This window comes from Modicisalibacter sp. MOD 31.J (genome assembly GCF_020147985.1).
Classification (GTDB): Bacteria; Pseudomonadota; Gammaproteobacteria; order Pseudomonadales; family Halomonadaceae; genus Modicisalibacter; species Modicisalibacter coralii.
Window position 1 is genome coordinate 779273 of record NZ_JAGXFF010000001.1, and the last position, 228481, is coordinate 1007753.

199 protein-coding genes and 2 tRNA genes are annotated in these 228481 nt (G+C 66.2%); 124 read left to right on the forward strand and 77 right to left on the reverse strand.

The genetic code is table 11. The features are described 5' to 3' along the window. Positions 1 to 150: 150 nt before the first annotated feature. The 3 genes from dgoD (at position 151) to KGR00_RS03455 (ending at position 3081) form a co-directional block, all read left to right on the forward strand. Complete coding sequence (gene dgoD, locus KGR00_RS03445) at positions 151 to 1299, forward strand: galactonate dehydratase (protein WP_224424153.1); 1149 nt, start codon at positions 151 to 153, stop codon at positions 1297 to 1299. A gap of 178 nt (positions 1300 to 1477) precedes the next feature. After that, on the forward strand, positions 1478 to 2164 hold the full coding sequence (locus KGR00_RS03450) for a 2-dehydro-3-deoxy-6-phosphogalactonate aldolase (protein ID WP_129141467.1): 687 nt from the start codon (positions 1478 to 1480) through the stop codon (positions 2162 to 2164). Continuing rightward, entirely contained in the window at positions 2161 to 3081 is a 921-nt protein-coding gene (locus KGR00_RS03455) for a 2-dehydro-3-deoxygalactonokinase (RefSeq protein WP_224424154.1), read from the forward strand. The genes KGR00_RS03450 and KGR00_RS03455 overlap by 4 nt, the downstream gene beginning before the upstream one ends. Positions 3082 to 3233: 152 nt before the next feature. Here KGR00_RS03455 and KGR00_RS03460 read toward each other — a convergent pair whose 3' ends face one another. Further along, the gene (locus KGR00_RS03460) at positions 3234 to 3746 is read right to left on the reverse strand and encodes a gluconokinase (protein ID WP_224424155.1); all 513 of its coding nucleotides are present in this window, start codon (positions 3744 to 3746) and stop codon (positions 3234 to 3236) included. A 377-nt stretch (positions 3747 to 4123) separates the two neighbouring features. Between KGR00_RS03460 and KGR00_RS03465 the strand changes: the two genes are divergently transcribed. From KGR00_RS03465 to hrpB, 3 genes are all read left to right on the forward strand, one after another. Next, positions 4124 to 5002 carry a mannosyl-3-phosphoglycerate phosphatase gene (locus KGR00_RS03465; protein WP_224424156.1) on the forward strand — a complete coding sequence of 293 codons (879 nt, stop codon included), beginning with the start codon at positions 4124 to 4126 and terminating at the stop codon, positions 5000 to 5002. Further along, on the forward strand, positions 4999 to 6219 hold the full coding sequence (locus tag KGR00_RS03470) for a glycosyl transferase (protein ID WP_224424157.1): 1221 nt from the start codon (positions 4999 to 5001) through the stop codon (positions 6217 to 6219). Before KGR00_RS03465 ends, KGR00_RS03470 begins: the two co-directional genes overlap by 4 nt. 148 nt (positions 6220 to 6367) lie before the next feature. Then, complete coding sequence (hrpB, locus tag KGR00_RS03475; protein ID WP_224424158.1) at positions 6368 to 8866, forward strand: ATP-dependent helicase HrpB; 2499 nt, start codon at positions 6368 to 6370, stop codon at positions 8864 to 8866. On the opposite strand, the gene KGR00_RS03480 is transcribed toward hrpB, so the two are convergent. From KGR00_RS03480 to KGR00_RS03490, 3 genes are read right to left on the reverse strand one after another with little or no spacing between them, the layout of a single operon-like run. After that, positions 8863 to 9609 (reverse strand): amino acid ABC transporter ATP-binding protein, encoded by a 747-nt coding sequence (locus KGR00_RS03480; protein WP_129141461.1) that lies wholly within the window; start codon positions 9607 to 9609, stop codon positions 8863 to 8865. The genes hrpB and KGR00_RS03480 overlap by 4 nt on opposite strands. Then, the gene (locus tag KGR00_RS03485) at positions 9606 to 10280 is read right to left on the reverse strand and encodes an amino acid ABC transporter permease (protein WP_129141460.1); all 675 of its coding nucleotides are present in this window, start codon (positions 10278 to 10280) and stop codon (positions 9606 to 9608) included. Before KGR00_RS03485 ends, KGR00_RS03480 begins: the two co-directional genes overlap by 4 nt. 60 nt (positions 10281 to 10340) lie before the next feature. Further along, positions 10341 to 11099, reverse strand: coding sequence for an amino acid ABC transporter substrate-binding protein (locus KGR00_RS03490; RefSeq protein ID WP_129141459.1), 759 nt, complete (start codon positions 11097 to 11099; stop codon positions 10341 to 10343). Positions 11100 to 11335: 236 nt separating this feature from the next. Between KGR00_RS03490 and KGR00_RS03495 the strand changes: the two genes are divergently transcribed. The 4 genes from KGR00_RS03495 to KGR00_RS03510 all read left to right on the forward strand — a co-directional run bounded on the left by KGR00_RS03495 (position 11336) and on the right by KGR00_RS03510 (position 14534). Further along, on the forward strand, positions 11336 to 12202 hold the full coding sequence (locus KGR00_RS03495; protein ID WP_129141458.1) for an MBL fold metallo-hydrolase: 867 nt from the start codon (positions 11336 to 11338) through the stop codon (positions 12200 to 12202). Between the two features lie 87 nt (positions 12203 to 12289). After that, positions 12290 to 13576, forward strand: a complete 1287-nt coding sequence (locus KGR00_RS03500) for an FAD/NAD(P)-binding oxidoreductase (RefSeq protein WP_224417636.1) — start codon at positions 12290 to 12292, stop codon at positions 13574 to 13576. Positions 13577 to 13674: 98 nt separating this feature from the next. Next, positions 13675 to 14136, forward strand: coding sequence for a YeeE/YedE family protein (locus KGR00_RS03505; protein WP_224417635.1), 462 nt, complete (start codon positions 13675 to 13677; stop codon positions 14134 to 14136). After that, a complete protein-coding gene (locus KGR00_RS03510; RefSeq protein ID WP_224417634.1) occupies positions 14133 to 14534 on the forward strand; it encodes a DUF6691 family protein in 402 nt (133 codons plus the stop codon). The genes KGR00_RS03505 and KGR00_RS03510 overlap by 4 nt, the downstream gene beginning before the upstream one ends. A 4-nt stretch (positions 14535 to 14538) precedes the next feature. Here KGR00_RS03510 and KGR00_RS03515 read toward each other — a convergent pair whose 3' ends face one another. Both KGR00_RS03515 and KGR00_RS03520 read right to left on the reverse strand, forming a co-directional pair. After that, the gene (locus KGR00_RS03515; RefSeq protein WP_224417633.1) at positions 14539 to 16020 is read right to left on the reverse strand and encodes a diguanylate cyclase; all 1482 of its coding nucleotides are present in this window, start codon (positions 16018 to 16020) and stop codon (positions 14539 to 14541) included. Between the two features lie 475 nt (positions 16021 to 16495). Beyond that, positions 16496 to 18298 carry a sugar phosphorylase gene (locus KGR00_RS03520; RefSeq protein WP_224417632.1) on the reverse strand — a complete coding sequence of 601 codons (1803 nt, stop codon included), beginning with the start codon at positions 18296 to 18298 and terminating at the stop codon, positions 16496 to 16498. A 315-nt stretch (positions 18299 to 18613) separates the two neighbouring features. On the opposite strand from KGR00_RS03520, the gene KGR00_RS03525 reads away from it, so the two are divergent. The 4 genes from KGR00_RS03525 to KGR00_RS03540 are packed head-to-tail and all read left to right on the forward strand — an operon-like array spanning position 18614 to position 21856. Continuing rightward, complete coding sequence (locus tag KGR00_RS03525) at positions 18614 to 19522, forward strand: 3-keto-5-aminohexanoate cleavage protein (protein WP_129141452.1); 909 nt, start codon at positions 18614 to 18616, stop codon at positions 19520 to 19522. After that, on the forward strand, positions 19519 to 20472 hold the full coding sequence (locus KGR00_RS03530; RefSeq protein WP_224417631.1) for an L-carnitine dehydrogenase: 954 nt from the start codon (positions 19519 to 19521) through the stop codon (positions 20470 to 20472). The genes KGR00_RS03525 and KGR00_RS03530 overlap by 4 nt, the downstream gene beginning before the upstream one ends. A gap of 29 nt (positions 20473 to 20501) precedes the next feature. Beyond that, positions 20502 to 20975 carry a thioesterase family protein gene (locus tag KGR00_RS03535; RefSeq protein WP_129141470.1) on the forward strand — a complete coding sequence of 158 codons (474 nt, stop codon included), beginning with the start codon at positions 20502 to 20504 and terminating at the stop codon, positions 20973 to 20975. Further along, positions 20972 to 21856: an alpha/beta hydrolase fold domain-containing protein gene (locus tag KGR00_RS03540; protein WP_224417630.1), complete on the forward strand. Its 885-nt coding sequence runs from the start codon at positions 20972 to 20974 to the stop codon at positions 21854 to 21856. The genes KGR00_RS03535 and KGR00_RS03540 overlap by 4 nt, the downstream gene beginning before the upstream one ends. Positions 21857 to 21868: 12 nt before the next feature. Here the strand turns inward: KGR00_RS03540 and KGR00_RS03545 are convergent, their stop codons facing one another. Both KGR00_RS03545 and KGR00_RS03550 read right to left on the reverse strand, forming a co-directional pair. Further along, entirely contained in the window at positions 21869 to 22855 is a 987-nt protein-coding gene (locus tag KGR00_RS03545; protein WP_224417629.1) for a GlxA family transcriptional regulator, read from the reverse strand. A gap of 21 nt (positions 22856 to 22876) precedes the next feature. Beyond that, positions 22877 to 23818, reverse strand: coding sequence for an ABC transporter substrate-binding protein (locus tag KGR00_RS03550; protein WP_224417628.1), 942 nt, complete (start codon positions 23816 to 23818; stop codon positions 22877 to 22879). Between the two features lie 174 nt (positions 23819 to 23992). Between KGR00_RS03550 and nrdR the strand changes: the two genes are divergently transcribed. The 15 genes from nrdR to KGR00_RS03625 all read left to right on the forward strand — a co-directional run bounded on the left by nrdR (position 23993) and on the right by KGR00_RS03625 (position 41029). Then, the gene (nrdR, locus tag KGR00_RS03555) at positions 23993 to 24475 is read left to right on the forward strand and encodes a transcriptional regulator NrdR (protein WP_129141447.1); all 483 of its coding nucleotides are present in this window, start codon (positions 23993 to 23995) and stop codon (positions 24473 to 24475) included. A gap of 37 nt (positions 24476 to 24512) precedes the next feature. After that, complete coding sequence (ribD, locus tag KGR00_RS03560) at positions 24513 to 25646, forward strand: bifunctional diaminohydroxyphosphoribosylaminopyrimidine deaminase/5-amino-6-(5-phosphoribosylamino)uracil reductase RibD (RefSeq protein WP_129141446.1); 1134 nt, start codon at positions 24513 to 24515, stop codon at positions 25644 to 25646. 195 nt (positions 25647 to 25841) lie between these two features. Beyond that, positions 25842 to 27026: a bifunctional 3,4-dihydroxy-2-butanone-4-phosphate synthase/GTP cyclohydrolase II gene (gene ribBA, locus KGR00_RS03565; protein ID WP_129141445.1), complete on the forward strand. Its 1185-nt coding sequence runs from the start codon at positions 25842 to 25844 to the stop codon at positions 27024 to 27026. A gap of 26 nt (positions 27027 to 27052) precedes the next feature. Then, a complete protein-coding gene (gene ribE / locus KGR00_RS03570) occupies positions 27053 to 27535 on the forward strand; it encodes a 6,7-dimethyl-8-ribityllumazine synthase (protein ID WP_129141444.1) in 483 nt (160 codons plus the stop codon). Beyond that, positions 27532 to 28032: a transcription antitermination factor NusB gene (nusB, locus tag KGR00_RS03575; RefSeq protein ID WP_129141443.1), complete on the forward strand. Its 501-nt coding sequence runs from the start codon at positions 27532 to 27534 to the stop codon at positions 28030 to 28032. Before ribE ends, nusB begins: the two co-directional genes overlap by 4 nt. 13 nt (positions 28033 to 28045) lie before the next feature. Next, positions 28046 to 29002: a thiamine-phosphate kinase gene (gene thiL, locus KGR00_RS03580; RefSeq protein WP_224417627.1), complete on the forward strand. Its 957-nt coding sequence runs from the start codon at positions 28046 to 28048 to the stop codon at positions 29000 to 29002. Continuing rightward, complete coding sequence (locus KGR00_RS03585) at positions 28999 to 29472, forward strand: phosphatidylglycerophosphatase A (RefSeq protein WP_129141441.1); 474 nt, start codon at positions 28999 to 29001, stop codon at positions 29470 to 29472. Before thiL ends, KGR00_RS03585 begins: the two co-directional genes overlap by 4 nt. A 239-nt stretch (positions 29473 to 29711) precedes the next feature. Further along, the gene (locus tag KGR00_RS03590; RefSeq protein ID WP_224417626.1) at positions 29712 to 30986 is read left to right on the forward strand and encodes a DUF945 family protein; all 1275 of its coding nucleotides are present in this window, start codon (positions 29712 to 29714) and stop codon (positions 30984 to 30986) included. Between the two features lie 100 nt (positions 30987 to 31086). Then, positions 31087 to 33516: an endopeptidase La gene (gene lon, locus KGR00_RS03595; RefSeq protein WP_224417625.1), complete on the forward strand. Its 2430-nt coding sequence runs from the start codon at positions 31087 to 31089 to the stop codon at positions 33514 to 33516. A gap of 133 nt (positions 33517 to 33649) precedes the next feature. Continuing rightward, complete coding sequence (gene thiB, locus KGR00_RS03600) at positions 33650 to 34654, forward strand: thiamine ABC transporter substrate binding subunit (RefSeq protein WP_224417624.1); 1005 nt, start codon at positions 33650 to 33652, stop codon at positions 34652 to 34654. After that, positions 34630 to 36348 (forward strand): thiamine/thiamine pyrophosphate ABC transporter permease, encoded by a 1719-nt coding sequence (thiP, locus tag KGR00_RS03605; protein ID WP_224417623.1) that lies wholly within the window; start codon positions 34630 to 34632, stop codon positions 36346 to 36348. The genes thiB and thiP overlap by 25 nt, the downstream gene beginning before the upstream one ends. After that, positions 36341 to 37000 carry an ATP-binding cassette domain-containing protein gene (locus tag KGR00_RS03610; RefSeq protein ID WP_224417622.1) on the forward strand — a complete coding sequence of 220 codons (660 nt, stop codon included), beginning with the start codon at positions 36341 to 36343 and terminating at the stop codon, positions 36998 to 37000. The genes thiP and KGR00_RS03610 overlap by 8 nt, the downstream gene beginning before the upstream one ends. A gap of 175 nt (positions 37001 to 37175) precedes the next feature. Next, positions 37176 to 39020, forward strand: coding sequence for a dihydroxy-acid dehydratase (gene ilvD, locus KGR00_RS03615; protein ID WP_224417621.1), 1845 nt, complete (start codon positions 37176 to 37178; stop codon positions 39018 to 39020). Positions 39021 to 39406: 386 nt separating this feature from the next. Then, entirely contained in the window at positions 39407 to 40471 is a 1065-nt protein-coding gene (locus tag KGR00_RS03620) for an oxidoreductase (RefSeq protein WP_224417620.1), read from the forward strand. Between the two features lie 138 nt (positions 40472 to 40609). Continuing rightward, positions 40610 to 41029 carry a hypothetical protein gene (locus KGR00_RS03625; RefSeq protein WP_224424159.1) on the forward strand — a complete coding sequence of 140 codons (420 nt, stop codon included), beginning with the start codon at positions 40610 to 40612 and terminating at the stop codon, positions 41027 to 41029. 78 nt (positions 41030 to 41107) lie between these two features. On the opposite strand, the gene nudE is transcribed toward KGR00_RS03625, so the two are convergent. Then, entirely contained in the window at positions 41108 to 41686 is a 579-nt protein-coding gene (nudE, locus tag KGR00_RS03630; RefSeq protein WP_224417619.1) for an ADP compounds hydrolase NudE, read from the reverse strand. Positions 41687 to 41812: 126 nt separating this feature from the next. On the opposite strand from nudE, the gene yrfG reads away from it, so the two are divergent. The 6 genes from yrfG to msrB all read left to right on the forward strand — a co-directional run bounded on the left by yrfG (position 41813) and on the right by msrB (position 47959). Further along, positions 41813 to 42466: a GMP/IMP nucleotidase gene (yrfG, locus tag KGR00_RS03635; RefSeq protein ID WP_224417618.1), complete on the forward strand. Its 654-nt coding sequence runs from the start codon at positions 41813 to 41815 to the stop codon at positions 42464 to 42466. 18 nt (positions 42467 to 42484) lie between these two features. Next, positions 42485 to 42880, forward strand: coding sequence for a S4 domain-containing protein (locus KGR00_RS03640; RefSeq protein ID WP_224417617.1), 396 nt, complete (start codon positions 42485 to 42487; stop codon positions 42878 to 42880). 56 nt (positions 42881 to 42936) lie between these two features. After that, complete coding sequence (gene hslO / locus KGR00_RS03645) at positions 42937 to 43812, forward strand: Hsp33 family molecular chaperone HslO (RefSeq protein ID WP_224417616.1); 876 nt, start codon at positions 42937 to 42939, stop codon at positions 43810 to 43812. Between the two features lie 210 nt (positions 43813 to 44022). Continuing rightward, on the forward strand, positions 44023 to 45603 hold the full coding sequence (locus KGR00_RS03650) for a phosphoenolpyruvate carboxykinase (protein WP_224417615.1): 1581 nt from the start codon (positions 44023 to 44025) through the stop codon (positions 45601 to 45603). Positions 45604 to 45854: 251 nt separating this feature from the next. Next, complete coding sequence (locus KGR00_RS03655) at positions 45855 to 46892, forward strand: IS110 family transposase (RefSeq protein ID WP_224417614.1); 1038 nt, start codon at positions 45855 to 45857, stop codon at positions 46890 to 46892. A 563-nt stretch (positions 46893 to 47455) separates the two neighbouring features. Continuing rightward, positions 47456 to 47959, forward strand: coding sequence for a peptide-methionine (R)-S-oxide reductase MsrB (msrB, locus tag KGR00_RS03660; protein WP_224417613.1), 504 nt, complete (start codon positions 47456 to 47458; stop codon positions 47957 to 47959). 8 nt (positions 47960 to 47967) lie between these two features. On the opposite strand, the gene KGR00_RS03665 is transcribed toward msrB, so the two are convergent. Further along, on the reverse strand, positions 47968 to 49650 hold the full coding sequence (locus KGR00_RS03665) for a methyl-accepting chemotaxis protein (protein ID WP_224417612.1): 1683 nt from the start codon (positions 49648 to 49650) through the stop codon (positions 47968 to 47970). Positions 49651 to 49793: 143 nt separating this feature from the next. Further along, positions 49794 to 50648 (reverse strand): LysR substrate-binding domain-containing protein, encoded by an 855-nt coding sequence (locus KGR00_RS03670; protein ID WP_224417611.1) that lies wholly within the window; start codon positions 50646 to 50648, stop codon positions 49794 to 49796. Positions 50649 to 50763: 115 nt separating this feature from the next. Here KGR00_RS03670 and KGR00_RS03675 point away from each other — a divergent pair, with 115 nt between their 5' ends. From KGR00_RS03675 to rsd, 5 genes are all read left to right on the forward strand, one after another. Then, positions 50764 to 51012 carry a DUF1127 domain-containing protein gene (locus tag KGR00_RS03675; RefSeq protein WP_224417610.1) on the forward strand — a complete coding sequence of 83 codons (249 nt, stop codon included), beginning with the start codon at positions 50764 to 50766 and terminating at the stop codon, positions 51010 to 51012. 180 nt (positions 51013 to 51192) lie between these two features. Then, complete coding sequence (locus tag KGR00_RS03680) at positions 51193 to 53577, forward strand: Tex family protein (RefSeq protein ID WP_224417609.1); 2385 nt, start codon at positions 51193 to 51195, stop codon at positions 53575 to 53577. Positions 53578 to 53698: 121 nt separating this feature from the next. After that, on the forward strand, positions 53699 to 55300 hold the full coding sequence (gshA, locus tag KGR00_RS03685) for a glutamate--cysteine ligase (protein ID WP_224417608.1): 1602 nt from the start codon (positions 53699 to 53701) through the stop codon (positions 55298 to 55300). Positions 55301 to 55381: 81 nt separating this feature from the next. Beyond that, on the forward strand, positions 55382 to 55900 hold the full coding sequence (locus KGR00_RS03690) for a disulfide bond formation protein B (RefSeq protein ID WP_224417607.1): 519 nt from the start codon (positions 55382 to 55384) through the stop codon (positions 55898 to 55900). Between the two features lie 149 nt (positions 55901 to 56049). After that, positions 56050 to 56553, forward strand: coding sequence for a sigma D regulator (gene rsd, locus KGR00_RS03695; protein WP_129141584.1), 504 nt, complete (start codon positions 56050 to 56052; stop codon positions 56551 to 56553). An 88-nt stretch (positions 56554 to 56641) separates the two neighbouring features. Here the strand turns inward: rsd and KGR00_RS03700 are convergent, their stop codons facing one another. From KGR00_RS03700 to KGR00_RS03715, 4 genes are all read right to left on the reverse strand, one after another. Beyond that, a complete protein-coding gene (locus KGR00_RS03700) occupies positions 56642 to 59707 on the reverse strand; it encodes an efflux RND transporter permease subunit (RefSeq protein WP_224417606.1) in 3066 nt (1021 codons plus the stop codon). Beyond that, positions 59707 to 60798 (reverse strand): efflux RND transporter periplasmic adaptor subunit, encoded by a 1092-nt coding sequence (locus KGR00_RS03705; protein ID WP_224417605.1) that lies wholly within the window; start codon positions 60796 to 60798, stop codon positions 59707 to 59709. Before KGR00_RS03705 ends, KGR00_RS03700 begins: the two co-directional genes overlap by 1 nt. Positions 60799 to 60940: 142 nt before the next feature. Then, positions 60941 to 62503, reverse strand: coding sequence for a malate dehydrogenase (quinone) (gene mqo, locus KGR00_RS03710; RefSeq protein WP_224417604.1), 1563 nt, complete (start codon positions 62501 to 62503; stop codon positions 60941 to 60943). 225 nt (positions 62504 to 62728) lie between these two features. Further along, positions 62729 to 63382, reverse strand: coding sequence for an HAD family hydrolase (locus KGR00_RS03715; RefSeq protein WP_224417603.1), 654 nt, complete (start codon positions 63380 to 63382; stop codon positions 62729 to 62731). Positions 63383 to 63557: 175 nt separating this feature from the next. On the opposite strand from KGR00_RS03715, the gene KGR00_RS03720 reads away from it, so the two are divergent. Further along, positions 63558 to 64049, forward strand: a complete 492-nt coding sequence (locus KGR00_RS03720; protein ID WP_203234894.1) for an RNA pyrophosphohydrolase — start codon at positions 63558 to 63560, stop codon at positions 64047 to 64049. A gap of 41 nt (positions 64050 to 64090) precedes the next feature. Beyond that, positions 64091 to 66358: a phosphoenolpyruvate--protein phosphotransferase gene (ptsP, locus tag KGR00_RS03725; RefSeq protein WP_224417602.1), complete on the forward strand. Its 2268-nt coding sequence runs from the start codon at positions 64091 to 64093 to the stop codon at positions 66356 to 66358. A 20-nt stretch (positions 66359 to 66378) separates the two neighbouring features. On the opposite strand, the gene KGR00_RS03730 is transcribed toward ptsP, so the two are convergent. After that, complete coding sequence (locus KGR00_RS03730; RefSeq protein WP_224417601.1) at positions 66379 to 67170, reverse strand: NRDE family protein; 792 nt, start codon at positions 67168 to 67170, stop codon at positions 66379 to 66381. Between the two features lie 123 nt (positions 67171 to 67293). Between KGR00_RS03730 and KGR00_RS03735 the strand changes: the two genes are divergently transcribed. The 12 genes from KGR00_RS03735 to KGR00_RS03790 all read left to right on the forward strand — a co-directional run bounded on the left by KGR00_RS03735 (position 67294) and on the right by KGR00_RS03790 (position 80225). After that, positions 67294 to 68553, forward strand: coding sequence for a response regulator (locus tag KGR00_RS03735; RefSeq protein ID WP_224417600.1), 1260 nt, complete (start codon positions 67294 to 67296; stop codon positions 68551 to 68553). A 30-nt stretch (positions 68554 to 68583) separates the two neighbouring features. Beyond that, entirely contained in the window at positions 68584 to 69396 is an 813-nt protein-coding gene (lgt, locus tag KGR00_RS03740) for a prolipoprotein diacylglyceryl transferase (protein WP_224417599.1), read from the forward strand. A 19-nt stretch (positions 69397 to 69415) separates the two neighbouring features. Further along, positions 69416 to 70210, forward strand: coding sequence for a thymidylate synthase (locus tag KGR00_RS03745; RefSeq protein ID WP_224417598.1), 795 nt, complete (start codon positions 69416 to 69418; stop codon positions 70208 to 70210). Next, a complete protein-coding gene (locus KGR00_RS03750; RefSeq protein ID WP_224417597.1) occupies positions 70207 to 70767 on the forward strand; it encodes a dihydrofolate reductase in 561 nt (186 codons plus the stop codon). Before KGR00_RS03745 ends, KGR00_RS03750 begins: the two co-directional genes overlap by 4 nt. 115 nt (positions 70768 to 70882) lie before the next feature. Next, entirely contained in the window at positions 70883 to 71617 is a 735-nt protein-coding gene (locus tag KGR00_RS03755; protein ID WP_224417596.1) for a ProQ/FINO family protein, read from the forward strand. A gap of 455 nt (positions 71618 to 72072) precedes the next feature. After that, positions 72073 to 73209, forward strand: coding sequence for a porin (locus tag KGR00_RS03760; RefSeq protein WP_224417595.1), 1137 nt, complete (start codon positions 72073 to 72075; stop codon positions 73207 to 73209). Positions 73210 to 73547: 338 nt separating this feature from the next. After that, positions 73548 to 74663, forward strand: coding sequence for an extracellular solute-binding protein (locus KGR00_RS03765; protein WP_224417594.1), 1116 nt, complete (start codon positions 73548 to 73550; stop codon positions 74661 to 74663). 78 nt (positions 74664 to 74741) lie between these two features. Continuing rightward, positions 74742 to 75902 carry an ABC transporter ATP-binding protein gene (locus KGR00_RS03770; RefSeq protein ID WP_224417593.1) on the forward strand — a complete coding sequence of 387 codons (1161 nt, stop codon included), beginning with the start codon at positions 74742 to 74744 and terminating at the stop codon, positions 75900 to 75902. Continuing rightward, positions 75886 to 76773 carry an ABC transporter permease gene (locus KGR00_RS03775; protein WP_224417592.1) on the forward strand — a complete coding sequence of 296 codons (888 nt, stop codon included), beginning with the start codon at positions 75886 to 75888 and terminating at the stop codon, positions 76771 to 76773. Before KGR00_RS03770 ends, KGR00_RS03775 begins: the two co-directional genes overlap by 17 nt. Before the next feature lie 10 nt (positions 76774 to 76783). Continuing rightward, on the forward strand, positions 76784 to 77584 hold the full coding sequence (locus KGR00_RS03780; protein ID WP_129141568.1) for an ABC transporter permease: 801 nt from the start codon (positions 76784 to 76786) through the stop codon (positions 77582 to 77584). A gap of 252 nt (positions 77585 to 77836) precedes the next feature. Next, complete coding sequence (locus KGR00_RS03785) at positions 77837 to 79795, forward strand: diguanylate cyclase (protein ID WP_224417591.1); 1959 nt, start codon at positions 77837 to 77839, stop codon at positions 79793 to 79795. Between the two features lie 100 nt (positions 79796 to 79895). Beyond that, the gene (locus KGR00_RS03790) at positions 79896 to 80225 is read left to right on the forward strand and encodes a TraR/DksA C4-type zinc finger protein (protein ID WP_224417590.1); all 330 of its coding nucleotides are present in this window, start codon (positions 79896 to 79898) and stop codon (positions 80223 to 80225) included. A gap of 1384 nt (positions 80226 to 81609) precedes the next feature. On the opposite strand, the gene KGR00_RS03795 is transcribed toward KGR00_RS03790, so the two are convergent. Next, positions 81610 to 82356 carry a Crp/Fnr family transcriptional regulator gene (locus KGR00_RS03795; RefSeq protein WP_224417589.1) on the reverse strand — a complete coding sequence of 249 codons (747 nt, stop codon included), beginning with the start codon at positions 82354 to 82356 and terminating at the stop codon, positions 81610 to 81612. 315 nt (positions 82357 to 82671) lie between these two features. Here KGR00_RS03795 and KGR00_RS03800 point away from each other — a divergent pair, with 315 nt between their 5' ends. Next, complete coding sequence (locus KGR00_RS03800) at positions 82672 to 84330, forward strand: methyl-accepting chemotaxis protein (RefSeq protein WP_129141564.1); 1659 nt, start codon at positions 82672 to 82674, stop codon at positions 84328 to 84330. 97 nt (positions 84331 to 84427) lie between these two features. Here the strand turns inward: KGR00_RS03800 and KGR00_RS03805 are convergent, their stop codons facing one another. From KGR00_RS03805 to KGR00_RS03820, 4 genes are all read right to left on the reverse strand, one after another. Continuing rightward, positions 84428 to 85171 (reverse strand): sulfite exporter TauE/SafE family protein, encoded by a 744-nt coding sequence (locus tag KGR00_RS03805; RefSeq protein ID WP_129141563.1) that lies wholly within the window; start codon positions 85169 to 85171, stop codon positions 84428 to 84430. Between the two features lie 131 nt (positions 85172 to 85302). Further along, positions 85303 to 85449, reverse strand: a complete 147-nt coding sequence (locus KGR00_RS03810) for a hypothetical protein (protein WP_203234892.1) — start codon at positions 85447 to 85449, stop codon at positions 85303 to 85305. 139 nt (positions 85450 to 85588) lie between these two features. Then, on the reverse strand, positions 85589 to 86392 hold the full coding sequence (locus KGR00_RS03815; RefSeq protein ID WP_129141562.1) for an HAD-IIB family hydrolase: 804 nt from the start codon (positions 86390 to 86392) through the stop codon (positions 85589 to 85591). Continuing rightward, the gene (locus KGR00_RS03820; RefSeq protein ID WP_129141561.1) at positions 86389 to 87204 is read right to left on the reverse strand and encodes a DeoR/GlpR family DNA-binding transcription regulator; all 816 of its coding nucleotides are present in this window, start codon (positions 87202 to 87204) and stop codon (positions 86389 to 86391) included. The genes KGR00_RS03815 and KGR00_RS03820 overlap by 4 nt, the downstream gene beginning before the upstream one ends. A gap of 173 nt (positions 87205 to 87377) precedes the next feature. Between KGR00_RS03820 and phnD the strand changes: the two genes are divergently transcribed. The 4 genes from phnD to phnE (KGR00_RS03840) all read left to right on the forward strand — a co-directional run bounded on the left by phnD (position 87378) and on the right by phnE (KGR00_RS03840) (position 90926). After that, positions 87378 to 88421: a phosphate/phosphite/phosphonate ABC transporter substrate-binding protein gene (gene phnD, locus KGR00_RS03825; protein ID WP_224417588.1), complete on the forward strand. Its 1044-nt coding sequence runs from the start codon at positions 87378 to 87380 to the stop codon at positions 88419 to 88421. 113 nt (positions 88422 to 88534) lie between these two features. Then, a complete protein-coding gene (gene phnC, locus KGR00_RS03830) occupies positions 88535 to 89326 on the forward strand; it encodes a phosphonate ABC transporter ATP-binding protein (protein ID WP_129141560.1) in 792 nt (263 codons plus the stop codon). Further along, positions 89323 to 90126, forward strand: coding sequence for a phosphonate ABC transporter, permease protein PhnE (gene phnE, locus KGR00_RS03835; protein WP_129141559.1), 804 nt, complete (start codon positions 89323 to 89325; stop codon positions 90124 to 90126). Before phnC ends, phnE (KGR00_RS03835) begins: the two co-directional genes overlap by 4 nt. Next, positions 90123 to 90926, forward strand: coding sequence for a phosphonate ABC transporter, permease protein PhnE (gene phnE / locus KGR00_RS03840; RefSeq protein ID WP_129141558.1), 804 nt, complete (start codon positions 90123 to 90125; stop codon positions 90924 to 90926). The genes phnE (KGR00_RS03835) and phnE (KGR00_RS03840) overlap by 4 nt, the downstream gene beginning before the upstream one ends. A 159-nt stretch (positions 90927 to 91085) precedes the next feature. Here the strand turns inward: phnE (KGR00_RS03840) and KGR00_RS03845 are convergent, their stop codons facing one another. Further along, entirely contained in the window at positions 91086 to 91502 is a 417-nt protein-coding gene (locus tag KGR00_RS03845) for an Imm70 family immunity protein (RefSeq protein ID WP_129141557.1), read from the reverse strand. A 533-nt stretch (positions 91503 to 92035) separates the two neighbouring features. Here KGR00_RS03845 and KGR00_RS03850 point away from each other — a divergent pair. The 5 genes from KGR00_RS03850 (at position 92036) to KGR00_RS03870 (ending at position 97514) form a co-directional block, all read left to right on the forward strand. Continuing rightward, a complete protein-coding gene (locus KGR00_RS03850) occupies positions 92036 to 93025 on the forward strand; it encodes a helix-turn-helix transcriptional regulator (protein ID WP_129141556.1) in 990 nt (329 codons plus the stop codon). 96 nt (positions 93026 to 93121) lie between these two features. Next, positions 93122 to 94003 (forward strand): transporter, encoded by an 882-nt coding sequence (locus KGR00_RS03855; RefSeq protein WP_129141555.1) that lies wholly within the window; start codon positions 93122 to 93124, stop codon positions 94001 to 94003. A 27-nt stretch (positions 94004 to 94030) separates the two neighbouring features. Continuing rightward, on the forward strand, positions 94031 to 95233 hold the full coding sequence (locus tag KGR00_RS03860) for an MFS transporter (RefSeq protein WP_129141554.1): 1203 nt from the start codon (positions 94031 to 94033) through the stop codon (positions 95231 to 95233). Then, entirely contained in the window at positions 95233 to 96342 is a 1110-nt protein-coding gene (locus KGR00_RS03865; protein WP_129141553.1) for a class II histone deacetylase, read from the forward strand. Before KGR00_RS03860 ends, KGR00_RS03865 begins: the two co-directional genes overlap by 1 nt. A gap of 263 nt (positions 96343 to 96605) precedes the next feature. Further along, positions 96606 to 97514 (forward strand): helix-turn-helix domain-containing protein, encoded by a 909-nt coding sequence (locus KGR00_RS03870; protein ID WP_129141552.1) that lies wholly within the window; start codon positions 96606 to 96608, stop codon positions 97512 to 97514. Between the two features lie 26 nt (positions 97515 to 97540). Here KGR00_RS03870 and KGR00_RS03875 read toward each other — a convergent pair whose 3' ends face one another. The 11 genes from KGR00_RS03875 to KGR00_RS03925 form a co-directional block, all read right to left on the reverse strand. After that, positions 97541 to 98830 (reverse strand): FAD-binding oxidoreductase, encoded by a 1290-nt coding sequence (locus tag KGR00_RS03875; protein WP_129141551.1) that lies wholly within the window; start codon positions 98828 to 98830, stop codon positions 97541 to 97543. Between the two features lie 83 nt (positions 98831 to 98913). Beyond that, complete coding sequence (locus KGR00_RS03880; RefSeq protein ID WP_224417587.1) at positions 98914 to 99339, reverse strand: Rid family hydrolase; 426 nt, start codon at positions 99337 to 99339, stop codon at positions 98914 to 98916. 79 nt (positions 99340 to 99418) lie between these two features. Further along, positions 99419 to 100558, reverse strand: coding sequence for a tyramine oxidase subunit B (locus KGR00_RS03885; protein ID WP_129142059.1), 1140 nt, complete (start codon positions 100556 to 100558; stop codon positions 99419 to 99421). A 506-nt stretch (positions 100559 to 101064) separates the two neighbouring features. Next, positions 101065 to 102066, reverse strand: a complete 1002-nt coding sequence (locus KGR00_RS03890) for a hypothetical protein (protein WP_224417586.1) — start codon at positions 102064 to 102066, stop codon at positions 101065 to 101067. A gap of 290 nt (positions 102067 to 102356) precedes the next feature. Continuing rightward, a complete protein-coding gene (locus KGR00_RS03895) occupies positions 102357 to 103397 on the reverse strand; it encodes a LacI family DNA-binding transcriptional regulator (RefSeq protein ID WP_224417585.1) in 1041 nt (346 codons plus the stop codon). Positions 103398 to 103442: 45 nt separating this feature from the next. Continuing rightward, complete coding sequence (locus KGR00_RS03900; protein ID WP_224417584.1) at positions 103443 to 104720, reverse strand: D-tagatose-bisphosphate aldolase, class II, non-catalytic subunit; 1278 nt, start codon at positions 104718 to 104720, stop codon at positions 103443 to 103445. Beyond that, a complete protein-coding gene (locus tag KGR00_RS03905) occupies positions 104717 to 105667 on the reverse strand; it encodes a sugar kinase (RefSeq protein ID WP_129142056.1) in 951 nt (316 codons plus the stop codon). Before KGR00_RS03905 ends, KGR00_RS03900 begins: the two co-directional genes overlap by 4 nt. Positions 105668 to 105670: 3 nt before the next feature. Then, positions 105671 to 106642 carry an ABC transporter permease gene (locus KGR00_RS03910; RefSeq protein WP_224417583.1) on the reverse strand — a complete coding sequence of 324 codons (972 nt, stop codon included), beginning with the start codon at positions 106640 to 106642 and terminating at the stop codon, positions 105671 to 105673. Next, positions 106639 to 108150, reverse strand: coding sequence for a sugar ABC transporter ATP-binding protein (locus KGR00_RS03915; RefSeq protein WP_224424160.1), 1512 nt, complete (start codon positions 108148 to 108150; stop codon positions 106639 to 106641). Before KGR00_RS03915 ends, KGR00_RS03910 begins: the two co-directional genes overlap by 4 nt. Before the next feature lie 63 nt (positions 108151 to 108213). Further along, positions 108214 to 109104, reverse strand: coding sequence for a substrate-binding domain-containing protein (locus KGR00_RS03920; RefSeq protein ID WP_224417581.1), 891 nt, complete (start codon positions 109102 to 109104; stop codon positions 108214 to 108216). Between the two features lie 295 nt (positions 109105 to 109399). Then, positions 109400 to 109951, reverse strand: a complete 552-nt coding sequence (locus tag KGR00_RS03925) for a TetR/AcrR family transcriptional regulator (protein ID WP_224417580.1) — start codon at positions 109949 to 109951, stop codon at positions 109400 to 109402. A gap of 141 nt (positions 109952 to 110092) precedes the next feature. Here KGR00_RS03925 and KGR00_RS03930 point away from each other — a divergent pair, with 141 nt between their 5' ends. Beyond that, entirely contained in the window at positions 110093 to 110686 is a 594-nt protein-coding gene (locus KGR00_RS03930) for a LysE family translocator (RefSeq protein ID WP_224417579.1), read from the forward strand. A 232-nt stretch (positions 110687 to 110918) separates the two neighbouring features. Here the strand turns inward: KGR00_RS03930 and KGR00_RS03935 are convergent, their stop codons facing one another. Further along, positions 110919 to 113453, reverse strand: coding sequence for a DEAD/DEAH box helicase (locus KGR00_RS03935; protein WP_224417578.1), 2535 nt, complete (start codon positions 113451 to 113453; stop codon positions 110919 to 110921). Beyond that, the gene (locus tag KGR00_RS03940) at positions 113450 to 114412 is read right to left on the reverse strand and encodes a DUF1837 domain-containing protein (protein WP_129142050.1); all 963 of its coding nucleotides are present in this window, start codon (positions 114410 to 114412) and stop codon (positions 113450 to 113452) included. Before KGR00_RS03940 ends, KGR00_RS03935 begins: the two co-directional genes overlap by 4 nt. A gap of 522 nt (positions 114413 to 114934) precedes the next feature. Here KGR00_RS03940 and KGR00_RS03945 point away from each other — a divergent pair. After that, positions 114935 to 115555 carry a LysE family transporter gene (locus KGR00_RS03945; RefSeq protein WP_224417577.1) on the forward strand — a complete coding sequence of 207 codons (621 nt, stop codon included), beginning with the start codon at positions 114935 to 114937 and terminating at the stop codon, positions 115553 to 115555. A 168-nt stretch (positions 115556 to 115723) separates the two neighbouring features. Beyond that, entirely contained in the window at positions 115724 to 116533 is an 810-nt protein-coding gene (locus tag KGR00_RS03950) for an aspartate/glutamate racemase family protein (protein WP_129142048.1), read from the forward strand. 64 nt (positions 116534 to 116597) lie between these two features. On the opposite strand, the gene map is transcribed toward KGR00_RS03950, so the two are convergent. The 3 genes from map to KGR00_RS03965 all read right to left on the reverse strand — a co-directional run bounded on the left by map (position 116598) and on the right by KGR00_RS03965 (position 119665). Beyond that, complete coding sequence (gene map / locus KGR00_RS03955; protein WP_129142047.1) at positions 116598 to 117356, reverse strand: type I methionyl aminopeptidase; 759 nt, start codon at positions 117354 to 117356, stop codon at positions 116598 to 116600. Between the two features lie 88 nt (positions 117357 to 117444). After that, a tRNA-Arg gene (locus KGR00_RS03960) sits at positions 117445 to 117521 on the reverse strand. A gap of 68 nt (positions 117522 to 117589) precedes the next feature. Then, positions 117590 to 119665 (reverse strand): GGDEF and EAL domain-containing protein, encoded by a 2076-nt coding sequence (locus KGR00_RS03965; RefSeq protein ID WP_129142046.1) that lies wholly within the window; start codon positions 119663 to 119665, stop codon positions 117590 to 117592. Between the two features lie 160 nt (positions 119666 to 119825). Between KGR00_RS03965 and KGR00_RS03970 the strand changes: the two genes are divergently transcribed. The 3 genes from KGR00_RS03970 to KGR00_RS03980 are packed head-to-tail and all read left to right on the forward strand — an operon-like array spanning position 119826 to position 122344. Next, the gene (locus tag KGR00_RS03970; RefSeq protein WP_224419815.1) at positions 119826 to 120614 is read left to right on the forward strand and encodes a methyltransferase domain-containing protein; all 789 of its coding nucleotides are present in this window, start codon (positions 119826 to 119828) and stop codon (positions 120612 to 120614) included. After that, positions 120611 to 121609 (forward strand): class I SAM-dependent methyltransferase, encoded by a 999-nt coding sequence (locus KGR00_RS03975; RefSeq protein ID WP_129142044.1) that lies wholly within the window; start codon positions 120611 to 120613, stop codon positions 121607 to 121609. The genes KGR00_RS03970 and KGR00_RS03975 overlap by 4 nt, the downstream gene beginning before the upstream one ends. Before the next feature lie 24 nt (positions 121610 to 121633). Further along, complete coding sequence (locus tag KGR00_RS03980; protein ID WP_129142043.1) at positions 121634 to 122344, forward strand: SIMPL domain-containing protein; 711 nt, start codon at positions 121634 to 121636, stop codon at positions 122342 to 122344. 152 nt (positions 122345 to 122496) lie between these two features. Here the strand turns inward: KGR00_RS03980 and greB are convergent, their stop codons facing one another. Then, the gene (gene greB / locus KGR00_RS03985; protein WP_224417576.1) at positions 122497 to 123036 is read right to left on the reverse strand and encodes a transcription elongation factor GreB; all 540 of its coding nucleotides are present in this window, start codon (positions 123034 to 123036) and stop codon (positions 122497 to 122499) included. Positions 123037 to 123201: 165 nt separating this feature from the next. On the opposite strand from greB, the gene KGR00_RS03990 reads away from it, so the two are divergent. From KGR00_RS03990 to KGR00_RS04030, 9 genes are all read left to right on the forward strand, one after another. Next, complete coding sequence (locus KGR00_RS03990) at positions 123202 to 123840, forward strand: hypothetical protein (RefSeq protein ID WP_129142041.1); 639 nt, start codon at positions 123202 to 123204, stop codon at positions 123838 to 123840. Positions 123841 to 123951: 111 nt separating this feature from the next. Beyond that, positions 123952 to 124581 carry an NUDIX domain-containing protein gene (locus KGR00_RS03995; RefSeq protein ID WP_129142040.1) on the forward strand — a complete coding sequence of 210 codons (630 nt, stop codon included), beginning with the start codon at positions 123952 to 123954 and terminating at the stop codon, positions 124579 to 124581. Between the two features lie 4 nt (positions 124582 to 124585). Continuing rightward, complete coding sequence (locus KGR00_RS04000) at positions 124586 to 125032, forward strand: DUF1249 domain-containing protein (RefSeq protein ID WP_129142039.1); 447 nt, start codon at positions 124586 to 124588, stop codon at positions 125030 to 125032. Between the two features lie 82 nt (positions 125033 to 125114). Next, complete coding sequence (locus tag KGR00_RS04005) at positions 125115 to 125849, forward strand: metallophosphoesterase (RefSeq protein ID WP_129142038.1); 735 nt, start codon at positions 125115 to 125117, stop codon at positions 125847 to 125849. Between the two features lie 189 nt (positions 125850 to 126038). After that, positions 126039 to 126950, forward strand: a complete 912-nt coding sequence (gene cysD, locus KGR00_RS04010) for a sulfate adenylyltransferase subunit CysD (protein WP_129142037.1) — start codon at positions 126039 to 126041, stop codon at positions 126948 to 126950. A 54-nt stretch (positions 126951 to 127004) separates the two neighbouring features. Further along, complete coding sequence (locus KGR00_RS04015) at positions 127005 to 127358, forward strand: four helix bundle protein (protein WP_224417575.1); 354 nt, start codon at positions 127005 to 127007, stop codon at positions 127356 to 127358. Positions 127359 to 127407: 49 nt separating this feature from the next. Then, positions 127408 to 128853: a sulfate adenylyltransferase subunit CysN gene (gene cysN, locus KGR00_RS04020; RefSeq protein WP_224417574.1), complete on the forward strand. Its 1446-nt coding sequence runs from the start codon at positions 127408 to 127410 to the stop codon at positions 128851 to 128853. Between the two features lie 177 nt (positions 128854 to 129030). Beyond that, a complete protein-coding gene (locus KGR00_RS04025; RefSeq protein ID WP_224417573.1) occupies positions 129031 to 129981 on the forward strand; it encodes a ChuX/HutX family heme-like substrate-binding protein in 951 nt (316 codons plus the stop codon). A 90-nt stretch (positions 129982 to 130071) separates the two neighbouring features. After that, entirely contained in the window at positions 130072 to 130506 is a 435-nt protein-coding gene (locus KGR00_RS04030; RefSeq protein ID WP_129138306.1) for a globin, read from the forward strand. Positions 130507 to 130522: 16 nt separating this feature from the next. Here KGR00_RS04030 and cmoB read toward each other — a convergent pair whose 3' ends face one another. Together cmoB and cmoA are read right to left on the reverse strand one after the other, a co-directional pair. After that, positions 130523 to 131518, reverse strand: coding sequence for a tRNA 5-methoxyuridine(34)/uridine 5-oxyacetic acid(34) synthase CmoB (gene cmoB / locus KGR00_RS04035; RefSeq protein WP_129138305.1), 996 nt, complete (start codon positions 131516 to 131518; stop codon positions 130523 to 130525). Further along, positions 131515 to 132279, reverse strand: a complete 765-nt coding sequence (cmoA, locus tag KGR00_RS04040) for a carboxy-S-adenosyl-L-methionine synthase CmoA (RefSeq protein ID WP_129138304.1) — start codon at positions 132277 to 132279, stop codon at positions 131515 to 131517. Before cmoA ends, cmoB begins: the two co-directional genes overlap by 4 nt. Positions 132280 to 132498: 219 nt before the next feature. Between cmoA and pgi the strand changes: the two genes are divergently transcribed. From pgi to KGR00_RS04070, 6 genes are all read left to right on the forward strand, one after another. Beyond that, positions 132499 to 134172: a glucose-6-phosphate isomerase gene (pgi, locus tag KGR00_RS04045; RefSeq protein ID WP_224417572.1), complete on the forward strand. Its 1674-nt coding sequence runs from the start codon at positions 132499 to 132501 to the stop codon at positions 134170 to 134172. A 28-nt stretch (positions 134173 to 134200) separates the two neighbouring features. Continuing rightward, positions 134201 to 134848 (forward strand): YqiA/YcfP family alpha/beta fold hydrolase, encoded by a 648-nt coding sequence (locus KGR00_RS04050; protein WP_224417571.1) that lies wholly within the window; start codon positions 134201 to 134203, stop codon positions 134846 to 134848. 33 nt (positions 134849 to 134881) lie between these two features. After that, positions 134882 to 136762, forward strand: a complete 1881-nt coding sequence (gene parE / locus KGR00_RS04055; RefSeq protein WP_224417570.1) for a DNA topoisomerase IV subunit B — start codon at positions 134882 to 134884, stop codon at positions 136760 to 136762. Positions 136763 to 136954: 192 nt separating this feature from the next. After that, positions 136955 to 139216 (forward strand): DNA topoisomerase IV subunit A, encoded by a 2262-nt coding sequence (gene parC, locus KGR00_RS04060; protein ID WP_224417569.1) that lies wholly within the window; start codon positions 136955 to 136957, stop codon positions 139214 to 139216. Between the two features lie 49 nt (positions 139217 to 139265). Further along, positions 139266 to 140471 (forward strand): phosphoserine phosphatase SerB, encoded by a 1206-nt coding sequence (gene serB / locus KGR00_RS04065; protein ID WP_129141128.1) that lies wholly within the window; start codon positions 139266 to 139268, stop codon positions 140469 to 140471. 88 nt (positions 140472 to 140559) lie between these two features. Continuing rightward, positions 140560 to 142272: an HD domain-containing phosphohydrolase gene (locus KGR00_RS04070; protein ID WP_224417568.1), complete on the forward strand. Its 1713-nt coding sequence runs from the start codon at positions 140560 to 140562 to the stop codon at positions 142270 to 142272. Here KGR00_RS04070 and KGR00_RS04075 read toward each other — a convergent pair. Then, entirely contained in the window at positions 142259 to 143281 is a 1023-nt protein-coding gene (locus tag KGR00_RS04075) for an AraC family transcriptional regulator (protein WP_224417567.1), read from the reverse strand. The two genes, KGR00_RS04070 and KGR00_RS04075, sit on opposite strands and share 14 nt — an antisense overlap. A gap of 193 nt (positions 143282 to 143474) precedes the next feature. On the opposite strand from KGR00_RS04075, the gene KGR00_RS04080 reads away from it, so the two are divergent. The 6 genes from KGR00_RS04080 to leuA all read left to right on the forward strand — a co-directional run bounded on the left by KGR00_RS04080 (position 143475) and on the right by leuA (position 150631). Continuing rightward, complete coding sequence (locus tag KGR00_RS04080) at positions 143475 to 145634, forward strand: TonB-dependent siderophore receptor (protein WP_224417566.1); 2160 nt, start codon at positions 143475 to 143477, stop codon at positions 145632 to 145634. Positions 145635 to 145874: 240 nt separating this feature from the next. After that, complete coding sequence (locus KGR00_RS04085; RefSeq protein WP_224417565.1) at positions 145875 to 146753, forward strand: alpha/beta hydrolase-fold protein; 879 nt, start codon at positions 145875 to 145877, stop codon at positions 146751 to 146753. A 54-nt stretch (positions 146754 to 146807) separates the two neighbouring features. Then, entirely contained in the window at positions 146808 to 147872 is a 1065-nt protein-coding gene (locus KGR00_RS04090; protein WP_224417564.1) for a M4 family metallopeptidase, read from the forward strand. Then, positions 147869 to 148237: a protealysin inhibitor emfourin gene (locus KGR00_RS04095; RefSeq protein ID WP_224417563.1), complete on the forward strand. Its 369-nt coding sequence runs from the start codon at positions 147869 to 147871 to the stop codon at positions 148235 to 148237. Before KGR00_RS04090 ends, KGR00_RS04095 begins: the two co-directional genes overlap by 4 nt. Before the next feature lie 51 nt (positions 148238 to 148288). After that, on the forward strand, positions 148289 to 148540 hold the full coding sequence (locus tag KGR00_RS04100) for a TIGR02647 family protein (RefSeq protein ID WP_129141121.1): 252 nt from the start codon (positions 148289 to 148291) through the stop codon (positions 148538 to 148540). A 381-nt stretch (positions 148541 to 148921) separates the two neighbouring features. Then, the gene (gene leuA, locus KGR00_RS04105; RefSeq protein ID WP_224417562.1) at positions 148922 to 150631 is read left to right on the forward strand and encodes a 2-isopropylmalate synthase; all 1710 of its coding nucleotides are present in this window, start codon (positions 148922 to 148924) and stop codon (positions 150629 to 150631) included. A 99-nt stretch (positions 150632 to 150730) separates the two neighbouring features. On the opposite strand, the gene epmB is transcribed toward leuA, so the two are convergent. After that, a complete protein-coding gene (gene epmB, locus KGR00_RS04110; RefSeq protein ID WP_224417561.1) occupies positions 150731 to 151765 on the reverse strand; it encodes an EF-P beta-lysylation protein EpmB in 1035 nt (344 codons plus the stop codon). Between the two features lie 100 nt (positions 151766 to 151865). Between epmB and efp the strand changes: the two genes are divergently transcribed. The 3 genes from efp to epmA all read left to right on the forward strand — a co-directional run bounded on the left by efp (position 151866) and on the right by epmA (position 155022). Continuing rightward, positions 151866 to 152432 (forward strand): elongation factor P, encoded by a 567-nt coding sequence (efp, locus tag KGR00_RS04115; RefSeq protein WP_224417560.1) that lies wholly within the window; start codon positions 151866 to 151868, stop codon positions 152430 to 152432. Positions 152433 to 152585: 153 nt separating this feature from the next. Continuing rightward, the gene (locus KGR00_RS04120; protein ID WP_224424161.1) at positions 152586 to 153623 is read left to right on the forward strand and encodes an IS110 family transposase; all 1038 of its coding nucleotides are present in this window, start codon (positions 152586 to 152588) and stop codon (positions 153621 to 153623) included. 433 nt (positions 153624 to 154056) lie between these two features. Further along, complete coding sequence (epmA, locus tag KGR00_RS04125) at positions 154057 to 155022, forward strand: EF-P lysine aminoacylase EpmA (RefSeq protein ID WP_224417559.1); 966 nt, start codon at positions 154057 to 154059, stop codon at positions 155020 to 155022. Positions 155023 to 155035: 13 nt separating this feature from the next. Here epmA and KGR00_RS04130 read toward each other — a convergent pair whose 3' ends face one another. From KGR00_RS04130 to rsgA, 4 genes are all read right to left on the reverse strand, one after another. Further along, positions 155036 to 156415 carry an esterase-like activity of phytase family protein gene (locus tag KGR00_RS04130; protein ID WP_224417558.1) on the reverse strand — a complete coding sequence of 460 codons (1380 nt, stop codon included), beginning with the start codon at positions 156413 to 156415 and terminating at the stop codon, positions 155036 to 155038. A gap of 78 nt (positions 156416 to 156493) precedes the next feature. After that, positions 156494 to 157384, reverse strand: coding sequence for an archaetidylserine decarboxylase (asd, locus tag KGR00_RS04135; protein ID WP_129141115.1), 891 nt, complete (start codon positions 157382 to 157384; stop codon positions 156494 to 156496). A gap of 88 nt (positions 157385 to 157472) precedes the next feature. Beyond that, positions 157473 to 158303 (reverse strand): rhodanese-like domain-containing protein, encoded by an 831-nt coding sequence (locus KGR00_RS04140; RefSeq protein WP_129141107.1) that lies wholly within the window; start codon positions 158301 to 158303, stop codon positions 157473 to 157475. 104 nt (positions 158304 to 158407) lie between these two features. After that, positions 158408 to 159421: a small ribosomal subunit biogenesis GTPase RsgA gene (gene rsgA / locus KGR00_RS04145; RefSeq protein WP_224417557.1), complete on the reverse strand. Its 1014-nt coding sequence runs from the start codon at positions 159419 to 159421 to the stop codon at positions 158408 to 158410. Between the two features lie 139 nt (positions 159422 to 159560). On the opposite strand from rsgA, the gene orn reads away from it, so the two are divergent. Both orn and KGR00_RS04155 read left to right on the forward strand, forming a co-directional pair. Further along, on the forward strand, positions 159561 to 160145 hold the full coding sequence (gene orn / locus KGR00_RS04150) for an oligoribonuclease (protein WP_129141105.1): 585 nt from the start codon (positions 159561 to 159563) through the stop codon (positions 160143 to 160145). 137 nt (positions 160146 to 160282) lie between these two features. Continuing rightward, complete coding sequence (locus KGR00_RS04155) at positions 160283 to 161320, forward strand: IS110 family transposase (RefSeq protein ID WP_224424161.1); 1038 nt, start codon at positions 160283 to 160285, stop codon at positions 161318 to 161320. A 350-nt stretch (positions 161321 to 161670) separates the two neighbouring features. Here KGR00_RS04155 and queG read toward each other — a convergent pair whose 3' ends face one another. Next, positions 161671 to 162786: a tRNA epoxyqueuosine(34) reductase QueG gene (queG, locus tag KGR00_RS04160; RefSeq protein ID WP_224417555.1), complete on the reverse strand. Its 1116-nt coding sequence runs from the start codon at positions 162784 to 162786 to the stop codon at positions 161671 to 161673. A gap of 97 nt (positions 162787 to 162883) precedes the next feature. Here queG and KGR00_RS04165 point away from each other — a divergent pair, with 97 nt between their 5' ends. The 11 genes from KGR00_RS04165 to KGR00_RS04215 all read left to right on the forward strand — a co-directional run bounded on the left by KGR00_RS04165 (position 162884) and on the right by KGR00_RS04215 (position 175846). Next, positions 162884 to 164386: an NAD(P)H-hydrate dehydratase gene (locus KGR00_RS04165; protein ID WP_224417554.1), complete on the forward strand. Its 1503-nt coding sequence runs from the start codon at positions 162884 to 162886 to the stop codon at positions 164384 to 164386. A 14-nt stretch (positions 164387 to 164400) separates the two neighbouring features. Then, positions 164401 to 164877, forward strand: a complete 477-nt coding sequence (tsaE, locus tag KGR00_RS04170) for a tRNA (adenosine(37)-N6)-threonylcarbamoyltransferase complex ATPase subunit type 1 TsaE (protein WP_129141102.1) — start codon at positions 164401 to 164403, stop codon at positions 164875 to 164877. Between the two features lie 3 nt (positions 164878 to 164880). Next, the gene (locus KGR00_RS04175; RefSeq protein WP_224417553.1) at positions 164881 to 166365 is read left to right on the forward strand and encodes an N-acetylmuramoyl-L-alanine amidase; all 1485 of its coding nucleotides are present in this window, start codon (positions 164881 to 164883) and stop codon (positions 166363 to 166365) included. Between the two features lie 22 nt (positions 166366 to 166387). Continuing rightward, positions 166388 to 168346: a DNA mismatch repair endonuclease MutL gene (gene mutL, locus KGR00_RS04180; RefSeq protein ID WP_224419814.1), complete on the forward strand. Its 1959-nt coding sequence runs from the start codon at positions 166388 to 166390 to the stop codon at positions 168344 to 168346. Between the two features lie 7 nt (positions 168347 to 168353). Next, positions 168354 to 169298 (forward strand): tRNA (adenosine(37)-N6)-dimethylallyltransferase MiaA, encoded by a 945-nt coding sequence (gene miaA, locus KGR00_RS04185; protein WP_224417552.1) that lies wholly within the window; start codon positions 168354 to 168356, stop codon positions 169296 to 169298. 114 nt (positions 169299 to 169412) lie between these two features. Continuing rightward, positions 169413 to 169658, forward strand: a complete 246-nt coding sequence (gene hfq / locus KGR00_RS04190; protein ID WP_129141100.1) for an RNA chaperone Hfq — start codon at positions 169413 to 169415, stop codon at positions 169656 to 169658. Between the two features lie 14 nt (positions 169659 to 169672). Beyond that, the gene (hflX, locus tag KGR00_RS04195) at positions 169673 to 171001 is read left to right on the forward strand and encodes a ribosome rescue GTPase HflX (protein ID WP_129141099.1); all 1329 of its coding nucleotides are present in this window, start codon (positions 169673 to 169675) and stop codon (positions 170999 to 171001) included. 74 nt (positions 171002 to 171075) lie between these two features. Beyond that, entirely contained in the window at positions 171076 to 172284 is a 1209-nt protein-coding gene (hflK, locus tag KGR00_RS04200) for an FtsH protease activity modulator HflK (RefSeq protein ID WP_129141098.1), read from the forward strand. After that, positions 172284 to 173180, forward strand: coding sequence for a protease modulator HflC (gene hflC, locus KGR00_RS04205; protein ID WP_129141097.1), 897 nt, complete (start codon positions 172284 to 172286; stop codon positions 173178 to 173180). The genes hflK and hflC overlap by 1 nt, the downstream gene beginning before the upstream one ends. A 108-nt stretch (positions 173181 to 173288) precedes the next feature. Continuing rightward, entirely contained in the window at positions 173289 to 174488 is a 1200-nt protein-coding gene (locus KGR00_RS04210; protein ID WP_224417551.1) for an ATP phosphoribosyltransferase regulatory subunit, read from the forward strand. 65 nt (positions 174489 to 174553) lie between these two features. Then, positions 174554 to 175846: an adenylosuccinate synthase gene (locus tag KGR00_RS04215; RefSeq protein WP_224417550.1), complete on the forward strand. Its 1293-nt coding sequence runs from the start codon at positions 174554 to 174556 to the stop codon at positions 175844 to 175846. A 209-nt stretch (positions 175847 to 176055) separates the two neighbouring features. Here the strand turns inward: KGR00_RS04215 and KGR00_RS04220 are convergent, their stop codons facing one another. The 6 genes from KGR00_RS04220 to KGR00_RS04245 form a co-directional block, all read right to left on the reverse strand. Further along, the gene (locus KGR00_RS04220) at positions 176056 to 178824 is read right to left on the reverse strand and encodes a tetratricopeptide repeat protein (protein WP_224417549.1); all 2769 of its coding nucleotides are present in this window, start codon (positions 178822 to 178824) and stop codon (positions 176056 to 176058) included. Between the two features lie 44 nt (positions 178825 to 178868). Then, positions 178869 to 180131 carry an alginate lyase family protein gene (locus KGR00_RS04225; RefSeq protein WP_224417548.1) on the reverse strand — a complete coding sequence of 421 codons (1263 nt, stop codon included), beginning with the start codon at positions 180129 to 180131 and terminating at the stop codon, positions 178869 to 178871. Positions 180132 to 180176: 45 nt separating this feature from the next. Further along, positions 180177 to 181046, reverse strand: coding sequence for a polysaccharide lyase (locus KGR00_RS04230; RefSeq protein ID WP_224417547.1), 870 nt, complete (start codon positions 181044 to 181046; stop codon positions 180177 to 180179). Between the two features lie 195 nt (positions 181047 to 181241). Continuing rightward, positions 181242 to 182786 carry an alginate biosynthesis protein Alg44 gene (locus KGR00_RS04235; protein ID WP_224417546.1) on the reverse strand — a complete coding sequence of 515 codons (1545 nt, stop codon included), beginning with the start codon at positions 182784 to 182786 and terminating at the stop codon, positions 181242 to 181244. A 42-nt stretch (positions 182787 to 182828) separates the two neighbouring features. Continuing rightward, positions 182829 to 184763 carry a glycosyltransferase gene (locus KGR00_RS04240; RefSeq protein WP_224417545.1) on the reverse strand — a complete coding sequence of 645 codons (1935 nt, stop codon included), beginning with the start codon at positions 184761 to 184763 and terminating at the stop codon, positions 182829 to 182831. Positions 184764 to 184969: 206 nt separating this feature from the next. Further along, a complete protein-coding gene (locus KGR00_RS04245; RefSeq protein WP_224417544.1) occupies positions 184970 to 186316 on the reverse strand; it encodes a UDP-glucose/GDP-mannose dehydrogenase family protein in 1347 nt (448 codons plus the stop codon). 457 nt (positions 186317 to 186773) lie between these two features. Here KGR00_RS04245 and KGR00_RS04250 point away from each other — a divergent pair, with 457 nt between their 5' ends. The 8 genes from KGR00_RS04250 to KGR00_RS04285 all read left to right on the forward strand — a co-directional run bounded on the left by KGR00_RS04250 (position 186774) and on the right by KGR00_RS04285 (position 194938). Further along, positions 186774 to 187241 (forward strand): SUF system Fe-S cluster assembly regulator, encoded by a 468-nt coding sequence (locus KGR00_RS04250; protein ID WP_129141089.1) that lies wholly within the window; start codon positions 186774 to 186776, stop codon positions 187239 to 187241. Between the two features lie 55 nt (positions 187242 to 187296). Further along, positions 187297 to 188739: a Fe-S cluster assembly protein SufB gene (sufB, locus tag KGR00_RS04255; RefSeq protein WP_129141088.1), complete on the forward strand. Its 1443-nt coding sequence runs from the start codon at positions 187297 to 187299 to the stop codon at positions 188737 to 188739. A gap of 191 nt (positions 188740 to 188930) precedes the next feature. Then, the gene (gene sufC, locus KGR00_RS04260; RefSeq protein WP_224417543.1) at positions 188931 to 189683 is read left to right on the forward strand and encodes a Fe-S cluster assembly ATPase SufC; all 753 of its coding nucleotides are present in this window, start codon (positions 188931 to 188933) and stop codon (positions 189681 to 189683) included. Next, positions 189680 to 191077, forward strand: a complete 1398-nt coding sequence (gene sufD / locus KGR00_RS04265; RefSeq protein WP_224417542.1) for a Fe-S cluster assembly protein SufD — start codon at positions 189680 to 189682, stop codon at positions 191075 to 191077. Before sufC ends, sufD begins: the two co-directional genes overlap by 4 nt. Continuing rightward, positions 191061 to 192302, forward strand: coding sequence for a cysteine desulfurase (locus KGR00_RS04270; protein ID WP_129141085.1), 1242 nt, complete (start codon positions 191061 to 191063; stop codon positions 192300 to 192302). The genes sufD and KGR00_RS04270 overlap by 17 nt, the downstream gene beginning before the upstream one ends. A 4-nt stretch (positions 192303 to 192306) precedes the next feature. Continuing rightward, positions 192307 to 192885 (forward strand): putative Fe-S cluster assembly protein SufT, encoded by a 579-nt coding sequence (gene sufT / locus KGR00_RS04275; RefSeq protein ID WP_224417541.1) that lies wholly within the window; start codon positions 192307 to 192309, stop codon positions 192883 to 192885. A 94-nt stretch (positions 192886 to 192979) separates the two neighbouring features. Further along, on the forward strand, positions 192980 to 193657 hold the full coding sequence (locus KGR00_RS04280; RefSeq protein ID WP_129141084.1) for an ElyC/SanA/YdcF family protein: 678 nt from the start codon (positions 192980 to 192982) through the stop codon (positions 193655 to 193657). A gap of 75 nt (positions 193658 to 193732) precedes the next feature. After that, positions 193733 to 194938 carry an alginate lyase family protein gene (locus tag KGR00_RS04285; protein ID WP_224417540.1) on the forward strand — a complete coding sequence of 402 codons (1206 nt, stop codon included), beginning with the start codon at positions 193733 to 193735 and terminating at the stop codon, positions 194936 to 194938. A gap of 37 nt (positions 194939 to 194975) precedes the next feature. Here KGR00_RS04285 and KGR00_RS04290 read toward each other — a convergent pair whose 3' ends face one another. The 4 genes from KGR00_RS04290 to KGR00_RS04305 form a co-directional block, all read right to left on the reverse strand. After that, positions 194976 to 195422 (reverse strand): hypothetical protein, encoded by a 447-nt coding sequence (locus tag KGR00_RS04290; protein WP_129141083.1) that lies wholly within the window; start codon positions 195420 to 195422, stop codon positions 194976 to 194978. 130 nt (positions 195423 to 195552) lie between these two features. Then, entirely contained in the window at positions 195553 to 196461 is a 909-nt protein-coding gene (rimK, locus tag KGR00_RS04295) for a 30S ribosomal protein S6--L-glutamate ligase (RefSeq protein ID WP_129141082.1), read from the reverse strand. A 48-nt stretch (positions 196462 to 196509) separates the two neighbouring features. Next, on the reverse strand, positions 196510 to 196947 hold the full coding sequence (locus tag KGR00_RS04300; RefSeq protein WP_129141081.1) for a RimK/LysX family protein: 438 nt from the start codon (positions 196945 to 196947) through the stop codon (positions 196510 to 196512). A gap of 16 nt (positions 196948 to 196963) precedes the next feature. Further along, on the reverse strand, positions 196964 to 197992 hold the full coding sequence (locus KGR00_RS04305; RefSeq protein WP_224417539.1) for a DUF3549 family protein: 1029 nt from the start codon (positions 197990 to 197992) through the stop codon (positions 196964 to 196966). Positions 197993 to 198270: 278 nt separating this feature from the next. On the opposite strand from KGR00_RS04305, the gene KGR00_RS04310 reads away from it, so the two are divergent. Together KGR00_RS04310 and KGR00_RS04315 are read left to right on the forward strand one after the other, a co-directional pair. Further along, entirely contained in the window at positions 198271 to 198597 is a 327-nt protein-coding gene (locus KGR00_RS04310; protein WP_129141079.1) for a YqcC family protein, read from the forward strand. Position 198598: 1 nt separating this feature from the next. Further along, positions 198599 to 199099, forward strand: a complete 501-nt coding sequence (locus KGR00_RS04315) for a gamma-glutamylcyclotransferase family protein (protein WP_129141078.1) — start codon at positions 198599 to 198601, stop codon at positions 199097 to 199099. Between the two features lie 103 nt (positions 199100 to 199202). On the opposite strand, the gene KGR00_RS04320 is transcribed toward KGR00_RS04315, so the two are convergent. Then, positions 199203 to 199787 carry an OmpW family outer membrane protein gene (locus KGR00_RS04320; RefSeq protein ID WP_129141077.1) on the reverse strand — a complete coding sequence of 195 codons (585 nt, stop codon included), beginning with the start codon at positions 199785 to 199787 and terminating at the stop codon, positions 199203 to 199205. Between the two features lie 255 nt (positions 199788 to 200042). Here KGR00_RS04320 and KGR00_RS04325 point away from each other — a divergent pair, with 255 nt between their 5' ends. Further along, entirely contained in the window at positions 200043 to 200321 is a 279-nt protein-coding gene (locus tag KGR00_RS04325) for a hypothetical protein (RefSeq protein WP_129141076.1), read from the forward strand. 67 nt (positions 200322 to 200388) lie between these two features. Here KGR00_RS04325 and putP read toward each other — a convergent pair whose 3' ends face one another. The 6 genes from putP to KGR00_RS04355 form a co-directional block, all read right to left on the reverse strand. Then, entirely contained in the window at positions 200389 to 201879 is a 1491-nt protein-coding gene (gene putP, locus KGR00_RS04330) for a sodium/proline symporter PutP (protein WP_129141075.1), read from the reverse strand. Positions 201880 to 202049: 170 nt separating this feature from the next. Further along, positions 202050 to 205241 carry a bifunctional proline dehydrogenase/L-glutamate gamma-semialdehyde dehydrogenase PutA gene (gene putA, locus KGR00_RS04335; protein WP_224417538.1) on the reverse strand — a complete coding sequence of 1064 codons (3192 nt, stop codon included), beginning with the start codon at positions 205239 to 205241 and terminating at the stop codon, positions 202050 to 202052. Positions 205242 to 205480: 239 nt separating this feature from the next. Further along, positions 205481 to 206305, reverse strand: a complete 825-nt coding sequence (locus KGR00_RS04340; RefSeq protein ID WP_224417537.1) for an AraC family transcriptional regulator — start codon at positions 206303 to 206305, stop codon at positions 205481 to 205483. Between the two features lie 83 nt (positions 206306 to 206388). Next, positions 206389 to 206760, reverse strand: a complete 372-nt coding sequence (locus KGR00_RS04345) for a hypothetical protein (RefSeq protein WP_129141072.1) — start codon at positions 206758 to 206760, stop codon at positions 206389 to 206391. 193 nt (positions 206761 to 206953) lie between these two features. Next, a tRNA-Gly gene (locus KGR00_RS04350) sits at positions 206954 to 207029 on the reverse strand. Positions 207030 to 207260: 231 nt separating this feature from the next. Next, complete coding sequence (locus KGR00_RS04355) at positions 207261 to 207668, reverse strand: CBS domain-containing protein (RefSeq protein ID WP_129138325.1); 408 nt, start codon at positions 207666 to 207668, stop codon at positions 207261 to 207263. 350 nt (positions 207669 to 208018) lie between these two features. Between KGR00_RS04355 and KGR00_RS04360 the strand changes: the two genes are divergently transcribed. Continuing rightward, entirely contained in the window at positions 208019 to 208279 is a 261-nt protein-coding gene (locus KGR00_RS04360; protein ID WP_343232794.1) for a hypothetical protein, read from the forward strand. A gap of 109 nt (positions 208280 to 208388) precedes the next feature. After that, positions 208389 to 208547: a YqaE/Pmp3 family membrane protein gene (locus tag KGR00_RS04365; RefSeq protein WP_129138323.1), complete on the forward strand. Its 159-nt coding sequence runs from the start codon at positions 208389 to 208391 to the stop codon at positions 208545 to 208547. A 126-nt stretch (positions 208548 to 208673) separates the two neighbouring features. Here KGR00_RS04365 and KGR00_RS04370 read toward each other — a convergent pair whose 3' ends face one another. From KGR00_RS04370 to KGR00_RS04410, 9 genes are all read right to left on the reverse strand, one after another. Continuing rightward, a complete protein-coding gene (locus KGR00_RS04370; protein ID WP_129138328.1) occupies positions 208674 to 209141 on the reverse strand; it encodes a glycine zipper 2TM domain-containing protein in 468 nt (155 codons plus the stop codon). 186 nt (positions 209142 to 209327) lie between these two features. Further along, positions 209328 to 210926 (reverse strand): isocitrate lyase, encoded by a 1599-nt coding sequence (locus KGR00_RS04375; RefSeq protein WP_224417536.1) that lies wholly within the window; start codon positions 210924 to 210926, stop codon positions 209328 to 209330. A 336-nt stretch (positions 210927 to 211262) separates the two neighbouring features. After that, positions 211263 to 211697, reverse strand: a complete 435-nt coding sequence (locus KGR00_RS04380; protein ID WP_129138321.1) for a GNAT family N-acetyltransferase — start codon at positions 211695 to 211697, stop codon at positions 211263 to 211265. After that, positions 211694 to 212881, reverse strand: a complete 1188-nt coding sequence (locus tag KGR00_RS04385; protein ID WP_224417535.1) for a cupin domain-containing protein — start codon at positions 212879 to 212881, stop codon at positions 211694 to 211696. The genes KGR00_RS04380 and KGR00_RS04385 overlap by 4 nt, the downstream gene beginning before the upstream one ends. A 218-nt stretch (positions 212882 to 213099) precedes the next feature. Next, positions 213100 to 214470 carry an adenylosuccinate lyase gene (purB, locus tag KGR00_RS04390; RefSeq protein WP_224417534.1) on the reverse strand — a complete coding sequence of 457 codons (1371 nt, stop codon included), beginning with the start codon at positions 214468 to 214470 and terminating at the stop codon, positions 213100 to 213102. Between the two features lie 64 nt (positions 214471 to 214534). Further along, positions 214535 to 215170, reverse strand: coding sequence for a high frequency lysogenization protein HflD (gene hflD / locus KGR00_RS04395; RefSeq protein WP_129138318.1), 636 nt, complete (start codon positions 215168 to 215170; stop codon positions 214535 to 214537). Next, positions 215167 to 216315, reverse strand: coding sequence for a tRNA 2-thiouridine(34) synthase MnmA (gene mnmA / locus KGR00_RS04400; protein WP_224417533.1), 1149 nt, complete (start codon positions 216313 to 216315; stop codon positions 215167 to 215169). Before mnmA ends, hflD begins: the two co-directional genes overlap by 4 nt. A 73-nt stretch (positions 216316 to 216388) precedes the next feature. Next, a complete protein-coding gene (locus KGR00_RS04405; RefSeq protein WP_224417532.1) occupies positions 216389 to 216838 on the reverse strand; it encodes an NUDIX hydrolase in 450 nt (149 codons plus the stop codon). Next, a complete protein-coding gene (locus tag KGR00_RS04410; protein ID WP_129138315.1) occupies positions 216835 to 217431 on the reverse strand; it encodes a pseudouridine synthase in 597 nt (198 codons plus the stop codon). The genes KGR00_RS04405 and KGR00_RS04410 overlap by 4 nt, the downstream gene beginning before the upstream one ends. A gap of 277 nt (positions 217432 to 217708) precedes the next feature. Here KGR00_RS04410 and KGR00_RS04415 point away from each other — a divergent pair, with 277 nt between their 5' ends. The 3 genes from KGR00_RS04415 to clpA all read left to right on the forward strand — a co-directional run bounded on the left by KGR00_RS04415 (position 217709) and on the right by clpA (position 222910). Then, positions 217709 to 219943: an NADP-dependent isocitrate dehydrogenase gene (locus KGR00_RS04415; protein WP_224417531.1), complete on the forward strand. Its 2235-nt coding sequence runs from the start codon at positions 217709 to 217711 to the stop codon at positions 219941 to 219943. A 213-nt stretch (positions 219944 to 220156) separates the two neighbouring features. After that, positions 220157 to 220549 (forward strand): ATP-dependent Clp protease adapter ClpS, encoded by a 393-nt coding sequence (gene clpS, locus KGR00_RS04420; RefSeq protein ID WP_129138313.1) that lies wholly within the window; start codon positions 220157 to 220159, stop codon positions 220547 to 220549. Between the two features lie 96 nt (positions 220550 to 220645). Further along, positions 220646 to 222910 carry an ATP-dependent Clp protease ATP-binding subunit ClpA gene (gene clpA / locus KGR00_RS04425; protein WP_129138312.1) on the forward strand — a complete coding sequence of 755 codons (2265 nt, stop codon included), beginning with the start codon at positions 220646 to 220648 and terminating at the stop codon, positions 222908 to 222910. A 212-nt stretch (positions 222911 to 223122) separates the two neighbouring features. Here clpA and infA read toward each other — a convergent pair whose 3' ends face one another. The 3 genes from infA to aat all read right to left on the reverse strand — a co-directional run bounded on the left by infA (position 223123) and on the right by aat (position 224911). Beyond that, positions 223123 to 223341: a translation initiation factor IF-1 gene (infA, locus tag KGR00_RS04430; RefSeq protein ID WP_013332816.1), complete on the reverse strand. Its 219-nt coding sequence runs from the start codon at positions 223339 to 223341 to the stop codon at positions 223123 to 223125. A gap of 126 nt (positions 223342 to 223467) precedes the next feature. Beyond that, positions 223468 to 224205: an arginyltransferase gene (locus tag KGR00_RS04435; RefSeq protein ID WP_129138311.1), complete on the reverse strand. Its 738-nt coding sequence runs from the start codon at positions 224203 to 224205 to the stop codon at positions 223468 to 223470. Further along, on the reverse strand, positions 224198 to 224911 hold the full coding sequence (gene aat, locus KGR00_RS04440) for a leucyl/phenylalanyl-tRNA--protein transferase (RefSeq protein ID WP_224417530.1): 714 nt from the start codon (positions 224909 to 224911) through the stop codon (positions 224198 to 224200). The genes KGR00_RS04435 and aat overlap by 8 nt, the downstream gene beginning before the upstream one ends. Positions 224912 to 225131: 220 nt before the next feature. Here aat and KGR00_RS04445 point away from each other — a divergent pair, with 220 nt between their 5' ends. Further along, positions 225132 to 228461, forward strand: a complete 3330-nt coding sequence (locus KGR00_RS04445; protein ID WP_275423108.1) for a DNA translocase FtsK 4TM domain-containing protein — start codon at positions 225132 to 225134, stop codon at positions 228459 to 228461. The last annotated feature ends 20 nt before the right edge of the window (positions 228462 to 228481 follow it).

Here is a 228481-nt window from a genome sequence, read left to right on the forward strand (position 1 = left end):
CCTTCTACCTGAAGGGGGTGGCGCCACCGAGCGTGAGTCTCAAGGACATCTTCGTCTCGCTGTTGCCGTTCATCGCCATCCAGCTGGTGGTGCTGTTCGCGCTGCTGTTCTTCCCCGAGATTGCCATGTGGTTAGTCTAAAAGGACCCTCATGAAAATTACCCAACTCAAGACCTGGCAGGTGCCGCCGCGCTGGCTGTTCCTCAAGATCGAGACCGACGAAGGGTGCTACGGCTGGGGCGAGCCGGTGGTCGAGGGGCGCGCGGCGACCGTCGAGGCCGCGGTACACGAACTCGCCGACTATCTCGTCGGCCAGGACCCGCACCGCATCGAGCACCTGTGGAATACGATGTACCGCGCCGGGTTCTATCGCGGCGGTCCGATCCTGATGAGCGCCATCGCCGGCATCGACCAGGCGCTGTGGGACCTCAAGGGTCGCGACCTGGGGGTGCCCGTGTACCAGTTGCTGGGCGGCAGGGTGCGCGACCGCATGCGCATGTACGCCTGGACCGGCGGCGACCGGCCGAGCGATGTGGGCGAGGGCGCCAGGGCGCTGGTCGAGCAGGGCTTCACCGCCTTCAAGATGAACGGCACGCCGGAGCTTGCCATCGTCGACTCGCATCGCAAGATCGACGAGGCGGTGGCCCGGGTCGCCGAGGCCCGCGAGGCGGTGGGGCCCGACGTGGGCATCGGCATCGACTTCCACGGTCGCGTCCATCGGCCCATGGCCAAGGCGCTGCTGCGTGAACTCGAGCCCTATCACCCGATGTTCGTCGAGGAGCCGGTGCTGCCCGAGCACCTGCCGAGCCTCAAGCAGATCGCCACCGGGCTGGGCTACCCGATCGCCACCGGCGAGCGGCTGCATACCCGCTTCCAGTTCCGCGACCTGCTCGCCGAGGGCATGGTCGACGTGGTGCAGCCGGATCTGTCGCACTGCGGCGGCATCAGCGAGGGCATGAAGATCGCCTCGCTGGCCTCCTGCTACGACGTGGCGCTGGCGCCGCACTGCCCGCTGGGGCCGCTGACGCTGGCCGCCTCGCTGCACGTGGATGCCGTCAACCACAATGCCTTCATTCAGGAACAGAGCATGGGCATCCACTACAATCGGGACAACGACGTGCTCGATTACCTGGTGGACAAGTCCGCGCTGTCGATCCACGACGGCTTCTGCGCGATCCCCGAGGGTCCGGGGCTGGGCGTGGAAATCGACGAGGCCTTCGTCGAGGAGCGCGCCAAGGTGGGGCATCGCTGGCGCAATCCGGTGTGGACGCATGAAGACGGCTCGATCGCCGAATGGTGATGAAACACTCAATTCATGGCCTGCGCGAGTGAATCGCGGCGTTGCCCGGTGCTTAAAATCCTCACATACCCATTCGTATGCTGCGGTTTCTGCGCGCCGGGCGCCTTGCGCTTCATCTCGCTCGGCAATGCCTTGAGCGCTTCATGGGCGTGGCATGGAAGAGTTACAGGAGGCAACTATGAACGAGACGCGCCGGGCCGCCCTGCAGGCGGCTCTCAAGGACCTGCCGCTGGTGGCGATTCTGCGTGGCGTGCGGCCGGACGAGGTCGACGCCATCTTCGACGCGCTGGTGACGGCGGGTTTCCGGATGATCGAGATTCCGCTCAACTCGCCGCGCCCCTGGGAGAGCATCGAACGGCTCGCCAAGCGCTGTCCGGATGACGTGGTGATCGGCGCCGGCACGGTGCTCGACCCCGAGGCCTGTCAGCGGCTGGCGGATCTGGAAGCGCCGCTGGTGATCACCCCCAACACCGATCCGGCGGTGATCGGCGAGGCGGCCTCCCAGGATCTGGCGCCGATGATCGGCTGCATGACGCCCACCGAGGCGCTGACGGCGGTCCGCGCCGGAGCCACCACGCTCAAGCTGTTTCCGGCCGGCAAGCTGGGTACCGGCTACTTCAAGGACATCAAGGCGGTATTGCCGCCCGACCTGCCGGTACTCGCCGTGGGGGGCATCGATCTCGACAACATGGCCGAGTGGGTGGCCGCCGGGATCGACGGTTTCGGCTTCGGCGGCAGCGTGTACAAGCCCGGCTGGTCGGCCGACGAGGTGGGCGAGCGGGGCCGCGCGCTGATCGCCGAATGGCGCCGTATCAATGAAGGCCTCAATCAGGCCTCGGAGCTCGAGCGTGAGGCGGACGCATGACGGCCGGTGACGAGCGCCTGATCGCCATCGACTGGGGGACCAGCAACTTCCGCGCCTTCCTGGTCGACCGCGCGAGTGGCGAATGCCTGGAGACCCGGCGCTCCGATGCCGGACTGCGTTCGCTGTCGAGTGCCGAGTTCCCCCATTACTGCGCCGCGCAGGTAGGGGCGTGGCGCGAGGGCGCGGGCGCCAGGAGCGTACCGATCTATCTCGCCGGCATGGTCGGCTCGAAGCGTGGCTGGATCGAGGCGCCGCAGCTCGACCTGCCGGTGTCCGCCGAGGATCTGGCCGCTGACGTGGTCGCCGCGCCGGGCCTCGACAACGCCTGGATCGTGCCCGGCGTCAAGGTGGTCCGCGACGACCACGTCGACGTGATGCGCGGCGAGGAGATCCAGGCCTTCGGCGCCCTGGCGCTGTGCGAGACCGACACCGCCCTGTGCTGCCTGCCGGGCACCCACAGCAAGTGGGCGCGTCTCGAGGGCGGGCGGATGATCGACTTCATCACCGCGATGACCGGTGAGCTCTACCATGCGGTGCGTTTTCACACCTTGCCCGGCGAGCCGGCCCGCGAGTCCGCCGAGTTCGATGCCGGGGCCTTCGACCAGGGGCTGACGGCGGCCGCGCACCCGGCGGGCCTGCTGCATGCCCTTTTCGAGGCGCGCAGTCGGCACCTCTATGCCGGGCTTCCCGCCGAGCGGGTCGGCAGCTTTCTCTCCGGGGTGATGATCGGCAGCGAAGTGCGTACCCAGCGCCGGATCCATCCCACGGCCGGCGAAGTCCTGCTGGTCGGATCGACGACACTCAATGCGCTCTATCGGCGGGCGCTGGAAGCCTGCGATTTCACCGTGCGCGAGATCGACAGCGACTCGGCGACCCTGGCGGGGCTGTGTGCGCTGGCCGACCGACATAAAGTCTGAGGAGCTGGACGGAATTTGTGGGAGGGAACTTGTTCCCGACGATATCGGATCATGGTGCAAAAACGGGCGATACCAAAGATCACTTGCCGATACCCCGGATACGAAAAAGGCGACGCATGAGGCGTCGCCTTTTTCGTGAATAGCGCCGTGGATCAGTGGCGTTTCAGATGCTCGATGAACCGCGAAACGATCATGGCGGGATCGGTGCGAATATCGATGCGAAAGGCCTCGGTCTCGTCGGGCGTTTCGAGTGTGCTCAGCTGGTTGTCGAGCATGTGCTCGCCGGCGAAGAAATGCGCGCCGCGGGAGTTCAGCCGCTCCAGAAGGACCTCGCGAGTGCCGTGGAGATAGAGAATCTCCAGGTCCGGCGCGCCCTCGCGCAGGCTGTCGCGGTAGCGATGCTTGAGCGCCGAGCAGCCGATGACCAGCGGTTTTCCCGCCTCGCGGTAATGCCGATAGAAATTCGCGAGTGTCTCGAGCCAGCCCTCGCGGTCGGCGTCGTTCAACGGCTCCCCGCGAGACATCTTGGCGATGCTGGTCGGGCTATGATGATCGTCGGCATCGATGAATTCGGCGCCGATGGCCGAGGCGAGATCCCGGCCGATGTGCGACTTTCCCGAGCCGGAAACGCCCATGACCAGAATGCAGGGTGAAGTGTTGTTCATGCAGAAACGTCCGCGGTCGAATGGCGACTTTTCAGCCTGATGATAGCATTTTTCACGCCGGGATATGAGACGGTTCCGGTGCTTTTAGACGTTGGCTGATGCCCGGTATGGATCCTTGGTGCACCATCATTGTGCAAAAGGGCCCGTTCAGGCGCTCGCCGCACCGGACGGGAGCGAAGTCTGCCCGATACGAGTGCGCCTTGGGGGGAGCTGGGCGGCATCGACTATCGTGAGGGGTGGTGCAAGGGCCTGGACTGGCCCGGCTCAGGCCCGCCTCAAGGCCCGATCGGGCCTGAGTGGCACATTCTGTGCTAGGACGCATTACCACGATGCGCGACCGTCGGCGACGGATCGTCGGTCGTTCATGGAGGACCGTGATGACAAACGCCATGGCAGCCCAGCGATTACGCCTGATCTTCACCGATCTGGATGGATCCCTGCTCGATCATTACACCTACGACTGGTCGCCGGCGGAGCCCTGGCTACGACGCCTGCGCAAGACCGCCGTGCCGGTGATTCCGGTCAGCAGCAAGACCCGCGCCGAGCTGGTGCCGCTGCGCCGTGAACTGGCGCTCGAGGATGCGCCCTTCATTGCCGAGAACGGCGCGGTGATCGGCCTGCCGCCCAACTGGCAGCATGCCCGTCTGGATCGCGACCCCGCCGACCCCAGCGGGTTGTGCATCAAGACCCCGGGCGTGGACAACGATTTCCTGCGTCAGCGCCTCGGGGTGCTACGCGACCGGCTCAAGCTGAACTACCGCACCATGAGCGAAATGACCCTCGACGAGGTCGTTCGCGCCACCGGCCTGAGCGAGGAGGGCGCGCGTCTGTCGCGTCAGCGCGAGGGCAGCGAGCCGCTGATCTGGGACGATAGCGACGCGGCCCTGGAGACCTTTCGCGGCGCCCTGCAGAACGACGGCCTGACGCTCACTCGCGGCGGGCGCTTCTGGCACGTCATGGGTAACGTCGACAAGGGCCAGGCGATGCGCTGGCTGGTGGCACGCTTCGAGGCGCTGCGCGGCGACACGCCGACCACGCTGGGGCTCGGCGACGGGCCCAACGATATCGCGCTGCTCGAGGCGGTCGACCAGGCGGTGCTGATCCGCGGCGAGCATCGCCACCCGGTGGACGTCGCCAACCCCGCGTTGTATCGCACCCGGGCCTCGGGGCCGCAAGGCTGGTGCGAGGGGCTGGACCACTGGCTGGGCAAGACCTTCTTCGAGCCATCCGCCCCGCATGAGGACGAGCCTCTATGAGCGATTTTTATCAGAACGGCATCATCACCAACTTTCACAACCTGACGCATCGGCCGGTGGAGGCGCTCGAGGCGGATCTGAAACGCTTCGCCAGGCGGCGGCCGATGGGGTTGATCCTGCCGTCGCTGTTCTCGGAACTGGAAGGGCCGGCGCTGGGGCGGATCGTCGACGAACTGGCCAAGGTGGAGTATCTCGACGAGATTGTCATCGGCCTCGATCGCGCCGATCGCGAGCAGTTCCTCCACGCCCGCGAGTTCTTTTCCCGGTTGCCGCAGCACCATCGCATCCTGTGGAACGACGGGCCGCGCCTGCAGGCGCTGGATGCCGAGCTGGAGGCCGAGGGCATATCGCCCCAGGAGCCGGGCAAGGGGCGCAACGTCTGGTACTGCGCCGGCTACATGCTGGCCTCTCGGCGTACCCAAGCGGTGGCGCTGCACGACTGCGACATCGTCACCTACGACCGGGGGCTGCTGGCGCGGCTGATCTACCCGGTGGCGCATCCGCAGTTCAACTACGAATTCTGCAAGGGCTACTACTCGCGGATCGCCGACGGCAAGCTCAACGGCCGGGTGGCTCGGCTGATGGTCACGCCGATGATTCGCGCGCTGAAGAAGGTCTTCGGCCCGCTGCCCTACCTGGATTACCTGGACAGCTACCGCTACCCGCTGTCGGGGGAGTTCTCGATGCGTACCGATGTGCTCGATGGCATCCGCATTCCCAGCGATTGGGGGCTGGAGATCGGCGTGCTCTCCGAGGTGCATCGCAACTATTCCACCAAGCAGCTCTGTCAGGTCGACATCGCCGATATCTACGATCACAAGCATCAGCCGGTCTCCGAGGACGATCCCCACGCCGGGCTCAACCGCATGAGCCTGGATATCGCCAAGGCGCTCTATCGCAAGCTGGCGACGCTGGGCGTCGAGATTCATGCCGAGACCTTTCGCACCATCAAGGCGACGTACTATCGCATCGCCCTGGATTTGATCGAGGCCTACGACAACGATGCCGCCATGAACGGTCTCAAGCTCGACCGCCACAGCGAGGAGCAGGCGGTGGAGCTGTTTGCCTCCAACATCATGGAAGCGGGGGCGGCCTTTCTCGACAACCCGCGCGACAAGCCGTTCATTCCCAGCTGGAATCGGGTGCAGGCGGCGATTCCCGATCTGCTGGAACGCATGCACGAGGCGGTGGAGCTGGACAACCAGGGCCGCGTATAGCCAGCCGTCGGGAACGAGTTGCTTCCCACGAAACCAGCAAGGACTCGCTCTCGTGGGGCGAATTCATTGGCGATGCGGCTGGCGCGTTTTTCCCTGTCGGCAGACGATGGTAAAAGTAGCGCTCCCATCGAACCGACCCGATAGGCCGATGACCGCTTCCGACACGTCTTCTATCGATGCGCCTGCTCACGGCGCCCTGCCCATCGACGCGCGCCTGGCCGAGATCCGGGGCGCGCTGGATTCCCACTCCCGTGCGCTGCTGGTCGCCGAGCCCGGGGCCGGCAAGACCACCCGCGTGCCGCTGGCGCTGCTGGATTCTGCCTGGTGCGCCACGGGCAAGCTGTTGCTGCTCGAGCCGCGACGTGTCGCGGCCCGGCTGGCGGCGCGCTACATGGCTGAACGACTCGGCGAGCCGGTGGGGGAGACGGTGGGCTATCGCATGCGCGGCGAGACCCGGGTCGGCGAACGCACGCGGCTGGAGGTGGTGACCCAGGGTGTGCTGACGCGACTGATCCAGGACGACCCGATGCTCGAGGGCGTCGCGGGCATCGTCTTCGACGAGTTCCACGAGCGCAGCCTCGATGCGGACCTGGGGCTGGCCCTGACGCTGGACGTCCAGACCGGCCTGCGCGAGGACCTGCGGCTGCTGGTGATGTCGGCGACGCTCGATGTCGGGGCGCTCACCGGCGTGCTCGGCGAGGTGCCGCTGGTCGAGTGCCCGGGGCGGAGCTTCCCGGTGACCACCCACTACCGGGCCTTGAACACCCGCGACGCCACGGCGACCCAGCAGGCCGGGGTGGTGCGCGAGGCGTTGGCGCGCGAGGCGGGCGACGTGCTGGTGATCCTGCCCGGGGTCGGCGAGATCCGTCGGCTGGCGCGGGAACTGACCGGGCTGCCGGCCGGCGTCGTCCTCCATGAGCTGCACGGCCGCCTGCCGCTCGAGACCCAGCAGCGGGCGCTGAGCCGCGATCCCGACGGGCGGCGGCGGGTCGTGCTGGCCACGGCCATCGCCGAATCCAGCGTCACGGTGGACGGCGTGCGCATCGTCATCGACAGCGGTTTCGCCCGCGAGCCGGTCTTTCAGCCGCGCCTCGGGCTGACGCGGCTGGCCACCCACCGGGTCAGCCGGGCGAGTGCCGATCAGCGCCGTGGGCGTGCCGCCCGCCAGGGCCCCGGTGTCTGCTACCGGCTGTGGGCCGAGGAGCAGCCATTGCCCGCTCACGCTGATCCCGAGATCCGCCAGGCCGATCTGACCCCGCTGGCCTTCGAGCTGGCCCGCTGGGGCATCGTCGAGCCCGACGCGCTGAGCTGGGTGACGCCGCCGCCGGCCGCGGCACTGGACGCCGGACGTTCGCTGCTCAAGCGCCTGGGCGTGCTCGACGACGCCCAGCGTCTCACCGCGCTGGGGCGGGCCTGCGCGCATTACCCGGTCCACCCGCGCCTGGCGGTGATGCTCGAACGAGCCGGTGAACTCGACGCGCGACCGCTGGCCTGCTGGCTGGCAGCGCTGCTGGAAGGGCGTGCGGGTGGTGAGGACCGGGATCTGGCCACGACGCTGGCCAGGCTCCCCGATGGCCGGGCCAAGGGCTCCGAGCGGCAATGGTATCGCGACGCCCGGCGCCTGGCCGATACGCTCGCCTGCGGCCTGAGCGTCGATTCGCTGGCGCCCCTCGGCGAGCTGCTGGCGCTGGCCTATCCCGAGCGGGTCGCGCTGCGTCAGGCGCCGGGGCGATTCAAGCTGGCCGCGGGCAGCCTGGCGCTGCTCGATGCGTCACACCCGCTGGCGCATGCCAAGGCACTGGTGGCGGTGGAGCTCGACGGCCAGGCCCAGGGGGCGCGGATATTTCGTGCTGCCGCGCTCGAGCCGTCGCGCCTCGAGGCGCTGTTCCCCGAAACCCGCGACTTTCGCCCCCGCCTGACCTGGAGCGAGACCGAAGGGCGGCTGATCGGCGAGGAGGTCAGGGCGTTGGGCGAACTGACAATCGAGCGCCGGCCGCTGCGAAAGATGCCCGACGCGGCGATTCGCGAGGCGCTGCTGGCGGCGGTGCGCCGCCGTGGCCGGTTGGCGTTCGACGCCGGAGCCGAGCAGTTGTGCGCCCGGGTGGCGCTGCTGCGTCGCGAGTTCGGCGAGACGTGGCCGGACTGGTCGCAGGAACGGCTGCTCGCGACCCTGGAGGACTGGCTGAGCCCCTATCTCGACGGCATCCGCCGGCTCGAGCGTCTCGATGCGCTGCCCTTCGCGCGGATCCTGCTCGACCGGCTCGACTGGTCGAGCCGCCAGGCGCTCGACGAGCTGGCACCGACCCATCTGCCGGTGCCCAGCGGCTCGCGCATTCGCCTGGATTACGTGAGTGGCCGAGCCGGCGGCGCTCTCGATGCAGAGCCGGTGCTGGCCGTGAAGCTCCAGGAGCTGTTCGGGCTCGGCGAGACACCGCGCATCGCCGGCGGGCGCGTGCCGGTGGTGCTGCACCTGCTGTCGCCGGCCGGGCGGCCACTGCAGGTGACCCGCGACCTCGCCAGCTTCTGGGAGCGGGGCTACTTCGAGGTGCGCAAGGACATGCGCGGGCGTTACCCCAAGCACCCCTGGCCCGAGGATCCACGCACGGCGGTCGCCACCGCGCGGACCCGACGGCGGGCGCCGGATTAGACGGCCGCCTGGGGCAGGATCTTGCGCAAAAACTGCCGGGTGCGTTCGTCGCGGGGCTGGGTGAACAGCTCGTCGGGCGGGGCCTGTTCGACGATGCGCCCCTCGTCCATGAACACCACCCGGTCGGCCACGTCGCGGGCGAATTGCATCTCGTGGCTGACCACGATCATCGTCTGGCGCTCGGCGGCGAGCTGCTTCATCAGGCCCAGCACCTCGTCGACCCACTCCGGGTCGAGCGCCGAGGTCGGTTCGTCGAAGAGTATGACATCGGCGTTGGCGGCCATCGCGCGGCCGATGCCCACGCGCTGCTGCTGGCCGCCGGACAGCGAGGCCGGGTAGGCGTCGGCCTTGTCGGCCAGACCGATGCGTTCGAGGATCTCGCGGGCCCGGGCGTGGGCCTTTTCCTTGGGTAGACGGTCGACCACGATCATCCCCTCGCTGATGTTCTCCAGCGCCGTCTTGTTGGCGAACAGCGCATAGTTCTGGAAGACGAAGGCGGTGCGCCGGCGCAGGGCGAGGATGTCGCGCTGCGTCGCCCGGGTCACGTCGACGCGCAGGTCGCCGACGGTGAGATGCCCGGCGTCGGGGCGCTCGAGGAAGTTGATGCAGCGCAGCAGGGTCGACTTGCCGGTGCCCGAGGGGCCGACCACGACGATGATCTCGCCGCGTTCGAGCGACAGGTCGATGTTCTCGAAGACCGTCTGCGCGCCGAAGCGCTTGGTGATGCCCTGGAGTTCGATCATCGCTGATAGGCTCGGTTGAGACGGGTTTCCAGCCGACGCTGCAGCCAGGAGAGGGCTTCGACGACCACCCAGTAGATGATCGCCACGACCAGGAACGCCTCGAAGTAGAGGAAGCTGCTCGCGGCTTCCTTCTGGGTGGCGCCCATCAGTTCGGTGACCCCCAGCGTGAAGGCCAGCGAGGTGGCCTTGATCATGTCGATGAAGTAGTTCATCAGCGTCGGGGTGGCGATGCGTGTCGCCTGGGGCAGCACGATGCGCCGCATCAGCTGGCCCTGGGTCATGCCGATCGACAGCGCGGCTTCCGTCTGGCTGCGATCGACGCCGACGATGGCTGCGCGGATCGATTCGGCCATGTAGGCCGAGAAGTGCAGGGTCAGGCCCATGATGGTCGCGGTGACGCCGTTGATCGCCACCAGGAAGGTCAGCAGCTGTGGCAGGCCGTAATAGAACAGGAACAGCTGCACCAGCAGCGGCGTGCCGCGGAAGAAGGAGATGAACAGCATTGCCAGGGCGTTGAGCCCGCGCAGCCGGCGCACGCGCACCACGGCCAGCAGGCAGGCCAGCACCAGGGCGAAGATCATGCCGGCGACGGCCATCTCCAGCGTCAGCGGCAGATAGCCGAGCAGGATGGGCACCAGTCCCAGCATGTAGTCGAGATCGAGCGCGTGCATGGCGGTCAGCCTGAACCTTGAATAGGGGAAGGGCGACCGGCGGGGCCGGTCGCCGTGTCATCAGGGTCGGGTGATGTCGGTCCCGAACCACTTCTCGGAGATTCGCGTCAGGGTGCCGTTGTCGCGCAGCGTGTCCAGCGCCGCGTCGATACGGTCGCGGTCGGCCCGGCCGGCCTCGTCGTCGCGGAAGGGCAGCGCGTTCTCGATACGCGAGAAGGGCTTGCCGGCGAGCTGCAGCGGCAGCGGCTTGTCCTTGATCACCTGGGTGGCGCTGACCCGGTCCATGACGAAGGCATCGGCACGGCCCAGGGCGACGTCCTGCTCGATGTTGGACTCGTAGGTCTTGATGTCGATCTGATCGGCATAGGGCAGCTCGCGCAGCAACTGCTCGTAGTTGGAGCCGAGGTTGACCGCCACGGTCTTGCCCTTGAGATCCTCGACGCCTTGGATGGCGTCGTTGCCCTTGCGCACCACCACCTGAGCGCCGTCATAGACGTAGGGATCGGTGAAGGCGTACTTGGCCTTGCGCTCCGGGGTGATGGTGATCTGGTTGGCGATGGTGTCGATACGCCCGGAGTCGAGCATGCCGGCCAGGCCCGAGAAGCTCGCGGTGACGAACTCGATGTCGTCGCCGGTCTGCTCGCCGATGGCGTTCAGCACGTCCACTTCGAAGCCCTTGAGCTGATCCTGCTCGACGAAGGTGAAGGGATAGTACTTGCCGGACATGCCGACCCGCAGGGTGTCGGCCTGGGCAATGCCGACGCTCGCGCCGAGCGCCAGGGCGATGGCGGCGGATTGGACGATGCGTGTCAGGGTCATGGACCGCTCCTCGTGGATGGAATGCAGGGAGTGTAGCGCAAATGGCCAATTTGGAATAATAGGAAGACTCTATATTCCTTTTGGTTTTCTTAAATCGGCCGCATGCCCCTGTCGGGCGATCGGCTGCCGACCGGGTGGTGAATAGCCGGGATTTCATATATTCAAAAAAAGAATAATGTTAGAACTTAAAATGCGTTATGCTGGTGGCATCTCGATCGCGTAAGAGGAGTCATCTCATGCGCTCTCCCGTCGTTACCCACTTCTTCGACGAGCCCACCAACACCTTCAGCTACGTGGTCCGGGATCCGGAAAGCTCGGCCTGCGCGATTCTCGACTCGGTACTCGACTTCGATTATGCCGCCGGACGCACCGACGTGCGCTCCGCCGACGCGATCATCGAGTTCGTCGAGCGCAAGGGGCTCACGGTCGAATGGATCCTCGAAACCCACGTTCACGCCGACCATCTCTCCGCGGCGCCCTACCTGCACGAAAAGCTCGGCGGAAGGACGGCCATCGGCGCCCATATCACCGAGGTCCAGGAGATCTTCGGCAAGGCCTTCAATGCGGGCACCGAGTTCGCCCGCGACGGCAGCCAGTTCGACCGGCTTTTCGCGGAGGGCGATACCTTCGCCATCGGTCATCTGGAAGGACGTGTGCTGCATACGCCGGGGCACACGCCGGCCTGCCTGACCTACGTGATCGGCGACGCGGCCTTCGTCGGCGATACCCTGTTCATGCCCGATTATGGCACCGCGCGCTGTGATTTCCCCGGTGGCGATGCACGCACGCTGTATCATTCGATCCAGAAGGTGCTGGCGCTGCCCGACGAGACACGGCTGTTTCTCTGTCACGACTACAAGGCGCCGGGCCGGGATACCTATGCCCACGAGACCACGGTGGCCGACCAGCGGGCCGGCAACGTGCACGTGCATGACGGGGTCAGCGAGGAACAGTTCGTCGCCATGCGCCGCGAGCGTGATGCCACCCTGGGCATGCCGCGGCTGATCCTGCCCTCGGTGCAGGTCAACATGCGCGCCGGCCATCTGCCCCCCGCCGAGGACAATGGCCAGGTATATCTCAAGGTGCCCATCGACCGCTTCTGAACGATGCCGGTCCCGCCGATGCCTCGTTCGGCCCCACGGTGGCCGGGCGAGGCATGGCCACAAGAACGATCATTCCCGGAGTTCGCCATGTCTTCCAACGCATCCGCCGCGGTCCCCGCCGGCCGTCACGACGTGCTGATCATCGGTGGCGGGGCCGCCGGCATCGCGCTGGCCGCCAGTCTGCACAAGCGCCGTGAGAGCCTGGATATCGCCATCATCGAGCCCGCCGAGATCCACGATTACCAGCCCGGCTGGACCCTGGTCGGCGGTGGGGTCTTTACCCCGGAGCAGACGCGTCGCGCGATGCGCGATGTCATGCCCGATTTCGTGACCTGGTACCGGCATCGCTGCGATCAGGTGGCCCCCGACGCGCATCGGATCGTTCTCGATGACGGTCGCGTCCTGGGCTATCGCAGTCTGGTGGTGGCCCCCGGGCTGGTGATCGACTGGTCGGCCATCGACGGGCTCGAGGCGACCCTGGGCGAGCATGGCGTGACCTCCAACTATCGCCGCGATCTGGCGCCCTACACCTGGTCGCTGGTCCAGTCGCTGTCGTCGGGTCGTGCCTTGTTCACCCAGCCGCCGATGCCGATCAAGTGCGCCGGGGCGCCGCAGAAGGCCATGTATCTGGCCTGCGATGCCTGGCGTCGCCGGGCCGTGCTCGGCGGCATCGACGTCAGCTTTCACAATGCCGGTGGCGTGCTGTTCGGGGTGGCGGACTACGTGCCGGCGCTCGAGCGCTATGTCGAACACTACGGCATCGACCTGCACTACCAGGAGAACCTGGTGGCGGTGGATGGCCCCAATCGAGTCGCCCGCTTTCGGGTCACGCGCGAGTCGGGCGAGGAAATCGTCGAACGGCGCTTCGACATGTTGCACGTGGTACCGCCGCAGCGCGCTCCCGACCTGGTGCGCCGCTCCGTGCTGGCCGATGCGGCGGGCTGGCTGGATCTCGACGAGGCCACGCTCCAGCACCGGCGCTACCCCGATGTCTTCGGCCTGGGCGATGCCAGCGGTACCGGTAATGCCAAGACCGCGGCGGCCGTGCGCAAGCAGGCCCCGGTGGTCGCCGAGAACCTGTTGGCCCGGCTCGACGGTCGTGCCTTGGAGGCGGGTTACCTGGGCTACGGCGCCTGCCCGCTCACGGTCGAGCGTGGCCGGGTGGTGCTGGCGGAGTTCGGCTACGGGGGCAAGCTGCAACCGACCCTGCCCCATTGGCTGGTCGAGGGCACGCAGGCGACCCGCATGGGCTGGATGGTCAAGGCACACTTGCTGCCCCGCCTGTACTGGAACGTCATGCTCAAGGGGCACGAGTGGCTGGCGGCGCCGGCCACGCTGGAGAAGGTGGCCGAACGGGTCGCCGAAGAGCGTTAAGCCATGGCGATCGGGCGCCCATGATGCCCGTGGCGGACGCTTCACGGCGTGACGCCACCGACAACGACACGTCAAGACCCACAAGTGAAGGAACCAGAATGGACACGATGGCGAGCCTGCAAGGGCTGATCGGCGGCGTGCTGATCGGTCTTTCGGCGGTGTGGCTGATGGCGACGCTGGGCCGCATCGCCGGTATCAGCGGCATTCTCTCGGGACTGCTGTGGGAACGTCCCGCCGGTGACACTGCCTGGCGGCTGGCGTTTCTGGTCGGGCTGATCAGCGGACCCTTGCTGGTGATGCTCGCCGGCGGCGGGGCGGGCAACGTGGTTGCTGAGCCGGGCGCGGTGATCGGCGCCCCCGTCGGCGGTGTGACGACGATGCTCGTCGCCGGCCTGCTGGTGGGGCTGGGCACCGGGATCGGCAGCGGCTGCACCAGCGGCCACGGGGTGTGCGGCATGGCGCGACTGTCGCCGCGCTCGCTGGCGGCGACCGTGACGTTCGTGGCCGTGGCGATGGCCACGGTCTATGCGGTGCGTCATCTCATCGGAGGAACGCCATGAAGACGCTGCTGGGCTACGTGGCCGGGCTGCTGTTCGGCCTGGGGCTGGCGATCGGCGGCATGACCGATCCGACCCGGGTGATCGGTTTCCTGGATGTCGCCGGCGACTGGGACCCGACGCTGATCTTCGTGCTCGGCGGCGCCGTGGTGACGACCTTCATCGGCTATCGTCTGGTCTGGAAGCGGGGCGCGCCCTGGCTGGCGCCGCGCTTCGCGTTGCCCACCCGCCGCGACCTGGACGTCCGCCTGCTCGGCGGCGCGGCGCTGTTCGGTGTCGGCTGGGGGCTCTCCGGCTACTGCCCGGGGCCGGCCGTGGCATCGCTCGCCGGGCCGAGCCTGCCGCTGGCGGCGATGCTGGTCGCCATGGCCGCCGGCTGGTGGCTGGCCCGCCGGGTGTGAGGGCTCAGCCGCGGTCCGCGGTCCTTTTGGGGTTCGACGGTGCCGCGGCCGATCGCTGCCGCTTGGCCTCGAGCAACCGGTGGTCGGCCCGGCTGAAGGCCTGGGCCACGGTTTCGTCATCCGTCAGGGTGACGACGCCGAAGGTGGCCGATAGTCCATGACGCAGCGGCGGGACGTGGACCTCGCCGAGGCGCTGCTGTAACCGGTCGGCCAGGTGGCGGGCGGCCTTGCCGTCGTGCCCCGGCAGCAACAGCAGGAATTCATCCCCGCCGAAGCGGCCGAAAAGGTCCTTTGCGCCCAGCGCGGCGCGCACGGCCTGACACAATCGGATCAATGCCTTGTCGCCCACGTCGTGGCCATGGGTGTCGTTGATGGCCTTGAAGTGGTCGAGGTCGAACACGATCAGCGACACGGGGCTGCCGCGACGCCGCGCCTCGGCGTGGATCCTGACGGCGCGTTCGAAGAAATGGCCACGGGTGATGACGCCGGTCAGGCCGTCGCGGAAGGCCAGTTCGCTGAGCTGGCGGTTCTGGGCGAGCAAGGCGGGAACGGCGAAGCCGAAATAGCCGCTGGCGGCGATCACGCAGATGGCGAACTGATAGGTCAGCGACTGTTCGATCAGCCCCAGCGCCGCGACCCACAGGGCCGTCAGGGTACTGAACAGCGCAATGCTCGTCGCGCCGCGAAGCGGCGTTTCCGTGTAGACGATCCACATCTGCGGGATGATCAGGAAGAACACCCCGAAGGCGATCTCGGGCGAGCGAAAGTGCGCGTCGAGCAGCATGACCAGGCTGAGTAGGGTCAGGCTGACCAGCAGCTTCCCCAGGAACCCGCGCCGGCTCGTCGTCGCGGTGGCGAACGTCAGTCCACCGAACCACGTTTCGACGCCGGGATAGCGCCAGCTCAACAAGGCCAGGAACAGGGGCGTCAGGACCAGCACGCCGGCCATGTCGCCGACCCACCAGGGCAGCCACAGTTCCTGGAGGACGACGCCCTCCAGCAGGCCGGCCGTGCGCAGCGCGGCCACGCCGAGCAGCGTCGCGCACAGCGCCGACAGGCAGCCGACGATCAGGAACAGCGGCACCACCACCGGTACCGAGACCGTCTCGCGGGTACGGATCAGGCTCTTGAGCAGCCAGGCACCGAGGCCGTAGCTGGCGCAGTGCGCCAGCCCGAACAGCACGCCGGCGTACAGCAGTTCCTGCCAGGGCAGGTGCGCGGCGTAGAGGCGATCGACCCAGAAGGTGGCGACGATCGCGCAGACCATCAGGGCGGGAACGGCGCGCCGGCCCAGCATCAGCAAGGCGGCGAAGCTCAGCCCGGCCGGGGGGAACCACAGGCTGGCGTGGGGGGCGAATTCCATCAGCGTGGAGAGCCGCCAGACCAGCAGCCAGACCAGAATCAGGCAGAGCTGGCGCAGACGGCGCGCGGCCGCGAGGTCGGCCTGGCGCCAGCGACATGCTTGCCAGGAGGCCCATGGTGACATGAGTGACGGTCCTCGGAGGGTGTTTACAAAATGCCTGCGCTCGACAATACGGCGTTAAAATCGGCCTCAAAATGCTCATTTACCCCGTGTAAACTCCGCTTTTTCGGTCGATTTTGCCTTGTCTTGCCTTCGCTCGCCTAATTTGTAAACACCCTCTCGGTGTGACGATATGGCCGGCAGCGCCAGGGTGGCGGATTGAGGGCACTTTACCGGCAAGCCGGTGGCTCTGGCGACCCGAGAGCGCCAATCTTTCGTGAACGTTACCGTGGTCGGGACGCTGGCACCGGGCGGGCGTGCTCCCGAGCCGGCAAGACCCCGCTTGCGGCATCGACCGGGGGACGTGATGAATGGGGGCGTGTCCCCGCCGTCGGGAACGAGTTCCTTCCCACGGGCTATCCCGTGCCCGGGCTCCAGGCGGGCGCTCGAGGTCGGGGCGGGTGGGGGCGAATTGATTCGTGACGGCTGTGAACGGGGCTCATGTCGGGGTCTGCACCAGCCACAGGCTGCGGTAGGGACGCAGGATGTCGCGCTCCTCGGGCCGCGGCCGGTACGGTGCGCCGTTCTTCAGCACGTCGCGCCATTCGCCGTCGGCGAGTTCCGGCAGGCTCAGCGGCTGACGCTTGTCGCTGATGTTGTAGATCGCCAGCAGCCGGCGGCCGTCGGGCAGTGGCCCGCGTTCGACGGCGAACAGCCCGTCGGGAGTGTCGAGCACGCGCTGCGGCGCCTCGGGGTGAAAACAGGGCTCGCCGGCGCGCAGCTTGAGGCGGCGCTTGAGCGAGAAGAAGGCCTCGCGGGTCGGGGTGCTGCGGCTGTCGATCAGTTCGTCGAGTTCCTCGCGAACCCAGTGCCGCCGGTTGATGGCGCGCAGGTGGCCGCTGCGCTCGACGCCTTCGTGGTCGTTGAGGGTGGCGGTCAGCGAGTGGAAGTAGATGCCCGGGATGCCCTGCAGGGCGAGCAGCAGGTTCTGGCTGCACAGGAAACGTTCCACCTGCCAGGCGTCGGCGCCGCGCCGGGTGCCCTTGAGGGCGTCGAAGTAGGTGATGTTGATCTCGTAGGGCGAGTCCTTGCCGTCGGGATTGGCCTTCATGCTCACGTAGCCGCCGAAACGGTGCATCAGCTCGAGCAGGACATCGACCTCGTGCTGCGGCAGCAGCCCTTCGAGGGCGCGCACGCCGATGCCGTCGTGGCTGGCCGTGAAGTTGAAGTAACTGCAGCCGGCGGGCAGCGTCGGCAGGCCGCTGGCCCAGGTCTTCAGGGCGGTGGCGTCGCCGCTGGTCAGGGTGTGCACCAGTAGCGGCGGCAGCGTGAACTGGTAGATCAGGTGCGCCTCGTCGGGCGTGTCGTCCGGGCCGAGCCGCTCGAGGCCGAAGTAGCTCATGTTCTCGCGGTGCGGCACGTTGGTCTCGGTGATCAGCAGCGTCCCCGGTGCGACGTGATCGAGGATCGCCCGCAGCAGGCGCACGATGGCGTGGGTCTGCGGCAGGTGGATGCAGGAGGTACCGATCTCCTTCCACAGGTAGGCGATGGCGTCGAGGCGGATCATCCGCGCGCCCTGCTCGACGTAGTAGAGCATGATGCCGACGAACTCGAGCAGCACGTCCGGGTTGGCGAAGTTGAGATCGATCTGGTCCTCGGAGAAGGTCGCCCAGACATGACGGGTGCCGCGACGGGTCGACACCGGCACCAGCAGCGGCGAATTGCGCGGCCGGGTGACCTGGGAGACGTCGGTGGTGGGATCCATCTCGATGAAGTAGTCGCGCCCCGGCTGAGTGCCGGCCAGGTAGTCGACGAACCACAGCGACTCGCGGGAGACATGGTTGATCACCAGGTCGACCATCAGGTCCCGCTTGTCGGCCAGGCGGCGAATGTCCTGCCAGTCGCCGAGGCTCGGGTTGACCTCGCGATAGTGGACCACGGCGAAGCCGTCGTCGCTGCTCCAGGGGAAGAAGGGCAGCACGTGCACGCCGCTGAAGGTGTTCGACAGGCGTTCGTCGAGGAAGTCGTCGAGCACTTCGAGCGGGGGGCGCTCGCCGTCGAGCAGGGTGTCGCCGTAGGTGATCAGCCACTGGTCGCGTTCGCTCCACAACGGGCGCGGGGCGGCATGGGCGGCACCGTGGTGGTGCGACAGCAGGGTCAGCAGGCGGCGCAGCACCTCTTCGGTGCGCTCGCCGTAGACCTCGCCGAGGCGCGCCCGCGCCCGTTCGACGAAGGCGGCCTCGTCCAGCGCGCCGGCGGGAGTGGGAGGTAGCGCCCTGGGCGCCGGATCGTCGTTGGCCATCGGCTGTTTCTCCTGTGTTGTGCCCTCCGCGCCGCATCGTCGGGGGCTCGTGTCAGGCTCGCGGGATCGGGGCCATTTGGCAAGCGCGCCCGATGGGCGGGGCGTGTTCGGTCGTCGCCATTGCACTAGCCATTGCAGAAGCCGTGCCAGATCCCGGGGCCCTTCGGCAATCGGCGTCGCAACGGCGTTCAGGAGGGCGGATCCCGTCACGCTCCGTGCTGTCGTCTGGTGTGGGTGAGTCGTCGCCAGGGGTCAAGTCGCTTCCGTCGCGTGGCGCCACACTGGGGGCGTTTTCTACAGCCAGGAGCGAGCGCCATGCAATCCAGGGTCATTCTCACCTGTGCGGTCACCGGGGCCGGTGACACCACCGCCAAGAACCCCCACGTGCCGATCACCCCCCGGCAGATCGCCGACGACTGCATCGCCGCCGCCAAGGCCGGCGCCAGTGTCGCCCACATCCACGTGCGCGATCCCGAGACCGGCGGCATCAGCCATTCCCGGGAGCACTTCCGTGAAGTCATGGAGCGGGTCCGCGAGGCGGATACCGACATCGTCATGAACATCACCGCCGGCGGCGGCGGCGACTGGGTGCCGGATGCCGAGGACCCCTACCGGGGCGGGCCGGGCAGCGACATCCAGACGCCCGCCGAGCGCCACGCGCCGGTCGGCGAGTTGCTGCCGGAGCTGTGCACGCTGGACTGCGGCAGCCTCAACTTCGGGGACAGCGTCTACATCAATACCGCCGACTGGCTGCGCGAGCATGCGCGGCTGGTGCAGGCGGCCGGCGTCAAGCCGGAGCTGGAATGCTTCGATCTGGGCCACGTCTGGTTCGCCCGTCAGCTCCAGGCCGAGGGCCTGATCGACGGCGATCCGCTCTATCAGTTGTGCTTGGGCATCCCCTGGGGCGCCGAGGCCGATACCGAGACCATGCTGACCATGCGCAACAAGCTGCCGTCGAACGCCCAGTGGGCCGCCTTCGGCATCGGGCGCGCGCAGATGCCGATGGTCGCCCAGGCGGTGCTGCTCGGCGGTCATGCGCGGGTCGGCCTGGAGGACAACCTGTATCTGCGCAAGGGCGTGCTGGCGCGCAACGCCGATCTGGTCGAAAAGGCCGCCGATATCATCGAAAACCTCGGCTCGCGGGTCATGACCCCGGCCGAGACGCGCGCGCATCTCGCGCTGCGCGACCCGGTCACCGGCAAGCAGGCAGGAGGTGAGGCATGACGTGTCTGGCCGTCATCGGAACCGGGGTGATCGGCAATGGCTGGATCGCGCGAGCCCTGGCACAGGGCTGGGACGTGGTCGCCTTCGACCCGGCCGCGGGCGCCGAGGGGCGCACCCGCGACGCCGTGGCCCGGGCCTGGCCGTCGCTGACCCGCCTGGGGCTCGCCGAGGGCGCGGACCCGGGTAGGCTCGCCTTCGTCGACAACCTGGAAGCGGCGGTGGCGAACGCCGACCTGATCCAGGAGAACGTCCCCGAACGGCTCGAACTCAAGCGCGAGATCCTCGCCGCGCTGGACGCCGCGGCGCCGGCGGGAGTGCCGATCGGCTCGTCGACCTCCGGCTTCAAGCCCAGCGATCTGCAACAGGATTGCGCGAATGCGCCCGGCCGGGTGATCGTCGCCCACCCCTTCAACCCGGTCTATCTGCTGCCGCTGGTGGAGCTGGTCGGAGGCGAGGCGACAGGCGCGGATCATCTGGCCCAGGCCGAGGCGCGCTACCGCGAGCTGGCGATGCGCCCGCTGGTGGTGCGCCGCGAGATCGAGGGCCATATCGCCGACCGGCTGATGGAGGCGCTGTGGCGCGAGGCGCTGCACCTGGTCAACGACGGCGTGGCGACCACCGAGGAGATCGACGCCGCGGTGGTCTACGGCTGCGGGCTGCGCTGGTCGCTGATGGGTACCTTCCTGACCTTCCACCTGGCCGGCGGCGAGCAGGGCATGCGCCACATGCTCGAGCAGTTCGGCCCGGCGCTGAAGCTGCCCTGGTCCAAGCTCGAGGCGCCGGAGCTCACCGACACCCTGATCGATCGCGTGGTCGAGGGTTGCGAGCATCAGGCGGCGGGCCGCAGCGTCGATGCGCTGGAGTCGCGGCGCGACGAGTTCCTGGTGCGCCTGCTAGCCTTGGTCGAGGAGTACTGGCCGGAAGCCGAGGGCCTGGAGGGGCGACTATGAGCGAGGCGGCTATGAGCGAGACGTCGGCGTTGCGCGTGCTGGAGACGCGAGTGGCACCGGAATGGGTCGACTACAATGGCCACATGAACGACGCCGCCTACGCCAGGGTCTTTTCGCTGGCGGTCGAGGCGTTGATGGAGCGGCTCGACCTGGGGGAGGCGGGGCGCCGGCGCCATGCCTACACCCTCTATACGCTGGAAACGCACCTGTGCTATCGCCGGGAGGCGCATCGCGACCAGCCGCTGGTCGTCAGCGTGAGGGTGCTGGACCGCGACGCCAAGCGGCTGCATCTGTTCTTCACCCTCGACGATGTCGATGGGCAGTGTCTGGCGACCAGCGAGCAGATGCTGATGGGCATGGCCACCGACAGTGGCCGGCCGGGGCCGTTTCCGCGGGACGTCGAGGCGTGCATCGCCGGGCTGCCGGGGTGCGATCCCGCCGACTGGCCGACGCTGGCCGGTCGGCGCATCGGTATCCCGCGGCGCGGCGACGCCGCATCGTGAACGACACGGCGCTGTCCGGCAGCGCCGCCGCCGAGGAGGCTGCCATGACCGTCGACGACTTCATCCGGCGTTTCGAGCAGGGTCTGCGCGAGGTCGGCGCGGCCGACGACATGCTCACCGCGCGCCGCCGCTACGAGGCCCTGTGCCGTTCCTTCGCGCCGCAGGATCCCGCGGGGCTGGTCTGGGAAGACGATCAGGTCGACGGTGTCGGGGTGCGCCGCTACCGACCCGACGCCGCGACAGCGGGTATCGTGCTCTATCTGCATGGTGGCGGCTGGAATCTGGGCTCGATACACAGCCATCACGGTATCGCCGCCGATCTGGCGCGGCGGCTCGGCCATGTGGTGGTGAGCGTCGACTACCGCCTGGCGCCCGAGGCCGACTATGGGCAGGCGCTGGACGACTGCCACGCGGTCGTCGAGGGTATCCGCCCGGTCGCGCTGATCGGCGACAGCGCCGGGGCGCGGCTGGGGCTGGATCTGGCGCGCCGTCTCGGCTGGCAGCGCCCGCTGGGGCTCATCTACCCGCCGGTGGGCACGCCCGATGCCGAGACGCTGGGGCCCGATGCCCCGCTGCTCGCCCGCGACGAGCTCCTGGCGAGCTGGCGCGCGATCGCCGACGATGTCCCCGCGCTCTGCGAGGCACATCCACCGGCGATGCGCATCGAGGCCTTGGCCGTGGAGCACGATCCGCTCACGCGCCCCTTCGAGGCGGCGATCGAGCATTGGCGGGCGCAGGGGGCCGAGATCCGCTATCACCGCGCCCCCGACATGGTCCATGGCGCGCTGCATGCCCATGCGCAGCTTGCGGCGATGAACCGGGCCTGGGCGGCCTTCTGCGAGGGGCTGCGCGAGGCGTTGGTCGCGACCGGGTCGCGGTAGCGCTCGCCTCGTTCAAGCGGTGGGTCTCTGCCGGCTCTGGCGCGGCGACAGGCCGTAGTGCCGGCGGAAGGCCCGGGCGAAGCTCGAACTCGAGGTGAAGCCGCTGGCCAGCGCCACGGCGAGGATGTCGAGGTCGGTCTCGGCGAGTAGGTGCCAGGCCCGGTCGAGGCGCAGCGCCAGGTACCAGGCGCTGGGGGTGCTGGCGAGTTCCTCGTCGAACAGGCGCTGCAGCTGGCGCAGCGACACCCCGCAGTGGCGAGCGATGTCGGCGATCGGTCGCGGCTGTTCCAGATGGCGTTCCATCAACGCCACGGCTTCCACCAGGTCCCGCTTGTGGGTGCCCAGGCGACGCGCCAGCGTCATGCGCTGCTGGTCGTCGCGGGCGCGCAGGCGTTCGTGAACCAGCTGCTCGGAGACATCGATCGCCAGTTGGCTGCCGTGGCGCCGGGCGATCACGTCGAGGGCCATGTCCATGGCCGCGGTCCCGCCGGCGCAGGAGAAGCGTCGCGCCCCCAGCTCGAAGAGTTCGTCCGAGGTGCTGATCATCGGGTAGCGCTCGCGAAACGCCGGCAGGCTCTCCCAGTGCAGGGTGACCCGTTCGCCGGCCAGCAGGCCCGCCTCGGCGAGCAGGAAGCAGCCGGTATCCACCCCGCCCAGCACGCAGCCGGCGGCATCCAGGCGGTGCAGCCAGCGCATCACCGCGCGGCTCAGGCGCCGTTCGGGGGCGAAACCGCTGCACACCGCCAGCGAGGGCAGGCTGTGCAGCGTCTCGATCGACGCATCGACGAGCAGGGTCATGCCGTTGGAGGCGGTGACCGGCTCGCCGTCCTCGCTGATCAACGTCCAGTCGAACAAGGGTGGTCCGGCGCCCTGGCGGCCGGCGATGCGATTGGCGATGCGCAGCGGTTCGACGGCCGAGAAGAAGGCCATCATCGAAAACTGCGGCAGCAGCAAAAAGCCGATCGTCTCGGGGAGGGGGCCGTCATGCTCGAGGCGCATCGCGTTCCTCCCCGCAGGCGCTCAGTCGAACCGGGCCCTCACCGCGTCGATCGCCGGCTCGCCGTTCTTGGCCTCGACGCCCTCGAGCCAGCGGCCGACGGTGTCCAGGTGCGTGGCGATCCACTGGCTGGCCACCGCGTCGGCGTCCTTTTCCTGATAACTGTGGGCGTAGACCCATTGGTTCTGATCCTCGATGTCCACCACGAACTGCGAGAAGAAACGATAGACGTCCGGGTCGCGTTGCTCGAGATCGGCGGGCAGCACGGTCCACACGGTGCTCTCGATGCCGGCCACCCCGGCGCCGTCGCTGTCCTCCAGGTAGCGCAGGTCGTAGCTGATGTTCATCCAGTGCGGTTCCCAGCCGATGAAGGTGACCCACTCGTGGTTCTCGATCTTCTGACCGGCCTGGGCCAGCATCGCCGCCGTGGAACTCTCGCGCAACGACCAGTCGCCGAGCCCGGCGAGGTCGCCGTCGATCGCCGCGTTGACGGCGTTGTTGATGCCGGTGCCGGCCTCGATGCCGAGGATCTCGCCGTCGAATTGGTCACGGTGCGCGGCGAGGTCGGCCACCGTGTGCACCCCGGCGTCGTAGACATAGTCGGGGACCACCAGGCCGGACATGGCGCCATCGATGTTGGCGGCCGCCTTGACCACCTTGCCCTGCTCGACCAGGGGCTCGACCATGTCCTCCTCGACCGGGTACCAGCCGCCGAGATAGGCCTCCAGATCGCCCTGGGCGACGCCGTTGAGGATCACGCTGACCGCCAGGCCGCTCTGTCGGGTCTGGTAGCCCATCGCCTCGAGCAGCTCGGCGGCGACCTCGCTCTTGACCGTGACCCCGGGCCAGGGCGGCACGCCGAAGCGCACGGTGTCGAGATCGGCCATCGCCGGCAGGCTCATGCCCAGCGGCACGAGCGCGGCGGTGGCGGCGAGGGAACGGGGCAGCAGGGGGCTGAGTGTCATGTCGTGTCTCCTGGCTATGAGGGTCATCGTCAGATTACGTGACGGAGGTCCAGGTTTTTGTCCTCAGGCGCCAGATAAGCGACGCAAGGCGCCGAGATCGGCGGGAGACGCGATTTCCGCCTCGTGCGACATCCCGTTACAATGCAGGCTCGTACCGTCGATGGATGCCGAGCGATGCACTGTCCCTTCTGTGGCAAGAACGATACCAAGGTCACCGACTCGCGCCTGGTCGCCGAGGGGGATCAGGTGCGTCGCCGCCGCCAGTGCCTCGGCTGCGGGGAGCGCTTCACCACCTACGAGACCGCCGAGCTGGTCATGCCGCGGGTGATCAAGGCCGATGGCTCCCGCGAGAGCTTCGATGCCCGCAAGCTGCGCGACGGCATGCTGCGGGCGCTGGAGAAGCGTCCGGTGAGTGCCGAGTCGATCGAGGCGGCGGTGGAGCGGATCCGCCAGCGCCTGCGGGCGCGCGGGGAGCGCGAGGTCGAGGCCCGGGAGATCGGCGAGGAGGTGATGCACGCGCTCAAGCGTCTCGACCAGGTCGCCTACATCCGCTTTGCCTCGGTCTATCGCCGCTTTCAGGATCTCGACGAGTTCCGCGCCGAGATCGATCGGCTGGCCCAGGAGCCGAGCTTTTCCCCCAACGACGACGAGCGCTGATCCGCCGGCGTCACGTCGACAACGTCCAAGGATTCCCATGCCCAAGGCGACGCCCGAATCCCGCATGGCGCGTGCGCTGACGCTGGCGCGGCGCGGTCTCTATACCACCGACCCCAACCCCCGCGTCGGCTGCGTACTGGTCAAGAACCGCAAGGTGGTCGGCGAGGGCTGGCACCGGCGTGCCGGCGAGCCGCATGCCGAGATCCACGCCCTGCGCGATGCCGGCGAGGCCGCCCGCGGCGCCACCGCCTACGTGACCCTGGAACCCTGTTCCCACCAGGGGCGCACCGGCCCCTGCGCGCAGGCGCTGATCGATGCCGGTGTCAAGCGCGTGGTCGCGGCGATGGGCGATCCCAACCCGCAGGTGGCGGGGCGGGGCTTCGCCATGCTGCGCGAGGCGGGCGTCACGGTGGAGGTGGGGCTGCTGGAAGGCGAGGCGCGCGCGCTCAACCCCGGCTTCATCGCCCGCATGGAACGGGGCCGGCCCTTCGTGCGGTTGAAGATGGCGATGAGTCTCGACGCCCGCACGGCGATGGCCAGCGGCGAGTCGCAGTGGATCACCGGGCCCGCCGCGCGGCGTCAGGTCCAGCGCCTGCGGGCGCGCTCGAGCGCGGTGATGACCGGCGTCGAGTCGGTGATCTTCGACAATTCGCGGCTCACCGTGCGTGCCGAGCAACTGGGCCTCGACGCCGACGAGGCCGCCCTGGCCGCCAGCCGCCAGCCGCTGCGGGTGATCGTCGACTCACGACTGCGCCTGCCGCTGGCGGCGGCCTGCCTGCGCGAACCCGGGCGCACCCTGGTGGCGACCTGTGCCCGGGACGAGGCACGCCGCGCCGTGCTGGAAGAGGCCGGCGCCGAGGTGCTCTGCCTGCCGGCGCTGGAGGGACGCGTCGATCTGGACGCGCTGCTGCGCCACCTGGCGGCCGAGGAGGGCTGCAACGAAGTGCTGCTGGAGACCGGTGCGACGCTCGCCGGGGCGATGCTCGACGCCGAGCTGATCGACGAGCTGCAGCTGTTCGTCGCGCCGACCCTGCTGGGTGGCGAGGCACGGCCGCTGTTCGCGCTGCCGGGGCTCGAGCGCATGGCCCAGCAGCGGCCGTTGCGAATCGACGACATCCGTGCCGTGGGCCGCGACTGGCGAATCATCGCGCGGCCCGAGCGCATACGGTGAGCCGTGTCACGAGGACTGGCGCGCTTGCCTGCAGACAGGTACCCTGACCGCCGACCCGAGGGACGCATCGCCCGCCCGGTGGCGCGCTCACGCGACAACCAGGGCCATGAGCGGTGTTCGCCCTGACCCGACGGCGTGACGGCGAAACGCCGGCGTCGCCATTCGACAACGCCGTCCGACATGACCGGAGACCCCATGGCGCTTTCACCCTCTCACTCCTCCGAGCCACAGACCGACGGTGGACTGGCGCGTATCGAAGCGCTGGTCGAGGACATCCGCCAGGGCAAGATGGTGATCCTCATGGATGACGAGGATCGCGAGAACGAAGGCGACATCATCATGGCCGCCGAGAAGGTCGAGGCCGAGCACATCAACTTCATGGCGCGTCATGCGCGCGGACTGATCTGCCTGCCGATGACCCGCGAGCGCTGCGAGCGTCTCAACCTGCCGCTGATGGTGCGCGACAATGGCTCCGGCTTCGGCACCAAGTTCACGCTGTCGATCGAGGCCGCCGAGGGCGTGACCACCGGCATCTCCGCCGCCGACCGGGCGCGAACCGTGCGGGCCGCGGTCGCCCGTGACGCGACGGCCGCGGACATCGTCCAGCCGGGGCACATCTTTCCGCTGATGGCCGAACCCGGCGGCGTGCTGCGGCGCGCCGGGCACACCGAGGCGGCCTGCGACCTGGCGGCGATGGCCGGCTTCGAGCCCAGCGGGGTGATCTGCGAGGTGATGAGCGAGGACGGCAGCATGGCCCGCCGGCCCGAGCTCGAGCGCTTCGCCGCCGAGCACGGCCTGAAGATGGGCACCATCGCCGACCTGATCCACTACCGTATCCACAACGAACAGACCGTCGAGCGCGTCGACAGCCAGCCGGTGCAGACCGCGTTCGGCGAGATGACGCTCAACGTCTTCCGCGATCGTATCCAGGGCGCCCATCACCTGGCCCTGGTCAAGGGCGAACCGCGTGCCGACGTGCCGACCACCGTGCGCGTGCACCTGGCCGACAGCCTGCGCGACCTGCTCTCGCTGCAGAAGTCGGGCCAGGCCAACTGGACCGCGCACAACGCCCTGGCGCGTGTCGCCGAGGCCCAGGCCGGGGTCTTCGTGCTGCTCGACGACGGCCGCGATTCGCTCGACTTCAAGTCCCAGCTCGACATCTTTCTCGGCCGTCAGCGTCCGCCGCGCTCCAGCGATTCCGACGGGGCCGGCAACTACCTGATGATCGGCACCGGCTCGCAGATCCTGCGTCAGCTGGGGGTCGGCCAGATGCGCCTGCTCAGTTCCCCCTGGAAATTCTCGGCCCTGTCCGGCTTCGATCTGGAAGTGGTGGAGCGCCTGGATGCCGATTCCGCCACCGCTGGCGAGTCGCTAGAATAAGCCCCTTTTTTGCCCAGGACATGGCTATGCAACCGATATCCCAAGTCGAAGGTTCCTTCACCGATGTCGACGGTCGTTACGTGATCGTCGTGGGTCGCTTCAACCATCACGTGGTCGACAGCCTCGTCGAAGGGGCCGTGGACAGTCTGGTGCGCCACGGCGTCGACGAGGACAACATCGACATCGTTCACGTGCCCGGTGCCTGGGAACTGCCGCTGGCGGTCAAGCGTGCGCTGCGCATCGTCAAACCCGACGCGGTGATCGCGCTGGGCGCGGTGATCCGCGGCGGTACCCCGCATTTCGAGTATGTCGCCGGCGGCTGCAACGCCGCGCTGGGCAATCTCCAGCTCGACTACGAGACACCGGTCGCCAATGGCGTGCTGACCGTCAATTCCATCGAGCAGGCGATCGAGCGTGCCGGCACCAAGGCCGGTAACAAGGGGGCCGAGGCGGCGATGGCGGCGATGGAAATGGTCTCACTGATGAAGCGTTTCGGAGGCGAGGCATGACGAGTCGCAACCCGACCGGCACGGATGCGCGTCAGGCGCGCCACGCCGCTCGCGAGCTGGCCATTCAGGCGCTCTACCAGTGGCAGATGACCGGCAAGCCGGTGGCCACGGTGGAGGCCGAATTTCGCAGCCAGGTGGCCGACGAGGACCTCGAGGATCACGAGAACTGGCACAAGGTCATGCAGCTCGCCGATCTGGCCTTGTTTCACGAGCTGTTCCACAACGTGGTGCGCCATCGCGAGACGCTGGACGCGACCATCGCGCCGCTGCTCGACCGGCGACTCGTGGATCTCGATAGCATCGAGCTGGCGATCCTGCGCCTGGGCGCCTACGAGCTGTCGCACCGTCTCGAGGTGCCGTACCGCGCGGTGATCAACGAAGGCGTCGAACTGGCCAAGTCGTTCGGTGCCACCGACGGTCACAAGTACGTCAACGGCATCCTCGACAAGCTGGCCAGCCGTCTGCGGTCGGCCGAGGTCAGCGCACGCCGTCGTTGACGTGACGCGTCTCATGCCCAGCGAATTCGAGCTCATCGCCCGCTACTTCGCGCTGCCCCGTCAGGCGGCGGGGCAGGGCGTCGTGCTCGGTCCCGGTGACGATTGCGCGCTGCTGTCGCCGAGCCCCGGGTCGACGCTGGCGGTGAGCGTCGACACCTCGGTGGCCGATGTGCACTTTCCCGGCGATGCCCCCGCCACGGCGATCGGTCACCGGGCGCTGGCCGTGGCCCTGAGCGATCTGGCGGCGATGGGCGCGCGGGCTCGCTGGTGCGTGATGGCGATCACCCTGCCGGCGGTCGACGAGACCTGGCTGGAGGCGTTTTCGGCGGGGTTTCATACGCTTTGCCGGCGCAGCGGGGTGGCGCTGGTGGGCGGCGACGTCACTCGCGGTGCGCTGAGCGTGGCGGTGACCGTGCACGGCGAGGTGCCTGTTGATGCGGCGCTGCGACGTGACGGCGGCCGCCCCGGCGACGTCCTGGCGGTGACCGGCACCCTGGGTGGTGGGCGTGGCGGGCTCGACGCCTGGCAGGCCGGGCTGCGCGATCTCGACGATCCGTTGCTGCGCGCTTATCTGCTGCCCGAGCCGCGGCTGGCGGCAGGGGAGGCGCTGCGCGATCTCGCCCATGCGGGCATCGACGTCTCCGACGGGCTGCTCGCCGATCTCGCCCATCTGTGCCAGGCCAGCGGCACCGGGGCTGTGCTGGATACCACGGCCTTGCCGCTGACCGCCGGTCTGACGGGGCGGCTCGGCGAGGCCGACGCCATCGATGCCGCGTTGCGTGGCGGCGACGATTACGAACTGCTCGTCGCGCTGCCGCAATCTTCCCTGGATCGGGCCCGGCAGCGGCTCGCGGCCTGTGACCTGGCCCTGACGCCCATCGGCCATCTGACCGCGACGCCGGGTATCACCGGCGTGCCCGCGTCCTCGCGGCCGAGTGGATGGCAACATTTTCCCGGAGGCATGACATGAATCGGGCCCCCCGGAGTGTCTGGCGTCGTCCGACGCACTTCTTCGCCTTCGGCCTGGGTAGCGGTGCCGTGCCGTTCGCCCCGGGCACCTTCGGCACCCTGGCGGCGATTCCCTTCTATTGGCTGTTCTCCGGCATGCCGCTTTCCTGGTATCTGGGGATGGTGCTGGTCACCGGGCTGATCGGCATCTGGCTGTGCGACAAGACCTCGCACGATCTCGGTGTGCACGACCATTCCGGGATCGTCTGGGACGAGTTCGTCGGCTACTGGCTGACCATGGCCGCGGTACCGTTTTCCTGGCAGGCCGCGCTGTGGGGCTTCGTGGTGTTCCGGGTCTTCGACATCATCAAGCCCTGGCCGATCCGCCTGGTCGACCGGCGCGTCGCCGGTGGCTTCGGCATCATGTTCGACGACATCCTCGCCGGGGTATATGCGTGGAGTACCATGCACCTGTGGCTCTGGCTGCACTAGGAGCCTGTCGGGCTTGACGCTGATCTACTGCGAATCCCGGGCTGCCATGCCTACCGCTATCGGGAATAAATTCCCTCCCACAAGGACAAGCGACGGGCAAGGAGTTGTGGGAGCGAACTTGTTCGCGATGATCCGTGCCGCGTTGCCCGGCAAAATGCGATGAACCAAAAAGCCTACGCAAACGCGGCGCCCCAACGAATTGCCGTGTTGCACAATGCCGAAGTGAGAAGGGGTGTCGCATGCGCAAGAGAGGATTGGTGGTCGCGCTGGTGCTGGTTGTCGGTGTGGCAGGTTACCTGGGCGTGCAGGCTTACTCGAGTCACGTCTTCGAACGCGAAATGACGCGGACCCTGAGCCACCTCGAAGCCCAGGGCGACTGGCGGATCGTCCGCGATGACGTCGAGCGGGGCTGGTTCCACTCCCGCGGGCGGATCGCCGTGAGCGCGGACGCCGGCGAGTCGCCCTGGACGCTGTCGATACCCTACCGGGCCAGCCATGGCGTGCTGCATACCCGTCTTCACGGCAGCCTGCAGGTGCTGCAGTCGGTGCCGGGGTCCGCCGAGACGCGCACCCTGTTCGGTGATCGGCTGACGGCCGCGCGGCCCCGCTGGACGGCGACGGTCGGTCATCTCGATCGGCGCGGCGAGGTGCGCCTCGACGTGCCGGCCTTCGAGCTCACCGGCGATGCCGGGCGCTTCGCCTTCACCGGCGCGGAGCTCGATCTGGAAGGCCGCATCGACGACCTGCGCCTGACCGGGCAGGTCTCGCCGGTGCGCTGGCAGCGGGACGCGACGGAACTCAGCGTCGGGCCGCTGTACATCAACAACCGCTACCGGCTCGTCGATCGTCGTCGCATCTATCACCAGCGCAACGAGCTGATCCTCGACCGCCTCGAGTACCGGTCACCGGCCCGGGCGCCGCTGACGCTCTCCAACCTGCGCTATGCCGACGAGACGCGTCTCGATGACCAGTTGCGCCTGGCGGTCAGCCTGTCGCTGGCCAAGGCCGCGCTGGCCGGCCAGCCGCTGCTCTCCGGCCATCTGGACCTGCATCTCGAGCGGATCGACGGCGGTGCAGTGCGCCGTCTGGTCGCCGCCGCGGGGGCGTCCCTGCAGCGTCTCGGCGGTGATCCCGCCGCTCTCGACGACAGGCAGCGACGTCGCCTGCTGGCCGAGCTCGAACCGCGGATTCTCGCCCTGCTCGCCGATTCGCCGCACCTGGTCCTGGAGGGCGTGTCGCTCGACAGTGACCTGCTCGGCATGTCGACCCGCGGCCACGGCGAACTGACCTTCGATGGCCGGGACAGTCGACGCCTGTCGCTGGACGCGCTGGCCGACCCTGCGCGCCGCGAGACCTGGCGTCGGCGGCTCGACGGGCGCTTCGTGTGGTTTGACGTCCCGCCGCTGGTGGCGATGCAACTGGGCCTGCCGGTGTCGAAAGACAGGGTCGTGCTGACCGTCGAGTCGGGACGCTTGCGGCTCGACGGTCGCCCGCTGTCCGCGGATTTGCTCTGACGCGGGGGCGATTGCCGTGCGACGCGCTTGAAGTTCTTCCTCCGTGCCCGCATTCCATGCCTCATGATGGGTAATTCGACCCAGCGGACAAGGGTGAACGATGAGCGAACGTGATCAGGACGCACCGGACATTCTCCTGGATTCCTCCCGGCAATCGGGCGACGACCAGGCCCACGACCAGAGCGGCCAGCGTGGCGCCGTGGTGCCCACGCAGGAATACCTGCCCGAACGCATCTACCTGCTGCCGATCCACAATCGGCCCTTCTTCCCCGCGCAGGTCCAGCCGCTGCTGATCCAGCGGCGGCGCTGGGAGGAGACCATGCAGCGCGTCGCCGATACCCCGCATCACGTGGTGGGGGTCGCCTACGTCGGCGATCCCAGCGGCGAGGAGATCGAGCCGGGCGATTTCCCCGAGATCGGTACCGCCGTCAGGGTCCACAAGGCGCAGGGCGAGGAGCAGCAGATCCAGTTCATCGCCCAGGGCATGCGGCGCTTTCGCATCGTGCGCTGGCTGTCGAAGAAGCCGCCGTATCTGGTCGAGGTGAGCTACCCCAAGGAGCCGGTCGACGCCGAGGACGACGAGGCGCGTGCCTACGCCATGGCGCTGATCAACGGCATCAAGGAACTGCTGCCGATCAACCCGCTCTACGGCGAGGAGCTCAAGAACTACCTCAACCGTTTCAGTCCCCACGAGCCGGGGCCGCTGACCGACTTCGCCGCGGCGATCACCTCGGCCAAGGGCGACGAGCTGCAGGGCATCCTCGAGACGCTGCCGATCATGGCGCGCATGCAGAAGGTGCTGCCGCTGCTGCGCAAGGAGATCGAGGTCGCCCAGCTGCAGACCGAGATCAGCGAGCAGGTCAACGCCCAGATGCAGGAGCGTCAGCGCGAGTTCTTCCTGCGCGAGCAGCTCAAGGTGATCCAGAAGGAACTGGGCATCTCCAAGGACGATCGCGAGAACGACGTCGACACCTTCCGGGCCCGGCTGGAGCATCTGACCGTCCCCGAGCGGGTCCAGACGCGCATTGACGATGAACTCGACAAGCTCTCGGTGCTCGAGACCGGTTCGCCGGAATACGGCACCACGCGCAATTACCTCGACTGGCTGACGTCGCTGCCGTGGGGGGTGACCTCCGACGATCAACTGGATCTCCAGCGCGCCCGCAAGGTGCTGGATCGCGATCATGACGGCCTGAACGACGTCAAGGACCGGATCATCGAGTTTCTCGCCGAGGGCACCTTCAAGGGCGACGTGGGCGGTTCGATCCTGTTGCTGGTCGGCCCGCCGGGGGTCGGCAAGACCTCGGTGGGGCGCTCCATCGCCGATGCGCTGGGCCGCGAGTTCTACCGCTTCTCGGTGGGTGGCATGCGCGACGAGGCCGAGATCAAGGGCCACCGGCGCACCTACATCGGTGCCATGCCCGGCAAGCTGGTGCAGGCGCTCAAGGAGGTCGAGGTCGAGAACCCGGTGATCATGCTCGACGAGATCGACAAGATGGGGCAGTCCTTCCAGGGCGATCCCGCCTCGGCCCTGCTCGAGGTGCTCGATCCCGAACAGAACATCGACTTCCTCGACCATTACCTCGACGTGCGCCTGGATCTGTCGAAGGTGCTGTTCGTGTGTACCGCCAACACCCTGGACTCGATTCCTCCGGCGCTGCTCGACCGCATGGAGCAGCTGCGCCTGTCGGGCTACATCGCCGAGGAGAAGGTGGCGATCGCCAAGCATCACCTGTGGCCGCGGCTGCTCGAGCGCGACCGCATCCCCAAGAAGCGCATCAATCTCACCGATGCGGCGCTCAAGCAGGTGATCGAGGGCTATGCCCGCGAAGCCGGGGTGCGTCAGCTCGAGAAGCAGCTTCACCGCATCGTGCGCAAGGCGGCGGTCAAGCTGCTGGAGAACGACCAGCAGACGGTCAAGATTTCGGTCAACAACCTCGAGGAGTTCCTCGGCGCGCCGATCTTCCGCAAGGAACAGGTGCTGCGCGGCGTCGGCGTGGTGACCGGCCTGGCCTGGACGGCCATGGGCGGGGCGACCCTGCCCATCGAGGCGTCCAAGGTTCACGCCCTGACCCGCGGCTTCAAGCTCACCGGCAAGCTCGGCGAGGTGATGCAGGAGTCGGCCAACATCGCCTACAGCTATGCGCTCGGCCACCTGGGCGAATACGATGCCGACCCGGACTTCTTCAACGAAGCCTTCGTCCACCTGCACGTGCCCGAGGGGGCCACGCCCAAGGACGGTCCCTCGGCGGGGGTGACCATGACCACGGCGCTGCTCTCGCTGGCCAAGAACCGTACGATCTCGCGGCCACTGGCGATGACCGGCGAACTGACCCTGACCGGCCAGGTGCTGCCGGTCGGCGGCATTCGCGAGAAGATCATCGCCGCCCGGCGCAGCGATATCTTCGAGGCGATCCTGCCCGAGGCCAATCGCCGCGACTACGAGGAGCTGCCGGACTATCTGAAAGAGGGTATGACCGTGCACTTCGCCAAGCACTACCGGGACGTGGCCAAAGTCGTCTTCGAGTAACGGTCCGATCAGGGGCGATGGCGGGCTATAATGCTGGCCTCGACGCTCGACGCTCGACGCTCGACGCTCGACGCTCGACGCTCGACGCTCGACGCTCGACGCTCATCGCCCATGCCACGACAAGGAACCCGCCATGTCCAATCAGGCGCTCGTCGGCGGCCTGGCACTGACGGCACTGCTCGGCAGTGCCGTGGCCCAGGCCGAGGATACGCTCACCGTCTACACCTATGACGCCTTCGTCTCCGAATGGGGCCCGGGGCCCAGGATCGAGAAGGCCTTCGAGGCGCAGTGCGACTGCCGGCTGCGCTTCGTCGCCCTCGACGGCGGCGTGGGCATTCTCCAGCGTCTCGAACTCGAGGGCGAGGACAGCGCCGCCGACGTGGTGCTGGGCCTGGACATGAATCTGATGGCCGAGGCCCGCGACACCGGGCTGCTCGCGCCCCACGACATCGATCTCGGTCCTCTGGCGTTGCCCGTGGACTGGGACGACGACACCTTCGTGCCGTTCGACTGGGCGCCGTTCGCCTTCGTCTACGATACCCAGGCGCTCGCCGAGCCACCGCACAGTTTCGAGGAACTGATCGCCGCACCCGACGATCTGAAGGTGATCGTCGAGGACCCGCGCACCAGCACCCCGGGCCTGGGGCTGCTGCTGTGGATCAAGCACGCCTACGGCGACCGCGCCGACGAGATCTGGCGGGGCCTGCAGCCGCACATCCTCACCGTGACCCGCGACTGGAGCGAAGCCTACTTCTCGCTGTTCATGAATGGCGAGGCGCCCATGGTGCTCTCCTATGCCACCTCGCCGGCCTACCACATGGCGGTGGAGGAGACCGATCGCTACCAGGCGGTCGCGTTCGACGAGGGGCACTACCTGCAGGTCGAGGTGGCGGCGATGACCCGGCATACCGAGCATCCCGACCTGGCTCGCGAGTTCCTCGACTTCATGCTGAGTCGCGAGTTCCAGCGCGAGTTGCCGCTGACCAACGTCATGTATCCGGCGATCGATCTGGGCGATGCGTTGCCCGAGGCGTTCTCGCGGCTGATCGACCCCGAGGTCTATACCTTTTCGCCGCAGCAGGTCCGGCAGCATCGTCGTGAGTGGGTCGACGAGTGGCTGCGCGCCAGCACCCGGTGACGGTGGGGCGGCTGACCGACACCCGCGACTGGCACCGCGCGCGCTGGCCGCTGTGGCTGGGCGGCCTGGCCTGGCTGATCGTGGTCGGGCTGGGGGCCGGCAGCCTGGGGGCGCTGCTCTGGCGGGCGCCGGCGGTCGACCCCGGCGCGCTGTGGCACGACCCTTACCTGGGCAGCGTGCTGCGCTTCACCCTGACCCAGGCGACGCTGTCGAGCGTGATCAGCCTGGGGCTGGCGATACCCGTTGCCGTGGCGCTGGCGCGCCGTCCGAGTTTCCCCGGGCGACGCCTGCTGCTGCGGGCCATGGAACTGTCGCTGGTGATCCCCACCCTGATCGCATTGTTCGGGCTGGTCGCCGTCCACGGCCGGCAGGGCTGGCTGGCGCCGCTATGGCGGGCCGTGACCGGCGAGCCGGCCGGTTATCTCTACGGTCTCTCGGGGATCGTCCTGGCGCATGTCTTCTACAACCTGCCACTCGCCGCGCGTCTGATGCTGCAGGCGCTGGAGCGTCAGCCCGAGGCCCACTGGCGGCTCGCCGCCCAGCTGGGCATGACCCGCCGGGCGATCTGGCGCTGCCTGGAGTGGCCGGCGTTGCGCCGGGCGCTGCCGCGACTGGCGGCGCTGGTGTTCACGCTGTGCTTCACCAGCTTCGCCATCGTCATGACGCTGGGCGGCGGGCCGCGCGCGACCACGCTGGAGGTGGCGCTCTATCAGGCCCTCAAGTTCGAGGGAGACCTGGGTCGGGCGGCGCTGCTGGCGCTGACCCAGCTGGCCTTCTGCCTGGTACTGTGGGCGGTGGCGCTGCATCGCGGTCCGGCGACCTCGCTGGTGGCCACCGGCGGCCAGCGTCTGCCGGCCGGGCGCTGGTGGCGGCGCGATGCCCTCGGGCCATCGCGACTGGTGGACGCCGCTTGGCTCGCAGGGCTGGCGCTGCTTCTGCTGCCACCGCTCGGCGCGGTGGTGATCGCCGGGCTCGGCGGCCTGCCGGCACTACCCGATAATGCGGCCTTGTGGTCGGCCACCGGGCTGAGCCTGGTCATGGCCCTGACGGCGGCGTTCGGCGGCCTGACACTGGCGGTGGCCCTGTTGCTGGGCAGCGAACGGTTGCGGCAACGCGGCGCGGCGTTGTCGGCGGGGCTGATGGAAGGCGGCGGCCAGGTGATCCTGATCCTGCCGGCGATGGTGCTGGGCACCGGGTTGTTCCTGTTGTTGCGTCCGAGCCTGGGGGGCGGCTGGCAGGGCTACGCGCTGGTCGTGCTGGTCAACGCCTTCATGGCGTTGCCGTTCGCCATGCAGGTCCTGCAGGGCGCGCTGCTCGAGGCCTCGCCGACCCGGCGGCGACTCGCCGATCAGCTCGGCATTCCCGCCCGGGCACGCTGGCGCTGGCTGGTCTGGCCGCGGCTGCGGCGTCCACTGGGCCTGGCACTGGCCTACGCGATGACCCTGTCGCTGGGCGACTTTGGCGTCGTCGCGCTGTTCGGCAGCCCCAGCCGGCCGACCCTGCCGATGCTGCTCTATCAGCAGTTGGGCGGCTATCGCTGGCAGGGGGCGGCGGCCACCGCGCTGATGCTGCTGGTCGTGGTGGTAGCGGTGTTCGCGCTGCTCGATCGGCTGTCGCGGCGCCGGCCGCGCTATCCGCAATCCCGTTACTGGCCGACATCTCCCGGCAAAGACCCCGAGTCCGACCATGCTTGAATGCCGCGACCTGCAGTTCCATTACGATCGCGCCGACCCCGGCGAGACGCCGGATTTCGATTTCTCGTTGCGCCTGGCGCCCGGCGAGTGCCTGGCCGTGCAGGGGCCCTCCGGCTGCGGCAAGAGCACGCTGCTCAGCCTGATCGCCGGCTTCCTGGAACCGGCCGCGGGCTGGCTGGGCTGGTCGGGCGAGTCGTGGCGCGACCTGCCGCCCTGGCAGCGGCCGCTGACCACGGTGTTTCAGGAGAACAATCTCTTCGAGCATCTGCCGGTTTGGGCCAACGTCGGCCTGGGGCTGGCGCCCGACCTGCGCCTCGACGCCGCCGCCCATCGGCGCATCCGCGCGGGGCTGACGATGATCGGCCTCGACGGTCTGCACGACCGGCTGCCGGAGGCGCTCTCCGGCGGTCAGCGCCAGCGGGTGGCGCTGCTGCGGGCGCTGTTGCGCGAGCGGCCGTTGCTGCTGCTCGACGAGCCGTTCAGCGGGCTGGACGCCGACAATCGCCGGGCGCTCTGGGGGCAGGTCAGGGAGCAGCGCGAGCGTGGCGTGGCGGTGCTGCTGGTCAGTCACGACAGCGAGGACATTCGGGCCCTGGCCGACCGCCGCTGCCAACTGGACGACGGGCGACTGGTCGACGCCACGGCGATCTGACAGAATCTCTGCTTCGCTGGACAGACCCCAACAGACCATCGGCGCCGTCGTGTAACGTTCGTCTGGTGCAGACGGCTTTTCACGATGTCCAAGAGGGGAATCAGGGATTACAAACGTCGCGAGTACCGCCGTTCGTCCCCCCCTCCGAGATGGCTAGCTTCTTCGAGGAACAATCATGCCCGAGTACCGCTCCCGTACCACCACCGCCGGACGCAACATGGCCGGCGCCCGCGCCCTGTGGCGTGCCACCGGGATGAACGACGACGACTTCCACAAGCCGATCGTCGCCGTCGCCAACTCCTTCACCCAGTTCGTCCCCGGTCACGTGCACCTCAAGGACATGGGTCAACTGGTGGCGCGCGAGATCGAGAAGGCCGGTGGGGTGGCCAAGGAGTTCAACACCATCGCCGTGGACGACGGCATCGCCATGGGTCACGACGGCATGCTCTATTCGCTGCCGAGTCGCGACATCATCGCCGACAGCGTCGAGTACATGGTCAACGCCCACTGCGCCGATGCGCTGGTGTGCATCTCCAACTGCGACAAGATCACCCCGGGCATGCTGATGGCGGCGATGCGTCTCAACATCCCCACCATCTTCGTCTCCGGCGGTCCCATGGAGGCGGGCAAGACGAAGCTCCTCGATCACGGTCTCGACCTGATCGATGCCATGGTCTCCGCCGCCGACGACAAGTACAGCGACGAGGAGATCGCCGAGATCGAGCGCAGCGCCTGCCCCACCTGCGGCAGTTGCTCGGGGATGTTCACCGCCAACTCGATGAACTGTCTGACCGAGGCGCTGGGCCTGGCGCTGCCCGGCAATGGCACCATGCTGGCGACCCACGGCGATCGCCGCCGGCTGTTCGAGACCGCCGGCGAGCGTATCGTCGAGCTGGCCAAGCGCTACTACGAGGGTGATGAGGCGCACCTGCTGCCGCGGGCGATCGGCTCGAAGGATGCCTTCAAGAATGCCATGACCCTGGACATCGCCATGGGCGGCTCCACCAACACCATCCTGCATCTGCTGGCGGCCGCCCAGGAAGCGGAGATCGATTTCGGCATGGCCGACATCGACAAGCTGTCCCGCGAGGTGCCGCAACTCTGCAAGCTGGCGCCCAACACCCAGCAGTACCATATCGAGGACTGTCACCGCGCCGGCGGGATCATGGGCATCCTCGGCGAACTCGACCGGGCGGGGGTGCTCAACACCACGGTGCCGACGGTCTACGGCGACAGCCTGGCCGAGGCGCTCGAGGCCTGGGACATCATGCGCTCGCCGAGTCCGGACGTGGTCGAGTTCTTCAAGGCCGGTCCCGGCGGCGTACGCAGTCAGCAGGCCTTCTCGCAGTCGGCGCGCTGGCCGAGTCTCGACGGCGATCGGGCCGCCGGCTGCATCCGCGATCTCGAGCACGCCTTCTCCCGCGAGGGCGGTCTGGCCGTGCTCTACGGCAATATCGCCCGTGACGGCTGCGTGGTGAAGACCGCGGGCGTCGACGATTCGATCCTGGTGTTCGAGGGGCCGGCGCACGTGGTCGAGTCCCAGGATCAGGCGGTCGAGCACATCCTGGGCGGTCAGGTGAAGGAGGGCGAGGTCGTCGTCATCACCTACGAGGGACCCAAGGGCGGACCGGGCATGCAGGAGATGCTCTATCCGACCTCGTATCTCAAGTCCAAGGGCCTCGGCAAGGCCTGTGCACTGATGACCGACGGGCGTTTCTCGGGCGGCACCTCGGGGCTGTCGATCGGCCACGTGTCGCCGGAGGCGGCGGCGGGCGGCGCGATCGGCCTGGTCGAGAGCGGCGACGTCATTCGCATCGACATTCCCAACCGGCGTATCGATGTCCAGCTCTCGGACGACGAACTCGCACGCCGTCGCGAGGCGATGGCGGCGCGTGGCGATCAGGCCTGGAAACCGAGCATCCAGCGCGTGCGCCGTGTCTCGGCGGCGCTCAAGGCCTATGCGCTGCTGGCCACGTCGGCCGACAAGGGCGCGGTGCGCGATCTGAGCAAGCTCGACTGAGCGCGGCGCGCCTGATTCCACACGCCTGAAAAAGGTCGAGGCCCGTGCCTGGCACGGGCCTCGATGATCGAGACGGTCGCTCTCTCGCCGACGTTCTACCTCAGGCCGCTTCCTGCAGGGCCTCGGCGATCTCTTCCTCGAGTGCTTCCAGTTGGCACTCGGTGACATACCAGAATTCCAGAAACTCCACGCTCTCTTCCGAATAGCACATCGTCGCCGCTCCTCCTTTGGTATCAGGTGGGTGACAATCGTGACAGAACCAGTATGGTCGATTAGACGAAAGTCGCCATGACGTTTCTTTGACCGTTTTTTGATACGCATCACAGACTCATGACCCGGCGCGGTGATGGCCGGGCATGGGCGAGCGCCGGCTTCAAGGAGGAAACATGAAGGAATCGTTCACTGTCGGCCTGGTGGGCTATGGATTCGCCAGCCGGACCTTCCACGCACCGTTGATTCAGGCGACGCCGGGGCTGGAACTGGCGGCGGTATCCTCCAGCGATGCCGACAAGGTGAGGGCCGACCTGCCCGAGGTCACGGTCGACGCCTCTCCCCAGGCGTTGTTCGCGCGCAGCGACATCGACCTGGTGGTGATCCCCACCCCCAACGAGAGTCACTTTCCGCTGGCCAAGGCGGCGCTCTCGGCCGGCAAGCACGTGGTCGTCGACAAGCCGTTCACGGTGACCCTGAGCGAGGCCCGCCAGTTGCGCAGTCAGGCCGAACGGGCGGGCAAGCTGCTCTCGGTCTTCCACAATCGGCGCTGGGACAGCGACTTCATGACCGTGCGCGATCTGTTGCGCGACGCCACCCTGGGCCGGGTGGTGCATTTCGAATCGCACTTCGATCGTTTTCGTCCCGACGTCCGGCCGCGCTGGCGCGAGCAGGCCAAGCCGGGTGGCGGCATCTGGTACGACCTGGGCCCGCATCTGCTCGATCAGGCGCATCAACTGTTCGGCATGCCCCAGGCGATCCTCGTCGATCTGGCCATGCGCCGCGACGGCGCCCAGGTCGACGACGACTTCCATGCCCTGCTCGACTACGGCGACATGCGGGTGGTGCTGCACGCCGCGGCGCTGGTCGCGGCAGAGTCGCCGCGTTTCGTCGTCCACGGTACCCGGGGGAGTTACGTGAAATACGGTCTCGATCCCCAGGAGGCGCGGCTCAAGGCCGGCGAGCAACCGTCGCCCCGGTGGGGGAGCGATCCGCGTGACGGCACCCTGACCCTGGCCGACGAACAGGGAGGGCTCGACAGTCGTGTCCAGCCCACACAACCCGGCGACTACCTGGCCTACTACGCCGGGGTCCGCGATGCCCTGCGCGGCGAGCAAGGCAATCCGGTGGCGCTCGACGATGCCCTGGCCGTCATGCAACTGCTCGAGGTGGGGCTCGACAGCGCCCGCCAGAAGCGCTGGGTGCGGCTAAAGGAAGGGGCGTTGCGCAAGTCGACGTGAATGCCGTTTGTGTACATCTTGTAACAAAAATTGTTAGCAAAGCATTTGTTAGAGCTTTTACTGTTTTCTAGGCTGGACGATGTAATTGACGGCACGCGCAAGAGGCGCTTGCCAATCATCAATGATCAGGAGGATCGCATGAAGGCAATTTACGGAGTTCTGTTGGCAAGCCTGCTGGGCCTTTCGGCAGGCGGCGCCCTGGCCGCTGGCGATGAGGATGGCGCCATGACGAATGGCAAGATCGGTTCGGCCAATACCGAGGCGGACAGCATGAAGCCCGAGGGCGGTACTGCTGCCGATGGCGCCGCCCGCCAGGGGGGCAGCACTCTCGACGAGACGACCTCCGGTCCCGACGCGAACCTGAGTACCGAAACCGGGTCCGCCAATACTCAGGTGGGTAGCGTCAAGCCCGAGGGTGGCAGCGCCGCCCAAGGCTCGACGGGCGCCGTCGTGGGGGAACCCGCCACCGGCCCCGACGCGGACCTGAGCACCCAGACTGGCTCCGCCAACACCCAGGTCGGAGACACCAAGGTGCAGGGTGGCAGCGCCGCCCAGTAACGCGCCAGCCGATATCACGATGGTTCAGCCGCTCGTCACGCCGTGACGAGCGGTTTTTTCGTCGGTGTCGAGCCCGGTTCACCACCAGGACGTGGTCTGGCGTTCTGCGCGCAGCTTGTCGCGGGCGATGTAGAGGGCGGCGATGGCGCGGGCTTCGTGGAAGTCGTCGCGGGCGAGCAGGGCGGGCAGTTCCTCGAGAGCATGCGTCTCGACGATCAGGGGCTCGGGTTCGTCACCCGGCAGGCGCTTGGCGTAGAGATCGCTGGCGAGCAGCACCTGCATGCGGTGATTCATGTAGTTGGGCGCCAGCGACAGTTCGACCAGCGGCTCGATGTTGTGGGCGCCGACACCGCATTCTTCCATGAGTTCGCGGTTGGCGGCGGTGATGATGTCCTCCCCGGGGTCGACCAGCCCCTTGGGCAGGGTCAGGGCGTAGTCCTCGAAGCCGGCGGCGTATTCGCGAATCAGCAGGACATGCTCGGGGTCGGGCATCGCCACGATCATCACCGCCCCGGCGCCGCTGCCCTTGAGGCGCTCGAAGGTCCGTTCTTCGCCGTTGGAGAAGCGCAGGTCCATGCGCTCGATGGTGAACAAGCGGCTGCGCGCGACCTCCTCGCGATCGAGGACCTGCGGCTTGCTGGGGGTGGTGGACGACATGGGGCCTCCGTGCGTGGGTCGGGCGTATCCCGTACAATCCAGGTTCTCTACGAAAACTGCTGCGCTCGCCGACTTTTCGTACAAACCCAGGTTCTTTTTTTACCACCGCCGTGGAGCTTCTGGCCAATGATCGATTGGCACGACATCGACACCGTCCTGCTCGACATGGACGGCACGCTGCTCGACCTGCATTTCGACAGTCACTTCTGGCTCGAGCATCTGCCACGTCGCTACGTCGAGCTGCATCACCTCGACGAAGCGTTTCAGGAAGAGATCCGCGAGCGGATCGTCCGCGAGCAGGGCACGCTCGACTGGTACAGCCTCGATTACTGGCAGCGCGAGCTGAACGTCGACATTCTCGCCCTGAAGCGTGAGGTGCAGCATCTGATCGGCCTGCGCAGCGATGCCCTGGACTTCCTGACCTGGCTCAAGCAGGCCCACCCGCGGGTGGTACTGGCGACCAATGCCGACCGCGGGAGTCTCTCGCTGAAGCTGCCGCTGACCGGGCTGGAAGACTACCTGGATGCGATCGTCTCGTCGGCGGATCTCGGCGTGCCCAAGGAGCATCAGGAATTCTGGTTCGCCCTGCAGGAGGTCGAGCCCTTCGACCCGCTGCGCACGCTGTTCATCGACGACAACCCCGCCGTGCTGGAGAGTGCCCGGGAATTCGGCATTCGCCACCTGCTGGGGATCAAGCAACCCGACAGCCGGCGGCCGGAGCGTGAGCTCGAGGAATTCGTCGCTCTCGACCGCTTCGCGGCCTTGTTTCCACGCGACTAAGCCCCCATTTTCGTGAACATGGAACAGCAATCGGTACGTATCGACAAATGGCTCTGGGCGGCGCGCTTCTTCAAGACCCGCGGCCTGGCCAAGAAGGCCATCGACGGCGGCAAGGTCCAGGTCGACGGGACCCGCGTCAAGACCAGCAAGATGATCGCGCCCGGCGCCCTGATCAAGGTACCGCAGGGCTGGGATCACTGGGAGGTCGAGGTGGTGGCCGTTTCCGACCAGCGGCGCGGGGCGCCCGAGGCGCGCGAACTCTATCGCGAGACGCCGGAGAGCCTCGCGCGGCGCGAACGTGAAGCCGAACAGCGTCGTCTCGCCAACCAGACCATGCGTGCGCCCAAGGGGCGCCCCGACAAGCGCGACCGCCGCGATATCCAGCGTTTCCAGCGCCAGCGCCCCGACGAGTGACGGGCCGCCCCGAAGCTCGTCTTTCCCAACCGTTTTCCCTTATTTCGAGTGGACCCATGCCCGATCAGATTCAGCGATTCCTGTTCGACGATACCAACGTGCGCGGCGAGATCGTCTCGCTCGAGAGTGCCTACGCCGACGTTCTCGAACGCCACGCCTATCCGGCGGTGGTCAGTCAACTGCTGGGGGAAATGCTGGCCGCGGTGGCACTGCTCACCGAGACCGTCAAGCTCGATGGCACCCTGAGCCTGGAAGTGCGCGGCCGTGGTGCGCTGAGCCTGCTGATGGCCGAATCCAACCCGGGCGGCGAACTGCGGGCCATCGCCCGGGTCGACGACGAAGCGCCGCTGCCGGCGGAAGGCGCCTCCTTCCGGAGCCTGGTCGGTGACGGTCAGATCGTGATCACCCTCGACCCGCGCGAAGGCAATCGTTACCAGGGCATCGTCGCCACCGACGGCGATGATCTCGCCGCCTGCCTGGAAGAGTACTTCGCCCGTTCCGAACAGTTGGCCACGCGCCTGTGGCTGGCGGCCGATGGCGAGCGTGCCGGTGGCCTGTTGCTCCAGCAACTGCCCGACGACGCCAGCAACCAGGACGCCGACGCCTGGGACCGGGTCGTGCATCTGGCGAGCACCGTGAGCGACGACGAGCTGCTCAATCTTTCCCAGCGCGACCTGCTGTATCGCCTCTATCACGAGGAAACGGCCCGGGTCTTCGACCCCAAGCCGCTGCGCTTCGGCTGCACCTGTTCGCGGGAGCGCATCGCCCAGGCGCTGCTCAGCCTGGGAGCCGACGAACTGCGCGACATCCTCCGCGAGCAGCAGGCCGTGGACACCCAGTGTCACTTCTGTCACACCCGCTATCACTTCTCGGCGGCCGACATCGAGTCGTTGATCGATTCGCCAGAGGCCGGCTCGCCGACCGTGCACTGAGGCCGGCAAGAGGGGCGCCGGCTGCCGCGGTATGACGGGCGTCATCCCGGCACGTCGAGGAAGCCGGCGTTTTGCCCCCCGGGGGTTTTTGCCATAATGTTTCCGCCCGCATCGTTTCGACACAAAGAGACGGCACACCGTCCGGACGATGCGCCGGAAGCTTTTTTTGGCTAACGAGAGAGAAATGGCCCCCGGGCCCAGGACACCCCAATGACCATGAATCAAGCAGCCCCCCGGGCGACGACGGAACGTCGCGCCCGTACCCACACCAACCTGAGTGCCGCCGAACTGATCGAGCGGGCCATTGCCGCCGGTGAGGGACGCCTCGCCGACAATGGCGCGCTGGTGGTGAACACCGGCGAGCGCACCGGTCGCTCGCCGGCCGATCGCTTCATCGTCGACGAGCCGTCCACGTCCGAATTGATCGACTGGGGTAGCGTCAATCGGCCCTTCGACGGCGAGCGCTTCGATGCCTTGTGGGAGCGGGTCGAGGACTATCTCGCGGAAGGGGACTGCTACGTCGCCGAGCTGCATGTGGGGGCCGACCCCGAGTACTATCTGCCGATCCGCGTGACCACCGAGACCGCCTGGCACAACCTGTTCGCACGGACGCTGTTCGTGCGCCCCGAGACCTTCAATGCCAAGGGCAAGAACGAGTGGACCATCCTCAACGCGCCGCACTTCACCTGCGATCCGGCGCGTGACGGCACCCGCTCCGAGGGCACGGTGATCATTAACTTCGCCCGTCGCCGGGTGTTGATTGCCGGCATGCGCTATGCCGGCGAAATGAAGAAGGCGATGTTCTCGGTGCAGAACTTCCTGCTCCCCGAGAAGGACGTGCTGCCCATGCACTGCAGCGCCAACGTCGGCGAGGACGGCGAGACCACGCTGTTCTTCGGTCTCTCCGGCACCGGCAAGACCACGCTCTCCGCCGACCCGGCGCGCTATCTGATCGGCGACGACGAACACGGCTGGGGCGAGGGCACGGTGTTCAACATCGAGGGTGGCTGCTACGCCAAGTGCATCGACCTTTCCGAGAAGAACGAGCCGGTGATCTGGCAGGCGATCCGGTTCGGCACGGTGCTCGAGAACGTGGTGCTCGACGATCGCCGTACCCCCGACTATGCCGACGACAGCCTGACCCAGAATTCCCGCGCCGCCTATCCGCTCGAGCACGTCGAGAAGCGGGTCGAGGAGAATCGCGCCGGCGAGCCCAACGCGATCATCTTCCTGACCTGCGACATGAGCGGCGTCCTGCCGCCGGTATCGATCCTTTCCAAGGAAGCCGCGGCCTACCACTTCCTGTCCGGGTATACCGCCAAGGTGGGCTCCACCGAGATGGGTTCCTCGTCGGGGCTCGAGGCGACATTCTCGACCTGTTTCGGGGCGCCGTTCTTCCCGCGTCCGGCCCGCGAGTACGCCGATCTGCTGATCAAGCGCATCGAGGCCTTCGGCTCGCGCGTCTATCTGGTCAACACCGGCTGGACCGGGGGCAGTTACGGCCACGGTGGCAGTCGCTTCAGCATCCCCACCACCCGCAGCATCATCGGCGCCATCCAGGCCGGCGTTCTCAAGGATGCCGAGACCCAGCGCATCGATGGTCTCAACCTGGCGGTGCCCACGGCCGTGCCCGGTGTCGATTCGTGCCTGCTCGACCCGCGCGAGACCTGGGACGACAAGGCGGCCTACGACCGTCAGCGTCAGGAACTGATCGCCAAGTTCGTCGAGAACTTCAAGAAGTTCGCCGGCGTCGACGAGGCGATCGTCGCGGCGGGGCCGTCGTTCAACTGAGCCGCCCACCGGGCATCGCCGATCGCCGAGGGCGCGTCACTGGACGCGCCCTCGGCGTTTTTGGGTTCATCGCATTTCGCCGGGAAAAGCGACGCGGATCATCGCGGACAAGCTCCCTCCCATAACCCTGCCGGTTGGCTTGTCTTTGTGGGAAATGGAATGGACCCGTCCCCCCTTGTGCCAAGATGAGCCTGTAACGCCATCTATCGGTGCATGGGGCACCCACGGCATCCCGAGAGGAGGGTCCATTCATGAACAAGATTAGCATTGTGGGTATCGATCTCGCCAAGCACGTCTTCCAACTGCACGCCATCGATGCACACGGCCGCAAGGTCTTCGGCAAGTCGGTGAGCCGCCAGCAACTGCGCCTGACACTGAGCCAGATGCCGCCGTGCCGGGTCGCGATGGAAGCCTGTGGTTCGGCCCATTATTGGGCGCGTGAGATCCGCGCGATGGGGCATGACGCGCTCCTGTTGCCGCCCCAGGCCGTGAAGCCCTTCGTCCAGGGCCACAAGAACGACGCCCGCGATGCGGCGGGGATCGCCGAGGCGGCGGCGCGTCCCGCCACGCCCCACGTGGCCATCAAGACCGAGGCGCAACAGGCGCTTCAGGCCATACATCGGGTACGCACACGTCTGGTTCGCGAGCGCACGGCGATCGGCAATGAGTTGCGCGGTCTGATGGGCGAGTTCGGACTCGTGGTGGCCCAGGGCCACGCGGTGCTTCGCCAGGGCGTCGCCCGAGAGTTGATCGAGCGACACCGCGAGCGACTGGGTAGCGCCCTGTGCCTGCTGCTGGAAGACCTGATCGCCCAATGGCGTGACGTGGACGAGCGGCTCAAGGGTTATGACAAGCAGCTGATGGCACTGGCCAAGGCCTCGTCGGATGCCGAACGGCTGATGAGCGTGCCCGGCATCGGTCCGGTCAATGCCACGCTGTTGCTGAGCCATCTGGGCGATCCCCGGCGTTTCCCCAACGGCCGCCAGTTCAGTGCCTCGATCGGTCTGGTACCGCGGCAGTTCTCCAGTGGTGGCAAGGCGCGGTTGAGGGGCATCACCAAACGGGGCAACGGCGAGGTGCGACGCCAGTTGGTGCATGGGGCCCGGGCGGCCTTACGCCAGTTCCAGCGCCAGGCGGCTCCCGACCGGCTGGCCCGTTGGGTCTGTGAGCTGGCGGCACGCGTGGGCCAACGCAAGGCGATCGTGGCGCTGGCCAACAAGCTGGCCCGTATCTGTTGGTCCGTGCTGGCTCATAGCCGGCCTTATCAGCCTCAGGGCCAGGTGATCTGAGGGCCGGACGGGAAGAAAGGCAAGAAGCGCAAGCGGATACAGAAAAGCGTTTTCCGAGGTTGCGCGGGCAAGTTGCCTCGATGACATGGTCGGCAAGACCGGCTCTCTGGCACACTGATAATTCGCTAGGCCCGTTGGAGGCCGTGTGGGAGATAAGAGGCCAGAGAGCGCGCATTCCATCAGGGCCCGGCGCCGCAGGCGCCACAAGAGGCCGGATATAAGCGTGCAGTCTCACCTCATGTCTCGTTGCTGCTGGCTTGCACAACGGGACGGGTCCATATAAGCGAATTTATTCGCGATGGCGGAGGGCACAGTAGCTTCCCCGACCATGCCGGGCACCTGCGGCGTCAATCGGGAACAAGTTCCCTCCCACAGGAACCCCATGCTCCAGTGAGCCATCCAGGTTGGTTTTCGTGGGAGGGAATTTACACCGCAAAGCGTGACCTTACGTATCACGCTGATCCGCGAAGACCCCGTTTTGGGCGGCTCGCTGCATCCGCAACGCCGTACCTGACGTATGCTCGAGGCGAGGATACCCACAATGCGCGAGGGGAGGGCAGGTCATGCAACGACGCCGATTTCTGGGACTGCTAGGTGCCGGCGGTCTGATGGGGTTGCTCCCGGTCTGGGCGCTGGCACGTCCCCAGCTGGATCTGTCGCGGGGTGCCGACGTCGAGCCGCTCGAGCTCAGCGAGTCGGCGTGGCGTGAGCGGCTCAGCGAGGCCCAGTTCAAGGTGCTGCGCGAGGCGGATACCGAGCCGGCGGGGAGCAGCCCCCTGAACGATGAGAAGCGCCGCGGCGAGTACCGTTGCGCCGGTTGCGGCCTGACGCTGTTCACCAGCGACATGAAATACGAGTCGGGGACCGGCTGGCCGAGCTTCTTCGACCATGTGAAGGGACACCTGCTGACCCAGCGTGATTTCGTGCTGTTGATTCCACGCACCGAGTACCACTGCGCGCGCTGCGGTGGGCATCAGGGCCATGTCTTCGAGGATGGCCCCGAGCCCACCGGGCTGCGCTGGTGCAACAACGGGGTGGCGTTGCGCTTCGTGCCGGATGGCGCTTAGCGACGCATCTAGAAGGTCGCCCACTCCTCGTCGGTGCTCTCGTCAGCACCGCGCCGTGCCACCGGGCGGGCTTGCCCGGTGGCCGCGGTCTGCGGGGCGTTCAGGCGCGGGGCCGATGACGCCTCGGGCACTTCGCCGCTCAGGCGGAACGAGGCGATCAGGGCATTGAGGCGCTCGGCCTGTTCGCGCATCTCGCCGGAGGCCGCGCTGAACTGCTCGACCATTGCCGCGTTGTGCTGGGTCATGTTGTCGAGTTCGCTGACCGCGGTATTGACCTGGCCGATGCCCTGACTCTGCTCCTTGGCGCCGGCGCTGATCTCGCCGATCACGTCGGTGACCTGCTCGATGCTCGCGACGATCTCGCTCATGGTGCGGCCGGTGCGCTTGACCAGCTCGTTGCCGGACTGGGTGCGGCTCACCGAGGTGTCGATCAGCTCGCGGATGCTCTTGGCCGCCTCGCCGGAGCGGCTGGCCAGGGTGCGGACCTCCTGGGCGACGACGGCGAAGCCGCGGCCGTGTTCGCCGGCGCGGGCCGCCTCCACCGAGGCGTTGAGCGCCAGGATGTTGGTCTGGAAGGCAATGCCGTCGATCATGCCGATGATCTCGCTGATCTGCGTGGCGGAGGAATTGATCTCGTCCATGGTGCGCTCGACCTGCTGCATGGCCTCGCGGCCCTCACGGGCGATGTCGGACGTCGAGTGGACCAGCTTGTTGGCCTGCTGGGCGGCATCCGAAGTGTTGCTCACGGTCGCCGAGATCTGCTCCATCGACGCCGAGGTCTCCTGCAGATTGGACGCCGCCTGTTCGGTACGCGAGGCGAGATCCACGCTGCCCTTGGCGATCTCGTCGGAAGCGGTGGTCACCCCCAGGGTACTGGCGCGGACCGACTGCAGGGTGGTGTCGATGTAGGCGATGAAGCCGTCGAACTGATCGGCCAGCTCGCCGATCTCGTCGCGGCGGGTCGACTCGATGCGCGCGGTCAGGTCGCCGTCGCCCTCGGCGATCTCCTTGATGCGTGCGGTGACGTTGCGGATGGCCCGCGACATCATCAGTGGACCGACCAGGGCGATCGTCATGGCGGCGACGAACACGACCAGCGAGAACACCCCGATGATCCAGAGCTTGGTATTGGCCATGGCGACCGAGGCGTCGTGGAGTTCGGCGACCTTGGCGTTAGCCGCTTCGCCAGCCATGTCGTAATGCTCGCGCAAGGCCTGGAACGTGGTCAGTGAGTTGCCGTCGAGCTGGGCGAGAGCCGCCTGGCGATCCCCGGCTTCGTGCAGCGTGAATACCCGCTGCGAGGCGTCGTGCCAGGCCTTGTAGTCGGCCTCGAAGCCCTGCAGGCGGCGGGTGATGTCGGGATAGCCGGCCATGTCCTCGATGAAATCATGCATCCGGTCGTAGGCCTGCTGGGCGTTTTCCCGATAATCGGCGAGTTGCGCTCGAGCGGCGTCGCTTCCGCGATCGGTACGCAGGACTTCGAGTTCGGCCACGCGAGCCTGGTAGAGGTCGCGGTCGGCGTTGAGCACTTCCGAGACCGCCTTGTTGAAGGTCGTGCTGAATTCGTTCATCCGCCCCTTGAGCGACTCGATGAAGAAGAAGTCGGCGACGACGACGACGAGCAGTGACAGTGCCACGCCGATGAAGGCGCTGGCGTACTTGACGCTGATGCGGTGCATGTTCTTGAGCATGGTCTTGGCCCTCGGAAGCCCTGTGTCTGGAGTCTGGGTTGGTAAGTCTTTTTTTATGAGTGTTGTGGCTCGAACATTAATGAGCTTCGGGGAGGGCGTCGACGTTTGGGCCGGGAGTGTCACAGTTGTTCACGTTCCATGCGTCAGTGCCTGAATCCCTCGACGATGTGCTGGGCGAGTTCGGCGACCACCGGCGAGTTCGCCTCCGGGGCTCGCAGCAGCACGATCGAGGCGGCCGGCAACGGCGGGAAGCCATCCGCCTCGCCGAGGATGCGCAGGCCCGGGGTGACCAGGCTCTTCATCCACGCCGATACCGCCAGCCCGGCGCCGACCACCGCCTGAAGGGTGGCCAGGCTGGGGCTCGAGTAGGCGACGCGATAGGCGTGGCCGGCCAGGGCCAGGGCGTTGCAGGCATGGCTCCGGCAGAAGCAGGGCTCCTCGAACAGTGCCAGTGGCATCGGGCTCTGCCGGTGCGGGGCATGATGCTCGGCGGTAACCCACACCGTTTCGTCCTGGCGCAGGATCTCGCCGATCTCGTGACCCACCTCGCGGGTCACGATGCTGAGATCGAGGCTGCCCTGCTGGCGGCTGAGCAGGGTGGTCGAGGGCGCGCAATCGACCTCCACGTCGACCAGCGGCCAGCTCTGCGAGAACGACTTGAGGATCCCCGGCAGGAAGCGCATCACGTAGTCGTCGGGCACCCCGAGTCGCACGCGGCCGACCATGTCCGGCTGGCGCAGCACGTTGAGCGCTTCGCCGTGCAGGTCGAGAATCCGCCGGGCGTAGCCGAGCAGGGTGTTGCCTTCGCTGGTCAGGCGCATGCTGCGCCCCTCGCGGACGAACAGCGGGCGGCGGATCACGTCCTCCTCGAGACGCTTGACCTGCATGCTGACCGCCGACTGGGTGCGGTTGACCGCCTCCGCGGCACGGGTAAAGCCGCCGTGATCGACGATGGCCACGAAGGTGCGCAGCAGTTCGTGATCGATAGTCTGCAACATGGTGGTGTTCTCCATCAAATTGCGTGATGTCTTGAATCAATAACATTCGTTGGATTGATTATGCGCCGCCGGCGAGACTGCTTCCACACCCTCGGGACATCCTGTGGAGGCGATCATGAAAACGCTTATCGGTACCTGGTTGTGCAATGCGTCGTCCGTCGCCGGCTGGCTGGATCGGGCTCCCGCACGTCGTGACAGGCTCGCGCGCTGGCGCCGCCGGCTCGCGCGCTGGTCGCGGTTGCGCCACGAGCGTCAGCAATTGCGTCATCTCAGCGATGCCATGCTGCGCGACATCGGCCTGACCCGTGACGACGTCGAGCGCGAGGCCAGTCGCCCCTTCTGGGACGACGACGGCACCCGCTGATAAGTCGGCGGCGTTCGTCGACCTGCGTCGCCGGATGGCTTTGTGGTACCTTGTCGCCATTTGTCGCGCCCCCTCTCTCGACAGACGCTGCGGAGCGGGCACTGGCCCGGCCGACGCGGCGGGCGCGACCGATGGCGGCCCCGTTCGGGCCGCCGGTTGGAGACATGACGCAAGGATCCCATGGACGCCCAGACCACGATCACCGCTCGCCTCGCCGAGGAACTCGCCGTACGTCCCGCCCAGATCGCCGCCACCGTCGAGCTGCTCGATGGCGGCGCCACGGTGCCCTTCATCGCGCGTTATCGGAAGGAGGTCACCGGCGGGCTCGACGACGGCCAGCTGCGCCAGCTCGAGGAGCGCCTGCGCTATCTGCGCGAGCTCGAGGAGCGCCGCGCGGCGGTGCTGGCGAGCATCGACGAACAGGGCAAGCTGAGCGACGCGCTCGCCGCCCAGATCCGCGAGGCCGACACCAAGCAGCGCCTCGAGGATCTCTACCTGCCCTACAAGAAGAAGCGGCGCACCAAGGCACAGATCGCCCGCGAGGCGGGGCTCGAGCCGCTCGCCGATACCCTGCTGGCCGACCCGACCCGCGATCCCGAAAGCGAGGCGCAGGCCTATCTGCGCCCGGCGGAAGGCGACATGCCCGGCGTCGAGGACACCAAGGCGGCGCTCGACGGCGCCAAGCAGATCCTCATGGAGCGCTTCGCCGAGGATGCCGAGCTGGTCGGCCGGCTGCGCGACCGGCTCTGGGAGGAGGGCGAGCTGTGTGCCCGGGTGGTCGACGGCAAGCAGCGCGAGGGCGCCAAGTTCGCCGACTACTTCGAACATGACGAGCGTCTCGCCAGGGTGCCGTCGCACCGCGCGCTGGCGATGTTCCGCGGCCGCAACGAGGGCGTGCTGAGCCTGACCCTGAAGCTGCCGGGCGAGGACGAGGCGGCGGTGCACCCGGCGGAGGTGGCGATCGCCCGCCACGCCGGCATCGACCTGGCCGGCGAGAGCGCGGGTCGGCCCGCCGATCGCTGGCTGCGCGAGGTGGTGCGCTGGACCTGGCGGGTCAAGCTCTACACCCATCTCGAGACCGAATTGTTGGGGCGGCTGCGCGAGCGCGCCGAGGGCGAGGCGATCGATGTCTTCGCCGCCAACCTCAAGGATCTGCTGCTCGCCGCGCCGGCCGGCCCGCACGCCACCCTGGCCATCGACCCGGGGCTGCGCACCGGCTGCAAGGTGGCGGTGGTCGACGCCACCGGGCAGTTCCTGGAGCAGGCGGTGATCTACCCTCATGCGCCGCAGAACCGCTGGGACGAGGCGCTGGCCGTGCTCGGCAAGCTGGTCGACAAGCACGGCGTGACGCTGATCGCCATCGGCAACGGTACCGCCAGCCGCGAGACCGACCGCCTCGCCGGCGAACTGCTCAAGCGCCTCTCGGCGCCGGCGACGAGCGGGGCGCGACGCCCGACCAAGGTGATGGTCAGCGAGGCGGGGGCCTCGGTGTATTCCGCCTCCGAGCTGGCGTCCCGCGAATTGCCGGAGCTCGACGTCACCATTCGTGGCGCGGTGTCGATCGCCCGGCGCCTGCAGGACCCGCTGGCGGAACTGGTCAAGATCGAGCCCAAGTCGATCGGCGTCGGCCAGTATCAGCACGACGTCTCGCAGGTGCAGCTCTCGCGCAGCCTCGAGGCGGTGATCGAGGACTGCGTCAACGCCGTGGGGGTGGATCTGAACACCGCCTCCGGGGCGCTGCTGTCGAGGGTCTCGGGGCTCAACCCGGGGCTCGCCGAGAACATCGTCGCCCGGCGCAACAGCCAGGGGGCGTTCCGCAATCGCCGCGAATTGCTCGAGGTCAGCCGCCTGGGGCCGCGAACCTTCGAGCAGTGCGCGGGCTTTCTGCGCATCATGAACGGCGACAACCCGCTCGATGCCAGTGCCGTGCACCCGGAGGCCTATCCGGTGGTGGCGCGCATCGCCGAGCGCGGCGGGCGCGAGCTGGCCAGCGTGATCGGCGACAGCGGCTTTCTCAAGTCGCTGTCGCCAGGCGATTATGTCGACGACGCCTTCGGGGTGCCGACCATCACCGATATCCTCAAGGAACTCGACAAGCCGGGCCGTGACCCGCGCCCCGAATTCAAGGCCGCCGAGTTCCGCGAGGGCGTGGAGACGCTCAAGGATCTCGAGCCGGGGATGATCCTCGAGGGCAGCGTGACCAACGTCACGCATTTCGGTGCCTTCGTCGACATCGGCGTTCATCAGGACGGGCTGGTGCACATCTCGGCGCTCTCCGACAGCTTCGTCGATGACCCGCGCCAAGTGGTCAAGGCCGGTGATATCGTCAAGGTCAAGGTGATGTCGGTGGATGTCGAGCGCGGCCGGATCGGCCTGTCGATGCGCCTGCATGACCAGCCCGAGGGCGATACGGCGGCCAAGCCGTCCGGGGGCGACAGCCAGGGCCAGGCGCGGCGCGGCAAGGCCAAGCGGCGCGGCGGCAACGCCTCGGGCGGCCAGACCCAGGGCGGGCAGATGGGCGCGCTGGGCGAAGCGCTGCTCAAGGCGCGCGACAAGTCGCGCTGAGCGGCAGGAGCGTCGAGGCATTTCCTTAGCCTTGAAACGGCCGGCGGCGGCGCCATAATCTGTCCTTCAACGTTCGCCGTGCCGCGTGCCGGCGAGCCACCTTCAACATGGGGTGTTCAACTTGTCCGAGCAACTAGTCAACGCCATCGCGCGGCTCAAGGGCCCGGCACGTCAGGGGCAACTGGGTCGTCTGCGTCGCGGCATCGAGAAGGAGGGGTTGCGCGTCGACCGCCAGGGAATGATCGCGCACACGCCCCACCCACGGGCGCTGGGCTCGAAGCTGACCCACCCCCATATCACGACCGACTACTCCGAGTCGCTGCTGGAGTACATCACCCCGGTCTACTGTCGCCCGGAAGACGCGCTGACCTTCCTCGCCGACCTGCACCGCTTCAGCTACCGGCACCTGGGCGACGAGTTGCTCTGGCCGGCCAGCATGCCGGGGCGCCTGGCCGGCAACGACAGCGTGCCGATCGCCGATTACGGCCGCTCCAACGTGGGCTTCATGAAGCATGTCTACCGCAAGGGGCTGGACGTCCGCTACGGCCGCATCATGCAGTCCATTGCAGGGGTGCACTACAATGTGTCGCTGCCCGAGGAAGTCTGGCCGCTGCTGCGCGAACTCGAAGGGGCCGAGGACAAGCCGCTCAACGCCTATCGTTCGGGGCGCTATTTCGACCTGATTCGCAACTTCCGCCGCAACAGCTGGCTGCTGCTCTATCTGTTCGGCGCCTCGCCGGCACTCGATCGCAGCTTCCTGACCGGCGCCGTGCCCGACAAGCTCGCGGCGCACGCCCGGGACACGCTGGTCTCGCCCCATGCCACCAGTCTGCGGATGTCGGACCTGGGCTATCAGAACAAGGTCCAGGCGCAGCTCAAGATCTGTTTCAATTCGCTGTCCAACTACGTCGGTACCCTGCGCCACGCGATCACCACGCCGTGGCCGGCCTACCAGCGTATGGGGGTGAACGAGGGCGGCGACTGGCGCCAGTTGAACGCCAACATCCTGCAGATCGAGAACGAATACTACAGCGACATCCGCCCCAAGCGGGTGGCGCGTCACGACGAGACGCCCACCCAGGCCCTGGAGGCGCGCGGCGTCGAGTACATCGAGGTCCGCTGTCTCGATCTGAATCCGTTTTCGCCATTGGGAATCGATGCCACTCAGATGCGGTTCCTCGACACCTTCCTGATGTGGTGTCTGCTTTCGGAGAGCCCGTGGATTCCCGACGAGGAGTGCGACCGCCTCGACGACAACCGCCGGGCGGTGGTCGAGCGCGGCCGCGACCCGGGGCTGGCGTTGACGATCGACGGCGAACAGCGGCGTCTTGCCGATCGTGGCCGGACGATCTTCGCCGAGTTGCGTGGCGTGGCCGAGCTGCTGGACGTGGTCGAGGGGGGCGAGGCGCACGTCGCCGCGCTCGATGCGCTGGAGCCGTTGCTCGACACGCCCGAACGGACGCCTTCCGGACGCCTGCTGCGAGCGCTGGAGGAGAGCGGCAGCGAGTTCGTCGATCACGTGCTCCAGCTGGCGTCGGCCCAGGCCGAGCGTTTTCGTGACGAACCCGTCGACCCGGCCCGAGAGGCCTGGTTCCGGGAGCTCAGCGAAACCTCGTATCAGCAGCAGGCGGACATCGAGGCGGCCGACCGGGAGCGCTTCGACGACTTCCTGGCGGCCTATTTCGCGCGGGCCAGTGAACCTCGAGCCGCATCGCCGGTCTAGACCGGCGCAACCGGAATCGGTGTCTTGGGCCGGCCGTCGCAGGGCGACCGGCTCGTTGTCATGTCTTGAGGGAGTCAACTGATGTCAATCGCCCCGCGCGGGATCTCGACGCGCCAGTGGAGTCTGGCCGGGCTGGCCATGTGTGTCCTGATGATGGCCGTGGCCCTGGCCCTGCAGTACGTCGCCGGCCTGGAGCCCTGTCCGTTGTGCATCTTCCAGCGTATCGCCGTGCTCGCCGCGGGGGCGGTGTTCCTGGTGGCGGCGCTGCATGGCCCGCGTGGCCGGGGCGCCGTGGTGTACGGTCTCCTGGCGCTGGCGGCCGTGGCCGGGGGCATCGCCGTGGCCGGGCGACACGTCTGGCTGCAGTCGCTGCCGGCGGACCAGGTGCCCAGCTGCGGCCCCGGGCTCGACTACATGCTCGAGGTGCTGCCGCTGTGGGATGTCCTCTCGCGGGTGCTCTCCGGCTCCGGCGAGTGTGCCACCATCGACGGCTACTGGTGGGGGCTGACGCTGCCGCAGTGGACCCTGATCGGCTTCTGCGTGCTGGCGCTGATCCCGCTGGGCATGCTGGTCGGGGCGTCGCGGGGGCGCCGGACCTGAGTATTCGCGCACCGTGCCCGTCGACCTCGCGGGGGTGGCAGGAAAGTGACGCCGGACGCTACGGTTTTGTCCGTCGGTAGCATTGACACTCGTCCTGCTTGGGGAGACGCTGGAAGCCGCCGCAGAGGACGAACCAGGGAGACGCACCCATGCTGGAAGATTGCAAGTCGGCACAGGAACGATGGGGCGGCGTGCACCGCCTGATCGATCGCTGGCTCGAGGAACGACACGAGATGCTGGTCGCCTGCATGGAGCTGCAGGACGCCTGCGACGCGGATCCCGAAACGGTGTCGAAGGCGCGCATCGATCGTTTCAGCGAGCTGCTGATGGACTACATCAGTGCCGGGCATTTCGAGATCTATCCGCAACTGCGCGAAGAGGCCCGCCACTTCAACGATCACGAAGCGCTGGTGCTGGCCGATCGTCTCCTGCAGCGTCTCGAGATGTCCACCGAGATGGTGCTCGAGTTCGACAAGGCGTTTTCCACGCCGACCCGCTGCCAGCACTATGTGTCACGCCTGCCGAGCTGGCTGACGCGACTCAACCGCGCGCTGACCGAGCGCTTCGCCCTCGAGGATCAGCTGATCAGCCGCCTGCATGCCGCCCATTCGCCGCCGCCGGCACCGGAGGTGGCGCCCCGCGCGGCGCTCTGAAGCGTCCTTGGCGATGATCCCGACCCCGCCGGCCATGCCGGCGGGGTCTTTTCTTGAGGCGTCGTTTGAAGGCACGCGGTGGCGCGGATCAGCGGTGGCGGCGCAGCCGCTCGCCGAGGCGGGCGCCCAGATAGAGCATGCACGGGGTGAGCAGCAGGGTCAGCCCGGTGGCGAAGCCCAGCCCACCGGCGATGGCGCTCGACAACTGCGTCCACCATTGGGTCGAGGGGGCGTTCCAGCCCAGGCTGGGGGTGAGCAGATCGACGTTGACGCTGAGCACCATGGGGATCAGCCCGAGGACGGTGGTGACCGCCGTGAGCAGGACCGGGCGCAGGCGTCGACAACCCGCTTCCAGCGCGGCGTGGAAAGCGTCGAGCCCGTCCCCGCGCAACTGGTTGTAGGTGTCGATCAGGACGATGTTGTTGTTCACCACGATGCCCGCCAGGGCGATGATTCCCATGCCCACCATGACGATGCCGAACGGTTGGGCGTTGAGCAGCAGGCCGAGCAGGATTCCGGCGGTGGAGAAGACGATCGCCGACAGCACCAGTCCGGCCTGGTAGAGGCTGTTGAACTGGGTGACGAGGATGATCGTCATCAGGAAGATCGCCACGCCGAACGCCGAGACCAGGAAACGACTGGTCTCGGCCTGGTCCTCCTGCTCGCCGGCGAAGGCGACGCGCACCCCGTCGGGCAGTTTCTCCAAGGCCGGCGCCAGGGCGCGCACTCGCTCGTCGACCTGGTAGCCGGGCTGGACGTCGGCCTCCAGGGTGATTGCCCGGTGGCCGTCGATGCGATGCAGGACACCGACCTTGGGGGCCGGCTCCAGGTCGACGAACTGGCTGATCGGAACCCGGCCGCGCGAGGTGTTGACGGTCAGCCGGCGCAGTTGGTCGAGACTGCGCCGGGCGCCGGGCAGGCGGACCCGGATGTCGACCTCGTCGTCGACCTCGGCCGGGCGATAGGTCGCCACCTGCAGGCCGGTGGTGACCAGTTGCACGGCGCTGCCGATGGTCGCCACGTCGGCATCGAAGCGCGCGGCCTCGGCGCGGTCCACCTCGAGGCGCCACTCCACGCCGGGCAGGCTGCGGTCGTCCTGGATGTCGCGAAAGCCGCCAAGTGACTGCATGTCGCCACGCAGTTGCGCCACGGCCTGCTCGAGCAGGGCCGGGCGCCGGCCGCTGAGTTCGATCTGCACCGGCTTGCCGCTGGTCGGGCCCTGCTCCTGCTCGCGGAACTCCAGGCGCACGCCGGCCAGATCGCGGGTCCGCTCGTTCATGTCGGCGAGAATCGCCCGGGCGGGGCGGCGCTGGTTCCAGTCGACCAGCTGGAAGTTCAACTGGCCGATCACGTCGGCGCCGAGCTGCCCGTTGGCCATCGCGAAGGAGCGGGCGTAGAGCGACTGGATCTCGGCCATGCCCGCCACGCGGCGTTCGACGCGCCGGACCACGGCGTCCTTCTCGGCCACCGACAGGTCGCCGCGGGCGTGCACGAGGATCTGCGCGTTGTCGGGCTCCACCGCCGGAAAGAACTCCACGCCGTGGTTGAAGCGCGCGTAACCGACGTAGACCAGGACCATCAGCAGCAGGGCGCCGACGAGCGTGAAACCGGGACGCTGCAGCAGGCGCGTGAGCGTGCGGCGATACATCCGCCCCCCGGCCGCGAACCCCGGGGTGCCGGTCGAGGGCCGGCGGCGAACCAGGTTGCCGAGAACGGGCAGGAAGACCAGCGCCATGGCCAGCGAGGCGAGCAGGCAGAGCACCACGGTGGCGGGCAGGTACTTCATGAATTCGCCGACCACGCCGGGCCAGAACAGCAACGGCAGGAACACCGCCAGGGTGGTGGCGGTCGAGGTGATCACCGGCCAGGCCATGCGCTGGGCCGCGCCGGACCAGGCCTGGCGGGCGGGCAGCCCCTGCGAGAGGTTGTGATCGGCCTGTTCGCCGACCACGATGGCGCCGTCCACCAGCATCCCGGCGACCAGGATCAGCGCGAACAGCACGACGATGTTGAGCGTGTAGCCGATCGCCCAGATCAGCAGGATGCCGGCGAGAAAGGCGCCGGGAATGGTCAGGCCGACCAGCAGTGCCGAACGCAGGCCCATGGTCGCGAGAATCACGATCAGCACCAGCACCACCGCGGTCAGCACGTTGTTGAGCAGGTCGTCGAGCAGCCGTTCGACGGTGGTCGACTGGTCCATCAGCGTGCGCACCTCGAGGGTGTCGGGCAGGGCGGGTCGGGCCTCGTCGAGCAGCGCCTTGACCGCATCGATGGTGGCGATGATGTTGGCGCCGGTGCGCTTGGAGATTTCCAGCACCGCCGCCGGCTGGCCGTTGATCCGGGCATAGCCGGCGGGGTCCTTGAAGGTGCGGTGGATGACGGCGACGTCGCCGTAGGTCACCACCTGGTCGCCGTCGACCTTGACCGGCATGTCGAGCAGGTCGTCGAGGTTCTCGATCACCCCGGGGACCTTGATCGCCAGACGGCCGGCGCCGTTGTCGATGCTGCCCGCGGCGACCAGTTGGTTGTTGCGCGAGACCCGGTTGAACAGGGTGTCGAAATCGATGCCGTAGCCGGCCAGGACCTGCGGATCGACGACGATCTCCATGAGATCCTCGCGCTCGCCGGCGATATCGACCTCGAGCACCTGGGGGATGCTTTCGATGGCGTCCTTGAGCTCGCGGGCGGCGACCATCAGCTCGCCGGCGGAGAGCGGGCCCGACAGGCCCACCGAGAGCACCGGGAAACGCGCCACGTTGACCTCCATGACGCGGGGTTCGTCGGCCTCCTCGGGCAGCGAGCTGCGCGCGATGTCGACCTTCTCGCGGACGTCGGCGAGCGCTCGGCGCGGGTCGAAGCCGGCGTCGAACTCGAGGGTGATCGAGGCGTATCCCTCGCTGGCCTGGGCGGTCATCTTCTCGACGCCCTCGATGGCGCGCAGCTCCTGCTCCATGGGCCGTACCAGCAGCCGTTCGGCGTCCTCCGGGCTGACCCCTTCGAGCGACAGCGAGACGTAGATCATGGGGATCGCCACGTCGGGGTTGGCTTCCTTGGGGATCGCCTGGTAGGCCACGCTGCCGGCGAGCAGCAGGAAGACGAGTACCAGCAGGGTGGTGCGGGTGCGATCCAGCGCCGCTTCGATCAGGGCCCGCATCAGGAGGCGTCCCGTGTCTCGTCGGCGGTCACCGGCGTGACCCGCTGGCCGGGCTCGACGAACCCGCCGCCCAGGGTGATCAGACGCACCTCATCGGGGAGGCCGCCGACCCAGGCCTGGGTGGCGTCGGCGCTGATCAGCTCGATGGGCAGAAAGCGCACGGTATCGTCGTCGTCGACACTCTTGACCCCCAGGTGGCCCTGTTCGTCGAGCACCAGCAGGGCCGGGGAGATGCGGTGGGCGGGGCGCGCGGGCAGGGTGATGTCGAGCGTCGCGCTGGCGCCGGCGATGCGCAGCCGCTGCGGGTTGCTCACCCGGACCTCGAGCGGGTAGCTGCGCGTGGCGTCGTCGGCGCGACTGGCGAGAAACGAGACTCTGCCGTCGAGTCGTCGCCCGTCGAGCAGGATCACCGCGCTGGGCATGCCCTCGCTGACGTCGTCGATGCGCCGCTGCGGCAGCCAGGCCTTGGCGTCGAGGCGCTCGATGTCGACCAGCTGGCCGAGTGTTTCGCCGATCTGCACGTAGTCGCCGGGATCGACATCGAGGCGGTCGAGCGTGCCGGCGAAGGGGGCATCGATCCGGGTGTCGTCGAGATCCTCGCGTAGCGTGGCGAGTTGGGCGAGACTCGTCGCGCGCTCGCTCTTCAGCCGCAGCAGCTCGTTGTTCGACACCAGATTGCGCCCGCTGAGCTTGCGGGCGCCCTCGAGTTCGGAATCATTGAGGGCCAGCTGGGCCCGGGCCTGTTCAATGCGCGCCGGCAGGTCGCCGGGATCGAGTGTCACCAGGCGTTCGCCGTCGGTCACCCGGTCACCCTGGGCGTGTGGCAGTTCGCTGACCGTGCCGGCGCGGCGGGCGCGCAGGTCGACGGCCTGCCGCGCTTCCAGCTGGCCCTGGAGGCGCACGTGAGGGCTGTGGGGCTGGGCCCGGGAGAGGCTGACCTCGACGCGTGGCAGACTGTCGCGATCGGTCGGCCGATCGGCCGGGGCCTGTGACTGGAAGCGTTGGGTGTCGCCGAACGCCAGCCAGATCAGCAGCCCCACGCCGAGCAGCAGGGCGAGCAGGGCCGGCGGGAGGGAAGGCCTCGAGCGCATCGGTCGTCCTCTGACAGATGGATGGTCCGTCGACACGCGACGGGAGACACGAAAAAGCCGCCTCGGGGCTGCCGGGGCGGCTTTCAGTGTATCAGGGCGTCGGTATCGGGTAAGCCATTGATACGTTGGCCGGGACGGTCGGTCAGGAACAGGCCGCTTCGGCGGCTTCGCGGGGCGCGCAGCGGGCTCGCTCGGCGGAACGTGGCGCGCTGGGCGCGGCGGCATCGAGCTTGAGGATGCGCTGCGTCCGCTCGCGGACGGCGCGCAGCCTGGCGGCATCCTCGGCCAACACCGGGGCGCGTACCGGGACCAGGCGTGCCAGGCGCGCTTGCCACTCGGCGGAGGCGAAGCGCTCGGGGAAGCAGCGCTCGATCAGGTCGAGCATGATCGACGTGGCGGTCGAGGCACCGGGCGACGCGCCCAGCAGGGCGGCCAGGGAGCCGTCGCCGGCGGTGACGATCTCGGTACCGAACTGCAGGACGCCGCCTTTCTTGGGGTCTTTCTTGATGATCTGGACGCGCTGGCCGGCGACCTCGAGCCGCCAGTCGTCGGCGTCGACATCGGGGTAGAAGTCGCGCAGTTCCTCGACCCGCTGGGCGTGGGAGAGACGCACCTGGTCGACCAGGTATTTCATCAGGCTGAAATTGCTGCGGGCCACGGCGAGCATCGGGCTGAGGTTGGACGAGCTCACCGACTTGACCAGATCGAAGACCGAGCCGTGCTTGAGAAACTTGGTGGTGAAACCGGCGAAGGGCCCGAACAGCAGGGACGGCTTGCCGTCGACGTTGCGGGTGTCGAGATGGGGGACCGACATGGGGGGCGCGCCGATGGCGGCCTTGCTGTAGACCTTGGCCCGGTGCCGGGCGACGACCTCCGGCTTGTCGCAGCGCAGCCACTGTCCGCTGACCGGAAAGCCGGCGTAGCCGCGGGCCTCGGGGATGCCGCTCTTCTGCAGCAGGCGCAGGGAGGCACCACCGGCGCCGAGGAAGATGAAGCGCGCGCGGAGTACCCGGCGGTCGCCGCCGCTGGTGTCGATCTTCAGGCTCCAGGTGCCGTCGGCGTTACGCGCAATGTCCTTGACCTTCTGGCCGGTGCTGATGCGCACCTGGTCGTCGGGGCGCTCGCCCAGGCGCTGGAACAGCTGATCGGTCAGGGCGCCGAAGTTGACGTCGGTGCCGCCCTCGACGCGGGTCGCGGCGACCGGCTCGTCGGCGTCGCGCCCCGCCATGAGCAGCGGTGCCCATTCGGCGATGGTCGTGGGGTCCCGCGAGAACTGCATCGTCTCGAAGCAGTGGTGGTGGCTCATCGCCTCGTGACGGGAACGCAGGTAGCGTACCCCGTCCTCGCCACGCACGAAGCTCATGTGCGGCACCGGCGAGAGGAAGCGGGCCGGATCGCCGAGATTGCCGTCAGCCACCAGCGAGCTCCACAGCTGCTTGGACTCCTCGAACATGGTGTTGATGCTGACGGCCTTGCCGATGTCGATCGCGCCATCGGGACCGGGAGGCGTGTAGTTGAGTTCACACAGGCCGGCGTGCCCGGTGCCGGCGTTGTTCCAGGCGAACGAGCTTTCGCTGGCGATGGAGTCCAGACGCTCGACGACCTCGATGCGTGCGGTCGGTTCCAGTTCATGGAGGAGCGTGGCGAGCGTGGCGCTCATGACTCCTCCCCCGACGAGTACGACGTCAACGGCCTCTTCTTCCATAGTGACTTTTCACCCCTTGGGCTGATTCAAATAAGGCCATTATACCCGCTGCGATCGTAAAAACGAGCTGTCCCAAAGGTATGGCTTATGCCTCATGCGTTGATCATAAGGGATTTGTTGGGCATGGCGGGGTATAAAAAAAGCCGCCCAATCAAAGCGTTGGGCGGCTTTCGGCGGCGTTGAAAATTGACGCGGCGCAGCAAAAGCGGGTTTCGAAATTCCTTGCTAGCGCAGGCTGATGATGCGCCAGCCGCGTTCGGTGGCGACTTTGCGAAGGGTGTCGTCCGGGTCGACGGCGACCGGATGGTCGACCTTCTCGAGCAGCGGCAGGTCGTTGTGCGAGTCGCTGTAGAACCAGGCGTCGTCGATCGTGATGTCGCGCGTGGCCAGCCATTCCTCGAGGCGAGTGATCTTGCCGTCGCGAAAGCTCGGCACGCCGCTCACCCGGCCGGTATAGCGGCCGCCGATCGTCTCGGGCTCGACGGCGATCAGTTCGTCGACGCCCAGGCGCTGGGCGATGGGGCCGGTGATGAAGCGATTGGTGGCGGTGATGATCAGCAGGGTGTCGCCGCGCTCGCGGTGGCGGGCCAGAAGCTCTTCGCCGCGGGGCAGGATGTGCGGCTCGATCTTGCTGGCCATGAACTGCTGATGCCAGGCGGCGAGCTGCTCGGGCGAGTTGTCGGCCAAGGGCTTGAGGGCCAGCGCCAGATAGGCGTGGATATCCAGGGTGCCGGCCTGGTAGGCCTCGAGGAAGCGCTCGTTGGCCTCGCGGTAGGCGACCGGGTCCACGGCGCCCTGTTCCACCAGGAATTCGCCCCAGGCGTGGTCGCTGTCGAGCGCCAGCAGCGTGTTGTCGAGATCGAAGATGGCCAGGCTCAATGCGCTCTCCTCAGGTGGCTTGGTGCGGCGTCGGTCGGGCGGCGTGAAAAGCGGCGGCGATTATTGCAGAACTCGCCGTCGTTGCCCACCGTGAGCGGCGTTGCGCCGCGTATTGATGCGCTTTCAACGTTTGTGGAAGAATGGCTTCAATACTGGATTTCATAAGGTGAAGCCCGTGATCGACGCTGACGGCTTCCGCCCCAACGTTGGCATCATCATTGCCAACCCGGAGGGCCAACTGCTGTGGGCGCGTCGGGTGGGACAGAATGCGTGGCAATTCCCTCAGGGGGGCATCAAGGCCTGCGAGACACCGCAACAGGCGCTTTATCGCGAACTGGAAGAGGAGATCGGCCTGACGCCCGAGGACGTCGAGGTCCTGGCCTGTACCCGAGGATGGCTGCGCTATCGTCTGCCGCGACGCATGGTTCGAACTCAATCGCGACCGATCTGCATCGGTCAGAAGCAGAAGTGGTTTCTGCTCAGGATCCGCTGTCAGGATAATCGGATCTGCATGGATACCACGGCCAAGCCGGAATTCGACGGCTGGCGCTGGGTCAGTTACTGGTATCCGCTGGGTCAGGTCGTGCCCTTCAAGCGCGAGGTCTATCGTCGCGCCCTGCGCGAGCTGGCGCCCCGGGTGCAGCGACTGGCCCGGGGAGGCGGTTGAACCATGCCGCTTTTCTCTTACCCACAACAAGAAGAATGCTCATGCTCGATGTCTTGAGACGCATCGTTCAGGAGGTCAACGGGGCGCGCAGCCTGGAAGCGGCGCTGGCGACCATGGTCCGGCGTATTCGCAAGGCCATGAAGACCGACGTGTGCTCCGTCTACCTGTTCGACGCCGCCCAGGACCGGCTGGTCCTGATGGATACCATCGGTCTGCACACCCAGGCCGTGGGCCACGTCACCCTGCGCCTGGGGGAGGGGCTGGTGGGCCTGGTCGGTCAGCGCGAGGAGCCCCTCAATCTCGAGGACGCACCCTCGCATCCCGGTTTCCGCTACTTCAAGGAGACCGGCGAAGAGCGCTTCTCCAGCTTCCTCGGGGTGCCGATCATCCACCAGCGCCGGACCCTCGGCGTGCTGGTCGTCCAGCAGGAGGAAAAGCGTCGCTTCGACGAGGGCGATGAAGCCTTCCTGGTGACCATGGCGGCGCAACTGGCCGGGGTGCTGGCCCATGCCCTGGCCACCGGTACCCTGACGCGTCCCACGCGAGCCGATGGCATGGCGACCTTCACCGGCGTGGCGGCCTCGCCGGGCATGGTGATCGGCGAGGCGCTGGTGCTGGCGCCGCCGGCCGATCTGGACAACGTGCCCGACCTGATCCCGACCGATACCGAGGCCGAGATCCGCCGCCTGAGCGAGGCGATAGGCCGGGTCCGCGGCGAGATCCGGGCCGCCGGGGCGCGGCTGGCCAGCCGTATCTCCAGTCAGGAGCTGGCGCTGTTCGACGTCTACGAGCAGATGCTGGCCGATGCCGCCCTGGGGCAGGAGGTGGAAAAGCGCATCCGCGAAGGGCAATGGGCGCCCGGTGCCCTGGCCGACGTGGTGCGCCGCCACGTCCAGTACCTGGAGCGTGTCGACGACGACTATCTGCGCGAACGAGCGGCGGACATCCGCGACCTGGGGCGGCGTGTCCTGGGGCATCTGCAGCAGGAGAGCGACAAGGGGCCCGAGACCCTGCCCGAACGGTGCGTGCTGGTCGGCGACGAACTCAGCGTGGCCATGCTCGGCGAGGTGTCCCGTGAGCGCCTCGCCGGCCTGGTCTCCCTGAAGGGCTCGAGCACCTCGCACGTGGCGATCCTCGCCCGGGCGATGGGCATTCCCACCGTGCTGGGCATGGTCGACCTGCCGCTGCCGCGTCTCAACGGGGCGCCGGTGATCCTCGACGGCCACCGCGGGCGGCTCTTCGTGCGTCCGGATGGCGAACTCGTGGCGCGCTATCGCATGCTGATCGACGAGGAGCAGGCGCTGGCCGAGGTGCTCGAGCACGAGCAGCATCTGCCCAGCGAGACCCCGGATGGTCACGGCATGCCGCTGATGGTCAACACCGGGCTGACGGTCGACGCGGTGGGCTCGCTGAAGCCGCGCATTGCCGGGGTGGGGCTCTACCGTACCGAAGTGCCGTTCATGATCACCGAGCGCTTCCCCGGCGAGCAGGAGCAGACGCGACTCTATCGCGACCAGCTCGAGGGCTTCGCGCCGCTGCCGGTGGTGATGCGCACCCTGGATATCGGGGGCGACAAGGACCTGCCTTACTTCCCCATCCAGGAAGCCAACCCCTTCCTCGGCTGGCGCGGGATCCGTGTCACCCTCGATCATCCCGAGGTGCTGATGGTCCAGTTGCGGGCGATGCTGCGCGCGTCGGCCGGGCTGGACAACCTGCGCATCATGCTGCCGATGGTCACCAATATCGAGGAGGTGGATGCCGCCCTGCGGCTGCTCGAGCGGGCGCTCGGCGAACTGGTGGACGAGGGGCTGTCGATCGAGCGGCCCCAACTGGGGGTGATGATCGAGGTGCCGGCGACGCTCTATCAGCTCGATGCGCTGGCCGAGCGTGTCGATTTCTTCTCGGTGGGCAGCAACGACCTGACCCAGTATCTGCTGGCGGTGGACCGCAACAATCCCCGCGTCGCCGACCTCTACGATGCCTGCCATCCGGCGGTGCTCTCGGCGCTGGCACGTCTGGCGGAGGATTCGACTCGGCTGGCCATGCCGACATCGGTGTGCGGCGAGCTGGCCGGCGACCCCGGCGGCGCCCTGCTGCTGATGGGCATGGGGTTCGAGGGATTGTCGATGAATGCGCCCAGCCTGCCTCGCGTGCGCGCGGCGATTCGCCGGGTGTCGCTGCGTGACGCCCAGGCGCTGGTCGAGGAGACGCTGCGTCTCACCACGCCCCGGGCGGTGCGCGCGCATCTGGTCGAGCGCTTCGCCGAGTGGCAACTGACTCACCTGTTGCCGCCCCGCGACGACCACTGAGCCCGCTGGGGCGGGCATGCTCAGCGGGTCGGGCGGGCCGGGACCTCGAGGGTGAGACGGTTTTCCGCCTCGAAGACGCCCTCCGGCCCGAAACGGCGTTCGGCCAGCGTTACCTCGCCATCGGCGCGCCATTCCAGCAGGGTGCTGGCGCGCGTCCCGTAGTCGCTACCCACGATGAACGGCGCCGACAGCAGGCGTTCCCGCTCCAGGCCGATCCCGGTATCGGGCAGTTGCGCGTCGGCCGCCGGTCGGTCGTCGGCGAGCAGCGCCCAGGCCGCATGCTGGAAGGTTTGCCGAGCGGCGCCGCGCACCTCGCCCAGGCGATGACGCGAATGCACCAGCTTGGGCCAGGGGGTATCGAGAGTGGCGTTGGACACGCCGTGCAAGCCGGGCGCCACGCCTTGCCAGTGAGTGCCGTGACGACCGTGGTGGACGTGCCAGAGCGTTTCGCCGTCGCCGGCCAGCAGGTTGAACCCGGCATAGGCGGCGGCGTCCCGGGCGACGAGCCGTTCCAGCCAGTCGGGCAGCGACGGGCTTTCCAGCGCCTGACGCACCAGTTGGCCGCGACTGGGTCCCGCCGCCGGGGCGTCGAAGGCCGGGTCGCGGACGTTGGTGACCGCCGCGAAGCGGCCCGTGGTGTGCATCGCCATCCAGGTGCCGCCGGCCTGAAGGTCGCGGCCGCCGACGATGCCCGGGGCGTCCTGCCAGTGGTCGAGCGGAGCGCTGGGGCGTGCATGGCGCTCGTCCCGGTTGGCGGCGAGCCGAAGCAGGACCGGGGCCTGCGGCGACCAGTCGAAAACGATCAGGCACATGGGGCGCGTTCCTGGGATGGGCGATGATGGCGGAGCGCATGACAGTGCGTCAGCGGCCAGCGTAAACTCGGTTCATTGTCGATGGCAGGGACGCGGATGCAAGACCTGAATACGGACAATACGATGCGTCGCTCCTCGCGCCGCCCGCTCTGGCTGGCCGGGGCGGCCTGGCTCACGGTCTGCCTGTTCGGGGCGGTCGGCGTGGCCAGGCTATGGCCCGTTTCGGTGACGTGGGTGACGATGATCGCTTCCTGGGCGGGGTTGGCCGGTTGCCTGGTCTTGTTGCTGGGGTTCGGCTGGTCGACCCGGCGGCGTCATCAGCAACGCTGGCAGGCACTCGGCGATCGCGTGGTGCGGCTGACTGACGAACTGGGCGGGGCCGAGCGACCGTCGACGCGGCGGGGCGTCTCCCTGGACGATGTCGAGGCGGCGGTGGCTTCGCTGGAATCGGCACTCGAGGATCGGCCGACGCTGCCGCAATTGACGCGGCTGATCGAGTGGTTGCCGCTGCCGGCCCTGCTGCTTCGCGACGATCGGGTGGTGATGGCCAACGCGCCCCTGGAGCGTCTCGTCGGTCGTTCGCGGCAGGCGCTGACGGCGGGGAGCGTGAGTGACCTGCCGCTCGTGCCCGATGTCGTCTCCCTGCCCGAGCGCGTGTCGCTGAGCGATACCGAGGGCCGCCGCCATCCTTGCCGGGTCGCCTGGACCCAGCGTGATGACTGGCAGTTGGGCGTCTTCGTGGACGACACGGCGCACGATCAGGCGCTGCGCCAGCTCACCCAGGAGCGCGACCGCGCCCGGGAAGAATCGGCGTTGAAGACGCGCTACCTGGGGCAGGTGCGGCGTGAGCTGCAGGCGCTCGAGCGCGAGGCCGGGGGCTCCCCGTCGGCCTCCGGCGCCGAGCGGCTCGGTGGGCTGCTGTCGTTGCTGGAACGACTCGGCGACCCGGAAAGTCGGCGGGACGAGGCGACGAGCGGGGGGCGCCGGGTGCTGATCGTCGACGACGGCCCGGTCAATGCCGCCCTGGCTCAGCGGGTCCTCGCCGCCCGGGGACTGCACGTCGATGTCGCCCGCAGTGGCGAAGAGGCGCTGGCCTGTCTCTTCGAGCACGATTACTCGCTGGTCTTCATGGACATCTTCATGCCGTCGCTGGACGGGATCGAGACCAGCCGTCGCTGGCGCGAACACGAACAACGGGCCCAGCAGGCCGGGCGCAGCATTCTCATCGCCCTGACGGCCAATGCCAGCGAAGCCGATCGCGAGCGTTTCTTCGCCGCCGGGATGGACGACTATCTCGCCAAGCCCTACCGCCCCCAGGCGTTGATCGACATGGTCGGGCGCTGGTTGCCCGATGCAATGGACGAGGATGCCGTCACGTCCTGACCGATTCCGTACACTCTGCTAGGAAATCGCATGCTTCATTATCCACAAATCGACCCGATCGCCATCTCGCTGGGGCCGCTGAAGATTCACTGGTACGGCCTGATGTACGTGATCGGCTTCGTCGGTGCCTGGTGGCTGGGCCGCAAGCGTGCCGCCCGTCTGGGACTGGTGCCCGACGACATCGGCGACATGCTGTTCTATGGCGCGCTCGGTGTGGTCCTGGGGGGACGGATCGGCTATGCGCTGTTCTACGGCTTCGATCGGCTCGTGGCCGACCCGCTGTGGCTGTTCCAGGTCTGGGACGGCGGCATGAGTTTCCACGGCGGGCTGATCGGGGTGCTGATCGCCGCCCTGCTGTTCGCCCGCAAGCACGGTCTGGCCTTCTTCCAGCTCACCGACTTCATCGCCCCGCTGGTGCCCATCGGGCTCGGTGCGGGCCGGATCGGCAACTTCATCAATGCCGAACTGCCGGGGCGTGTCAGTGACGTGCCCTGGGCCATGATCTATCCGGGGGGCAGTCAGCCGCGGCATCCGTCGTCGCTCTACGAATTCGTCCTGGAAGGCGTGGTATTGTTCGCCGTGCTCTGGACGGTGTCGCGTAAGCCGCGTCGGCGGGGTATGATCTCCGGTTTGTTTCTGGTGCTCTACGGCCTCTTTCGCTTCGCCGTCGAGTTCGTGCGTCGGCCGGATCCGCAGCTCGGCTTCATCGCCTTCGACTGGCTGACCATGGGCATGCTGCTCTCGCTGCCGATGATCCTGATCGGGCTGGCGCTGATCGGCTGGTCGCGCAATCAGCCCGTCGACCGGGCCGACGACACGACCCGCGCCAGTCCGACCTCCTGAATCCGCAACAGGCGTCTTCATGCAGCCCTATCTCGATCTGATGCGCCGGGTGCTCGAATCCGGCGTGGAGAAACCCGACCGCACCGGGGTCGGGACCCGCAGCGTCTTCGGCCACCAGATGCGTTTCGACCTGGCCGAGGGCTTCCCGCTGGTGACCACCAAGAAGCTCCATCTGCGCTCGATCATCCACGAGTTGCTGTGGTTTCTGCGCGGCGACACCAACATCGCCTACCTCAAGGAACACGGCGTGCGCATCTGGGACGAATGGGCCGACGAGAACGGCGAGCTGGGGCCGGTCTACGGCTACCAGTGGCGCAGTTGGCCCCGGCCCGACGGCGGGCATGTCGACCAGATCGCCGATGTGGTCGAGCAGATTCGCCGCAACCCCGATTCGCGACGGCTGATCGTGTCGGCCTGGAATCCGGCGCTGGTCGACGAGATGGCATTGCCGCCGTGTCACGCCCTGTTCCAGTTCTACGTCGCCGAGGGGCGCCTGTCGTGCCAGCTCTATCAGCGCAGCGCCGACATCTTCCTGGGCGTGCCGTTCAATATCGCCAGCTATGCGCTGCTCACGCAGATGGTCGCCCAGGTCTGTGACCTGGCGCCCGGCGAGTTCGTCCATACGCTGGGCGACGCTCACCTCTATCTCAACCATCTCGAGCAGGCCGAACTGCAGCTTTCGCGCACCCCGCGCCCGCGTCCGCGCCTGGTCCTCGACCCGGCGGTGAAGGATCTGTTCGCCTTCCGTTTCGAGGACATCGCCATCGAGGATTACGATCCGCATCCCCACATCAAGGCGCAGGTGGCCGTATGAGCGAGCGTCCCGCAAGCCAAGACGCCCGGTTAGAGACGATCGTGCCGGTGGCGATGATCGCCGCGGTGTCGCGCAATGGCGTGATCGGTGTCGATAACCAGTTGCCGTGGCATCTGCCCGAGGACCTCAAGTTCTTCAAGCGCATGACCCAGGGCAAGCCGTTGGTGATGGGGCGCAAGACCCATCAGTCGATCGGTCGTGCGCTGCCCGGGCGGCTGAATATCGTGGTGACCCGGGACAGCGGTTTCCGGGCCGAAGGGGTACGGGTCTGTCACGATCTGGCCGAGGCACTGTCACTGGCGGACGACCAGGCGATCATCGACGGCGTCGAGGAGATCATGGTCATGGGCGGTGGGGAAATCTATGCTCAGGCCATGCCCTGGGCGTCGCGCCTCTACCTGACCGAGGTCGCCGTCGAGCTGACCGGCGATGCCCGCTTTCCGGCGCTCGAGCGCGGGGTCTGGGAAGAGGTGCAGCGCGTACCGGGAGAGCGCAGCGGGCAGGAAGGCAATCCCGACTATGCCTTCGTGGCCTATCGGCGCCGGCTGGCCGAGTGACGCGCCGGGGCATCCAGTTGTCAAAGCCTGTCGACGTGACACAGACTGTAGCCATGAAAAGGGAACGTTCATCGCAGGCTGAGGGAGCCTTCTTGAAACGATCGGAGGTCATGCCTTGTTGACGGAACGCGCGTCAGCGCTATTCGAGGCCCTGGAACGTCAGGCCAGCGAGGGAGTGGAAGAGATCGCCGGCCTGCGTGAACGCCTGAATCGGCTCGAGGCCGAAAATGCCAGCCTGCGCGAGGCGCTGTCGCACCTCGTGACAGCGGAGTCTGCGCCGCCGCGCTCGGCCCACGAGCGTGGCTATCCGTTGCCCCGGCGCAGTGGATCCGACGAGCGCCATGGCGAGCCGCCCGTCGAGGCCGATCCCGCCGCTGCGGTGGTGTCCGAGCCGGCTGCGCCCGAATCGTCGGCGGAGCCCGCCGTGTCGGCGACGGCCCCTGCCGACGCCGAGCCGCCATCCCCCCAGGCCCTGCTGGACAGCTGGTATCGTCGCTACACCCGCACTTTCTTCAAGGGGCATACCCGGCCCCTGAAGGTGGGCATCCACGAGGACCTGCTGGCGCTGGAACCCTGGCCCGAGAAGCTCGTACGCCGGGCGCTCGCCTGTTACGTGCATCTGCCGCGCTATCTCAAGGCCGTGCGTGCCGGTGCCGAGCGGGTCGATCTCGAGGGCCAGCCGGCCGGCGTGGTGGACGACGAGGAAGCCCGTCACGCACGCAAGAAGCTCGAGGCCCTGCAGGCCAAGCAGCGCGCGCGAGACGCCGGCACCTCGGAGCGTGAAAGCCGCAAGAACGTGCGACTCGATCGCAAGTTGAGCGACCTGCTCGCCAAGCACGGCCGTCACTGACCCATCGCCTCCTTCCTTGCCTGTCTCCGGAGCGCCATTGCGTTTGGCGCTTCGGGGTTCTTCACCGCGTTACGTTGGCCAGCCGTTGGTTGCGATGCGCGAATGGCTTGATTAGTGCCCTTGCAATGACACCCAGGGCTGATCATCATGAACGCCGTTCGCGATCGTCACGCTTTCGTCACATGGTGGCAGTAGGGTGCGTCGTGACACGGTATCGCGGCGTTGCGGTGCCAGTGTGCCGAGGTGAGCCGAAAGAGGGCCCCGCTGAGGCGGCAGGATTAAAAACAGTGTTTTTTTCTTGTTGCGTTCGGGAAAGTCCCGGTATATGGTTCTCCTGCGAGCATTGGATAATAACAAGGCTTCGCTGAGGCAAGCGCCTTTTCAGGCCGCGCCCGGCAAGCCAGTTGCATTTGCAAACAACGATCGAACAGTAAGCTAGTTAAGGAACTATCGCGATGAAAAAGACGCTCTTAGCGACTGCTATTGCCGGTGCCCTGGGCGCCTCCGCCGCTGCACAGGCTGCCACCGTCTACAACGAAGACGGCACGCAGTTCGACATCTACGGCAACCTTCAGTTCGCCTACGCCGACACCAAGGATTCAAGTGGTGACTCTCAGGACGAGATCCTGGATAACGGGTCCACCATCGGTTTCAAGGGTCAGCACGTCATCAACCCGGGCCTAACCGGCTACTTCAAGTACGAATTCGAAGGTGACGCCGACGAGATCAAGGGTGCTGGCGGCATCGACACCGGTGACCAGGCCTACATGGGGCTGAAGGGCAACTTCGGTGATGCCCGTATCGGTTCCTGGGATCCGCTGATCGATGACTGGGTCCAGGATCCGATCTCCAACAACGAGTACTTCGATGTCACCGACTCCAACACGCTGATCGACGGCTCTGATGGTGTTAACACTCAGGGTGATGACGATCCTGAGGACAGCGTGTACGCTCAGGACCGTGAAGGAGACAAGATCCAGTACATGTCTCCGTCCTTCGGCGGCTTCCAGTTCGCTGTCGGCTCCCAGTACAAGGGCAGCGCTGAAGAAGAGAATGTCTCCAACGACGGCAATGCTTCCTTCTTCGGTGGCGCCAAGTACACCTTCGGTGCCTTCTCCGTCGCGGCTGTCTACGACAACCTCGACAACTACGACGGTAAAATCACCGGCAGCCAGTACATCGGCGGTGCTGACGATGGTGAAGACTTCGACGCGGGCGACCAGTACGGTGTGACCTTCCAGTACACCATCGAAAGCCTGCGCATGGCGCTGAAGTACGAGCGTTATGATTCCGGCAACACCGATTACATTCCCGACGAGAACCGTTACGCTCTGGGCGCGCGCTACGGCTACGGCATGGGTGACATCTACGGTGCCTACCAGTACGTCGACGTGGGCGGCGAAGACATCGGTGACACCATCCGTGACGGCACCAACAGCATCGGTGACAACGTCGATTCTCGTAACGAGATCGTTGTGGGTGCCACCTACAACATCTCGCCGGCCATGTACACCTTCATCGAAGGTGCCTGGTACGACCGCGACAACGACGAAAACGACGGTGTTGCCGTGGGTGCCGTCTACAGCTTCTAAGCTGTCGACCGACACACGACGCATTGTCTAATGAAGCCGGCCCGTCAGGGCCGGCTTTCTATATTATTGGCGCCCTTTTCTCGGTCACCAACACTCGTTCCGCCTTCCGCCTTCCGCCTTCCGCCTTCCGCCTTCCGCCTTCCGCCTTCCGGAATCTTGCGCCAGATCAGTCGATTGCCTTCAAGACGTGTTGCTCGTTCGTTACCAAGGTGCAACGCGCGACGAAGCGGTCTACGGTTAATGAACTGTCATCGAATCGTCATGTGGGTGTCACCCATCCACGGGCATGATATTGCCGTCCAGGTCATTGATAATCAGAAGAAACGGAGAATAGGGCCATGTCGATCACTCGTCGTCGCTTCCTGCAGGGGACACTTGCCGCGGGGGCCGGTGCCGCCTTGCCGGCGTTCTACATCAACAAGGCACTCGCTCAGGACAAGACGCTGCGGATCTATGCCTGGGCCGGCTATTTCACCGATGAGATGCTCGCCGACTTCCGCGAGAAGACCGGTATCAACGCGACCTTCACCCCCTACGGCACCAACGACGAACTGATGAACTCGCTGCGCGCCACCGACGGCAGTGGTTTCGACGTGATCATGCCGACCGTCGACCGGGTGCCGGGCTATCTCGACTACAACCTGGTCCAGCCGCTCGACGAGTCACGCATCCAGTGGCAGGGCTGTCTCGACAGTGCCCTGGAAGGCTCCGAAACCGGCGGTGTCGTCGACGGCAAGCGCTACTTCGCGCCCAGCGACTGGGGCACCGAGGCGATCACCTTCGACCGCCGGTACGCCGCTGTGGACCCGGACGACCTGAGCTACGGCGATCTCTGGAATCCCGATAACGGCCAGGGCGTGACGGTACGCAGTCACTCGGCGCTGGTGGGGATCGGGCTGTGGCTCCAGGCCCAGGGCAAGCTGCCGCGGCCGTTGCTCGACTCCTACAAGAGCGAGGAGGCGATGCGTGCCAACTTCGACGTGATCCTCGCCGAGGCGGTCAAGCACAAGGACATGATCGCCCAGTTCTGGTCGACCGAGAACGAGGCCCAGGCGGCCTTCCGTACCAACGGCGCGGTGATCGGCCAGACCTGGGACAGCACCGCCTTCCGGTTGCAGAGCGAGGGCATGGATGTCGCCTATCGCGCCCCGAAGGAGGGGGCGCTGGCGTGGATGGAGGGCTTCGTGATCCCCAGCAATGCCCAGAACGTCGACGCCGTCTATGAGCTGATCAACTGGTACTACACGCCGGAGGCCGGGGCGATGTTCGTCGAGTCCACCGGCTACAACTCCACGGCGAAGGGCGCGGAGAAACTCCTGCCCGAGGCGGCGCGACAGTTCTTCGAGGCGTCCTACACCCAGCAGGACCTGGCCAACCTGTGGTGGTGGCCGATCCAGGAGCCCTGGTACGTGGCACTGCGCAACGAGTATCAGGATCGTTACCTATCGGCCTGATCGATCCGCCGAGCGCGCCGCGGATGCCCAAGGCCTGTGGCGCGCTCGAGCTTTCCTGCCCACTGACGACGAGGCCTTATGGACGGAAGCGTCACGCTGGATGACGTGATGATGCGGTTCGACGATTTCACGGCGATCGAACCCACGCGGTTGACCATCGAGTCCGGCGAGTTCTTCAGCTTTCTGGGGCCGTCGGGCTGCGGCAAGACGACCCTGCTCAATATCATCAGCGGCTTTTTGACGCCGAGCGACGGACAGGTGCACATCGGCGGCGAGCCGATGGCCAGCGTGCCGGTCAACCGTCGCCCCACGGCGATGATCTTCCAGAATCTGGCCCTGTTTCCGCTGATGAGTGTCTATCGGAACATCGAGTTCGGTCTCGAGGTGCGCAACGTCGGTCGGGCGGAAAGACGTCGCCGGGCCGACGAGCTGCTCGACCTGGTGGCACTCGGCGGCAGTGGCGACAAGCCGGTCTCGGCACTCTCGGGCGGGCAGAAACAACGCGTGGCAATCGCCCGGGCGCTGGCCGTGGAGCCCCGGGTGCTGCTGCTCGACGAGCCGTTGTCGGCACTGGATCTCAAGCTGCGCCAGCACATGCGCACCGAGCTCAAGGCGATCCAGCGCAAGACCGGCATCACCTTCATCTACATCACCCACGACCAGGGCGAGGCGCTGACCATGTCGGATCGCGTGGCGGTGATGTCGGCCGGACGCATCCAGCAGGTCGCCGATCCCGAGACGCTCTATCAGCGTCCCGCCACCGCCTTCGTCGCTGCCTTCGTCGGCGAGAACAACCGGCTGCCCGGACGCGTGGTTGCGAGCGACGGCGAGACGACCACGCTGGACGTTCCCGGGCTTGGCCGGCTGGCAGGACGCACGGGGCAGGCGCAACTCGCCGTGGGTCAATCGGCGGCGCTGTTCGTGCGTCCCGAGCATCTGCGTCTCGATACAACGGGGGGCGATACCCGGCTCGAAGGTGACGTGACCTCGGTCAGCTTCGAAGGCGCCTGGCGCATGCTCGAGGTGAGCCTCGTGGATGGCTCGACACGGCTGCGCGTGCTGCTCGGCCAGGGCGCCGGGCCGGCGGCGAATCCCGTGGCGGGGCGCCGGGTCGAACTGGGCTACGCACCTCGCGATGCCGTGGTATTGACCGACGATGCACCGGCGGACGTCGATGCCGAGACCGGCGAGCCGCTCGCTTCCCGGGCAGGGGAGGGGCAGCATGCTGCATCAGCTTAAGGGGCGTTTTGGTGCGCCGGTGGCGATGGCGATCGTCGGGCTCGTGGGGATCTGGCTGGTCGTCATGGTGGTCTTGCCGCAATGGCAGATGATCGCCTATTCCTTTCATCCCAATCTGCTGCCGGCCGAGATCGGCGGGCCGAAGGACCACTGGAGCCTGACCAACTACGCCACGCTGTTCGACAATCGCATTCATCTGGCGATCTTCTTCAAGACGCTGTGGTCGAGCGTGCTGGTCACGGGACTCACGCTGCTGGTCAGCTATCCGATCGCCTATTATCTGGCCAAGGTCGCCACGCCCGGGCAGGCGGCACTATGCCTGCTGCTGCTGGTGATCCCGTTCTGGATCAACGAGATCCTGCGCACCTTTTCCTGGTTCATCCTGCTGGCGTTTCGTGGCCCGCTCAACGAGATCCTGCTCGCGCTGGGGCTGATCGACCGGCCGGTTCGCTTCTTGAGCGGCGACGGCGGGGTGCTGGTGGGGATGGTCTATGCCTATATCCTGTTCATGGTGTTCCCGCTCTACAACGCCATCGAGAGTCTCGATGGCAACCAGATCCGCGCGGCGCGCGACCTGGGCGCGGGCAGCGTGCGTACCCACTGGCGGGTGGTGATCCCCCACGCCAAGCCGGGGATCGCCACCGGCTGCATCATGACCTTCATGCTCGCCGCCGGCAGCTATGCGGTGCCGGCGCTGCTCGGCTCGCCGGGCAGCCGCTGGTTCACCCAGATCATCTACAACTGGTTCTTCGAGGGCGGTGACTGGAACCAGGGCGCGGCCTACGCCTTCCTGCTGCTGGTGTTGTGCATCGGCTTCATGTCGCTGGTGATGCGGCTGTTCAAGGTCGGCCTGGCCGACATCGCCCGCTGAGGAGCCCGTGATGAGCGCCGAACGATTCCGCGACTGGGGGCTGCGTTTCTACCTCGGGATATTCTTCGTCTATCTCTTTCTGCCGCTGGTGATCATGGGCGCGGCGACCTTCAACGACAGCCGCTTTCCCACCGTCACCCCGTGGCGCGGGACGACGCTCAAGTGGTTCGAGGCCCTGTGGGCGGACGGCGGCATGTGGGACGCCCTCGGCAACAGCCTGCTGGTGGCGCTGGGCGTTCTCTGCCTGGCGGTGCCCATCGGGGTGGCCAGCGCGCTGTTCCTGACCACCGTGGAAAGCCGCGCCAAGCCGTTCGTCTATGGCCTGATTCTCTCGCCGCTGTTGACCCCGGGGGTGATCATCGGTATCTCGACGCTGATCTTCTGGCGTCAGTTCGACGTCGCCGGCGGCACGCTGCTCACCGTGCTCGGCCAGACCACCTTCATCGCCGCCTACGTGATGCTGATGGTGATGGCACGGCTGCAGCGCTTCGACCGCACGCTGGAGCGGGCGGCACTGGATCTCGGCGCCTCGCCGTGGCAGGCGTTTCGTCGGGTGCTGCTGCCGTTCCTCAAGCCGGCGATTCTCTCGGCGGCGGTGATCGCCTTCCTGCAATCCTTCGAGAACTACAACACCTCGCTGTTCGTGGTCGGCTACGACACCACCCTGACCGTCTATATCGCCTCCAAGGTGCGCACCGGCCTGACGCCGGCGGTCAATGCCCTGGGCCTGATCCTGATCCTGATCACCATCGGCCTGGCGGTGATCTACGAACTCAAGCGCCGTCGCGAGAGCCGGCTTGCCGCGCGTTGAGCGATCGGTGCCGCCGCCGATGGTCACCCACGCGCGTGCCGTCGGGCGGGTACGGCCGCGTGCCTCTCCCGGTCATCGAGTCTTCGCTCTGCGTGGATCGATTCAGCGTCGTCATGTCGATGCGCGCCGACAAAGGCGTTCCAATCGCGATGCACAGTAGGAAAGCATCCCCGTAACCCGATATGCTGGCCGGTGTATCGGCACGGTGGCTCGAATGGGATGACGAAGCAGGGAAAGAAGCGACTCGCAGGCATGTCGCTCAAGCGACGGTTGCTGTCGAGCCTGGGGCTCGGCTGGATGGCGATCGTGCTCGTGTTGCTTGCGGCCGGCTGGTATTCGGGCCGTCAGTTGATCCGCGAGGTCAGCGACACGCATCTCGAGTACGAGGCGCGTCTGATCGCGCGACAGATCGAGCAAGAGGTCCAGTTGCGACTCGAGGCCATGCAGCGTCTGGGTGCCGACATCGAGTCGACGGGGGACATCGACGTGACCGGGACCCAGCGTGCCCTGGAGAACGAGTCGGGCCTGCTGGCCCTGTTCGACGGCCTGGCGGTGGTCGATCGCCGGGGCCGGGTCATCGCCGACTGGCCCCATCGACCGGGCCTGCGCGGATTCGATGTCGCCGATCACGATACCTTCCTGTTCCAGCGCGAGGTGGGCCGGCCCTACGTCAGCGAGCCCTTCGTCGAACCGGGCAGCGATACGCCGGTGATCCTGTTCAGCGTGCCATTGACGGATGCCGACGGGGAGTTCGCCGGCTCGGTCGGGGGTGTGGTCAATATCCTGAATGGCCAATTGTTCGAGAGGCTGCGTCACATTCGTCTGGGGGAAGAGGGCTTCGCCGCGGTGATGACGGCCTCGGGGCGCGTGCTCGTCCACCCTCAGCGCAAGTGGCTGCTCGAGCCGACCCCGACGGCGTCCCAGAACCCCTGGCTCGACCTGGCACTCGACGGTTGGGAGGGCACCGCGGTCGGCCCCCTGGTCAGCGGCACCGTCGCCCTGCAGGCCTATCAGCAGGTCTGGACGCCGGGGTGGGTCGTGGGCGTCTTCCTGCCGCGAGACCAGGCCTTCGCGCCGTTGCACTGGTTCCTGCGCAATCTGTGGCTGGTGGGTGGGGTCACGGTACTGGCGATGCTGCCCTTCCTGGCCTGGTTGTTGCACGTCGGGCTGCGACCGCTGCGCCAGCTCGAGCGGCAGATCAAGGCCGTGGGCCAGGGGTATCGGGAATTTCTCGACGTGCGCACCGGTACCGAGGAAATCAGTCGTGTCGCGGATAGCTTCAACCAGATGGCGGAGTGGAGCCGGGAGGCCAAGGCACGGCTCCTTGATCGTCAGGCATTCCTCGATGCGGTGCTCGCCTCGTCACCACTGGGCATGTTCGTCTACGACATGCAGGGCACGCTGCTCTACGTCAATCCGGCGATGACGCAACTGACGGGCTATACCCTCGACGATCATCGCAACGACTCCCTGGATGCGCACATTCACCCCGATGACCGGGGCGACGTCCGCGATCTCTGGCGCTCCAGCCTGCTCAGTGAGCGTGATTTCCAGCGCCAGTATCGCTATCTCACCGCCAGCGGCGAACTCATCTGGGTGGACGTGCATGCCAGTCTGGTCCGGTTGGAGAGCGGGACGCCACTGGGGTTCGTTGGCACCATGAAGGACATCACCGAGCACCACCAGCGGGCCGCCCTGCAGCGCTGGGAGGCCGAGCACGACCCGTTGACCGGCCTGCTCAACCGGCGTGGGTTCGAGCGGCGGCTCGAGGAAGCCCTGGCCGACTGGCTCAAGGGGGGCATCAATGCGGCATTGATTCTCTTCGATCTCGATCACTTCAAGCCGATCAACGACGAGGGCGGTCATGCCCTGGGCGACCACATGCTGGAGCTGATCGCCCATACCATCGCGGCCCAGGTCCGCAAGAGCGACTTCCTGGCCCGCTATGGCGGGGATGAATTCGCCATCCTGCTGCCGGCCTGCAGTCTCGAGCAGGCGACGTTGACGGCGGAGAAGCTGCGCCGCGCCGTCGAGGCGTTGAGCGTCAGTCATGCGGGTAACACCTACCGGGTCTCGTTGAGTCTCGGCGTGACCACGCTGGTTGCCGGCGACGCGGATATCGAGACGCCGATGCGCCGGGCCGACCAGGCGAGCTATCGGGCCAAGGAGTCGGGCCGCAACCGGGTGGAGATTGCCCCGGCGCCGGTCTGATATTCGGCCCGAGCGCTGCGCGAGTTGATCGTCGTCAATGTCGCTTCTCGGCGATGTACTACAAAACAATGAGAAGCAGCGAGGAGTGAGGTCGACGGCAATGAACGCGAACCAGCGACGGCGGGAACTCGAAGCCTTGCGCGATACCCTGGAAGAACGGTTGCAGCGTTACCGGGCCCATCAGCATCGTGAGGCGGGGCCGCTCGACAAGGATCTCGGCGAGCAGGCCCTCGAGATCGAGAATGACGAGGTGATCGATCGGCTGGAGGAAGAAGCTCGCGGCGAACTCGATCAGGTGAAGAGGGCCCTGACGCGCCTTGCCGAGGGCAATGGCTCACGTTGCGAGCGCTGCGGCGTCTCGATCGACCCCGGTCGTCTGCAGGCCCTGCCGGCCACGACCCGCTGTCTGGCCTGTGCCTCGCACCCTTGACGGTCACTTTCCTGCCAGCCGGCGTTCGGGCGCGAGGTCGAGTTGATCGCTGGTCGACCAGGGCGAGTTAATGCTTACTAATGATGCAGTCTCGGTGCCTGTTAGTTCACGAATGATAATTAAACGAGACACCGGAAGTTGGCGTAAGAGCGTCTGTTCTCGTGGCGCATTAAGTGCATGATTTAATGTACTCGGGTTGTACATTTTTCATAACCTGTATTATATTGGCTGTGTTCAAGATGATCGGGATGATCGTTCGAGCAGGGATGCCGATGGCCAGGGAGGCCACGAGGGCAGGGAGGTCGCAGCGACAGGATGTCACCTGACCAGGGAGCCTGAGATCCGAGCAGTAACGCGCCTCGCCGACTATTGGCGAGGCGCTTTTTATCGTGACTTTTCTGTTTTGTCATTTTTTATATCATGGTTTAGTCTGTGCTGATCGAAGCCGGACTTCATGCGAAAGTCATCGCACTGGACCACGCCGAGTTCGGCGAAGAAAGGCAATGGACTGCCTGGGTATCCGGTCGGGCCTGTCGACCCGCCAAGTTCATGGCTCCGGCCTGTCCATTTCCGCTTTCCTTTCTTTCTCTTTCAGGTGGCTGCCCGCGTGACGTCGATATCTTGTCGGCGCCCACGACGGGCAGGGACCCTCGACGAGAGGTGACGGTCGCGAGTGCCTGAGCGACCCGTCATCGACGAATCGGGCGTTCATTCCCCTCTTCGATCCCTGCGTTTGGCCCTGCCGTCCCGGCGGGGCATTTTTTTGACCATGAGCTGCCAAAGGCGGTTTTACAACAGGGGGGCGAGTCTGCATTGTCCCTGTCACTTGCCGATCCTTTCCGCTTCAAGCTATTGAAAATCAATGTGAAGATGAGTCGATTCGAGGCCTCGAAGACGGCCCGGGCGATGGATGAGGTGTGAGGTCGAATTATACAAGCGAGTAAAATTGATAAAATATCGTACAACATAACATGGGTTAATTACAGCGCCCCGGCGACATGAGAAATTACCGTCGTCGGGTCAAGGATGGCTCGACAAGAGGGGCGAAAGGGCCGATTCCGGCTTTGAATCTCTGCCAGAGGGTGACCGCACGCTTGCGTCCGGGACGCTGCATGAGGTTTGGCACGTTGCTCGCCTTTCGTTTCAGGCTTCGCCTTGAATGCTGTAAGGCACATGGCGATAGGGATGTCGATCGGGCAAGGAAGCCCAGGACCAGGGAAGGTCTGCCTGTGGGTCGATGGCACGCGTCAACAGGAAGTTGTGACTGCCAGGGAGACCCACCTCGAAATGATCGATTGTCTCATCAGGCCCCGTCCGCCAGGACGGGGCCTTTTTATGTCGGCCCGCCCTTTGACGATGGAGCCTTTGTACAAGGGCAGGGGGCTCAGGAGGCCGTTCCCTCCAGCGAGGGGGCATCGAGTGTGGAGAGCGCCGGGTTGAGCGTGTCGCTGAATCGCTCGGGTTGGAAGTGGGCGATTCGCGCGAGTTCCTCGAAGTCCAGGATGTCGATGCTCTGCCGTTGCCGGCGTACCAGGCAACGCGCGGCGAGGTCGCTGAGCGTGCGACTGACGTGCACTTCACTCATGCCCAGCATCAGGCTCAGTTGCCGCTGGGTGAGCGGCAGGGTGAAGGTATTGCCGACGGTTGCGTTGCTGCGTGATAACCGATGATGGACTTCTAGGGCGAAATGGGCGATTCGTGAACCGGCGTCGTTGCTGAGGACATTGATCAGGCGCTGGGTGATCGTGCGCTGCTGGCGAGCCGTGGCCGCATAAAGGGCCATGGCCACGCGCGGCGCCACCTGGAAAAGGCGATGGATATTCTCGACGGGGATGGGTCTGACGATGCCATCGGTCAGCATTTCCGTCGCCGTGTAATGCGCCGTGAAGGTGAGGTCACGAAGGCCCATGACATCGCCGGGCAGACCGATATCGAGGATCTGTTCGGAATTGTCTGCCGTGCGGTGAAAGGTATAGGCCCAGCCCTGGTGCACCGAATACAGGTAACGTGGCGCTTCGTCGGGCTCCCACAGCCGGGTGCCCTTGCTGACTACCTTTGGCGGGCCTTCCAGCGCCGATACCAGCCGACGCTCATGGTCGGTGAAGGCAATATGATAGGTGAGATTTTGCATGATGTTCGGTGAGATTTTGCATGAAACGACATCCGTCAAAGGTCCGTGCGCAAGCCCTGCATACCCTTTGGCGTGGTTCCTTCCATGATGGAACGTTGTACAATTTAGCTGTCTGTATCACGGTTATGCAATAACTACGATCAAGTCTTTTTTTGTATAGCTTCTGTCTAGCTTTTTGCCGCCCGGGATCGCTCCCTCCGGCTTGTTTTTCGCGCCTTTCCCGACAACCGTTTCAGCGTTTACCACTCGCTGCCGATAGCTGGCACGCGGTAATCATTCCTGTTTAATCAGAAAAAACTAATCAAAGGAAAGAGAATGCAAAACTGGTCCGTAAGGGGCAGCCTGACGGCGGCATTGCTCGTGCTGGTCTCGATGATCGTGGTGATCAGCGTGCTGGGTTTCTATGCCATGACCTCCAGTGCCAGGGCGATCGACAGGCTGGCGGAAGTCAACGTTGCCCAGAGCAATGCGCTCAACCGTGCCCAGGTCAATCTGCTGCGTGCCCGCACGATGCTCGAGCAGTATGCCGGCGCCCAGGGGGCTCAGGCGAGTAGCCCCGCCGTACAGGCGCTTCCCGAGCGAAGTCGTGAGGCGCTTCAGAAAGCGCAGACGCGCTTCGATGCCTTTGTCTCGGCGCGAGCCGGCGAGGACCGTCGTCGTGATGCCGATGTCGAGGCCATCGAGGCCGCTTGGTCGTCGCTCGTGACCGATTCGCTGCAGCCCCTGGTGCAGCATCCCGAGCGCTTCGAGATTCGCGTGAAGCAGGCCGAGGTCTCCGAGAAATTTGCCGCCTTTGACGAGGCGGTCAGGAATTTCATCCATTATGTGGAGTCCCGTGGCGACGAAATGATCGCCAGCAGCCATCGCATCAATCGAATCGTCGAGGGTGTGGCGGTTGCCCTGCTGGTGCTGGCACTGATCGCCGCCTTTCTGGTCCGCCTGGGCATGATCCGCGTCGTCGTCAAGCCGCTTCAGGATACCGTCGAGCATTTCAACCGCATCGCCAAGGGCGACTTGACCGCCCGCGTGGAAGATCGGGGCAGTAACGAGATCGGGCAGCTGTTCGCCGGGCTCCAGGCGATGCAGAACCAGCTGATCGGCCTGGTGACTTCGCTGCGCCATAACAGCGACAGCGTCTATACCGGTGCCCAGGAAATCGCCACCGGTAGCCAGGACCTTTCCTCGCGTACCGAAGAGCAGGCCTCCGCCTTGCAGGAAACGGCGAGCAGCATGGAACAGATGGCGTCCACGGTGCGCCAGAACGCCGATGCGGCCGCCGAGGCGGATCAACTGTCGGCGAGTGCTTCCCGCAAGGCCGAGGATGGCGGTCGTGAAGTGCAGCAGACCGTGGCGTTGATGCGTTCCATCGAGGACAGCGCCCGCCAGATCAACGAGATCATCGGCGTGATCGACTCGATCGCCTTCCAGACCAATATCCTCGCCCTGAATGCCTCCGTCGAGGCGGCGCGGGCCGGCGAGCAGGGTCGCGGCTTCGCCGTGGTGGCGAGCGAGGTTCGCATGCTGGCCAGTCGCAGTGCCGATTCGGCCAAGGAGATCCGCGCCCTGATCGAGACGACATCGGCGCGCATCGAGTCGGGGGCCGAGCAGGCCCAGCGCAGCGGGCAGACCATCGACGACACCGTCCAGGCGATCCGGCAGGTCTCCAGGCTGATGAGCGACGTTTCCGCCGCCACCCGGGAGCAGCATGCCGGCATCGATCAGATCAACGTGGCCATCAACCAGATGGATTCGGTGACCCAGCAGAACGCATCGCTGGTCGAGCAGACCAGTGCCGCGGCCGCTTCGCTGGAAGAGCAGGCCGAGCAACTGGCGACGCTCATCGGCGTCTTCCGTCTCGCCGACTCGACGGCGACCCCGGCCAGGGCGCTGCCCGATGCCGGCCCGGGAGGGGCGCAGGGACGGCGCTCGACGTCTCGCGAGCCGGCCGCTCTCGAGGCCGCCGAGGCCTGCTAGGGTGCCCGGCTGTCAACGGGAATGCAGGAAAGATGAGCCCGGCTTCGGCCGGGCTTTTCGTTGCGCGCTACCGGCGGGCAGCATCGGGCGGGGCGCGTTACAGGGTCAGGGATTTGCCGATCAGGGTCACCCCCAGCACGATCAGCATGATCAGCACGAGGCGTCGGAAGGTCTCGCCATCTAGGTGCCGACGCAGGATGCCGCCCAGCCGGACACCGAGATAGACCGGAATCAGTCCCGCCAACGAGATCCACAGGGTCTCGAGCGACATCAGGCCCAATCGGGAAAGGCCCATGGCCATGACCAGGCTCGACAGACTGAAGGAGATGTTGATCGCCTGCACCAAGCGCCCGGGGTCGAGGCGCAGTGCCAGCATGAACGGCAGGATCGGCATGACCTGGGAGCCGGTCATGCCATTGAACAGGCCGGTGAGGAAACCGGACAGCGGGGCGAGCCACCGAGCGGTGCGGTTCGAGATCGGCCGGCCGGGACGCAGCAGGGTCCAGAGACCGTAACCCACCAGCACGACACCCAGGATGGCACCGGCCATCAGGCCATTGACCCGGCCGAGCACGGCCAGACCGACCAGAAGCCCCGGCACGGTAGCGAGAAACATCGGCCAGAACCGGCGCAGGGTCTCGCGGAAGTGGCCGACCTGGACCATGACCAGGGTATTGCTGACGACGGAGGGAAGAAGCACCAGCGGCATGGCCGACTTCAGGCCCAGGCTGAGCGCCAGGATCGGCAGGGCGGTGGTGGAGAACCCCAGACCGGTCGCCCCCTTGACGAAGGCCGCCATGAGATAGGCGAAGGCAATGACGGCCGCCGTTTCGAATGTCATCGTGATCCCGATGCCTGAGCGTGACCGAGAGGCCCTTCAGGGTGCCGGGAATGTCGTTAGCCGGCAATGTGACATTGGTCCCGGTCCGACCGGGTGACGGTCGCGTCGGACGGCCAACGCGCTGCAAGCGGTCAACGAGGGGGACGGTTGCCCGGGTTGCGTGGATTCTTGCGATCCTGATAACGATCGTAGGCCTGCTTGGCCGCTCGCTTCGCCTTCTCGCGGTTTTCGGGCTTGCGGAACCAGTTGGCAATTGCCGCGCCGATCCATTTCTTCACGGGGTTGCTCCTTTCTCGTCCATTGAGTCCTCCTCTCTTTATGGGTGAGAGCGGGGCGGGCTTCAAGCCATGCGTGGCCCAATCGACGCAGCGAGGATTCCGATCCCCAAGGCAGGAGAGGGGCCGGCGGTTGGCGGCGTCATTCCCGTGCCGCCAGCAGGGCCTCGGCCATCTCCTCGAAGCCCTGGCCATGGCCGGCCTCGCACAGCCAGCGCGGCGGCCGTGGCAGGCGATCGAGATGAGGCGCCAGGTTGGCGACGCCCACGCCGAGCGGATGGCGACCGAACAGCGAGGCATCGTTGGGCGCGTCGCCGATGAACAGAACGCGTTCGCGGCGTGCCGTGGCGTCGAGACCCAGATCGTGTTCCAGGGCCCAGGCGGCCATGGTCGCCTTGTCATGCGCGCCGAACCAGGCGTTGACGTGGATCGAGCTCGCCCGGGCGCTGGCGCCGGCCCGTTTGAACGCATCGACCAGTTGCTGGATGGCCGCGGCATCGAGCGGCGCGACGTCCTGAGCGTGATCGACGGCGACGTCGGCGAGACGAAAGGGCTGATCGGCGGCGAGACGCGCGCCCGGCACCTCCTGCATGGCGCGTTCGGCGATCGTCAGCAGGCGGCGCTGCTCCTCCCGCAACGCCTTGAGCGGTCGCACGCTGTGCACGTCCAGCCCTCCGCCTGCGCTGCGCCGGAAGCGAAACGCGCCGCTTTCGCCGATCACCGCCGCTACCGGCCAGGCCCGGACGATATGATCGCACCAGCCCGCGCAGCCGCCGGTGACGGGGATGACCGTGATGCCGGCATCGGCGAGCCGCTCGAGCGCGGCGAGTGTCGTGCTGGCCAGCCGGCCATGCCGGGTCAGGGTGTCGTCGACATCGGTGAGCACCACCGACACGCGAGCCAGTTCCTGGGGTGGCGCCGACGCCAGCGGCTCGGGGCGGGTCATGCGATCTCCTCGGTCAGGCGTTGCGGATCGTCGGCCGTCACGGGCCCGGCGACGTGCACCGTGACGTCGGCCCGCTGCAGATGCCGGGCCAGGGACTCGGGCGGTGGGCGATCGGTGACGATGCCGTCGATGGCGCTCAGCGGCGCCACCAGCTCGAGCACGGTCTGGGCGAACTTGGTGTGGTCGACGAGCAGATAGGTGCGTTCGCTGCGCGCGATCAGCGTCCGCTTGACCCAGGCGGCATCGCGGTTGACGTCGAGAATGCCTTCCCCGGTCAGGCCGCTGGCGCCGATGAAAGCCAGGTTGGCATGGAAGCGCGCGAGGTAGTCGGTGGTGTCCTGACCGAACACGCCGCCCTCGCGGGCATTGAAGTCGCCGGGGCAGAGGATCAGGCGCGACGTCGACGACGCCATGGCGCTCGCCACCGGGTAGCTGTTGGTGATCACGGTCAGCGCCCGATCGCCGGTGCCGAGCCGCCAGGCGAGCTGGGTGGTGGTGGAGCCGGCATCGATCATCACCACCTGACCGGGTTCCACCAGCCGGGCGGCGGCATGGGCGATGGCCCGGCGCTCGTCGACGGTGGCCTGCTCGCGTTCGTCGATGGGTGGCTGTATGCCCATGGGGCGGGCGACGGCACCGCCGTGAGCACGGTCGAGCAGCCCCTGGTCGCTGAGTGCGTCCAGATCGCGGCGGATCGTCTCGGTCGTCACGCCGAAGCGGGTCGCCAGGGTGGCGATACGCACGTGAGGCGTGTAGCGCAGGACTTCGAGAATCCGGGCGTGACGTTCGTCCTTGCGCGGCTTGCGGGTCATGACGGCAGGCTCCGACTGGGCGTTATACACACTGTAATGTGTGGTTTGCCACATTGGTTTGCGACTATAGGCGAATTCTGCCGCAATTATGTTGTAAATACCAAATGCGCTGGACTAGCCTCCTTGTAACCCCACACCAACAAACACAGCAGGGGATACAAGGAGCCCACGTCATGATGCTCGACTCTTCCCGCCGTTCTCCGGTGGCATCGCTGTCCGCCATCGCCCCCGCGTTCCGCCGCTTCCGGCGTCCCGGGAGTCTTGTCGCCGCCTCCCTGCTGGCGGCGCTGTCGTTCGCCACGCAGGCCGCCGACGACTGCCCGCAGCGTGGCGACCTGGCGCCGATCTACTGCGATGCCGATGGCGACATGGTGGCCGACGCGCCCAGCAACCCCGACGAATACCTCGATCCGGACACGCTGATCTTCGCCTATACCCCGGTCGAGGACCCGGCCATCTATGCCGACATCTGGGAGCCGTTCATCGAGCACTTGAGCGAGGTGACCGGCAAGGACGTGCGCTTCTATGCCGTGCAGTCCAACGCCGCCGAGATCGAGGCCATGCGCAGCAACCGCATCCACGTCGCCGGCTTCTCCACCGGGCCGACACCCTTCGCGGTCAATCTCGCCGGTGCGGTGCCGTTCGCGATCATGGGCACCGAGGACGGCGAGTTCGGCTACACGCTGCAGCTGTATACCCGCAAGGACAGCGGCATCGATGCCATCGAGGATCTCGAGGGCAAGCGGGTGGCGCATACGTCGCCGACCTCCAACTCCGGCAATCTAGCGCCACGCGCGCTCTTCCCGAAGCTGGGCATCGTCCCGGGCGAGGACTACGAAGTGGTCTATTCGGGCTCCCACGACCAGTCGATGCTCGGCGTGGTGGCCGGCGACTACGACGCCGCCCCGGTGGCCTCGGAAGTGGTCGATCGCATGGCCGAACGTGGCCTCTACGATCCGGACGAGGTCAAGATCGTCTACGAGTCCAAGCCGTTTCCCACCACCTCGTACACCTACGCCCACAACCTGAAGCCCGAGTTGATCGACAAGATCAAGAAGGCGTTCTTCTCCTTCGACATGCAGGGCACCGAGCTCGGCGAAGAGTTCGAGGGCGTCACCAAGTTCGTGCCGGTGACCTACAAGAAGGACTGGGAAGTCATCCGCGACATCCAGGAAGCCAACGGCGTGACCTACACCACCGAGAACCTGGAGGGCTGAGTCCCTGCCCGCCGGACGAGCGGCGCCGGTGGGGCGCCGCGACCGAAACCGCCGGCCCCTCTCGAGTGGTGGGCGAGAGGGGCGGGCGAGAGAGGTGGTCGAGGAGAACGAAGATGTTGCGAATCCGACAGTTGGTCAAACGCTACGGGCACGGCGAGCCGGTGCTGCGCGATCTGGATCTCGAGGTGCCCGGCGAATCGGTGGTGTCGATCATCGGCGCCTCCGGGGCCGGCAAGAGCACCCTGCTGCGCTGCATCAACCGGCTGGTGGAACCCAGCTCGGGAAGCATCGAACTCAACGGTGCCGAGCTGACGCGGCTCAAGGGCGACGAACTACGCAAGGCGCGCCGGCGCATCGGCATGATCTTCCAGGGCTTCAATCTGGTCGACCGCCTGACGGTGATGGAAAACGTGCAGTGCGGCCGGCTCGGCTACATCCCCTACTGGCGGGCCGCGCTGCGCAAGTACCCGGCCGAGGATATCGAGCGTGCCTACGAGCTGATGGAGCGGGTGGGGATCGCCCACTATGCCAGCAAGCGCGCCGACGAACTCTCGGGCGGCGAACGTCAGCGGGTCGGGGTCGTGAGGGCGCTGATGCAGAATCCGGAGATCCTGCTCGCCGACGAGCCCACCGCCTCGCTCGATCCGGTCAGTTCACGGCAGATCATGGAACTGCTGCAGACGCTTTCTCAGGAGTTGCGACTCCCGGTGCTGATCAATATCCACAACGTCGGCGAAGCGCGGGAGTACACCCAGCGCATCGTCGGCATGCGCTTCGGGCGGCTGATCTTCGATGGCAAGCCCGACGATCTCGACCAGGCGGCGATGGATGCCGTCTACAGCGGCACGCCGGCCGAGGATCGCCAGCAGGCCGAGCAGGATTCGTCCCGGGCGGTGGCCTCATGAGCGACGCCACGCCCCCCTCGCGGACCTGGCGCAAGCCGCCGTTCATCGCCAACCCCTGGCTGCGCTGGGGCCTGGTGATCGTTTCGCTGGTCTATCTGGGCTGGGCGGCCTCGACCCTGCCATTCGACTGGGCACGCATCAGCCAGGGTATCGAACGGGCCGCGCGCATCTTCTCCGGCGCCTTCCCGCCGAGCTTCGTGCGTCACGAACTGCTCATCAAGGGGTTCCTGGAAAGCCTGCAGATCGCCATTCTCGCCACCCTCCTGGGGTTGGGCCTCAGCGTGCCCATCGCCTTCATGGCGGCGCGCAACATCGCCGCCAAGCCGATCTATCTGCTCGGCCGGGCCCTGATCATCATCGCCCGCAGCTTCCACCCGGTGATCGTGGCGATCCTGTTCGTCAAGGCGGTCGGATTCGGCCCGGTGGCCGGGATCCTGACGCTGACCATCTATTCCATCGGCTTCGTCGCCAAGATGCTCGCCGAACGCATCGAGGAGATCGACTGGGGGCAGGTCGAGGCGCTGCGCGCCTGCGGCACCCCCTATCTCACCGTGCTGCAGTTCGCTGTGCTGCCGCAGATCATGCCGCGCCAGATCGGCCTGTCGATCTATCAACTGGACAGCAACCTGCGTGCCTCGGCGGTGGTGGGCATCGTCGGCGCGGGCGGCATCGGCTCGACGCTGATGAACGCCTTCGGCCGCTACGACTACGACTTCGCGCTGGCCATCACCCTGGTGATCATCGGCGTGATCCTGGTCAGCGAGGCGATCAGCGGGCGCATTCGGAGGGCGATCTGGTGACACGACAAACCGTGGCCGAGCGCGCCTGGTCGCGCTACACCCCGCAGCAGCGCTGGAAGCGCTTCGCCGGCTTCGCCGTGATGGCACTGGCGGCCGGCTGGTCGCTGGCGACCATCGACATCATCTGGCCCTGGGTGTGGGACGCCCCGGCGCAGATCGGCGATCTGTTCCGGCGCATGGTGCCACCGGATCTCAGCGATCTGCGGCCGATCTTCTGGGCACTGGTCGAGACCCTCAACATTGCCACCCTGGCGACCTTCGTGGCGGTGTTCGTCTCGCTGCCGATCGCCTACATCTCGGCCCAGAACACCACGCCCAACCGCTTCACGCTGTGGCTGGGACGCTTCATCCTGGTCTCGAGCCGCTCGGTGAACACCCTGATCTGGGCACTGCTGTTCGTCGCCATCTTCGGGCCCGGTGTGCTGGCGGGGATCATCGCGATCATGTTTCGCTCGCTGGGCTTTCTCGGCAAGCTGATGGGCGAGGCGATCGAGGAGATCGATCGGCGCCCGGTGGAGGCCCTGGAAGCGACCGGCGCCTCGCGTGCCAAGGTGATTCTCTACGCCATCGTGCCGCAGGTGATACCGACCTTCTTCGCCGTCAGCATCCTGCGCTGGGACATCAACCTGCGCGAGTCCACCGTGCTCGGTCTGGTCGGCGCCGGCGGTATCGGCGTGATCCTGCAGGGCGCCATCGATACCCTGGCCTGGCCGACCGTGGCTACCGTGCTGCTGGCGATCGTCGTGCTGGTGGTCGCCGGGGAAGCCGTGGCCGCCTGGTTGCGCAAGCGGGTGCTCTGACCGTCTCTTGAAAGGCCCGGCGTCATGCCTCGTCGGGCGATCTGATATTCAGCGATCGGTATGGAAGATCCCCTTCTTTCGGAGCGATCGCTGGACGCCGCATGCCTTGCGTAAGCCGCCGGGAAGGAGCGCAGCATGGTACTCGGCTTTACCCACTGTTTAGTACTGGACGATGGCCGCTGGCTTGCCTCCCTTGGCAGCATCCTCGAGGGCCTCGATTAACGTGGATATTAAGTCGCGCCCAGTGGACGTAACGAAGTAATTGGCCAGTGAGGTGATGTCGGAAGATATTTTATTGCCCCATGGGGGTTGTCTGGTCGGGTGTTCAATATCCCAGACGACCCTGGCTGGCTCGAGATCCGATAACGCTTTTCGAATCTGTGTCAGCTCGGAGATTGCCTGATTGGCCAGTCCCGGTTCCAGGTAACCTTGATACAGCTTGCCGAGAACTATGGGAAAGCACGTGCCCCATCCATTGCTTTCCAAGTTGGCACTCACCGTGCTGAAGAAGGCATGCAAGAAATTAGACGTACCTATTTCATCAATAATGCTGCCTACCTTGATACCGACGGACATGCTGCCTATTCCCAATGGCCGTTTTCTGATGTTTCGAAATATCGGCGTGGGATTGGAAGCTGTCAACTTTGAAAATCTTGATTGAAAGTTCTGCTAAGCCTTTGCCGGTTGGCTGGTCCTTGCGGTGGCGAATTGGTTCGCGATAGCGGCGGGCACTGTACCTCCCTCGCTCATGCCGAGCGCCTGCGGCGCCAATCGGGAACAAGTTCCCTCCCACAGGAAACCTCATGCGCCAGTGGGCCATCCAGACTGGTTTCCGTGGGAAAGAATTTACGACCCATGGCTGTGACTTAACGTTTCACGCTGATCGGCGAAGAATCTAAAGTTAGCGATCGCTTACTCTTCCCGAATAACGCGCTTGATCGCTTTCTGAATACAGCTTCTGCACGATGCCAGCCCGGGCAGACAGCGTGGCGACGTCGACATCGTTCATCTGCACGATGGCTAGCGTCGGCATCCCGCGGGAAGATGACGGCATGGGTCACGCCGTCCAATCCAGCGAGCGACGACCAACAACAACAATGGATGCCGAAATGAAGAGATCAACCTCGCAGGATGGCCACGATCCGGCCGGCCTGCTGGCAGCGTTCAGTGGCCTGGTCTGGGATATCAACCGCTTGGCCCGGGAGCGCTCCCTGGCGAACTTCCACGCTGCGGTGCTCGAGCAGCTGCGCGACATGATTGCCTTCGACAAGGCGTGGTGGGGGCGTTCGGCGCTGGTCGACGGTCACATCGAGGTACACAGCTGCCATCTGTTCGACCTGCCCGACGCCTATGTGACGGACTGGCGCTCGGTCGAGGAAGACGACGTCACCGTACAGTGGGCCCATCGTGTGCCCGGCCAGGCCATCATCGTCGACCTGCAGGCGACGACGCCCGGCCTCAAGTGGCTCGGCGATCGTTACGGCATCGGCGAGTTGCTGTTCGTGATGCAAATCAATCCACGAACACGCCTCAGCGACCACCTCTCCTTGTATCGTCCACCGGGCGCCGAGCGTTTCGATGACCGCGATCGCCTGCTGCTGACCCAGCTCATCGCCCATCTGTCGGAAGCCGTGGACGCCAGCCAGATACGCACTCTGGTGGCTCGTCGCGAGCGTCTCGAACGCCAGCAGTCGCTGGCCCTGGCGGTCTGCGATCCCATGGGGGTACTGCACAGCGTCGAGCGCGGCTTCGCCACTCTGTTGGCGCGCGAGTGGCCGGCGTGGCAGGGCTCGCGGCTACCCGCCGAGATAGCACCGGAGCAGGGCTATCTCGGCCGACTGATCCGTATCGAGTCGCGAGCGATCAACGATCTGTACCTGCTGACGGTCGGCGAGCGGAGCCCTCTCGATGACCTCACGGAGCGCGAACTGGGCGTGGCGCGGCGCTTCGGGCAGGGGCAGACCTACAAGCAGATCGCCCGGGATCTCGACATCGCGCCGAGCACGGTTCGCCATCACATTCGCAGCATCTACCAGAAGCTGGGCGTTCACGACAAGGCGGCCGTCGCCGGCCTGCTGCACCAGTCGCCGGGCGACTGAGCGAATTCCTGACCCCGCACGTTCTTCCGGTCATCGCCATCGGCGATGGGAGGGCGCGTGCATCTCCAAGAAACCTCGACCAGCAGAGGCTCGACAATGACAACAAACTCCTTCGTCAAAATCGCGACGGCGCTCGCCGTGGTCGCCTACAGCCTGACCGGGGCGGCCCGGGCGGCGGATCTCAACGCCCGTGACTTCGTCAGCGCCCCGCCCGGCACCAGCATCGGCGTGTTGTACCTGGACAACGAACATGCCGATACCTATCACGGCAAGGCCGACACCTCTGGCAAGGCCGACCTGAACGTCGACGCCCTGACCTTTCGTCAGCTGTGGTTCAGCGATATCTGCGGCACGTTGTGTACCCCGCAGTTCGTCGTGCCGCTGGTGGACGTGCGGGCAAGACTGCCCGGCGCCAGCGACGAGCAGGAGGTACGGGGCTTCGGCGACCCCCAGGTGGGCGGCACGCTGTATGTCATCAACGACCCCGAGCGACGCGTCTACAGCGGGCTGTTGACCATGTTGAGCCTGCCGCTGGGCAAGTACGATCCCGACCGGCCCGGGGTCTCTCCGGGGGACAACCGCTGGGCGGCGCACCTGGTCTACAACTACACCCGGGGGCTGGGCGAGCGCTGGCTGGTCGAGGCCAACCTCGAGGCCCAGCTCTACGCCGACAACGACGACTACCTGGGCGGCACCCTCGAGCAGGATCCGCTCTATCGCCTTCAGGCCTTCGCCTCCTACGACATCACACCGCGCACCTATGGCTCGCTGCGCCTGATCCACGCCGAGGGCGGGGCCCTGACCCTGGACGGCGAGCGACTCGACGACACCCGCCAGCGCTACACCCAACTGGGACTGGGCGTCGGCCATCACTTCACGGCGCGCGATCTGGGATTGCTGACGGTCTCCCGCAATGTCGATACCGAGAACGGCTATCACGGCAGCCAGGTCCGCCTGCGTCTCTCGCATGTCTGGTGAGGGCAGCGAACCCCTCAGGAGGGTGTCATGATGAATCACGAGATTCCCGGCCACGACGAGTCGTCCGTGTCACGCGGGCTTGTCGTCGCCATCGTGGCCTTCGCGGCGATCGCTCCGGCGGTGTTGATGGCCGCCCCGGCGATCGCCGCCCAACTGGCCCAGCAACTCCAGCTCGGGCCGGTACGGATCGGCAACCTGTTCTCCGCCGAGCTGGGCGTGATGAGCCTGGCCACGCTGCCGGCCTACTGGTGGCTGCCTCGCTGCGGATGGCGCGGCGTGGCGCTGCTGGCGGGGCTGGTATTCATCGCCGGCAACATCGCTTCGACCCTGGTCGACGGGTATTACGGCCTGATGGCCTGCCGCGTGGTCAGCGCCCTGGCCGGGGGCACGCTGATGGTGCTGTGCATCTCCGCCGCCTCGCGGCTGGACAACAAGGATCGCGTCTACGGGCTCTGGGTGCTCGGTCAGCTGGTCTTCGGCGCCGTAGGGTTGTGGCTGCTGCCCGGTCTGTTCGAGCGCTACGGCCTGGCCGTCGCTTACTGGCTGCTGGCTGGCTGCATGACGCTCTGCCTGCCGCTGGTCCGGGCCTTCCCGCGCCGCCCCATGACCGCGAGGCGGCCGGCCGACGCCCGATCGCTGCCGCGTCTCGTCTTCGTGCTGGGTGTCCTGGCGGTGCTCTGCTTCTATGTCGGCCTGAGTGGCGTCTGGACCTTCATCGGCGGCATCGCCGCCGATGCGGGGCTGGCACCGGCGGCCAGCGGCGAGGTGCTGTCGCTGGCGACGCTGCTGGGCATCGTCGGCGCGGGCTGCGCGACCCTGATCGGCAATCGCCGCTGGCGACCGGCGCTGCTGGTGGTCGGTTATCTGCTGATGATCGCCGCCATCGGCCTGCTCTACGGCACGCCGGCGATGCCGCGCTTCATCGTCGCCGCGCTGGTGTTCAAGTTCACCTGGACCTTCGCCTTGCCCTACATCCTCGCCACGCTCGCCGAACTCGACGATAGCGGCCGCCTGATGAGCACCATCAACCTGGTGATCGGCAGCGGTCTGGCCCTCGGCCCGGCGCTGGCCGGTAGGGTGATCGAGACCAGCGGTGGTTTCGATCGGCTGTCCTTGGGCGCGGCCGGCATCGTGGCCCTGTCCCTGCTGTTGATCCTGGCCGTCCAGCGGCATGTGTCGGTGGATCGCCGTGCTGGCCTCGTTACCCCGTCCTCTCAAGGAGATGCCTGATGTCACGCAAGACCGCTTTCTTTTTTGATGAGCATTGTCTCTGGCACAGCGCCGGACAGTATGCGCTGGTCATGCCGGTGGGTGGCTGGGTACAGCCGCCGGCCGCCGGCGGGCTCGCCGAATCGCCCGAGAGCAAGCGCCGTTTCAAGAATCTGATGGACGTTTCGGGGCTTAGCGCCGCACTCGATCTGCGCAGCGCGCCGCCAGCCACCGAGGAAGACCTGCGGCGCGTGCATCCGCAGGCCTACCTGGACCGTTTCAAGGCGCTGAGCGACGCCGGTGGCGGGGAACTGGGCGAGCATGCCCCGATCGGTCCCGGCAGCTACGAGATCGCCAGGCTCTCCGCGGGGCTGGCGATCGGCGCGGTGTCCGCGGTGATCAACGCCGAGGTGGACAACGCCTATTCACTGTCGCGCCCGCCCGGCCATCACTGCCTGCCGGATCAGGCCATGGGATTCTGCTGTCTGGCCAACATCGCCATCGCCGTGGAAGCGGCCAAGGCGCGTTTCGGCCTCGAACGCATCGCGGTGGTGGACTGGGACGTGCACCACGGCAACGGCACCCAGGCGATCTTCTACGAGCGCGATGACGTCCTCACCGTCTCCCTGCATCAGGATGCTTGTTTCCCGCCGGGCTACGGCGGCTATCGAGATCGCGGCCAGGGGGCCGGGGCGGGCTTCAACCTCAATGTGCCACTGCCCCCCGGCGCGGGTGAGGCGACCTATCGACAGGCCATGGAACGCATCGTCATTCCGGCCCTGGAGCGCTTTCGTCCCCAATTGATCGTGGTGGCATGCGGTTACGACGCCAACGCCATGGATCCGCTGGCGCGCATGCTGCTGTCCAGCCGGGCCTTCCGTGACATGACCCGGCAGGTACGCGAGGCCGCGGAACGGCTGTGCGACGGGCGCCTGGTCATGGTGCACGAGGGGGGGTACTCGGAAGCCTACGTGCCCTTCTGCGGCCATGCGGTGATCGAGGAACTGGCCGGTGTCGACACCGCCGTCGAGGACCCGGTGCAGGCGCTCGTCGACCTGCAACAGCCGCGCGGTGATGTGGCGACATTCCTGCATGACTCGGTGGAGACGATGGCCCGGGGATCGGTCTGAGCGCGCGTCGCGGAGGGTAGCCATCGCCAGGCGCCTGCCGACGGCTCCCGAGCGGTCTCCCCGGCACGGTTGCGATCACCCGGGCGCGTGCTTGCGCAGGGCGTGGGCGGGCGATGCCGTCGCCCGGGATCGCCCGCCCCGGCCGGAGCCGGCCGGGGATCTGGAATACCCCGCGTGATTCGGTCATCCTATCGGCTCGCGTGTCGAGTCTCGCACTGCCGATTTGGCGATAATGACAACAAGGCTCACGGGAGGCGTCGCTGATGACCGTCGCGTTCCATCACTGCGAGGATGTTACCGAACATGCCTTGCGGTTGAATGGCTGGCAGCAGGAATACAATCAGATCGAAGCCGGCAGGTTCTCCGGCGATATCATCGATATCGACGAGCACGGCATACGGCTATTCCGCGAGAGCGCCAACCTCGGCCTGTCGCATTCGATGCACTTCCCGGAGGCGCAGTGGCACCTGGTGCTGCCGATCCACTGGCCCAACGACTCGCTGTTTGATCTCGGCACCGTCACCGTGCTGCCGCGATGCGAAGAGTTCTGGAGCGTGACCCGCTCGAACTACGACCTGCTGGTGGTCTCGATAGATCGAAACCGTTACGCCTGGCTGGGGCGCGACGAGCGTCGCCTGCGCAAGCTGGACGTTCCCGGCGCGCTATTGGCCGGTGTCAGGGAGCAGTGGCGGGCCATGACGGATTACCTGCTGGCGTCGTTGCAGCACGGCACGCTGCCGGCGTGGCAGTCCGTGTTCTCGCGGCAGTTGGAGGAGGGCGTCGACTTGCTGCTGAGTGAGTGCTCGCGATCGCCTTACGTCGACGATGTTCGCTACCGTACCCGCCGCTACATCGTCGACCGCTGCCACGCGATGATCCGGGCGCAACCGGACGATCCGCCCTCGATGATGGCGCTGTGTCGGCAACTGAAGATCTCGCGGCGTACCCTGCAATACAGCTTCCAGGTGGAAACCGGACAGTCGCCGGTGCACTACCTGCGCGCGTTGCGGCTCAACGCGGCGCGACGCAGCCTGTTCGAGGACCCCACCCAGCCTATCGCCGATGCCGCCGCTCGCCAGGGGTTTTTCCACCAGAGCTACTTCAGCCGCGAGTACCGCCGCCTGTTCAAGGAATCGCCCTCCGCTACCCTGAAGCGCCTGCAGGCGTCATAGCCTGGGTGGCCAGGGCGCCCCCGATTTCAGAAACGCGCGAAGCGGTAGGGCGCCGGATCGATGATCGGTGCCTCGCCGGCCAGCAGGTCGGCCGCGAGCTGCCCCGCCGCCGGTGAGGTGCCGAAGCCGTGTCCCGAGAAGCCCGAGGCGATGCTCAGCCCCGGTATGCCGGGGACCGCGCCGATGACGGGGTTGGAGTCCGGGGTGATGTCGATCATGCCCGCCCAGGCCTCCGCCACGCTGGCCCGTTCGAAGACCGGCCAGGCGGCGGCAAGATTGCGCAGCGCCTCGTCGTTCAGCCTGGGATTGACCGGCGGGTCCATGGTGCGGATCCGCTCGAAGGGCGAGCGTTTTGCCCCCCAGCGTCTCGGCAGCGTCAGGTCGCGGAGGAAATGCTTGCCCAGCGAGATCCGCAGCAGATGGCGCTGGGAACGCAGCGATCCCAGGTAGCGGGAACCGATCAGCAGGTGATCCAGCATCAGGGGCGCGTCGAGCGCACCGCGCTGCGTGACGATATAGCCGCCGTCCTTGTGCTTGCGGAAGGAGAAGTCCGGCCCGCCCACGGCGATGTCCGTCGGCCCCTCCATCGGCGCGGTCCTGAGCACCGAGGAGATCAGCGGCAAGGTCGGCAGCGAGACACCCAGATTGCCCAGGAAGCGTCGCGACCACAGTCCGCCGGCGAGCAGGACCTGGTCGCAGCGGATCTCGCCGCTTTCGGTCACCACGCCACTGACCTTGCCTCCCGACCGCGACACGGTACGCACCGCACAGTTCTCGACGATCGTTGCGCCCCTGGCCATGGCGGCCCTGGCGATGGCACTGGCGGCGAGGGACGGCTCCGCACGGCCGTCGGAGGCCGTGAAGATGCCGCCGACCCATTCACCCTTGCCGCCGGGGACCCGCCGATCGATGTCCCGGGCATCGAGCATCCGCGAGTCGAGCGACAGGGACTCGACCGACGCCAACCAGGCCTCGTGCATGGCCAGTTGCTCTTCGCTGCGGGCCAGGAACATGATGCCCGACTGTCGATATCCGACATCGCCGCCCACCCGCTCGGCCATGCCGGCCCACAGCCGGTCGGCCGCCTGCGCCAGGGGCACGTCGTCCCGGTGGCGGCTGGTCTTGCGGATCCAGCCCAGGTTGCGCGAGGACTGTTCGCCCGCGATGCGGCCCTTCTCGAGCACGACCACGGGAATGTTCCGTTCCGCCAGTGCCAGGGCCGCGGTGAGGCCGATGATGCCGCCGCCGATGACGACCACGGTGGTCGAGGCGGGAACGTCGCTGGAGGTTTGTACGGGCGTTATTGTCGGTGCCATGGCGGGGAGTCCTGAAGGAAGCGAAGGGGCGAAGGGCAGGGAAGCGACCGGTTGGCCGCCTCGCAAGGCACGAGCGGATCAGCTCATCGGGCGGAGGTGTCGATCCGCTCCACGTCGGCGCTGCCGGCGCCGCGATAGGCGGTGACTTCCAGTTCGACCTTGTAGACCGCGGCGCCCAGCGGCGGGCAGGTCACGGTGATGGTCGGGTCGATACCCCGCATCTTCCGACCGAACAGTGTCATGACGGTCTCGGTATCCGCCGGGTTCTGGATGAAGATCCGCGCGGACACGATGTCGGCGAGACCGCTGCCCACCGACCCTAGCGCACCGTCGATATTGGCAAGGACCTGCAGCAGCTGCTCGCTCACGTCCTCGGGGATCGCCTTGGTCTCGGGGTTGCGCCCGGCGGTATTGGATACCAGGATCCAGTTATCGACCGCCACTACACGTGAGTAACTCCCCAGTTCTTCGAACTTCGACCCTGTCTTGACCTTCACGATCCTGGTCATGATCTCTCTCCCGGTAATGTCATCGGATTTCATGGAGCGCCAACGCCGGGTGGCGCTGGCCGGCATGCAGACGGTGTCATCAGCTCAAGGCCGGGCTTTCCCAGAGGTTGAGCGTGACGCCGATGCCCTGTTCGATCGCCTTGCGATAGATCACCGTGCCCCAGGCCACGTCCTCGACCGGCATGCCGCCCACGGACAACAGGATGATCTCGTCGTCGTTGCGGCGACCCGGCGTGGCTCCGGCCACGATGGCGCCCAGATCCTCGAGCGCGTCGGCGGACAGGCGGCCATCGGCGATCATGTCCATGAACTTCAGGCCGACCAGGGGAATGCAGTTATGCGCCGGCTTGGGGACTTCCTCGTACCAGGCTTCGTACAGGCCGGTATTGTCGAGAACCTTGCGAACGTCCGGTGCCTCCATGCCGGCGTCGAAGTTGCACGGTGCGGGCATGGCCAGGAAAGTGCCCGGGCTCACCCACTCGCGCTTGACCAGCGGGTAGGCCTCGGGATTGCCCACTTCCCCCGAGGCGCAGTAGGTCACGATGTCCGAATCGCGAACCACCGACTCGATGTCGTCGACCACCTGGATGTCGGTGATCTGCGGGTAATGCGCGTGGACCCACCCGATGAAGGCATCCAGGCTTTTCCGACTGCGCCCCTTGACCTTGACGGTGTCGATCCCGGGGCAGGCCGCCACGAAGGCGGCCAGCGAGGTGCGCGCCATCACGCCGGGCCCGAAGATACCCACCACCTTCGAATCCTTGCGTGCCAGATGACGGGCGCCGACGCCCGGCACCGCGCCGGTGCGATAGGCCGAGAGCAGGTTGGCCGACATGTAGGCCAGGGGCGCGCCGGTGTCGGCATCGCTGAGCGTGAACATCAGGATCGAGCGCGGCAGCCCCTTTTCCCGGTTGGCGATGTTGGAGCCGTACCACTTGACGCCCGCCGTGCAGAAGTTGCCGCCCAGATAGGCCGGCATGGCCATCAGGCGGCGGTCGGCCGTGGGCTTGGGCATGGTGGGGAAGGGCGATTCATCGGGGAACATGATCATGGCCCCGTGAGAATCGTTGTTGGGCCCGGCCATGCGATAGTCGCCGTGGAAGAGCAGGCCGAACATCTCCTCCATGGTGTCCACGCAGGCCACCATGTCGGTAACGCCGGCACGGATCATGTCCTGTTCGGAGAGATAGATGAAGTCGATCCGGGTATCGTTGACCATGGCTGAATTCCGACTTGTTGTTGGATTATTGAAGCGGGAGATCGCCGCGCCTGGTTGTCAGGCTCGTGCCTGTTCAGGCGGTGACTAAGAACGTCTTTCACAACCGGTAGACGACGTGAGCTTCTCCGGCGGCAGGGCGTCGCGAGGGCGCTGTGAACCCCTCCCTGGGCGCTACCTTTGCCATCCATGGCAAAGGACCCTCGCTTTGCCCTGCCACCGGCACCCATCATCAGAGGGTTTGGAAATGCACTCTAAGTGGCGGCGGGGCACGCCGGAGGCGGTCCCCCGGTGGGCGTATCCCTGTCAACTATCTTGCGCGGCAAAGCCCATCGGCGTTAGCACAAATCGGCAACTCGGCGATCCGCGGTGGCCCGAAGACTTGTCGGGCCCCGGGATGGCTGGCGGGAGACGGCTGGAGGGCGGTGTTGAAGGGGCGGGCGAGGGAGTGTCGCTCGAGGGAGCAGTATCAAAGTGATCGCTGGTGTCAAGGAGGTTGTCGTTCTATTTCAAGGCCGTATCTTCAAGACCCTGTCGAGGTGATTCGCGATGATCTCGCCTAGCTCTTGTTGGAATTCCACCCGATTGAAGCCTTGGGGATCTTCTGCAATCGGGCCCAGTTCGGGTTCGAGAAACTCCGGGAATGATGTCAAGAAGGAGTAATGGCCGGCATTGTGTATCATCTTGCGGGTCAGTTTCTTTTTGTCGGGAAGGCCCTTTGCGATGACGTCGGCGTTGTACGGTTCCGTCACCTCGTCATCCTTCTCTGCCTGCAGCAGTAAGACAGGGATGTTGACATCGTTTAGAGCGCCTTGGGCGGAAAACAATATGCCCACGGGTGCCATCAAGACCAGGGCTTTTATCCTGGCGTCCCTGGGGCTGTTTATGAGCGTTTTCGCCAAGGAGCCATCACGTGCGGGGGCGCAATACGGATCAGTCAGCCAAGGGTTTTTGTTGCATGTTTCAATCAGGCGGCGAGTGTCCCCGATGCCTCCTGCTGCCGCGATAGCGGAATACCCCCCCACGGAGTGCCCCAGAACCGCTATTTTCTCCGGGTCAATGTCAGTGTTCAGGCCCGGCGCGCCGAGAAGCTTGTCAATTGCCAACGTTATCTGCCTGGGACGGTTGATGTAATTGGCAGCGGAGCCTGCTGAGGTGTTATCCAGGTAGTTGTCGTGGGGATGCAGCGGCATACCCACGATAAAGCCGCTCCTGGCCAGTGAGATGGCTATCTCTTTATAGGACAAATAGCTCCCGCCTGAACCGTGGGACACGATGGCCAATGGATGGCTGCCTTCTAGAACGTCTCCGCCCACGGCTATGTCGAGCCTGAAGGGGCCCATTTCGACGACTTTCGGCTCGGAGCTGGTTGGATAAAAAACAGCCATTGGGAAGCCATCGCTTTCAACGGATGGCGAGATGGTCATTGTTCGAAAGCCGACATCATGAGCGTAAGAAAACGTAGAGGCAGTCGCTAACAGCACGACAAGGTATCGAAAGAACCATACCATTGCTTGTTTCCCGGGTTGCTTGCCAAGTTGATGTTCAGCGGGTTTTGGGCAGCGTGCCCGATATGTCATCTGAACGCGCGTGCGCGTCCGGCCCTATCATGTGGCGTGCTCCGACATCGGTTATCCTGCCGGAATCCCCCATTGTCAATTATCACGATGCGGTACGGCACTGATCATCGTGCCCCCGGACGTGCCCAATGACCGTGGTCACTGCCTTTTCCGACATTTCCTGCAGCATTTTTCAGGCCGGACAAGCGCCTCGCGCATGGTGGGGCGGGTCGAGAGCGTACTCAGGCGGAATCGCGCAGGACAAGTTGGCCGGCAAACAGGGCGGCTTCTTGCATGGGCTCGTCATCGGTTTCGGGCGCATCGATGCGGGCCAATAGCGTGGCCATGGCCCGTTGCGCGATGCCCCGGATATCCTGCGACACCGTGGTCAAGGGCGGGCCCGAGTAGCGGGCGAAGGGGTGATCGTCGTGCCCCGCGATTCGCAACCGAGCGTCCTCGGTACGGCCCACGGGCACGTTGGCCTGCCAGGCGGCGAGCAGTGCACCGAGGGCGATCCGGTCATTGGCACATAGGATGGTGCGCGTGGGTAGGCCGGCCTCCAGGGCATGACGTGTCTGTTCATGTCCGTAGCGTTCGAAGTCCCAGTCAAGCTGTCTGGGAACCGCGAGCACTCGCGCGCTTTCGTGGGCTTTTGCCATCGCCTCCTCATAGGCCGCGAGGCGAGCTTCGGCGTTGCGGTTGATGGGGGGCATGGGCAGAAAGCCGGGGGGCTCTCCCGAGCGACACAAGTATTCGACCATCAGGCCGATGCTTTGGGTGTTGTCGGTGCCGACGAAGGGTGTGCCGGCATCGGGAGCGCTGTCGACATAGACGATGGAGCTGCGGCGCTCCAGGCTGACCAGCCTGGCGCTAGGGCCCTCGGTGCCCAGGGGCACGACGATGGCCCCGGCGATGTTCATCGACTCCAGTCGCGAGATGGCGTCGACCTCGCGATCTGCTCGACCGTTCGAGGACAGCATGAACAGCACGTACCCCGCTCGGGAAGCGAGTTCTTCCACCTGGCGTACCAACTCCATGTAGAAGGGATCGGTGGCGGTAGGCACGATGATGCCCAGCACCCGGGTGCGGGTTCTCTTCAGGTTGGTCGCGAACAAGTTGGGCGTGAAACCGCAGGCTTCGATCGCCGCTTCTATCCGCTGCCGCGTGGCAGGGCGGACACTGTCCGGGGCATTGAAATATTTCGAGACGGTGGGCCGTGACAGCCCGACATAGGCCGAAAACTCCTCCATGGTACGAATGTCGCTCGTGCCACCGTTGCTCATCCCTGCCTCGCTTTCCTGCGGAGTGTGCCCATCATCCACGGTGCATCATCCCTTGCAAGCCTCGATATAGTCCGTCATGACGTCCTCGATGGCCGCGAACAGCAAGTCCCGTGCGCGAGGCGCCACCACCTCGTTGCGCACTTTCTTGAGCAGACCGCCGAGATACTGGGCGATCAGTGGTTCGGGAATGTCGACCCCGTCGAGCTGCTGCAACAGCGCCTCCACGGCGGCCTTGGCTTGCGGTTCCGGCCAGTAGTAACGGATACGGTCACTGTAGGAAAAGTGGCGCAACAGCGCCTGTTCCTGCGCGGAGCCTTCATAGTACTTCCGCCAGTTGTCCGGCGATGACAGCATCACCGCTTCCATGGTGTCGCGCAGGCTGTGACGCCCTGAGTCGGGATAGAGTTCGGTCGCGATCATGTCGAGACCGTAAAGCGCCTCGCGCAGGGCAAAGGTCAAGCCGGGCCCGACCTTCAGGATGGCGAAGCCGTCCTCGACCAGCGCGGCGAGCGCCGAGGGTGGCTGGTAGTCGGTGGAGTGGGCTTCGAAGACCAGCCCCGGAAGATCGTCGAGGGTCCGGCTCAGTGCGCTGGCTTCGCTGGAATCGTAGACGATGACATTGTGGTTGCCGAATTCGACGCCGGGCTGAACCACGGCGGCGATGACACGCTCGAAGGCGTCTTCCAGGCCGGCCTCGCGGAAAGCGCGACGATGGACCGCGACGGTTTCGCGTACCGCGGCGGGGCGGGTGACCTCGAGGCCCTCGATCGCCTCCAGGGCGCCACCCGGGACGGGGACCTCCGTGCCGATGATATACACCGGCGCCTGGTCGGGGTCGGGGCTGGCCCCCTCGGCGGCCTTGGCCAGGCGTGCGGCGCGGGTGGCGGTCTCGGCATCCTCCAGGGCGATCGGCTCGCCGGCGCAGCCCATGGAACAGTCGAGGTGTAGCTTGGTGAAGCCAGCGGCGGCGTAGGCGCGAATCATCGTCTCGGCCTTGCCCATCGCGGCTTCGGCATCCAGCGCCTTCCACGGGTTGGGGCCGAGATGGTCGCCACCGAGGATGAGTCGCTCGAGGGGAAAGGACGCTCGCTCGGCGATGCCCACCACCATGGCGCGAAAGTCAGCGGGCGTCATGCCGGTGTACCCCCCGTCCTGATTCACCTGATTGCAGGTGGCCTCGATCAGCAGCGGCAGGCGCGTGGTCAGCGTGGCCCGCATCGCCGCTTCGAGCACCAGGGGGTGGGCCGAACACACCGAGGGGATGCCGGAGGGGCCCGGTTGCTGGCGCCAGGCCGCGAGGTCTCGAATCGAGGGTACGGTCATGAGCGGGTCTCCTGTGAAGCTAGCAAGCTGTCGAGCTGATGTCTGGTGGCCGCGCCTTCCATGGGCCCGAGGCGAGTGACCGCGTGGGCCCCGGCGGCATTGGCGTAGCGCAGGGCGATTTCCGGTGCGGCACCATTCAGCCAGAGGGCAACGAAGGCCCCGCCGAAACAGTCGCCGGCGCCGGTTGGATCGATTTCCTCCACCGCGAGTGGCGCCACGTCCGTGCGCCCGTCGCGGCAGTAGTGGCTGGCGCCCTGGCTGCCTCGCTTGACGACGATGTCCCTGATGCCGAGGCCAAGCAGATCGTCCACGGCGTCCTGTTCCGTGGTGGCCTCGGAGAACAGGAAGATTTCGTCGCCGGACGGCAGAAACAGATCGGTCTGGGTCAGCATGTCGGCGAGCGCCTCCCGCAGGCCGGGGGTGTCGAGCATTTCCGCCCTGAGGTTGGGGTCGAAGCTCACGCTGCCCCCACGCGCCTTGATGCGCTGTGCCGCCGACCTGGCCTGCGCTGCCATGTCGGGGATGATGAGGGCGGTGCCCATGATATGCAGGTGATCGCAGCTTGCGATCAGGGCTTCGCCGGCCGTGGTGGCGGGGAGGCGGGCGGCAGCGCTTTGCGGCAGGGTGAAGACGAAGCGCCTGCTGCCATCGGGACGGTAGCGGACGAAGGCGCAGCCGGTGACTTCGCCGGGGGCGATCTCGATGCCGCTGGTGTCGACGCCGTCATCGCGCAGTCGATCGATATTCAGATGACCGAAGTCGTCGTCACCGACGCGACCCAGGATGGCGCAAGCCTGGCCCATGCGACCCACCTGGTCGATGAAGATGGCCGGCGCGCCCGACGGGTAAGGGCCCGTCAGAGGCTGTGCCTCGCCAAACCCATCGCCCTGGGTCGTCGCCACGAACTCCACCAGGATCTCGCCGATAGTGAGTATTTTCTGGCTCATGGATTACCCCTTCTGACGCTTGGCGCGGACGTCGAGCCACACGGCCACCAGAATCACCAGCCCCTTGACGATCAGCTGATAGAAATAGGGCACCGAGAGCATGTTCATGCCATTGTTGAGCGCGCCGATGATGAGGGCCCCGATCAGGGTGCCGACCATCGTCCCGACGCCGCCCGCGAGACTGGTGCCTCCCAGCACGGCCGCGGCGATGGCATCCAGCTCATAGCTGATGCCCGCGTTGGTCTGCGCGGAATACAGGCGCGACGACATCATGATGCCGGCCACCGCTGCCATCAGACCGGAGATCATGAAGATCGAGATCTTCAGACGGTCGACCTTGATGCCCGAATAGATGGCCGCTTCACGGTTGCCGCCGGCGAGGTAAGTCCGCCGCCCGAAGGTGGTGTGAGCCAGCAGCAGGTGATTGAGGACGAACAGGCCCACCACGATCCAGATGATGATCGGCACGCCGGCCACGCTGCCGGTGCCGATCGCTGTCCAGGTAGGGTCGGTCAGCATCGCCGGGGCGCCATTGGTCGGGAGACTGACCATGCCGCGGTAGATGCTCATGGTGGCGACCGTCACGATGAAGGCGGGCAGCATCAGCTTGGCGGTCAGCACGCCATTGATCAGGCCCATCAAGGCTCCCGCGATCAGCGTGATGACCAGGGCCGGCATGAAGCCCCAGCCAAGCCCGATGACCTGGGCACCCACCATGCCGGCGACCGCCAGCATGGAGCCGACCGAGAGATCGATATCGCCCAGCAGGATCACCCAGGTCATGCCGAAGGCCAGCACCGCGATGACGGCAACCTGCTGCAGGATATTCATGAAGTTGGCGAGCGACATGAAACGCTCATTGGTCAGCGAGAAGAAGACGCACAGCGCGATCAGCGACAGGAAGATGCCGCCGTACTGGCGTAGCGCCGACTTCAGGCGTTCGTGACTGGCGGGGGAAAATGAGGTCATATTCATGCGTGCTGTCCTGTAGCGTGGGCCATGACACCTTCGGGTGTGGATTCGGCAGCGGGCAGGATGGCCGCCAGGCGGCCTTCGGACATGACGGCGACGCGATCGGCCATGCCGAGTATTTCGGGGAGTTCCGAGGACACCATGACGATGGCCGTGCCCTCGGCAGCGAGCTGGCGAATGAGCCGATAGATTTCGAACTTGGCGCCCACGTCGACACCACGGGTCGGCTCGTCGAGGATCAGCACTCGCGGGCGGGTGGCGAGCCACTTGGCCAGGACCACTTTCTGCTGGTTGCCCCCGGAAAGCGTGCCGACCACCGTCTCGATGGAATGGGTGCGTACCCCCAGGCGACTCACTTCATCGCCGGCCTGGCGTCGCTCCTTGGCGTTCTGCAGGACGCCGCCGGCGGAAATCTGCGCCAGCGACGCCATCGTGATGTTGGCGCGCACGGTCTGGTTCAGCACCAGCCCCTGCTCCTTGCGATTCTCGGTGACGAAACCCAGCCCCTTGTCGATCGCATCGGCGGCATCGGCCAGTTGCACGACCTCGCCGGCCAGGCGGACCTGGCCGGCCGCACGACGCATGCCGAACAGGGCATTCATGATCTCGGAGCGACCGGAGCCGATCAGCCCGAAAAAGCCGAGAATCTCGCCGGCATCGACGTGAAACGAGATATCGTTGAACTCCCCGGGGCGTGTGAGCCCCTCCACCGATAACATCGGTGTCGCGGGGCGTTCTTTCGTCTCGGCCAAGCGCGGTGGAAACATGTTTTCCATGGGGCGGCCGACCATCAGCGAGATCAGTTCCGAGGTCGTCGTCTCATCCTTCTTCAGCGTGGTGATGTATTCGCCGTCGCGAACGACGGTGATGTCGTCGGATAGACGCATGATTTCTTCCATGCGATGCGAGATATAGATCACCGCCTTGCCACGCTCGGTCAGCCGGCCAATGATGCGAAACAGAAGCTCCGCCTCCGAGTCGCTCAGCGATGAGGTCGGCTCGTCGAGGATCACCACGTCCGCGTCGTGACTCAGCCCCTTGGCGATCTCGACCAGCTGGCGCTGGGCCATGGAAAGATCGCCCACCCGTGCGCGCACGTTGATGGGCAGGCCGAGGTCATCCACCAGCGCCCTGGCGGTGGCAACCAGCTTGGCATCGGAAATCCAGCCCAGTCGCGAGGGCTCCCGGGTCGCCAGGATGTTTTCGGCCACGCTCAGGTTGTTACACAGGCTGAGTTCTTGAAAAACGATGGACAGCCCGCTGCGTGCAGCCTCCTGGGGCGTGGCGGGGGCATAAGGCTTGCCCCTCAGCCACATCTCGCCTGCGCTCAACGGATGAACGCCGGCGAGGATTTTCATCAGCGTGGATTTTCCCGCGCCATTCTCCCCGAGTAGCGTGTGGACCCGACCGCGCTCAACCTGCAAGTCCATGCGTTTCAAGGCGGTTACCGGGCCGAAATGCTTGGCGACTCGGCTGAGACTGAGAAGCGGCGGTTGCTGGGGACTGGACATGACACACCCTTGGATCGATGAGGCGAGCGGTGGCCATCCAGGCAGCCACCGCAGGGGAGGGCATTACTTGCCGGTGTAGACGCCGGGCACGATGGGCTGCTCGGCCGGCACCGTTTCCCCCTTCATGACCTTGATGGCGGTCTGTACCGCCTGGCGGCCGATCTCATCCGGGTACTGCTGAATCACGCCGACCATGACCGGGTTGGTGTCCACCGCCTCGCGGGCTTCTTGCATGCCGTCGAAGCCGACCACCTTGACCTGGTCTTCCAGATTGGCGGCCTTCACGGCGACGCTGGCCGCGAGTGCGGCATCGTCACCGAAGCCGAAGATGCCATCGATGTCGGGATTGGCCTGCAGCATGTTCTGAGAGACGGCGAGGGCCTCGGCGCGGGTCGTGCCGGTCTGCTGGGCCACGATCTCGATGTCGGGATACGCCTTGAGGCCGTCCTTGAAGCCCTCGATGCGAGACACGACGGATTGCACGGTGGGGTAGTCAATGATCGCCACCTGGCCTTTCCCGCCGAGTTCCTCACCCATCAGTTCGGCGGCTCGCTGCCCGCCGGTGAAGTTGTCGGTACCGATATGGGATGTGACTTCCACGCCCTTGGCGGGTACGTCGACCGTGATGACCTTAATGCCCGCCTGTTGGGCCTTCATGATCGCCGGTAGTACGCCCTGGCTGTCCACCGGCGAGATGATCAGCACATCGACGCCCCTGACGATGAAGTCCTCGACGTCGGCAAGCTGCTTGCTCAGGTCCTGGTTGGCGATCGAGACATCGAGTGACACGTCACTGGAGGCCGCTTCCTGCTGCATGGCTTCTGACAGCTGGATATAGAACGGATGCTGCTGGGTCAGCAACGAGGCGCCGATGCCATCCGCCCAGCTGATCGAGGCGTTAAACGCCAAAGCGGCAGCACCGATGGTGGAAATCGCCTTGCGAAGAATGCTCATGGACTACTCCTGTGAAGCCTGGCCGCTGCGAGCAGGGGCCTGATGTGGCGGAAACTGCGTGGATGGTCTCGTGAAAAGAAATTTATATACACGTGTAAAGTTTCGCCACACGACTTTGGTCGGGTAGGGCGGGCCGTACGGCCAAGCCTGCCAATGCGTCAGGGGTCGATGGAGCCGCCAAGTCGCTGAGACCATGCATCAAGCGTTTGCCGGGCTGGTCTCGGCCGAAGCCCGGCGAAAACGGTGGGAGCCGACAGCCGGCTGCCTTGTGGGAGTGCCATTACGGCGGACGAGTCTATGGCCGAAGACGTGGCAGCAATCTGGCCGCTATCCGCTTTGCTCTCTCGACCGGTTGGAGATTGCCCTCACGCAGTACACCCATGACGGCGCCATCGATGAGCAGTTGAAAGTCGCGGGCGAGTTCGTCGCTGAGTGAGTGGCCGGCCTGCTCGAGCACGCGAGCCATGATCTGTATCTGGGCCAGCTTGTGCGCTCTGGCGATGCGGTGGGTCTCGCTGCCGCGGTCGGCAGCTTCAACCATGGCGTTGATGAAGGCGCAGCCCCGAAAGTCGGCTTGTCCGTAGCGCTCGGCGATGACATCGAACACGCCAAGGGGCGAGCTGCCATTGGCGGCAATCCCTGCCTCGAGTGATGCCAGGGCCCTCTCATTACGGTGGCGTAGCACGGCATGAACCAGCGCGTCCTTGCTTTCGAAGTGACGATAGAACGACGCACGCCCAACCCCGGAGGTTTCAATCAACTCACTGATGCCGACCGCATTGATGCCTCGTTGATAGAAGAGCGCTTCCGCCGTCGCGATCAGTCGTTCACGAGCCTGTGTCGGCATGGCTTTCCCCTCCGAGATGTTGACTCTGGATGGTAATGATCGGTACCGTTATGTGCAAACGGTACCGGTCGGTTCCGAATCGGAGTGGCGTGTCACGGGCATCATCGCTGCGAGAGAACGAGTTCGGAGAGGAAGAGGCCCATGTCACAACTCACCACGCTCGCTATCACGGCACTGCTCCTGTTCGGCTCTCCGGGGCCAGGCCCCATGACAATCGTGGCGACATCCGCCACATTCGGCGTCCGCAAGACGCTCTCGCTCTATGCGGGCATTCTGACCGGGCTGGCGCTTTCGATGGTGGCCTCCGCCCTTGGTCTGGCGGCGCTGCTGGTGACCTGGCCGAGTGCGAAGCTGACACTGCAAATCGTCGGCGGGCTTTACGTGCTCTACCTCGCCTACCGTATTGCCACCACGCCGCTCGACACGAACGCGGCCGAAGGCGCCCGCCTCACGATGCGCGATGGCATTTTGCTCAACGTGCTCAACCCGAAGTCCTACGCGGTATTGCTGGTGATCTACTCTCAGTTCTTACTGCCGATATCGCCAACGGCCATGGCTTACATGGCCACCATGGGGGTTTGCCTGGCGGTGGCCGTTTTCACCAATATCTTCTGGATGTGCGTCGGCGGTGCAATCCGGCCGCTCGTGCAGCGACCCCTTTTCTCCCGATTGCTACGTCTTGGCTTCGCTCTGCTGATGGTCGCGGCTGTCTCCTGGGCTTTTATTCAGAGTTGAGCCCATCAGGATTCGATGCCCTTATTTAACTTGCTGAAAATAAAGGGATAACTATCCAGTCTATTTTTCACTATACCATCAGGTATGCCAGTTTGATGACGGTTGGATGAGTGCCTTGATTCACCTGCACTGATAAGTATTGGTAGGAAAGTCGATGTTGGTGGTGTTAGCGCGGTCTATAAACTTGAAACTAACACCACCATGTTTCTTTAGGATAAGTGGAAGCCAAAACCTAATTTATAGCAACTGTTCGCTTTATTTCTTCGATTGACGCGTTTGGCAAATTCATCGCATCAATGTTTTGATGGACTATCCAGTTTCTCGCTTCTTCCTGAGACATGCCAGTTCTTCTGGCGAATCTGTTTAGTTTTTCGGATGTGTATCTAGACAACCCTAATCCTATGAAGCTTATCATTGTAGGTGAGCAAGCTCCGACTTCTAAATACATTGGAATGGTGGGTATCGATGGTAGAAGTTCCTTCATGCCGTATTTTTTTAATACTAGTTCAAGTACGGCGTTGTAGCATGAAAACAATCTGACATACTTGAATCGTAGTCCAGTTTCAATTTCTGTTAAGGTTTCTCTAATCACAGTTGAAATATTAGAGTTTTTTCCGATCTTTTTTTTGTACTTCAGGTTGTCGTCTATTATCTGAGGCAGAGAGGTGCCTTTCATCCATCTGATCGCCATCATTGAATAGTATGTATGGGATTTGTCCTCTTTAGGGATCTTAAGTATTTCTCCATGGCACCTTTTTATCACTGCAACGTATGAGTTGTAGGCGTGTTTGTGTAATGGGTGCTTAGGTATGATCCCTTCAGGGCCATATTTTTTTAAACTTTTTTCTAACCTTTCGAATAGTGCTTGCTGTCGATGTACCGATACTGTTGGTGAAGCAAGAAGGGCGCCACGGTCAATAGATGAGTTTTTCAGAGAATTAGAAACGGAATCAGCCAGAAGTGATCGCTCTGGACTGTTTTTCGGCATGCCTAATCGATCTAGCGTGGCATCCAGCCTACCTTCTAAGTGATCCCTGGCCAATTTAACAAAGGTATTTTCTAACTCATCGTTATTGTTTCTGTTAGGTGCTCGATCAGGGTCGTTAATATAGTCAATAAGCTCGTGGGTCTGGTCGATAATCTGGTTCTCAAGAGATGGCTGGACTTCCAAGTCCCTGTTGCCCTCCATTGGTTTGTTAGCCCAATCATCGTAGTCTATTAAAAATATATTCCCTGTAAATTCTTTTCCTAGTCTACCCGCACGGCCTGCTAGGTTCCAAAAATCATTTGATGAGATCGGTTTGTCTTTCCCCTTCTGTGGCTTGTGCAAGAAGAGATTTTTAGCCGGAAGGTTTACACCATAAAGTAGTGTGCTGGTGGTTACCAAATAGTTCAATTCACCATGTGAGAAAGCATCTTCAATGGCTTTTCTAACAAGTGCTGGAAGCCTTCCATAATGAAAGCCGACACCGCCTAACACACTTTCTGATAGCTGATAGTTAGGGTGTATCGCTTCTTTTATAAAATCAGATAATTCCCTAATATATGGTGTCGGCTTAGACTTTTCTGTATCTGCTAAGCCAAAGGCCAAGTCCTCACACTCTTTGGGACCCAATGCATAGACTAGACTTTGGCTTCCTCTCCCTAGAGTTAAAGCGATATTTGTTAACTTGCTTTGGTGATCTAATAATGGTTCATCTGAATTAATGCTGCCAAGAGGTGATTTGTTTCCCTCTGTCAATAGGTACAAATCTGCGCAGAAAGGTGAATCTATCCTACAGTCTACGAAGATGATATCTTGTCCCACGACGGCTTCATCCGTGTAAACTGTTCGTGATGTCCGCCCAAATGTTCTTGAGACATTTCCCGGATCTTGAATGTTTGGCCCTGCAAACAGTAACTGTAGATTTTCATTTCTTACCAATGCATCATCTATTACTGAGGAAAGAAGAACTCCCCTTGCGCCATCCGCGATGCTTTGCATTTCATCAATTAGCATCAGTTCAAACTTTAGCTCAGGATGTGCTGCTTGTAGAAGCTGCATGCGTTCCTGAGTAACGACATATACGCCTCTCTCAGGCAAGGGAGTGGATGCTGGTATCGGTGTCGTTATGAGTTCAAGAGACGTGTCAGCATGCTTGACCCATTTTGATACCTCTCCGGACACTTGGTTGATTAGAGCGCGAGAAGGTACTAGGAATGCAATATTGTTTGCTGTTCTCTCTGATAGAAGCTTTCTTGCATAGGCTTGTAATATAAAAGACTTTCCTGAAGATGTCGGGGCTGATATTCCGATGCTGCTTCCTGTTAATAGTTCTTCCCACAACTGTTTCTGAAAATCTGTTAGTGTTTCGCTTTCTTTCCCCCACGTCGCTAGGTTTTTTTCTTTTCTAATGCTTGACTCAGCTAATAGCTGTACTGGTAGTTGGTCCTCAGAAAGTGCGAATTTTTCTAAGGCGTATTTCAGAGCCGGAAAGTTACCTATGCGGCTCAATACAACAATTAGCAGGGATGATACGCCTGGATAAATATTGTTCGTCGACTCAGAAGCAGAAGTGGCAATTTTATAGGCCGCTTCTCTGTGCTCGTTGTTTTCTGAGAGTGCCAATATGGCTGCGCTTTGTAATAATCTTCGCAATGATTCTTGGTCAAAAGTGGAGTTTGATGAGTTAAAGAATTTTTTCTCAAAATGATGGCTTCTAAAAGCTTGCATTTCTTTATGGAAGCTCTCATGTTCCCAGACTCGCTCTGTAAGCTCTTTAATCATTTCGGCCAGCCAATTTTTTCTTGAAATTTGTCACGAAACTCTTGCGCAGAGGGCACGGGCAACAAAAAGAATTCAAACCTTTGATCAGAAAGCCCTTTGGCTTCAATATTGTCGTTTAACTTCTGGATGAACCTGTTTGCTATATTGGTTAACTCTTCAATGAATTCTTCTTCTATCGCTGCACTTTCTAATTTGTCGGAAGTTGGGCCGTTTTGACTAAATATTAGCAGGCATGAATGTGTGGTTATTCTATCGTTTGACTCTTCGCAGTAAGGGTCCAAGTACTGCAAAAACGCCTCTCTAGCTTGATCGTCAATATTGGTCAAATCTAGATAGCTGGAGATGATGTCGATTTCTCGGCCTTCTTGCTCATCATCAATAAATTCTTTGATTGAGTCCAATGCGCTAGATAAGGCTGATTCAACAGTAGCATGAGCCTTAGATTCACCCCAGAATATGTTTAGCTTTTTTTCTTGTGGTTGATACTTTGCATGTATTCCATCTGTTCCATGGACTGGCATTTGATGATTGGTTTTTAAGTACATTTTAGATACGATTTGAGGGGCTTTTAAAAGCCACTCATTGAAAATATACAATACTATCTCGCCAGCTTCTCCAGACCTATTGCTCCCTTTTTTAGCCCTTATAAATAACTTTCTGGCTTTTTCTTGGAGAGCGGTCATTGCTCGCCCGGCCGCAACTAAGTCGCCGGAGGATGCATCTGAAACTGATTTTTCTATTTCTTTTCGAGGTATGCAGAAAGGTATTATATGTTCAGAGATTATGTTGATGAAGTCTGTAAAAGTCTGCTTTCCATCTCTGAAGGAAATGTAGCTGCATCTTATATTGACCCTTTCTCCACAACTGGAGGCGTTAATAGGTAAATGCTTGATCCTTGGAGACAGTGATGAGAAGTCTCCGAGGAGGGTGTTGAATGTACTTTCTAAGCCTTGTTCCAACGATGGTCTCCCTACGCTAGCTTGACGTCCTTAACTTCATAATGGTTATCATTTTGAAATTCGTGAGGCTTGCTCAGGCTTTGTCGAGCATGCAGCCATCAATGCTTCTCTTCTAAGTTAGCTTGACAAGCCCGGTGAACGCTACCCCACCGTGAGCAGGACGTACTGAAACTGCATAAATTCGCATAAGTGTAGGGCGTCATGTGATCCCGCGCAGGCCCGGCTGTGGCGTGCTCCCAAGCCAAGTGCATCAGTGCATAAAAACGGACACGTTTAGCGCGCGGGTGGGGAGGGGCGTCGACAGCGCGCCCTGGGGCGCCGGGGCCTGCATCGCTGGCGGGTGGCCACGGCGGCCGTACTGGGCAGGGAAGGCCATGGGGATGCAGTGCTGGCTTCTCGACAACGACGAGACGAATCGTGTCTCGCTAAGATAAGCTCGAACGAATCATCGGGGATGGACGTTCCCCGCTTCGATGCCATCACGACCCACGAGGACACGCCACGATGGACGTTGCCGTATGGATGACCTATCTCGGTGTCATCACCGCACTCATCCTGTTTCCGGGCCCTGTCGCCTTGCTGTGCATGCACCATGGGCTGCGCCATGGCCGGCGACGCGCCTTGGCGACGGTGGTGGGGGGCGCCATGGCTTCGCTTGCCTTGATGGCGCTGTCGTCCCTGGGGCTGGGGGCGATCCTCGCGACCTCTGAAACCGCCTTCCTGGTGTTGAAGGCCGCCGGGGCGGTCTATCTGGTCTACCTGGGCGTGCAGGCATGGCGATCCCCCGCAGAGCCGATGGCCGACCCGGCGTCGGAGCCGGATGCCGTGCCGGCGGGTCATCGTTCCCGGTTCCGGCTGTTCGGCAAGGGCTTTTCCGTGGGGATCAGCAATCCCAAGGATCTGCTGTTCTTCGGTGCGCTCTTTCCCAACTTCATCGACCTGGGCCAGCCGCAATGGTCGCAGTTCGCGATTCTGGCCATGACGTGGCTCGCGGTCGATCTGGCGACGATGACCACCTATGCCTCGGTGGGCTCGACGGTCAGCCGCTGGTTCGGTACGTCGCGCCGCGTGCGCCTGTTCAACCGCACCACCGGCGGGCTTTTCATGGCAGCGGGAGGGGCGTTGGCCACCTCACACCGCTAGCCATTGTCTGAAAACTGTCTGCGCTCGGTCATACGGCGTTAAAAATCAGCTCAAAATGCTCATTTACACCCCTGTAAACTCCGCTTTTTCGCTGATTTTTGCCTTGTCTGACCTTCGCTCGCCGAGTTTTCAGATAATGCCCAAGGCTTCACAGAGATCAGGAACCCCATGGAATCGAAAGCCCTGCACCGGCCCATCGCGGTCTTCGATGCCGGCATCGGCAGCTACGCCATCGTGGCGGAGATACAGCGGCGCCTGCCTCGTCAGGACGTGATCTACTTCGCGGATCGCGCCAGTTTCCCCTATGGGAGCAAGGCGCCCGACGAGCTGGCCCGGGTCATGGAGCGCACGTTGCGCTTTCTGGAGACGTTCGAGCCCTCGGCCATCGTCGTGGCGTCCAACGCGCCATCGATCACCGTGCTCGATGCGGTGCGCCCCATGACGCGGCTGTCGGTCTTCGGCGTCTTTCCGCCCCTCGCGGCGGCGCTGGCCTGCTCGGCCACCCACGCCGTGGGCATCATGGGCGTCGAGTCGCTGGTCGAAAGCGAGATGCTCGAGGACTTCGTTGCCTCCCATGACCTCGCCGGGGCCAGTGTCGAACTGATCAATGCCTCGAGCATGGTGGAACTGGTCGAGAGCGGTGCGTTTCTGTTCGATCCGCCGGGCACCCAGGCGAGCGTCGACGACTTCGTCGAAACCCTGTTTCGGCGCAAGCCCGACATCGACGTGCTGACGCTGTCGAGCACCCACCTGCCGTGGCTCAAGGCGTTTTTCGAGCGTGCGCGCCCTCAATGCCGGTTTCTGGACCCCGCCGAGAGTGTGGTGGCGAATCTCGGCCCGGGGACCCCGGGCACGGGAATGGTCAGGACGCTGGTCACGGAAGACGCGCGTTACTCCGTCGACGATTTCCGGCGCATGCTGGATCGGTTGGGCGTCGATCTCGCGCTCGAGGTCGTGCAGGTGCCAGGGCGGGGCTAACGGGATCATGACGACGCCGGCGCTGGCCGCTTACGGCCAGCAGCGGGCTTCGGCGAGGCGGCGCTCAACTGCGGGCTTCGGAGAGTGTGGCAATAATGGGCGCGCCTTTCGTCACGATGATGGTGTGTTCAAATTGCGCGGATAGATTCGAGGGATGGCCAACGAGGGTCCATCCATCATCCGTTTCGGTGACCGAGGTGCTTTTCGTGGACAAGAACGGCTCTATGGCGATGACTTGCCCAAGCCGCAGCCGCCGTGTGTCACGCGGGTCGAAGTAGCTGACGATACCCTCCGGCTCTTCGTGCAGGCTGCGTCCTACGCCATGGCCAGCGAGATTCCTGATGGTCTTGAACCCGTGCGACTTCGCCGTGCGCTGAATGGCCTTGCCGATTCTGTTGATGGGGGCGCCTGCTCTGGCCTCCGCTAGCGCATGCTTCAAGGCCAACTGCGTGGCATGGCACAGTCGCGCTTTATCCGTCGTGACCGGTGGCACGACGATCGTGCCGCCCGTATCGGCGAAATAGCCCGCCATCTCGGCGGAAACGTCGATATTCACGATATCGCCGGCCTGAACCACTCTCTCGCCGGGAATGCCATGCGCGGCCTCTTCATTGATGCTGATGCAGGTCGCGCCGGGGAAATTGTAGGTCGTCCGGGGGGCCGACTTGGCTCCCAGGCTTTCCAGCAGTGAACCTCCCAGTTCATCCAGCTCGGCTGTGGTCATTCCCGGCTCGACGGCATTCAGCATCGCATCGCGAACCTTGGCGACGACCCGTCCTACCTCCATGATTCCATCGATGTCTTGCTGGCTTTCTATGGTCATATAGGTGCCTTTATGGTTTCGAATGCCGTGATTCCGGAGGGGACTGCTGGAACGGCTTGGAGGGGTGGGGCAGGTGCCGATAGAAGGGTGGCGCCCCCATCAGGATTCGAACCTGAGACCTTCCCCTTAGGAGGGGGATGCTCTATCCAGCTGAGCTATAGGGGCGAGGCGAGCCGAAGCGCATTATAAGCGTCTGACCCGTCGAGATAAACCCGCCGGTCGCTCGGGCGATCTCAGGCGAGTTCCCGCATGGGTCGCAGGGGGTTGGCCGGCACGGCATCGCTCGCCAGGTAGTGGGCGATGACCTCCTCGGCGGGCATCGGTTCGCCGAACAGGAAACCCTGGGCCAGGTCGCACTGGAACGCTCTCAGCGCCTCCAGTTGCGCTTCGCGCTCGACGCCCTCGGCCAGCACCTTGCGATGCATGGCGTGTGCCATGTCGATGATGCCGCCGACGAACTGGCGCTGGTTGGCGCGGGTATCGATGTTGTTGATCGCGCTGCGGTCGATCTTCAGGGTGTCGATCGGCAATTGACTGGCGTAGGTGATCGAGGAGATCCCCGAGCCGAAATCGTCCAGGGCGATGGATGTGCCCAGCTGCTTGGCCTCGAGCAGTTGGCTGCAGGCCAGGTCGAGGTCGTGGAACTGGCTGGATTCCAGCACCTCGATGGTCAGGTAGGGCGTGGCCAGGCCGAGGGCGTCGCGGGTCTCGGTGATGGCGCGCAAGAAGCTGCCGGTCTCGATCTGATCCTGGGACAGGTTGATGCTCACGGTGGTGGTGAAACCGTGACTCTGGAGCTGCTTGGCCATGTACCCGGCCTCGCGGACCAGCCATTGGCCGAATGGCAGGCTCAGCGAGGAGTGCATGATCACGTCGATGAAGTGCTGCGGGCCGAGCACCCCCTCCTGGGGATGACGCCAGCGGGTCAGCGCCTCGAAGCTGTGGGTATGGCCGCTGGCCAGGTCGACGATCGGCTGGAAGTAGAGTTCCAGTTCCCCATCCTCGAAGGCTTCCTTGATGCGCTGGAAGGCGTCCTGACTGCGGGCCTCGATGTATCGGTGTGCCCGGGCGATACGATTCTTGCCGCCCAGCTTGGCCTCGTACATGGCCTGGTCGGCGCTGTCGATGAGGGTGTTGGTACTGAGCCGGTAGTCGTTGGTGAAGGCCAGGCCGATCGACACCGAGATGCCGACCAGTTCGCCATTGGCGAGCTGGAAGGGCTGGATCAGGTCGTCGATGATCTTCTGCGCCACCTTGGACGCCTTGTCGCCGTTGCCCATGCCGGTCAGGGCGATCACGAACTCGTCGCCGCCGAAGCGGGCGACGATGTCGGTGCTGCGCATCAGGCGCTTGAGTCGCCGGCTCACCTCGACCAGCAACTCGTCCCCGGCGGCATGGCCGTAGCCGTCGTTGATCGGCTTGAAGTCGTCGAGATCCATGAACAGCACCGCGATCCCGCTTTCGGTGAACTGCAGGCTGGTCAGGTGGGTCTCGAGCATGGCGATGAAATGCTCGCGGTTGTAGAGGCCGGTGAGCGGGTCGTAGATCGCCATGCGTTCCAGGCGCGCCTGATTGAGGCGCTGCTGGGTGATGTCGCGGAACACGCTGACGTAATTGACGACCTCGCCCGTATCGTCGCGCACCGCCGAGATGGTGGTGTTGACGATCAGCTGGCTGCCGTCCTTGCGGGTGTTCCAGATGTCGCCGGACCAGAAGCCGTGCTGGTTCACCGCGGTGAACATCGACTGGTAGAAGGTGGCGTCGTGCTTGCCGGAGGAGAGCATCTGGGGGGTGTGGCCCAGCACTTCCGCGCGCTCGTAGCCGGTCAGGCGGGTGAAGGCCGGGTTGATGTCGATGATGATCTTGTCGGCATCGGTCACGGTGATGCCATCGTGGGTGCTGTCGAACACCGCCATGGCCAGCCCCAGCCGGCGGTGATCGGTGACGTTCTGCTGGATGCAGATCAGATAGCGATGCCCGTCGTGGTTGGCGACCGGCGACAGCGTCATCTCGATGCGCAGGTGCGTGCCGTCCTGCAGGGCGTACTCGATGGTTTCCTTCAGGGCCCGGTTCTCGTCGAGTACCCGACGTATCGGCTCGCGGATGTCTTGATGCGAGGGGCCGGGTTGCAGCAGGCGGCAGTCCTGGCCGATCAGCGCGTCCTGCGTGCGACCCGTCAATTGCTCGAAGCCGATATTGGCGAAGAGCAGCGGAAAGCCCTCGCGCTCGCCATCGAGCACCGTGATCGCGATGCCGGGTAGCTCCAGCACCCGAACGACGGACTCGATCAGAGGCGGCAGTGGGACCAAGAGCGATACTCCTTTGGCAATCGACGGGCTATCACCGGGTTATCGGCCGAAGGTGGCCGAACTTGAGCGCTTTTTCATGCCAGGGGAACCGCCCGACGCGGGGGCCGGGCGCAGACATTCTTGCGGCCAGGGCGTAGACTGGCGGTTTTTTCACGAGACGCTGAGTGTGGACGATCGCATCTTCGACGGTCTGGCCGACAAGTTTGCCGACAGTCTCTATGGCAAGCCCCGCGGTGCGATTCGTCTGGCCCTGCTCGAGCATCTGCTGCCGCGCACCCTGACGCTCGACGGGCAACCGGCGCTGGACGTCGGCGGCGGGCTGGGGCAGATGAGCGCCTGGCTGGCCGCGCGTGGCCACCCGGTGACGCTGGCCGAACCGTCGGCGGACATGCTCGCCCGGGCCCGCGAGACGCTCGCCGGCCACGCGGGTATCACGCCCCTTCCGGCGACCCTCCAGGCATTGCCCCAGCGCGCGCCGGGCCCCTGGCCGCTGATCGTCTGCCATGCCGTGCTCGAGTGGCTGGCCGAGCCGCGTGCGGCGATCACCACGCTGGCTTCGCTGCTGGCGCCGGGGGGCGAGCTCTCGCTGATGGTCTTCAACCGCGACGCGCTGCGTTTTTCCAACGTCATCAAGGGCAATCTGGCCAAGGCGCTGGATGACCGCCTGGCCGGAACCGGCCGGCGCCAACGGCTGACGCCGATCGCGCCGCTGACGCATGCCCAGGTCGATCAGTGGCTGGCCGAGGCGGGGCTGGTGGTCGAGCACGTCGCCGGCATCCGCATCTTTCACGATTACCTGCGCCATCCCGAGCCGGACGAAACCGAGCTGGCCCGCCTGATCGAACTCGAGCGCCGCTACTGTGACGTCGAGCCGCACTGGCGCCTGGGCCGCTACCTGCTGTATCACGTGCGCAAACCCGAATCCCCACGAGGTGGAGACTGCCGATGAGTGCCGTTACCCCGGTCTGCCAGTTGCTCGCGCGCCAGGCATTCGACTACCGCGACTGGTTGTGGGTGGCGCCACCGGACGATCCCTGGCTGCGCGATACCGGCGGCGCGCTCTGGAGCGCCGATGCCGCGACCGCCCGGGCATGGCGTGACAGTACCGGGGCGATGATCCACGAGTCGCTGGAACCGGCGCTGGGCGCGCCGCCCGGCGCCGTGCTGTTCTGGCCCAAGGCCCATGCGCTGGGCGAATGGTGGCTGCTGGCGCTGTGTCGTCAACTGCCCGCGGGGACGCCGTTGCAGGTGGTCGGCGAGAACCAGGGCGGCATCAAGCGGGTGCTCAAGGTGCTGGCGGCGCTGGGCCTGGGCTGTCGCAAGCGCGACAGCGCGCGGCGCTGCACCCTGTTCGAGACACGTACCCAGCCGGTGGCGCTGGATCCCGACGAGCTCTGGTCGCGCTTCGAGGCGGCGGGGCTGACGCTGGTCAGCCATCCCGGGGTGTTCGGCCACGGCAAGCTCGACGACGGCACCCGGCTGCTGCTCGATCACCTGCCCGGCGATCTGGGGCAGGGCGGGGCGCGGCTGCTCGATGTCGGCTGCGGCGATGGCATCATCGCCGCCCGGCTGGCCCGCCAGGGCGGCGAGGTCACGGCGCTCGACGTCAGCGCCTTCGCCGTCGAGGCCACGCGGCGTACCCTGGCCGCCAACGGCCTGAACGGGCGCGTGCTGCACAGCGACGTCTATTCGGCGCTCGGCGAGGGCGAGCGCTTCGCGGCGATCGTCAGCAACCCGCCGTTCCATCAGGAGCGGCGCGTCGATTACGGGCCCGTGGCGCGCCTGATCGACGAGGCGCCGCGTCACCTCGAAGCGGGCGGGCAATTGCTGCTGGTGGCCAATGCCTTCCTGCCGTACCCGGACCGGCTCGAGGCGGCATTCGGTCAATTCACGGTGCTGGCCGACGACCGGCGTTTCCGGGTCTATCATGCCATCAGGCGTTGAAGGGTGTTCGACAAGGAGAGAGCAATGGCGGGAAGTCTGCGTGGGGCCCTGGTACTGGGCGGGTTGCTGGCCGTCGGGCTGGTCTGGGGCGGCAGCTATATCGAGGGCGCCGCCGAGGTCTGGCAGCAGGCGGGACGTAGCGTCACCGTCAAGGGGCTGGCCGAGCGAGAGGTCAAGGCGGATCTGGCGCTGTGGCCGCTGCATTACACGGTCAATGCCAACGACCTGGCGGATCTGCAGTCGGCGATGGCCCGCGACGAGAAGACGATTCGCGATTTCCTCGCCGGGCAGGGCTTCGACCCGGCCTCGGTCAGCGTCGCGCCACCCCAGGTGGTCGATCAATACGCCAATCTCTATGGCAACCAGCGGCCCGACGAACGCTACCGCGGCGAGGCCACCGTACTGCTGCGCACGCCCCGGGTGGATGCCGTCAAGACGGCCATGCCGCTCACCGGGGAACTGGTCAAGGCCGGTGTCCTGCTCTCGCCCAATTTCGATTACCGCACCGAATTCCTGTTCACCGGCCTCGAGGCGATCAAGCCGGACATGATCGCCGCGGCGACCGCCGATGCGCGCCGCGCCGCCCAGCAGTTCGCCGAGGACTCGGGCAGCCGCGTGGGGCCGATCCAGCGCGCCACCCAGGGGTATTTCTCGATCGAGGATCTCGACAGCTACACGCCCGACGTCAAGAAGGTGCGGGTGGTGACGACCATCGATTACCAGTTGCTCGACTGAGAGGGTGTTTACAAAATGCCTGCGCTCGACAATACGGCGTTAAAATCGGCCTCAAAATGCTCATTTACCCCGTGTAAACTCCGCTTTTTCGGCCGATTTTGCCTTGTCTTGCCTTCGCTCGCCTAATTTGTAAACACCCTCTGAGCGCCGGGTCAGCCGGCCGGGTCGCGATAGTCGATGGCGGTGATCAGATAGGTGGTCTCGCCGCCGGGGGCGGTCACCGTTACCTCGTCGTCGAGCGCCTTGCCGAGGAGCGCGCGGGCCAGCGGCGCATCGACGCTGATCCAGCGCTTGGCGGTGTCGGTCTCGTCGTGGCCGACGATGCGCAGCGCCAGTTCCTCGCCGTCCTCGTCCTCCAGGGTGACGAAGGCGCCGAAATAGACCCGCTCGGTGTCGGCCGGCAGGCGGTCGACCACCTGCAGCTCGTCGAGGCGCTTGCCGAGGTAGCGGATGCGCGCGATGACCCGGTTGAGTTCCTTCTTGTTGTAGGTGTAATCGGCATTCTCGCTGCGATCGCCCAGTGCGGCGGCCTCGCCGACCTTGGTCGAGAGTTCCGGGCGGCGTACCCGCGACAGGTGATCGTGGATGCCCTTGAGGCGGGCGAAGCCCTCCGGGGTGATCAGGTTGCTCTTCTTCTCCTGACGCGGGTCCTTGGCGGGATCGCGCCAGCGCGTCATGTTGCGACCTTTCATGGCATCGTTCTTGGCTGGGGGAATCCGCGTACCCTACGCAACGCCGCCGGGTAGGCCAAGCCCCCGGGGCTGTCTCTACGACCAAGACCGCATGGCGGCTCATTCAAACGTTCGTTACATTTTTCTCGGTCCTATCCGATTCCACCCGATGCAGGAGCGAACGCGATGCGCCTCACCCGATCCCTGACGACGTTGCTGTGCAGTGCCCTGTTGCTGATGCTGGCGAGCGCCGCCCAGGCGGCTCCCGATCCGGTCTTCCCGCTGATCAAGCGCTGGGCGAACATCAACTACCAGATGCAGGGCGATGCCCAGGAAGACGCCTTCGCCGCGCTGGCCCGGGATGCCGAGAAGCTCGCCGAGGCACGGCCGAACGACGCCCACGTGCTGACCTGGCAGGGCATCATCCTGGCCTCCCAGGCCAAGGCGAAAGGCGGCCTCGGTGCGCTCGGCCTGGCCAAGCAGGCCCGTGGCGCGCTGGAGAAGGCGATCGAGATCGACCCGAACGGCGACGACGGCACGGCCTACGTGACGCTGGGGACCCTCTACGCCAAGGTGCCGGGCTGGCCGGTCGGCTTCGGCGACGACGAGAAGGCCGAGGCGCTGCTCAAGAAGGCGCTCGTCATCCGCCCCGACGGTATCGATACCCTCTACTTCTACGCCGACTTCCTGCATGAGCAGGGGCGTGACGCGGCGGCGCTGGAGTACGCGCAGCGTGCCAGCAAGGCCCCCGACCGGCCGGGACGCGACGCCTCCGACAAGGGGTTGCGCCGCGAGATCGCCGCGTTGCTCGACGCCTTGCAGTAGCCGTCAGCGTGGCGCCGGGGCGACGGGCCGCTTGGAATCTATCCGTCGCCTCGGGATAATGGGCCGCATTGTGCCCGCGATGGGCGCCCATCCCAGGCCAGCGAGGGGCCCATGAACGACAAGCCGAGCGCGGACGTGGCGCATTTCGACAGCGCCGATGTCGAGCGCATCGAGACCCGACCGCTCTACCAGGGGTTCTTTCGCCTGGAACGCCGGGAGTTGCGCCATCGCCTGTTCGACGGCGGCTGGAGCGACGTGATCACCCGCGAGGTGCACGTGCGTCACGACGCGGTCGGGGTGCTGCTCTACGACATCGAGCGCGACGCCGTGGTCCTGGTCGAGCAGATGCGCGCCGGTGCGCTCGAGGACCCGGTGAGCCCCTGGAAGCTCGAGCCCGTGGCCGGGCTGGTGGAGGCCGGCGAGGTCCCGGCCGACGTGGCGCGTCGCGAAGCCGTCGAGGAGGCCGGTTGTCATATCGACGAGCTGATCGAGCTGTATCGTTACTATCCGAGCCCCGGTGCCTGCGACGAGCGGGTCACGCTGTTCTGCGGTCTCGTCGACAGTACTGGACTGGGCGGCGTGCATGGTCTGGCCGAGGAGGGCGAGGATATCCTGGTGCATGTGCTACCTTTTGCACGCGCCTGGGAACTCCTCGAGGCGGGACGACTCGACAATGCCATGTGCCTGATCGCCCTCCTCTGGCTGGTGCGCGAGCGGGCCTCACTGCGAGCAAGGAGATGAATTCGTGGCCAAGACCGCCTATGTCACCGATCTGAAATCGCTCCAGGCGGAGTGCTCGGCCAACTATCTGCGCCTGTCACGCCTGGTCGGCGAGCTGGAGCCCGGCGACGTTCGCGAACTGCCGCTGGCGAGCCAGGCCGGCCGCTTCGGCACGCTGTGGCTGGAAGTGGTCGAGTGCGCGCCCTATACGACCATCGCGCGCGTGGCGCAGACCGGGGTTCTCGACGGGATCATCGACTCGCCGCGCATGACCGTGCACCTCTATCACGACGTGCGCATGGCCGAGGTGACCGACTTCCAGCGCCAGCGGCACTTCAGCGGCCGCTACCGCTATCCCAACCCGCGCATGCACCAGCCGGACGAAAAGCTCCAGCTCAATCGCTTCCTCGGCGAGTGGCTCGAGCACGGTCTGGCCCACGGCCACGCCGCCGATCTTTCGCCGCTGCGCTGATCCCTGCCCCGACGGCGCTCGCGTCGTCTCGCCTGCCGGCCGGTGTCCCCGTGTCGACCCACAGTTCAGGAGCTCAGGCCCGATGCGGCTCATCCAGATCACCGATTGCCATCTGCACGCCGACCCCGAGGCCCGCTCGCGGATGGGGGTGCCGTTTCGTCAGTTGCAGCGCGTGCTCGATCGGGCGAGGGCGCTGCGCCCCGATCTGCTGCTGGTGACCGGCGACATCAGCCAGGACGAGACACCGGCCTCCTACCGCCACGCGGCACGCGCCTTCTCGGCCATGGAGTGCCCGTGGTTCTGGTTCCCCGGCAATCACGACCGGCCGCAGTACATGAACGAGGAGCGCGAGATTCTAGACGAGGTCGATCTCGGCGACTGGCGGCTGGTGATGCTCGACTCTCGGCTCAGCGGTCAGGCCCACGGCGAAATCGGCAAGGCCCAGTTGCAGGAACTCGCCCTCAAGCTCGAGGAGGACGAGCGACCGGTGCTGCTGGCGCTGCACCATCCGCCGATCGAGCTCGGTTCCACCTGGCTGGATGCCATCGGTCTCGCCGACCGCGAGGCGTTCTGGCAGACCCTGGCGGCCTACGGCCAGGTACGCGCGATCCTCTTCGGTCACGCCCATCAGGCCTACACGGCCCGGCACGCCTCAGCCCACGGCGACATCGCCATCTACGGGTGCCCGGCCACCGCGGATCAGTTTCTCGGCGGTTCGCCGACCTTCGCCATCGACGAGGCATCGCGTCCCGGCCTGCGGGTGGTCGATCTGGAAGAGGGGGCCCTGTCGACCTGGGTCGAGCGGGTGGATCTCTGATTTTTATGCCATTAGGCGATTAAAGGATATTTCTTAATTCTTTGACGTTATCATGGCTCTCTCGGTAACGTAGCCTCAATCCACGTTCCAGGCCGGTGGTCTTTTCGATTCGAGCGATGCTGCCTCGTCGTCCGCGGCCGACCCGGCCATGTCTGGAACATCACTGGTCATGAGAGGTTGCAAGCCGAGATGCTTTCTCCCGAGCGACAGACCCACCTGAAACAGCTCGAAGCCGAGTCGATCCACATCATCCGCGAGGTGGCCGCCGAGTTCCGCAATCCGGTGATGCTCTACTCCATCGGCAAGGACTCCTCGGTGATGCTGCACCTGGCGCGCAAGGCCTTCTACCCCGGCACGCCGCCGTTCCCGCTGATGCACGTCAACACCACCTGGAAGTTCAAGGAGATGATCGAGTTCCGCGATCGCATGGCGGACGAGGTGGGGATGGAGCTGATCGAGCACGTCAACGAGGAGGGCCGCGCCGCCGGCATCAACCCCTTCGACCACGGCAGTGCCAAGTACACCGACATCATGAAGACCCAGTCGCTGAAGATGGCGCTGGACAAGTACGGCTTCGACGCCGCCTTCGGCGGGGCGCGCCGCGACGAGGAAGCCTCGCGCGCCAAGGAGCGGGTCTACTCGTTCCGCGACAAGTACCACCGCTGGGATCCCAAGAATCAGCGTCCCGAGCTGTGGAACCTGTACAACGGCAAGGTCAACAAGGGCGAATCGATCCGCGTCTTCCCGCTCTCCAACTGGACCGAGCTGGACATCTGGCAGTACATCTACCTCGAATCGATCCCCATCGTGCCGCTGTACTACGCCGCGCCGCGCCCGGTGGTCGAGCGCGACGGCATGCAGATCATGGTCGACGACGAGCGGCTGCCGCTGGAAGCGGGCGAGGTCCCCGAGGAGAAGTGGGTGCGCTTTCGCACCCTGGGCTGCTACCCGCTGACCGGCGCGGTGGAGTCCAAGGCCGCCACGCTGCCCGAGATCATCCAGGAGATGCTGCTCACCCGGACCAGCGAACGCTCCGGGCGGGCCATCGACCACGATCAGGCGGGCAGCATGGAGCGGAAAAAACGAGAAGGCTATTTCTGAGGCCCGAAGCGCCTTAGTAAGGCGGAAGAGGGAAGTCGGAAGAGAGAAGGTCGGATGGATTTCGAGCAACTGGATGTCTGGAAGCGTTCGGCCCGGCTATCGGCGGAGTTATACCGTCATTTCGCCGACTCTCGAGACTTTGGTTTCAAAGACCAGATCACCCGTTCGGGCTTGTCTGTGCCCAGCAACATCGCCGAGGGCATGGTCAGGCCTACCGTCAAGGATCGAATAAGGTTTCTTCATGTCGCCAAGGGCTCCTGTGCCGAGCTGAGGACACAGGTCTACATCGGCATGGAGATCGGCTATATCGAACGAGAGAAAGGGCGTCAATGGGTGAACGAAACCAAGGAAATCGCCGCCATGCTGACCGGTCTCATTCATAAACAGGCCGACTTCGACACAGGCTGATGGGGTGTCTTCCTTCTTCGCTCTTCTCTCTTATTTCTAGGGTTCCGTCATGTCACACCAGTCAACGTTGATCGCCGACAATATCGAGCAGTACCTGCACGAGCACGAGAACAAGGACCTGCTGCGCTTCATCACCTGCGGCAGCGTCGACGACGGCAAGTCGACGCTGATCGGCCGGCTGCTGCACGATTCCAAGATGATCTATGAGGATCAGCTCGCCGCCATCACCCAGGCCTCGAAGACCAGCGGCACCACCGGCGAGAAGGTCGATCTGGCGCTGCTCGTCGACGGCCTGCAGTCCGAGCGCGAGCAGGGCATCACCATCGACGTCGCCTATCGCTACTTCTCCACCGACCGGCGCAAGTTCATCATCGCCGACACCCCGGGGCACGAGCAGTACACCCGCAACATGGCCACCGGCGCCTCCACGGCGAGCCTCGCGGTGATCCTGATCGATGCCCGTCACGGGGTGCAGACGCAGACCCGGCGCCACAGCTTCATCGCCGACCTGCTGGGCATCCAGCACCTGGTGATCGCCGTCAACAAGATGGACCTGGTCGATTACTCCCAGGCCCGCTTCGATGAGATCGTCGCCGACTACCGGGCCTTCGCCGAGAAGCTCGGCGCCCGTGACATCCGCTTCGTGCCGATCTCCGCCCTGGAAGGCGACAACGTCGTCAACAAGAGCGAGGCGATGGCCTGGTACTACCAGGGTGACTACGTCGGCGAGCCGCTGCTCGAACTGCTCGAGACCGTCGAGATCGCCCGCGACAGCAATCTGAGTGACCTGCGACTGCCGGTGCAGTACGTCAACCGCCCCAACCTCGACTTCCGCGGCTACTGCGGCACCCTGGCCGCGGGTGTCCTGCGTCCGGGGCAGGCCGTCAAGGCGCTGCCCTCCGGCAGGACCGCCACGGTCGCGCGCATCGTCACCTACGACGGCGATCTCGATGCCGCCTATCCCGGTCAGGCGATCACCGTCACGCTGGATGACGAGATCGACGTCTCGCGGGGCGACTGGCTGGTCGCCGCCGGCGACGAGGTGCCGCTGTCCAACACCTTCGAGGCCGACATCGTGTGGATGCACGACACGCCGCTGGAGCCCGGCAGGCTCTACGACATGAAGCTCGCCACCCGCGACCTGGCCGGCCAGGTCCGCGGCATCGACTACCAGATCGACGTCAACACCCTCGAGCACCAGAGCGCCGAGCGGCTCGGGCTCAATGCCATCGGCCGCTGCCGGGTGGAACTGACCGCGGCGGTGCCGGTGGACGACTACCGGCAGAGCCCGGGGACCGGGAGCTTCATCGTCATCGACCGGCTGACCAATATCACCGTCGGCGCGGGAATGATCCGCGGGGTCGCCGAGGCGGAGGGCGGTGCCGACCAGCGGGTCGACTGGCAGGCCTTCGAGATCGAGCTCAACGCCCTGATCCGCAAGCACTTCCCGCACTGGGAGGCGAAGGACATCGGCGAGCTGTTCGGCAAGCGCTGACACTGGCGATGCCGATCCCGATCCCGAGACGACGCCCCGCCGATGACTCCGGCGGGGCGTCGTCGTGTCTGGGCAACGAATGCATTTCAAGTGATAATGCTTATCGTTTATAATCCTACGTCGGTAACACGATCCACATAGCAATGCGATCCACACAGCTCGGCGGGGTGGACAACCATGGATACCAATCACGCACTGCGCTGCGCCTTCGAGGAGGCACGCCTGCGGGCGCCGGCGCTGTCTCCGTGTCGACTGGCGGCTCGCCTCGGTGTCAGCGAGGGGGCCCTGCAGGCCGCGCGGCTGGGGCATGGCGTGCGCGGCCTGCGCATGACCCCCTGCGACCTGGTCATGCTGTTGCCGCGTCTGGGGCGGGTCAGTGCCGTCACGCACGGCGAGCACGCCGAACTGGTCAGCCACGATGTCCAGCTGGCGCACAACGGCTATCTGCCGGAGCAGCGTCGGGTCACGCCGGTCCGGCGCCCCGACTTGCTGATGCGCTGGTTCCTGCCCAACTGGTACTGGGCCTGCCTGATCGACGATGACTATGGCGGGGGCGCGATGCACAGCCTGCAGATCTTCGATCGCACCGGGCGCTCGGTGCACCGTCTGGTGATCGCCGACATCGATAACCGGGGCTGGCGGCAACTCGAGGCCGCGACCGACGCTCGGCCCCCGGCCTTCGTGCAGACGATCGACGCCGTGACCGAGACGCCGCCCGACGTCGAGACGCTACGGGCCGAGTGGCGCGGGCTGGGTTCGCGCGAGGATGCCGAGCGTCTGCTGCGGCGCTATCGCTTGAGTCGGCTCACCGCCAATCGCCTGCTGGCGGGGCATGGCGCCGAACGGCTGTCCGTCGATGCCTTCGTCGCTGTCCTCGAGCGTCCGCTGCGGCGTCGTGTCACCCTGGAACTCGAGGGCTGCACCCATGTCCAGAGCGGCTGGATGACGCCCTGGTCGGCCCGGGGCGACCCGTCGCTGGTGCTCGGCGGCGGGCAATTGCGCCTGACCATCGACACCACGGCGTTGAGCGAGGCCTGGTGCGTCACGCGACCGGGCGCGGACGGCCGTCTCGAAACGGGCTTCGAGGCTTTCGATGGGCAGGGGCGTCTGGTCGCCAGCGTGGGTTAAGGGGAGCCGGGGCCGCGTTATGATCTCGCTCAATCCCTCGGCGGGGGTTCTCGGCTACGCTTGTGGCGATGCCTCCAGCGAGGGCCGGCCATGGACGTCGAGCAGTTGTTCGATGCCAGCTATCAACGGGTGCTGTCGGACTCCGCCGGCGGGCAGGATTTCTTCGACGCCTTCTACCGGCGCTTCATCGCCTCGTCCGACGAGGTGGCGGCCAAGTTCCGTCACACCGACATGGCGCGTCAGCAGGCCATGCTCAAGAAGGCCTTCTACCGGCTGCTGAGCTTCTTCGCCTCGAGCGAGACCGATTACTACCTCGAACGCATCGCGGTGGTCCACGACCGCCGGCATCTCGATATCCGCCCGGCGCTGTACGATCTCTGGCTGGAGAGCCTGATCGATACCGTGCGCGCCTTCGACCCGTGCTTCGACGCCGACGTCGAACTGGCCTGGCGCCTGGTGATGGCGCCGGGCATCGTCTTCATGACGTTCCATCACGGGCGCGGGCCGACGACGCCCGGGGCGTGACGCCGGCGTCGCCGCGCTATGGCGACTTGCGGGCCACCAGCACCGCGCGGCGCGGCGCGGGGTAGCCCTCGACGGTGCGCGAGCGATCCACGGGATCGAGAAAGTCGCTCAGCGACTGGAAGGTCATCCACTCGGTGGCGCGCTGTTCGTCGAGGGTGGTGGGGGCCTCGTCGACCACCCGTACGTCCTCGAAACCGCAACGCGACAGCCAGCCGGCGAGCGCCCGGGACGAGGGCAGGAAGTAGACGTTGGGCATCCGCGCGTAGCGCTCCCCGGGGACCAGCACCGTGGTCTCGTCGCCCTCGACCACCAGCGTCTCGAGGACCAGTTCGCCCCCCGGGCGCAGGGCGTCGCGCAGTTGCCACAGATGATCGAAGGGCGAGGCCCGGTGGTAGAGCACGCCCATCGAGAACACCGTGTCGAAGGCGGCCAGGCCCGGTGGCACGTCCTCGATGCCCACCGGCAGGAAGTGCGTGCGCCCGCCATCGGCATCGCCGACGAAGTGGCGGACCGCCTGGAACTGGTAATAGAAGCGCGGCGACGGGTCGATCACCAGCACGAAGGCGGCGCCGGCACCGGCCATGCGCCAGGCGTGATAGCCGTTGCCGCCGCCCACGTCGAGGATCCGCCGGCCGGCCAGTGGCGACAGGTGCGGTGCGACGCGCTGCCACTTCCAGTCGGAGCGCCACTCGGTATCGATGGCGATGCCGGCCAGCCGGTAGGGCCCCTTGCGCCAGGGCATCAGCGCCTTGAGCAGGTTGTGGCTGCGCCGCCGGTCGGCCTCGGAGAGCGTGACATCGACGCTGACCGTGTCGCGCTCCAGGGCGACGTCGCGGGCCGCCGGCAGTTGGGGCAGCTTGGCGACCGCCTTCTCCCAGCCGGGCAGGTCGCCGTGGCGCTTGCGGTCGAGGCCGCGTGCCAGCTGCTCGGGCAGGCGTGCCAGCCAGGTATCCAGGCCCTGCTCGACGAAGGCGTGATAGAGCGCCCGCTGGGCGGGGTCGTGTTCGCTCATGCGCCGGTGCCTCCCGTACGACGCGGCTTGAAGGCGATCATCGCCGCGAAGTTGAGATACTGGAACCAGGTGGTGACGCGCTCGAAACCGGCCCCGGCGAGGCGGGCGTGGTGGGTTTCCAGGGTGTCGGGGCGCAGCACGTTCTCCAGGGCGTTGCGTTTCTGGCTGATCTCCAGCTCGCTGTAACCGTTGGCGCGCTTGAAGTCGTGGTAGCGTTCCACCAGCCAGGCGTTCTCGGCCTCGTCGGCGGCGACGATCTTCTCCGAGAGGATCAGCACGCCGCCCGGTTCCAGGGTGGCGTACAGCCGTTCGAGCAGGCCGTCGCGTTCGCCGGGGTCGAGGAACTGCAGCGTGAAGTTGAGCACGATCAGGCTCGCCGGCCGGTAGTCGACATGGCGGATGTCGCCTTCGACGATCTCGATGCGGTGATCGGGGCACTCCGCGGCGACGATCTCGCGGGCGCGCCCGACCATGGCCGGCGACAGGTCGACGCCGGTCAGCGTGAAAGCGTCCGGCGGCAGACGGCCGGCCAGCGCCAGACCCACCGCGCCCAGCGAACAGCCCAGGTCGTAGACGTGGCCACCGTGGCGCAGGTGGCGCTCGGCGATCACGCCCAGCATGCCCAGGATCTGGCCGTAACCGGGGATCGAGCGGCGCACCATGTCGGGAAAGCAGGCCACCACCTGCTCGTCGAAGGAGAAGGACGCGACCCGGTCGAGGGGTGTCGTAAAGATCGCGTCACGGTAAGATGCATCACTCATGGGCATTCGTTGCTGATGTAGGAATGACGAACGTCACGGCAGCAGGGCAGGGCGTGGCCGCCGCGTCGAGGGGGCGAGCGCTCGCCAAGACCGCGAGCCACCCGGCCGTTTTCGGACAGCGCGTAGTGTACGCATCGCCCGCCCGGCATGCACCCGCCCCATGGGACCCTGGCGCGGCACGGCCGTGAGTTCGCCATTGTACCGTTCAAGGAGGAACCGATGACCACTACCGCCACGACGATCGATCAGCACCCGGCCTGGCTGGCGCTTCGCGAGCATGCCGGGGTGATGCGCGACGTGCATCTCACGGAGCTGTTTCGCGAGTCCGAGCGGCGCTACCCGGACTTCAGCCGGCGCGCGGTCGGGCTGATGCTCGACCTGTCCAAGCAGCGCTGGCGCGGCGAGACCCTCGACAAGCTGCTCGACCTGGCGCGGGCCGCCGGGGTGCCCGAGGCGATCGGCCGCCTGCTCGCCGGCGAGCGCGTCAACCTCAGCGAGGATCGCCCGGCGCTGCACACCGCGCTGCGTCTGCCGGCCGACGCCCGCCTCGAGGTCGACGGCGAGGACGTGGTGCCGGCGGTGCATGCCACCCTGGCCAGGATGGCGAGGATCGTCGAGCAGTGCCACGCCGGGCAATGGCGCGGCGCCACCGGCAAGGCGGTCACCGACGTGGTCAACCTCGGCGTCGGTGGCTCGGACCTGGGGCCGCTGATGGTCTCCCACGCGCTGGCCGACTACCGCCCGCGCGACATCCATCCCGTCGAGGTGCATTTCGCCTCGACCATGGATGGCTCGCAGCTCGCCGACTACCTGACCCGCTTCAACCCGGAGACGACGCTGTTCGTGCTGTCGTCGAAGTCGTTCACCACCATCGACACGCTGTCCAACGCGCGCACCGCCCGCGACTGGCTGCTGAGTCACCTGGTCAACGGCGACGGCGATCGCGACCTGGTGATGCGCCAGCACTTCATCGGCGTCTCGGCGAGTCCCGAGAAGATGAGCGAATGGGGCATCGCCGAGAACAACCAGCTGGAATTCTGGGAGTGGGTCGGCGGCCGCTATTCGTTGTGGGGCGCCATCGGTCTGCCGATCGCCCTGGCCGTGGGCATGGACAACTTCCACGAGCTGCTCGCCGGCGCCCACGCGATGGATCGCCACTTCGCCAGCGCCGAGCTCGCCGACAACCTGCCGGTGCTGCTTGCCCTGGCGGGAATCTGGAACAACAACTTCCTCGACATCCGCGCCCACTCGATCCTGCCCTACGACGGTCGTCTGGAGTTCTTCGCCAGCTATCTCGAACAGCTGGAGATGGAGTCCAACGGCAAGTCGGTGACCAACAGTGGCGAACTCACCCGCTATTCGACTTGCCCGGTGCTCTGGGGCCAGCTCGGACCCAACGCCCAGCACGCCTTCTACCAGTTGCTGCACCAGGGCACCCAGGCGGTGGAGTGCGACTTCATCGCGCCCATGCGCCGCTACGACCGGGTCGAGGACGAGGCGACCCGTCAGCATCTCAAGAACCAGCATCGCCTGACCCTGGCCAACTGCTTCGCCCAGTCGCGGGTGCTGATGCTCGGCGACGAAGCGATCGATGACGACGGCCCGCGTCCCAGCCACAAGCGCTATCGCGGCAACCAGCCCTCGACCACCGTGTTGCTCGACCGCCTGACACCGCGCACCCTGGGTTCGCTGGTTGCGCTCTACGAGCACAAGGTGTTCGTCCAGGCGACCATCTGGGACATCAATCCCTTCGACCAGTGGGGGGTCGAGCTGGGCAAGAAGATCGCCACCCAGACCGAGGGCATTCTCGCCTCCCACGAAGGGCTCGAAGCGCTGGATGGCTCCAGCCGGGGCCTGATCGAGGCGGTCTGGCAGGCCGAGGAACGGACTTGATGCTGTTTATTCATCCAGGTTTTGCGGTATGCTGAGTGACGGCCTGCGCAGCGAGCCGGCCAGTGGCGTGCTGTACCTGCACGGCTTCAACAGCGGTAGCGACTCGCCCAAGGCACGGCTGATGCGTGCCGCCTGCCGGCGGATCGGCCCCGGCGACGCGCCCCTGCCGTGCCGGACGCCGCAGCTCTCGCACCGGCCCGGGGCGGCGCTGGCGAGTGCCGAGGACGCCCTCGCCGAGCTGGGCGACGCCCCCCTGCTGGTGGGCAGTTCGCTGGGCGGATTCTGGGCCAGCGTGCTGGCCGAACGGCACGACCTGCCAGCGGTGCTGATCAACCCGGCGGTGGCGCCGGCACGGCTGGTCGACGCCTGGCTGGGCCAGGATTTCGTCAACCCGTACAGCGGCGAGCGTTTCACCATCGAGGCCGAGCACCGCGATGCCCTGACGGCGCTGGTGCCCGAACGGCTCACGCCGGCACGCTATCTGCTGCTGCTGGGCACCGCCGACGAGACGCTCGATTGCCGCGACGCCTTCCGCGCCTACCGGGGGTGTCGCACGCTGATCGAGCCGGGCGGCGATCACGGCTTCAGCCAGCTGGCGACGTATCTGCCGGCGGTGCTGGCTCACGGCGGGCTCACCTTCGCCGGACTGGCGCAGGAGGGTGCCGCCGGGCCCTGAGCGACGACTATCAGCCATTTCTCCGGATAACGCATGACGCAATACAGTGCCTCTTCGATCGAGGTCCTCTCGGGCCTCGAGCCGGTGCGCAAGCGCCCCGGCATGTACACCGACACCACGCGGCCCAACCACCTGGCGCAGGAGGTCATCGACAACAGCGTCGACGAGGCGCTGGCCGGCTACGCCGGGGAGATCCGCGTCCGGCTGCTCGACGACGGCGGCATCGAGGTCAGCGACGACGGCCGCGGCATGCCCATCGACATCCATCCCGAGCACGGCCTGTCGGGGGTCGAGCTGATCCTCACCAAGCTCCACGCCGGGGGCAAGTTCTCGCAGTCCAGCTACCGCTTCTCGGGCGGGCTGCACGGCGTCGGCGTCTCGGTGGTCAATGCGCTCTCCGAGCGGCTCGAGGTCGAGGTCTGCCGCGACGGCAACCGGCATGCCATCGCCTTCGCCAAGGGCGAGAAGGTCGAGGAGCTCAGCGTGATCGGCAGTTGCGCCAAGCGCGCCACCGGCACGGTGGTGCGCTTCTGGCCCGAACTCGCCTATTTCGACTCACCCAGGCTGTCGCTGCCGCGGCTCAAGCACCTGTTGCGCGCCAAGGCGGTACTCTGCCCGGGGCTCAAGGTGGTGTTGAGCGAAGCCGACGGCACCCAGAGCGAATGGCAGTACGAGGACGGCCTGCGCGACTACCTGGCGCAGACCAACGACGGCTTCGAGGTGTTGCCGGATTCGCCCTTCGTGGGGCACTTCGCCGACGACGAACAGGGCGTCGACTGGGCGATCCAGTGGCTGCCGGAGGGCGGCGAGCCGCTGATGGAGTCCTACGTCAACCTGATTCCCACGCCGCTCGGCGGCACCCACGTCAATGGCCTGCGCTCGGGGCTGCTCGAGGCGTTGCGCGAGTTCTGCGACTACCGCAGCCTGCTGCCGCGCGGCGTCAAGCTGACCCCGGACGACCTCTGGGAGCGGGTCTCCTTCGTGCTCTCGGTGAAGATGCTCGACCCGCAGTTCGCCGGTCAGACCAAGGAGCGGTTGTCGTCGCGCACCGTCGCCGGTTTCGTCTCCGGGGTGGTCAAGGACGCCTTCTCGCTGTGGCTCAACCACCACGTCGACCAGGCCGAGGCGCTCGCCGAACTGGTGATCAGCGCCGCCCAGCGCCGCCAGAAGAGCGCCAAGAAGGTCGCCCGCAAGAAGGTCACCGCCGGTCCGGCGCTGCCCGGCAAGCTGGCCGACTGCTCGGGACAGGACCCGGCGACCAGCGAGCTGTTCCTGGTCGAGGGCGACAGTGCCGGCGGCAGCGCCAAGCAGGCCCGGCACCGGGAGACCCAGGCGATCCTGCCGCTGCGCGGCAAGATCCTCAACACCTGGGAGGTGGATTCCCACGACATCTACAACTCCCAGGAGGTCCACGACATCGCCGTGGCCATCGGCGCCGATCCGGGCAGCGGCGACCTGACCAAGCTGCGTTACCACAAGATCTGCATCCTCGCCGACGCCGACTCCGACGGCCTGCACATCGCCACCCTGCTGTGCGCGCTGTTCGTGCGCCATTTCCCGGCGCTGGTCGATGCGGGGCACGTCTATGTGGCGATGCCGCCGCTCTACCGCATCGATCTCGGCAAGGAGGTGCACTACGCCCTCGACGAGAGCGAGAAGGCGGCGATCCTCAAGCGCCTGGAGGGCAAGCGCGGCACGCCGAACGTGCAGCGCTTCAAGGGCCTCGGCGAGATGAGCCCGCTGCAGCTGCGCGAGACCACCATGGCCGCCGATACCCGGCGGCTGGTGCAACTGACCCGCGCCGACGGCGACGGCACCAGCGAGATGCTCGACATGCTGCTGGCCAAGAAGCGTGCCGGCGATCGCAAGGGGTGGCTGGAGGATTACGGCAATCTGGCCGATATCGAGGTGTAAGAGGGAAGAGAGAATAAGGAAGAGGGAAGAGGGAAGAGGCAAGCCAGGATAGTGGTTCCTCTTCCCTCTTCAAGGCGCGTAGCGCCGTACTTCCTTCTTATAGCGGCGTAGCCGCGCTTCACTCAGGCGCGCAGCGCCGCTCTTCGCTCTTCTGACGATTTTTTCCATGCAGGCAGACAGGGCCCCGCACCCATGACCATGGATATCCATGTGGAGGAAGGCGACGTCGAACGCCTTTCCCTGAAGGAATACACCGAGAAGGCGTACCTCGACTATTCGATGTACGTGATTCTCGATCGGGCGTTGCCGCACGTCGGCGACGGCATGAAGCCGGTCCAGCGGCGCATCATCTACGCCATGCGCGAGCTGTCGCTGACCGCCAACGCCAAGTACAAGAAGTCGGCGCGCACCGTCGGCGACGTGCTGGGCAAGTTCCACCCGCACGGCGACAGCGCCTGTTACGAGGCGATGGTGCTGATGGCCCAGCCGTTCAGCTATCGCTATCCGCTGGTCGACGGCCAGGGCAACTGGGGCAGCCCCGACGATCCCAAGTCGTTCGCGGCGATGCGCTACACCGAGGCGCGGCTGTCGAAGTTCTCCGAGGTGCTGCTCGGCGAGCTCGGCCAGGGCACCGTCGACTGGATGCCCAACTTCGATGGCACCATGAACGAGCCGGCGGTGCTGCCGGCGCGATTGCCGCACGTGCTGCTCAACGGCGCCACCGGCATCGCGGTGGGCATGGCCACCGACATTCCGCCGCACAACGTCCACGAGGTGGTCGAGGCGACCTGTCATCTGCTGCGTCATCCCGAGGCCACGGTGGGCGATCTCGTCGCCCACGTGCCGGCGCCGGACTTTCCCACCGAGGCGGAGATCATTTCCCCGCGGGCCGATCTCGCCAAGCTCTACGAGAGCGGTCGCGGTTCGGTGAAGCTGCGCGCCCGCTACAGTCTGGAAGAGGGCAATGTGGTGATCACCGCGTTGCCCTATCAGGTCAGCGGGGCCAAGGTGCTCGAGCAGATCGCCGACCAGATGCAGAAGAAGAAGCTGCCCATGGTCAGCGATCTGCGCGACGAGTCGACCCACGAGACGCCCACGCGGCTGGTGATCGAGCCGCGTTCCAACCGCGTCGACATCGAGTCGCTGATGGCGCACCTGTTCGCCACCACCGACCTCGAGAAGAACGTCCGCGTCAATCTCAACGTCATCGGTCTCGACGGCCGCCCGCGGGTGCTGTCGCTGGCCGAGATGCTCGGCGAGTGGCTGCGCTATCGGCGCGCCACGGTGCGCCGGCGGCTCGAGCACCGGCTGGGCAAGGTCGAGGATCGCCTGCATATCCTCGAGGGCCTGCTCGCCGCCTACCTCAACATCGACGAGGTGATTCGCATCATCCGCGAGGAGGACGAGCCCAAGCCGGCGCTGATCAGCGCCTTCGGCCTCTCCGACCGCCAGGCCGAGGCGATCCTCGAGCTGCGCCTGCGTCACCTGGCCCGCCTCGAGGAGATGAAGATTCGCGGCGAGCAGGACGAACTGCAGGCCGAGCGTGAGCGCCTCAAGGAACTGCTCGGCAACGACGCCGCGCTCACCGACCTGATCGAGAAGGAGCTGCGCGACGCCGAGCGCGAATACGGCGATCCGCGCCGTTCGCCGCTGGTCGAGCGCGAGGAGGCCCGCGCGCTTTCCGAGGTCGAGCTGATGGGCGCCGATCCGGTCACGGTGGTGCTCTCCGAGAAGGGCTGGATCCGCGCCGCCAAGGGCCACGAGATCGATCCCGCCGGGCTCGCGTTCAAGGCCGGCGATCGTTTTCACCTGGCGGCGCGGGGCAAGACCAACCAGCCGCTGGTGCTGCTCGACGACAGCGGGCGCGCCTACACCCTGGCGGCGCACAACCTGCCCAGCGCGCGCAGCCAGGGCGAGCCGATCACCGGACGCATCAACCCCGCCGCGGGCGCCCACATGACCGGGCTGATGCTGGCGCCGCCCGAGACGCGCTACCTGCTCGCCTCGGACGGCGGCTACGGGTTCGTGGCGCGGCTCGACGACCTGATCGGCAAGAACAAGGCCGGCAAGGCGGTGCTCAGCGTGCCCAAGGGCTGCAATGTCCTGGCGCCGCGGCGTCTGCCCGAGGCGATCGAGGCGGTACGCGTCGCGGTGGTCTCCAACGAAGGGCGGCTGCTGGTGTTCGACCTCGAGCGGCTGCCCGCGATGGCCAAGGGCAAGGGCAACAAGATGCTCGACATCCCCGGCGCCCGCGCGGCCAACCGCGAGGAGTTCGTCCGCGACCTGGTGCTGCTGGGCGAGAGCGACGCGCTGGTGGTGCACGCCGGCAAGCGCAAACTGACCCTCAAGGCCGATGATCTGGCGTATTATGGCGGCGAGCGCGGTCGTCGCGGCAGCAAGCTGCCGCGGGGCTTCCAGAAGGTCGATCGGCTCGAGACGGAAGAGGGAAGATGAGAAGCGGTAAGATGGCGCGCCGCGCCGCCTTCTTCATTCGAGAGGCACTATGACACAACGCATTCTGATCCGCGCCACCGGCAGCGCGCATCCCGGCCAGCTCGCCGGCCTGGGCCGGGCGATGGCCCGCTGCGGCGCCCGGCTGCTGGACATCAACCAGAGCGTGACCTTCGGCATCGTGTCGCTGGAAGCGCTGGTGGCGCTCGACCACGAGGCCGAGTACGAGGCGTTGCTGGCCGAGGCCGGCGATACCCTGGGGCTCGACATTCAGGCAATCCAGGTGGGCGCCGAGGAGTACCAGCGCTGGAGCCTCGCGGCCGGCCGACCGCGGCTGATCCTGACGCTGCTGGCGCCGCGCCTGCCGGCGGGGATCCTCGCCGAGGTCGGTTCGCTGACCGCCGAGCACGGCCTGACCGTCGAGCTGATCCACCGCCTGTCGGGGCGTGAGCCTCTGGACGGCGAGGCCCCGGCGCACGGCGCCTGCGTGGAGTGCTGGCTGCGCGGCGAAGAGGTCGATCTCGAGGCCCTGCGCGAACGGGCGCTGGCGCTGGGCGCGATGCACGGCGTCGACATCGCCATTCAGGAAGATTCGATCTGGCGGCGTCATCGCCGGCTGATCTGCTTCGACATGGATTCGACACTGATCCAGGCCGAGGTGATCGACGAGCTGGCGCGCCGCCACGGCGTCTACGATGAGGTCGCCGCGGTCACCGAACGTGCCATGCGCGGCGAGCTGGACTTCCAGCAGAGCTTTCGCGAGCGCATGGCCAAGCTCGAGGGGCTCGACGAAGCGGTGCTGGCCGAGATCGCCGAGACCCTGCCGCTGATGGACGGGCTCGAACGACTCATGGGGCACCTGAAGCGGCTGGGCTATCGCACCGCGATCCTGTCCGGCGGCTTCACCTATTTCGCCCGCCATCTTCAGGAACGCCTGGGCTTCGACGAGATCCATGCCAACGAGCTGGTGATCGAGAACGGTCGGGTCACCGGCGAGGTGCGCGAGCCGATCGTCGACGCCGATCGCAAGGCGGCGCTGCTCGCCGAGATCGCCGAACGCGAGGGGTTGCGTCTCGAGCAGACCATTGCCGTGGGCGATGGCGCCAACGATCTCAAGATGCTGGCGACCGCCGGGCTGGGTATCGCCTTTCGCGCCAAGCCGCTGGTGCGTCAGCGCGCGCGCCAGTCGATCTCGACGCTGGGGCTGGACGCCGTGCTGTACCTGATCGGCTACCGACAGAGCGATCTGGAGGCCTGACAGCCTCCTTTCGTCATTACGATAAATTGCGGACGACCGTCACAGGGAAGCGACCGTCGCCACGTGGGACCCGGGGAAACGCGCCACCATGGAGACATTGACCGATACGCCGACGCAGGTCGTCGATCACCCTCGCGAGATCGCCGAACTGCTCGATGCCCTGAGCCAGCCGGGCGAGGTATCGCTGGCTTTCGAGGAGCAGGCCTCGGCGCCGCACTCGGTGTTGCTGGTCGAGATCCGGGAAGACGATTGTCTGGTGCTCGACGTCACCGCGACACCCGAGATAGCCGGCGGCCTCGCCGCCGGGCGGGCCTTCCGGATCAGCGGTCGGGCGCAGGGCGCCATGGTCGCGACGCCGGCGATGACGGCCACCCCCGTGGAGGGAGTGCCCGGACGCTTGCGTTTCCAGTGCCCCTATCCCGAGCAGCTCGATGCCTGGCATCGCCGGCATGCCTTCCGCGCCGAACTCAAGGCGGGCATGCACGTGCCGGTGGAGATGGACATCGATCTCGCCAGCGGGCAGCGCACCGTGCACGGCGAACTGGTCAATCTCTCGCTCGGCGGTTGTCTGCTGCAGATGCCCATGGCGGAGGCGGTGCACCTCGCCCAGGGCCAGTTGCTCAACCGGGTCGAGGCGATCTTCCCCAGCGGCCAGCGCCTGGCGTCGCGGGGCGAGGTGCGTCACGTCAAGGCCGACGACCAGTGGCAGCGGGCGCTGGTGGGTTTCGCCTTCGACGAGGCCACGCCGCGTCTCGAGCGCCTGGTGTGGTACCTGGTCAAGGAGATCGAGCGCGAGGGCGCGCGGGATGTCAACGACGGCAAGAGTCTGGCGCCGTCGCCACTCTTCCAGGCCCAGGCGGATGCGCCGGCTGCCCCGACCGAGCGCGCCTCGCGGCCCCGCTATGCGACGCCCATGGCGCGCCGCCTGGTCAAGGTGGCCGATTTCCTCAACGCCCAGGTGCTGCTGCTCAAGCAGGGGCGATCCATCGACAGCGCACTGCTGTCGCGGTCCAGCGATTTCCTGCTGGGCCTGCTCGAGCAGGATCGTGAAGCGCTGCTGTTCGCCACGACCTGCCTCCACCACGAGCCGGTGGTGGTGCAGCACTGCATCGCCGTGGCCGTGCGTCTGGCCGACCTGGTGAGCCGCCGCGAGGCGCCCCGTGAGCTGCTCAAGGCGGTTCTCGCCGCCGGATTGGTGCACGATCTGGGCAAGGTGCTGCTGCCCGACGAGCTGCTGGCGAGCCCGGCGTTCGACGCCGATCAGCATCGCCGCATGGCGAGCCATGTCGAGCTGATCCGCGAACGCCTGCGCGAGTGTCGCTGGCTGGCGCCGGATGTCCTCAAGAGCGTGGTCGGCGACATCAACGAACGCCTCGACGGCAGTGGCTATCCGCAGGGCAAGCGCGGCGACGAGCTGGCGACGCTGTCCCGCGCCGCGGCGGTGATCGATGCCATGGACGCCATGACCCGTGCGCGGCCCGACCGGGCCGCCTGGACCATCGAGGCGACCTATCGCCACCTGTTGACGCACGGCGCCGCCTACGACGGCCAGTGGGTGCAACGCGTCATCCGTCATTTCGGCGTGCAGCCGATCGGCAGCCTGCTGGCCTATTCCAGTGGCGCCGTGGCCTGGGTCCACCGTCTCGACGAGCGGGGCCAGCCGGCGCTTTTGCATGTGGTGCGCAACCAGTACAGCCTCGACAAGCGTATCGACCGGTGGGCCCAGGGGCGCGATATCGACCAGTTGGGACGCATCGAGCAGCTACTCGACCCATCCAGCGAGGCGCTCACGCCGAGCTGACCGCCGTCGGTTTCCGGCGCAGGTCGCCGGGCCGGGCGCCGAATTCGCGCTTGAAGGCCGTGGCGAAGTTGGCGGCGCTGCTGTAGCCGGCCAGGATGGCCGCGGCCTCGACGCTGACGCCCTCGTTGCGCAGCGCCGCCAGGCCCGTTTCGAGGCGTCGTCGGCGCAGGAAGCGCCCCAGCGATTCGCCGTAACAGGCCCGGAAGCGCCGCTGCAGACTGCTCAGGCTCATGCCCACATGTCGTGCCACGTCCTCCTGGCTCAGCCGATGGACCTCGCCGCTGTCGACCAGCGCCATCAGGCGCTGCAGGCGTCGGTCCGGCGGGCGGCGCTCCTCTCCGGCAATGCAACCCCCGTGTTCCGCTTTCTCCGCTTGCTCGCTCAGCGTGGTGAACGCCTCGCCGGCCATGGCCAGGGCGAAGCCGCTCAACTGCAGGTGGTGGGCCGGGTCCGGCGCGACAGTCAGTCGTGCGTCGAACAGCCGTGTGGCGAGCCGCTGCAATCCCGGTGACGGCGACCAGCGGGTCACCCGTACCCGCCGGTCCGTCGCCAACGGGTAGCCGTGGCGTGACAGCCAGTCCGGCGCAAGGCTGAGGATCAGGGTGCGTTCGTGGCCGCCGGCACGCCCCTGGCGGACGAAAGGGGTGGCTTCGGGCAGGCTGACCAGGGCGCCGGTGCTCGGCGCCGAGGGCCCCAGGGCCAGCGTCTGACCGCCATAGCTCACGCGGGCCTCGCCGTCGATGACCAGGGCGATCTTGACCCCCGCAGGCAGTTCGGCACGGGTGACCATGTCGTAACGGTCCTCGACATCGGCCAGGCGCAGGCGCAGGCCCGGCTGGAGGTCGGCGAACCGCATGGCCCCCCGGAGCAGGGGGGAGTGGCTGTCCCAGCCGGGTGCCTCGACGACCTGTCGCCTGACCAGTGACGTCGAGAGCCGGCGCAATTCCCGGGCGCCGATCCCGCGTTCTTCCGAGCCCCGATCGGCTCGTGTCCTTCCCACCCCCGTCATCGTGAAACGTTCCTTTCGATTCGAGTCAGTCCGGCGAATCGCCGTCTTTGCAAAGTGATCCGCTGTCTGCGCAAAGGCGAGTGATGCGGTGGGGTGGAATAATGCTGTGTCTTCATCTCAGTTGCAATGGATTCTCATTGTCGCTGCTGGGCAAGGCAGAGCGACAGAAACGACACAGCAGGGGAACCGAACCATGTCGACACACACGCGCAGGACGTATCGGGCGGTGACCGCCGCCGGGGGGCTGGTCACCGTTCTGGCGGCAAGCCAGGCGGCGCTGGCCGAGGACGGCGATGCCTCGGCGAGGCTGGATACCATCACGGTCGAGGGCAACCGTCTCTACCAGATGCTGCCCTCCGAGGTGACCGGCGGATACACCGTCGATGCCGCCACCGTGGGCACCAAGACGCCGGCTTCGCTGCGTGACATCCCGCAGTCCGTCAGTGTCATTACCCGAGACGCCATCGAGGATCAGAATTTCACCACCCTCGACGAACTGGGACGTCGCACGCCGGGCATGCGTGTGCTCAGCAACGACAACGGCCGCTCGTCGATCTATGCCCGCGGTTACGAGTACGACGAGTCCAACATCGACGGTCTGCCCGCGCCGATGACCAGCATCAACGGCTCGGTACCGTCGCTGGCCCCCTTCGACCGGGTGGAGGTCATGCGTGGCCCGTCGGGGCTGTTCAACAGCACCAGCGAGATGGGCGGCATCGTCAATCTGGTGCGCAAGCGTCCCACCCGCGAGTTCCAGGGCCACGTCACCGGCGGTGTCGGCAGTATCGGCCAGCGCCACCTGCAGACCGATCTGTCGGGGCCGGTCGATGCCGAGGGGCGCATTCGCGGCCGACTGGTCGTCGACCATGCCGAGCACCCGCAGTTCGTCGATCGCAACGACGACGACCAGAACGACATCTATGCGGCACTGGATATCGATCTCGACGCGGCGACCACCCTGGGCCTGGGCTTCTTCCGCAACACCAAGGACATCGTCGTCAACAACGGCCAGCCGGTGGATAGCGACGGTGACCTGCTGTACGGCCGCCGTTCGGCCTTCTACGGAGCCGACTGGAACGACTTCGAGAGTCAGTCCAACGACTGGATCGCCGAGCTGACGCACCGTTTCGCCAATGGCGGTTACGGCCGGCTCGCGGCGCGCTACTCGGACCGCAACGCGACCTACAACTATGCCTTCGGCGGCAGTGCCCTGAACGACGCCGGCGCCCTGTCGGTGGCCGGCATCGGCAGTCGCGTGGACCAGCAGGCGCTGTCCCTGGACGCCAGCTACAGCCAGCCGTTCTCGGCCTTCGGCAACGTCAGCGAGTTCGTCGTCGGCAGCGACTACAAGCGTTACGAGACGGAGATCGAGTCGGGCCGCTCGCGCGGCTTGACCGCCGGCCCGGTGACCCTCGACGGGCTCAACGATCTCGCCCATGTCGATGTCCTGGCCAGCGCGCGGGCCAGCGGCCGGGGCTATAGCCATGATGAAACCACGCTCGAGGAGACCGGCGTCTATTCCAAGTTGACGCTGCGTCCCTGGCAATCGCTGGCCCTGATTGCCGGGGGGCGGGTGAGCCACTATGACCTCGACTATGCGGACAGGGCAGCCGACGACCGTCAGGATCGCAGCGACGACGCGTTCACGCCCTACGCCGGGCTGGTCTATGACCTCGATGCCCGCCACTCCCTGTACGCCAGCTATTCGCAGGTCTTCAAGCCGCAGACCGGCCATGATGCCGATGGCGACCTGCTCGAGCCGCGCGAAGGCGAGCAGTACGAAGTGGGCATCAAGGGCAGTTATTTCGGCGGTGATCTCAATGGCCGACTCAGTGCCTTCCGGCTCTACGACGAGAACCGCGCCGCGTCGCCCGACGACCCCGGTGCCAGTTACTCGGTGGCTACGGGCAAGATGCGCATTCAGGGGGCCGAGTTCGAGGTCACCGGTAGCCTGACCGAGCAGTGGGACCTCATCGCCGGCTACACCTATCTCGACACCGAGGTTCAGACGGCTTCCACGGCGCGTGACGACGGCGTCTTTCTGCTGATGCCGAACCACATCGTCAACCTCTGGACCCAGTACGGCTTCGTGGGCGGCGCGCTGGACGGCTTGCACGTCGGTGGCGGGGTGACCGCGATGAGCGACTTCAGCTCCAGCAACGGTGTCGAGGCGCCGGGCTATGCCGTCGTCGATGCCATGCTCGGCTACGACTTCACGTCGCATGTCAGCGGCCAGTTGAATGTCAACAACCTCCTCGATCGCGAGTACTACAACCGCGTGGGGGGCGTGAACACCTTCAACATGGTCGGCGCGCCAGCCAACGTCGTCGCCTCGCTGCGCTACGACTTCTGAACCTTCGCTGGCACCGCCCGTTTCCCGGCCACTCGGGCATCTCGCCGAGGGCCGGGTCGAGCCAGACCAGCGGCAATTTCTGCCGGTCCTTGTGGCCTGGCTGCCTCTTCACGCCAGCCGGCTGTGCGCGGGCTCGCTGCTGGCGCGAGTCTACGGAGCCAGGGCTCGCGTCGCGCAGGGGCTTCAGGGCGAGTTGCAGATCGCCATCGATGATGTACTGGACGCCAGGGAGGGAATGCGATGAGCCACCCGCCGGTGACGCTTGCCAATACGCAGGTATGGGAACGGCGCGCGGCTGCCAACGGCATCCGCTACCGGGTCAGCCTGTGGGTGCCTCCCGGCGAACCGCCGGCAGGGGGCTGGCCGGTGATCTATGTCCTCGACGCCAATGCGCTGTTCGCGACCTTCGTCGAGGCGCTACGGCGTGGCAGCTACCGACCGCAGGCGACGGGCATCGAGACCGCCGCCGTGGTGGGCATCGCCCATGCAGGGCGCGCGCTCTACGTGCCCGAACGCCGCTACCGCGACTACACCTTCGGCCCATCGGCGCTGGCGCCGGCATCGCGCACCGTCGGTGGGGGCGAGGCGTTTTTGGCCTTCCTCGTCGACGAACTGATACCCGAGCTACACGAGGCATGGGCATTGAACGGCTCGCGACGGATGCTGTTCGGTCACTCGCTGGCCGGTTACTTCACGCTGCATGCGCTGATGGCCCGGCCCGAGGCATTCCGGACCTATGCCGCGATCAGCCCCTCGATCTGGTGGGACGAGGCCGGCCTGCGCGCGCGGATGCCGGGGATGGCGGGGCACGCGGCGCGCGTCTTCATGGCCGTCGGCGAATGGGAGGGCGAGGGGGCGCCCGGTGAGCGCCGCGAGCCCGGGCACTCGAGGACCCTGCAGCGCCGCCGCGAGCGTCGCATGGTCGAGCGGGCGCAGACGTTGGCGCGGGACCTGGAAACACTGCTGGGGGAGCAACGGGTGGCGTTCCGGAACTTCCCCGAAGAGGATCACGCCTCGGTGCTGATGGTCGCCATCCCGCGCACGCTGCGCTTCGTGATGGCCGCCGACGGCGTCGACGATCCTGCCCATCGATCGGCTCGCCGAGGCGGGCGCCAATGAGCCACACTGGTGAGGCAAGGATGCCTTCACCGGCCGAGCGACAGGAGATGACGCATGATTCAGCCGTACCTGCCGAATCGCCCCCGTGGCTTCATGCCGCCTTACGTGCTGGAGCGGCTGTCGACGCGGGGCGGGGCGCGTCTGCAACGCTGCGCCCGCGAGACGCTGATCGACGACCAGACCTTCCGGGCGGCACGGGTGCCTCGCGACGCTGCCGCCGACGCGGCGCTGCGCGAGCCCTCGCGGCCCGGCGAACCGGCGCGTTTCATCCACTCCGCCGGGCATGCGCGCACGCTGCCCGGTACCCTGGTCCTCAGCGAGGGCGAGGAAAACGCCACCGGCGACCCCGCCGTCGGCGAGGCCTACCGCTGGCTGGGGGCGACCTACCGCTTCTTCTGGGAGGTCTTCGAACGCCACTCGATCGATGGCCGGGGCATGCCGCTGATCGGCAGCGTGCATTTCGGTCGGGATTACGACAATGCCTTCTGGAACGGTAGCCAGATGGTGTTCGGCGATGGCGATGGCGAACTGTTCCGGCGCTTCACCGTGTCGCTCGACGTGGTGGCCCACGAACTCGCCCATGGCGTGACCGAGCGCGAGGCGGGGTTGATCTATGCCGATCAGTCCGGGGCGCTCAACGAATCGCTCTCCGACGTCTTCGGCGCGCTCACCAAGCAATACCAGTGGGGCCAGACGGTCGAGCGGGCCGACTGGCTGGTGGGGGCGGAACTGCTGACCGAGCGCGTCCAGGGCCGGGCGCTGCGCTCCATGGCCGAGCCCGGCACGGCCTTCGACGATCCGGTCCTGGGCCGCGACCCGCAACCGGGGCACATGCGCGACTTCGTCGAGACCCGCGAGGACAACGGCGGCGTGCACATCAACTCGGGGATCCCCAATCGCGCCTTTCATCGCGCGGCGATGGCGATCGGCGGCTACGCCTGGCGTCGCGCCGGGCTGATCTGGTACGACACCCTGCGCGATCACCGCCTGAGTCGCGACATCGATTTCGCCGGCTTTGCGGCGTTGACGCTGGACAATGCCGACCGCCGTTACGGACGCGGCAGCCAGGAGGAGGTCGCGGTTCGCGAGGCCTGGCAGGCGGTGGGGGTGATGTCGTGACGGCCTGCCGGCCGCCGCTCGAGCCGGGCAGCGTGGTGGTGATCCGCCGCGAGGGCGGGGTGGCCCGCTTCCCCGGGCTGGCCGCCCCGCGGCGCCTGCGCTGCGACGACCTGAGTGCGGCGCAGCGCGAACGGCTGGCGAGCCTGTTGGCGGGGCTTGTCGAGACGCCGGCGGCCCCCGCCGGCGCCGACCGCCAGTGCTATCACCTGGCGATCGAGAGGCCGGACGAGGGCAGCCCGGACGGCGACGGACAGACGATCTGGCGCCTGGTGCTGGACGAGACGCAGACGCCCGAGGCGCTGATCGGGCTGTGGCGCCACGGCGTCCTGCCCGAGGAATTCCGGCGGCAGACGGGCGACGACTGACCTACAGTGGAAACGTGGAGCGCCGCCATTCCCCCGACCATCGAGGTAGCCATGACCTATACCCCCGAACTGCTCGAGGAGCTCAATATCCTCTGCCTGTTCAATCTCGACACCACCCAGGAGGGCATCAAGGTGCACTCGTCGGCGGAGCCCGCCAAGGTGGCGGCCACCCGCCGGCTGCACGAACGGGGCCTGCTGACCCAGGCCGATGGAGGCTATCTGACCGGACTGGGGCGCGATGCCGCCCAGCATGCCCAGGGCCTGCTGACGATCCTCGACAATCCCGTGGCGACGACCGGGTGACGGGAGCCCGCGCGGTTGACAAGGGCCGCGGGAATTGGTTTCTTGGAGACATGACTACTGGCTATCTCTCGCTATCGCTACGACTACTACGCGGCGTTCTCTGAAACGCCGCGCACGGGTCACGCCACCCGTACCCTGTCGTGCTCATCACGAGCGTCCTTGAACGAGAGAACCCCATGCCGGTCACCTGCCTTCGATTTCCCATGACGATTGCCCGTTCGCCCGTCGGCGGCATGACGCTTGCCGACCGTGACGCCATCACGGTCGCCGCCGCCCGGGTCGCGCCCGCATCGAACGCCCCGTCGGCCCCGTGCCGACGGGGCGGTTGCGTTGCGGCGATCGTCACGCGCTTTCGCACCGTCACGCCGAGGAGTCCCAGCCATGATGCTCGATGATCCGTCCGTCAAGTACCGCCCCTTCACCGCCGTCGATCTGCCCGACCGCCAGTGGCCCGGCAAGCGGCTCACGCATCCGCCGCAGTGGTGCAGCGTCGACATGCGCGACGGCAATCAGGCGCTGATCGATCCCATGGATCTCGAGCGCAAGCGGCGCTTCTTCGAGCTGCTGGTGGCGGTCGGCTTCAAGCAGATCGAGGTGGGCTTTCCTTCAGCGTCGCAGATCGACTTCGATTACGTGCGCGAGCTGATCGACAACGATCGGGTGCCCGACGACGTGACCATACAGGTGCTCACCCAGGCGCGCCCGCATCTGATCGACCGCACCTTCGAGGCCCTCAAGGGCGCCAAGCGGGCCATCGTCCACGTCTACAATGCCACCGATCCGGTGTTCCGCCGGGTGGTCTTCGACGTCGATAAGACGCAGTGCATCGAGATCGCCACTGAGGCCACCACGCTGATCAAGCAGCGCATGGCGGAGAACCCCGAGACCGCCTGGACCTTCCAGTACTCGCCGGAACTGTTCACCTCCACCGAGCTGGATTTCGCCGTGGAGATCGTCGACGCCGTGACCGCCACCTATGGTCCGACGCCGGACGCGCCGATGATCGTCAACCTGCCGGCGACGGTGGAGATCGCCACGCCCAACCACTACGCCGACCAGATCGAGTGGTTCTGCCGGCACGTCGCCAACCGCGACAGCCTGATCGTCAGCCTGCACCCGCACAACGATCGCGGCACCGGCATCGCCGCCGCCGAGCTGGGGCTGATGGCCGGCGCCGACCGGGTCGAGGGCACGCTGTTCGGCAACGGCGAGCGTACCGGCAACGTCGACATCGTCACCCTGGCGATGAACCTCTACACCCAAGGCGTGCATCCGGCGCTGGACTTCTCCAACATCACGCCGATCATGCGCGAGGTGGAGCACTGCAACCAGTTGCCGGTGCATCCGCGCCACCCCTACGTCGGCGATCTGGTGTTCACGGCCTTCTCCGGCTCCCACCAGGACGCGATCAAGAAGGGCATGGCCGAGCGGCGCGACAATCCCGATGGCCTGTGGCAGGTGCCCTACCTGCCGATCGACCCGCTCGACGTGGGGCGTACCTACGAGGCGGTGATCCGCGTCAACAGCCAGTCGGGCAAGGGCGGCGTCGCCTATCTGCTCGAGCAGGAGCACGGCATCGAACTGCCGCGGCGGTTGTCCATCGAGTTCAGCCAGGTGGTGCAGGCCGTCGCCGAGCGCACCGGCCGCGAGATCACCTCGCAGATGATCTATCAGGCGTTCGCCGACGAATACCTGAAAGCCGACTCGCACTATCGGCTGGTCAACCATCGCCTGAGTTCGGAAGCGGACAGCTCGCGGTTGCGTCTCGAGGCGGCGCTCGAGGTGGACGGCGAGTCGCACACCATCGCCGCCACGGCCAACGGGCCGCTGGATGCCTTCGTCAAGGCGTTGGTCGCGAACGGCCGCGACATCGAACTCATCGATTACCACGAGCACGCCCGTGGCCAGGGCTCCGATGCCGAGGCGATCGCCTACGTCGAGATGCGTATCGACGACCGGGCGATCTTCGGGGTGGGCATCGACGAGAGCATCACCAGCGCCTCGATGAAGGCGGTGCTGGGCGCGATCAACCGTCACCTGACCGCCGACCAGGCCGTCGCCCCCAACGTCACCGCCGACTCGTTGGCTTGAAGCCATAAGCCATAAGCCATAAGCGGTAAGTTGAACCCCCAGGGACGCATGCCCTTGGGGGTTTCTTATGGCTTACAGCTCAAGGCTTACAGCTCAAGGCTAGAGTGGTGTCTTGCTGCGCTCCCCCGGCACCTCGCGCACCAGGCGCGGCAACAGGAAGCCCGCGACCCGGTCGCGCAATTGACGGTGCAGGGCGACGGCGTCGGCGTCGGGGACGTCGAAGTGCGCCGCACCGCTGACCGGGTCGAGCACGTGCAGGTAGTAGGGCAGCATCCCGGCGTCGAACAGCGCCTCGGACAGCTCGGCCAGCGTTTCGACGTCATCGTTGACGCCGCGCAGCAGCACGCTCTGGTTGAGCAGGGTGACCCCGGCCGTCTTCAGCCGCGCGCAGGCCTCGATCACCGCCGCGTCGATCTCGCGCGGGTGGTTGATGTGCAGCACCATCACCGTCTGCAGTCGGGTGGTGGTCAACCAGGCGAGCAGGGCGTCGTCGACCCGGTCGGGGATCACCACCGGCAGCCGGGTATGGATGCGCAGCCGCTTGAGATGGCCGATGTCGCCGAGCCGCTCGACCAGCCAGGCCAGGCGCTTGTCGCTGGATGCCAGCGGGTCGCCCCCGGAGAGAATCGCCTCCTGGATCGACGGATCGTCGCGCAGATAGTCGAGGCTCGCCTGCCACTGCTCGCGGGACGGTGAATTCTCGGCATAGGGAAAGTGACGGCGAAAGCAGTAGCGGCAGTTGATCGCACAGGCCGGGCTGGTGATCAGCAGCACCCGCCCGGGGTACTTGTGGATCAGTCCGCGCCGGGGGGTGTGCTCGGCCTCGGCCAGCGGGTCGTCGACGAAGCCGGGCACCGCCCGGGCCTCGGCGTCGAGCGGCAGGACCTGGCGCAGCAGGGGATCCTTGGGATCGCCCGGGCGCATGCGCGTCAGGTAGGCCTCGGGCACGCGGACCTCGAAGAGCGCGTGTCCGGCCTCGGCGCCGGGCAGCCAACAGGCGTCGAGGCTCACGCGGGCGAGCAGTTCGCGCGGGTCGCGAATCGCCTGGCGCAGCTGTGCCTGCCAGCCGCGCGACAGGGCGATCGGCTCGCGGGCCTCACTGCGCTGCAAAAGGTTCGGGCTTCGGGTTATCATTCGCGACACCATAATCGATGGGGCGAGGTCGAAAGGACGCTTCGCCGAAAACATGGCGCGCGGCTCGTCGCCGCTGCGCCGAGATCATCAGTGAGGAATCATGGCGAGCTATTCTACCAACGAATTCAAGGGCGGGCTGAAGGTGATGCTGGATGGCGACCCTTGTGCCATCGTCGAGAACGAATTCGTCAAGCCCGGCAAGGGACAGGCCTTCAACCGCGTCAAGTTGCGCAATCTGATGACCGGACGCGTCTGGGAACGCACCTTCAAGTCCGGTGAGTCGCTGGAAGCCGCCGACGTGCTCGATCTGGAGATGGAGTATCTCTACAACGACGGCGAGATGTGGCACTTCATGAAGACCGACGGCTCCTTCGAGCAGTACGCGGTCGACAAGCGCGCCCTGGGCGACAACGAGAAGTGGCTCAAGGAGCAGGTGGCCTACACCGTGACGCTGTGGAACGACAACCCGATCAGCGTGTCGGCGCCCAACTTCATCGAACTGGAAGTCACCGAGACCGATCCCGGCCTCAAGGGCGATACCGCCCAGGGCGGCTCCAAGCCGGCGACGCTGTCCTCCGGGGCGGTGGTGCGCGTGCCGCTGTTCATCAACGAGGGCGAAGTGTTGAAGGTCGATACGCGGACCGGCGAGTACGTCTCTCGCGCTTGACCCCGGGTCCTGCCTGCGCACGCGTATGCCCGAGTTCTCTGGGCCGGGGGTGTGGGAAATGGAATGGACCCGTCCCCCTTGTGCCAAGATGAGTTTGCAACGCCATCTATCGGTGCACGGGGCACCCACGGCATCCTAGAGGAGGGGCCATCCATGAATAACATTAGCATTGTGGGTCTCGATCTCGCCAAGCATGTCTTCCAACTGCACGCTATCGATGCACACGGCCGCAAGGTCTTCGGCAAGTCGGTGAGCCGCCAGCAACTGCGCCTGACACTGAGCCAGATGCCGCCGTGCCGGGTCGCGATGGAAGCCTGTGGTTCGGCCCATTACTGGGCACGCGAGATCCGCGCGATGGGGCATGACGCGCTCCTGTTGGCGCCCCAGGCCGTGAAGCCCTTCGTCCAGGGCCACAAGAACGACGCCCGCGATGCGGTGGGGATCGCCGAGGCGGCGGCGCGTCCCGCCACGCCCCACGTGGCCATCAAGACCGAGGCGCAACAGGCGCTTCAGGCCATACATCGGGTACGCACGCGCCTGGTCCGCGAGCGCACGGCGATCGGCAATGAGCTACGGGGTCTGATGGGCGAGTTCGGACTCGTGGTGGCCCAGGGCCACGCGGTGCTTCGCCAGGGCGTCGCCCGAGAGCTGATCGACCAACACTGTGAGCGGCTGGGTAGCGCCCTGTGCGCCCTACTGGAAGACCTAATCGCCCAATGGCGTGACGTGGACGAGCGGCTCAAGGGTTATGACAAGCAGCTGATGGCACTGGCCAAGGCCTCGTCGGATGCCGAACGGCTGATGAGCGTGCCCGGCATCGGTCCGGTCAATGCCACGCTGTTGCTGAGCCATCTGGGCGATCCCCGGCGTTTCCCCAACGGCCGCCAGTTCAGTGCCTCGATCGGTCTGGTACCGCGGCAGTTCTCCAGTGGTGGCAAGGCGCGGTTGAGGGGCATCACCAAACGGGGCAACGGCGAGGTGCGACGCCAGTTGGTGCATGGGGCCCGGGCGGCCTTACGCCAGTTCCAGCGCCAGGCGGCTCCCGACCGGCTGGCCCGTTGGGTCTGTGAGCTGGCGGCACGCGTGGGCCAACGCAAGGCGATCGTGGCGCTGGCCAACAAGCTGGCCCGTATCTGTTGGTCCGTGCTGGCTCATAGCCGGCCTTATCAGCCTCAGGGCCAGGTGATCTGAGGGCCGGACGGGAAGAAAGGCAAGAAGCGCAAGCGGATACAGAAAAGCGTTTTCCGAGGTTGCGCGGGCAAGTTGCCTCGATGACATGGTCGGCAAGACCGGCTCTCTGGCACACTGATAATTCGCTAGGCCCGTTGGAGGCCGTGTGGGAGATAAGAGGCCAGAGAGCGCGCATTCCATCAGGGCCCGGCGCCGCAGGCGCCACAAGAGGCCGGATATAAGCGTGCAGTCTCACCTCATGTCTCGTTGCTGCTGGCTTGCACAACGGGACGGGTCCATATAAGCGAATTTATTCGCGATAGCTGGTAGTTGGAGCCCGTCGGGAACAAGTTCCCTCCCACCGGGCTACGAGCAGCTGGAGACAGCCGCGCTTCTATCAAGCTTCCAAAGGCCACGCAAAGGCGTGGCCTTTGCCGTTTGGGAGTCTGTATCGATGGACGACTGGCAGCCCACGGCGAGCCTCGCGACGCTGCGCGAGCGGGCACGGCTGTTCGCCGAGGTACGCCGCTTCTTCGCCGAGCGCGACGTGCTGGAGGTGGAAACGCCGGTGCTGGGCCATGGGGGCAGCACCGACGTGCATCTGGATTCGCTGTCGACCCCGGCGACGACACCGGCGGGGCAGGAGCGGCTGTGGCTGCAGACCTCGCCGGAGTTCGCCATGAAGCGCCTGCTCGCTGCCGGCAGCGGGCCGATCTTCCAGCTGGCGCGCTGCTTTCGCGACGGCGAGGTGGGCAGCCGTCACAACCTCGAGTTCACCATGCTCGAATGGTACCGACCGGGCTTTTCGCTGGATGCGCTGATCGACGAGACCGAGGCGCTGATCCGCACGCTGCTGCCCGCGGCGGGGCCGAGACGACAGCGTCGCTATCGCGATCTGTTCCGCGAGTGCCTCGCCGTGGATCCGTTCACCACGCCGCTCGACGCGTTGCGCCGGCTGGCCGGGGAGCGCGGCGGGCTCGACATGCACGATGCCGATCGCGACGGCTGTCTGGATCTGTTGATGAGCCTGGCCATCGAGCCGACGCTGGGCCGCGAGGGGATCGACGTGGTCGTCGACTATCCGGCGAGTCAGGCGGCACTGGCGCGCCATGCCACCGATGCCGAAGGCGATCGGGTGGCGGCGCGCTTCGAGGTCTACGTTGCGGGGCTGGAACTGGCCAACGGCTACGACGAGCTGGTCGAGGCCGGCGAGCAGGCCGCGCGTTTCGCTGCCGACAACGCCGCCCGCGAGGCCGCCGGCAAGCCCGCGGTGGCGGTCGATCGGCGCCTGATCGCCGCCCTCGAGGCGGGCATGCCCGAAGGCAGCGGCGTGGCGCTGGGCATCGATCGGCTGATCCAGCTGGCGCTGGGCAAGGCCAGCCTCGCCGAGGTCATGGCCTTTCCCGCACCGCGCTGCTGAGCGCGGCCCGCGTTCACTGGCTCAGGCGAGGCACCAGCGGCAGCACCGTGAACACGCTGTCGGCGCCTTCGATGCCGAAGTCGTTGTCGTTGGCGAGCAGCAGGTGGGTGGCGTCGAGCACGGCCACGCCCTCGATCTTGCTGGCCAGCGCCGGGGCGTCGGTCAGCGAATCGAAGACCAGCTGCTTGGCCACCGGCACGATACCGGCACTCGCCGGGTCGTCGATCTGGGCCAGGGTCGGGCGGGTGTCGAGGGCGTCGTACTCGCCGCCCAGCAGATCGGTCGCCTCACTCGCACCGATCCGGTAGAGCTTGGTGGTCTTGCTGACCCGCTCGAGGACGATCAGCCGGCCATCGGGCAGGATGCTCATCTCGCTGACCTTGACACTGCTCTGCTTGGCGTTGGCATCGCCGCGTCCGCTATCGGCATCGTGGAAGGTGTCCGGGGTGTCCAGCCGATACAGATACTCGTGGGCGACCCCGGCGAAGCGGCCCTGGTCGTCGAGGTCGACCGCGAACAGGCGAACGTTGCGCGAGGTCTTGTAGGCCGCCTTGTCGGGGTTGGCCAGCGGGCTCTGCATGGCGAAATACAGGGTGCGGCCATCCGGCGACAGGGCCAGCGACTCGGCGCCGCGATTGAGCTTGCGGCGCGACAGGATGGTCGGCAGTTCGCCGGCGAGGGGATAGTTCGCCGCCTTCAGGTCGTCGACTTCGTTGTCGGGAACCACGCGCTGCAGGATGGTGCCGTCGGCGGCGGCGTGGACCAGGCTGGGGCCGTACTCCTCGCTCAGCCAGAAACTGCCGTCCGCCAGGCGCACCAGTCCTTCGGGGTCCAGGCCCTCGGGGTCGAGCGGCAGCCGTGTGCCGTGGGCGTCGTAGCCGTTCTCGGTGTCGGTCACCGTCAGGGGGTTGCCGATGCCGCTGATCGGCTGGCCCTGGCTGTCCTTGAGGTCGATGCGACGTTCGACCCGGGCGGTGAGGTGGCCGTCGGCGTCGGTGCCGAGGCGGATGGCCGTGATCTGCGGCGTGAAACCGGGCATCGGGAAGATCTTGCCGTCGTTGTCGACACCCTGCGGCCCCTTGCAGAAATCCGCCACGCCGACGACCTTGCCGCTATCGTCGCAGTGGATGTTGGGCCCGCGGTCGGTCAGTGCATAGACGAGATCGGCGGGATCGCCGTCGCGATGGGTGGCGCTGCTGGCGTAGCCCAGGGTGAGGGCGAGGGTCTTGCCGTTATCGAAGGCGGTATCACCGAGCGGCGTGTCCAGGGCCGTGCTGCCCGTACCGATGCCGGCACCGCCGGCGTTCGGGGTGGCGGCCCCGGCGGTGCCGGCGATGGCCAGCGTCAGGGTCAGCGACAGCAGGGGCGCGGCCCCCCGGGTGAAACAGGGCATGTGAGCTTCCTCTAATGGGGAGAAAGCGTCCAGCCTCGTCGAGAATCATGTCGAAACGATGGCAGGTTGATGTCGCGCTCAATCCCCGGTGCCGGGAATCCGCTCGGCGGCGGCGTCTGCCGCCGCTGCGCCGGGAAACGCGCCCAGGCTCTGCCCCATGCGCACGAAACTGCCGTCGGCCTGCAGGTCCTGACGAAAGGCCACGGGGTCGGCACAGCACAGGATCACCGTCGAGCCCAGCTTGAAGCGTCCCATCTCCTCGCCCCGGGCGAGGCGGATCGGTGCGTCGAAGCGTGTGGTCTGGATCTCCCCGGATTGCGGCGTGACCTGGCCGGCCCATACGGTCTCGATCGCCGCGACGATCATCGCGCCCACCAGCACCATTGCCATGGGGCCGTGGGGGGTATCGAAGAAGCACACCAGTCGCTCGTTGCGGGCGAACAGTCCCGGCACGTGATCGGCGGTGGCCAGATTGACCGAGAACAGCCGCCCGGGGACGTAGACGGTCTCGCGCAGGGTGCCGTCGAGCGGCATGTGCACGCGGTGATAGTCGCTGGGCGAGAGATACACCGTGGCAAAGCTGCCGTCGCGAAAGGGGGCGGCCTGGTCGGCGTTACCGCCGAGCAGGTGGGTCAGCGAATAGTGCTGCCCCTTGGCCTGGATCAGCGTGCCGCGCTCGATGCGCCCCGACTGCGAGAGGAAACCGTCGGCCGGCGAGACCAGACCGTCGCCGAGCGGCCGGGCATCGGGCTTCAGTGCGCGAGTGAAGAAGTCGTTGAAGCAGGGGTAGGCGCGCGGATCGGGTTCGACGGCCTGGCTCATGTCGACATCGAAGGCGCGGATGAAACGCTCGATGAAGGTGTTCTTGACCCAGGGGGTGCGACAGCGCGCCAGATAGCCGATCAGGCGCGAGATCAGGTGCTGGGGCAGGGGGTACTGGCTCAGGGCGAACAGCTTGGCGCGATCCACGGGCACGATATCCACGTCGAGGAGAGAAAAGCCGCCACGATAGTCGTGGCGGCGGGGGATCGCAACACGCGGCGGCGCGCCGGGGCGTCTACGTCTCGATCGGCGTGTCGTCGCGGTTGCCCCATTCCTGCCAGGAGCCGGGGTAGCCGCGGATCTTCTCGAAGCCCAGCGCTTTGCCCACCAGCCAGGTGAAGCCGCTGCGGTGATGGCTCTGGCAGTGAGTGACGACTTCCATGTCGGGGGTGAGCCCCAGCGCCTCGAGTTCGGTGATCAGTTCGGCGTAGTCGCGGATACGCAGGTTGCGCTCGCGATCCATGGCGTCGGTCCACTGCATGTTGACCGCGCCGGGGATGTGCCCCAGGTGCTTGTTCTGGCCCTTCTCGCCGCGGTACTCCTCGGGCGAGCGGGCATCCCAGACCGCCAGCGTCCTGTCGGCGAGGCGCTCGGCGATTTCCTCGCGTTCGATCATCACCGCGGGGTTGAGGATCTCGGCGCGATAGTCGCTGGGCGTGGGCTCGTGCGGCGTGGTGGATTGTTCCAGGCCGGCGGCCCGCCAGGCCTGGATGCCCCCATTGAGGTAGGAGTAGCGGGTATGGCCGATCAGCTCGAGGGTCCACAGCAGGCGTCCGGCCCAGCCGCCGCCCTCGTCGTCGTAGGCAACGACGTGGGTGTCGCGGGTCAGCCCCAGCGACGCGAACAGCGCCGACAATGCCGCCTCGTCGGGCACGTCGTTGGGCACCTCGCCGCTGCCGACCATCAGCCGGCGATGATCGAGGAACACCGCGCCGGGTACATGGCCCTCGCCGTAGCTGTCGGCCTTGAGCGGTACGTCGACGATCAACAGCTGCGGTTCGTCGAGTCTCTCGGCAAGCTGTTCCGGCTCGACGATCAGGGGCAGCAGGTTGTCTTCGGAACTCATCGGTCACTCCTTTCCGGGAAGCGGAATCGCCAGGCAATGATGGGGATGATGGCACAGCCACCCGGGCCTCGCGAGGCCCGGTGTGGTTGCTGCCGGCCGGCGGGTCAGCGGTCGTCGAGGCCGTCGAGAATGCGCCGGTAGCTGGCGAAGCGCTCGGCACTGATCGCCTCGCGGTCGACGGCATCGAGCAGTGCACAGCCGGGTTCGTTGCGGTGGCGGCAGTCACGGAAACGGCAGCGGCCCAGGTAGTCGCGAAACTCGATGAAGCCGTCGGTGATCCGCGTCTCATCGAGATGGCCGAGGCCGAACTCGCGGATCCCCGGGGAGTCGACCAGTTCGCCGCCGGCGGGCAGCGTGTAGAGCCGGGCGGTGGTGGTGGTGTGGGTGCCCTTGCGCGACTCCTCGGAGAGCGCGCCGATGCGCAGGGCCTCGTCCGGCAGCAGGCGGTCGATGAGTGAGGACTTGCCGACCCCGCTCTGCCCGACGAACACCGACGTGCGCCCGGTGAGCTGCGCGTGCAGGGCATCGAGGCCGGTGGCGCCCCGGGTGGTGGCGCGCACCACCTGATAGCCCAGCGCGCGGTAGCGTTCCAGCAGCCGGCCCAGCTCGCCGCCGCCCTCGGGCAGCAGGTCGGTCTTGTTGAGCACCAGGACAGGCGTGATGCCGGTGGCCTCGGCGGCGACCAGGTAGCGGTCGATGAGGTTGGCGAACGGCGCGGGCTCCACGGCGAAGACGATCAGGATCTGATCGATGTTGGCGGCGACCGGCTTGAGCTGGCCGCGCGGATCGGGGCGCTCGAGCACGTTGTCGCGGGCATCGCGGGCCACCACCACGCCGCTGCCGTCGGTGGCCTGGCGCCATATCACCCGGTCGCCGGTGACCAGGCTGTCGAGGTTGGCGCGCAGGTGGCAACGATGCAAGGCATCGTCGTCATTGCCGCGGATGTCCAGGCTGCGGCCGAAGTGGGCGATCACCCGGCCGGGCTGCTCGTGGCCGTATTCGCCCGCCTCCAGCGCCTGGCTCTCGCGCTCGGTCTGCTTGTCGGCGCGTGCCGCGCGCTCGGCCTGGATCTTCTCGATGCGCCAGCGTTGCTGGCGGGTCAGCTTGCGTTTGCTCATGGGGCCTCGAGGGAGCGTACAATGGCCCCATTGTAACCAGCCATGCCGTGGCTGTCCGAGCCCCTGATGGCGTTGCCGCGAGCGCACGCGCCATGGCCTCGTTCAGACCGGCGATGCGTCCCGTAATCAAGGAGCCCTCATGGCCGACTCTGCCGCCCCGCGCAACGATCTGCTGGTGTGGATCGATCTCGAGATGACCGGCCTCGATCCCGACAAGGAGCGGATCATCGAGGTGGCGACGCTGATCACCGACGGCGAGTTGAACCTCGTCGCCGAAGGGCCGGTGATCGCCGTCAAGCAGTCCGATGCCCTGCTCGGGGCGATGGATGAATGGAACACCAAGACCCACGGCGAGTCGGGGCTGATCGATCGGGTCAAGGCGAGCACGGTGGATACCGCGACCGCCGAGCGCCGGACGCTGGATTTCCTGGCGCAATACGTGGCGCCCAACTCCTCGCCGGTGTGCGGCAACAGCGTTCACCAGGACCGGCGCTTTCTCGAGCGCGAGATGCCCGAGCTGCTGGCGTTCTTCCACTATCGCAATCTCGACGTCTCGACGCTGAAGGAACTCGCCAAGCGCTGGAACCCCGAGGCGCTCAAGGGCTTCGAGAAGCGCAACACCCACCAGGCGCTCGACGACATCCGCGAGTCGGTGGCGGAGTTGCGCCATTACCGGCGGACCTTCCTCAATCTCGAGCCGCCCAGGGATGACGAAGAGGAGTGACGGTTCAGGCCTGATACCGTTTCAGACCCGGGTTCGTGGGAAATGGAATGGACCCGTCCCCCTTGTGCCAAGATGAGTTTGCAACGCCATCTATCGGTGCACGGGGCACCCACGGCATCCTAGAGGAGGGGCCATCCATGAATAACATTAGCATTGTGGGTCTCGATCTCGCCAAGCATGTCTTCCAACTGCACGCTATCGATGCACACGGCCGCAAGGTCTTCGGCAAGTCGGTGAGCCGCCAGCAACTGCGCCTGACACTGAGCCAGATGCCGCCGTGCCGGGTCGCGATGGAAGCCTGTGGTTCGGCCCATTACTGGGCACGCGAGATCCGCGCGATGGGGCATGACGCGCTCCTGTTGGCGCCCCAGGCCGTGAAGCCCTTCGTCCAGGGCCACAAGAACGACGCCCGCGATGCGGTGGGGATCGCCGAGGCGGCGGCGCGTCCCGCCACGCCCCACGTGGCCATCAAGACCGAGGCGCAACAGGCGCTTCAGGCCATACATCGGGTACGCACGCGCCTGGTCCGCGAGCGCACGGCGATCGGCAATGAGCTACGGGGTCTGATGGGCGAGTTCGGACTCGTGGTGGCCCAGGGCCACGCGGTGCTTCGCCAGGGCGTCGCCCGAGAGCTGATCGACCAACACTGTGAGCGGCTGGGTAGCGCCCTGTGCGCCCTACTGGAAGACCTAATCGCCCAATGGCGTGACGTGGACGAGCGGCTCAAGGGTTATGACAAGCAGCTGATGGCACTGGCCAAGGCCTCGTCGGATGCCGAACGGCTGATGAGCGTGCCCGGCATCGGTCCGGTCAATGCCACGCTGTTGCTGAGCCATCTGGGCGATCCCCGGCGTTTCCCCAACGGCCGCCAGTTCAGTGCCTCGATCGGTCTGGTACCGCGGCAGTTCTCCAGTGGTGGCAAGGCGCGGTTGAGGGGCATCACCAAACGGGGCAACGGCGAGGTGCGACGCCAGTTGGTGCATGGGGCCCGGGCGGCCTTACGCCAGTTCCAGCGCCAGGCGGCTCCCGACCGGCTGGCCCGTTGGGTCTGTGAGCTGGCGGCACGCGTGGGCCAACGCAAGGCGATCGTGGCGCTGGCCAACAAGCTGGCCCGTATCTGTTGGTCCGTGCTGGCTCATAGCCGGCCTTATCAGCCTCAGGGCCAGGTGATCTGAGGGCCGGACGGGAAGAAAGGCAAGAAGCGCAAGCGGATACAGAAAAGCGTTTTCCGAGGTTGCGCGGGCAAGTTGCCTCGATGACATGGTCGGCAAGACCGGCTCTCTGGCACACTGATAATTCGCTAGGCCCGTTGGAGGCCGTGTGGGAGATAAGAGGCCAGAGAGCGCGCATTCCATCAGGGCCCGGCGCCGCAGGCGCCACAAGAGGCCGGATATAAGCGTGCAGTCTCACCTCATGTCTCGTTGCTGCTGGCTTGCACAACGGGACGGGTCCATATAAGCGAATTCATTCGCGATTGAATGCGGCACGGCTTCCGCTATCGGGAACAAGTTCCCTCCCACGGGGCTCAGCCGCTGGACAGGGCGATGGGGCGTTTGCGGTGCTGGCGATCCAGCGCCCAGCGCACGTGCTCGCGGACCAGTTCCGACGGGTAGGCGAGCCGGGCGTGTAGCGCGCCCTCCACGGCGCGGCTCCAGGGGGCGTTGCCGAGCCCCACGGCGAGGTTGCGCAACCAGCGCTCGTAGCCGATACGGCGGATCGCGCTGCCCTGGGTCTTGTCGAGGAATTCCTCCTCGCTCCAGGCGAACAGCGTCACCAGGTCGGCACGGTCGAGGTCGTGACGCGGGGCGAAGTCCGGCTCGTCGCTGGCGCGGGTGAAGCGCGTGAACGGGCAGACCAGTTGGCAATCGTCGCAGCCGTAGACGCGATTGCCGATCGCCTCGCGGAAGTGCTCGGGGATGCTGCCGTGCAGTTCGATGGTCAGGTACGAGATGCAGCGCCGAGCGTCGATGACCTTGTCGTCGACGATCGCGCCGGTCGGGCAGGCGGTCTGGCAGGCACTGCAGGAGCCGCAGTGCTCGCGCTCGAACGGGGTGTCCACCGGGAGCGGCAGGTCGGTGTAGAGTTCGCCGAGAAAGAACAGCGAGCCGGCCTGGGGATTGAGCAGCATGGCGTTCTTGCCGAACCAGCCCAGCCCGGCCTTCTGCGCCAGGGCGCGTTCCATCACCGGTGCCGAGTCGACGAAGGCGCGATAGCCGTAGTCACCGACCTCGGCCTCGATGCGCTTGGCCAGCTCGGCCAGGCGCTTGCGGATCAGCTTGTGGTAGTCGCGGCCCAGCGCATAGCGCGAGACGTAGGCTTTCTGCGGCCGACCGAGCACCCTGGTGGTCTCGACCTCCGGCGGCAGGTAGTCCATGCGCACGCTGATCACGCGCAGCGTGCCGGGGACCAGTTCGGCCGGGCGGGTACGCTTGGTGCCGTGCTTGGTCATGTAGTCCATCTCGCCCTGGTAACCGGCGGCCAGCCAGCGCTCGAGATAGCGTTCATGGCTTGCCAGGTCGGTATCGGTGATGCCGACCTGCTGGAAGCCCAGTTCGCGGCCCCATTGCTTGATACGCGCGGCCAGGTCGGCGGGATCGTCCAGATCGCGAGCGTCGGGCTGTCGGAGGTGGCTGACGGTCATGAGTCCACGTCGGGTCGCTGGTGCTGCAGGAAGAAAGGGGCGCAGCCTACACTATTCGCCAGATTCGCCAAACCATGTTCCTACCGCGGAGGAGACAATGTCGAGCCATTCCAGTCGTTCGCTCTATCTGGCCGATCAGGTGCGCGAGATCGACCGGCGGGTGATCGCCGCCAGTGCGGAGCCCGGTGACGAGGCGGCGGGCTTCGCGCTGATGCGCCGGGCGGCCCGTGCCGCCTATGCCGAGCTGCGTCGTCGCTGGCCCGAGGCACGGCGACTGAGCGTGTTGTGTGGCGCCGGCAACAACGCCGGCGACGGTTACGTGATCGCCGCGCTCGCCGCCGGCGAGGGGCTGGCGGTGCAGTTGCTCGCGGTGCGCGAGCCCGAGGCGCTCAAGGGCGAAGCGGCGCTCGCCCACGAGACGGCGACGCTGGCCGGGCTGCGCGCCGAACCCTGGCGCCCCGGCACACCGCTGAACGGCGATGTGGTGGTCGATGCCCTGCTCGGTACGGGGCTGGGTGGCGAGGTGCGCGAGCCCTACGCCGCGGCGATCGATGCCATCAACGCCAGCGGTCGGCCGGTGCTGGCCGTCGACATCCCCTCGGGGCTGGCGGCGGATAGTGGGGCGGTCCTGGGCCGAGCGGTACAGGCCGATCTCACCGTCACCTTCATCGCCGACAAGCTCGGGCTGCATACCGGCCGGGCGCCGGATCACGTCGGCGAACTCATGTTCCGGGGGCTGGGCAGTCGGGCCGAGGCGATGCGCGACCTGCGGCCGGTGGCCGAGCTGCTCGAGGCGGCGATCGTCGCCGAGATGCTGCCGCCGCGCCCGCGCAGTAGCCACAAGGGCGATTTCGGCCACGTGCTGGTGCTCGGCGGCGCGCCCGGCTTCGGCGGGGCGGCGCTGCTCGCCAGCCAGACCGCCGCGCGCCTGGGCGCCGGCAAGGTCAGTCTGGCGACGGCGCCGGAGCACGTCAGCGCCAGTCTCACCCGCACCCCCGAGGTGATGGCGAGGGGCGTGCGCGGCGTGAGCGATGCCCGGGGCCTGATCGAGGCGGCCGACGTGATCGTCGTCGGGCCCGGGTTGGGCCAGGATGCCTGGGGGCAGGGGCTCTTCCAGGCGGCCCTGGAAGCCGGCAAGCCGCTGGTCGTGGATGCCGATGCGCTCAACCTGCTGGTCACGCACTGGCCCGAGGTCCGGCGCGACGACTGGATACTCACTCCGCATCCCGGCGAAGCGGGGCGCCTGCTGGGGCTGGGGGGCGCCGAGATCCAGGCCGATCGGCTCGCTGCGGTGCGCCAGTTGCAGGCGGCCCGTGGCGGAACGGTGCTGCTCAAGGGCGCCGGCAGCCTGGTCGCGGGGCCCGCCGGCATCGGCGTCTGCTCCTACGGCAATCCGGGCATGGCCAGCGGTGGCATGGGCGATGTGCTGTCGGGGCTGCTCGGGGCGCTCGTCGCCCAGGGGCTGTCACCGGAGACGGCGGCCCGGGTCGGCGTGGTCCTCCACGCCCGTGCCGCCGACCGGGCGGCGGACGAGCACGGCGAACGTGGCCTGCTGGCGGGCGATCTGGCATCCTATGCGCGAATCCTGGTGAATGGTTGAACCCCGACACGACAATGGATATCTCCCTGCCCGACGAATCCGCGCATGTCGCTTTCGGCGAAGCGTTGGGGCGTGCCCTGGCCGGGCGTGGCTGCGTCTATCTCGACGGTGAGCTGGGGGCCGGCAAGACCACCCTGGCGCGCGGCATCCTGCGCGCCTACGGCTACCAGGGCGCGGTGAAGAGCCCCACCTATACCCTGGTGGAGCCTTACGAGCTGGACGCGGCGCGGGTCCATCATTTCGATCTCTATCGGCTGGGCGATCCCGAGGAACTGGAGTTCATCGGCGCGCGCGACCTGCTCGACGGCGAGGCACTGAATCTCGTCGAGTGGCCGAGCCGCGGCGAGGGGTTCCTGCCGCCGGCGGATCTTTATGTGGGGCTGCGCGTGGCCGCGGTCGGGCGTGAGGCGCATTTGCAGGCCGGGAGCCCGCTGGGCGAGACGGTGATCGCCCGTCTGTCGAGCGCCGACGTCGACAAGGATATCCGATAGTTCATGATTGGTTTGTTACGTTCAACGCGTCGCCGTCGCGGCGCCGGTCCCGGGCGCCGGGCGACGACCGTCCTGCTGGGTGTCGTCGCCGCGCTGGCCTGCGGGCTGGCCAGCGCCAACAGCGTCGACAATCTGCGCCTGTGGTCGGCGCCGGACCACGTGCGTCTGGTCTTCGACATGACCGATACCCCCGAGGCCAGCATCTTCACGCTGGACAACCCGCGACGTCTGGTGATCGATCTCAGCGATACCCGGCTCGATGCGAACACCGGCGACGTCGACCTGGCCGACAGCGCGATCGACGACATCCGTACCGGGGTGCGTCACGGTGACGACCTGCGCGTGGTACTCGACCTGAATCGTGCGGTCGAGCCCCACCATTTCGCGTTGCCGCCCAACGATCAGTACAGCCACCGGCTGGTGGTCGACCTGGAGTACCCCGGCGAGAGTGCGGTCAGCGATCCGATCGATCCCATCGAGGCGATGATTCGCGAGCAGGAGATCGCCGCCGGCCTGGCCAAGGCCCAGGCCAAGGCGTCCGGCAAGGCCCAGCCGGCGACGGTCGACTCGCGTGAAAAGGCCAAGCCGCATCCCAAGCGCGACATCATCATCGCCGTGGATGCCGGCCACGGCGGCGAGGACCCCGGTGCCACCGGTGCCGACGGCACCCACGAGAAGGACATCACGCTGGCGATCGCCCGCAAGCTCAAGGCGATCATCGACAACACGCCCGGCTTCAAGGCGATATTGACCCGCGACGGCGACTATTATGTCGGCCTGCGCCAGCGAACCCTGCTGGCGCGGCAGCAGAAGGCGGACTTCTTCGTCTCGATCCATGCCGATGCCTTCAAGAGCCCGCGGCCCACCGGCAGCTCGGTGTTCGCGCTGTCACAGAGCGGGGCGACGTCGGAAACCGGTAAGTGGCTGGCCGCCAAGGAGAACCGCTCGGACCTGATCGGCGGTGTCGACGGCAACCTGAATCTGGCCGACAAGGACGAGACCCTGCGCGGGGTGTTGCTCGACCTGACCATGACCGCCACGCTCAACGACTCGCTGGCCGCCGGCGGTCAGGTGCTGGATCAGCTCGACAAGATCAACAGCCTGCACAAGTCGCGGGTCGAGCAGGCCGGCTTCGTGGTGCTCAAGTCGCCGGACATTCCCTCGCTGCTGGTCGAGACCGGGTTCATCTCCAATCCGCGCGAGGAGCGCCGGCTCAAGGATCCCGGTTACCAGCGCAAGCTGGCACAGTCGATCTTCGCCGGGCTCGACGCGCACTTCCATCAGAACCCGCCGCCCAGCAGCCTGCTTGCCTGGCAGCGCGACCAGCAGCGTGCCCAGCAGGCCAACGAGTACCGCATCCAGCCGGGCGATACGCTCTCCGAGATCGCCTCGCGTCACCGGGTCTCGCTCAGCGCCCTGCGCCAGGCCAACGAGCTCGACGGCGACGTGATCCGCGTGGGCCAGGTGCTGAGGATTCCCAGTGGCTGACGGCACAGCGAGCGACATGACGATGACCGCATCACGACGCATCCAGATCCTCGCCCCTCGGCTGGCCAACCAGATCGCCGCCGGGGAGGTGGTCGAGCGCCCCTCGTCGGTGCTCAAGGAGCTGGTGGAAAATGCCATCGACGCCGGTAGCCGGCGTATCGAGATCGAGATCGAGGCGGGCGGGGCGCGCCTGATCAAGGTGCGTGACGACGGCAGCGGCATCGCCGAGGCCGACCTGCCGTTGGCGCTGTCTCGCCACGCGACCAGCAAGATCGCCTCCCTCGAGGAGCTCGAGGGCGTCGCCAGCCTGGGCTTTCGCGGCGAGGCACTGGCCTCGATCAGTTCGGTGTCGCGGCTGGAACTGGTCTCCAATACCGCCGAGGATCCCACCGCCGGCTGGCGCGTGGTCGCCGAGGGTCGGCAGATGGAGCCGCGAGTGTCGCCGGCGCCGCATCCGCGGGGCACCTCGGTGACGGTCCGCGACCTGTTCTTCAACACCCCGGCGCGGCGCAAGTTCCTGCGCACCGAGAAGACCGAGTTCGGCCATCTCGAGGAGGCCTTTCGCCGGCTGGCGCTGTCGCGCTACGACATCGGCTGGGTGCTGCGCCACAATCAGAAGACCGTGCACCAGTTGCGTCCGGCCGGCGACGGGGTGGCCAGCGAGCGCCGCGTGAGCGGCTTGCTGGGCGACAAGTTCCTCGCCAATGCGCTGCACCTGGACATCGAGGCCTCCGGTCTGCGGCTGTGGGGCTGGGTGGGGCTGCCGACCCATTCGCGGGCCCAGGCCGATCAGCAGTACTTCTTCGTCAACGGCCGGGTGGTGCGCGACCGGCTGGTGGCGCACGCCATACGCCAGGCCTATCGCGACGTGCTGTTCCACGGCCGTCACCCGGTGTTCGTGCTCTATCTCGAGCTCGACCCCACGGTGGTCGACGTCAACGTCCATCCCACCAAGCATGAAGTGCGCTTTCGCGACGGCCGTCTGGTCCACGATTTCCTGTTTTCCAGCCTGCACCGGGCACTCGGTGAGGTGCGCCCCGACGCCAGCGGTCAGGCGCCGGTCTCGGTCGAGGAATCCAGCGCCGCGGCGCCGGCCACGACCCCGACCGAGCCAGCCCCGTCCGAGACGCCCCGGCCCGCCTGGCAGCAGCAGCCGATGGCGCTGCGCGGTGGCGATCGCGACGGCGGCGCACCGCCGCGGGCCGCGTCGCCTGGCGCGGCGCGGGTGCGCGAATTCATGGCCGGGTATCACGCCCTGCACCCCGATCACGAGGCGCAGCTGCTGACCCCGCAGGCCGACCCCGCGGTGGGCGGTGCCGCCGCCGGCACCGCGCTCGACGAACGGCGTCAGGCTGCCGAGCGGCACCAGACGCTGCCCGAGGACGACCCCACCCAGGCGCCGCCGCTCGGCTATGCCATCGCCCAGTTGCACGGCGTCTACATCCTGTCGCAGACCGCCCGCGGGCTGGTGGTGGTCGACATGCACGCCGCCCACGAACGGATCACCTACGAGCGCATGAAGACCCAGGTCCATGGCGGCGCGCTCGACGCCCAGCCGCTGCTGGTGCCGGTCTCGCTGGCGGTGAGCGCCAACGCCGTGGAGACCGCCGAGCAGTGTCCCGAGGCCTTCCGGCGGCTGGGGGTCGAGCTCGACGTCGCCGGTCCGGAGACCTTGCTGGTTCGTCAGGTGCCGGCGCTGCTCGCCGATGCCGACGTCGAGCCGCTGGTCCGCGACATGCTCGGCGATCTCGAGCGTTACGGCCGCTCCGACCGCCTGGAGGCGCACATCAACGAACTGCTGTCGACCATGGCCTGCCATGGCAGCGTGCGGGCCAACCGCCGGTTGACCATCCCCGAGATGAACGCCCTGTTGCGCGACATGGAGCGCACCGAACGCAGCGGTCAGTGCAACCATGGCCGGCCCACCTGGACCGAGATGTCGATGCACGACCTCGACAAGCTGTTCATGCGGGGGCAGTGAACGACGCATGCGACAAGACGACGCACGTCCGACGGTGATCCTGCTGATGGGGCCCACCGCCTCGGGCAAGACCGACCTGGCGATGGCGCTGCACGAGCGGCTCGACGTCGAGTTGATCAGCGTCGACTCGGCGATGGTCTATCGCGGCATGGACATCGGCACCGCCAAGCCCTCGGCCGAGGAACTGGCCCGGGCGCCGCACCGGCTGATCGACATTCGCGACCCGGCCGAGCCCTATTCGGCGGCCGAGTTCCGCGACGACGCCCGCCGCGAGATCGACGAGATCCTCGCGGCGGGGCGCACGCCGCTGCTGGTGGGCGGGACCATGCTCTACTTTCGCAGCCTGATGGGCGGGGTGGCGCGGCTGCCCTCGGCCGACCCGGCCGTGCGCGCCGAGCTCGAGGCCTGGGCGGCCCGCGACGGGCTCGGGGCGCTGCACGACGAGCTCGCGAGGGTCGATCCCGAATCGGCGGCGCGCATCCATCGCAACGATCCGCAGCGCACGATGCGGGCCCTGGAGGTCCAGCGCCTGAGCGGGCGGCCGATGAGCGAACTGTGGCGCGAGCAGCCCGAGGAAACTCTGCCGTGGCGGGCGTTGTCCATAGGCCTGGCGCCCTTCGACCGTCGGGTATTGCACGCGCGGATCGCCGAGCGTTTCGCCATGATGCTCGAGGCCGGGTTCATCGACGAGGTGGCGGCGCTCCGGCGTCGCGCCGACCTGCATGCCGATCTTCCCGCGATGAAGAGTGTCGGCTATCGTCAGGTCTGGGAATACCTCGACGGCCGCCACGACATGGCGAGTTTGCGCGACCGGGGCGTGGTGGCGACCCGTCAGCTGGCCAAGCGTCAGATCACCTGGCTGCGCGGCTGGCCGGCCCTGAACTGGATCGATTCCCGGGGCGACGATCCGCTTGCCGAGGCCTTGAAAATCGTGCGCCAATGCAGCACTTAGCGTAGTATGGAGGCTTGGGTCTGGCGGTGGCGGCGTGCCCGCGGCCAAGGCTCCTGCCCTGCGGGGCAAACCATTAAAATGACATCAACATTAGAGACAGTTAGGGAGAGCAAAATGTCCAAAGGGCAATCCCTCCAGGATCCGTACCTGAACATCCTGCGCAAGGAGCGCATTCCGGTGTCCATCTTCCTGGTCAACGGGATCAAGCTGCAGGGCCAGATCGAGTCCTTCGACCAGTTCGTGATTCTGCTTCGCAACACGGTCAGCCAGATGGTCTACAAGCATGCCATCTCCACGGTGGTGCCGTCGCGCAACGTGCGTCTGCCGGCCCAGGATCCCAATGCGGCCCAGGAAAGCTGATCGCGAGGCGCTGATTGTTTTTCGAACGTCCCGACGCCGGTGAAACGGCGGTACTCGTCCATGTCGACTTTCAGGACGACCAGGAGCGCGAGGATCCGGGTGAATTCCTGGAACTGGTGCGCTCCGCCGGGGCCGAGCCGGCGACCCTCATGCAGGGGAGCCGGCGGCGTCCCGATCCCCGCGCCTTCATCGGCAGCGGCAAGGTCGAAGAGCTGCGTGAGCTGCTCGCGATCCATCACGCCGAGCTGGTGATCTTCAATCATGCCCTGAGCCCCTCCCAGGAGCGCAACCTCGAGCGCGCCCTGAAGTGTCGGGTGCTCGATCGCACCGGCCTGATCCTGGACATCTTCGCCCAGCGAGCCCGAACCCACGAGGGCAAGTTGCAGGTCGAGCTGGCTCAGCTGGAATACATGGCCACGCGCCTGGTGCGCGGCTGGACTCACCTCGAGCGTCAGAAGGGCGGCATCGGCCTGCGCGGGCCGGGCGAGACCCAGCTCGAGACCGACCGTCGCCTGCTGCGCGCGCGGATCAAGGCGATCCACAAGCGCCTCGACAAGGTGCGCAGCCAGCGCGAGCAGAACCGACGCGCCCGCTCGCGGGCCGAGATCCCCAGCGTTTCGCTGGTCGGCTACACCAACGCCGGCAAGTCGACGCTGTTCAACACCCTGACGGCCTCGGACGTCTATGCCGCCGACCAGCTGTTCGCGACCCTGGATCCCACCCTGCGTCGTCTCGAGGTCGCCGATGTGGGGCCGGTGGTGATGGCCGATACCGTGGGTTTCATCCGTCATCTGCCCCACAAGCTGGTCGAGGCCTTCCAGGCCACCCTGCAGGAGGCCGCCGAGGCCTCGCTGCTGCTTCACGTGATCGATTGCGCCGACCCGGACCGCGAGCAGAACGTTGCCGAGGTCGAGGGCGTGCTGGCGGAGATCGGCGCCGACGAGGTGCCGTGTCTGCGGGTCATGAACAAGATCGACCTCCTCGACAGCGCGCCGCGTATCGAGCGCGACGGCCACGGCGTGCCCGAGGTGGTGTGGCTGTCGGCCCAGCAGAACCGGGGGCTGGACCTGCTCGCCCAGGCGCTCTCGGAGCGCCTTGCCGAGGATCTGATCGAACTGGACCTGACGCTGGCGCCTGAACAGGGTAGGCTACGGGCGGGGCTGCATGCGCTGGATGCGGTCCAGGACGAACGCTTCGACGAGCAGGGCCGGACTCTGCTGTCGATTCGTCTGCCCCGGCGCGAGTTCATGCAACTGCTCGCCCGTCAGGGCGAGAAAGCCGAGGATTACCTGCCACCGGAGGAACTCATGCCCCCGGCCTGGGCGGACGGTATCCGGGAATGAATCGATCGTGGACGCCCCCGACGGGGCGCCCCGGCAATCGACGCACATCGCAACATGCTTAGTGGAGACGACGTATGGCTTGGAACGAGCCAGGTGGGGGCGGCAACCAGCACGACCCCTGGAGCGGCGGCGGCCGACGTGGCGGCGGCGGCAATGGCGGTAACAACCAGGGGCCTCCCGATCTCGACGAGGCGCTGAAGAAGTTTCAGGACAAGCTCAACCGCATGCTCGGCGGCCGTGGCAAGCGCGGCGGCAGTGGCGGCAACGGCGGCGGTGGTGGCAAGCGCAGTACCTTCGCCTTGCCGGGGCTGCTGGCGGTGATCGCCCTGGCGATCTGGGCGGCGTCCGGCTTCTATCTGGTCGACCAGTCCGAGCGCGGCGTGGTGCTGCGATTCGGCAAGTTCCAGGACGTGGTCACTCCCGGCCTGCACTGGAATCCGCCGATCGTCGATGACGTGCGCATGGTCAACGTGACGCGGGTGCGTTCGATCTCCCAGACCAAGTCGATGCTCACCAAGGACGAGAACATCGTTCAGGTCGAGATTTCCGCGCAGTATCAGGTCGCCAATCCCCGCGATTACCTGCTCAACGTGCGTACCCCGGAGCTGTCGATCGAGAACGCCCTGGATTCGGCGCTGCGCCACGTGGTGGGCGGCACCGAGATGGACGACATCCTGACCTCGGGCCGTGAACTGCTGGCGGACACCGTGTCCACGCGTTTGCAGTCGTACCTCAACAACTACGGTATCGGCGTGCGCATCCAGGCGATCAACGTCGAGTCGACCTCGGCGCCCGACGCGGTACAGGACGCCTTCGACGACGTGATCAAGGCGCGCGAGGATCGCCAGCGCATGATCAACGACGCGATCGGCTATGCCAACGCCATCATCCCCGAGGCGCAGGGCCAGGCGCAGCGCATGATCGAGCAGGCCCAGGGCTATCGCGAGTCGGTGGTGGCCAAGGCGCAGGGGCAGACCAACCGCTTCAACTCGCTGCTCAGCGAATACAAGCAGGCGCCGCAGGTCATGCGCGATCGCATGTATCTCGACACCCTGTCCGAGGTGCTGAGCAAGACCAGCAAGGTGCTGGTGGATATCGACAAGGGCAGCCCGCTGATGGTGTTGCCGCTCGACAAGCTGGGGCTCCAGGGCGGCCAGTCCTCGAATGCCTCGAAGGATGTCGACGTCTCGCCGTCACTGATCGAACAGATGCGCAACAATGACGCCAGCCGTTCCTCCAGTAGCAGTTCGTCGTCCAGCAGCATCCGCAGGGAGGGTCGTTAATGATCAATAACCGTTCCCTGCTCATCGTCGCCGGCGTCGCCGTGGTCGCCTGGGTGGGCAGCAACAGCCTCTACATCGTCAACGAGACCGAGCGGGCCATCAAGCTGCGCTTCGGCGAGATCGTCGAGGCCAACATCCAGCCCGGCCTGCACTTCAAGGTGCCGATCACCAACACGGTGCGCACCTTCGATGCCCGCGTGCTGACCCTCGACACCGACACCAGCCGCTACCTGACGCTGGAGAAGAAGGCGGTCATCGTCGATTCCTACGTCAAGTGGAAGATCGTCGATCCGGCGCGTTACTACGAGGCGACCTCGGGCAACGAGCAGGCCGCCGAGCGCCTGATCTCGCCGCGGGTCGACGAGGCCCTGCGCAACCAGTTCGGCAAGCTCGAGCTGCAGGAGATCATCGCCGAGCGGCGCGACGAGCTGATGTCGGGGCCGACCCAGGAACTCGACAAGATCATGCGCAAGGAGCTCGGGGTGGCGATCCTCGACATCCGGATCAAGCGTATCGATCTGCCCGACGAGGTGACCCAGGCGGTCTACGAGCGGATGCGCACCGAGCGTCATCGCGAGGCCCGCGAGTATCGCGCCCAGGGGCAGGAGCAGGCCGAGAAGATCCGCGCCAACGCCGAGCGGCGCCGTCAGGTGCTGCTCGCCGAGGCGCAGTCGAAGTCCGAGACCCTGCGCGGGCAGGGCGATGGCGAGGCGGCCTCGATCTACGCCCAGGCCTATCAGCAGGATGCCGAGTTCTTCCGCTTCTATCGTAGCCTGGATGCCTACCGCAACAGCTTCGACGGCAAGGACGACCTGCTGGTGCTCGAGCCCGACAGCGACTTCTTCCGCTATCTCAACAGTCCCGCTCCGCAGCCTGCCGAGGGCGACGGATCCTGACCGGCGGGCGGCCTCCCGGGGTACACCCGGGGGGCAAACATGATAGAATCCGTTGACCGGGCGTCGCCCGGTTTTTTTGTGGCCATTCATCTCTGGCAGGACGGGCAAATGACCATCGCTGATCGCTGGCTGCTCCCTGACGGCATGGACGAAGTGCTTCCGCCGCAGGCGAGTCGCATGGAGGAGCTGCGCCGTGCGCTGCTCGACCTCTACCATCGCTGGGGCTATGACCTGGTGATGCCGCCACCGGTCGAATTCCTCGATTCCCTGCTCACCGGTACCGGCACCGATCTGGACCTGCAGACCTTCAAGCTCACCGATCAACTGACCGGGCGCATGATGGGTGCCAGCGCCGACGTGACCCCGCAGGTGGCGCGCATGGACGCCCACTCCCTCAAGCGGCGCGGGCCGGCGCGATTGTGCTACTGCAGCCACGTGCTGCGGGCCAAGGCCGATCCGCACCAGGGGGGACGCAGCCCGGTGCAGGTCGGCGTCGAGCTGTTCGGCCATCCCGGGCTGGAGGCCGACCTCGAGATCCTGCGTCTGGCGCTGGACAGCCTGGTGACCGCTGGGGCCGGCGAGATTCACCTGGCGCTGGGCCACATCGGCATCTATCGGGCCCTGGTGCAGGCCGCCGACCTGTCGCGGGACGCCGAAGCCAACCTGTTCGAAGCCATCGAGCGCAAGTCGCCGGCCGAGACCGACGCGCTGGTCGGCGCCCAGATCGACGACAGCGGGATTGCCCGGATGGTGCGCGCCCTGCCACAGTTGCACGGTGGCCTCGAGGTCCTCGACGAGGCGCGGCAGGTCTTCGCCGAGGCACCGGCCGCGGTGAGCGATGCCCTCGACCAGCTCGAGGCGCTGTGCCGGGGCGTGGCCGGGGGGCACGACGATGTCACGCTGTACCTGGACCTGGCCGACCTGCGCGGCTACCAGTATCACACCGGGATGATGTTTGCCGCCTACGTGCCCGGTTATGGTCAGGCACTGGCCAAGGGCGGGCGCTACGACGATACCGGCCGCGCCTTCGGTCGCGCCCGTCCGGCCACTGGCTTCTCGATGGACCTCAAGCTGCTGGCCACCCTGGTTCAGCAGCAGCCGGCCTGCGACGGGATCTGGGCACCCGCCCTGGAAGTCGGCGAGACCCAGGCCGCGGCGCGACTCAACGAGGTGGCCGGTCGCCTGCGTGCCGCCGGCGAGCGCGTGGTGCAGGCCCTGCCGGGACAACAGACCGGCCCGGCCGAGCACCGCTGCAACCGCCGCCTGGTGCGCATGGGGGACGACTGGCAGGTGTCCCCGCTGGAGTGACGACGACCGGGGACGGTGTTGCCTCTCCACGGTCAGCGGATTCTTCGATCACAGAGACGAGAGTAATGGGCAAGAACGTAGTCGTACTGGGCACCCAATGGGGTGACGAAGGCAAGGGCAAGGTCGTCGACCTGCTCACCGAATCGGCGTCCGCCGTGGTGCGCTTCCAGGGCGGTCACAACGCCGGCCACACCCTGGTCATCGATGGCGAGAAGACCGTCCTGCACCTGATCCCCTCAGGGATCCTGCGCGAGGACAAGACCTGCGTGATCGGCAACGGCGTGGTGCTGTCCCCCGAAGCGCTGATCAGCGAGATTCGCGAACTGGAGGCCAAGGGCGTGCCGGTTCGTCAGCGTCTGCGCCTGTCGCCCGCCTGTCCGCTGATCCTGCCGTACCACGTGCGTCTCGACCAGGCCCGCGAGAAGGCTCGCGGCGTGGCCAAGATCGGCACCACCGGGCGCGGCATCGGCCCTGCCTACGAGGACAAGGTCGCGCGTCGCGGATTGCGCCTGGGCGACCTGCTGCACCGCGAGCGCTTCGCCTCCAAGCTGGGCGAGGTGCTGGACTATCACAACTTCGTCCTGCAGCACTACCACGGCGAGGCGCCGGTGGATTTCCAGCAGATCCTCGACGAGGCCATGACCATGGCCGAGGAACTGCGGCCGATGGTCTGCGATGCGGTGAGCCTGGTCCACGAGATCCGCAAGGCCGGCGAGAACATCCTCTTCGAGGGTGCCCAGGGCTCGCTGCTCGACATCGACCACGGCACCTATCCGTTCGTCACCAGTTCCAACACCACGGCGGGTGGCACGGCGACCGGTTCCGGGGTCGGGCCCTTGTACCTCGACTACGTGCTGGGGATCACCAAGGCCTACACCACTCGCGTCGGCTCCGGGCCGTTCCCCACCGAGCTGTTCGACGAGTTCGGCCGTCACCTGGCCGAGAAGGGCCACGAGTTCGGTGCGACCACCGGCCGCCCTCGGCGTTGCGGTTGGTTCGATACGGTGGCGCTGCGCCATGCGGTGCAGATCAACTCGGTGTCGGGGATCTGCCTGACCAAGCTCGACGTGCTCGACGGCCTGGAAAACATCCGCGTCTGCGTCGGCTATCGCAGCAAGGATGGCGAGCGGCTCGATACCCCGGTGGATTCCGAAGGCTACGAGGCGGTCGAGCCGATCTACCAGGACCTGCCGGGCTGGAGCGAGTCGACGCTGGGGATCAAGCGTGTCGAGGACCTGCCGGCCAACGCGCGTGCCTACATCAGCTTCCTGGAGGAGCAGACCGGCACCCCCATCGACATCATCTCCACCGGCCCGGACCGCAACGAGACCATCGTGCTGCGCAACCCGTTCGACTGAACCGCGTCGCTCGCGTCCGCCGAGTCACGGACCCGCCATCCTGCGATGGCGGGTCTTTTCGTTGCAGGGGATAGCTGCGCCGGGTCAGTCGCTGCCTGCCGGGCTGCGCCGAGAACGCAGCAGGCTGGCCACGGTGGTGGCCAGCAGGGTGGCGCCAGAAGGGAAATGGGCAAGCGGTCAGTCGTAGCGCGACCCTTGCCCTGGTCAGGTCAACGGGTACCGGTGCTGCTGGCCGCTTCGGCGGCACTCTCGTTGGCGAGCAACTGGCGCATGGTCTTCAAGCCGAGATTGCCCCCCGAGTCGAGGGTACTGTCGAGCCAGACGATGGCCTGTTCCTGACTGACGTTTTCGAGCCCGTTGGCCCGCAGATAGGCCTTGGCCAGGGCCAGTCGCGCCGTCGGATGACCCTTTTCGGCGGCCTCGTAGAGATACTCGGCGCCCTTGGATCGATTCATGGGCAGCAGGTCGCCGCGCAGGTACTCGCGGCCCAGCGTGGCCATCGAGCCGGCGTGGCCCTTTTCCGCCGCATCGGCCAGCAATTGCTTGCCCCGGTTCACGTCCTGGGTGACGCCGAAGTCGCCATACAGCAGTGTCCGGCCCAGATACTGCTGGGCGGTCAAGTCGCCTTGATCGATCGCCTTGTTCAACCACTGCCGGGCCTTTTCCGCGTTCTGAGTGACCCCGACCCCTTCCATGTAGTCCTTGCCGAGCAGTTGTTCGGCATAGGCGTTGCCGCTTCGCGCTGCCGAGCCGAGATACTTTTCGCCGGCCTCGACATCCCGTTGCACGCCGGTGCCGGCGAGATAGGCCTGACCCAGGGTGATTCGCGCGGAGGTCACGCCGTGTGCGGCGGCACGCTTCAGCAGGCGAACCCCTTTCGCGGGGTCGGCCGGCACGCCCTGACCTTTCAGATAGATCTCGCCGAGCGTGGCGCCGGCGCTGTCGTGGCCGCCGGCGACGGCTCTTTCCAGGTAGTCGATCCCTTTCTGCCGGTTGCGCGCGACGCCCTGACCCTGCAGGTACATGTCGCCCAGCGTGGCCAGGGCCCCGGCGTTGCCGTTGCGTGCCGCGCGGTTCAGCCAGGTTCTCGCCAGCTTGCCGTTGGCCTGCACGCCCCGGCCATTCAGGTAGGCGCGGCCCAGATCGACCATGGCCGGGGTATCGCCCATCTCCGCCGCCTTGCGAAGCGCGCTGATATCGCCCCGACGCCCGGCTTCACGATACGTGCGTGCCAGCGCTTCGGTCGCGGAAGGATGGCCGCTCTCCCGGGCCTTCCGGAGCCAGTATTCCGATTTCTGGAAATTCCGGGATACCCCCCGGCCTTCACGATAGGCGCGGCCCAGCACGACCATGGCATAACCGTCGCCGTTGTCAGCCGCTTGCTCGAGCATGCTGACGGCGTCGGCGGGGTTGCCGTGATTGAGCTTGCCGTTCAGGTAGGCGTCGGCCAGCTCGGTCGCCGCGGTCATGTCACCCTGATCCGTGGCCTGGCGAAGCCATTTTTCCGCCTGATCGGGGTTGAAGGGCAGCACCTGGCCCTCGAGATAGGCTTCGCCGAGTTTCCGGGCCGCCGTTGTCTGCCCCTGATTGGCGGCTTCCTCGAGGAGGCGTTGCGCGCGAGTGGGGTCGGCGGCCACGCCGGAGCCGGTGAGGTAGGCTTCACCCAGTTGCTGCGTGGCGTACGCGTGGCCCGCCTGATGGCCTTTCTCGAGGTAGTGCACGGCACGCTCGGGTTGAGCCCGGACGCCGTCGCCTTCCATGTAGACCCGGCCCAGTGCCGCATAGGCCAGGGGATCGCCTGCGTCGGCGGCCTTTTCCAACAGGGCGATGCCGCGCTGGGTCGATTGAGGCAAGGTGTCTCCGCTCAGATAGGCGCGTCCCAGCGTGACGGCGGCATTGACCGATCCTTCCTGGGCCGCGGTCTCCAGCCAATGGCGTGCCTTTTCGGGGTTGCTGCTGACGCCGTAGTCGCCCAGATAGGCCTTGCCGAGCTTGGTCATCGCTTCGACATCGCCGCCCTCGGCCGCCTTTTGCAGCATGCTCAGACCGCGTTGCTGACGGTCGGTCTCGAGCATCATCTCGCCGGCTTCGCCGAGCGCATCGGGTTGCCCCGAATCGGCGGCCTTCAGCAGCCAGTTTTCGTGCTTTTCGGGTTGCGGCCCCAGCAGGCCATCTTCAGCGTAGAGCCGGGCCAATTGAACCATCGCCCCGCTATCACCCGCCTTGGCCTCGACGCGTAACGTATCCGCGTAATGTTGCGCGTATTGCCTGGCCCGTTCGGGATCGGTCTCCAGCCAGCCTCCCGGGGCATGCGCGGCGGCGAGCGCCTTCAGGGCATGGCTGCTGCCTTCCCGGGCAGCGGTTTCGTAGAGTTGCCTGGCGCGCTGCGGATCCGGCTCGGTACCGACGCCTTCGACGAGCATGTCGGCCAGGTCGTTTCTGGCGCTGTTCATGTCACCGTTCTCGACGGCCTGCTGGAACAGGAAATACGCCAGCACCGGATTGCGCTCGACACCCTCGCCGTCGCGATAGAGGCGACCCAGTCTCGCCGACGCATTGTCGAGGACGGAAGAGGGGTCGTGCAGCGCCTTGGCATAGAGCGTTGCGGCACGGCCGGGGTCGCGGGGAACTTGTTCGCCATCGTCATAGAGCTTGCCGAGTTCGTAATAGGCCGGCTCGAACCCTTCGCGGGCCAGGGCCTGCAGGCTGCTGATGCCCTTTTCCGTCTTGCCGCTTTCCAGCGCCTGACGGGCGAAGTCCATGCGGTTCCATGTCAGGTTGTCGGCCTGGACCGGCGTGCCGCCATCGAACCAGTCGTGATATTGCGCGGGAAGTGTCGATTCGACCGCGCTCATGTGTTGACTCTGACCGACCGCGCAGCCACCCAGCCAGGCCAGGCCAAACGCCAGCGCCAGCGGCGTCACGCCGGCCCTCAGCAGCCGGCGGTCGGATGGAAGAGTGGGGGTGAGATATTTCATGCTTGCCTCCCTGGCCTTGAAAGCTCGTTTCCTGGGCCCGTCATTCAGTTGCGTTCGGGAATCGCTATGTCGGCTCTTTCCTGCTTTTCCTGGGATTCTTCGTATCGGGCGCGTTGCTGCTTGCCCGGTGGCATGAAGTACAGGGTGATATAGCCACCGGCGCCGCGGTTGTAGACGGGGCGATATTGCTCGAGGAATTTTTCCAGATCCGGCTGCTGGAAATGGGTCAGGTAGATTTCCATCCAGGTGAAATACTGGTCGTACTTCATGAAGCCCTGGTACTGCTCGTGAGGCGCATAATCCTTGAGCTGTGACGGGTCTTCGATGATGGCCATGAGATAGTTGACCGCGTCTCTGATGGAGTGCCCGTTGACTTCCAGGTTGAAGACGTCATAACCCTGACGGGAAATGATCTGCATGTTGGTGACGAGATACAGGAGCGCGTAATTCTGGTAGTGCGTAGCACGCCGCCCCCTGGAAAGTTCCAGCGGGAACCCGCCTTCCGGCGTCATGTCGTTCAAGGCCGAGTAGATCGCGCTGACGCCGAACTGGAAGAGCTCGTCGTCATCGGTCAGGATGCCGATCATGGAGGCATACAGCGCCCGGCGATAGAAGTGGTTGTTGCAGCAACTGCCCTTGAGACCGCCCTGGATGGCGGAATGGCGCTTGGCCAGGCGATTCAACCAGGCGTCGATATTTTTCTTCTCCTCCTCCATGCCCTCGATCCTCGGCCGCACGATGGAGTAGGCCATGGCGGCACCGAACATCATCGACTCCGTGGAGTACCAGGCCTGGCGGTCATCCAGGGAATAATAGAATTTCCACAGGGCATTGGCTTCTGCCCATTTGTTCAGGTAATTGATCAGGCATTCACCATAGTAATTGTCCTGTGTGGCCACGTAGGCGCCCGCAAGCTGGCTGACATCCTCCGAGAAGTCGAACATCGGCTGCGAGGCCTCACGCCAGGCCTTGGGGCTGGGATAATAACCCGGGATCCGGATGCGATTGTCCAGCGGAGGCTTGGACAGCATGGACTTGCAGCTTTCTGTCATCTGAAGATGATCCATGCGCTCGAGCAGCATCGAATTGTCCGTGTTCTCGAGCGTTTTCATGCGAGCATCGACATCGAAAAAGGAGGCGTTCGGATCCGTCACCGTGTATTTCGAGAAGTCGATGTTCTGTCGTTCCTCGTAGCTGTAAGCCATGGCCTGCTGACAAGCCATGGCGGCCAGTACCAAGAGGAAGAGCGTGTGCAACCAATGCCGGCTGCCTGTCTTCCTTGTCGGGCAAGGTTTTTCGAAAATCATTCTTTCATCCCTGAATCGAAATACGATGGAGGCGGCAAGGCTCGATCAGCTTTGGGGAATATAAATGTTGAAGTCGCCGAAATCCGCATGCTGGTCTTTCGGTGTTCGCCAGTCCTTGCCATGGCCGCCAAAGAACGTCGAGAACATGACGCCATCGATGGTGACGGCCGGTGTCGTCCGATAGACGATGCCGTGCTGTTCGAGCATCGGCTTGCCGTCGATCCAGACTCTGGCGATGCCGTTCTGCTTGTCGGGATCGTTGAGGATGATTTCCTGCTCTATCGTGGTCCACTGGCCGGTGGGAAAGATCCACTTCCCGCGTCCCACGGACTCGCCGTAGTCGCTGTCCTTGTTGACGACATATTCGTAGAGTTCGCCCTGACCCTGCTTGCGCCACATGAAGCGCATGGAAAAGCCATTCTTGCCGGTGACGGCGTCGCCGCCGCTGGGGGCGTCGCCCCCGTACAGGCCCGGCAGCTTGCCGCCCTTGACGAAATCGAAGCCCGGTTCGAAGCGAACGCGATAGGTCAGGCAGGCACGTTCGCTGCCTTCCAGGGCCTTGAACCTGGCGTAGAAGCCCGCCCCGCCTTCTTCGGTGTCGCTGGGCGCGGAGGTCCCCTTCGGATAGGCGACCCGAATGGCGGGCTCCTGCAGGCCGCTTTCGGCTTTCGACAACAGCGTCACGTTCTTGTCGATGCCCCAATGCTTGTCGGCCGTGAACTGCTCTTCGATATCCTTTTCCATGGATCGGGCCGCGGACCTGGGCGTGGGAGACGCGATCAGCGTATAGCGCTCGGAACATTCCGCGACACGGGGCACGGATAAGCCGTCATCGGCCTTGCTGTCCGCGATCGCCAGTGTCGAAAAGCCGCCGAGCAGGCCTGACAGACCCAGGGAGACGACCAGCGGTGCCATCAAGGATCGCCGACGTGAACGAGCACCGCCTGGAGATGATGGGCGGGCGGAAAGAGGGGAGTTGGCCTTAAGCATGTCTGCAGACTCCTCGCGTTGGAAAACGCTTCGGGTTGCTTTCTTCATCGGGTATCGAGCAGAAGCGACCCGTGAAGATTCCTTGTCTTCACGGGTCGATCAGCCCGGGCGTCGATGCTCTCAATCGACCTGTGCGGTGGCTTTGTTCAGAGCCGTGTCGAACCATTGTTCGACTTGCTGGGCGGCGGCTCTGGCACCCTGCCAGACCCATTCGGCGGTATTGTCGATGAACGGGACCTCGGAAAAGCGGACATCGACGGGCTTGCCGACATCGCTGGCCGAGAGCGGTTCTTCGGGGACCAGCAGAACGCTCGCCACGTTCTGTTGCTGGCGTACCCACTCGGGGAAGCCGGCGCGCGGCTGGCGCTCCACGTCGAGGGCCACGGAGCGCACGCGGGCGGGGATGGGTTCCGAGGCGTTGGGCAGGGCGATATAGGCCTTCTGATGGGGCTGGATGTCGCCGATCTGACTCATGTGGACCAGGGCCTCGACCATGATGTCGTTGTTGCCGGTACGCACCAGCGTCATGATCCGGTCGCCCTTGTTGATGAAGGTCTCGCCGCTGCTGCCCAGCGCCCAGGCCACGACACAGTTGCAGGGGCTGTAGAGAACGTTGGCCGCGGAGCGTGTCTGCAGGGCATCGACGCGCGACTGCTCGTAGTCGCGCGCCTGGACGAACTGCTTGATACGTATCTTGGCGACCTCGGGGGAGACCGTCTCGAAGCTGGGCGGGCGACCGTTGGACGGGGTCGTCGACTGAGCCATGCTGATCTGCTGGCTGCCCGCGTCGTTGATCCGTTCGCGCATGTTCTCGATGAGACGCGAGTTGTAGTTGTGCGCCGCCTTGGCCTGGATCAGCTCCGACTGCAGGTCGCTATTGATGACCTTGGCCAGACGTTCATCGCGCTGCACCTTGTCGCCGGGCTGCAGCGAGTGTTCGCTGAGCTGCCCGGCCCCGGGGGCCAGGACATCGATACGCGGGGCCGTCACCGCGGCGAAATCCGGTTCGATGAGCATGAAGTTGCGATAGGCCGTGGCGGCGGCGACGGCCACCAGGGTGACGGCGGCAAGCAGCAGGGCCGCGTAGCGTCCCCAGGGCTTGCGCGACTTGGTCTTCGCCTGGGCCGGGGTCGCCGTCTTGCGCTTGCGCGGTGTCTGCGGGTCCTCGCTGTCGACCAGGTTCTCCACCGAGGCATGGTTGCCGCTGAGATAAGCGCGAATCACCCGCCGCAGCAATTCGCGATGACGACGCTCGATGCGGGTGATCTCGAAAGCGACTTCATGTTGCTTGCTGCCTTTTTCACCATGCTCGCGCAGCACCTTGGCATCCACCGGGACGATCAACTCGGCGGCGCCGGCGACCAGCAGCAGCGAGACCGACATCACCTGGTCGGCCTGCATCGGCGTGTCGCTGTAGACCGAGAACCCGCCCAGTGACAGATCGTGACCCGTCAGGGTACTGCCATCCGCGAAGCGCGCCTCGAAGGGAACGTCGACACGGACGTGCCGGCGTTCGTCGCGGCGCTCGTGGTTGAGTTGCTCGCTGGTGTCGCGCTTCGCCTCGCCATCGCTCGATGCGCCTGTCGCCGAACTCGGCTTCTTTCCCGTCGGGCCCTCGAGCGTGGGCTCGGTACGGCCTGGGTTGCGCGGGTTATCGTCGCTCATGTTGGGGTCCTCCCTGTCCTTTGATCCTTGTCCTGGCTGTCATCAACCGTTGTGCCGAGCGATGCGGCGGACATCCATGTCTTTGAGGGTGACGGTCCCCGAGGCCGTTTCCAGCCGGCAGGGGGTGGCCGTGGGGCAGGCCAGACGGTCGACGTCATCCAGTGTTCGGTCACTTGCGTCGTGCACTCGGCCGGCGAGACCGGGGCTCAAGCGCATCACGGTCGGGCGTTCGCCACCATGGCCGCGAAAGCCCTGTGCCCTGACGCCGCCCACCTCGAAGAGCTTCTCGGTAAAGCGCTGGCCGACGCGCAGCGTTCCCGAGGGGAGCTGCACGGTGGTGTCCTCGGGGGCATCGGCCAGCGCCAGTGCCAGCCAGTAGCCGTCGTCCCGGGCATGCTCGGACGACGTTTCCAGGGCGCCGCTCTGATCCTCGAGAATCGCGAAGGCCATGCGATCGGGAGGGGCCACGACGCCGACCGCAATCGCCAGGCAGAGCAGCAGCGAGCCGACATAGACGCCGTGCATGATGTGACCCATGCGACGCTGGCGGCGGGCGGCCCTGGGGTCGTCGGGCTCCCCGGCCGAGATGCCCTGACGCGACCAGGACTGGCGGTTGAAGCGAAAGCTCACGTAGGTCTTGAGGACCCCGCCGCCCACCTGGTTGTAGTAGAGCATGGGGATCCACAGCAGGCTGAAGCGGCCATGCTGCAGGGCCAGTACCGTGGCGGTGACGCTGCGGGTAAAGAGGATCCACAGCAGATAGGCGAAGATGAACGAGGGCCGCACGAACAGCGTCAGCATGATCGCCACCGAGGGGCCGATCAGCGTCGTCCACATCGACAGTCGCTGATCGACCAGGCTCCACCAGGTGAACAGCCCCATGCGCCGGGGCCCCAGCGCAATGGCACGTCCGCTGGTGCGCAGCATGTTGCCGTACCAGCGGCGCATCAGGTCGATGCTGGACTTGAAGAAGCGATTCTTGTCGGGCAGTTCCTCGAAGCCCGTGACATAGACGTCCGGTATGTAGAGCATCTTCCAGCCGTTCTTGAGCAGCCAGAACCAGGTCGACTTGTCGTCGCCGGACAGGAACTTGAAGTTGCCGAAGCGCCAATGTTCGATATGGTCGTTCTCGACCAGGTCGATGAAGCCGGGCTGAATGGCCAGTTCGGCGCGAAAGGCGCTGTAGCGGCCGGTCAGGACCAGCAGACGCTCGGAGACCGACATCGAGCTCATCATCAGGTGACGCTGGGCGTAGCGCAGGTCGTACCATTCCTTGGTGACGTCACCGCCGTTGACGATGGCGCGGTTGTTGGTGGTCAGGGCGCCGAGGTCATCCTTGATGAAGAAGAACGACAGCGAGCGGGCGAGGGTGCCCGGCTCGATCTGGATATCGCCGTCCATCGAGATCAGCAACGAGCGATGACTGGGCATGCGCCGTGAAATGGCGCGCAGGACTTCCGCCATGGCGGAGCGCTTGCCGTCGCCCTTCTGGAACATGTAGGAGACTTCGACATTGCTCGGCCAGTCGTTCTCGGCCATGACATGATCGATGACGTCGACATCGCTGCGGTCGGCGATTGCCGCGAAGATCGTCGTGGGCACGCCGTAATCGGCCGCATCGCGGATCAGCGCGTCATAGACGGAAAAGGTCACCTCGGGTTCGATCCGGAACGAGGTGCACAGCACATAGAGCGCATCGGGACGCTGGTCGGCGCCCTCGCTATCCGCGCGGCGACGCAGCGCCGGAAAGACGTGGCGGTTGTACCAGACCGAGCGGCTGGCGAGGGTGAACCACCAGGAATAGCGCCAGGCGCCGATGACGCCGATGGCGAGGATGAAGCTCTTCGAGCCGGGCGAGAAGACCTCGGACGGTAGTTCGAAGACGAGTATGACGATCAATGACAGCAGGAACAGCAGCGTCGTCAATTCGGTGATCCGGCTGGCCCTCGAGCTCCCGGAGCTTTCTTTCAGCGACATGACGAACCTTCCTTGTGCGACGAGGGGCGGTGACGCCGATGCGGCACCGCCCGTCGCGCTTCACTCTCGGCGCCTGTACGACAAGCGCCTCACGGGACCGCGCAACGACGAACGGCCCTGCAGGCCCGTTGGTCGTGCGTCGGTCGTGATTGCGTTTCGGTGAATGGCGTCGGCCCGCTGGGGGCCGACGCGCGACGATCGCCGCCTCAGGCGGCGTCGCGGCGCAAGGAATCGCCCCGACCCATGGCGAAGTAGAGCAGCCCGGCGGCCTTGACGCTCTGCGGGTCGAAGAGGTTGCGGCCGTCGACCACCACCGGGGTGTGCAGGGTCTGCTGGAGACGTTCGAAGTCCACCGCGCGGAAGGCCTTCCACTCGGTGCAGATCACCAGGGCATCGGCGCCTTCGAGGGTCTCGTCACGGCTGTCGGCGAGGCTGAGGTCATCGCGCTCACCATAGATGCGGCGGCACTCCTCGGCGGCTTCGGGATCGAAGGCCTGGACCCTGGCACCGCTGTCCCAGAGCGCTTCCATGAGTTCGCGGCTGGGCGCTTCGCGCATGTCGTCGGTGTTGGGCTTGAAGGCCAGCCCCCACAGGGCGATGGTCTTGCCCGCCAGGTCGCCGTCGAAGGCCTGGTTGAGTTTTTCGAAGAGTCGCGTCTTCTGGCGCAGATTGACGGACTCGACTGCGCCCAGCAGCTGAGCATCGTAGCCGATGTCCGTGGCGGTCTGGCTGAGCGCCTTGACGTCCTTGGGGAAGCAGGAACCGCCATAACCGCAGCCCGGATAGATGAAGTGGTAACCGATGCGCGGATCCGAGCCGATCCCGTGGCGCACGTGCTCGACGTCGGCGCCCAGATGCTCGGCCAGGTTGGCGATCTCGTTCATGAAGCTGATCTTGGTGGCGAGCATGGCATTGGCCGCGTACTTGGTCAGCTCGGCACTGCGCACGTCCATGAACATCAGCTTTTCATGGTTGCGGTTGTAGGGGGCGTAGCACTCGCGCATGGCCTTGCGCACGGCTTCCGAGTCGGTGCCGACGATGATGCGTGCGCCCTTGGAGAAATCCTCGATCGCCGCGCCTTCCTTGAGGAATTCCGGATTCGAGCAGACGTCGACGTCGATCTCGGCGCCGCGCGCCTCGAGCGTGCGGTGCAGGGTATCGCGCACCTTGTCGGCCGTGCCCACCGGCACCGTGGACTTGTCGACCACCACCTTGTACTCGTTCATGTGCTGGCCGATGGTCTCGGCGACCTTGAGCACGTACTTGAGGTCGGCGCTGCCGTCTTCGTCGGAGGGGGTTCCGACGGCGATGAACTGGAGCTTGCCGAAATGGACGGCGTGTTCGGCGTCGGTGGTGAACTGCAGGCGCCCGGCATCGCGATTCTTGCGAATCATCGATTCCAGACCCGGTTCGTAGATGGGAATCTCGCCGCGGTTGAGGCGGGCGATCTTGTCGGCGTCGACATCGACACAGATGACGTCGTGACCGACGTCGGCAAGGCAGGTCCCGGTGACCAGGCCGACATAGCCCGAACCGAAGATGGTTATCCTCATTTCAACACCTCTCCATGGTGGTTGTGCAGTTTTCACGTTGCCGTAATGAGCCACGGACCCTCGAGTCGGGTGGCTGGCTGGCGTGCCGGGCTGCGATGCTTGTCCATTCCTTGGGGCCCGGGGGTGACGAGCGGTCGGCGATGTCGATGCCGTCGTCGGTCGGCGTGGCTTGTTTGCCGCCTCGGAGGTCGTCCTGTCTGGCTATTTCTTCATGACGCCCACAATGGCCGTCTCATGACAAAACGCTCCGCATCCCGCTAATTTAGCGCGGTTAAGATTTGTAATTGCCGGGTAACGGGTCCTAGCGTAGAGCGCACCGGCCCCGTTGGTCAAACATTCCGGGCAGTTTTTTTGTACAGCGTTTTCTTACCTCGCGTCGGTGCAAGGGCCGGCGCTTCACATCGCGTCTATTGAGGACTAAAATGGTCCTCAATCGCCGACAGGCCGGAGTGCAGCGATGCTGAAACTGTCCAAGCTGACCGATTACGCGGCGGTGGTCATGGCGCAGATCGCCCGCCATCCGGATCGCGCGCATGCCGCGGGCGATCTGGCCGAGGCCGTGCAACTGCCGCATCCCACCGTCAGCAAGACGCTGAAGATGCTGGTGCGTGCCGGGTTGCTGACCTCGCGGCGGGGCGCCCAGGGCGGGTATCGGTTATCGCGGCCGGCGGCGCAGATCACCGCCAGCGACATCATCGCGGCCATCGAAGGGCCGGTGGCGATGACCGAATGCAGCCATGCCGATGGCGACTGCGACCTGATCAGCAGTTGCGGGGTGGCCGACAACTGGCAGCGCGTGACCCTGGGAGTGCGCACCCTGCTCGACAGCGTGACCCTGGCGCATCTGGCGCAATCGACGCCGCTGAAGTTACCCGTGCAGTTACCCATACAAAGCGTGACCCTGGCCGCCACGGCCGAGGTCTGAACGCCGACCAATGCTTGACGAGGGGCGCGATCTGGCGTGCCCGGAGGGGAGAATCATGGCTACAGAGGAAATGGAGCGACTCGTTCGTCGCGAGTACACCCAGGGGTTCGTCACCGACATCGAGAGCGATACGGTGCCGCCGGGGCTGGACGAGAGCGTCATCGCCTTCATCTCGCACAAGAAGGGCGAGCCGGAGTGGATGCTCGAGTGGCGACTCGAGGCCTATCGCCAGTGGCTGACGATGAAAACGCCCTCCTGGGCGCATCTGGACTATCCGCCCATCGACTATCAGGCGATCTCCTACTACAGCGCCCCCAAGAAACCCGAGGATCGCCCCCAGAGCCTCGACGAGGTCGATCCCAAGCTGCTCGAGACCTACGAGAAACTGGGCATTCCGCTGCACGAGCGGGCCGCGCTGGCCGGGGTCGCGGTCGATGCGGTCTTCGATTCGGTGTCGGTGACCACCACCTTCAAGGAGAAGCTCGCCGAGGCCGGGGTGATCTTCTGCTCGATCTCCGAGGCGATTCGCGACTATCCGGAACTGGTCAAGCAGTACCTGGGCAGCGTGGTCCCGCAGGGTGACAACTACTTCGCCGCACTCAACTCGGCGGTCTTCACCGACGGCTCCTTCGTCTATGTCCCCGAGGGCGTGACCTGCCCGATGGAGCTGTCGACCTATTTCCGCATCAACGCCGCCAACACCGGCCAGTTCGAGCGCACCCTGATCGTCTGCGACAAGCGCGCCCAGGTGTCCTATCTCGAGGGCTGCACGGCGCCGCAGCGTGACGAGAACCAGTTGCACGCCGCGGTGGTCGAGCTGGTGGCGCTGGAAGACGCCTACATCAAGTACTCCACGGTGCAGAACTGGTATCCGGGCGACGAGGACGGCAAGGGCGGTATCTACAACTTCGTCACCAAGCGTGCCGATTGCCGTGGCGATCGCTCCAAGGTGTCGTGGACCCAGGTCGAGACCGGCTCGGCGATCACCTGGAAGTACCCGTCGTGCATGCTGCGCGGCAAGGACAGCGTCGGCGAGTTCTACTCGGTGGCGGTGACCAACGGTCGTCAGCAGGCCGATACCGGCACCAAGATGATCCACATCGGCGAGAACACCAAGTCGACCATCGTCTCCAAGGGTATCGCCGCCGGGCGCAGCGATCAGGCCTATCGCGGTCTGGTCAAGATCGGCCCCCGGGCGAAGCGGGCGCGCAACTTCACCCAGTGCGATTCGCTGCTGATCGGCGATCGCTGCGGGGCGCACACCTTCCCGTACCAGGAGATCGGCAACAGCACGGCGACCGTCGAGCACGAGGCCACGACCTCGAAGATCGGCGAGGACCAGCTGTTCTACTGCCGGCAGCGCGGGATTGCCGAGGAGGACGCGGTCAACATGATCGTCAACGGCTTCTGCAAGGACGTCTTCCAGGAGCTGCCGATGGAGTTCGCCGTGGAGGCAGAGGCACTGCTCAACGTCACCCTCGAAGGCGCCGTGGGGTAAGCGGGAAACGGCTGCGCGACGCCTGCGCGGCGTTGGCAGCGGGTTCGAGAATGCTCATTGACAGTCGTCAACTCCGCTTCTCTCGCCCGCTGCCGCCTGGCTCAGACCCCGCTCGCACGTTTCTCGACAGTGACAAATATTCGTTGGAGGGCGCAGTGGCGTCCTCGAATCCAGATTGAAGGTGGCAACACATGCTCGAAGTCAAAGGTCTGCACGTCACGGTGGAAGGCAAGGAAATCCTCAAGGGCCTGGACCTGACGGTCAACGCCGGCGAGGTCCACGCGATCATGGGGCCCAACGGGGCGGGCAAGTCGACCCTGTCGGCGGTGATCGCAGGCAAGGAGGGCTACGAGGTCACCGCGGGCTCGATCACCTTCGAGGGCGAGGACGTGCTGGAGATGGAGATCGAGGAGCGCGCCCGGGCGGGGCTGCTGCTGGGCTTCCAGTACCCGGTGGAGATCCCCGGCGTCAAGAACATCTATCTGCTCAAGGCGGCGCTCAACGCCAGCCGCGAGGCGCGCGGCGAGGGCGAGATCCCGGCGCCTGAGTTCATGAAACTGGTCAAGGAAAAGCTGGCGTTCATGAAGATGGACCCGAGCTTTTTGCAGCGTGCCGTCAACGAGGGTTTCTCCGGCGGCGAGAAGAAGCGCAACGAGATCCTGCAGATGCTGGTCCTCGAGCCCAGGCTGGCGATGCTCGACGAGATCGACTCCGGCCTCGACATCGATGCCATGAAGATCGTCGCCGACGGTGTCAATTCGCTGCGCAGCGAGGAGCGGGCGGTGCTGATGGTCACCCACTATCAGCGACTGCTCGACTACATCGTGCCCGACAAGGTTCACGTGCTGCTCGATGGGCGCATCGTCAAGTCCGGCGACAAGGACCTGGCCATCGAACTCGAGTCACGGGGGTATGAATGGGTACAGGAGGAGTCCGCGGCGTGAGCGAAGACATTCAACCGAGTGCAGAACAGCGCTTTCTGGAACGCCTGAAGGCCCGGGATGCGGTGCGCGGCGCCGAGCCGACCTGGATCGCCGCGCGGCGCCAGGCCGCGGCGGCGCGTTTCGAGGCGATCGGCTTTCCCACCAAGCGGGTCGAGCAGTGGAAGTACACCGATGTTCGCCGCATCCGTGACGGCGAGTTCGCGCTGACCGACGACGCCGACTTCTCGCCGGCCCAGGCCGCCGCGCTGACCCTGCCGATCGAGGCGATCCGCCTGACCTTCGTCGACGGCGTGTTCTCGCCGGAGCTGTCCGATCTCGCCGACCTGCCGGACGGCGCGAGTGTCGAGCCGCTGACCCAGGCGCTTGCCGACAATCACGAGGCGGTCGGCGCCGTGCTGGGACGCCTGACCGGCGTGGAGTTCTCGGCGTTCGCCGCGCTCAACATGGCCTTCGCCGAGGAAGGCGCGGTGATCCGTCTGGCGCCGGGCACCGTGGTCGAGCCGCCGATCGTCGTGCAGTTTCTCTCGCGGGCCAACGAGCAGGCCGTGATGAGCCACCCCCGTGTGCTGATCCAGGCCGGCGCACGCAGCCAGGCGACGGTGCTCGAGCACTTCGTCGGCGAGCGCGATGCCGCCAACTTCACCAACGTGGTGGCCGAGGTCTTCCTCGAGCGCGGGGCGATCCTCACCCACTACAACCTGCAGGAAGCGCCGCTGGGCGATGCGCTGGTGCAGAGCCTGCAGGTCGAGCAGGACAGGGACAGCCGTTTCGTCTCCTTCAACGTCGATCTGGGTGGCGCCCTGGTGCGTCACGATCTGGTCGCCGAGCTCAATGCCGAAGGCGCCGAGGCGCAGTACTACGGCTTGTTCTTCGCCCAGGGCCGGCAGCACGTCGACAACCACACCCTGGTCAACCACAACGCGCCGCGCACCTTCTCCGACGAGAACTACAAGGGCATCCTCGGCGACCGCGCCCGCGGCGTGTTCAACGGCAAGGTGGTGGTCAAGCGCGACAGCCAGCAGATCGAGGGCAACCAGAGCAACGCCAACCTGCTGCTTTCCGATCGCGCCGAGATCGATGCCAAGCCGGAACTCGAGATCTACGCCGACGACGTCAAGTGCGCCCACGGCACCACCACCGGCCAGCTCGACGAGGACGCGGTGTTCGCGCTGCGCTCGCGGGGCATCGACGAACAGACCGCACGCGGGCTGCTGACCCTGGCCTTCGCCGGCGAGGTGATGGACAAGGTCGGACTGGACGCCATCGCCGAACGGGTCGAACTGGCCGTGGCCGGCAAGCTGCCCGAGCGCTTCAACCTGGGGAGCCTGGTCGAGACGGGCCTGCTCGAGGAGGGCGCGTCACAAGGGGGTGTCGCCGATGACCGCAACGACTGACCTGACCCTCGACGTGGCGGCGATACGCCGCGACTTTCCGATCCTCGAGCGCGAGGTCCACGGCAAGCCGCTGGTGTATCTGGACAACGCGGCGACCAGCCAGACGCCGCGTCAGGTGCTCGAGACGCTCGATCATTACTACCGTCACTACAACGCCAACATTCACCGCGGCCTGCACACCCTGGCGGACGAGGCGACGGCGGCCTACGAGGCCACGCGCGAGACCGTGCGCCGGTTTCTGGGGGCCGGTCAGGCGCGCGAGATCGTCTTCACCCGCGGCACCACCGAGGCGATCAACCTGGTGGTTCATAGCTGGGGCCGGCACAACCTGGGGCCCGGCGATGAGGTGCTGATCTCGCGTCTCGAGCACCACTCGAACATCGTGCCCTGGCAGTTGCTGGCCAAGGAGCGCGGCTTCACCATCCGGGTGATCCCGGTCGACGAGCGCGGGGCCCTGGACATGGCGGCCTATCGCGACCTGGTCGGCGAACGCACCCGTCTGGTCGCCGTCAACCACGTGTCCAATGCCTTCGGCACCATCAACCCGGTCGCCGAGATGGCGCGCATCGCCCACGAGCAGGGCGCCCTGATCCTCGTCGACGGTGCCCAGGCCGCGCCTCACGAGCCGGTCGACGTGGTCGCCATCGATGCCGACTTCTACGCCTTTTCGGGGCACAAGGTCTATGGCCCGACCGGCGCCGGGGCACTCTACGGCAAGGCGCATCTGCTCGAGGCCATGCCCCCCTGGCAGGGCGGCGGCGAGATGATTCGCACGGTTTCCTTCGAGGAAGGCTCGACGTTCGCCGACGTCCCCCACAAGTTCGAGGCCGGCACGCCGTCGGTCGCCGACGTGATCGCACTCGGGCGTGCCCTCGAGTGGGTCGACGAGATCGGCATCGCGCTGATCCGCGACTGGGAACACGGCCTGCTGGCACATGCTCATCGGGAGCTGGGCCGCATCGATGGCCTGCATATTCTGGGGACCGCGCCGCAGAAGGCCGGGGTGGTGTCCTTCGTCGTCGACGGCGCCCACGCGCAGGATATCGCCTTGCTGATCGATCAGCTCGGCGTGGCGATCCGCACCGGCAATCACTGCGCCCAGCCGCTGCTGCATCACTTCGGCGTCGAGGCGACCTGCCGGGCCTCCTTCGCCGCCTACAACACGCCGGAGGAGATCGATATCTTCGTCGCTGCGCTCACGCGCGTCATCGGAATGGTACGCTAGGGGCATGGCAGACACGCAGATGGATCAACTGGAAAGTCTCCACAAGGGGCAGGAAATGCCCCTGCAACGAGACGTGGACGCAATCTCGATTCCCTTCGGCAAGACCGTCACCCTCGTCGAGGATTCGGTCGTCTCGGTGATGCAGGCCAAGGGCAGCACCGTCAGTGTGTCCTTCGAAGGGCGCTTGTATCTGATCGAGGGCAGCGACCTCGACGCCCTGGGGCTCGAGGCGTTGCCACGGCCGACCCTGCCCGCGGACGCCGACGACGAGACGCTCGAGCGCTTCGTCTGGGAGCAGTTGCGCACCTGCTACGATCCCGAGATCCCGGTCAACATCGTCGATCTGGGACTGGTCTACGGCTGTCGTATCGAGCACCTGCTGAGTGGCGAGCGCGTGGTCACCGTGCGCATGACCCTGACCGCGCCGGGCTGCGGCATGGGGGACGTGATCGCCGAGGATGCCCGCCGCAAGATCCTCGGCGCGGCGCAGATCTCCCGGGTGCACATCGACATCGTCTTCGACCCGCCCTGGAGCCGCGAGATGATGACCGAGGAGGCCAGGCTCGAACTGGGGTTGTTCTGAACGGAGCGCTCTTCCGGGCGATCCGGTCGCTTGAGGGAGGCGTGCGCCCCGGTTACGATTCGAGCGCTGATGATCCCTGGAGGCCGGAGAGACGATGGCGCCGAGGCGTGCGATGGGCTGGCTGAAACGAGTGTCGCTGCTGGGTGGCGCCCTGCTGCTGACGGCCGCCGGCGTGGTGCTGGCGGCCAATCTGTGGGTGCTGGCCCGTACCCGCGGGGTCATCGAAGACGATCTGCTGCTGTGCCGCGCGGCACCGGTGGGCATCGTCTTCGGCACCTCCTACTGGGCACGTGGCGGCGGCCGCAACCCGCACTACATGGCACGCCTCAATGCCGCGGCGCGTCTGTTGCGCATGCACCGCGTCCAGCATCTGCTGCTTTCCGGCGACAATCGCACCCGCTATTACAACGAACCGGTCACCATGTGGCGCGACCTGCGCGAGGACAACGTGCGCGATGCCGACATGACCCTCGATTACGCCGGGTTCAGCACCTTCGATACCGTGGTGCGGGCCCGCGAGATCTTCGGCGTCCACCGGGCCTTGCTGATCACCCAGGGCTGGCATCTTCCCCGGGCGCTCTACATCGCCCGGGCAATGGGCATCGAAGCCTACGGATGCGCGGCACCCTCGGGGCCGGTGGAGGGCGAGTGGCGGCTGCGGGCGCGCGAGTGGCTGGCCCGCGTGGCAATGCTCGGCGACCTGTACCTCTGGCAGCGCGAGCCCTATTTCCTGGGGCCCCGCGAACCATTGCACATCGCTCCCCAGGGGTGACACGCTGACGGCGTCACTCACTGCCAACACGGGAACCGCAAGCGTTCCTGTCATTCACTCGGGAAGGATCCCGGCATGCGAGTTCTTTTCATCATGGCGCTGGGCGGGCTGCTGGCGAGCCTGACGGCCCGGGCCGGTGAGCCCCGTTTCATCACTTACCCGCCGGACGCGCTGGCCGCCAGTCAGGCGGCGATCGTCGATCGGCAAGCATCGGCCGTGGCCGCGCTGCGCGCACTGACCGACGCGGCCGACGACGCGCTGGATGCGCCGCTGTATTCCGTGACCGACAAGACGCAGTTGCCTGCCAGCGGCGACCCGCACGATTATTTCAGCTTCGCCCCTTACTGGTGGCCCAACCCGGACACGCCGGATGGCTTGCCCTATGTGCATCGGGACGGCGAGTACAACATGGCCACCAAGTCCGGTGCCACCGACAAGCAGCGGATGCTCGATTTCGCCAGCGACGTCGAGGCCCTGGGGCTGGCCTACCATTTCACGGGCGAGACCGCCTACGCGAAAAAGGCGGCGCGCCAGCTGGTGCACTGGTTCGTCGCCGACGATACCCGCATGAACCCCAACATGCGCTACGCCCAGGCGATTCCCGGCCGCGTCGCCGGCCGCGACATCGGCATCATCGACAGCCGCGTGCTGATTGCGGTCGCCGACAGCATCGAGCTGATTCGCCCGGCCGGGGTGTTGGCCCCCGAGGAATACCGGGCGGTGCAGGACTGGTACCGGGCGTTCCTGAATTGGTTGCTGACCAGTGACAACGGTGTCGAAGAGGGCCGGGCGACGAACAATCACGGCACCTGGTACGACGCTCAGGTCGTGGCCTTCGCGCTGTTCACCCATCAGCCCGGGATCGCCAGGAAGCAGCTGGACAAGACCCGTGAACGGATCGTGACGCAATTCACGCCGGCGGGGAAGCAGCCCGAGGAACTGGCGCGTACGCGTCCCTGGCACTACAGCAATTTCAATCTGCAAGCCTATGCCAAGCTGGCACGCTACGCCGACGGCCTCGGTGAAGACCTCTGGCATTACCAGAGCCATGGGCGGAGCCTGCAGGCGGGCTTTCGGTTCGTTGCCGGTTACGCGACGGATCCCCGGGCCTGGCCTTACGACGGCATCGGGACGTTCGACGGCAGCGAAGCGCTGGGCAATCTACTCGCCGCGGCGCACGCTTACGAAGACCCGCTGTTTGCCCGCGAGGCCGGGCGGTTGCTCGCCGAGACGCCGGAGGCGATAGAACGGCTGCTGCACGGCTTGCCGTCCGGGGGCTGATCGGGCCGGGTGGCCGCGGCGAGCGGCCCTCGGAATGTCAGCGCCGCGCCTTGGGCTTCTGCAGCTTGTAGAGTTCGCGGATCAGCGCTCGGCACCCTTTCCAGCAGCGCTCGATAACCGGCTCGATCTCGTCGGGCAGCGGGTGGGTATAGAGGGTCGACAGCGACTGCATGACCACGCGCTCCTGCTCGAGGAGTTCGCCGACCAGCACCTGGCTGTCGTCGCCGACGAAGCTCTTCAGGCGGCTCCACAGCCAGAGGTAGTCGTCGCGCTCGACGTCGGCGTCGCGGGGCAGGAGGTTGAGGTGCCGCTTGGCCAGCGTCTGGAGCTCGCGCATCGCCTCGCTGCGTTCGTCGTAGTGGGACTCGAGGGCTTCGCGCAGCGTCGGGCGCAGGCGTTCGAGATTGTCCTGGAAGTAATCCAGGCTGTCGGCCAGCGCTTCCAGTACGTTGTCCATCGCCACTTGGCGATTATCGAGAAACATGAGCGGTCACCTCCTCCGGTGACGCAGATTGTGCGGCCCGAAACACTGTTTTGCTACCCCTGCCGCGAAGAAATTGTGTGTTTCCAAAGTCGGGGTGATAGCCCCGATTATCGGCAGGGGGCGGGCAGACTTAACCCTTGGGCTTGGGTGGCGCCTTGCGCGGTGTCACGGCGTGCTTTTCCAGGTGCTCGATGACCAGCCCGGCGATATCGCGGCCGGTGGCCGTCTCGATGCCCTGCAGGCCGGGCGACGAGTTGACCTCCATGATCACCGGGCCGTGGTTGGAGCGCAGCAGGTCGACGCCCGCCACGCGCAGGCCCATCGCCTTGGCGGCACGAATCGCCGTCGAGCGCTCTTCGGGGGTGATGCGGATCACGCTGGCGCTGCCGCCGCGATGCAGGTTGGACCGGAATTCACCCTCCGCCGCCTGACGCTTCATCGAGGCCACCACCTTGTCGCCGATCACCAGGCAGCGGATGTCGGCGCCCTTGGCTTCCTTGATGTACTCCTGGACCATGATGTTGGCCTTCATGCCCATGAAGGCCTGGATCACGCTTTCCGCCGCCTGATTGGTCTCGGCGAGCACCACGCCGATGCCCTGGGTCCCTTCGAGCAGCTTGATGACCAGCGGCGCGCCCTTGACCATGGTGATCAGGTCGGGGATGTCGTCCGGCGAATGCGCGAAGCCGGTGATCGGCAGGCCCAGTCCCTTGCGCGACAGCAACTGCAGCGAGCGCAACTTGTCCCGCGAGCGGGTGATCGCCACGGAATCGTTGAGCACGTAGGTGCTCATCATCTCGAACTGGCGCAACACGGCACAGCCGTAGAAGGTCACCGAGGCGCCGATGCGCGGGATCACCGCGTCGAAGCGCTCGAGTTCGGCGCCCTTGTAGTGGATCGACGGGCGGTGCGAGGCGATGTTCATGTAACAGCGCAGCGTGTCGATCACGCGCACGGTATGGCCGCGATTCTGTGCCGCCTCGATCAGCCGGCGAGTGGAGTACAGGTTGCGATTGCGCGAGAGCAGGGCGAGATGCATTGCGGTCTCCGGAGCGGGAGAGAAGGGGGAGCGCGCGAGGCGCAGAGATCAGGGTTCGCCGTGCAGGAAGGCGGCGCCAGGGGCGACCAGTAGCCGGCGCATGGCGCGCCGCCCCAGCAACATAGGGTGGCGCATGTCGCGCCGATCGGCCAGGGTCAATTCCACCGGATATTCGAGATCGCCGAGTTGCATGGGGGTGCGGATCACGTAGCGCCACTCGGCCTGGCCGTTGGAGCTGGTCACCCGACGCCGGTCGTGGAGGTGCAGACGCACCGGGTGCGGCGGACTGTCGGGGCCGCTGCCGCGGGTCACGAAGCTGACCCACATGTGGCCGTCCTCCTCGTAGGTCTCGATCTCTTCGGCATGCAGCGAGGACGTGCGGGCCCCGCTGTCGGCCTTGCAGCACAGTGTCAGGCCGAGCGCCGGCAGGGTGACCATCTCACGGCGACCGATTACCGCTTTGGCATGATAGGGCAGTGCTTTCATCGGGCGTACGCTCGCGTCAACGATGGAGTGGGCTCAGGCGTCGGCCGACCGCGGAGTCCGACGGCGCCTGACGCAGCGTCATCAACAACGGTAACCGCAGGCGAGGCACCAATGCCAGGTCCCGTACCACGCTGACGAAGCCTTCGTCGGGCTGACGAGCCAGGGCATCGAGGAACAGCGGCAGGCGTCGCTCGTCCTCGAGCTGGGCCCAGCCGCGGGCGGCGATCGCCGCCAGCAGGTCCGGCCCGCAGGCCGCGGAATCCTGCAGCAGCGCGTCGTACCAGGGGCCGACACGCTCGCCGGCGCCGTGCCCGACGGCGCGCACGCAGGCGCAGAAGGTTTCCAGATCGCCCGCCCGGGCCGCTGCCTCGCCCCGCGCGATCAGGGCACCGACCAGCGCCGGCGCCGGGGCGACATGTTCCAGACACTGGCACAGGGGGCGCAGCACGTCGACCGGCAGGCTCGCCAGGCGCGCGGCAAGAGCGCTTGCCTGGTCGCTGTCGTGGCGCACGCAGAAGTCGGCGATACCCTGCAGGCCCAGGGCCTGCCAGGCCGCGTCCGGCGTCTGGCCGGTCAAGAAGGCTTCGACCGGCTCGATGTGCTCGCTGGCGGGGCGCTCGAAATCGGCATTGGCCCGGGCGTGGAGCAGGGCACGCTGGGTCAGTTCCGGGGTGAACGCCAGCGGATTGTCCTGCATGAGATTGTCGATGGGCGCCTCGTCGCCGTCCTCGAGCTGCCCCGCGGTGCGGCCCAGCGTTTCCAGAAGACGTTGCAGGAAGGCATCGCGGGGGGCAGGATCGAGATGGCCCTGTTCGTCGAGCGGCAGCGAAAGAAACCACACCAGCGGGTCGCTCTCCGGTCGCCACTGGAAGACACAGGCCAACTGCGCGCGGCCTAGCCAGGGTGCCGGCCAGGCCCGTTCGCCGGCCTCGAAGGCGGCGAGGGTCTCGGCGTCACAGGGGGCGACACGGCGGCCCAGGGTATAGAACCGGCTGCGCGCACCGCTGCGCGTGAAGAAGTCGCAAAGCGTGAGTATCGGCTGCATGGCGTCCTCGTATCTGGCGGCGCGCACTGTAGCGCGTCGTCGGTCGGCTTTCCAGCCTTGTCGGACCGAGGGGTGGTCAATCCTTGATCGCTGGCCGCCGGCCGGCATGTTTCGGGCGCAGGCGCGGCTTTTCCCACGCTTATCCACAGGGTCTTTCAGGAATTCTGTGAATTCTCCCGGGGCTCGGCGTCATCGGCTGTCCGCGCTCGCCCGTCTGGCCAGCACCGCCGTGAGTTCGGATAATGGGGCGTAGACCAGAGACACGCAAAGGAAAGACCATGACTGCCCATCACGAACTCGAGCAGGCCCTCGAGAATCTCGAGTCGACCCTGCGCAGCGTCGATCTGTGGAATACCGCGCGTCCGGAACCCGAGGCCTTCGACAGCCGCGAGCCCTTCTGCGTCGACCGCATGGAACTGCCCCAGTGGCTGCGCTACGTCTTCATTCCGCGTCTTCAGGCGCTGATCGACGCCCGTGCCACGCTGCCGGCGACCTGCCAGGTCGCGCCGGCCGCCGAGGCCTATCTGCAGGCGTCACGGACCAGCACCCGTGCGGTGGTGGTGGCGGCCGTCGCCGAGGTCGACCGAATCGTCACGGAGGCCTGACATGGCCTACTACTTCGCCTATGGCAGCAACATGAACGTGGCCCGGGTCGATGCCCGGATCGGCGAGACCCGGCGGGCCCTGCCCGGCGTGCTCGAGGATTATGCGCTGCGCTTCGACAAGGTCTCGCGGATTCCCGGCATCGCGCATGCCAACGTGGCCTATCAGCCGGGTTGCCGGGTCGAGGGGGCGCTTTTCGAGCTGATGGAGCCCGCCCAGATCGAGCTCATGGATCCGTTCGAGGGCGTCCCCCGCGACTACCAGCGCCAGTCGCGCATCGTGCAGACCGCGGAGGGGCCGATCGAGGCCTGGGTGTATATCGCCCTTCCGGAACGTACCCGGGTCGCGTTGCGTCCGGCGCGGGAGTATCTCGATCATCTGCTGGCCGGCAAGCCCTTCCTCTCCGAGGCCTATCATGCCCGCCTTGCCGAGGTCGACGCCGTCGAGGGGCTGGGCGATGCCACCCTGACGGTCCTGGGGCTGTCGCGCTTCAGCCCCCGCTGAGCGGCGGCGGTTGGCCGCCCGTCCGCTCCGGCGAGCGCGACACAACGCAAAACGCCGGGGCAGGTGCCCCGGCGTCGTGGTTGCCGCGATCGTCGGATGGCGCTCAGAAGCTGAGTGTCACACCACCGCCGACCATGACCGGATCGGTATCGAGTTCGCCGCTGTTGCCGGCGTAGCTGTAGTCGGGATCGACATCGGCGTAGGACGCAAAGCCGTTGAACGACAGGTTCTTGGTGACCACCAGATCGACGCCGACCTCGCCCTTGGGCGCCCAGGTGTTGTCGATGGACAGGCCGTTGCTCTCGTCGGAGAAGCGGGTGTAGTTGGCACCCACGCCGGCATACGGCTGAATGCGCGAGTCCAGGCCGCCCAGCGGGTAGTACTCGACCATCAGGTCGATCGGACGGCTGCTGTAGTCGGCATCGACGCCGTCGCCGGACAGGCTCTGATCGAACTTGTCGCTGCTGCCCAGGGTCACGCCGATCTTGTCGTGAACCATGTAGCCGACGCTGCCGGTGAAGGCGCGGTCGTCGTTGATGTCGATGCCGTCGTTGTCACCGTCGGAATGATTCTCGGCATAGCCGCCGCGAATCAGGATGTCGCCGGCTTCATAGGCCAGGGTCGCCTGTGAAGCGACGAGCAGGCCGCCAGCGATCAGAGACGCGGAAAGCAGTTTGAGCTTGGTCATGGGAATTCTCCTTGAGTCAGGTAGGGGTAACGTCCGGTGTTCTTGATATGTTGCCTTCGCTCATATAGGAAACAGTGTTTCCTAATCGGTGAGTGGATTATAGGAAACGCTGTTCGATTATGTCACGTAAAATTTTGTATCCCGACACCGAGAGACATTGGCGAGGCGATGGCGGCGTTCGACGACGAGCCCGGACGTGGCAGGGTGGCGGTCTAGCGGCTTAACTGGAAGGCAATCGACGCGAGGAGAACGAGCATGCTGCGGGCCGACTACCGACAAGGCGCGAAGTTGCTGGCGCTGGGCTGGGCATCGCTGATGGCGCTGGCGCTGTTGCTGCGCCCCGAGATCATCAGCGGCCTGACCCTGCCCTGGCGATTGCCCCTGTGGCTGTTGGGCATCTGGGCGCTGGGCGCGGGATTTGCCTATGGCGCGGGGCTGACCGTCAGGCCGGGATTGCTGCGACGCTGGCTGGGCGCCCCGGGGTGCTGGATCCTGATGGGCCTCTTCGCCGTCATGCTCTTGTTACGACTATGAAAAAAGGGCTCCCGCGGGAGCCCTTCGGCCTGCCACGGCGCGACGCTGAAGACGTCGCGCGCGGGGATCAGCGATGGATGTGCTGATATTCGCCGGCGTCGGCGGTGATGCTGCTCACCACCATGATGGCGATGAAGGCGGCGATGAAGCCGGGGATGATCTCGTAGACGCCCGGGCCGCCCATGAACGAGGCGTTCCAGCCCAGCGAGATCCAGACGATGACGGTCAGGGCGCCGACGACCATGCCGGCGATCGCCCCGGCGCCGTTGGTGCGCGGCCACATCAGCGACAGGATGATCAGCGGGCCGAACGCCGCGCCGAAGCCGGCCCAGGCGTTACTGACCAGACCGAGTACCTGGGAGTCGGGATTGGACGCGATGATCGCCGCCACCACGCCGACCGCGACCACGCTCAGGCGACCCACGGTGACGGTCTCCTTGTCGCTCGCTTCCTTGCGCAGGAACAGGCGATAGAAGTCCTCGGTCAGCGACGAGGAGGACACCAGCAGCTGGCTGGAGATGGTGCTCATGATCGCGGCCAGCAGGGCGGCGTACAAGAAGCCGGTGATCAGCGGGTGGAACAGCAGGTTGGCCAGGATGATGAAGATGGTTTCCGGGTCCTCCACGTCCATGCCGTTGCGGATCGCATAGGCGCGGCCGAAGATCCCCAGAGAGACGGCGCCGATCAGGGAAATCAGCATCCAGCTCATGCCGATGTTGCGCGCGGTGGGAACCTCCTTGAGCGAGCGGATGGCCATGAAGCGCACGATGATGTGCGGCTGGCCGAAGTAGCCCAGCCCCCAGGCGACCGCGGACAGCCAGCCGATGAAGGTCAGCCCGGAGGTCCAGGAGAGCAGGTTGGGATCGGTCTCGTTGAGGGTCTGCGAGGCCTGGGCGAAGCCGCCGCCGCCCTCGCCGAAGAGCACGACCGCCGGCATGATCACCAGCGCCAGCATCATGATGCAGCCCTGCACGAAGTCGGTCATGCTCACCGCCAGGAAGCCGCCGACCACGGTGTAGACCAGCACCACCCCGAGGGTGAGGATCACGCCGGTGGCGTAGTCGCTCAGCCCGCCGATGTTGATCACGCCGGAGAAGGCGCTCTCGAACAGCTTGCCGCCGGCCACCAGGCCCGAGGCCGTGTAGACCGCGAAGAAGATCACGATGACGATGGCCGAGACCGTGCGCAGCGACAGGGCCCGGGTCGGGAAGCGATTGGCCAGGAACGACGGTATGGTGATCGCATTGCCGTAGTGCACCGTCTGTTCACGCAGGCGCGGCGCGACCAGCGTCCAGTTGAAGAACGCCCCCACCAGCAGGCCGATGCCGATCCAGGCCGAGCCCAGGCCGGAGACGAACAGGGCACCGGGCAGGCCCAGGAGCAGCCAGCCACTCATGTCCGAGGCGCCGGCGGACAGCGCCGCCACTTTGGGACTGAGGCCGCGCCCCCCCAGCATGTAATCTTCCGACGACGACGTGGCTCTGCGCATGGCGTAAACGCCGATGGCGATCATGAGCGCAAAGTACGCGAACAGGCTGATCCAAACACCAATAGCCATGAAAACGTCTCCAGTTTATTGGGCCGGGCGCGATGCCGGCGGATTGTTGGTACGCATGCCGGCCAGCGCGATGCGGGAGAGGGCGCCTGTCGCGCCCATGGCCGTATTGTTGTCAACCATCAGGGACTTCCTTCAGCTTGCAGCTTGTTATCGTTGATGACGAGGACGTATCACTCGTCTCCCAGCGCGAGTAGTGACGCGTTGCCGCCCAGCGCGGCGGTGTTGATGGTCAGGGCCTTCTCGGTGGCGAAGCGCAGCAGGTAATGCGGGCCACCCGCCTTGGGCCCGGTTCCCGAGAGTCCCTGACCACCGAAGGGCTGAACGCCGACCACGGCACCGATGATATTACGGTTGACGTAGACGTTGCCCACCCGAATCTTCTGGGCGATGGCCTTGGCGAACGATTCGTTGCGGCTGTGCACGCCGAATGTCAGACCATACTGCTTGGCATTGATGGTCTCGATCACCTGGTCGATGGCGTCTGCCTTGTAGCGCACGATGTGCAGGATCGGCCCGAACTGCTCGCGATCCAGGGCATCGATGCCATCGATCTCGAAGGCCGTCGGCGCGACGAAGGTGCCATCCGCGGTCTTGGCCGGGTCCAGCTCGGTCTCGGCGATCAGCCGGTTTTCGCCCTTGAGGCGCTCGATGTGCTCGAGCAGGCTGCGGCGCGCGTCGTCGTCGATCACCGGGCCGACGTCGGTGCCCAGTTCGCGTGGATCGCCGACGCTCAACTCGGCCATGGCGCCCTTGAGGATCTCGATGACCCGGTCGGCGACATCGTCCTGGAGATAGAGCACGCGCAGCGCCGAACAGCGCTGGCCGGCACTCTGGAACGAGGAGCGAATCACGTCGGCGACCACCTGTTCCGGCAGGGCGGTGGAGTCGACGATCATCGCGTTGAGACCGCCGGTCTCGGCGATCAGCGTGGGCAGCGGCGCGCCTTCGCGATCGGCCAGGGAGCGGTTGATGATCTGCGCGGTGTCGGTGCCGCCGGTGAAGGCGATGCCGGTGATGCGCGCATCCGAGCTCAGCACGCTGCCCACGGTGGGGCCGTCGCCGGGCAGTAGCTGCACCACGTCGCGCGGCATGCCGGCCTCATAGAGCAGTTCGACGACGCGATGGGCGACCAGCGAGGTCTGTTCGGCCGGCTTGGCCAGCACGCTGTTGCCGGACACCGCCGCGGCGACCATCTGGCCGCAGAAGATCGCCACCGGGAAGTTCCAGGGGCTGATACAGGCGAAGACCCCCTTGCCGCCCATCATCAGCTGGTTCGACTCGCCGGTCGGTCCGGGCAGCGGCATGGGCTCGGCGAAGATCTCGCGGGCGCGGTTGGCGTAGTAACGGCAGAAGTCCACCGCCTCGCGAATCTCGTCGACGCCGTCGGTGAGCAGCTTGCCCCCCTCGCGGGAGCAGAGCGCCATCAACTCGGCGAGGTTGGCCTCCATCAGGTCGGCGAAGCGCTCGAGGATCTGCGCGCGCTCCTCGACCGGGGTGGCTTCCCAGCGCGGGAAGGCGGCCCAGGCCGCGGCGACGGCCTTCTCGGCCTGCTCGCGGGTGGTCCACTGCACGCTGCCCACCGCCTGGCGGCGATCATAGGGACTGAGCACCTCGTGACGCTGCTCGTCGAGCGTCTCTACGTCGAAGGCCAGCAGCGGCTTGACATGGTATTGCTTGTCCATGAATTGATGCATTGCGTCCATGAGTGGCCGGTAATGGCTCCAGATGTTGAGGTTGACCCCGTGGGAGTTGCGCCGCCCGGCGCCATAGATGTCCTGGGGCAGCGGAATTCGCGGGTTGGCGTAGCGTTCGTACTGACGCAGGGTGTCGACCGGGTGGACGCACAGCGACTCCACCGGCACCCGCGGGTCCACCAGTTGGTGGACGAACGAGGAGTTGGCGCCGTTTTCCAGCAGCCGGCGTACCAGGTAGGGCAGCAGGTCCTTGTGGGCGCCCACCGGTGCGTAGATACGGCAGTAGGTGCCCTGGGGCGCGCGCTTCAGGGCCGCATCGTAGAGGGCCTCGCCCATGCCGTGCAGGCGCTGGAACTCGAACGCCCGGTCGGTCTCGTTGGCCAGCTCGAGAATGGTGCTGATGGTGTGGGCGTTGTGGGTGGCGAACTGCGGGAAGATGCGTCCCCGCGTGTTGTCCGAAAGCAGGAAGTGCGCGCAGACCAGGTAGGCGACATCGGTGTTGGCCTTGCGGGTGTATACCGGATAGCCGTCGATACCCAGTTGCTGGGACTCCTTGACCTCGGTATCCCAGTAGGCGCCCTTGACCAGCCGCAGCGGAATCTCGTCGCCCTGGAGGTCGGCGATGCGGTTGATGTACTGCAGCACCGGCAGGGCGCGCTTGGCATAGGCCTGGACGACCAGGCCGAAGTGACCCCAGCCGCGGGCGGCCTCGCTCTCGTAGACGGCGCGGAAGACCTCCAGCGACAGCTCCAGGCGGTCGACCTCCTCGGCATCGATGGTGATCGCCACGTCGCGCTCGCGGGCCATGCTCACCAGTTGCTTCACGGAGTCGACCAGTTCGACGAGAATCTGCTCGCGACGCCCGAACTCGTAGCGCGGATGCAGCGCCGAGAGCTTGATCGAGATCGACGGGGCGGGAGTCCTGGCGTCGAGCTTCTGGCTGACCTCGCCGACGCGCTTGATCGCCTTGGCGTAGTCGTCGAAGTAGCGCCGGGCGTCCTCGCGGGTCCGTGCGGCCTCGCCGAGCATGTCGTAGGAGTAGGTATAGCCCTTGTCGAACAGCGGCTGGGAACGCTTGAGCGCCTCGTCCACGGTACGCCCGAGAACGAACTGGCGGCCCATGATCTTCATCGCCTCGACCATGGCGCGGCGGATCACCGGCTCGCCCATGCGATTGACCAGCTTGTTGATGAAGTTGGCCGGCTTGCCCTCGCGGGGCTTGTCCAGCTGGATCACCCGCCCGGTCATCAGCAGGCCCCAGGTGGAGGCGTTGACGAACCAGGACTCACTCTGCCCGACATAGGACTTCCAGTCGGCCGGCCCCAGCTTGTCCTCGATCAGCGCATCGGCGGTGGCCTTGTCGGGGATCCGCAACATGGCCTCGGCCAGACACATCAGCATCAAGCCCTCGTGGGTGTCGAGGCTGTACTGCTGGAGCAGTTCGTCGATGGAGTCGACGGCGGTGTCCATTTCGCGGACTTCGCGAACCAGATCGGCTGTCTTGTCGGCGATGCGTTGGAAATCTTCCTCGTCGGCCTGGAGGAAGGCGACGAGCTCGGCCATGAAGGCGTCTTCGTCGACGATGTAGTGATCGCTCACATGCGTGAGCAGCGTATCCGGATCCTGTTGCCAGGTCCGCTTGTCCAGCATGGTCTTGGCATCGAGCATGTGAAGACCCCGTTAGCAGAGGGTGACTCGGGCGCAGCCGGGCCCGGCGACGGCAAGACCGTCAGCCCGTCGTCCATGAGGGGGCTGTGCACGCCGGAAGCCCCGGGCAGCGAACACCAGGGTGAGAGAAGCTTTCTCGGTAATGCCCTGAATTTAGGGTGGGAGAAGTTACGGCGTCTTGCCAATTTCCCGGGTGGCGTTGTGAAAAAATCGGGTTTTGCCGGAAACGGGGGCGATCCTTAGACCTTGGTTGAATGGGCGAGGTGGTGCCGCGTGTCTTCCGGTCCCCGTCTGTCCTGTAACGTGCCACGCCGGCGCAGTTCGCCCGGGGGCTGGTGATAGACGCGGCGAAAGGCATGCGACAGGGCGCTCTGGCTGGCGAAGCCGGTCCGGGCGGCGATCTCGTTCAGCGGTAGTCGCGATTCGGCGAGCAGCCGCCGGGCTGCGGTCAGGCGATGGCGCAGTAGATACTGGTAGGGCGTCACCCCGGCCTGTTCGCGAAAGCATTCGCTGAAATGGGCGACACTCAGGCAAGCGCGGTCGGCGAGATCGGCGACACTCAGGCGCCGCTCGAGATTACGCTGGATGAAGTCGTCGAGGGCGGCCAGGTCGAGGCTGCGTCGCCGGCCCGGCGCGGCGTTGGCGGAGCCCTGAGGCAGACGGGCCCGCAGGCAACCGAGGAAGGTGGCCGCCAGCAGATCGCCCTGGGCCGCCTGGGGCTGAGCGAGCTCCTGAACCAGGAAGTTCAGATAGGTATGCAGCGGTTCATCGAGCGCAAAGAAGCGCGGGGCATCGAAGAGGCGGGCGTGCTCGCGGTGGATGCCGGACAGGGCGGGCGTGTCGTCGGGTAGATCGAAGATCAGCTGGCGGTTGGTGCCGATCCCCTCGTAGTAGTGCACGTGATTGGCCGGCACGATGCAGCCCGACAGCGCGGCGATGCGCCCGCCGAGACCCTCGATCTCGAATTCGGCGTGACCATCCAGGCCGATCACGATCTGATGGAAATCGTGATCGTGGTGCTTGATGGTGTTGTCGAGGGGCGTCAGGCGAATGGCGCTGGTCATGGCATGGCCTCGTGACGACGAACCCGGCCATTGTAAGCCGTGAATGGATGACTGGCGAGGAACCCGGGAGGCGTCGCGGGTCTTCAGAACTCGCGTCGGCCTTCTTCGAGGGCGGTGTGCGAGGCGAGGTGATCGCGCAGTGTGGCCAGTTCCTCGCGGCCGGTGCGCGACAGCAGCGAGCCGCCGTGGGCGAGCTGCCAGGGTCGACCGTGCTCGTCCATGATCTGCTGGGCACTGCGTCGCACGCCCTCGAGGTATTCGTCGTGGCGCACCGGATAGCCGACCACGGTGTGCCATTCCGACTCCGACACCTTGCCCTCGAGTACCCGGTCGAACAGCCGCAGCAGATGCTGGGGCTCGGTACGATAGCGCGGCGTCCGCGCCATCATCAGCAGGGCGATGCTGCCACCCAGGACCACCAGGGTGACGGCAAAGATCAACAGGTAAAGGGCCATGTCGTCGGCTGACTCCTTGCCCAGGGCGAGCGTTGTGCGTGTCTTGTCGAGACGCGGGGAAGCCGGTGCCCCCAGAGCCTAACGCAAGAACGGCCGGCCGTTAACGCGTGGCGGGCAACCGCGGCCCGACGGGCCAGCGCAGCACGGCAGTGACGAACAACGGCGAGTGGCCACGAAGCGAGGAAAGGAAATCTGGAGCGGGCAACGAGATTCGAACTCGCGACCCTCAGCTTGGGAAGCTGATGCTCTACCAACTGAGCTATACCCGCTCGGCGCAGGGATGATAATGAATCATCGCCCAGGCTGACAAGTCTCGCCGGGCGATTACACGTTGATACGAGAAAATTTTCGGAAACCGGGAGAATTTTCGCCGAACCGCGGTCACAGGGACAAGCGCGATTTTCCAGCAGTCGCTGAAGATTGCGTCTTTGCTTACTGCAATTCGATCCCTTGACCGCCACATCGTCCCGATGTGGCGGTTTTTTTAGTTCAGCCGGCGGTCAGTGGCCGCGCATTTGCAGAATGGCGCTGACCACGTCGCGTCGCGTGACGATGCCCACCAGACGTTCCCCCTCGACGACCGGGTAGACCTTGGGCTTGGTGCCCAGCATTTCCTGGGCGAGGTCGGTGATGCTCTTGTTGGGCGTGACGGTGAGCACCTCGTGACGCATCAGGTCGCGAACCGGTGCCGGCTCGTCGCAGTAATAGGCGCTGTCGAGCAGCTTGCCCATGACGTCCATTTCGGAGACGAAGCCGATCAGGTGGTCGCGTTCGTCGACGACCGGTGCCCCGGGCAGCCGGTGCAGGGCCAGGCCGGCGACCAGCGTGGCCACCGAGGTGTTGCCGGTGACCCGGTAGCAATCGTGGGACATGATCTCGCGGATGGTGGTGGGAGCCTTGGTGGACATGGCGCATGCCTCCTGCCGAAGGGCGTCTCGGCCCCGTGGCTTCGCGGTCGGCCGGGCCTCGTGCCCGGTCGGTGGGTCCTTGCCGGCGAGGGCTGTCTCGCCCGCTCAATGGAAAGATAGCGTCTCGTGACGGCGGCTGCGGCGAGCCGATTCAACGCCCGGCCACGGTAACCGGCATTCGCGTGTCGACGGCCCGGGCCATCCAGCGCCCCCCTTGTCCAGGGCGCCCGTCGCCCCCACTATCATCATTGATGGCAAGGCCATGGCGATCAACGTGTCGCGAGAGTTTGGAGAGAGCATCAAGAGACGCTTCCAGGCCGAACACCCGGGCAAGCCTCAGGAGGTCACCGATGAATGCACGAGATTATCTGGCCAAGCAGGGCATCAACCTCGATCGTGAGGAACAGCGCCCCAATACGCTGGAGGAACTGGCCTGGGAGCGCGCGCGTCAGGCCGGGAGCCAACGCCCCCGCAGCGGTACGCCGCATGACTGGGAGGACTGGGAGCGCCATCATCAGGAACTGGCCGAGGGCGCCGATCACTTGACCCGCAAGATCGATCCGTCGGCTCATCGGGCCCAGGAAGATGACGCGTCGGGCGAGGAGCGCTGAGCCCGACGAACACTTACGACGCGCTCCGAGCGCACTGCTATCTTGAAATCATGGAACACGCCTCGATCCTCTCGGTGAGGGGCATTGACCCAAGAAAGGGAGCTTTTACATGGACGTCATTCGTATCATCTTCGCGATCATCCTGCCGCCGGTGGGGGTCTTTCTGCAGGTAGGGCTCGGTCTGCACTTCTGGTTGAACATCCTGCTGACCATCCTGGGGTATATCCCGGGGATCATCCATGCGGTGTGGATCATCGCCCGGCGCTGACCCGGATGGTGTCGCCCGTGTGACACACGCGGCGAGAGAAGCCCCCGCGGAGAGTCTGCCATGCAAAACGCCAGTCGGCGGCAGCCGACTGGCGTTGGTGTCTGCCAGGCAAGAGGCGGCCGAGGATCAGTAGGGTGCCACGCTCATGTTGGAACCGTTGCCAATCAGCCGGACCCGCTGGCCGGGCTGCCAGTCACGATCCGCCTTCTGCACCACCACCACGGTATTACCGGTATCGCGGCGAATCTCCAGTTCGTAGGCGTCGACCTGGTTGGCCTTGTCTCCAATCTTCTTGCCCGCCACGCTGCCGCCGATGGCGCCGGCCGCGGTGGCGATCTGCCGGCCCGAACCGCCGCCGATCTGATTACCCAGCAGCCCGCCGATCACCGCGCCGCCCAGGCCGCCGAGCACGCCGCTGTCCTGGTCGTCCGCCTGGATGCGTACCGGACGCACCGAGACGATGGTGCCGTAGGCGACCGACTGCGCGGACTTGGCCTGACTGCCCCGATAGACGTCGCCGGAATAGAGGTCGCTGTTGGCGCAGCCGCCCAGGGTGAGAAGGCCCATGGCGACCACCGGCAGATAACGCGTCAGCTTCATACCCAGTCTCTCCATTCTGCATTGAAAACAGTGTTTGATAATTCAGTTTAACCCGCTCTTCGGCATTTGACCACGTCTGCGTCGATCGGTGCGAGCCTGCGTCGCACGGTGGGCCGCTGGACGACGAAAACAGCGGGAAGGCCAGGCCTTCCCGCTGTCGGGCGGTGGGTGGTGATGCGTTCAGGCGAACTGGTTCATGGTGTTGGCCTTGCCGCCGGCCTTCAGCGCACCCTCGCCGGAGAAGTACTCCTTGTGGTCGTCGCCGAGGTTGGAGCCGGCCATGTCCTGATGCTTGACGCAGGGCAGGCCCTGGCGGATCTCGCGGCGCTGGACGTTCTCGACGTAGGCCAGCATGCCCTGCTCGCCAAAGTAGCCCTGGGCCAGCTCGTCGGTGGACAGCGCGGCGGTATGGTAGGTGGGCAGGGTGATCAGGTGGTGGAAGACCCCCGCTTCCCGGGCGGCGTCGCGCTGGAAGTTCTGCGTCCACTCGTCGGCCAGGGCGGCCAGTTCGCTGTCGTCGTAATCGGCGCTCATCAACTGGCTGCGGTCGTAGCCCGAGACGTCCCTGCCTTCCTGTTCCCAGGCATCGAACACCTGTTGACGGAAGTTGAGCGTCCAGTTGAACGACGGCGAGTTGTTGTAGACCAGCTTGGCATCGGGCACTACCTGGCGGATGCGCTGGACCATGCCGGCGATCTGGGCGACGTGGGGCTTCTCGGTCTCGATCCACAGCAGGTCGGCGCCGTTTTGCAGCGCCGTGATGCAGTCCAGCACCACACGGTCCTCGCCGGTCCCCGGGCGGAAGCGATAGAGGCCGTTGGCCAGGCGCAGCGGCTTGCGCAAATCGCCGTCGAGCTTGATCACCGTGTCGCCTTCCGAGATGTCCTCGGCGCCGGAGATCGGCACGGTATTGAGGAAACCGTTGTACTGCGATGCCAGGTCGCCGGGTTCCTTGCTGACCGGCAGCTTCTGGGTCAGGCCGGCCCCCAGCGAATCGGTCCGGGCGACGATCACGCCGTCCTCGACGCCCAGTTCGAGGAACGCATAGCGCACCGCGTTGAGCTTGGCGATGAAGTCCTCGTGGGGCACGGTGACCTTGCCGTCCTGGTGGCCGCACTGCTTGGCGTCCGATACCTGGTTCTCGATCTGGATGCAGCAGGCACCGGCCTCGATCATGCGCTTGGCCAGCAGGTAGGTGGCTTCCTCGTTGCCGAAACCGGCATCGATGTCGGCGATGATCGGCACGATGTGCGTCTCGAAGTCGTCGATTCGCTCCTGAACCGCTCGGGCACTGACTTCATCGCCCTTGGCGCGGGCCGCGTCGAGCTCGCGGAACAGATGGCCCAGCTCACGGGCATCGGCCTGGCGCAGGAAGGTATAGAGTTCCTCGATCAGCGCCGGAACCGCGGTCTTCTCGTGCATCGACTGGTCGGGCAGCGGGCCAAACTGGCTACGCATTGCTGCCACCATCCAGCCGGAGAGGTACAGGTAGCGCTTGGCGGTGGTGCCGTGATGGCGCTTGACGGCGAGCATCTTCTGCTGGCCGATGAAACCGTGCCAGCAGCCCAGCGACTGGGTGTAGCGGGACGGGTCGGCATCGTATTCGGCCATGTCGCGGCGCATCACCGAGGCCGTGTAGCGGGCGATGTCGAGGCCGGTGCGGAAGCGGTTCTGGATCCGCATCCGGGTGGCGTACTCGGGGTTGATGTTGTCCCAGCGGCCGGCCTGGCCGTCGCGCAGCTCGTTGAGCGTGTTGAGCGTATCCTGATAGCGGGTCATGGCGAATCCTCGTCAGTGGCGGCGTTGTCGTGTCTCGCGTTAGGGCCGGCGCCGTTTGTTGCAGGTGCGAATTGCACGTGCTGCCGGGAGCCCATTCACGCTGTCGGCGTTGCCGACAATCTCGCGTTTCGGACGAGTGGCATTCGTTGGCCCTCGACTACAAGGCAGGGTTAAAACGAATGTTTTAATCTCGTCTTGCAATGCAATATGGCCCACAACCACGGGGCTCAACAATCATCACTTGGAGGCAGGGAGGGTTGTAGCATGACTACAAGACGCGCAAATTTGCCGCCGCCTTGTAGTCGTCTTTCGCCGTGACGGGAAACCGCCGCAAAATCAGTCGTTCAGCGACAGGCGCATGTTGCGGTGCGCAATTCCGGCGTCGAGGAAGAGTTCGCCATGGGCTTCGAAACCCAGTCGGCGGTAGAAATCCAGGGCGTGGGTCTGGGCGGCCAGCTCGATGCTGGCGTGGCCGAGATCGCGTGCCGCCTGGATCGCCTCGCGCATCAGGGCGAGACCGATGCCCAGACCGCGACCGTCGGGCAGTACCGCCACGCGCCCGACATGACCATCGGGCAGTAACCGTGCGGTGCCCACGGGCGTCGCTTCGTGCCAGGCGAGGAAGTGCACGCACTCCGGATCGCGCCCGTCCCATTCCTCGGCCTCGGGCACCGCCTGTTCGTCGATGAACACGCGGCGGCGGATCTCGGCGGCCAGCGGGCCCAGGCGTTGCCAGTCGCCACGCTCGATGTGCAGTCGCCGTTCGTTCATGTGTCGTCCTCGTCGTCGGGAGCCAGCGGCCAGCCGAGGCTGCCGCGCTGCAGCAGCTCGGCGAGCAGTGCCGGCGCGCCGGGCAGGGGGAGCGTGTCGGCGTCGAGCGGCTCGTCGCCGGCGATCCGGGCGGCAAGCGTGCTGTCGCAGTCGTGGGCATCGCCGTCGACGAACAGTGTCGCCCGGCTTTCGCCGTGATCGCGATGGGCGAAGCGCGACCCCGGGGTGCGTTCGAGTGTCTCGCCGGCCTGTAGTGCGGCGACAAGGGCATCGACGTCCGTCGTCTCTTCCGCCGGCACCGGGTGGTCGGGGTACTTGGGTTGGGTCATCGCCCGGCCGAACCACTGGGTGAGCTGGCTCGGATCATCGAGCGTCTCGAGGATCAGCCGGCGCATGCGTGCCAGCGCCGCGTCGTCGATCTCGCCGGGCTGCGTGGCGGGTTCCAGGTCGGGGTCGGCGTAGCGCAGCGAGTCGGGCAACTGCTCGCCGAGATAGTCGGCGAACGAGGTGATCGACTCGTCGGCCGACAACGCGCGGAAGCCCACCGAGAAGGTCAGGCAGTCCTCGGACTCGCTGACGCCGTGATGGGCGACCCCCGGCGGCAGGTAGAGCATGTCGCCGGGCTCGAGGTGCCAGTCCTGGCCGGGCTGGACCGTGAAATGCTCGAGAATCTTCAGGTCGATACCCTGCACGATCGGCGCCTCGTCGGCGACCAGGCCGCCGAGCTGCCAGTGGCGCGTGCCCGAGGCCTGCAGCAGGAAGACATCGTACTGGTCGACGTGGGGGCCGACGCTGCCGCCGGGCGGGGCATAGCTGATCATGATGTCGTCGAGCCGCCAGCGCGGCAGGAAGTGGAAGTGCTCGAGCAGGGCGTCGACCTCGGGGACGTAGTGATCCACCGCCTGCACCAGCAACGTCCAGTCCCGTGCCGGCAGCCGGGAAAAGGTGGCCTCGTCGAAGGGGCCGTGGGAGACCTGCCAGGGGCCATCGGGCCCGTGCTCCTCGACCAGGCGCGACTCGACGCCTTCCTCGCAGGCCAGTCCGGCCAGCTCCTCGGGGGAGAGGGGCGAGACGAAGTCGGGAAAGGCACCACGGATCAGCAGGGGCTTCTTCTGCCAGTACTCGCGCAGGAAATCGCGGGCCGAGCGGCCGCCGAGCAGGGTGAGCGGGGAGTCGGGGGACATGGGTACCACCTCTTGACGAAATACTGAAGTCGTGGGACGGGGGTTGGTGGTTTCGAGTCGCGGCTTTTCCGGCAACAGGCCTGTAGGAGGGCGCTGTGAACCCGTCCCTGGGCGCTACTTTTTCCATCCTTGGAAAAAGACCCTCTCCAGGCCTGTCCCCGGCGCCGCTTACCCTACGAGCGCTCGGCGCTCGGCGCTCGGCGCTCGGCGCTCGGCGCTTACAGCTGGCGCGCCTGCTCGGCGGCGTTGCCGACATAGGTGGCCGGCGAGAGCGCCTTGAGCTCGGTCTTGACCGCATCCGGCAGCTCCAGCGTATCGATGAAGGCGGCGAAGCCGGCCTGGTCGATACGCTTGCCGCGGGTCAGTTCCTTGAGCTTCTCGTAGGGCTTCTCGATGCCGTAGCGACGCATCACCGTCTGGATCGGCTCGGCGAGCACCTCCCAGCTGTTGTCGAGATCCTCGGCCAGACGCTGCGGGTTGGCCTCGAGCTTGCCGACGCCCTTGAGGGTCGCGTGATAGGCGATCAGGCCGTAGGCCAGGCCGATGCCCAGGTTGCGCAGCACCGTGGAGTCGGTCAGGTCGCGCTGCCAGCGCGAGATCGGCAGCTTCTGGGCCAGGTGGGTGAGGATGGCGTTGGCCAGCCCCAGATTGCCCTCGGAATTCTCGAAGTCGATCGGGTTGACCTTGTGCGGCATGGTCGACGAGCCGATCTCGCCGGCGACGGTCTTCTGCTTGAAGTAGCCCAGCGAGATGTAGCCCCAGACGTCGCGATCGAAGTCGATGAGGATGGTGTTGAAGCGGCTGAAGGCGTCGAACAGCTCGGCGATGTAGTCGTGGGGCTCGATCTGGGTGGTGTAGGGGTTGAAGCTCAGCCCCAGCCCTTCGACGAAGGTGCGCGCGTTCTCCGCCCAGTCGATCTCCGGGTAGGTCGCCAGGTGGGCGTTGTAGTTGCCCACCGCGCCATTGATCTTGCCGAGGATCTCGGCGGCCTCGATCTGGCGGAGCTGGCGCTTCAGGCGATAGGCGACGTTGGCCATCTCCTTGCCCAGCGTGGTGGGCGTGGCGGTCTGGCCGTGGGTGCGCGAGAGCATCGGCTGGTCGGCGTGCTCGTGGGCCAGGCGCTCGACGGCGTCGACCACCTCGCGCAGGGTGGGCAGCAGGGTGTCCAGGCCGTCGCGCAGCATCACGCCGTAGGAGAGGTTGTTGATGTCCTCGCTGGTGCAGGCGAAGTGGATGAACTCGGTGACCGCATGCAGCTCGGGGACGTCGGCGACTTTCTCCTTGAGGAAGTATTCCACCGCCTTGACGTCGTGGTTGGTGGTGCGCTCGATCTCCTTGATGCGCTCCGCATCGGCGACCGAGAAGCCGCTGACCAGTTCGCCGAGGAATTTCGTCGCCCCGGCGGACAGCGGCGGGACCTCGACGATCTGCGGATGGGCGGCGAGGCGTTCCAGCCAGCGCACCTCGACGGTGACGCGGGCGCGGATCAGGCCGAACTCGCTGAAGTGTTCGCGCAAGGCCTCGGCCTTGGCGGCATAGCGGCCGTCGACGGGAGAGAGCGCGGTCAGCGCGGAGAGCTCAAGCTGCATGGTAATCGTCCGGTGAGTCGGGGCGCCTGGCTCGGCCGGCGCCGTCGGTTGCGGGAAAGGGCGGTCAGAGTCGCTCGAGGGCCTTCTTCATGGCGCCGCGCTGGAACAGCAGCTTCCAGCGCCGGCCGCCCTGCTGGTGCCAGAGCAGGGCAAAGCGGATGCCCGAGAGCAGGGCGGAACGCACCCGCTCGGGCATCATCCGCTGCTGGAGCAGGCCGGGGTCGCCCTGGACAACGATACGCTGGCGAAACGTCGAGATGGTGTCCTGGTACAGCTCGCCGAGACTGGCCACGACGTTCTCGTGGGTCTCGCCGAAGTGCTCGGCCTGGCCCTGGACGCGGGCCAGACGCTCGCCGAGCGTGTCCATCATCTGCGGCTGCTGGCGCAGCTTCTGCATCAGCATCAGCAGCGTGAAGGCGTAGCGCAGCACATTGGGGTCGACCCGGCGACGGGCGACCACCGCGCCGAGGGTGTCGAGCCCCTGGCGCAGGTTGTTGGGGTGGCCGCCGTAGATGGCCTCGAAGCTCGCCGGATCGGTATCCAGCGTGGCGTGGAGCTGGGTTTCCCAGGCGCGCGGGTCGCACTGGCCCTGGCGGGCCAGCTGGTCGACCAGGGTCGCGGCCTGAAAGACGCCGGCCAGTGCCAGGGTCTGCCGGGAAACGGGATCGTCGGGCGCCGAATGGATGGGCGTGGCATTCATGCGGCGAGCGTCTCCCGTTGCCAGGTGGCGTTGATCACGCCGCCACCCAGGCAGACGTCGTCGGCGTAGAGCACCAGCGATTGCCCCGGGGTCACCGCGCGCTGCGGTTCGTCGAAGATCACCTCGACGCCGCCGTCGTCGCGGGTGCGCATCCGGCACGGTACGTCGGCCTGACGATAGCGCGTCTTGGCGGTGAGGCGTGCCTCGCCGGCCGGCGCCTGTCCGGCGATCCAGTCCATCGGCTCGGTGGTCAGCGCGTCGCTGTAGAGCAGGGGGTGATGCTTGCCCTGCACGACGACGAGCACGTTGCGGTCGAGATCCTTGGCGGCGACGTACCAGGGGGCGTCCGGGTAGTCGGCCAGCCCGCCGATGCCCAGCCCCTGGCGCTGGCCGAGGGTGTAGTACATCAGCCCCATGTGCTCGCCGATGTCGTCGCCCTCGGGTGTCTCGATGCGCCCCGGCTGGGCCGGCAGGTACTGCTGCAGGAAGTCGCGGAAGCGCCGCTCACCGATGAAGCAGATGCCGGTGGAGTCCTTCTTGCGCGCGGTGATCAGGTCGTGACGCTCGGCCAGCTCGCGCACGCGGGGCTTTTCCAGCTCGCCGACCGGGAACAGGGTGCGGGCGATGGCCGCTTCGGGCACGGCATGCAGGAAGTAGCTCTGGTCCTTGTTGGCGTCGAGCCCCTTGAGCAGGCGCACCTGGCCGTCGCGCTCGCCGCGGCGCACATAGTGGCCGGTGGCGATGGCATCGGCGCCGAGCATCTCGGCGTATTCGAGGAACACCTTGAACTTGATCTCGCGGTTGCACAGTACGTCCGGGTTGGGGGTGCGCCCGGCGCGGTACTCGGCGAGGAAGTGTTCGAAGACGTTGTCCCAGTATTCGGCGGCGAAATTCGCGGTGTGCAGGGGAATGCCCAGCTTGTCGCACACCGCCTGGGCATCCGCCAGGTCTTCCTTGGCGGTGCAGTACTCGGTGCCGTCGTCCTCGTCCCAGTTCTTCATGAACAGGCCTTCGACCTGATAGCCCTGCTCGAGCAGCAGCAGGGCCGAGACGGAGGAGTCGACGCCACCGGACATGCCCACGATCACCTTGCGCTGGGCGGCGGGCGTCGCGGAACCGGACGACACCGGGGATTGAGACGACATGGTCACCCTCGGTTGGCAAGTCGATGAAAGATTGCGCGCGATTATACCCGAAAGCGGCTTGCGGCTTCGAGCGTCAGCGTTCGCGGATCACCGCCAGCGGGTAGATTCGCCCGCCGCGCAGATCGCGCAGACGCTGCGTCACCAGCGGGCTGCGCAGCCGTCCGGCGCGCTCGAGATCGTCGATTTCCGAGTACGTCAGCCAGTGGGCGGCGAGGATGCCCGTGTCGAGCGGCGTGTCGAGCCAGGCCAGGGGCGTGGCGACGAAGGCGTGGCTGTGGAAGACCAGCCCGTCGGCCGCGGTGAACACATAGAGCCCCAGGTAGTCGGTGATCGCGACCTGCCAGGCGCTTTCCTCGGCGGTCTCGCGACGGGCGGCGTCGACCAGCGTCTCGCCCGGTTCGAGGTGGCCGGCGGGCTGGTTGAACTCGCTGAGCGGCCCGCCGCGATCCTCTTCCACCAGCAGATAGCGGCCGCCGCGCTCGACCACCGTGGCCACGGTCACCCGGGGTGCCCAGCGGCTCATGACGAGCGTCTCCGGCGGCGCGGCTGACGTGGCCGGCCTGGGGCCACCGGGGCGTGCAGCGTCTCGCGGCGCCATTGACCCGGGGCGAGGCCGTCGAGCCGCCAGGCGCCGATCGCCACGCGGATCAGCCGCAGGGTGGGGTGGCCGACGTGCGCGGTCATGCGCCGAACCTGGCGGTTGCGCCCCTCGCGCAGGGTGATTTCCAGCCAGCGGGTCGGGATGTCGCGACGCTCGCGGATCGGCGGGTGACGGGGGCCGACGTCGGGCGGGGCGATGCGCCGCACCTGGGCCGGGCGGGTCGGCCCGTCGTTGAGCACGACGCCCTGGCGAAGGGCCTCGAGAGCGGCATCGTCCGGCTCGCCGTCGACCTGTATCCAGTAGGTCTTGGGCTGCTTGTGGCGCGGATCGCTGATGCGTCGGATCAGGGCGCCGTCGTCGGTGAGCAGCAGCAGCCCCTCGGAGTCGTAGTCGAGTCGCCCGGCGGCGTAGACGCCAGGGACGTCGATGACCTCGGCGAGCGTGGCCCGGCCCTGGTCGTCGGTGAACTGGGAGAGCATCTGGAACGGCTTGTGCAGTAGATAGAGGTCACTCATGAGGTTGCGGCTCGCGGCGTGGCGAATTGTCGACATTGTTCATGCGGATAGGGGCCTGCACTGTTATACTGCGGCGCGACCGCAGGGGTACCATCGCCGACACGCGAACCAGGGCATCCCGGGCCCCTGTCTGCAACGATGGGCCGAGCGCCTGCGTGGACACAGTTCATGGCAATCGGACGCGCCGGGTCGCCGCTTTCCCCAGGCGGCAGCGACGTCGATTCGCCCGGACCCCGATTTCTTGCAATCGCAGCGACACAGAGAGGTTAACGCAACGATGTCCAAAGCGCCGAAAATCATCTATACGCTCACCGATGAGGCCCCTGCACTCGCGACCCACTCCCTGCTGCCGATCATCGATGCCTTCACCGATCCCGCCGGCATCGAGGTCGAAACCCGCGATATCTCTCTGGCCGGTCGCATCATCTCGCAGTTTCCCGACTACCTGAGCGAAGACCAGCGTATCGCCGATGACCTGGCCGAGCTCGGTGAGCTGACCCAGAAGCCCGAAGCCAACATCATCAAGCTGCCCAACATCAGCGCCTCCGTGCCCCAGCTCAAGGCCGCCATCAAGGAGCTTCAGGCTCAGGGCTACAAGCTGCCCAACTATCCCGAAGATCCCAAGAACGACGACGAGAAGGCGATCCAGGCGCGCTACGACAAGGCCAAGGGCAGTGCGGTCAACCCGGTGCTGCGCGAGGGCAATTCCGACCGCCGTGCCCCGCAGTCTGTCAAGCGCTTCGCCCGCAAGCATCCGCATCGCATGGGCGAGTGGTCCAGCGACTCCCAGTCGCACGTCGCCCACATGACCGAGGGCGATTTCTACGACACCGAGAAGTCGGCGGTGATCGGCCAGGCCGGCAGCCTCAAGATCGAGCTGCTGCAGAAGGACGGCACCCACACGGTGCTCAAGGACAAGGTCGCGGTGCTCGACGGCGAAGTGGTCGACGGCGCCGCGATGAGCAGCCGGCGTCTGAGCCGTTTCATCGACAGCGAAATCAAGGATGCCAAGAAGCGCAACGTGCTGTTCTCGCTGCACCTCAAGGCGACCATGATGAAGGTCTCCGACCCGATCATGTTCGGCATGGTGGTGTCCGAGTTCTACCGCGAGGTACTCGACAAGCACGCCGACCTGCTCGACAAGGCCGGTTTCGACCCCAGCAACGGCATCGGCGATCTCTACACTGCCATCGAGAAGCTGCCGAGCGAGCAGCAGGACGCGATCAAGGCCGACATCGAGGCGCTCTACAAGGAGCGGCCGCCGCTGGCGATGGTCAATTCGCACAAGGGCATCACCAACCTGCACGTGCCCTCTGATGTGATCATCGATGCCTCGATGCCGGCGATGATCCGCGATTCCGGCAAGATGTGGGGCGCCGATGACGCCCTGCACGATGCCAAGGCGGTGATTCCGGACCGCTGCTATGCCGGCATCTACCAGACCGTGATCGAGGACTGCAAGAAGCACGGCGCCTTCGATCCGACCACCATGGGCAGCGTGCCCAACGTCGGTCTGATGGCGCAGAAGGCCGAGGAGTACGGCTCCCACGACAAGACCTTCCAGATCCCCGCCGACGGCACCGTGCGCGTGACCGACGAGAACGGCCAGGTGCTCTTCGAGCACGAGGTCGAGCGCGACGACATCTGGCGCATGTGCCAGACCAAGGACGCGCCGATCCAGGACTGGGTCAAGCTCGCCGTCACCCGCGCCCGCGACAGCGACACCCCGGCGGTGTTCTGGCTCGACGCCAAGCGGGCCCACGACGCGCAGCTGATCGAGAAGGTCGAGCACTACCTGAAGGATCACGACACCGACGGCCTGGACATCCGCATCATGTCGCCGGAAGACGCCATGCGCTTCTCGCTGGAGCGGATTCGCGCCGGCAAGGACACCATCTCCGTCACCGGCAACGTGCTGCGCGACTACCTGACCGACCTGTTCCCGATCATGGAGTTGGGCACCAGTGCCAAGATGCTCTCCATCGTGCCGCTGATGAACGGTGGCGGACTGTTCGAGACCGGCGCCGGCGGCAGTGCGCCCAAGCACGTCCAGCAGTTCCTGGAAGAGAACCACCTGCGCTGGGATTCGCTGGGCGAGTTCCTGGCGCTGGCCGCCTCGCTCGAGCACCTGGGCAAGACCTTCGACAACGCCCGCGCCCGCGTGCTGGCCGAGGCGCTGGACAAGGCCAACGGTCAGTTCCTCGACAGCAACAAGTCGCCCTCGCGCAAGGTCGGCGAGATCGACAACCGCGGCAGCCATTTCTACCTGGCGCTCTACTGGGCCCAGGCGGTGGCGTCCCAGGATGACGATGCCGAGCTGAAGTCGCTGTTCGCCGAGCTGGCCAAGACGCTCGAGGAGAAGGAGTCGCAGATCATGGACGAACTCAACGGCGTCCAGGGCAAGCCGGTCGACATCCATGGCTACTACCATCCGGATCACGACCGGGCCAGTCAGGCGATGCGCCCCAGCGCGACCCTGAATCAGGCGCTGGACGTCGTGGCCAAGGGCTGAACCACCCCCGGCCCGCCGGGCCCGTGACCGCATCCCCCGCTCGCCTCGCGAGCGGGGGATTTTCGTTAGCCCCCTTGCAAGCATGCCCCGTGGGCCGCATCTTGAAGGGAACCCCGGGAGTTTCTCGACGTCTCAAGCAATGCGTCATGCGGCACTCCCGGCTTGTAGAGATGGATTCTGGCTCTTATGTTCAATAGAGACGAGAGAATGTCGATGACCGCCGTGGTATTGCATCCCGGAACGTCCCCGTCACTGGCGCAGCCGATCCGCGCCGGGATGACGCGGCCGCCCGGGACCGAAGAGGAGGGTGAGGAAGACCTCGCGGTCAAGCCGACGGATCCGGAATTGGAGGAGCCGCCGCGCTACAAGGTGGTTCTTCACAATGACGACTACACCCCGATGGAGTTCGTCGTCGAGGTATTGCAGACCTTCTTCTACATGGATCACGAGAAGGCCGTGCAGATCATGATGGCGGTCCATACCCAAGGCAAGGCGACCTGCGGCATCTTTACCCGCGACATCGCGGAAACCAAGAGTCATCAAGTCAACGAGTATGCACGCGAGTGCCAGCATCCATTGCTGTGTGACATCGACAGGGCCGACTGACGCCAGGCAACGTCACAGTCTGGGGGTTGCCAAACCGCCCAAAGTGCCCGATTGTGAAAGTGCCGACATGCCCTAGGCGGCGAGAAGGGGACTGCCATGCTGAGCAAAGAACTTGAACTCACCCTGAATACGGCCTTCACGGTGGCGCGCTCCAAGCGTCATGAATTCATGACCGTCGAGCATCTGCTGCTGGCCCTTCTGGACAACGCGTCCGCAGCCGACGTGCTGCGCGCCTGTGGAGCCAACCTCGACAAGTTGCGCTCCGACCTGCAGGATTTCATCAATTCCACGACGCCGCTGATCCCCGAGGAACAGGAGGATCGCGAGACCCAGCCGACCCTGGGCTTCCAGCGCGTGCTTCAGCGTGCGGTGTTCCACGTGCAATCGTCCGGCAAGTCCGAAGTCACCGGTGCCAACGTGCTGGTGGCGATCTTCTCGGAGCAGGAGAGCCAGGCGGTCTACTTCCTCAAGCAGCAGAACGTGGCGCGCGTGGATGCGGTCAACTACATCGCCCACGGCATCTCCAAGGTGGCCGGTCACGGCCAGAACCCGTCGCCGTCCCAGGACGCCGAGGAGGGTGAAGAGGGTATGAGCGAAGGCAATGCCCATCCGTTGACCGGTTACGCGACCAACCTCAACGAGCAGGCGCGGCTCGGCAAGATCGATCCGCTGATCGGCCGCGACCACGAACTCGAGCGCACCGTGCAGATCCTGGCGCGGCGTCGCAAGAACAACCCGCTGCTGGTGGGCGAGGCCGGGGTCGGCAAGACGGCGATCGCCGAAGGCCTGGCCAAGCGCATCGTCGAGGAGGACGTCCCCGACGTGATCAGCGATGCGGTGGTCTATGCGCTGGACATGGGCGCGCTGCTCGCCGGCACCAAGTATCGTGGCGACTTCGAGAAGCGGCTCAAGTCGCTGCTGGCGGAGCTCAAGAAGCAGCCCAATTCGATCCTGTTCATCGACGAGATCCACACCGTGATCGGCGCCGGTGCCGCCTCGGGTGGCGTCATGGACGCCTCGAACCTGCTCAAGCCGCTGCTCTCCTCGGGCGAGCTGCGCTGCATCGGCTCGACCACCTTCCAGGAGTTCCGCGGCATCTTCGAGAAGGATCGCGCCCTGGCGCGGCGTTTCCAGAAGGTCGACGTCCTCGAGCCGTCGGTGGAGGACACCATCCGCATCCTCAAGGGGCTGCGCGGCCGCTTCGAGGAGCATCATCAGCTCAAGTACACCGACAGCGCACTCGACAGTGCGGTGCGCCTGGCGGATCGCTACATCAACGACCGTCATCTGCCCGACAAGGCGATCGACGTGATCGACGAGGCGGGCGCGCACCAGCGGCTGCTGCCGCCGGAAGTGCGGGTGTCGACCATCGACACCGAACAGGTGGAGGCCGTGGTCGCGTCGATCGCGCGGATCCCGCCGAAGAGCGTCTCGACCTCGGATCGCAAGCTGCTTTCCAATCTCGATCGCGACCTCAAGATGCTGGTGTTCGGTCAGGACGAGGCGATCGACAGCCTGGCCTCGGCGATCAAGCTCTCGCGGGCCGGTCTCAAGTCACCCGACAAGCCGGTGGGCAGCTTCCTGTTCGCGGGTCCGACCGGGGTCGGCAAGACCGAGGTCGCCCGCCAGCTGTCGCAGCTGATGGGCATCGAGCTGGTGCGCTTCGACATGTCCGAGTACATGGAGCGCCACACCGTGTCGCGGCTGATCGGTGCCCCGCCGGGCTACGTGGGCTACGATCAGGGCGGCCTGCTCACCGAGGCGATCACCAAGCAGCCGCATTGCGTGCTGCTGCTCGACGAGATCGAAAAGGCGCACCCCGAGGTCTTCAACCTGCTGCTGCAGGTCATGGACCATGGCCGGCTGACCGACAACAACGGCCGCGAGGCGGACTTCCGTCACGTCATCCTGATCATGACCTCGAACGCCGGGGCCGAGCAGATCGCGCGCCGCTCCATCGGCTTCCAGACCCAGGACCACTCCACGGATGGCTCGGAGGTGATTCGCAAGACCTTCACGCCCGAGTTCCGCAACCGCCTGGATGGCATCATCCAGTTCCACGGTCTGGCGCCGCAGGTGGTACGCAACGTGGTCGACAAGTTCCTGGTCGAACTCCAGGCCCAGCTCGACGAGAAGCGCGTCCAGCTGGACGTCGACGAATCGGCGCGCGCCTGGCTGGCCGAGAAGGGCTACGATCCCGAGATGGGCGCGCGCCCGATGGCGCGGGTCATTCAGGAGAAGCTCAAGAAACCCCTGGCCGAAATGATCCTGTTCGGCGAGCTTGCCGAGAATGGTGGCGTGGTTCACGTCTCGGTGGAAGCCGACGAGCTGCACCTGGCCACCGAAGCCGAAGTGGCCTGAACGCCTTCGCCGGGAGCGGCTGAAGCGCCGTCTCCCGGTATCGGCATCACTACCGCGCCTCGTCGATGACGGGGCGTTTTTCATGGAAGCGAGACGGCGGTGCGCGCAGGCGTCGGGCGGAGCAGGGGCCTTGGAAACGCAGGGCGGTGGCCGGAACCCGGAACCGGGTCAGGCAAGGGAGACCCTGAACGCCGATGGCGCAGGGGCAGCGCTCAACGCGAGCGGTAGACGATACGACCCTTGGACAGATCGTAGGGGGTCAGTTCGACCTTGACCTTGTCACCGGTCAGGATGCGGATGTAGTTCTTGCGCATCTTGCCCGAGATGTGAGCCGTCACGACGTGACCGTTTTCCAGCTCGACGCGGAACATGGTGTTGGGCAGCGTGTCGACGACGACGCCTTCCATTTCGATATGATCTTCTCGTGCCATATAGGCGAATCCTCGATGGTTGCGACAGTCACAGCGGGACGCGTTGCCGAAGGGCAGCGTCGTCGCTGATCAAGATAGCCCGATATTCTGCCGCATGCCGCGCGTCAAGGCAAAAATTCCCGCTCTCTACAGCGGGATGGCCCGGCGCCAGTGACGTCCGTCAAGGAATTCGAGGGGCTGGAAGGCCTGCTTGTAGTTCATCTTCGTCGATTCGCGGATCCAGTAACCCAGGTAGACATGAGCCAGCCCTCGCTGGCGGGCCATTTCCACCTGACGCAGCACCGCATAGGTGCCCAGCGAGCGCCGCGTGAACTCGGGGGCCGGGTCGAAGAAGGTGTAGATCGCCGACAGGCCGTGGCCCAGCATGTCGATGGCGGCCACCGCCAGCAACCGGCCAGCCAGGCGGAATTCCAGCAGTCGGGCGTAGGGGTGGTCCAGGGTCAGAAAGGTCCGGTACTGCTCGTGGCTGGGCGGATACATGTCGCCATCGGCGTGGCGGGCGCGGATATAGCGCGCGTAGAGGGCATAGTGCTCCGGGTCGAAGGTGGCCGGGCGCTCGTGCAGGTCCAGGTCGGCGTTGCGGCGCCAGAGCTTGCGCTGGGTGCGACTGGCGGTGAAGTCGTCCACCGGGATGCGCACCGAAATGCAGGCGCTGCAGCCTTCGCAGTGCGGGCGATACAGGTGGCGTCCGCTGCGGCGGAAACCCAGCAGGGCGAGGGCATCGTAGACGCCCTGTCCGGGCGACTCCTGGGGGTCGAGAAACAGCGTCGTGGCCTCTCGTCCCGTCAGGTAGCTGCAGGCATGGGGCACCGTCAGGAAGAAGCGCAGGTCCCGTGCCGGCTGCTGCGGCGCGCTACTACTCACGTTCTTGGCCTCCCGGATGGCAACGGAATGACGGGGCCAGCGGCCATGGGTCTGCCGGCAGAGCGGCATACTGGTCAAGATAGTCGATGAACGCGCGGCGGGCGATGTCGCGGGCGCCCAGGCTGGCCAGGTGCGCGGTGTGCATCTGGCAGTCGATCAGCCCGCCGCCCTGGTCGGCAAGATGCCGGGCGAGGTGGACCAGGGCGACTTTCGAGGCATCGCTCTCGCGGCTGAACATCGACTCGCCGAAGAAGGCGCGACCCAGGGCGACGCCGTAGAGTCCGCCCACCAGGTGCTCGCCCCGCCAGACCTCCACCGAGTGGGCGTGGCCCAGGTCATGCAGACGCCGGTAGGCGGCCTGCATGGGCGGGGTGATCCAGGTGCCCTCGGCGCGCGTCTCGGCACAGGCGGCGATCACGGCCGCGAAGCACTGGTCGCGGGTGACCCGGAAGCCGCCGTTGCGCAGGCGCTTGGCGAGGCTGCGGCGGATACGGACCTCATCGGGAAACAGCACCATCCGTGGGTCGGGGCTCCACCACAGGATCGGCTGGTCGTCGGAGAACCAGGGAAAGATGCCGCGACGATAGGCGGCCAGCAGCCAATCCGGCGTCAAGGCGCCGCCCGCCGCCAGCAGCCCGTCGGGGTCGTGGAGGGCGCTCTCGGTGGGCGGGAAGCGAACCGGGCGGGCCGGTAACCAGGGCAGCATGGAGCGTTGTCTCGCAGATCGGCCGTCGATGCCCGCCAAGTTTGCCGTCGCTAACCCGTCAACTCAATGCCCCGCCGGGCTGCCGGGCGATTCCCGCGTCCCGGCCCCTGTGCCCGATGGCCCAGGCTCGGTATGATGGCGGGCATATCGAGACGAGGGTCTCGCGGCGCGGGCTCGGCCCCGTGGCGAGACCGGCGGAGTCAGCAAGGGGGTAGGCCTTTTGAGTGTCGAGAAGAGGACCCGAGGGCGCCGGCAGGCCGCGTCCCAGGCCCGGGAGCGGGCGCGTCGTTTCGGGCTGCGCCTGCAGGGGGCATCCCGGGAAGGGGTGATCATCGTGTTGCTGGCGGCGTGCGTGTTCCTGCTGTTGTCGCTGTTCAGCTATTCGCCCGCCGATCCGGGCTGGTCGCAGAGCGGGCCGGAGCAGGCGGTGAGCAACTGGATGGGGCCGATCGGCGCCTGGCTTTCCGACGTGCTGTACTCGCTGTTCGGGGCCAGCGCGTTGTGGTGGCCGGGGATGCTGGGCTTCGCCGCCTGGCGGCTGATGCGTCGGCGCGAGGTGCGCCTGGAGTGGGACGCCACGGCCCTGGCGGTTCGTGCGGGCGGTCTGGTGCTGCTGCTGCTGGCCACCACCAGCCTGGGGGCGCTGCACTTTTTCAACCCCGACAGCGAACTGCCCTACCAGGCCGGGGGGATCCTCGGCGAGGGGCTCGGTGAAGCCTTGACGCCGCTGGTCGGCCTGCGTGGGGCGACCTTGATCGCCCTGGCGGCATTCCTGGCCGGCTTTCCGCTGTTCTCCGGGCTCTCCTGGCTGACGGTGATGGACGAACTGGGCCTGCGCGTCCAGGCCGGGCTGCAGTGGATCGCCCGCCAGTTCGGGGGCGCGCGTGACTCGCTGAACCGCCGTGGCGAGCCGGACGACACGCCGGAGACCGCCGAGAACCACCCCGTGACCGACGACGCCGTAGCGGACGAGAGCCCGGCGGACGGCGAGACCGGTGCCGCCCGCCCCTGGTGGAAGCGCTGGCTGGGCCGCGGTCGCGAGGAAGCCTGGCAGGGCGAGCCGGCGCTGGCCGGCGGTCAGCGCATGGAGCCGCAACTGGGCCCCGATCTCGGCGGGTATCCGGGCGAGGCGGGCGCCGATGACGCGCCGTCCTGGCAGGCCCGCGAGAGCGGCACCGACATCCCCTGGGACGTCCCCGAGCAGACGCCCTCGGCCAAGCGGCCCGAGGCGGCGTATACCGCGCAGGAGGCGCGTGCCCGGGAGGCCTTCACGCGGCCTTCTTCCCCGCAGACCGCCACGCCACCCGAGGCGCCTGCGCCGACGGCCCAACGATCGCATGCCGACGCGCCGGCCGCATCACGCCCAGCCGGCCCCGATGCGAACCCGCACGAGCGGGTCCGCCGCGAACCCGAGCTCGACCGCGCCGGCGAGCGCGGGCCAGCGCGCGCCACGCCCGGCATGGCACCGCCCGAGCCGATTCTGCCCGACGATGACGAGCCGGAGATCCCGGCGCCCATCTCGCGGCCGATCATGACCGATACCCGCCAGCCGCCTCATGCCGCCCCGGCGGAAAGGCCCTCGGCGCCGGCCGCGAGCGTCCCGGCGGAGGCGCCGCCTGCGGTGGACCGCGAAGACACAACGGTGCCCCCGCGGGACGAACCGTCCGTGACGGCGGCGACGGATTCCGGCGATGAACGTACCGACCCGGCGACCAGCGAGCCGCCCGCTGCCGGGCCGCCCGAGTCGCCGTGGGGCGCTCCCCCGCCGGCGCCATCCAGCGAGCCGGCCCCGTCGCCGCTATCGGCTATGGCCTCCGACGACGAGGAGGCGGCCCCGGCGCCGCCCTGGACCCCCGAGCATGCTGCCGAAACGCCTTCCACGCGGTCGACCGACATGCAGGCCACGCCCCGGGACGAGCCCCGCATGGCGAGTGCCGAGCAGGCTCGCGAGGCGGCCCGCGAACCGGAGGGGCCGGCGTTGTGGACGGTCGAGCATCTGCAGAATCAGCGACCGGTACTCGACGACCTGCCCGAGCCGGATGGCGAGTTCCCGTCGCTGCGCCTGCTCACGCCGCCCGACCCGCAGCAGCCCAACTACACGCCGGAGCAACTGGCCGACATGGCCGAGCTGCTCGAGACGCGACTGCGCGAGTACGGCGTCAAGGCGGAGGTGGTCGAGACCTGGCCGGGGCCGGTGATCACGCGCTTCGAGATCAAGCCGGCGGCAGGGGTGAAGGTCTCCAAGATCAGCAACCTGGCCAAGGACCTGGCGCGCTCGCTGATGGTCAAGAGCGTGCGCGTGGTCGAGGTGATTCCCGGGCGGCCCACGGTGGGCATCGAGATCCCCAACCCCAACCGGGCGATGATCCGCCTGCGCGAGGTGATCGACTCCGACGCCTATCAGCAGGCCGCCTCGCCGCTGACGCTGGCCCTGGGCCACGACATCGGCGGCGCGCCGGTGGTCGCCAACCTCGGCAAGATGCCGCACCTGCTGGTGGCCGGTACCACTGGCTCGGGCAAGTCCGTGGGGGTCAACGGCATGTTGATCTCGATGCTGCTCAAGGCGAGCCCGGAAGACGTGCGGATGATCATGGTCGACCCCAAGATGCTCGAGCTGTCGGTCTACGACGGCATTCCGCATCTGCTGGCGCCGGTAGTCACCGACATGAAGGAAGCCGCTAACGGCCTGCGCTGGTGCGTCGCCGAGATGGAGCGACGCTACAAGCTGATGGCGGCGATGGGCGTGCGCAACATCGCCGGCTTCAATGCCAAGCTCGACGAGGCCGAGCGGGCCGGTGCCCAGGTCGCCGATCCGCTGTGGGAGCCGCAGCCGTGGCAGATGCACGAACAGCCGCCGGTCCTCGAGAAGCTGCCCTACATCGTGGTGGTGATCGACGAGTTCGCCGACATGTTCATGATCGTCGGCAAGAAGGTCGAGGAACTGATCGCGCGGCTGGCGCAGAAGGCCCGTGCCGCCGGTATCCATCTGATCCTCGCCACCCAGCGGCCCTCGGTGGACGTGGTGACCGGTCTGATCAAGGCCAACATCCCCACGCGCATGGCCTTCCAGGTCTCGTCCAAGGTCGATTCGCGCACCATCCTCGACCAGGGCGGCGCCGAGGCGCTGCTGGGTCACGGCGACATGCTCTACCTGCCCGCCGGGGCGGGCATGCCGACCCGCGTTCACGGTGCCTTCGTCGACGATGATGAGGTGCACCGCGTGGTCGAGGACTGGAAGCGGCGCGGCGAGCCGGAATACATCGACGAGATCCTCACCGGGGGTGTTTCCGCCGATGCCCTGACCGGTCTCGAGGCCGAGGGCGGCGGGGGCGACGGCGATGATGCCGAACAGGACGCACTCTACGACGAGGCGGTGATGTTCGTCACCGAGTCGCGCCGGGCCTCGATTTCCGCCGTGCAGCGCCGCTTCAAGATCGGCTACAACCGCGCCGCGCGGCTGGTCGAGGCGATGGAAGCGGCCGGCGTGGTATCGTCGATGGGCACCAATGGCAGCCGCGAGGTGCTGGCGCCGCCGCCCGTCGGCGATTGAGCCGTCGCGGGGCGGGCCGG

What these genes read in the sequence shown, in the direction of transcription:
- dgoD (WP_224424153.1), top strand. Translation starts at nt 151, where the DNA reads ATGAAAATTACCCAACTCAAGACCTGGCAGGTGCCGCCGCGCTGGCTG.
- KGR00_RS03450 (WP_129141467.1), top strand. Translation starts at nt 1,478, where the DNA reads ATGAACGAGACGCGCCGGGCCGCCCTGCAGGCGGCTCTCAAGGACCTG.
- KGR00_RS03455 (WP_224424154.1), top strand. Translation starts at nt 2,161, where the DNA reads ATGACGGCCGGTGACGAGCGCCTGATCGCCATCGACTGGGGGACCAGC.
- KGR00_RS03460 (WP_224424155.1), bottom strand. Translation starts at nt 3,746, where the DNA reads ATGAACAACACTTCACCCTGCATTCTGGTCATGGGCGTTTCCGGCTCG.
- KGR00_RS03465 (WP_224424156.1), top strand. Translation starts at nt 4,124, where the DNA reads ATGACAAACGCCATGGCAGCCCAGCGATTACGCCTGATCTTCACCGAT.
- KGR00_RS03470 (WP_224424157.1), top strand. Translation starts at nt 4,999, where the DNA reads ATGAGCGATTTTTATCAGAACGGCATCATCACCAACTTTCACAACCTG.
- hrpB (WP_224424158.1), top strand. Translation starts at nt 6,368, where the DNA reads ATGACCGCTTCCGACACGTCTTCTATCGATGCGCCTGCTCACGGCGCC.
- KGR00_RS03480 (WP_129141461.1), bottom strand. Translation starts at nt 9,609, where the DNA reads ATGATCGAACTCCAGGGCATCACCAAGCGCTTCGGCGCGCAGACGGTC.
- KGR00_RS03485 (WP_129141460.1), bottom strand. Translation starts at nt 10,280, where the DNA reads ATGCACGCGCTCGATCTCGACTACATGCTGGGACTGGTGCCCATCCTG.
- KGR00_RS03490 (WP_129141459.1), bottom strand. Translation starts at nt 11,099, where the DNA reads ATGACCCTGACACGCATCGTCCAATCCGCCGCCATCGCCCTGGCGCTC.
- KGR00_RS03495 (WP_129141458.1), top strand. Translation starts at nt 11,336, where the DNA reads ATGCGCTCTCCCGTCGTTACCCACTTCTTCGACGAGCCCACCAACACC.
- KGR00_RS03500 (WP_224417636.1), top strand. Translation starts at nt 12,290, where the DNA reads ATGTCTTCCAACGCATCCGCCGCGGTCCCCGCCGGCCGTCACGACGTG.
- KGR00_RS03505 (WP_224417635.1), top strand. Translation starts at nt 13,675, where the DNA reads ATGGACACGATGGCGAGCCTGCAAGGGCTGATCGGCGGCGTGCTGATC.
- KGR00_RS03510 (WP_224417634.1), top strand. Translation starts at nt 14,133, where the DNA reads ATGAAGACGCTGCTGGGCTACGTGGCCGGGCTGCTGTTCGGCCTGGGG.
- KGR00_RS03515 (WP_224417633.1), bottom strand. Translation starts at nt 16,020, where the DNA reads ATGTCACCATGGGCCTCCTGGCAAGCATGTCGCTGGCGCCAGGCCGAC.
- KGR00_RS03520 (WP_224417632.1), bottom strand. Translation starts at nt 18,298, where the DNA reads ATGGCCAACGACGATCCGGCGCCCAGGGCGCTACCTCCCACTCCCGCC.
- KGR00_RS03525 (WP_129141452.1), top strand. Translation starts at nt 18,614, where the DNA reads ATGCAATCCAGGGTCATTCTCACCTGTGCGGTCACCGGGGCCGGTGAC.
- KGR00_RS03530 (WP_224417631.1), top strand. Translation starts at nt 19,519, where the DNA reads ATGACGTGTCTGGCCGTCATCGGAACCGGGGTGATCGGCAATGGCTGG.
- KGR00_RS03545 (WP_224417629.1), bottom strand. Translation starts at nt 22,855, where the DNA reads ATGCGCCTCGAGCATGACGGCCCCCTCCCCGAGACGATCGGCTTTTTG.
- KGR00_RS03550 (WP_224417628.1), bottom strand. Translation starts at nt 23,818, where the DNA reads ATGACACTCAGCCCCCTGCTGCCCCGTTCCCTCGCCGCCACCGCCGCG.
- nrdR (WP_129141447.1), top strand. Translation starts at nt 23,993, where the DNA reads ATGCACTGTCCCTTCTGTGGCAAGAACGATACCAAGGTCACCGACTCG.
- ribD (WP_129141446.1), top strand. Translation starts at nt 24,513, where the DNA reads ATGCCCAAGGCGACGCCCGAATCCCGCATGGCGCGTGCGCTGACGCTG.
- ribBA (WP_129141445.1), top strand. Translation starts at nt 25,842, where the DNA reads ATGGCGCTTTCACCCTCTCACTCCTCCGAGCCACAGACCGACGGTGGA.
- ribE (WP_129141444.1), top strand. Translation starts at nt 27,053, where the DNA reads ATGCAACCGATATCCCAAGTCGAAGGTTCCTTCACCGATGTCGACGGT.
- nusB (WP_129141443.1), top strand. Translation starts at nt 27,532, where the DNA reads ATGACGAGTCGCAACCCGACCGGCACGGATGCGCGTCAGGCGCGCCAC.
- thiL (WP_224417627.1), top strand. Translation starts at nt 28,046, where the DNA reads ATGCCCAGCGAATTCGAGCTCATCGCCCGCTACTTCGCGCTGCCCCGT.
- KGR00_RS03585 (WP_129141441.1), top strand. Translation starts at nt 28,999, where the DNA reads ATGAATCGGGCCCCCCGGAGTGTCTGGCGTCGTCCGACGCACTTCTTC.
- KGR00_RS03590 (WP_224417626.1), top strand. Translation starts at nt 29,712, where the DNA reads ATGCGCAAGAGAGGATTGGTGGTCGCGCTGGTGCTGGTTGTCGGTGTG.
- lon (WP_224417625.1), top strand. Translation starts at nt 31,087, where the DNA reads ATGAGCGAACGTGATCAGGACGCACCGGACATTCTCCTGGATTCCTCC.
- thiB (WP_224417624.1), top strand. Translation starts at nt 33,650, where the DNA reads ATGTCCAATCAGGCGCTCGTCGGCGGCCTGGCACTGACGGCACTGCTC.
- KGR00_RS03610 (WP_224417622.1), top strand. Translation starts at nt 36,341, where the DNA reads ATGCTTGAATGCCGCGACCTGCAGTTCCATTACGATCGCGCCGACCCC.
- ilvD (WP_224417621.1), top strand. Translation starts at nt 37,176, where the DNA reads ATGCCCGAGTACCGCTCCCGTACCACCACCGCCGGACGCAACATGGCC.
- KGR00_RS03620 (WP_224417620.1), top strand. Translation starts at nt 39,407, where the DNA reads ATGAAGGAATCGTTCACTGTCGGCCTGGTGGGCTATGGATTCGCCAGC.
- KGR00_RS03625 (WP_224424159.1), top strand. Translation starts at nt 40,610, where the DNA reads ATGAAGGCAATTTACGGAGTTCTGTTGGCAAGCCTGCTGGGCCTTTCG.
- nudE (WP_224417619.1), bottom strand. Translation starts at nt 41,686, where the DNA reads ATGTCGTCCACCACCCCCAGCAAGCCGCAGGTCCTCGATCGCGAGGAG.
- yrfG (WP_224417618.1), top strand. Translation starts at nt 41,813, where the DNA reads ATGATCGATTGGCACGACATCGACACCGTCCTGCTCGACATGGACGGC.
- KGR00_RS03640 (WP_224417617.1), top strand. Translation starts at nt 42,485, where the DNA reads ATGGAACAGCAATCGGTACGTATCGACAAATGGCTCTGGGCGGCGCGC.
- hslO (WP_224417616.1), top strand. Translation starts at nt 42,937, where the DNA reads ATGCCCGATCAGATTCAGCGATTCCTGTTCGACGATACCAACGTGCGC.
- KGR00_RS03650 (WP_224417615.1), top strand. Translation starts at nt 44,023, where the DNA reads ATGACCATGAATCAAGCAGCCCCCCGGGCGACGACGGAACGTCGCGCC.
- KGR00_RS03655 (WP_224417614.1), top strand. Translation starts at nt 45,855, where the DNA reads ATGAACAAGATTAGCATTGTGGGTATCGATCTCGCCAAGCACGTCTTC.
- msrB (WP_224417613.1), top strand. Translation starts at nt 47,456, where the DNA reads ATGCAACGACGCCGATTTCTGGGACTGCTAGGTGCCGGCGGTCTGATG.
- KGR00_RS03665 (WP_224417612.1), bottom strand. Translation starts at nt 49,650, where the DNA reads ATGCTCAAGAACATGCACCGCATCAGCGTCAAGTACGCCAGCGCCTTC.
- KGR00_RS03670 (WP_224417611.1), bottom strand. Translation starts at nt 50,648, where the DNA reads ATGTTGCAGACTATCGATCACGAACTGCTGCGCACCTTCGTGGCCATC.
- KGR00_RS03675 (WP_224417610.1), top strand. Translation starts at nt 50,764, where the DNA reads ATGAAAACGCTTATCGGTACCTGGTTGTGCAATGCGTCGTCCGTCGCC.
- KGR00_RS03680 (WP_224417609.1), top strand. Translation starts at nt 51,193, where the DNA reads ATGGACGCCCAGACCACGATCACCGCTCGCCTCGCCGAGGAACTCGCC.
- KGR00_RS03690 (WP_224417607.1), top strand. Translation starts at nt 55,382, where the DNA reads ATGTCAATCGCCCCGCGCGGGATCTCGACGCGCCAGTGGAGTCTGGCC.
- rsd (WP_129141584.1), top strand. Translation starts at nt 56,050, where the DNA reads ATGCTGGAAGATTGCAAGTCGGCACAGGAACGATGGGGCGGCGTGCAC.
- KGR00_RS03700 (WP_224417606.1), bottom strand. Translation starts at nt 59,707, where the DNA reads ATGCGGGCCCTGATCGAAGCGGCGCTGGATCGCACCCGCACCACCCTG.
- KGR00_RS03705 (WP_224417605.1), bottom strand. Translation starts at nt 60,798, where the DNA reads ATGCGCTCGAGGCCTTCCCTCCCGCCGGCCCTGCTCGCCCTGCTGCTC.
- mqo (WP_224417604.1), bottom strand. Translation starts at nt 62,503, where the DNA reads ATGGAAGAAGAGGCCGTTGACGTCGTACTCGTCGGGGGAGGAGTCATG.
- ptsP (WP_224417602.1), top strand. Translation starts at nt 64,091, where the DNA reads ATGCTCGATGTCTTGAGACGCATCGTTCAGGAGGTCAACGGGGCGCGC.
- KGR00_RS03730 (WP_224417601.1), bottom strand. Translation starts at nt 67,170, where the DNA reads ATGTGCCTGATCGTTTTCGACTGGTCGCCGCAGGCCCCGGTCCTGCTT.
- KGR00_RS03735 (WP_224417600.1), top strand. Translation starts at nt 67,294, where the DNA reads ATGCGTCGCTCCTCGCGCCGCCCGCTCTGGCTGGCCGGGGCGGCCTGG.
- lgt (WP_224417599.1), top strand. Translation starts at nt 68,584, where the DNA reads ATGCTTCATTATCCACAAATCGACCCGATCGCCATCTCGCTGGGGCCG.
- KGR00_RS03745 (WP_224417598.1), top strand. Translation starts at nt 69,416, where the DNA reads ATGCAGCCCTATCTCGATCTGATGCGCCGGGTGCTCGAATCCGGCGTG.
- KGR00_RS03750 (WP_224417597.1), top strand. Translation starts at nt 70,207, where the DNA reads ATGAGCGAGCGTCCCGCAAGCCAAGACGCCCGGTTAGAGACGATCGTG.
- KGR00_RS03760 (WP_224417595.1), top strand. Translation starts at nt 72,073, where the DNA reads ATGAAAAAGACGCTCTTAGCGACTGCTATTGCCGGTGCCCTGGGCGCC.
- KGR00_RS03765 (WP_224417594.1), top strand. Translation starts at nt 73,548, where the DNA reads ATGTCGATCACTCGTCGTCGCTTCCTGCAGGGGACACTTGCCGCGGGG.
- KGR00_RS03770 (WP_224417593.1), top strand. Translation starts at nt 74,742, where the DNA reads ATGGACGGAAGCGTCACGCTGGATGACGTGATGATGCGGTTCGACGAT.
- KGR00_RS03775 (WP_224417592.1), top strand. Translation starts at nt 75,886, where the DNA reads ATGCTGCATCAGCTTAAGGGGCGTTTTGGTGCGCCGGTGGCGATGGCG.
- KGR00_RS03780 (WP_129141568.1), top strand. Translation starts at nt 76,784, where the DNA reads ATGAGCGCCGAACGATTCCGCGACTGGGGGCTGCGTTTCTACCTCGGG.
- KGR00_RS03785 (WP_224417591.1), top strand. Translation starts at nt 77,837, where the DNA reads ATGTCGCTCAAGCGACGGTTGCTGTCGAGCCTGGGGCTCGGCTGGATG.
- KGR00_RS03790 (WP_224417590.1), top strand. Translation starts at nt 79,896, where the DNA reads ATGAACGCGAACCAGCGACGGCGGGAACTCGAAGCCTTGCGCGATACC.
- KGR00_RS03795 (WP_224417589.1), bottom strand. Translation starts at nt 82,356, where the DNA reads ATGCAAAATCTCACCTATCATATTGCCTTCACCGACCATGAGCGTCGG.
- KGR00_RS03800 (WP_129141564.1), top strand. Translation starts at nt 82,672, where the DNA reads ATGCAAAACTGGTCCGTAAGGGGCAGCCTGACGGCGGCATTGCTCGTG.
- KGR00_RS03805 (WP_129141563.1), bottom strand. Translation starts at nt 85,171, where the DNA reads ATGACATTCGAAACGGCGGCCGTCATTGCCTTCGCCTATCTCATGGCG.
- KGR00_RS03815 (WP_129141562.1), bottom strand. Translation starts at nt 86,392, where the DNA reads ATGACCCGCCCCGAGCCGCTGGCGTCGGCGCCACCCCAGGAACTGGCT.
- KGR00_RS03820 (WP_129141561.1), bottom strand. Translation starts at nt 87,204, where the DNA reads ATGACCCGCAAGCCGCGCAAGGACGAACGTCACGCCCGGATTCTCGAA.
- phnD (WP_224417588.1), top strand. Translation starts at nt 87,378, where the DNA reads ATGATGCTCGACTCTTCCCGCCGTTCTCCGGTGGCATCGCTGTCCGCC.
- phnC (WP_129141560.1), top strand. Translation starts at nt 88,535, where the DNA reads ATGTTGCGAATCCGACAGTTGGTCAAACGCTACGGGCACGGCGAGCCG.
- phnE (WP_129141559.1), top strand. Translation starts at nt 89,323, where the DNA reads ATGAGCGACGCCACGCCCCCCTCGCGGACCTGGCGCAAGCCGCCGTTC.
- KGR00_RS03845 (WP_129141557.1), bottom strand. Translation starts at nt 91,502, where the DNA reads ATGTCCGTCGGTATCAAGGTAGGCAGCATTATTGATGAAATAGGTACG.
- KGR00_RS03850 (WP_129141556.1), top strand. Translation starts at nt 92,036, where the DNA reads ATGAAGAGATCAACCTCGCAGGATGGCCACGATCCGGCCGGCCTGCTG.
- KGR00_RS03855 (WP_129141555.1), top strand. Translation starts at nt 93,122, where the DNA reads ATGACAACAAACTCCTTCGTCAAAATCGCGACGGCGCTCGCCGTGGTC.
- KGR00_RS03860 (WP_129141554.1), top strand. Translation starts at nt 94,031, where the DNA reads ATGATGAATCACGAGATTCCCGGCCACGACGAGTCGTCCGTGTCACGC.
- KGR00_RS03865 (WP_129141553.1), top strand. Translation starts at nt 95,233, where the DNA reads ATGTCACGCAAGACCGCTTTCTTTTTTGATGAGCATTGTCTCTGGCAC.
- KGR00_RS03870 (WP_129141552.1), top strand. Translation starts at nt 96,606, where the DNA reads ATGACCGTCGCGTTCCATCACTGCGAGGATGTTACCGAACATGCCTTG.
- KGR00_RS03875 (WP_129141551.1), bottom strand. Translation starts at nt 98,830, where the DNA reads ATGGCACCGACAATAACGCCCGTACAAACCTCCAGCGACGTTCCCGCC.
- KGR00_RS03880 (WP_224417587.1), bottom strand. Translation starts at nt 99,339, where the DNA reads ATGACCAGGATCGTGAAGGTCAAGACAGGGTCGAAGTTCGAAGAACTG.
- KGR00_RS03885 (WP_129142059.1), bottom strand. Translation starts at nt 100,558, where the DNA reads ATGGTCAACGATACCCGGATCGACTTCATCTATCTCTCCGAACAGGAC.
- KGR00_RS03890 (WP_224417586.1), bottom strand. Translation starts at nt 102,066, where the DNA reads ATGGTATGGTTCTTTCGATACCTTGTCGTGCTGTTAGCGACTGCCTCT.
- KGR00_RS03895 (WP_224417585.1), bottom strand. Translation starts at nt 103,397, where the DNA reads ATGAGCAACGGTGGCACGAGCGACATTCGTACCATGGAGGAGTTTTCG.
- KGR00_RS03900 (WP_224417584.1), bottom strand. Translation starts at nt 104,720, where the DNA reads ATGACCGTACCCTCGATTCGAGACCTCGCGGCCTGGCGCCAGCAACCG.
- KGR00_RS03905 (WP_129142056.1), bottom strand. Translation starts at nt 105,667, where the DNA reads ATGAGCCAGAAAATACTCACTATCGGCGAGATCCTGGTGGAGTTCGTG.
- KGR00_RS03910 (WP_224417583.1), bottom strand. Translation starts at nt 106,642, where the DNA reads ATGAATATGACCTCATTTTCCCCCGCCAGTCACGAACGCCTGAAGTCG.
- KGR00_RS03915 (WP_224424160.1), bottom strand. Translation starts at nt 108,150, where the DNA reads ATGTCCAGTCCCCAGCAACCGCCGCTTCTCAGTCTCAGCCGAGTCGCC.
- KGR00_RS03920 (WP_224417581.1), bottom strand. Translation starts at nt 109,104, where the DNA reads ATGAGCATTCTTCGCAAGGCGATTTCCACCATCGGTGCTGCCGCTTTG.
- KGR00_RS03925 (WP_224417580.1), bottom strand. Translation starts at nt 109,951, where the DNA reads ATGCCGACACAGGCTCGTGAACGACTGATCGCGACGGCGGAAGCGCTC.
- KGR00_RS03930 (WP_224417579.1), top strand. Translation starts at nt 110,093, where the DNA reads ATGTCACAACTCACCACGCTCGCTATCACGGCACTGCTCCTGTTCGGC.
- KGR00_RS03935 (WP_224417578.1), bottom strand. Translation starts at nt 113,453, where the DNA reads ATGATTAAAGAGCTTACAGAGCGAGTCTGGGAACATGAGAGCTTCCAT.
- KGR00_RS03945 (WP_224417577.1), top strand. Translation starts at nt 114,935, where the DNA reads ATGACCTATCTCGGTGTCATCACCGCACTCATCCTGTTTCCGGGCCCT.
- KGR00_RS03950 (WP_129142048.1), top strand. Translation starts at nt 115,724, where the DNA reads ATGGAATCGAAAGCCCTGCACCGGCCCATCGCGGTCTTCGATGCCGGC.
- map (WP_129142047.1), bottom strand. Translation starts at nt 117,356, where the DNA reads ATGACCATAGAAAGCCAGCAAGACATCGATGGAATCATGGAGGTAGGA.
- KGR00_RS03975 (WP_129142044.1), top strand. Translation starts at nt 120,611, where the DNA reads ATGAGTGCCGTTACCCCGGTCTGCCAGTTGCTCGCGCGCCAGGCATTC.
- KGR00_RS03980 (WP_129142043.1), top strand. Translation starts at nt 121,634, where the DNA reads ATGGCGGGAAGTCTGCGTGGGGCCCTGGTACTGGGCGGGTTGCTGGCC.
- greB (WP_224417576.1), bottom strand. Translation starts at nt 123,036, where the DNA reads ATGAAAGGTCGCAACATGACGCGCTGGCGCGATCCCGCCAAGGACCCG.
- KGR00_RS03990 (WP_129142041.1), top strand. Translation starts at nt 123,202, where the DNA reads ATGCGCCTCACCCGATCCCTGACGACGTTGCTGTGCAGTGCCCTGTTG.
- KGR00_RS03995 (WP_129142040.1), top strand. Translation starts at nt 123,952, where the DNA reads ATGAACGACAAGCCGAGCGCGGACGTGGCGCATTTCGACAGCGCCGAT.
- KGR00_RS04005 (WP_129142038.1), top strand. Translation starts at nt 125,115, where the DNA reads ATGCGGCTCATCCAGATCACCGATTGCCATCTGCACGCCGACCCCGAG.
- cysD (WP_129142037.1), top strand. Translation starts at nt 126,039, where the DNA reads ATGCTTTCTCCCGAGCGACAGACCCACCTGAAACAGCTCGAAGCCGAG.
- KGR00_RS04015 (WP_224417575.1), top strand. Translation starts at nt 127,005, where the DNA reads ATGGATTTCGAGCAACTGGATGTCTGGAAGCGTTCGGCCCGGCTATCG.
- cysN (WP_224417574.1), top strand. Translation starts at nt 127,408, where the DNA reads ATGTCACACCAGTCAACGTTGATCGCCGACAATATCGAGCAGTACCTG.
- KGR00_RS04025 (WP_224417573.1), top strand. Translation starts at nt 129,031, where the DNA reads ATGGATACCAATCACGCACTGCGCTGCGCCTTCGAGGAGGCACGCCTG.
- KGR00_RS04030 (WP_129138306.1), top strand. Translation starts at nt 130,072, where the DNA reads ATGGACGTCGAGCAGTTGTTCGATGCCAGCTATCAACGGGTGCTGTCG.
- cmoB (WP_129138305.1), bottom strand. Translation starts at nt 131,518, where the DNA reads ATGAGCGAACACGACCCCGCCCAGCGGGCGCTCTATCACGCCTTCGTC.
- cmoA (WP_129138304.1), bottom strand. Translation starts at nt 132,279, where the DNA reads ATGAGTGATGCATCTTACCGTGACGCGATCTTTACGACACCCCTCGAC.
- pgi (WP_224417572.1), top strand. Translation starts at nt 132,499, where the DNA reads ATGACCACTACCGCCACGACGATCGATCAGCACCCGGCCTGGCTGGCG.
- KGR00_RS04050 (WP_224417571.1), top strand. Translation starts at nt 134,201, where the DNA reads ATGCTGAGTGACGGCCTGCGCAGCGAGCCGGCCAGTGGCGTGCTGTAC.
- parE (WP_224417570.1), top strand. Translation starts at nt 134,882, where the DNA reads ATGACGCAATACAGTGCCTCTTCGATCGAGGTCCTCTCGGGCCTCGAG.
- parC (WP_224417569.1), top strand. Translation starts at nt 136,955, where the DNA reads ATGACCATGGATATCCATGTGGAGGAAGGCGACGTCGAACGCCTTTCC.
- serB (WP_129141128.1), top strand. Translation starts at nt 139,266, where the DNA reads ATGACACAACGCATTCTGATCCGCGCCACCGGCAGCGCGCATCCCGGC.
- KGR00_RS04070 (WP_224417568.1), top strand. Translation starts at nt 140,560, where the DNA reads ATGGAGACATTGACCGATACGCCGACGCAGGTCGTCGATCACCCTCGC.
- KGR00_RS04075 (WP_224417567.1), bottom strand. Translation starts at nt 143,281, where the DNA reads ATGACGGGGGTGGGAAGGACACGAGCCGATCGGGGCTCGGAAGAACGC.
- KGR00_RS04080 (WP_224417566.1), top strand. Translation starts at nt 143,475, where the DNA reads ATGTCGACACACACGCGCAGGACGTATCGGGCGGTGACCGCCGCCGGG.
- KGR00_RS04085 (WP_224417565.1), top strand. Translation starts at nt 145,875, where the DNA reads ATGAGCCACCCGCCGGTGACGCTTGCCAATACGCAGGTATGGGAACGG.
- KGR00_RS04090 (WP_224417564.1), top strand. Translation starts at nt 146,808, where the DNA reads ATGATTCAGCCGTACCTGCCGAATCGCCCCCGTGGCTTCATGCCGCCT.
- KGR00_RS04100 (WP_129141121.1), top strand. Translation starts at nt 148,289, where the DNA reads ATGACCTATACCCCCGAACTGCTCGAGGAGCTCAATATCCTCTGCCTG.
- leuA (WP_224417562.1), top strand. Translation starts at nt 148,922, where the DNA reads ATGATGCTCGATGATCCGTCCGTCAAGTACCGCCCCTTCACCGCCGTC.
- epmB (WP_224417561.1), bottom strand. Translation starts at nt 151,765, where the DNA reads ATGATAACCCGAAGCCCGAACCTTTTGCAGCGCAGTGAGGCCCGCGAG.
- efp (WP_224417560.1), top strand. Translation starts at nt 151,866, where the DNA reads ATGGCGAGCTATTCTACCAACGAATTCAAGGGCGGGCTGAAGGTGATG.
- KGR00_RS04120 (WP_224424161.1), top strand. Translation starts at nt 152,586, where the DNA reads ATGAATAACATTAGCATTGTGGGTCTCGATCTCGCCAAGCATGTCTTC.
- epmA (WP_224417559.1), top strand. Translation starts at nt 154,057, where the DNA reads ATGGACGACTGGCAGCCCACGGCGAGCCTCGCGACGCTGCGCGAGCGG.
- KGR00_RS04130 (WP_224417558.1), bottom strand. Translation starts at nt 156,415, where the DNA reads ATGCCCTGTTTCACCCGGGGGGCCGCGCCCCTGCTGTCGCTGACCCTG.
- KGR00_RS04140 (WP_129141107.1), bottom strand. Translation starts at nt 158,303, where the DNA reads ATGAGTTCCGAAGACAACCTGCTGCCCCTGATCGTCGAGCCGGAACAG.
- rsgA (WP_224417557.1), bottom strand. Translation starts at nt 159,421, where the DNA reads ATGAGCAAACGCAAGCTGACCCGCCAGCAACGCTGGCGCATCGAGAAG.
- orn (WP_129141105.1), top strand. Translation starts at nt 159,561, where the DNA reads ATGGCCGACTCTGCCGCCCCGCGCAACGATCTGCTGGTGTGGATCGAT.
- KGR00_RS04155 (WP_224424161.1), top strand. Translation starts at nt 160,283, where the DNA reads ATGAATAACATTAGCATTGTGGGTCTCGATCTCGCCAAGCATGTCTTC.
- queG (WP_224417555.1), bottom strand. Translation starts at nt 162,786, where the DNA reads ATGACCGTCAGCCACCTCCGACAGCCCGACGCTCGCGATCTGGACGAT.
- KGR00_RS04165 (WP_224417554.1), top strand. Translation starts at nt 162,884, where the DNA reads ATGTCGAGCCATTCCAGTCGTTCGCTCTATCTGGCCGATCAGGTGCGC.
- tsaE (WP_129141102.1), top strand. Translation starts at nt 164,401, where the DNA reads ATGGATATCTCCCTGCCCGACGAATCCGCGCATGTCGCTTTCGGCGAA.
- KGR00_RS04175 (WP_224417553.1), top strand. Translation starts at nt 164,881, where the DNA reads ATGATTGGTTTGTTACGTTCAACGCGTCGCCGTCGCGGCGCCGGTCCC.
- mutL (WP_224419814.1), top strand. Translation starts at nt 166,388, where the DNA reads ATGACCGCATCACGACGCATCCAGATCCTCGCCCCTCGGCTGGCCAAC.
- miaA (WP_224417552.1), top strand. Translation starts at nt 168,354, where the DNA reads ATGCGACAAGACGACGCACGTCCGACGGTGATCCTGCTGATGGGGCCC.
- hfq (WP_129141100.1), top strand. Translation starts at nt 169,413, where the DNA reads ATGTCCAAAGGGCAATCCCTCCAGGATCCGTACCTGAACATCCTGCGC.
- hflK (WP_129141098.1), top strand. Translation starts at nt 171,076, where the DNA reads ATGGCTTGGAACGAGCCAGGTGGGGGCGGCAACCAGCACGACCCCTGG.
- hflC (WP_129141097.1), top strand. Translation starts at nt 172,284, where the DNA reads ATGATCAATAACCGTTCCCTGCTCATCGTCGCCGGCGTCGCCGTGGTC.
- KGR00_RS04210 (WP_224417551.1), top strand. Translation starts at nt 173,289, where the DNA reads ATGACCATCGCTGATCGCTGGCTGCTCCCTGACGGCATGGACGAAGTG.
- KGR00_RS04215 (WP_224417550.1), top strand. Translation starts at nt 174,554, where the DNA reads ATGGGCAAGAACGTAGTCGTACTGGGCACCCAATGGGGTGACGAAGGC.
- KGR00_RS04220 (WP_224417549.1), bottom strand. Translation starts at nt 178,824, where the DNA reads ATGAAATATCTCACCCCCACTCTTCCATCCGACCGCCGGCTGCTGAGG.
- KGR00_RS04225 (WP_224417548.1), bottom strand. Translation starts at nt 180,131, where the DNA reads ATGATTTTCGAAAAACCTTGCCCGACAAGGAAGACAGGCAGCCGGCAT.
- KGR00_RS04230 (WP_224417547.1), bottom strand. Translation starts at nt 181,046, where the DNA reads ATGGCACCGCTGGTCGTCTCCCTGGGTCTGTCAGGCCTGCTCGGCGGC.
- KGR00_RS04235 (WP_224417546.1), bottom strand. Translation starts at nt 182,786, where the DNA reads ATGAGCGACGATAACCCGCGCAACCCAGGCCGTACCGAGCCCACGCTC.
- KGR00_RS04240 (WP_224417545.1), bottom strand. Translation starts at nt 184,763, where the DNA reads ATGTCGCTGAAAGAAAGCTCCGGGAGCTCGAGGGCCAGCCGGATCACC.
- KGR00_RS04245 (WP_224417544.1), bottom strand. Translation starts at nt 186,316, where the DNA reads ATGAGGATAACCATCTTCGGTTCGGGCTATGTCGGCCTGGTCACCGGG.
- KGR00_RS04250 (WP_129141089.1), top strand. Translation starts at nt 186,774, where the DNA reads ATGCTGAAACTGTCCAAGCTGACCGATTACGCGGCGGTGGTCATGGCG.
- sufB (WP_129141088.1), top strand. Translation starts at nt 187,297, where the DNA reads ATGGCTACAGAGGAAATGGAGCGACTCGTTCGTCGCGAGTACACCCAG.
- sufC (WP_224417543.1), top strand. Translation starts at nt 188,931, where the DNA reads ATGCTCGAAGTCAAAGGTCTGCACGTCACGGTGGAAGGCAAGGAAATC.
- KGR00_RS04270 (WP_129141085.1), top strand. Translation starts at nt 191,061, where the DNA reads ATGACCGCAACGACTGACCTGACCCTCGACGTGGCGGCGATACGCCGC.
- sufT (WP_224417541.1), top strand. Translation starts at nt 192,307, where the DNA reads ATGGCAGACACGCAGATGGATCAACTGGAAAGTCTCCACAAGGGGCAG.
- KGR00_RS04280 (WP_129141084.1), top strand. Translation starts at nt 192,980, where the DNA reads ATGGCGCCGAGGCGTGCGATGGGCTGGCTGAAACGAGTGTCGCTGCTG.
- KGR00_RS04285 (WP_224417540.1), top strand. Translation starts at nt 193,733, where the DNA reads ATGCGAGTTCTTTTCATCATGGCGCTGGGCGGGCTGCTGGCGAGCCTG.
- KGR00_RS04290 (WP_129141083.1), bottom strand. Translation starts at nt 195,422, where the DNA reads ATGTTTCTCGATAATCGCCAAGTGGCGATGGACAACGTACTGGAAGCG.
- rimK (WP_129141082.1), bottom strand. Translation starts at nt 196,461, where the DNA reads ATGCATCTCGCCCTGCTCTCGCGCAATCGCAACCTGTACTCCACTCGC.
- KGR00_RS04300 (WP_129141081.1), bottom strand. Translation starts at nt 196,947, where the DNA reads ATGAAAGCACTGCCCTATCATGCCAAAGCGGTAATCGGTCGCCGTGAG.
- KGR00_RS04305 (WP_224417539.1), bottom strand. Translation starts at nt 197,992, where the DNA reads ATGCAGCCGATACTCACGCTTTGCGACTTCTTCACGCGCAGCGGTGCG.
- KGR00_RS04310 (WP_129141079.1), top strand. Translation starts at nt 198,271, where the DNA reads ATGACTGCCCATCACGAACTCGAGCAGGCCCTCGAGAATCTCGAGTCG.
- KGR00_RS04315 (WP_129141078.1), top strand. Translation starts at nt 198,599, where the DNA reads ATGGCCTACTACTTCGCCTATGGCAGCAACATGAACGTGGCCCGGGTC.
- KGR00_RS04320 (WP_129141077.1), bottom strand. Translation starts at nt 199,787, where the DNA reads ATGACCAAGCTCAAACTGCTTTCCGCGTCTCTGATCGCTGGCGGCCTG.
- KGR00_RS04325 (WP_129141076.1), top strand. Translation starts at nt 200,043, where the DNA reads ATGCTGCGGGCCGACTACCGACAAGGCGCGAAGTTGCTGGCGCTGGGC.
- putP (WP_129141075.1), bottom strand. Translation starts at nt 201,879, where the DNA reads ATGGCTATTGGTGTTTGGATCAGCCTGTTCGCGTACTTTGCGCTCATG.
- putA (WP_224417538.1), bottom strand. Translation starts at nt 205,241, where the DNA reads ATGCTCGATGCCAAGACCATGCTGGACAAGCGGACCTGGCAACAGGAT.
- KGR00_RS04340 (WP_224417537.1), bottom strand. Translation starts at nt 206,305, where the DNA reads ATGACCAGCGCCATTCGCCTGACGCCCCTCGACAACACCATCAAGCAC.
- KGR00_RS04345 (WP_129141072.1), bottom strand. Translation starts at nt 206,760, where the DNA reads ATGGCCCTTTACCTGTTGATCTTTGCCGTCACCCTGGTGGTCCTGGGT.
- KGR00_RS04355 (WP_129138325.1), bottom strand. Translation starts at nt 207,668, where the DNA reads ATGTCCACCAAGGCTCCCACCACCATCCGCGAGATCATGTCCCACGAT.
- KGR00_RS04360 (WP_343232794.1), top strand. Translation starts at nt 208,019, where the DNA reads ATGAATGCACGAGATTATCTGGCCAAGCAGGGCATCAACCTCGATCGT.
- KGR00_RS04365 (WP_129138323.1), top strand. Translation starts at nt 208,389, where the DNA reads ATGGACGTCATTCGTATCATCTTCGCGATCATCCTGCCGCCGGTGGGG.
- KGR00_RS04375 (WP_224417536.1), bottom strand. Translation starts at nt 210,926, where the DNA reads ATGACCCGCTATCAGGATACGCTCAACACGCTCAACGAGCTGCGCGAC.
- KGR00_RS04380 (WP_129138321.1), bottom strand. Translation starts at nt 211,697, where the DNA reads ATGAACGAACGGCGACTGCACATCGAGCGTGGCGACTGGCAACGCCTG.
- KGR00_RS04385 (WP_224417535.1), bottom strand. Translation starts at nt 212,881, where the DNA reads ATGTCCCCCGACTCCCCGCTCACCCTGCTCGGCGGCCGCTCGGCCCGC.
- purB (WP_224417534.1), bottom strand. Translation starts at nt 214,470, where the DNA reads ATGCAGCTTGAGCTCTCCGCGCTGACCGCGCTCTCTCCCGTCGACGGC.
- hflD (WP_129138318.1), bottom strand. Translation starts at nt 215,170, where the DNA reads ATGAATGCCACGCCCATCCATTCGGCGCCCGACGATCCCGTTTCCCGG.
- mnmA (WP_224417533.1), bottom strand. Translation starts at nt 216,315, where the DNA reads ATGTCGTCTCAATCCCCGGTGTCGTCCGGTTCCGCGACGCCCGCCGCC.
- KGR00_RS04405 (WP_224417532.1), bottom strand. Translation starts at nt 216,838, where the DNA reads ATGAGCCGCTGGGCACCCCGGGTGACCGTGGCCACGGTGGTCGAGCGC.
- KGR00_RS04410 (WP_129138315.1), bottom strand. Translation starts at nt 217,431, where the DNA reads ATGAGTGACCTCTATCTACTGCACAAGCCGTTCCAGATGCTCTCCCAG.
- KGR00_RS04415 (WP_224417531.1), top strand. Translation starts at nt 217,709, where the DNA reads ATGTCCAAAGCGCCGAAAATCATCTATACGCTCACCGATGAGGCCCCT.
- clpS (WP_129138313.1), top strand. Translation starts at nt 220,157, where the DNA reads ATGACCGCCGTGGTATTGCATCCCGGAACGTCCCCGTCACTGGCGCAG.
- clpA (WP_129138312.1), top strand. Translation starts at nt 220,646, where the DNA reads ATGCTGAGCAAAGAACTTGAACTCACCCTGAATACGGCCTTCACGGTG.
- infA (WP_013332816.1), bottom strand. Translation starts at nt 223,341, where the DNA reads ATGGCACGAGAAGATCATATCGAAATGGAAGGCGTCGTCGTCGACACG.
- aat (WP_224417530.1), bottom strand. Translation starts at nt 224,911, where the DNA reads ATGCTGCCCTGGTTACCGGCCCGCCCGGTTCGCTTCCCGCCCACCGAG.